We start from the raw sequence: 230686 nt of genomic DNA on the forward strand, positions 1-230686 counted from the left end.
TCCGTGAACTCCGGGGCATCGGCGGTCAGGACCTTCACCGCACCGTGCTCACCCAGCACACCCGCGGTCGCCTCCGCACCCGCGCCCAGCGCGAGCGCGACCGGGTCACCGATACGGCGGGCCAGCGTCAGCAGCTCCAGCGTGGGCTTGCGGACCGCACCGTCCACGTGATCGACCAGAACAAGAACTTCAGCCATGACAACGCACTCCAGACGAGAAATGACGAGAGAGAGGAACAGCAGGGAGGGGCATACGGGCTAGATGAACTTCTGGCCCGCGAGGAACTCGGCGAGCTGCTTGCCGCCCTCGCCCTCGTCCTTCACGATCGTGCCCGCCGTACGCGCCGGACGCTCCGTCGCCGAATCGACCGCGGTCCACGCACCCGCCAGACCCACCTCGTCCGCGTCCAGACCCAGATCGTCCAGGTCCAGGGACTGAACCGGCTTCTTCTTCGCCGCCATGATCCCCTTGAACGACGGGTAACGCGCCTCACCCGACTGGTCGGTCACCGACACCACCGCCGGAAGCGAAGCCTCCAACTGCTCCGAGGCCGTGTCGCCGTCACGGCGGCCGGTCACCACACCACCGTTCACCGCCACCTCGGAGAGCAGCGTCACCTGCGGCACACCCAGACGCTCCGCCAGCAGGGCCGGCAGGACACCCATCACACCGTCGGTGGAGGCCATCCCGCAGATCACCAGGTCGAAACCGGTCTTCTCGACCGCCTTCGCCAGCACCAGCGACGTACCGATCACATCGGTGCCGTGCAGATCGTCGTCCTCGACGTGAACAGCCTTGTCCGCACCCATCGACAACGCCTTGCGCAACGCGTCCTTGGCGTCCTCCGGACCCACCGTCACCACGGTGATCTCCGCATCGTCCGCCCCGTCCGCGATCTGCAGCGCCTGCTCGACCGCGTACTCGTCCAGCTCCGACAGCAGACCGTCGACATCCTCACGGTCCAACGTCAGGTCATCGGCGAAATGCCGGTCACCGGTCGCGTCGGGCACGTACTTCACACAGACAACGATCCTCAAGCTCACGCCGGCTCTCCTACTGCATCGTCATTTCTGGGCTGCCTTGTTGCACGCAGCATAGGCGCCTTACAGGGCCGTTTCCGGTCGGGCCGACCGGGCTCCCGGCCGATATTACTCGCCAGTACACCCAGTCCGTTACCCCTGAGCAAGCGCTCCGCACTGTGACCTTGCCTACGGCGGAAACGTCCCTGCACGCGTGGCCTGCTCGCCCTCAGTCTCGCAGAGCCGTGAACCGTCCCTGGTGGTAGACCAGCGGCCGGCCGGCCCCCGACGGGTCGCCGGCCACGGCCTCCGCGATCACGATGCGGTGGTCGCCGGCCGGGATGCGGGCCACCACGCGGCAGACCAGCCAGGCGGAGACGCCGGCCAGCAGCGGAACGCCCTCGGGGCCGCTGCTCCACTCGGTGGACGGGCCGAAGCGGTCGGCGCCGCTGCGGGCGAAGGTGGCGGCCAGCTCCTGCTGGTGCTCGCCGAGTATGTGGACGCCGACATGCTCCGCCTCGGCCAGCACCGGCCAGCTGGAGGAGGAGGTCCCGATGCCGAAGGAGATCAGCGGCGGCTCGGCGGCGACCGAGTTGAGCGAGGTGGCGGTGAAGCCGACCGGACGGTCGCCGGTCGCGGTGATCACCGCGACGCCTGCGGCGTGCCGGCGGAAGACGGAGCGCAGGAGCTCGGGCGATGCCGTGAGGGAGGGGGCGAGTTCGGGCGAGGCCGTCATAGAGGTGTCCTTCTGCGGGGGAGGCGTAAGGGGCCGTGGTTGCTCAGGCACCCGGACAGCGCGCACTCGCGTGACGTACGAGGTCCACGTGGACCCGGCCGTAGAGAAGGAGTTCTGGCGGCATAGCGTCAGACTGACGATGCGTGGCGGGTGCAGTCAAGTGCGTTCCGCAATGTGGGAGATGCGTCACGGTCCGTCATATGGCCCGTCATATGGCCCGTCCCAGCGCCGCGACGACGTCGGCGGTCCGGGGCTGACCCGACGCGCGGCGGACCACTTCGCCCGCACTGTCGAGCACGAGCACGGTGGGCGTCTTCGTGATGCCGAGCTGCCGCACGAGCGTGAGATGCGCCTCGGCGTCGATCTCGATGTGCGCGACCCCCTCGACCATGGCGGACACCTCCACGAGCGTGCGGCGGGTGGCCCGGCACGGCTGGCAGAAAGCGCTGGAGAACTGGACGAGCGTCGCCCGTTCCCCCAGTTCCGCGCCGAGTTGGGACGCGTCGAGCCGTTGCGCGGGTGTTCCGCCGTCCACTGTCGCCTCCTGATCAGAGCTCTTCGCAAGGAGTCAGCACCGGCCGGGCGCCGGACATTCCCGCAGCTCGGGGGCGGCTCGCACGTGACGAGAATCTCGCCGCCCGGGCCCACCGGGACTGGCCACGGGCCCGCGCATGGGGCACCATCGCCACAATGCCGAAAACCTACGGCTGCGTAACTTCCGCCGGGAGAACCCTCCCCAGGCGCTGAAGAAGGGTCTTCTCCAGATGGCAGAACTCGTCTATCGACCGGTCATCGGCGCCGCTCGCACCCTGTTCAAGGCGCTCGACCTGAAGATCGACACTCAGGGTTCGGAGCACATCCCGAAGACCGGTGGCGCGGTGCTGGTCAGCAACCACATCAGCTACCTCGACTTCATCTTCACCGGCCTGGGCGCCCTGCCGCAGAAGCGGCTCGTCCGCTTCATGGCGAAGGAATCGGTCTTCCGGCACAAGGTCTCCGGTCCGCTGATGCGCGGGATGAAGCACATCCCGGTCGACCGCAACCAGGGCGAGGACGCGTACGCCCACGCGCTGCAGTCGCTGCGTTCCGGTGAGATCGTCGGCGTCTTCCCCGAGGCCACCATCTCGCAGTCGTTCACGCTGAAGAGCTTCAAGTCGGGTGCCGCGCGCCTCGCCCAGGAAGCCGGGGTCCCGCTGATCCCGATGGCGCTGTGGGGCACGCAGCGGATCTGGACCAAGGGTCGGCCGCGCAACTTCAGGCGCAGCCACATCCCGATCACCATCCGGGTCGGCGAGCCCATGGAGGCGCCCGCCGACCAGTACGCCGGTGCGATCACCCGGCGGCTGCGGGAGCGCGTGCAGGAGCTGCTGGAGGCGGCGCAGCGGGCCTACCCGGTGCGCCCGAAGGACGCGAGTGACACATGGTGGGTGCCGGCCCATCTCGGCGGTACGGCCCCGACGCCCGCCGAGGTCCGCGAGCTCGGCTGACCCGACCCCCTCTCTGAGCCCCCGACGCGCCGCGCCGGGGGCTCAGAGCTGTGTGGGGAGGTTCCGCCAGAGGTCCGCGCGGTCGCGGGCGCTCCGCAGGGCGTGGAGGACCTCCACGGGCGGTGTGGTGTGGACGGCCGAGTAGTCCACTTCTCCGAGCTCCTCGCGTACCGCCCAGGCCAGCCGCTCGGTGTCGAGGGAGAACTGCGCGTCCACCCCCGGTTTGTTGCCCCGGGGGTCCACCCTCGCCCAGCGGTCGTGGCCGGGGAGCCGGAGTGCGACCAGGCCGTGGACCACCGGGTTCGTCCCGTCGTCGTCGGTGAGCCGCTGGTAGCAGAGCCCGGCCGGGAGGCCGTGGGCCCGAAGCAGCGCGGTGAGCGCGATGGCCTTGGCGTAGCAGATGCCGTTGCGGGTGGCGAGGACGTCGGAGGCGCGCCAGGTGACGCGCGGATCGCCCGAGTCCGCGGAGTGCGGAATGGTGTCGCGTACGTACTCGAAGGCAGCGCGGGCGTATGTGTATGCGTCGTCGGCCTGGTGTGCCAGGTCTGCCACCGCCCGCCTCACCACGGGATGCCGGTGGTCGACGGCTTCGTCGGCGGCCAGATAGGCGGCGGTGTCCGGGGACTGCTGGATCAGTTCCATGGTCCCGGAGCGTACGAAGCGGCCGACCGGAGATCAATCGATTTCCGGTCGACCGCATACTCATGCAGCGCGAGAGGGCTGCGTTACCGCACCATCTCTTCCTTCAGCGCCTGGAGGAAGGCGTCGACGTCGTCCTCCCGGGTGTCGAACGCGCACATCCAGCGGACGTCACCGGCGGTCTCGTCCCAGAAGTAGAAGCGGAAGCGCTTCTGCAGCCGCTCGCTGACCGCGTGCGGCAGCCGGGCGAAGACGGCGTTGGCCTGGACCGGGTAGAGGATCTCCACGCCGTCGATCGCCCGGACGCCCTCGGCGAGCCGCTGGGCCATGGCGTTGGCGTGCCGGGCGTTGCGCAGCCACAGGTCCTTGGCGAGCAGCGCCTCCAGCTGGACGGAGACGAAGCGCATCTTGGAGGCGAGCTGCATGGAGAGCTTGCGCAGGTGCTTCATCGCCCGGACCGCGTCGGGGTTGAGCACGACGACGGCCTCGCCGAACAGGGCGCCGTTCTTGGTGCCGCCGAAGGACAGCACGTCGACGCCGACCGTGTTGGTGAACGTCCGCATCGGCACGTCCAGGGATGCGGCCGCGTTGGCTATCCGGGCCCCGTCGAGGTGGACCTTCATGCCGCGCTCGTGGGCGTGGTCGCAGATGGCGCGGATCTCGTCGGGGGTGTAGACGGTGCCGAGCTCGGTGTTCTGAGTGATCGAGACGACCTGCGGCATGGCCCGGTGCTCGTCGTCCCAGCCGTACGCCTGCCGGTCGATGAGCTCGGGGGTGAGCTTGCCGTCCGGCGTGGGTACGGTGAGGAGCTTGAGGCCGCCCATCCGCTCGGGCGCGCCGCCCTCGTCCACGTTGATGTGCGCGGACTCGGCGCAGATGACCGCGCCCCAGCGGTCGGTGAGGGCCTGGAGGGCGACCACGTTGGCTCCGGTGCCGTTGAAGACCGGGAAGGCCTCGGCGGTGGGGCCGAAGTGGCTGTGCATGACGCGCTGGAGGTGGCCGGTGTAGTCGTCCTCGCCGTAGGCGACCTGGTGGCCGCCGTTGGCGAGGGCGATGGCCGCGAGGACCTCGGGGTGCGCACCCGCGTAGTTGTCGCTGGCGAAGCCGCGCACCTGCGGGTCGTGGTGACGTCGCGCGTCGGTCCTCACGTTTGCGGGGTCAGCCACAGGCGCTTTCCGTTCACTTCGGGGGCGGGCTTGTCCCAGACGCCGGCGATGGCCTCGGCCAGCTCCGTGACGTCGGTGAAGCCCGCGAACTTCGCATTCGGGCGCTCGGCGCGCATGGCGTCGTTCACCAGTGCCTTGACCACCAGGATCGCAGCCGCCGCCGCGGGCCCGTCCTCGCCCCCCGCCTTGCGGAAGGCGTCCCCGAGCGCGAGGGTCCAGGCCTCGGCCGCGGCCTTGGAGGCGGAGTAGGCGGCGTTGCCCGCGGTGGGCTTGCCGGCGCCGGCGGCGCTGATCAGCAGGTAGCGGCCCCTGTCGCTGCGCTGAAGGGGTTCCTGGAAGGCGAGCGAGGTGGACTGGACGGTGCGGATCAGCAGCTTCTCCAGGGTGTCCCAGTCCGCGAGGCTGGTCTCCTGGAAGCTGGGGCTGCCGCGCCAGCCGCCGACGAGGTGGACCAGGCCGTCGATCCGGCCGAACTCGGCCTCGGTCCGCTTGGCCCAGTCCCGGGCCGCGTCGAGGTCGAACAGGTCGACGGTCTCCCCGGTGACGGTCGCGCCGCCGTGGGCGTAGCGGGCGGCGTCCACCGCCTCGGCGAGCCCCTTGGGGTTGGCGTCGCAGCCGACGACGGTCGCGCCGGCCTCCGCGAGCCGCAGCAGCGTCGCGCGGCCCGCGGGCCCCGCCGCTCCGGCGACCGCGATCACAGCACCTTCGAGCACGCCTGTTCCCTCGCCCTTGCCGATTCCGTTCATGGCCACCGCCTCCTCGGGAGATGCGTTCACGCGGCTGCCTGCTCGGCGCTCGCGGCGGTAATTCCCTTGGTGGAGGCAATCACGTGCTTCAGCTTCTTGGCGAGCGCCTCATAGAACATGCTCAGGGGAAACTCGTCCGGAAGCACGTCGTCGACGAGCTTACGAGGGGGCTGAGTGAGGTCGAGGGCGTCGGGACCCTTGGCCCAGGTGGATCCCGGGTGCGGGGCGAGGTACTCGGCGACCAGGTCGTATGCGGCGAACCAGTGGACCAGCTTGGGGCGGTCGATGCCGTCGCGGTAGAGCTTCTCGATCTCGGCGCAGAGCTGGTTGGTGACCTGCGGGGCCAGCTCCCAGTCGATCTTCAGCGTGTTGTCGGTCCAGCGGACGACGTCGTGCTTGTGGAGGTAGGCGAAGAGCAGCTGTCCGCCGAGGCCGTCGTAGTTGCGGACGCGCTCGCCGGTGACCGGGAAGCGGAACATCCGGTCGAAGAGGACCGCGTACTGGACGTCACGGCCGTGCGCGTTGCCCTCGGCCTCCAGCTTCACGGCCTCCTTGAAGGCAGTGAGGTCGCAGCGCAGCTCCTCCAGGCCGTACATCCAGAACGGCTGGCGCTGCTTGATCATGAACGGGTCGAACGGCAGGTCTCCGTGGCTGTGGGTGCGGTCGTGGACCATGTCCCACAGGACGAAGGCCTGCTCGCAGCGGGTCTGGTCGCCGATCATCTCGCGGATGTCCTCGGGCAGCTCCAAGCCGAGCAGCTCGACGGAGGCCTCGGTGACACGGCGGAAGCGGGCGGCCTCGCGGTCGCAGAAGATGCCGCCCCAGGTGAAGCGCTCGGGGGCCTCGCGCACGGCGATGGTCTCCGGGAAGAGGACCGCGGAGTTGGTGTCGTAACCGGCGGTGAAGTCCTCGAAGGTGATCCCGCAGAAGAGCGGGTTGTCGTAGCGGTCGGCTTCGAGGTCGGCGAGCCACTCGGGCCAGACCATCTTCAGCACGACCGCTTCGAGGTTGCGGTCCGGGTTGCCGTTCTGCGTGTACATCGCGAAGACGACCAGGTGCTGGAGGCCGTCGACGCGGTTCCGCGCGGGCTGGAAGGCGAGCAGCGAGTCCAGGAAGTCCGGCACGCGGAAGCCGTCGGCGGCCCAGCGGCGCAGGTCGGTGACGAGCGCACGGTGGTAGGCGGCGTCGTGGGGCAGCAGCGGGGAGAGCTCCTCCACCGCGCCGATCACCCGCTCGACGACACGCTCGACGGTCGCGGGCGACGGGGCGCCCTCGGCCTCGAAGTCGATGGAGCCGTCCTTGGACTGCCAGGGGCGGATCTCCTCGACGGCATCCCTGAGCGCGGGCCAGGCCGGGTGCTCGACCACCCGCGGGGCAGTAGCTATCGCGCCGTCGGTGGCACCGTGCACAAGAATTTCCGTCATAACACTTCCTCCACGGGAGAACCTCGCGTGCAGTCACCGTAGCCGCGCAGGGTTACTTCACACAAGTGAAGCCCTGAAAATTATCCTGCCGACCCCCTATGGTCACCGCTGTTTTTCCTGTCGTACGCCGGGTAGGCGCACAGTTCCATCTGTCCATGCTCCGACCGGCCGACCGGGCCCGCACGGCGGCAGACATCGACGGCCCCGGCCGCTACCCTCACCGGTGCCGTCATGCCGTAACCCCGTGCGGGCAGGAGCAGTTGGCGGGCCGCCGCCGACGGAAACGAGGTCGCCTTGTCATTTCTCACCCTGGGTCATCGCGGAGTGATGGGCGTCGAGCCCGAGAACACCCTGCGCTCCTTCGTCCGCGCGCAGGAGGCGGGGATGGACGCCATCGAGCTGGATCTGCACCTCAGCAAGGACGGCGCGCTCGCCGTGATGCACGACGCGGCCGTGGACCGTACGACCGACGGCACCGGGCCGATCGCGGGCAAGACCCTGGCGGAGCTGCGTGAGCTCGACGCCGGGAAGGGCGAGCGGGTGCCGGTCTTCGAGGAGGTCCTGGACGCGGTGGACGCCCCGCTCCAGGCCGAGATCAAGGACGTGGCGGCGGCCCGGGCGCTGGCGGAGGTGCTGCTGGCCCGCGATCTGGTGGGGCGGGTGGAGGTCTCCTCGTTCCACGACGAGGCCGTCACCGAGATCGCCCGGCTGGTGCCGGGGGTACGTACGGTCCTCATCGCCAGCCGCTGGAGCGGGGACATCGTGGAGCGGGCGAAGGCGGCGGGCGCAGCGACGCTGGCGCTGAACATCCGCCGGCTCACGCTGGAGGTGGTGGAACTGGCGCACGCGGAGAGCGTCAAGGTGATCGGCTGGGTGGTGAACACCCAGGACCAGCTGCGCCTCGCCCGGGCGCTGAACCTGGACGGCGCGACCACGGACTTCCCCGAGATCCGCCGCACGGGCCGCTTCACCGCCTGAGGCCCGCACCCCCGCACCGGGGGCGGGCGCCCGCCCGGGCCCCGGGCCGGCGTCCCCGTTGCGTGCCCCTAGGACACGCTCTAGCGGTCCCCGATGGTCTTGACCAGCAGCTCGAAGGCCAGATCGTCGCGCTGCGGGATGCCGAAGCGCTCGTCGCCGTACGGGAACGGCGTGAGCCGGCCGGTGCGCCGGTAGCCGCGCCGCTCGTACCAGGCGATCAGCTCCTCGCGCGCCGAGATCACCGTCATCTGCATCTCGGTGACGCCCCAGCTCTCACGGGCCGTGCGCTCGGCCTCGGCGATGATCACCTTGCCGAGGCCGCCGCCCTGGGCGCCGGGGCGGACCGCGAACATCCCGAAGTACGCCGCGTCGCCGCGGTGTTCGAGCTGGCAGCAGGCGATCAGTTCACCCTCGCGCTCGACCGCAAGCAGCCGGCCCGCCGGAGCGTTGATCACCTGGCGCACGCCCTGCTCGTCGGTCCGCTGCCCCTCCAGGAGGTCGGCCTCCGTGGTCCAGCCGGTGCGGCTGGAGTCGCCGCGGTAGGCGGACTCGATGAGCGCCACCAGCGCCGGTGCGTCCGCATCGGTCGCGTCGCGGAAGGTCAGGCTGGCCGAGCCGGGTGGCGTGGCGGTGTCCATGGGGAACGCTCCGTTCTCTGCTGCTCTCTGCGTGCCGTGCACGCGTTCGGGTCGAGAGTAACGCGACCCGGAGCGCCCCTTCCGGGCCCCGGCGCACCCCCTTCACGCCCCTGCGCGCCGGGTTCGGCGGCCCGGGCCTGGGCATCGACCAGGGGGTGCCGTACGTCGTCGTACGTCCGAGGGGGAGGTTCGCCGTGCACGGAGGGGCCCTGGCCGGCTGGCTGCTGATGGCGTTGTGCGCGGTGAGCGGCGCCTACTGCCTGCTGCGCACCCGCACCGGCACCCCGCAGGAGCGCAGAACCGCGCGCGGCGAGGCGCTGATGGGCTTCGGCATGGCGGCGATGGCCGTTCCGGCGGCGGTGCTGACTCCCCCGGAGGGGGCCTGGGCGGTGTACGGGGTGGTGTTCGGCGCCGCCGCGCTGCGCGCCCTTTGGTCGGCCCGGCACGGCTCCCACCATCTGCACCACCTGGTCGGTTCGCTGGCGATGGTCTACATGGCCGTGACGATGGCTCCGGGGGCGGCGGGCGCGGGCGGGCATGCCGGGCACGGGGCGGCGGCGGGAGGGGCCGGGGGCGTTCCGCTGCTGACGGGGGTGCTGCTCGTCTACTACGCGCTCTACGTGCTGCGCTCCGCCGGACATCTCATACCGGCGGGGACGGGCGTCGCGAGCTTCGCGGGCGGCAGTGCGGAAGGGGTCGTACGCGGCGGCGGGGACGGTGTCGTGGGCGGTACGACGGGCGGGGGGACCGAGCTGACGATGGCGTGCCGGCTCACGATGGGCATCGCCATGTTCGCCATGCTTCTCACCCTGTGAGACAGATCGCGAGACAGGGGCCTTCCCAACCGTGGTCTACGTCACTTGCCGGGCGCAGCCGTACCCGCGGATCGCCCGCCCCTCATAGGCTGACGCCATGCTGGTCTCCCTCGCGCTGCTGCTGCTCGGTGCACTGACCGCCCTGGTGACCCCGCGCCTGATGGCCCGGGCCCGGTGGCCGGAGCGGGAGCCGGTCGTGGCGCTGTGGGTGTGGCAGTGCGTGGTGGCCGGGGTCCTCGTGTCGTTCGCGCTCTCCATGACGTTCAGCGCGGCCGCCGCCTGGCAGGCGGTGCGCGGTCACGTCTTCGCCCCCGCCCCGCATGCCGTGGTCGAGGCGTACGCCCTGGCCGCGTACGGCCCCTGGTCGGCGGTCATCGCGGTGCTGCTGGCGCTGGGCGGGCTGTGGAGCGGCGCCATGCTCCTGCGGGAGATCGGGCGTGCGCGGCGGCGCCGCAGGCAGCGTCGGGCGGAACTGCTGGTCCGCTCTCCGCTGATGCCGGGCGAGGAGCCCGGCGCCGACCGCCTCGTGGTGCTGGAGGGCGAGCGTCCGGACGCCTGGTGGCTGCCGGGGACGGCTCCGCAGCTGGTCATCACCACCGCCGCCCTCGGTCGGCTGAAGGGCCGTCAGCTGGACGCGGTGCTCGCCCATGAACAGGGCCATGCCCGGGCCCGGCACGACTGGCTGCTGCACTGCTCCTCCGCACTGGCCATCGGCTTCCCGCAGATCCCGGTGTTCGCCGCCTTCCGCGACGAGATGCACCGCCTGGTCGAGCTGGCCGCCGACGACGTGGCCTCGCGCCGCTTCGGCCGGCTGACGACCGCGCTCGCCCTGGTCGGGCTCAACGAGGACCGCGGGGTCTTCGGCCCCTGCCCCACCCCGGACGCCCAAGTCCCGCTGCGCGTCAACCGGTTGCTGGCTCCGGTCGACCGGCTGACGGCGGGCCGCCGACTGCGCCTGACGGCGGCGGCCGCGCTGGTGCCGGTCGTCCCGCTCGTGGTGGCTTTCGTTCCGGGACTCCGCGCTCTGGGTTAGCCACAGGGCCGGGACTTCACACCCCGGCTCGGCCACACGGCCCGGAATTCCGCGCTCCGGGTTGGCCACAGGGCAGTTGCGTCCGCGAGGATCGCCCCATGCCCTCCCCCCAAGCCCCCCGGCCGGCCCTCTCCCCCCGCCCCTCGGCCGCCCTGGCCGCAGGAACCGTGGGCATCGCCCTGTTCACGGTGCTGCTCGCCCTGGTCGCGGCGGAGTGGTCCCCACTGATGACCCTGGACCGTACGGTCGCGGAGAGTCTGCACCGGCACGCGGTGGCCGATCCCGGGCTGGTCCGGGTCAACCGGGTGCTGACGGACTGGTTCTGGGACCCGTGGACGATGCGGGCACTGATCGCGGCGGCCGTGATCGCCCTGTGGTGGCGCGGCGCACGGCTGCTCGCCCTCTGGGTGGCCGCCGCCAGTCTGCTCGGCTCCCTCCTCTCGCAAGGGGTGAAGGCCGCCGTGGACCGCGAGCGCCCCCGCTGGCCGGATCCGGTGGACTCGGCCCACTTCTCGGCCTTCCCCTCCGGCCACGCCATGACGGCCGTGGTGAGCTGCGGGCTGCTCCTGTGGCTGCTGCGGCTGTACGGCGCGGGCCCGGCCCTGTGGGCCGTGGCGGTGGCCGTGGCGGTCGTCTCCGCGATCGGGGTGGCGGTGACCCGGGTGTACCTGGGGGTGCACTGGCTGACCGATGTGGTGGGCGGGGCGTTGCTGGGGGTGGCGGTGGTGGCGTTCACCGTCGCCGCATACCCCGGGAGCCCGTCCCGCCGGGCGCCGGAGCCCGAGGTGTGAGCCAGATCCCGTCCCGGACCCGCGATGTGAGCGAAATCCCGTCCCGAACCCCCGCTGTGTGAGGGATATCCCGTCCCGCAAGGGGTCGGATCATCGGATCGGGGCCGTAGCCTTGTATCCATGTCCCCGATGTCGTCGTCGTCCGTTTCCACGCGCTCCGCCACAGAGGTCAACGCGGCCATCCGCGGCCTGTGGCAGCGCTCGGGCGGTTACCTGTCCCCGCAGGACGAGGCCGAGTACCAGCGTCTGCTGGTGGAGTGGGCCGCCGCGACCGGCGGCAACGCCCGTACCGCCGTCTGAGCCCTCGTCCGGGCCGGCGCCCCGGGGACACACACCTGACTCCGGCGATCCCCCGCGTCGCCGGATCCAGGCGCGCCCCTCGGCCGCGCCTGAAGCAGGCAGGACCATGGGCCGCGTCGGAGGCCGGAGTTGCGGGGCCCGCCGACACAGGGATACAGCATGTCCCGGGCCGGCTCATCGGTCAATGAATATTCTGTGACGCACACGCGGGGGCCGGCGCCTGCCGGGCGGGAAGAACCGCCCGGCGGACGCCGGCCCCGAAGTGCGGGACGGACGGAAGACCTCTCCTGCCGACGGATCAGCGGTCGAAGTAGTCCGGCTGCGTCTGCACGTTGAGCCCGTCCAGCTTCACCCGGTCCGCCGGGTCGGTACGCCGGTCGTTCAGCTTCAGCACGTCGAAGCCCTTGGCGATGTCGCTGGAGTAGATGTAGCCGTTGTAGTAGTACGCCGACCAGGGGCCGGCCGTGGTCACCTGACCGAGCGTGACCGGGCCGCGCTCGAAGAAGGCGATCTCCTTGGGCTTGGCCGAGTTGGTGAAGTCCCAGACGGAGATGCCGCCCTGGTACCAGGCCTGGACCATCAGGTCCTTGCCCTTCACCGGGATGATCGAGCCGTTGTGGGCGACGCAGACCTCGACGTCGGCCTGGTGGCGGTCGATCTTGAAGTAGCTGCGGAAGACCAGCTTGCGCTTGTCGCCCTTGCCCACGATGTCGTAGATGCCGTCGGCACCCCGCTTGGGGCCGATCTGCTCGTTGCAGGTGGCCGCGCCGCCGCCGCCGAGCTCATCGGTGAAGACGACCTTGTTCGCACCCTGGTTGAAGGTGGCCGAGTGCCAGAACGCGAAGTTCACGTTGTCCTGGACCCGGTCGATGATCTTCGGGTTTGCCGGGTCCTTGATGGAGAACAGCAGGCCGTCACCCATGCAGGCACCGGCGGCCAGGTCCTTGGAGGGCAGGACCGTGATGTCGTGGCAGCCCGTCGTCTTGGAGACGCCCGGGTTCTCGGGCGCTCCCGGGTTGCCGCCGTCCGGGAAGAGCACCGGGAAGCTCACGATCCGGGCCTTCTGCGGCTTCTTGACCGGCACCTTGATGATGGAGATGCCGTCGTGCGGCGGCTGGCAGTCGGGGAACGTCTCGTTCGGCGAGTACGAGGAGACGTAGATGTAGATGTTCTTCTTGCCGTCCGGCACCAGGGTGTGGGTGTGCGAGCCGCAGGCGGTCTCGACAGCCGCGATGTACCGGGGGTTGCGCTTGTTGCTGATGTCGAAGATCTTCATGCCCTCCCAGGAGGACTTCTCCGTGGCGGGCTGGGTGGTGCTGGAGCAGGAGTCGTCACTGCGCGAGGAGTCGGTGGACAGGAACAGCAGGTTCCCGGAGACCGAGATGTCGTTCTGCGAGCCCGGGCAGAGGACCTCGGAGACCGTCTTCGGCTTCTTCGGGTTGCTGATGTCGTAGATGACGAAGCCGTCGTAGTTGCCGACGTAGGCGTACTTGCCCTGGAACGCGAGGTCCGTGTTGAGGCCCTTGAGGGCGCCCTTCGGGACGTTCGTCAGGTGCTTGATGTTGGAGCTGTGGACGATCTCGTCCACGCCGGGTATGTCACCGCCGCGGATGGCGGCGCGGGCCTCGGCCTGCTGACTGGTGGTCACGGAGCCGCGTTCGGCCGGTGCATCGCCCGGGTCGGGCGTCGCGGCTGCGGGTGCGGCCGTCAGCAGCGCGGCGAAGAGCCCGGCCGCGGCTGCTGCCACGCCCAGACGTCTGCGCCGCACGCGGGTGGTGTGCAACGAGATCACTGCGTCCTCCCTTGTATCCGTTCGGGGTTCGAACGGTTCACGGACCCCGGCAGTATCGTCCCTCCCATGTACACATCAACAGATGGCAACAGAGACGTAATGAAGTTTTTGATCTTTGCGCCCGCGGAAGCGTGCTAGGAACGGTCTGCAACACACTCATATGGCACAGGAGGTCGCCGTGTTGATCCACCGTCCGTCCGCCCGTCTGCGCGCAACCGCCCTCACGGCAGCGGTGGTCGCCGCTGTACTCGTCCTGGGCGGCTGCGACGGCGACGGCGAGACGAAACCGGCCGCCGGCAAGGACGCAGGTCCCAAGGTGGTGGCCCCCGGCAGACCGGGCGAGCCCGCCCGGAAGCTCACCGCCGAGGAGGCCGCGAAGGAAGCGAGCAGGGACACCGCGAACTCCGCCGACTTCCGTTATGCGCAGATGATGATTGAGCACCACTCCCAGGCCCTCGTGATGACCGAACTCGCCCCGGACCGGGCCTCGGACACGACCGTCAAAAGGCTCGCCGAGCGCATATCCGCAGGCCAGAAGCCTGAGATCGGCGCGATGGAAGGATGGCTGAAAAACAACGGTGGCGAGGACCGTAAACAGCCCCACGACCACGCGGGAATGCCCGGCATGGCGACCGGGGCCCAGCTGAAGGAGTTGCGCGCGGCGAAGGGCAAGGCCTTCGACGAGCTCTTCCTTGAGCTGATGATCACCCATCACCAGGGGGCGATCACCATGGCCACGGAGGCGCTCTCCGAGGGGAACGACGTGTTCGTCGAGGAGATGGCGAGCGATGTCGTCGCCCAGCAGACGGTGGAGATCAACCGGATGCGCGCGCTGATGGCGTGAGCGCCGGGCCGTCCCCGCGCCCCGGTGGCTTGAGCGCCGGGCAGCCCGCGACCCGGTGGCGTGAGCGCCGGGCAGCCCGCCTTCCGGGTGTCGGTGCGATGCTGGAAGCACCCTCCGGGAAGAGGTGCGCCGTGCTCCGTGTCGCCGTCGTCGGTTCCGGCCCCAGCGGGGTCTACACCGCCCAGGCCCTGCTGAACCAGTCCCTCGTGCCCGATGTCCGCGTCCACGTCCTGGACCGGCTGCCCACCCCGTACGGCCTGGTGCGGTACGGGGTCGCCCCCGACCACGAGAAGATCAAGTCGCTCCAGAACAGCCTGCGGGCGGTCCTGGAGGACGAGCGGGTCACCTTCGTCGGCCATGTGCAGATCGGCGGTACGGGCGGCGTCTCCCCGGCCCGGCTGGCGGAGCTGTACCACGCGGTCGTCTACTGCGTCGGGGCCGCGGCCGACCGCCCGCTGGCGGTGCCGGGCGAGGATCTGCCGGGGAGCTACTCCGCCACCCGGTTCGTCTCCTGGTACAGCGCGCATCCGGACATCGCTCCCGACGGCTTCGCCCTTCAGGCCCGCTCGGCCGTGGTGATCGGGGTCGGCAACGTGGCGGTCGACGTGGCCCGGATCCTGGCGCGCGGCGCCGACGAGCTGCGCGCCACCGATGTGCCCAGGGCCGCACTCGGGGCGCTCGCCGGGAGCCGGGTGCGCGAGGTGCACATCGCGGGCCGCCGCGGACCCTCCCAGGCCCGGTTCACCACCAAGGAGCTGCGGGAGCTGGGGGCGCTGCCCGGGGCCCGGATCGTCGTCGACCCGGCGGAGCTGGCCATGGACCCTGCCTACGCGGCCCAGGAGGGGCTGCCGCTGCCCGCGGTGGTGCGGCGGAACCTGGAGGTGCTGCGCGGCTGGTCGGCGGAGGGGGAGCCCGCGGTGCCGGTGCACGGGCATCCCGCGGTCTCCGACGCCGTACGCCGGATCCGGCTGCGGTTCTTCCTGCGCCCGGTCGAGCTGCTGGAGCGCGGCGGCCGGGTCGCCGGGGTGCGGTTCGCTCGTACGGCCCCGGACGGCGCCGGGGGCGTACAGGACACCGGTGGGTACGAGGACGTGGAGGCCCAGCTCGTGCTGCGGGCCGTCGGCTACCGGGGGGTGGAGCTGCCCGGCCTGCCCTTCGACCCGGTGCGCGGGACGGTGCCGCACGCGGCGGGGCGGGTCCTGCGGGACGGGGTGCCCTCGCCCGGTGAGTACGTGGCGGGGTGGATCAAGCGGGGCCCGACCGGGGTGATCGGTTCGAACCGGTCCTGCGCCAAGGAGACCGTCGCCTCGCTGATCGAGGACGCGCCGCTGCTCGCCCGGCGGCCGGCTGCCGACGACCCGCTGGCCGTGCTGCGGGCGTGGGGGCTGCGGCCGGTGGAGTGGGACGGCTGGCTGTCGATCGAGCGCGCGGAGGCGGCCCTGGGGCGTTCGCTGGGGCGGGGGCCGGTGAAGATCCCCGACTGGCCGGGGCTGCTGGCGGCGGCGCGGGGCGAGGAGGGGTGAGACCCCCTGCGCCGCCCCGGGCCGGGCGGCCCGGCCCCCTGCGTCACTCCCGGGTCGCCACCACGAGCCGGGCGCGCGGGGAGCCGTCGGGGCGCTCTCCCAGGTCGGTCAGGGCCATCAGCCGCACGCTGAATCCCGCGCCGGTGAGGTCGTCGAGCACGTCGGAGAGCCGGAACGTGCGGTAGTACATGATGAACTTCGGGCTCCACAAGGCGTTGCGCACCCGCATCGCCGCATCGAAGCCGAGGAACGACCAGTAGGCGCGCGACCCCACGGCCGGAGGGGCCCCGATCGGGAAGACGAAGCGGCCGCCCGGCCGGAGCGACCCGTACACCTCGGCGAAGAGCCCGAAGCGGTCCGCGGGCAGGAAATGGCCGAACGCACCGATGCTCAGGGCCAGATCGAAGGACGGGGCGAAGGGGAGCGTCAGAGCGTCGGCCCGCACCCAGTCGACCGCCGGTCCGCCGTTCCCGGGCGGCAGCGACGCACGGGCCTCGGCGAGCATGCCCGCGCTGAAGTCGACGCCGACGACCCGCTCCCGGCACACCTGCCGCAGCACGCCCACGCCCGCGCCGGTCCCGCAGCAGACATCGAGGCCTGTGCCGAAGGGGCCCAGCGGCTCCAGCGCCCGGGTGACGCTGTCGAGCACGCGGTCCGGGGTCCGGTAGGGCGTGTGGTCGAACTTCGGGGCGAGGAGGTCGTAGCCGCGCTGGGTCGACGAGAGCGCCTGGACGGCCAGTTCGCGGAGGGTGGGGCCCTGTTTGGTGAACATCGCGACCAGCCTATCGAGGGGGAAGGCGGGCCGGGGACCGGAGTTGCCGTTCCCGGCGGCAGGAGACCGGGCGGACCTGCGGCCGGAGGGTTCAGCGCTTGCCGGGCAGCCGGCGCCGGAGGGTGATCGCGGTGTTGACGTCGTAGCTCTGGGTCCAGGTGCGGCTTGCCCCGGACTTCCAGGTGACCTGGGCCGTGGACCCGTCGGTCCGTACGCCGTCCACGGTCATGGCCTTGTCGCCGTCCCGCACATCACCGCGGCGCAGTTCGCCTGCCGGGACCGTGACGGGCCCCTCGGCGGGCGCGTTCTCGGTCTCCTCGGCCGCCCGGACCAGCGCGGCGGCCAGCTCGCGGGCCCCGGCCGGGGTGCACGACCAGCGAAGCTCGCCCGCCGGGGGCGACAGCGTCACGGAGACCCGGGGATCGGGCCCGGCCTCCCCCGGAACCACCGCCACCGGGACGTCGTGACCGTCGGCGTCCGTGATCCCGCTGCCCATCGTCTGCTCCTCGTGCCGGGGTCCTGTGGTGTGTGCCGCTCCAGCATCGCAGCCGCACCGGACCCCGCTGACCAGCGGAATTCGATTGTGCGGGCAGCGGGGCATCCGTAACTTCACCCCCTGTGAATCCCTCTCTGCGCACCGACCGCCTTCTGCTCACCCCCTACACGCCCGCCGACGAGGAGGAGTTCGTCGCCCTGTTCCAGGACGTCTCGGTCTCCCGGTGGATGGGTGACGGGCCTTCCACGGAGGCCGAGGACCGCGCCCTCTTCGGCCGGATCTTCACCAAGGTCTACGCCGAGAACCGCTTCGAGGTCTGGGCGGTCAAGGTCGGCGGCGAGCTCGTGGGGCATGCCGAGATCAAGCCGACAGAGGCGTCAGGCGGGCACGAGATCATCTACGCGCTCGCCCCCTCGGCCTGGGGCCGGGGCCTCGGTACGGAGCTGGCGCTCGCCCTGGTCGGGCACGGGTTCGGCACCCTCGGGCTGACGGAGGTGCACGCGACCGTGGCCGCCGAGAACGCCGCCTCACTGGCTGTACTGGGCCGGATCGGCTTCGCCCACGTCAGGGACATCCAGGAGGACGACGGCTCCACCACCCGGCTGCTGACGTGCCCGCGTGACTCCGCCCCTGCCGTGCGGGCTCCGGGCTCCTCGGAGACCGCTCACACCCGGTAGACGTCCAGGCGGCCGCACATCCCGAACCGCCCCCGCTCCACCGGCTGTTGCCCGTGCACCCGGGCCCCCGCCAGATGGCCCCGATCGCCGCGCCCCAGCGCTTCGAGCTGGGCGGCGGTCGCGGCGGCGGCCATGGCGGCACCCCGCTCCCAGCGGGTGCGCCACTCCTCGACGCGGGGCCGGACGAGTGCGGCGGCGGCGCGGTGGAACGCGGCGAGGGGCTCCGGATCGCCTGCGTCCGCCGCCTCGCGCAGGGCGAGGAACCCCGCCACGGCAAGGTCCCGGCGGGTGCGGGCGGCGTGTTCCCGCTCGGCCTCCGTGCCGTCCGCCGGCAGCGCGACGGCAGTGGCGTAGACGTCCGGGCCGGTGAGGAGGGCGGGCGGCAGGGTGAGGACGGCGTCGCCGGCTTCCGGCAGCCCGCTGTTCTGCATGAGTACGACGACGCGCAGCCCGTCCTCGTTCACCAGCCGGTGGATGGTGCCCGGGGTGAACCAGACGAGCGCCCCGGGTGCCAGGGGCGTCTGCCGGAACCCGGTGGTGGTGAGGGTCTGTACGGATCCGGTGCCGCCGACCACGACGTACCCCTCGGAGCAGGTGAGGTGCAGGTGCGGGGTGCCGCCGCGCAGGCCATCGGCGGCGGGCCAGTCGTAGACGGTCAGGTGGGAGACGGCAACGGCGCCGGGCAGTCCTTCGAAGGTCACCACGGGTGCTCCAGGGGCTGGGGGCTCGCCAGGGACTGCAAGCGCTTACTACGGCAGGTGAACGCTAGGGCCGGCACCGCTGGGGGGTCAAGGGAGCCGTCGCCGTCCGGGCGTCTCCCGGTACCGGGAGACGGACGTGCCGGGCGCGTGCGCGAGCCACTGTCAGTGGCCGGGTGCAGACTGGCTCACGTCCGGCACAACGGCGTATCGGGAGGTCTCCACCATGACCGACGTACTGCTCACCGTGGGCACTCGCAAGGGTCTCTTCATCGGCCGCAGACACGAGGGGAACTGGAAGATCGAAGGGCCGCACTTCAACGCGCAGGCGATCTATTCGGTCGCCGTCGACACCCGTGGGTCCACGCCCCGGCTGCTGGCGGGCGGCGACAGCGCGCACTGGGGGCCGTCCGTCTTCCACTCCGACGACCTGGGCGAGAGCTGGGTCGAGCCGCAGCGCCCCGCGGTGAAGTTCCCCGAGTTCACGGGGGCGTCGCTGGAGCGGGTCTGGCAGTTGCAGCCGGCCGGACCCGAGGCGCCGGACGTGGTGTACGCGGGCACCGAACCCGCCGCGCTGTTCCGCTCCGAGGACCGGGGCGAGTCCTTCGAGCTGGTCCGCCCCCTCTGGGAGCACCCGACGCGCTCGAAGTGGGTGCCGGGCGGTGGCGGAGAGGGGCTGCACACCATCCTCACCGACCGCCGGGACGCCCGTGCGGTGACGGTCGCGGTCTCGACGGCGGGCGTGTTCCGGACCAAGGACGGCGGGGAGAGCTGGGCCCCGGCGAACAGAGGCGTCTCCGCGGTCTTCCTGCCGGATCCGGACCCGGAGTTCGGTCAGTGCGTCCACAAGGTCGCCCGGGACGCGGCCGATCCGGACCGGCTCTACCTCCAGAACCACTGGGGCGTCTTCCGCAGCGACAACGGGGGCGACAGCTGGAGCGACATCGGCGCGGGCCTGCCCTCCGACTTCGGGTTCGCCGCCGTGGCGCACCCGCACCGCGGCGACACGGCATACGTCTTCCCGATCAACGCCGACGCCGACCGGGTTCCGGCGGAGCACCGCTGCCGGGTCTTCCGGACGAGCGACGCGGGGCGCACCTGGGAGCCGCTCACGGTGGGCCTGCCGGGCGGGGCGCACTACGGCACGGTGCTGCGCGACGCGCTCTGCACGGACGACGCGGACCCCGCCGGGATCTACTTCGGCAACCGCAACGGCGAGTTGTACGCCAGCGCGGACGACGGCGACAGCTGGCAGCAGCTCGCCTCGCACCTGCCGGACGTGCTCTGCGTAAGGGCGGTGGCCCTCGGCTGACGGCAGTTGATCGGAGTGGTCGTATCACCAGTAGAGTGCGGCGCGTGGCAGCAAGACCGTTGAAAGAGATCATGGAGCCGGGGTGGGCCGATGCCCTCGAACCCGTGGCCGAACGCATCGCCGCTATGGGCGACTTCCTCCGCGCGGAGATCGCCGCAGGACGTACGTATCTGCCCTCCGGGGCCAACGTACTGCGGGCGTTCCAGCAGCCGTTCGAGGAGGTACGGGTCCTCGTCGTCGGCCAGGATCCGTACCCGACACCCGGGCATGCGATCGGGCTGAGCTTCGCCGTGGCGCCCGATGTCCGGCCGCTGCCGGGCAGCCTGGAGAACATCTTCCGGGAGTTGCACGCGGATCTGGGCCTGGGCCGGCCGTCGAACGGTGATCTCACGCCGTGGACCCGGCAGGGGGTGCTGCTGCTCAACCGGGCGCTGACCACCGCGCCCCGGCGGCCCGCCGCCCACCGGGGCAAGGGCTGGGAAGAGGTGACCGAGCAGGCGATCAAGGCGCTGGTGGCCCGGGGCACTCCGCTGGTGTCGGTCCTGTGGGGGCGCGACGCCCGCAATCTCCGCCCGCAGCTGGGCGACTTCCCCGCGATCGAGTCCTCGCACCCCTCCCCCATGTCGGCCGACCGCGGGTTCTTCGGCTCGCGGCCGTTCAGCCGGGTCAACGAACTGCTGGAGCGCCAGGGGGCGCAGCCGGTCGACTGGCGTCTGCCGTGACGGACACCCGGTCCCCTGCGGCCACCCCGGAGGCGTACGTCCTCGGAGTCGACTCCGGCGGGTCGGGGCTGCGGGTGGCGCTCGGCCGGGTCGACGCGGACGGGCCGGTGTTCACGGCTGTCTGCGCCGAGCCGGTGCGGACGGGGACCGGGGGGATCGACGCGGCCCATCTGCTGGAGCAACTTCTGCCCGCGGTGGCGGAGTTGCTGGAGCGTGCCGACAAAGGTGACGGTGGCGCGGGCGACTCCTCCGGACGGGCCGCCTCCGGACAGGTCGTCGCGCTGACGGTCGGGGCCGCCGGAATGGCCACGCTCGGCGGGCGGTTGCGGGCGGAGCTGCCCGGTGCGCTCGCGGCGGCGCTGGGCGTCCGCCGACTGGCGCTGGCCGCCGATGCGGTGACTGCGTACGCGGGTGCGGTGGGACAGCGGCCCGGGGCGGTCGTCGCGGGCGGCACGGGCATGATCGCCCTCGGTACGGACCTCACGGCATGGCAGCGGGCCGACGGCTGGGGTCATCTTCTGGGTGACAGCGGCGGCGGCGCGTGGATCGGCCGCGCGGGGCTCGAAGCGGCTATGCGCGCGCACGACGGGCGGCGCGGCGGCTCCCCCGCGCTGCTGGCCCGGCTGCATGCCGTGTTCGGTCCCGCCGAGGGTCTGCCGGGGCTGCTCTACCCGCGCTCCGACCGCCCGGCCGTGCTCGCCTCGTTCGCCCCCGAGGTGGCGGCGTGCGCCGGCGCGGACGAGGTCGCGGCCGGCATTCTGCGCGAGGCCGCCACGCATATCGCCGAAGCGGCGGCGGCCGTCTGCCCGGCGGCCGGTTCCCAGGGTGGCGGCGGCTGCGAAGTGGCCCTGACCGGTGGGCTGTTCCGGATGGGCGAGCCCCTGCTCTGGCCCCTGCGGAAGGAGCTGGCGCGGCTGGTCCCGCAGGCCCGCGTGACCACTGGTACGGGCGATCCGCTGACCGGCGCACTCCGGATCGCGCGCGCCCTGGCAACGGACGGTCTGCGGCTGCCGCACCACCCGACGATGCTGTTCGTCCCGACCGGGGACGGACCCTCAGGACATGTGGGGGCGGAGGTGCGGAACGGGGAGCCGGAGCCCGGTGGCGTACCGGTGGAGGGACCGGCGGACGGGACGGCGGACAGGCCGACAGACACGGACACTTCGCCTGTACGCCACCCATCGGACATAAGCGGATAGTTAACGCTCGACCGGACCCTCCCCGAACAGAGGAGCATCCAAAACCAGTAGCATGCGGCGCCATGAGCACCCCCACTGGGCCCGCTTCCGGCCTGCCTGTACGAATGCCGCGACCTCGCCAGTCCGGACGGCACCGCCGCCCGGAGCCCGTGGTCGCACCTGAGGGCGCTGCCGCGCTCGTTCTCGCCGTTCCCGGTACCCCCTCCTCGGCCACGCGCAGTCTGGCCGAAGAGGTGATCAGCATCGCCCGTTCCGAGCTGCCCGGCCTCAACGCCCGGATCGGCTATCTCGACGGTGACGATGCCGAGTACCCCACTCTCGCCACCGTTCTCGCCCACTCCGCCGCCGAGCGCGTCCAGCGCTACGAGCAGGCCGTCGCCGCCGGCCGCGAGGCCGTCGAGCCCACCGGTCCGGCAGCCGTCGTGGTCCCGCTGCTCGCGGGTCCCGACAGCGAGCTGATCCGGCGGATACGGCAGGGCGTGATGGACAGCGGCACGCAGGTCGAGCTGACCGACGTGCTCGGTCCGCACCCGCTGCTCGCCGAGGCCCTGCACGTACGGCTCTCGGAGGCCGGGCTGGCGCGCGCCGACCGCGCCAGGCTGTTCACCGTCGCCACCGCCGCCGACGGCATCGTGCTGGCCACGGTGGGCGGCGAGGAGGCCGTGCAGGCCGCCGGGATCACCGGCATGCTGCTGGCCGCCCGGCTCGCCGTGCCGGTGATGGCCGCCGCGCTGGACGTCGAGGGTTCGGTCGCCTCGATCGCGCGGCAGCTCCAGGGCTCCGGCTCCGTGCAGCTCGCGCTGGCGCCGTACCTGGTGGGCCCGGAGGTCGACCCCGGCCTGCTCGACGCCGCCGCCAAGGAGGCGGGCTGCGCGACCGCCGAGCCGCTGGGCGCCTACCCGGCGATCGGCAAGCTCGTGCTGTCCCTGTACGCCACGGCGCTGGGCATCACGCCCGCCACCCCGCAGGGCGCCCAGGCGCACTGACCCGGGTTGGCGGAAGCGGCGCAGACGCACGGAAAGCCGTGGCCCGGACCGGAGGGATCTTCGATGATCCTCCGGTCCGGGCCACGGCTTTCCGGCTGCCTGTACCCGTACGGGCCCCGGGTCAGCCGAGGACCACGCAGGAGGCCGCCGGGACCTCGACGGAGCCCGCGTGCCGCGGCACGCCCGTCTCCGCGTCCACGGCGAACCAGCTGACGTTCCCGGAGCGCTCATTGGCCACGTACAGCCACTGCCCGCCCTGGTCGAGGGTGAGGTCGCGCGGCCAGCGGCCGCCGCAGCCGACGGTGGCCACCAGGGCGGCCTTCTCGCCGGTCTCGTCGAGGGTCAGGACCGAGATGCTGTCGTGGCCCCGGTTGGCGGTCCACAGGAAGCGTCCGTCGGGCGCGACGACCACCTCGGACGGGTAGGCCCGTTCGGTGCCGCCGGCGGACGTGGGCTCGGGCAGCACCGGCGTCTCCCCCAGCGGCTCCAGGCGCCCCTTCTCCGCGTCCCAGCGGCACACGGTGAGGGTCGGCACCAGCTCGTTCAGGACGTAGGCGTAGCGGCCCGAGGGGTGGAAGGCCAGGTGGCGCGGTCCGGTGCCCGGGCGCAGGGCGCTCTCGCCGTGCGGCTCCAGGGCGCCGGTGGCGGGGTCCAGGGCGCCGACCCGCACCGAGTCGGTGCCGAGGTCCACGCTGACCACCCAGCGGCCCGAGGGGTCGGGCAGCACCTGGTGGGCGTGCGGCCCCTCCTGGCGCTCGCTGTCGGGGCCGCTGCCCTCGTGGCGGACGACCGAGGCGGCCTCGCCGAGCGAGCCGTCGGCGAGGACGGGCAGAACGGTGACGCTGCCGGATCCGTAGTTGGCTGTGACCAGGTGGTTCGCGGCGAGCGCCAGGTGGGTGGGGCCGTCCGCGTCGACCGGCCGTACAGGGCCCAGGAGGGCCGGTGTGTCGCCGCTGACGTCGAAGGCGGCCACCGAGCCCGGGGCGCTCTCGCCGACCGCGTACAGGACGGTTCCGCCCGGTCCGAGCGCGAGGAACGAGGGGTCCGGGACGGCGTCGGAGGACCCGAGCACGGTGAGCACTCCGGTGCTCCGGTCCACCTCCGCGACGGTGACGCCCAGGCCGCCCGCCGAGGTGAACGACCCCATGAATGCCCGCCCGGTGCTGCTGCCGCCGTCGCCCATCGCACTACCCCACTTCACCGTCGCCGTGATCTTCGGGCCGACGGTAGCAGGCGACCCACCCTCAGGTCTGGACCAATCCGCAGGGTGGTCGTGAGGCCCGCATGGGGGTCGCTAGGACGGCACAGGCCGTGAAGACGCGCAGGCCGGTCGCGGGTGCCGCGCTCAGGCGGCGATCGGGGCGCGCGGCGAGCTGTGCAGGGGCGCGGCCAGGTCGGCCAGCGCACGCTCCAGGCCGTGCAGGTGGGCCAGTGCGGGGTCCATGGCCGTGCCGGGCTGCGCGCCCACGCGTACGGCGTCCTTCTCCTCCCGGCTCTCCTGCCTCAGGAGCGCCTCCACGGCCGCCTCCACCCGTGAGCAGGCGGCCGACAGCCGGGCGTCGTGCGAGGCGGCCGGGTCGGCGGCGATGGAGGCCAGGCCGCGCACTTCGCGTACGCAGTCGTCGAGCAGGGCGAGCACCTGCCGGGCCCGTGCCTTGCGGGCCTTCAGCGGGCTCAGGGGGTGCACCAGCGGCGCGAGGGAGAGCCGGACCCGGCCGAGCAGCACGTCGAGTTCGGCGACGCGCGGGCCGGGGTCGGCGCTCAGCGAGCCGGCGAGGCGCTCGGCGGCCTCGGCCGTGCAGGCGTGGACGCACCGCAGGGCCTTCCGGATCCACGCGTCGGTGATGGCGTGGGTCGTGACGGGCAGGATCACCAGGACGGCGAGCACCGCGCCGAGCGCGCCGACTGCCGTCTCGGCGACCCGCAGCCAGAGCAGGGACGCGTCCAGGACGCCGAGGACCCCGTAGAGCACGCCGACCATGACGGTCACGAAGAACATCATCCAGCTGTACGAGACCGCCGCCGTGTAGAAGATCCCGAACACGCTCACCGCGACGATGGCGGCGGTCGGCGCCCCGGCACCGTCGAGCGGGATGGCGACGAAGAAGCCCGCGGCGATACCGATCACGGTGCCCAGGACCCGGCGGAAGCCGCGTACGAGGGTCTCGCCGCGCGAGGTGGTGTTGACGAACACCCACCAGGTGGCGCCGACCGCCCAGTACCAGCGCTGGTCGGAGAGCACCTGGCCCAGGCCCAGTGCGAAGGCGCCGCCCAGGGTGGCCTGCACCGCCTGCCGGGTGGTGATGCGGGCCAGCCCGCGGCCCTGCGGAGGGGCGGGCGCGGCCACGACGGGCAGCCGCCGCTCGTAGCACCAGAAGCCGAAGCGGACGGTGGCGGCGGCGCAGAGGGACAGCACGACGGCGGCGTACAGCTCGGGCAGCTGCTCCGGCACCGTGTGCAGGAACTGGGCGGCGAAGAAGGTCATGAACGCGAAGACGCCCAGGGAGTGGCCGCGCGGCCCCCAGCGGCGGGCGTAGACGCCCGCGCCCATGACGGCGAGGAAGACGAGATCGCGGGCGACGGGCTGGTCGTGCAGCACGGCGGCGACGGCGAGGACCGGGAGCCCGGCGACGGGGAGCAGCGCGGTGGTGACCGCCTGCTGCCGCACCGTGGCATCCGTGACCGTGAAGAGGGCGAGCAGCGCGGCGAGGCCGCCGGTGATGGCAGCGACGAGCGAGTGGCCGACGAGCCCGCACAGCGCGACCGCGAGCCCGATCCCGATGACGGCCCGGCTCGCGAACCGCAGCCGCACCCTCCCCGGGTCCGGTGCCACGAACACCCTCTTCAGCACACTGCTCCCCTTCCGCGTCCCCCGTGGGTCCCGCGCGCTCGGCATGAAAAAGGCGCCGCGGAGATCCGCAGCGCCATCGACAGGACCATCAGAGCATCCTGAGGGCCTATGGATCAAACGAGGGCGGAACCTCTGTACCAATGGCATAGTTCTCGGCGAGATCCGTGGGCCAGGAGGATGCCAACGGACCACCTGGACGAGAAGGAGGCCGACGGGCCATGGCCGTGGACGCTCTCGACACCCGGATCCTCCGCCTGCTGATCGAGCAGCCGCGTACCAGCGTGCGGGAGTACGCGCGACTCCTCGGGGTGGCCCGCGGCACCCTCCAGGCCCGGCTCGACCGGCTGGAGCGGGACGGGGTCATCACCGGTACCGGTCCGGCCCTCTCCCCCGCCGCCCTCGGCCACCCCGTCCTCGCCTTCGTCCACCTGGAGGTCACCCAGGGGCATCTGGTGGAGGTCGGCGACGCGCTGGCGGCCGTTCCCGAGATCATCGAGGCGTTCTCGACCACCGGCGGCGGGGATCTGCTGACCCGGGTCGTGGCCCGGGACAACGGGCATCTGGAGGATGTGATCCAGCGGCTGATCCAGCTGCCGGGCGTCGTCCGGACGCGGACGGACGTGGCGCTGCGCGAGCGGGTGGCGCACCGGGTGCTGCCGCTGGTCGAGGCCGTGGGGCGAGCGGCGGGAAGCGGGAGCTGAGCAGGGCGTACGCCCCCGCCGGGCCCGTTGCGGCATGCTGGGGGCCATGATCCCCCGCCCCGGCCTCCATGTGATCTTCGACCTCGACGGGACGCTGGTGGACAGCGAACCGAACTACTACGAGGCGGGGCGCCGGCTGCTCGCCCGGTACGGGGTGGCGGACTTCGGCTGGGAGGACCACACCCGCTTCATCGGGATCGGCACCCGGGAGACCCTGACCACCCTGCGGGCCGAGTACGGGATCGACGCACCGGTGGACGAGCTGCTCGCCGGGAAGAACGCGCTCTACCTGGAGCTCGCCGGGGCCTCCACCGAGGTGTTCGGGCAGATGCGGGCCTTCGTGGAGCGCCTGCACACCGCCGGAGTTCCGATGGCGGTGGCCTCCGGCTCCTCCAGGGCCGCGATCGGGGCGGTGCTCGCGGTCACCGGTCTTGACGCGTACATCCCGCTGTACGTCTCGGCGGAGGAGGTCGCGCACGGGAAGCCGGAGCCCGATGTGTTCCTGGAGACGGCCCGGCGGATGGGGGCGGAGCCTGCCCGGTGCGTGGTGCTGGAGGACGCGCCGCCGGGGGCCGCGGCCGCGCACGCGGCGGGGATGCAGTGCATCGCCGTCCCGTATGTGCCCGCGACCGCCTCCGACCCGGCGTTCGAAGCGGCTGAACTGCTTTTCGCGGAGGGCCAGTCGGCCTTCACGGCGGAGGCCGCGTACGGCTGGCTGCTGGGCGGGGCCGGTGCGGGCACCGGATCCTGAACCCGCCGCGTACCGGATCCGGACGTGCCGGGCCGTCAGCCGGGCTTCGACGGACGGCCGTCGGGACATCGGCGGCCCTGCGGACCGATATCCTGATCATGTCGTTCACTCCGCCGTGCAGGGCCCCTCAGGGGGCAGGCCGCCGCGCGGTGGACCGGCAGTCGGAGCGGGCCACGATTCGAGTTAGGTGAACAGGTGCTGGTAGCTGGTCGGTACCGGTTGATATCCCCCATCGGCCGTGGCGGCATGGGCGAGGTGTGGCGCGCCGCCGACGAGGTGCTGGGCCGCGCCGTGGCCGTGAAGCTGCTGCTGGGGGACCAGGCGGACGCCTCGTCGACCGCCCGGTTCCGGCTGGAGGCCCAGACCGCCGCCCGGCTGAGCCACCCGCATCTGGTGGCCGTCTTCGACTTCGGGGCCTGGGAGGACCGCTTCTTCCTGGTGATGGAGCTGGTCGAGGGGCAGAGCCTCGGTGATCTGCTGGCCACCCAGGAGCGGGTCGATCCCGAGCAGGTCGCGCGGATCGCGGGCCAGGCCGCGGCCGGTCTCGCCGCCGCGCACCGCCAGGGCATCGTCCACCGGGACATCAAGCCGGGCAACCTGATGCTGGACGCGGACGGTTCGGTCAAGATCGGTGACTTCGGGATCGCCCAGTTCGTCGACGACCCCTCGACCGCGCTGACGACGGCCGGGCACATCGTGGGCACCAGCCTCTACCTGGCGCCCGAGCGGGCTCTGGGACGTACCGCCGACTCCGCTTCCGACATGTACTCGCTGGGCTGCGTCGTCTACCAACTGCTGCTCGGACAGCCGCCGTTCAAGTCCGACACGGCGACCGCCACGCTGTACCAGCACGTCGACACCCCGCCGGTCCCGCTGCGGCAGCGCGGTGTGGGCATCTCGGCCGCCTTCGACTCGTACCTCCTGGGTCTGCTGGCCAAGAAGCCCGAGGAGCGGCCCACCGCGCAGCAGGTCTCCGACTGGTTCCGCACCGACGCCTGGCGGGGCCGCCCGGAGCCCCTCCCGGTCCAGACGCCCCCGTCCCGCCGGGCGTCCCCGTCCGCCTCCGCGCTGCCGGGGCGGGCCGCCCCGGCGGCGCAGACCGCCCCCGCCGGTCCCTCGACGTACCGGCTTCCGCAGCCCACGGGGCGAAGACGCTCCACCACGTCCCGGTCCGCTCCGGCCCGCCGCCGCTCCACGCGGGAGGCGATCCGGCGGCGTCCGAGGGTGGCGAGCGCGATCGCGGGTACGGCGACGTTCCTGGCGGCCGTGTATCTGGGGATGGTCCTGTTCTCGCCGGACTCCAGCTCGGCCGACACCCCCGGCCCCGGCCCCTCCGCCGTACCGTCCTCGCAGGACGCCGAGGGCGACGGACAGCAGGGGCAGCAGGGCGGGGGCCAGGACCAGCAGGACCAGGACCAGCAGGAGGACGACGAGCAGGACGACTGAGTCCCGCTCGCCCGCCCGCCGGTCAGCCGGCGGCCGGTCACCAGCGGCCGTGGACCTCCGGGCGGATGGAGCGGTCGTACAGCTCCCGTACGGAGTCCAGCGTGGCCTGCGGCAGCGGCGGCAGGGCGGCGGCCGCCGCGTTGGCGCGGGCCTGTTCCACCGAGCGCGCGCCGGGGATGACGCTGGTCACGCCGGGCTGCTGGAGGATCCAGCGCAGCGCGGTCTGGGCGGCGGTGGCGCCCTCGGGGGCCAGTTCGGCGAATTCGGCGGCGGCGGCGATCCCGGTGGCGTAGTCGATGCCGGAGAACGTCTCGCCCTGGTCGAACGCCTCGCCGTGGCGGTTGTACGTGCGGTGGTCGTCGGGGCCGAAGACCGTGTCCTTGGTGTACTTGCCGGAGAGCAGTCCGGAGGCGAGCGGGACCCGCGCGATGATGCCGACGCCCGCTGCGGCCGCCGCTGGAAGGACCTCGTCCAGGGGCTTGAGGCGGAACGGGTTGAGGATGATCTGCACGCTCGCGACGCCGGGGCGGGCGATGGCGGTCAGGGCCTCGGCGCAGGTCTCGACGCTCACCGCGTAGGCGGCGATCCGCTGCTCCTCGACGAGGGTGTCCAGGGCGTCGTAGACGGCGTCGGAGGAGTAGACGCTGCTGGGCGGGCAGTGCAGCTGTACGAGGTCGAGGGTGTCGGTCCCGAGGTTGGCGCGGGAACGGTCGTTCCAGGTACGGAAGTTGTCCAGGACGTAGTTCTCCGGCACCTGATCGGCGCGGCGGCCCATCTTGGTGGCGACGAAGACGTCCGCGTCGGGGCGGTTCTTGAGGTAGCGGCCGATGAGCTGTTCGCTGCGGCCGTCGCCGTAGACGTCCGCGGTGTCGAAGAAGGTGACGCCGGAGTCGACGGCCGCGTCGAGGACGTCGAAGGCGTCGCTCTCCTCGACGTCTCCCCAGTCGCCTCCGAGCTGCCAGGTGCCCTGTCCTACGACCGAGACGTCACGGCCGGTCCTGCCGAGTGTGCGCTGTTCCATGAGGATCATGCTATTCCGCTTCTCACGTCGTGAAGATGAAAGGGGTGGGCGGCGGCAGGAGCACCTCTGCCGCCGTCCACCGTTCTGGGGCCGCCCTCGAAGGGGCGGGCCGGGGGTCAGCCCCGGTACTGGGCGAGGACCCTGGTGAAGTCCCACGGCTGCTGGCCGACACCGGAGCAGGTGTCGGCGCCGCCGCCGGTGCAGGGGCGGTCGCGGTTGACGGACCAGAAGGTCAGCCGGGACAGGTGCCGCTGCTGGGCGTAGGCGAGGATCGTGCGGAAGTCGGCGACGGTGATGGTCTCACCGACGTCGGTGGTGCCGTTCATCGAGGAGATGCCGGTGTGCCGGTAGGCCTGGTCGTCGCTGTAGCCGTAGGCGTTCTTGACGGCCGTCTTGAGACCTTCGGCGGCGCGGACGCTGAGCGTGCCCATGTTCTGGCCGTTGCCGCCGAAGTTGAACGGCATGATCGTCCAGCTGTCGATGGTGAGACCGGCCTGGGCGGCCCGGTTGATGAGGCTGGCGTCGGGGCCGTTCTGGCCGGTGCCGAAGGTGATGTAGAGCTTGATGCCGGGGTTGTTGGCGCGGATGGTCCGCAGCGCGTCGACCGTGCGCTGCTGGACCGTCGGGGAGTCGTAGGCGGCGGCCTCGATGTCGATGTCGATGGCCTTGAGCCCGTACGCGTTGATGACCTTCTGGTAGGCGGCGGCGAGTTCGCCGGCGCTGCCGCAGGAGCTCTCCAGCTTGTTGCCGCTCCAGCCGCCGAACGACGGGATCACATCACCGCCGGCGGCCCGTACGGTGTTGATCGTCTGCTGGTCCACGCCGCCGGTGAGCGGACGGCCGCCGTCCCACTGCGGGTTGCAGTAGCCGTTGCTGAGGACGAAGGCGAGCGTGAACCACTTGACGCCGGTCGCGTTCATCACGGTCGTCGGGGAGGGCGGGCTGCCCCAGCCGTTGTAGATGTAGGGCGCGACGGCCATCGGGGGGCCGCCCGGGTCGGGGTTGCCTCCGCCCGCGGGGGCGGTCCACTTCTGGTTGGCTGCGCCGGTGCAGGTCCAGATCTGGAGGCGGGTGCCGTTGGCGGAGCTGTTGCCGGTGGCGTCCAGGCACTTGTCGGCCCCGACGGAGACGATGTCGCGGGCGGCGGAGATCCCCCACCGCTGGGCGGCGCTCCCGTTGCAGTCCCAGAGCTGGACGACGGTGCCGCTGGCGGTGGCCCCGTCCTTGACGTCGAGGCACTTGCCGAGCGCACGGACGGTTCCGTCGGAGCGTACGTCCCACTGCTGGGCGCCCGTGCCGTTGCAGTCGTAGAGCTGGACGGCGGCGCCGTTGGCCGAGGACGCGGCGGCCACGTCGACGCACTTGCCGCCGATGCCGGTGATCTGCCCGACCGCGGCGATCTCGACGGCGGTCGCGGGCGCGGTCGGGCTCAGGAACGCGGCCATGGCGACGAGCGACAGGCCCGGCAGGACGAGGCGGCGGAACCGCCCGAGGACGCCGGGTCTCGGGGGCGGGGTGTCGGTCATGGGATCTCCATCCGTTCGGGGGTGGGGGCCGTGCCCGTACGTGTCCGGGCGCGGCCGGTGCCTGTGCGTGGAGGACCCCGCGCACAGGCACCGGGGCTGCTGGTCCACCGCAGCCGGCGGGTCGCGGCCCTCGTCCGTGCGGACCTCGGTCAGTCGTTGGTGGTCACGCGGACGTAGTCGACGACGAGTTGGGCCGGGAAGGCGGTGGAGCCGTCGGGGTCGCCGGGCCAGTAGCCGCCGACCGCGAGATTGAGGATGAGGAAGAAGGGCTTGTTGAACACCCACTCCTTGCCGCCCAGATCGGCGGGGGTGCGCCGCTGGAAGACGTTGCCGTCGACGGACCAGGTGATGGAGTCGGGGGCCCAGTCGACGGCGAAGGTGTGGAAGTCGTCGGCGAACGCGGCGCCGTTGGGCAGGGTGTAGCCGGCGCCGATGCCGTCGGCCCCCGAGTACCCGGGTCCGTGCAGGGTGCCGTGGACGGTGCCGGGCTCGAAGCCGACGTTCTCCATGACGTCGATCTCGCCGCTCTGCGGCCAGCCGACGTTGCCGAAGTCGTCGCCCAGCATCCAGAAGGCGGGCCACATGCCCTGGCCGCGCGGGACCTTGACCCGGGCCTCGACGTGTCCGTAGGCGGCGGCGAACTTGCCGGAGGTGTTGAGCCGGGCCGAGGTGTACTCGCAGGAGCCGTACCAGCACTGGTAGTTGCCGGGGTTCTCCTTGCGGGCGGTGATCACGAGGTTGCCCTGGCCGTCGAGGGCGGCGTTGCTGTTGCCTCCGGTGTAGTACTGCCGCTCGTGGTTGTTGACGTTGTCGCCGGTCTCCAGCTGCCACTTGGAGCCGTCGACAGCGGCGCCGGCCGGCCCGTCGAACTCGTCGGCGAAGGCGACGGCCGCCGGAGCGGGGGCGGGGGCGGGGGCCGCGGAGGCTCCGCCGGGCAGGGCGGTGAGGACGGCGGAGCAGCAGAGCAGGGAGGCCGCGTAGAGGGCGGTGCGGCGGCGCCTGGAGTGGGTGCGTACGGCGTGGGTGCGTACGGCTCGGTGCGGGAGGTGCACGGTCATCACATCGCTTCGTGGGGGGACATGCGCATGACAGATCAACACCGAGAGGTGAACGGTTGGGGCGAACACCTCGGGTGCATATTTCAATTCTTGATTTAAGGGAGTGCCGCAGGAGGCGTCAATAACTTGGTCCAGACCGGAGAGTGAACGGACTGTGCCACAGGCATATGCATCTGAACACAACGGGGCTCGCACGGGGCTCACCGCGCGCTTCCCTCCGGGCGGCGGCACAGTGGAGATACCGACCCGGTGGCACGGCTGAGCTGCACCGGACAGCACGGCGGGACCGGGCGGTGCGGGCGGAGGGAGCACGCCATGCGGAACGACGGCGTACCGCGGCCCCGTCTCGACGGAGTACCGCGGCCTCATTTCGTCGTGCAGATCCATGACGCGCGGCGCATGCACTTCGACTTCCGCCTGGAGGTCGACGGCGTACTCAAGTCCTGGGCGGTCCCACGCGGCCCCTCGGAGAACCCGAGCGACCGGCGTCTGGCCGTGGAGACGGAGGACCACGCGCTGGAGTACCGCGAGTTCGAGGGGGTCATCCCGCAGGGCGAATCCGGCAGCGGCACGGTCATCGTCTGGGACCAGGGGACCTACGAGCCGCTCGGCCACGACCAGGAGGGGGAGGCCGTCCCCTTCTCGGCGTCACTGGCCCTCGGTCATGCCACGTTCTGGCTCCACGGGGCCAAACTGCACGGCGAGTTCGCGCTCACCCGCTTCCGGGTGGGCGACGAGCCGGAGAGCGGCGGCCAGGAGGCGTGGCTGCTGATCAAGGCCAACGACCGGCTCGCCGTACGGGACCGGCCCGGCTCACCGGACCCGTACCACGCCAGGTCCGCCCGTACGGGACGGACGCTCCACCAGGTCGCCGTCGCGGCGGCGCGGAGGGCCGGGGACTGAGGGGCCGGGCGCCCTGCCCCCGGCGGTCCGCACGTCCCTCCACGCGATACGCACGTTCGTCTATGGTCCTGTGTCCGCCGTCCACGTGCCCGTGTCCGCGTCGGAGGCAGTCAGGCGGGCGAGGAGATCCGTGTAGAGCGCCCGCCGGTCGGGACGGGCGTGCGCCGCCGCCCTGCGCAACGCCGGGACCGCCGCCGTACCGAAGCCGGTGACCGCTTCCCGCGCGGCGCTGCGGACAACCGGCTTCGGGTGGCCGAGCAGCCGGATCAGCTCCGGCAGCGCGGGCTCCCACGACGCCCGTCCCAGCGTCCGCGCCGCCATGCGCACCACGTCCGGCAGCGGGTCGGAGAGCAGGACCGCCGTCGACCGGGCGTGGGCGGCCCGGTCGAAGAGGGCGCGCGAGACCCGGTGGGCGTGCAGGCGCACCCCGGCGCGCGGGTGGCGCAGCAGCTCCTCGATCACCGCGTGCAGCGCCGGGTCCGGCTCCCTGCCGGGCGTCGGCGGGTACTCCTCGACAAGGCGGCCGAGGGCGCGGCGGGTCTGTTCGGGCGTCCCCCTGCGGGCCAGGTCGAGCAGCTCCGGCAGGGCCGGGCGGTGGGCCCGCGCCGCCGGTGTGCTCGGGGCGGGGGCCCGCAGGGCGTCGAGGGCGGCGGCATCCTCGGCCTCGGCGCCCGGCCCGCGCAGGGGGCCTGCCACGAGGACGAGGCGGTCGGCCAGGGCATCGCGGCCCTCTGCGCGCAACCGGCCCCGTACGCGGTCCAGTTCGGGCGTACGCAGCAGGGGGCGGCCCGCCAGCAGGTCCAGGAGGCCGTGCTCGCCCGCCTCGACACGCGGGTCCAGCAGCTGCGCCAGGACGTCGGCGGGCACCCGGCCCAGCACGGTGCGGGCGGCCTCGTGCACCGCGGGCGGGCCGTGCTGCCACCGGTCGAGCAGCATCGGGACGAGCGGGGGCAGGTCCCAGGGGCCCAGGAGCCCGGCACAGACCAACGCCCGCTCGGGCAGCACCCCTTCGGCGCTCAGCTCCGCCGCACCCAGGCCCGTCGACGTACGGGCGAGGCGGCCGGTCCCGGCGTCGGGGACCAGGTCGACGCGGCCGCGCAGATACGCACGCACCAGGGCGAGCGCCACCTCCGGCTCGGGCCCGCCGGCCAGGGCCAGGGCGGCGGAGTTCCGGCGGTCCGGGTCGTCGGCCTCCAGCAGGGCCAGCAGCCGGGCCTGCCGGGCGGCCGAGCGCGGCTGATCCGGGTCGTCGGGCCGAACCACAGTCGGGGCAGGGGGAGTTGAGACCGCCCGGGTTTCGGCGAGGGTCCACGGCGGTGCCCCGAGCGGCTGGAGTGCGGTCATCCAGTCGAGGAGCGGACCGCGTACGCCGGGCCCGGCGGCCGGGTAGGCGTCGATGAGCGCATGGAGCAGCTGCCGGGAGCGGGGCGTGCCGGGCGCGGCCTCGAAGATGCCGTCGACGCCGTTCCGTCGGAACTCGGCCAGTGCGCCGGGCGTCCGTAGCGCCTCTCGCAGCGCGCGGCGGGAGTGGCGCGCTTCTCGCAGCGCGCCACTCCCGTCGTCAGCCGGTACGCCGGGCGTCCTCTCCGGTACGCCGAAGGCCTCGCGCAGCACGCCCGGTGCCGTCTCCCAGGGGTCGGGACCCAGGTGGGCGGCGGCGAGCGCCCGGTCGACGTCGGTGCGGACCAGCACCGCCCCGCACCGCCGGAGCAGGGACAGCGTCAGGGCCGCGGGGGCGGAGGGCACCTGCCGGAGCGCGCGGAGCTGGGCCACGACGGTGAAGCGCTGCACGGTGGACAGAGCTGGGACGACCACGTCCAGGACGTCGAGCAGCTCCACCACGAACTCCTGCGACCCTCCCCCGTTCACGGCCTCCTCGAACGCGACGGTCACCACCTCGGCGTGGCGGGCGAGGACCGCCGCCTCGTCGGCCGACCACGGGGCCGGGCACAGCCGCAGCGCGCACCGCAGCAGCCGGCCGCGGAGTCCGGCCGGGCGAGGGCTGTCGGCCAGGGCGAGCCAGCGGTCCAACTGTGGTCTCAGCGCCGGGCTTTCACGGGCCAGGGCGGGATCCGGAGGCGCGGGGCGGTGGGCGATCCGCAGGGCGAGGGCCGGGTCCCAGCCGCCGCGCAGCAGGGCCTGGACATCCAGGTCGTCCGCACCCGGCTGGTCGGTCGGCGTGTGCCCGGGTACCGGGAGGCCGAGGCCGGCGAGGGGTTCCGCCAGGTCCTCGACCGAGCCGGAGGAGAGCCGGACACCGCCCTCGGCGACGAGCGTCAGCAGGGCGGGCGCGACCGGCGACCCCTGGGCATGCAGGGCGAGCACCGAGCGCGCCGACGGTACGCCGTCGAGCCCCGCCAGCAGCAGACGGCGGGCCCGCCCGTCCCGGCTCTCCTCGGCGGCGGCGAGGAGGGTGGCCGCGTACGCCTCGCCCAGTACGGCCCGCAGCGCCCGCTCCAGTGCGTCCCGCAGGCCCGGGTTGTCGTCGCGGCCGAGCCGCCGCAGGAGCCGTGGCACGGCCGCGGGGGCGACCGCGTGGACCAGGGTCTCGGCGGCGGTCTTCCGGATGTTCATGTTCGGGTGGTCGAGGCAGGCGGCGACCGGCTCGGCCGCCCAGTCGGCCCGGGCCGCGCCCAGCGCCAGGAGAGCCTGCCGCACGGTCCGGATGTCCGGCGACACGGTGAGCGGGAGCAGCGTCGCCGACAGGGCCCGCGCGTCGCTTCCCGAGGTGTCGTGGGCGAGCAGGGCAATGACGTGTTTGCGCACCTGCGGGTCGCGGCTGCGGAGCAGGCGGTGCACCCGGGGCCGGGTCCGCGCGGTGGCGGGGATCCGGAGCAGCGCCTTCAGCAGGACGGCCTGTTCGGCGCCGGTCGCTCCGGACCGGTCCAGCAGATCGAGCAGCGTCGTGGCGAGGAACGCGTGGCCCGCGCCGCAGGCGTCCACGGCGTCCAGCAGGCAGACGGGCCGGATCCGCCGGCGCTCGTACAGCCGGCGCCCGAGGGCCTGGATCGCGTGCAGTACGCCGTCCGGCAGCTCCGGTTCCCCGTCCGGGCGCGGCCCGTCCTCATGCGACCTGCGCCGCCGGTCCACGGCGGGGGTGGGCTCCCGGGGCACCGCGAGATCACGCACGACCCGCAGGAGCAGGTCGGCGATCAGGGGCAGGCTCCCCGTCCCCGCGTGTTCCGCGACCCGGCAGAGCACCGCCACGGCATCGGCCTCGTCCGGGCGGGAGCGCAGGACTGCGAGCTCTCGCTCGTCCGGGGCGCCGAGGTCGGCGGCGATACGGGGCGGCAGGTCGGTGGGGTCGAGCCGGGCGAGGAGGCGCCGGCGCCGGCCGGGCTCGGTCGTGAGGTGCCAGAGGAGTTCCAGCGCCCGGCCGCGTACGGCACGCAGTGCGGGCGCGACTCCCGCGCCGGGTACAGCACACGCCGTGGGTGCGGCTCCCGTGTGGGCCTCCGCCGCCCAGGGCGCGTACCGGGCCACCTCACTCCCGTACTCCCCCACGCCGAGCCCCTCGGCCAGCGCCGCCTCCGTACGCTCCCCGCCGATCGCCTCCAGCGCGGCCAGCGCCTCGACGGGGGCCGTGGGCAGCAGGGCCAGCACCGCCTCCTCCGCGTCCGCGTGGCGCAGGACCCGGATCGCGTCGAGGAACGGGCGCGGGGCCGGAACGATCGGCAGCAGCCGGGCCACGGCCTCGCCCACCGGGATGTCGGCCGCGCCCTGCCCGGCCAGTGCGGTCAGGAGGTCCAGGCGGCGCGGCCAGTCGGGGGCGGTGAGGGGTGCGTCGCGGAGGGTGTCGAAGAACGTGCGGCGGCAGGTGTGGAGCACGGTGGCGATGTCCTCGGCCAGAACCGTGTGGTCGGCCAGGGCCAGGCCGACCACCGGCCCGGCGTCCCGCGCGGCCGGGAAGTGCCCGCGCCGGTGCAGGCCGCCCAGGCAGGTAAGTACGGGGCCGGCGAACAGCAGCGGGTCGGGGGCGGCCAGCTCCAGGAGACGGCCGATGTCGGTGCGTTCCGCGAGGTCGCCGAGGAGCTCCACGGCCCGGCGGCGCAGGACCGGGTCCGCCGCCTCGTCACCGGCGATGTCCAGGAGGAGGTCGCGGTGGCCGTGCCGGGCGGCGGTGGTGAGGGCGGCGGCGAGGACCGTACGGTCGGGCGGGCCGCCCTCGCCCGCGTGGAGCGCGGCGGGAGCGTCCTGGCCCGGGGCCCGGGCATCCCGACCCACGGCGGAAGTGCCCTGGCCCGCAGCGGAAGCGGCTCGGCCCACGGCCGGAGCGTCCCGGCCATCTGCGCACACATCGGGGCCGTACCCGCCCCACACCCCCACCAGCCCACGCACGACCGACGGATCCAGTGGCACCACCACCGCCCACGGCTCGGCCAGTTCGCGCAGCGCGGCCCTCACCACACCCGGGTCAGGGGCGTCGAGCAGCCGTATCAGCAGCCCGCGCACGGAGGCGGGGGCGAGGAGACCGGCGTGCAGTCCGGCGCGGGCAAGGCGCAGCGCCTCGTCCTGGAGGACCGGGTCCCCGGTGGCGGCGAGTTCGGCGACCAGCCGCTCGGGGCGGTGCGCGACCAGGATGCCGGTGGAGCGGACGGCCTGGTAGAGCGGCTCTCCGGCCGGTTCCGTGGAGACGACAGCAGGGTCGGCGACGAGTTCGGTGCGCAGCCAGGCGATCCGTACCCGGGCGGGCCACCCGGCCGTACGCCAGTCGGGCAGCGGTCGGTGGTGGCCGTCCGGCCCGGGGCGCAGCCGCCCGTGGAGCTCCGCCAGGGTGAGGGACTCCTCCGGCGTCGCCCCAGTGGTATCGGGCAACAGACTTGCCAGCAGCTCCTGTTGCTCCGAACCGGCGGCGAACGGGGCACTCGTGCGCTCGGCGAGAAAGCCGAGGCCGACATGGCGTATGCGGGGATCGGGGTGCCGGACCAGCCGGCCGAGGAGTTCCGGGGCGCAGGTCCGGGCGTCGAGGTGCCGGGCGAGGAGGCCGGCGTCGGCGTGGGAGAGGGCGGCCTCGACCGGCTCCTGCGGAGGTGTCGTCACCTGGGGATCGTAAACACCTGGTCCGTACGGCGAACTGACGAGGCCCCGGGGCGCGAGGCCCGCGGCGCGTGCCGCCGCAGCCCGTCCATGCCCGAGGCCCGGTTCCGCCCCGGCCCGCCGGAGTCCGAGGCCCGGTTCCCCCGGCCCACCGGAGAACGAGACCCGGTTCCGCCCCGGCCCGTCCTGGCCGATGATGTTGCCCGGGGCCATCGCCCCGGCAGCACACCGGCAGAGCACCGGCCTTCCGTGGAAGGGGTATTGATGCGGGACATGCCACCGGAACCGGTACCGCCGGACCCGCGTGCGGGCGAGGACGCGCAGGTGATCGTGGTGGGGGCGGGCCCGGCCGGTTCGTCGGCCGCGTACCACCTGGCCCGGGCGGGGGTCGATGTGATCCTGCTGAAGAAGGCCCGCTTCCCCCGGGAGAAGGTCTGCGGCGACGGCCTCACCCCGCGCGCGGTGCACCAGCTGATCCGGATGGGCGTCGACATCTCCGCGCCGGGCTGGACGCGTTCGCGCGGTATGCGGTGGGTGGCCGGGGAGCACCGGGTGCACATCGACTGGCCCACGCTGGGCCGGTACCCGGACTTCGGGCTCTCCCGCAGCCGCCACGACTTCGACGACATCCTGGCGCACCACGCCGTGGCGGCCGGGGCCCGGCTGTACAGCGGCTGGAAGGCGGAGCGGCCGCTGGTGGACCGGGCGGGGAGCGTCATCGGGGTCAGTGCGGCCCCGGACTCGCCGGAGGTCCCGGGGCCGGTCGGCTTCCGGGCGCCGGTCGTGATCGCCGCCGACGGGGCCTCCGCCCGGCTCGCCCTGGCGCTGGGCATCGAAAGGGATCCCGCGCGGCAGATCGCCACGGCCGCCCGCCGCTACTACCGCAGCCCGGAGCGCTCCCGGGAGGAGTACCTGGAGCTCTGGGCCGACCTGCGCTTCCCCGGCCAGGGCCCGTATCTCCCCGGCTACGGCTGGATCTTCCCGATGGGCGACGGGCGGGTCAACGTCGGGCTCGGGGCGCTCCCCCACCGACGGCACGGGAAGGCGGATCTGCGGGCCACCCTGGACCAGTGGCTGGCCCGGACGCCCGAGGAGTGGGGGCTGCGCGAGGAGAACGCCGAGGGCCCGGTGCGCAGCGCCGCTCTGCCGCTGGGCTTCAACCGGCATCCGCTGTACGCGCGCGGACTTCTGCTGGTCGGTGACTCCGGCGGCATGGTCAGCCCGTGGAACGGCGAGGGCATCGGCCAGGCCCTGGAGGCCGGTGAGGTCGCCGCCGAGACCGCGGCCCTCGCCCTGGCCCACCCCGAGGGCCCCCGGCGCGAACAGGTGCTGCGTGGCTACCCGGTGGAGATGAACCGCCGCTGGGGCCGCTACTACCGGCTGGGCAACGCGGCCGCCGACGTGGTCTTCAGCCGTTCCGGGTTCCAGCCGGTGCTCAACCGGTACGTCATGAACTCGCCGTTCGTCCTGAACACTCTGGCCCGGCTGCTCGCCGACCTCACCGACAAGCCCTCGCGCGATGTGATCGACCATCTCCTCAACACCGCGATCCGTTTCGTCCCGGCCCCGCGGCCGGGACGGGCCCGCAAGCCGCTCAGGAGAGCCGCGCGGTGACGTGCGCCCGGCCCCGGTCCCGTACGTCTTCGGGGTGCTCCGGACCGTAGCCGTGCGGTGGCCGCGGGGGCTGACCTCCCTGTCCGGGCAGCGGGACCGGCGGCGTACGGTTTCGTCGGCCCACGCCTCCACCACGGCGCGGTGGGCGGAGATCGGGCGACGGACGACCACCGGAGGAACGAACCGATGACGGGCACCAGGATCACCGCGCGGGAACTCAACCGCGCCACGCTCGCCCGGCAGTTGCTGCTGCGGCGGGAGGCGCTGGAGCCCGCCGAGGGGGTACGGCGCGTGGTCGCGCTCCAGGCCCAGCAGCCGGCCTCGCCGTACGTCGCGCTGTGGAACCGGCTCACCGCCTTCGACCCGGCCGCACTCGACACGGCGTTCACGGATCACCGGGTGGTCAAGGCGACCTTGATGCGGCTCACCCTCCACGCCGTGCACGCCGACGACCACCCGGCCTTCCGGGAGGCCATGCACCCGGTGGTCCGCGCCTCCCGGCTGGGTGACCGCTTCACCGTGTCCGGGCTGACGGCGGAAGATGCCGACGCGCTGGTTCCCCGGCTGCTGGAGTTCGCGGACCGGCCCCGGACCACCGCCGAGTGCGAGGCCTGGCTGGGCGACCAGTTGGGGGCGCCGCCGCGGGCCGGGGCGTGGTGGGGGCTGCGGCAGTACACACCGCTGCTCCACGCACCCACCTCGCCGCCGTGGTCGTTCGGTCACCGGCCCTCGTACATAGCGCCGCGGACCGGTCCCGTACGGACGGATCCGGAGGCGTCGGCCGCCTCCCTGCGGGCGCTGGTGCTGCGCTACCTCTCGGGGTTCGGTCCCGCCTCGGTCGCGGACGTGGCCCAGTTCGCCATGGTCACGCGCTCCCGGGCGCGGGCGGCGCTGGCGGCTCTCGCCGGAGGGCTGGAGCGGCTGGAGGGGGCGGCGGGCGAGGAGTTGTTCGATCTGCCGGGGGCTCCTCGGCCGGACGGGGCGGAGCCGGCACCGCCCCGGCTGATGGCGATGTGGGACAGCGTCCTGCTGGCGTACGCGGACCGCGGGCGGGTCCTCCCGGAGGCGTACCGCAAGGTCGTGATCCGCGCGAACGGGGATGTGCTGCCGACGCTGCTGGTCGACGGGTACGTGGCAGGGGTGTGGCGCCCGGCCGCCGGGGGCATCGAGGCGACCGCGTTCCATCCCCTGCCCGACGAGGTCTGGGAGCAACTGGCCGTCGAGGCCCGGTCGCTGGTGGGGTTCCTCGCCGACCGTGAACCGGAGGTCTACCGTCGTTACGCCCATTGGTGGAGCCGTCTCCCGGACGCCACCGTGCGGCTGCTGCCCGCCGGTTGATCCGGGAAGCCGCGAACGGATGCTCTACAGCCCTGTAGATTCAGCCCGGTAGATTCAGCTCAGCAGGTTCATGGCTCCGCGTCCACTCCGCCCCAGAGAAAGCAGCAACCATGTTCGGGATCGGCGAACTCACCCTCCTTCTCCTGGTGATCGTGGCGGTGCTGGCCGTGAAGAGGCTGCCCGACCTCATGCGGTCGGCCGGAAAGGCCGCGCGCATCCTCAAGAGCGAGAAGCAGGCCCTCAAAAACGAGGACGGCGACCCGTCCCAGCCGCCTCCCCGCGTGATCCGCGGGGAGGCGACCGAGCGGGACACCCCCTAGGGCGCCGTCGGCGGGTGGAGCAGCCGGGCGAGGAGATCGTCGAGGCTGACCAGTCCGGAGAGCCGGCCCTGCCCGTCGCGTACGACGGCGATCGTCGCGCGGCGCTCGCGCAGCCGCTCCACGGCGTGGGCGGCCGTCTCGTCCGGCGCCAGTTCCGGTACGGGCCGGGCCAGGGCGCGCGCGGACACGTCACGGCCTCCGGCACGGGCGACCAGCGCGTCGCGGGCGTGGACCGATCCGAGGACGTCTTCCCCGTCCCGTACGAGCAGGCGGGTGCGGTCGGCGGCGGTGGCGACGGCCAGGATCCGGTCGAGGTCCGCGTCCGCGGGTACGGTCGCGATCCGCTCCACGGGGACCTGGAACGCGGCCACCGGGGTCTGCGGCTCGGTCAGGGACCGGGTCACCAGCCCCGAGTCGCCCTTGCTGATCAGCCCGAGGCGCTCGGACTCCTCGATGAGGTGGGTGAGCTGGTCGCGGTTGTGGACGGAGGCGAGTTCGTCGCGCGGGGTCACCCGGCAGAGCCGTACCAGGGCGTTGCTGACCGCGTTCAGCAGCCGGATCAGCGGGCGTACGGCGTTGACCACGGCACGGAACGCCGGGCTCAGGAGCATCGCGGAGCGCTCCGGGTGGGCGATGGCCCAGGACTTGGGCGCCATCTCACCGATCACCATGTGCAGGAAGACGACGACGACCATCGCCAGGGCGAAGGCGATGCCGTAGCTCAGGCCGGCGGGCAGCCCGAGCCGCTCGAGCAACGGGTCCAGCTCGTGCGAGATGGCGGGCTTGGAGACGGAGCCCAGGCCCAGGGTGCAGATGGTGATGCCGAGCTGGGCGCCCGCGAGCATCAGCGACAGCTCCCGCATCCCGGCGAGCGCCGCCTTCGCGCCGCGCTGTCCGGCTGCGGCGGCCTGTTCCATGCGGTGGCGCTTGGAGGCGACCAGGGCGAACTCGGCGGCGACGAAGAAGCCGCTGCCGATCAGCAGCAGGACGGTGACGAAGAGCGCCATGGGGAAGCTCATGCCTGCGGCTCCTGTTCGATGCGGACGTACTCGGCCACGTGCCGGTCGAGCGTGCGGACCTCGACCCGGACGCCGGAGACGGTGAGGTGGTCCCCGACCGTGGGGAAGCGGCCCAGCCGGTCGATGATCAGCCCGGCGAGGGTCTCGTAGCCGCCCTCCTCGGGCAGCACGATGCCGGTGGCCTCCTCGATCTCATCCAGGCGGCGCCCCGCGTCCACGACCCAGCCGGAGCCGTCGGCGACCGCGAGTTCGGTGACGGTGTCGGACTCGTCGGCGATGTCCCCGACCAGCTCCTCGGCGATGTCCTCGTACGTGACGATGCCCGCGAGACCGCCGTGCTCGTCCAGGACGACGGCGAACTCGTCGTCCCGCTCCCGCATCTGGGCGACCGCCGCGGGGAGTTTCAGGATCTCGGGGAGCAGGAGCGGGCGGCGGGCCAGTTCGCCGGCGGTGGTGCGGCCGACGTCGGCGGCGGGCAGTCCCATCAGCTCCCGTACGCCCAGCACTCCCGCGGGGTCGTCGGGGTGGTCACCGAGCACGGGGTAGTTGGAGTGGCCGTGCCGGGCGATGAGTTCGACGGCCTGGGAGGCCATGGCGTCGCGGCGTACGAAGGTGACGTCGGCGCGCACCACCATCACCTCGCCCAGGGTGCGTTCGGAGAACTCCAGGGCGTGGTCGACGAGTTCGGCGGTGGCTGCGGGCAGTTCGCCCTGCTGGTGGGACTCGCCGATCAGATGGCCGAGCTCCTCCAGGGTGGCGCCGTGGTGGAGTTCCTCGACCGGTTCGATGCCGATCCGGCGCAGCAGCCGGTTCGCCACGCCGTCGAAGACGTGGACGACCGGGCCGACGACCCGCAGGTAGACGAGGGTGGAGGCGGCCAGGGACTTCGCCATCCGCTCGGGTACGGCAAGGGCGAGGTTCTTGGGCGCGAGTTCGCCCAGCACCATCTGGATGACGGTCGCCACGACGAAGGAGAGCGTCACGGAGATGGCCGACACCGCTCCGTCGGGCAGGCCGGCGCCGTCGAGCGCCGGCCGCAGGAGCGCGGAGACGGACGGCTCCGCGAGGAAGCCGACGACCAGCCCGGTGACGGTGATGCCGAGCTGGGCGCCCGAGAGCATGAAGGAGAGCCGCTCCAGGACGGTCACCGCGCGGGCGGCCCGCCTGTCACCGGCGGCGGCCTCGCGGGAGAGCGTCAGGCGGTCGGCGGACACATAGGCGAACTCCTGGGCCACGAAGTAGCCCGTCCCCGCGGTCAGGACGAACACGGCCAGCAGGCCGAGCAGGGCGGCGGTCATCGCTCACCCGTCCGGTGCGGACCGTGGGGGCCGTGAGGCCCCTGGGGATCAGGTTCCGAAGGCCCCGAAGGGCCCGGACTGGCGGACAACGCGTGACTCCTCATCCGGCTGGGGCTCCAGCCAACGGATCGGTTCGGTGGCCCGGGCCGGTGGCGGGCAGGCGCGGAGCCGCCGTACGCCCCGCCGGGCCCACGAACTCTACAGTCACGTAGACGTGAACGGGCCGGACCTACAGAGGCGTCGTGGTCGCCGCCTCCAGGACGAGGAAGAGGGCGACGGCGGCGTTGAGCGCGGAGAGCGCGGAGACGGTCGTACCGGCGGCGGCGACGAACGCGGCGGCACCGGCCGGGGTGAGCGCGGGCGGCCAGCCCCGGTCCGGCGGTACCGGGCCGAGCAGCGCGGCCACCCGGCGCGGCACCGGCCCCGCGGCGGCGAAGCCGGCCACGACGGCTCCCCGGGGGGCCGGGCGGGAGATGAGCGCCGCCTTGCCGACCGCCCGGGCCGTCAGCCGGCGGTCGCCCGTGACCCGGGCCGCCTCCTCGTCCGCCCAGCGCTCGGTGGAGTAGACAAGGGCCGCCCCCAGGGGCCGCAGCAGCGGGTTGACGCACCCGGCCAGCCGGGTGGCGAGCAGCAGCCGGTGGTGGCGGCCCTCCAGGTGGGCCCGTTCGTGGGCGAGCAACGCCCGGCGCTCCGCCGGGTCCAGGGCGGTGAACATGGCGGTGGAGACCATGACCCGGCCCGGCGAGCCGGGCAGGGCGTACGCGTACGGCACGTCGTCGGGCAGGACGGCGAGGTCACCCCCGCCCGGCAGACCGGCGAGCGTGCGGTGGGCCCGGGCGCGGAAGCGGTAGTGGCGACGGACGGTGAAGCCGCAGGCCGCCGTCACCGCGACGAGCGCCAGGATGGACGCCTTGCCCGCGAAGGCGTCGTGCGGGACGGCCTCGCGGACCTCGTCGTCGGACCAGCCGTCGGGCAGCGGGTTGCCGGGCAGCTGGGCCGTGCCGACCACCACCAGCAGCCCGAGACAGACCAGGCTGCAGGAGGCGAGGATCACGGCGACGGTGGTCAGCAGGCGTGCGGCTCTCCGTGGGTGCAGGTGCTGCTCGGCCAGGCGCGCGATCGGCAGCGCGGTCAGGGGCAGGACCAGGGGCAGATACACGAAGACGCCCATCGTCAGCCCTCCGGCCGGTCCGTCGGCGCCGCGCCGGGGCCGCTCGCGGGGTCACCGGGGCCGCCCGCGGGGCCGCTCTCCGCGAGCAGCGAGCGCAGCAGTTCCTCGTCGTCCGCCGACAGGACGGAGACGAAGCCGGCGAGCACCGCGTCCCGGTCGCTCTGTTTGTCGAGGAGGCGGCGCATGCGCAGTGCGGCGAGGCCGGCCTCGTTCGCCACGGGCTGCCACAGGACGGGGCGCTTGGGCCCGGTCCTGGTGACGGCCTGCTTGGCGTGCAGCCGGGTCAGGATCGTGATGACGGTGCTGTACGACAGGCCGCTGCCGAGCCGTTCCAGCACCCAGGCGGCGGTGACCGGTTCGGTCGCCTCGCCGAGCACGGACAGCACCTGGGCCTCCAGCTCGCCCTGGCCCCGCCTGCGGGCGGGCGTTTCCCGTTCGCCACCGGTTCCTTCGGTGTCCACCGTCCGGCCCCCCTTTCCTTCCACCGCCCGGTCACGGCTGTTCATCCGCCGGGCACCGGGAAATCGTATCCAGCCACCGGGCCGCCGATGACACCTCCGGCCGCTTCCCGCCCGGCCCGGAAAATCTACAGTGTTGTAGATTTTATGGTGCAGCCGCACAGTGTCCGCACCGTCACCCGTGGCGGTGCGGTCCCGGCATACGCACCCGTCACCACGTAAGGGAGAACACCATGGGCGTGAGCCTGGCCAAGGGCGGAAATGTCTCGCTGACCAAGGAGGCCCCGGGGCTGACCGCGATCCTCGTCGGTCTCGGCTGGGACGTCCGCACGACGACCGGTACCGACTACGACCTCGACGCGAGCGCGCTGCTCTGCGACGAGTCGGGCAAGGTCCTCTCCGACGGGCACTTCGTCTTCTACAACAACCTCAAGAGCCCGGACGGTTCGGTCGAGCACACCGGCGACAACCTCACGGGTGAGGGCGAGGGGGACGACGAGATCGTCAAGGTCGACCTCTCCGCGGTGCCGGGAACCGTCGCCAAGATCGTGTTCCCCGTCTCGATCCATGAGGCGGAGGGCCGCGGCCAGAGCTTCGGCCAGGTCCGCAACGCCTACATCCGCGTGGTGAACCAGGCGGGCGGCGCGGAGATCGCCCGTTACGACCTCAGCGAGGACGCCTCCACCGAGACGGCGATGGTCTTCGGCGAGCTGTACCGGCACGGCGCCGAGTGGAAGTTCCGTGCGGTCGGGCAGGGTTACGCCTCCGGGCTGAGCGGCATCGTCGCCGACTTCGGCGTCGGTCTCTGACCTCGCTCCACCGATCCGGACGCAGCCCTCACCCCACCGAGTCACCGAAGGCGGAATCATGACGATCAACCTCTCCAAGGGCCAGCAGGTCAGCCTCACCAAATCCGGCGGCGGCGAACTCGGCGTCGTCCGGATGGGGCTGGGCTGGAAGTCCGCGCCCCGCAAGGGCTTCCTGGCCCGGCTGACCGCCCGCGACATCGACCTGGACGCCTCGGCCGTGCTCTTCGCGGGCAAGGAGCCCCAGGACGTCGTCTTCTTCCAGCACCTCACCAGCGACGACGGTTCGGTCCAGCACACCGGTGACAACCGGGTCGGCGGGGCGGGCGAGGGCGGCGACGACGAATCCATCGTCGTCGACCTGCGGCGCGTACCCGTCCATGTCGACCAGATCATCTTCACGGTGAACTCGTTCACCGGCCAGACCTTCGAGGAGGTCGAGGCCGCCTTCTGCCGTCTGGTCGACGAGAGCAACGGCCAGGAGCTGGCGCGGTACACGCTGACCGGCGGCGGGCGGCACACCGCGCAGATCATGGCCAAGGTCCAGCGGGCCGGTTCGGGATGGCAGATGACCGCCATCGGTGCGGCGGCCGACGGGCGTACCTTCCAGGACCTGATGCCCGCCGTGGCGCAGCACCTGTAGTCACGCCGTACCGGCCGCCCGGAGGCCGCGGGAACCCCACGGGGATCGCGCGGCCCCCGCACCGCGGCGCCCACAGCGACACATCGACCGAGGGACAGTATGGGCAGGCCTTCCCCGCTCGGGGACGAGGACAGATCCGACTACGCGAGCGTGCTCGACGAGGTGCTCGCCTCGGCGGAGATCCAGCGGCTGCTGGAGCGATCCGGCGTCGGCGTCGGCCAGTTGCGCATCCGGGCCCTGGCCTCGGCGGCGCGCACGGCCCCGGCCGCCGCGCCGGAGTACCAGGCGTACGCGGCGCTGCGGCGCGAGTTGCACGGCAGGCCCCTCGACGGCGGCCCGTCGCCCCTGTCCGGGCCGGGGGACCAGGAGCGGCCGGGCGCGGGAGCGCTGGCGCTCCTGGGGGTGCTGACCCCGATCCTCGCCGCGGTCGCCGGGGCGACCTTCCTCCTGCTGGGCTACGGGCTGCGCCTGGCCGGCAGCCTGGTCGCGCCGGCCGACACCCTGGTACGGGTCGGCTGGTTCAGTCTCGCCGTCGCGGCGGCCACCGCGCTGGTCACCATCGTCGCCCTCTACCGCACCGCCGCACTCCAGTCGGCGCCCGCCTCACCGCCCGGGGTGGACCGTGCGGCCGACCTGGACCGCGCCCGGGAGGCCTGGCGCACCGCCCTGCGGGACAAGGCGATCCGGCCGTTCCTGATCCAGGAACTCGCGGAGGAGGCCCCGGGCGGGACACCGGACCGCCCCGCGCGCTTCACTCCGCCGGCCTTCGCGGGCCCCGACTTCAGCAGCCCGGGGTTCTCGGGCCCGGGTCACGGGAGCCCCGACGCCGGGTCCCCGAGGCTGCCCGACACCCGGCGTTGACGGCCGGCACTGACGCCTGGCGCCGGCACCTGCGGCCCCGCCTGTCGTCGCGGATCCCGAGCCATCTCCGTACCCCTCCCTCACCCCGCCACGCACTCCGCCGCCGCGCCGGCCGCTCCGGGAGCGCGCGAACGGTCACGGGCCGCGTCGACGAGCGCGGTCATCACGCGGGGGTCCTCGCCCATCTCCGGGTGCCACTGGACCCCGAGCACCAGGGACTCGCGGCCGGGGAGCTCCAGCGCCTCCACCGTTCCGTCGGGGGCGTGGGCCGAGGCGATCAGGCCGGTGCCCAGGCGGTCGACGGCCTGGTGGTGGTAGGCGGGCACCGTGGTCGTTTCCGGGACGGCCGCCGCGTACGCCGTACCGGGCACGGGATCCACCGGGTGGCCGCCGAAGACGGCGTGGCCTCCGGTGTGGCCGTCCAGGTGCTGGTGCAGGGTGCCGCCGAGGGCGACGTTCAGCAGCTGCATGCCCCGGCAGATGCCCAGCAGGGGGACGTGCAGCTCGATCGCCGCCTCGATCAGGGCGAGTTCCCAGGCGTCGCGTTCACGGGCCGGGGGCCCCGTACGGGGGTCGGGAGCGGCTCCGTAACGCGCCGGTTCGACGTCCGCTCCCCCGGCGATCACCACACCGTCCAGGGCGGCGACGGTCTCCCGGGCCGCGTCCGCGGCCTCGTCGGGCGGCAGCAGCACCGCGAGTCCGCCCGCCGCCCGGACCAGGCGGGGGTAGGCGGCGGGCAGGAGCACCGCGGGCATCTCCCAGACGCCCCAGCGGGCCGGGTCCTGGTAGGTGCTGATGCCGATGACGGGCCGGGACATGGAACGGTCTCCTTCGGATCGGGGGATGTCGGTGATCGCCGCGGGGTGCGGGCTCAGTCGCGCTTGAGCTCGGCCTCCGCCGCCGCCAGTGCGGCGAACTCCTCCTCCGGGGCGGCGGCGACCAGCCGGTGGCGGCTGTAGAAGGCGAAGTAGGCGAGCGCCACCGCGTACACGGCGAGCGCGATGAACGCCGCCTCCCGGTCCACCAGGAAGGTCGCCACCAGTGCCGAGCATGCCAGGACGAAGGCGACCGACGAGGTGCGCGCGCCGCCGGGGGTGCGGTAGGGCCGGGGCAGTTCCGGCTCGCGGCGGCGCAGCACGATGTGGGAGAGGGCCATGAGCGCGTAGCTGATGGTGGCGCCGAAGACGGCGACGTTCAGCATCCGGCCGCCGTTGCCGCTCCAGGCGGCCAGGGTGAAGCCGATGACGCCCGGGATCAGCAGGCCCAGGTAGGGGGACTTGCGGCGGTTGGTGAGGGAGAGGAAGCGCGGCAGGTAGCCGGCCCGGGAGAGGGCGAAGAGCTGGCGGGAGCCGGCGAAGATGAGGGAGAAGAAGGAGGCCACAAGCCCTGCGAGGCCCGCGTAGTTGACGAAGCGGCTCAGGACCGTCGGCTCACCGCTGCCCTGGAGGGCGACCACCAGCGGGTTCCCGGCCTCCTTGATGGCGTTGGCGCCCTGGGCGCCGGTGGCGGAGACGAAGGTGATGAGGGCCAGGAAGACGAGCACGGCGAGCGAGATGGCCAGGGCCTTCGGCATCGAGTGGACCGGGTCCTTGGCCTCCTCGGCGGCGAGCGGTACGCCCTCCACCCCGAGGAAGAACCACATGCCGAAGGGGAACGCCGCCCAGATCCCGAGGAGCCCGTACGGCAGCCAGGAGTTGGAACCGAAGGCGGTGGTGTCGGCCGGGATGTCGTTGAGGCGGCCCGCGTCGAACTCGGTGAACGCGCCGACGGCGAAGATGAGCAGGGCGGCCACCGCGATGGCGGTCACGACCAGGCTGAAGCGGAGCGCCTCACCGACGCCCCAGAGGTGGATGCCGATGAAGATCGCGAAGCAGGCGAGGTAGACCGGCCAGCCGGAGGTCAGCCCGAACAGGCCGAGCGATTCGACGTAGTCGCCGATGAACAGGGCGATGGCGGCGGGGGCCAGGATGTACTCGATGAGGATGGCCGTGCCGGTGAGGAAGCCGCCCCAGGTGCCGAGCGCGCGCCGGGCGAAGCCGTAACCGCCGCCCGCGGTCGGCAGGATGGCGGAGAGTTCGGCCAGCGCGAAGACCAGACAGGCGTACATGACTCCCATCAGGACCATGGCCACCGCGAGTCCGCCGAAGCCGCCCTTGGAGAGGCCGATGTTCCAGCCCGAGAAGTCGCCGGAGACGACATAGGCGACGCCCAGGCCGGTCAGCAGCAGCCAGCCCGCGCTGCCCCGGCGCAGCGTCCGGCGGTGCAGGTACGCGGCCGTGCCGGACGCCCCCGGGTTCGTGTCACCGGGTGGGCCTGCGGGTGTTTCGGTTCCCTGAGCCATGAGGCGCTCCAGACGTCTGTCGACTTCATCGATGGAACTGCGTCGATCAAAGGTTCGTCGGCACACCTTTGTGGAACGTCGGGGGGAATGGCAAGAGGCGCGCGTTAAAGAGTGGTTACGGATTCCCCTCCGGGAGCCCGTCAGGCCAGGAAGCCCCGCAGCAGCGCCGCCGTACCGCCGCAGTGCTCGCGCATCATCTCGCGGGCCGCCTCCGCGTCCCGGTCGAGCACCGCCTCCACGACGGCCGCGTGCTGCTGCTGGGAGTGCTCCAGGTTGCGCACCAGCAGCGGGATGCAGTCCAGCAGTTCGTTGAGGGTCGCGCGCACGGAGGCGTACCCGGCGGCGAGCGAGGTGGAGCCGGAGAGTTCGGCGAGGGTGAGGTGGAGCAGGGTGTCCTGGCGGCGGTAGTCCTCCAGCCGGGCACCCTGGGTCGCCTCCAGCGCCGCCCGCAGCCGGCCTTCGCCCTCCGCCGGGAGCCCGTCGGCGCAGAGTCCGGCGGCCCCGGTCTCCAGCACCTCGCGGAAGCGCAGGGTGTCCTCCAGGTCGACGGCCGCCACCCGGCGCCGCAGTTCGTCGCTGCCGTCGGCGGCGCCGGCACGCGGCAGGACGAACGTTCCGCCGTAGCGGCCTCGCCTGCTCTCCACCATGCCCTGGTCCTGGAGGACCTTGAGCACCTCGCGCAGGGTCACCCGGCTGACGCCCAGGTGCTGGGAGAGTTCCCGTTCGGCGGGCAGCCGGCCGCCGGGCGGGACGAGGCCGAGGCGGAGCAGTTGCAGGACCTGCTCCAGCGTCTCCTCGAAGCCGTTGCCCGCACGGACGGGCCGCAGCACGGAGGCCAGCGGGCCGGAACCGGTCTCCGCCTCCCCGCCCGCCGCCTCACCTACGGCCTCCGGGGCACTGTCCGCCGCCGCCGGTCGGGTGCCGTCGGTTCTCCTTCTGGTGACCACTCGCGAATCCCCTTCCCAAGCAATGGTTCTCTGTCATACCTTAAGCCTCCCGGTTCACCCAAGGAGGAATCCCGTGGCAGACCGCACACCCCCGCTCACCGTCGACGAGCTCCGCTCACGCGTCGCGGACGGGTCGATAGACACCGTGGTGCTGGCCTTTCCCGATATGCAGGGCCGGCTCCAGGGGAAGCGGTTCGCAGCCGGGTTCTTCCTGGACGAGGTGCTGGAGCACGGTACCGAGGGCTGCAACTACCTGCTGGCCGTGGACACCGAGATGCGGACCGTCGACGGCTACGCGATGTCGTCGTGGGAGAACGGCTACGGCGACTTCGGCATGGTCCCCGACCCCGCCACGCTCCGCCCGGTCCCCTGGCACGAGGGCACCGCCCTCCTGATCGCCGACCTCGCCTGGCACGACGGCAGCCCGGTCGTCGCCGCGCCGCGCCAGATCCTGCGCCGCCAGCTCGACCGGCTCGCCTCGCTCGGCTACACCGCGCAGGTCGGCACGGAGCTGGAGTTCATCGTCTTCCGGGACAGTTACGAGGAGGCCTGGGACCGCGACTACCGCGGGCTGACCCCGGCCAACCAGTACAACATCGACTACTCCATCCTCGGCACCGGCCGGATCGAGCCCCTGCTGCGCCGCATCCGCAACGAGATGCAGCAGGCCGGGCTGACCGTCGAGTCCGCCAAGGGCGAGTGCAACCCCGGCCAGCACGAGATCGTCTTCCGCTACGACGAGGCGCTCACCACCTGCGACCAGCACGCCGTCTACAAGACCGGCGCCAAGGAGATCGCGGCCCAGGAAGGTGTCTCGCTGACCTTCATGGCCAAGTACGACCAGCGCGAGGGCAACTCCTGCCACATCCACCTCTCGCTCACCGACGAGAACGGTGAGAACGTGATGGCGGGCGACGGGCCGGACGGCATGTCCGAGCTGATGCGCCACTTCCTGGCCGGACAGCTCGCCGCCCTGCGCGACTTCTCCCTCCTCTACGCGCCCAACATCAACTCCTACAAGCGCTTCCAGCCGGGCTCCTTCGCCCCCACCGCCGTCGCCTGGGGCGTCGACAACCGCACCTGCGCCCTGCGGGTCGTCGGCCACGGCCGCTCGATGCGCTTCGAGAACCGGCTGCCCGGCGGTGACGTCAACCCGCATCTCGCCGTGGCCGGGCTGGTCGCCGCCGGTCTGTACGGGGTCGAGCACCGGCTGCCGCTGCCGGAGGCCTGTACGGGCAACGCCTACACCGCCGGGTACGACCAGGTGCCGGCGACCCTGCGCGAGGCGGCCGAGCTGTGGGAGGCCAGCCCCATCGCCAAGGAGGCGTTCGGCGAGGAGGTCGTCGCGCACTACCTGAACATGGCGAAGGTCGAACTCACCGCCTACGACTCCGCGGTGACCGACTGGGAGCTGCGCCGCTCCTTCGAACGCCTCTGACCACCACCAGCCCCCTTGATCGAGGTCCGTACGTGTCACAGCCCACCCTGGACGTCCTGAACCCGGCGACCGCCGAGGTCATCGCCACCGTGCCCGCCGCCTCCGCCGCCGATGTGGACGCGGCCGTGGTCCGCGCCACCGCCGCACAGCGCCCCTGGGCCGCCGCCGCACCCGCCGACCGGGCCAGGCTGCTGCGCCGCTTCGCCGCAGTCGTCGACGAACACATCGAGGAACTGGCCCAGTTGGAGGTCCGGGAAGCCGCACACACCATCGGCAACGCCCGCTGGGAGGCAAGCAACGTCCGCGACCTCCTCGACTACAGCGCGGGCGGCGCGGAGCGGCTGCTCGGCCGGCAGATCCCGGTGGCGGGCGGCATCGACTTCACGGTCCTGGAGCCGCTCGGCGTCATCGGCGTCATCGCGCCCTGGAACTTCCCGATGCCCATCGCCGCCTGGGGCCTGGCCCCGGCGCTCGCCGCGGGCAACGCCGTCCTCCTCAAGCCCGCCGAGACGACCCCGCTGACCGCTCTGCGGCTGGCCGAACTCGCCCTGGAGGCAGGGCTTCCCGAGGGGCTGTTCCAGGTGCTGCCCGGCGAGGGGCCGGTGGCCGGGAGCGCCCTGGTGGAGCACCCGGGTGTCGCGAAGATCGTGTTCACCGGCTCCACCCGGACCGGGAAGCACATCATGACCCGGTGCGCGGAGCGCGTGAAGCGCCTCACCCTCGAACTCGGCGGCAAGAGCCCGAACATCGTCTTCGCCGACGCCGACGTGGAGGCCGCGGCGGCCGCGACTCCGATGTCCTTCCTGGACAACGCGGGCCAGGACTGCTGCGCCCGGACCCGGATCCTGGTCGAACGGTCCGTGTACGACCGCTTCCTGGAGCTGCTCGTCCCGGCCGTGGCCGCCGTGGTGGTGGGCGACCCGGCCGACGAGAAGACACAGATGGGCCCGCTGATCTCGGCCCTCCAGCTGGAGCGGGTGCGGGGCTTCACCGACGGCGTACGGGAAGCCGACGGCGTACGGGCGATTCTCGGCAACTCCCCGGAGGGGCCCGGGTTCTGGTATCCGCCGACCGTGCTCGCCGGGGTCGCGGCGGACGCCCCGGTGGCCGTCGAGGAGGTCTTCGGGCCGGTGGCCGTGGTGCTGCCGTTCGACGGCGAGGAGGACGCGCTGCGCCTGGCGAACGCCACCGACTACGGGCTGGCCGGATCGGTCTGGTCCCGGGACATCGGACGGGCACTCCGCGTCGGCCAGGGGCTGCGCGCGGGCAACCTCTCCGTCAACTCGCACTCCAGCGTGCGCTATTCGACCCCCTTCGGCGGCTACAAGCAGTCGGGGCTGGGCCGTGAGCTCGGCCCCGACGCGCTGGCCGCCTTCACCGAAACCAAGAACATCTTCATCAGCACGGAGGCCTGAGCACCATGACCGAAACCTCTTCTGTCTGCCGCCGCCTGGTCGGCCGCACCGCCGTCGTCACCGGAGCCGGCAGCGGCATCGGCCTGGCCACCGTACGGCGGCTGGCCGCCGAGGGCGCCCATGTCGTCTGCGCCGATGTGGACGAGGTGAGCGGCAAGGCCGCCGCCGAGGAGGCGGGCGGGCTCTTCGTCCGGACCGACGTCACCGACGCCGAGCAGGTCGACGCGCTCTTCAAGGCCGCGTTCGACACCTACGGTTCGGTGGACATCGCGTTCAACAACGCGGGGATCTCGCCGCCCGACGACGACTCCATCCTGGAGACCGGCCTCGATGCCTGGCGCCGGGTGCAGGAGGTCAACCTGACCTCCGTCTTCCTCTGCTGCAAGGCCGCCATCCCCTACATGCGGACCCAGGGCAGGGGCTCCATCATCAACACGGCCTCGTTCGTGGCCCGGATGGGTGCGGCGACCTCGCAGATCTCCTACACCGCGTCCAAGGGCGGGGTGCTGGCGATGTCGCGCGAGCTGGGGGTGCAGTTCGCGCGCGACGGCATCCGCGTCAACGCGCTCTGCCCGGGGCCGGTCAACACCCCGCTGCTCCAGGAGCTGTTCGCCAAGGACCCGGAGCGGGCCGCGCGGCGTCTTGTGCACATCCCGGTGGGCCGGTTCGCCGAGCCGACCGAGATCGCCGCCGCCGTGGCCTTCCTGGCCAGCGACGACTCCTCGTTCGTCAACGCGACGGACTTCCTGGTGGACGGCGGGATCGCCGGGGCGTACGTCACCCCGGTCTAGCACCCCATATGCGCAGGGGGCGCCGCTACTCCGCCCCCTGCGCCGGTGCTCCCCGCAACCGCTGCGAGCGGAGCACCAGCAGCATCTCGAAGCGCTGGTCGGGGTCGTCGATCGCGTCGCCCCACAGCTCGCGGATCTGGCGCAGCCGGTAGCGCGCCGTCTGCGGGTGGATGCCCAGCCGCTGGGCCACCTCGGGTGCGCCGCCGGGCGTCTCGATCCAGGCGAGGAGGGTCTCGGCCAGCCGCTTCGCCGCGGTCGGGCCGAGGCCGTCCAGCGGGGCGAGGCAGCGGCGGGCGGCCGCGTCGATCAGCTCCCGGGACGGCAGGAGCACCAGCTCCTCCGTGCGCTCGGTGCAGTGCAGCACCTCGCCCTGCGGCAGCAGGTTCTTCTTGATCAGCTGGACCGCGGTCTCCGCCCAGCGGAGCGAGGTCGCCGCGGCGGCCAGCGGCACCGGCGGGCCGATCGCCCCGGACCAGCCGGCGGTGGCCCGGCGCAGGGTGTCCGCCCGGCCCGCCGTCTCCGGGTCGGGGATGACGATGCGCGGCTGCTCGCTCTCCATCTCCAGCAGGATCCCCTGCCCCACCGCCGGGGCCACGGCCTCCCGGGCGGGGCGCATCAGCACGCCCACCGCGATGGTCTCCGGCAGCTCCCAGCCGACGCGGGCGGCCCGCTCGGCGAGCGTCCTGGCCGAATCACCGCGGGGCTCCACCAGCAGGAGGTCGATGAGCTGGCGCTGGAGGCGCAGCCGCTCGCTGGCGCGGCGGGCCGCCGCCTCGGCATAGCCCAGTACCGACTGTTCCACGAGGCCGTCCAGATACTCGAATCCCGATTCGGCCAGCTCGTACATGGCGGGGGCGGCGATGTCGACCTGCTGGCCGATCTCGGCGAACCTGCGCCAGGTGAGCCGGACCCCGAGCCGGTAGACGGCCTGGAGGGAGTCGAGGCTCCGGCCGTGCAGCCCCTCGCCCCGGCCGAACTCCTGGAAGACCTCCGGCGGCACCCGGGGGTCGCCGGCGCCGGAGGCGAGGTGGCGTACGAAGCCCTCGATGGCGCGGCGGATCCCGACGAGCGCCATCGGCTCGCCGGACTCGTCCTCGACGAGCTGGAGGTAGGGGTAGTCCTGCCGGATCTCGGTGAGGATCTTCTGGGCGATCTCCGGTGCCTCGGCCAGGGCGATGGAGGAGAACCGCTCCACCTTCGACCGGGGCACCTCCTGCCAGGCGCGAGGCGTCACGAGCCAGCCGGCGCGGTGTCGTAGCTGATCAAAGGCGTGTTCGGCTGCTCGGGTGTGGCGTCGAGCAGTGCCACGATGCCGAAGGCGGCACCGAAGGCGAGCGCCGCGGCCACCAGGGCGGTGGCAGCAGCGGTGATGAGTCTGCGCATGGTCGGGTCAGCTCCTTGCTGGAGTCGATCCCCACTCCGTATGGCCGGGCCCCTCCGGCTGGCACACAGTGTCGACAGTCCATTGACATGCCGTCAAGGGCTTGCCTACTGTTCACGCCAATCAAGGGCTGACCGGCCCGGGGCCCGTGCACCTCCCGCGAAGAGATTCGACCCAGGAGTGCCCGGATGCGCCGCAATGCTTCACCTCTGTCACTGTTTCTGCTGGGTGCAGGGGTCTTTCTGCTCGTACTCGCGCCCCTGCTTGTCTGGTATGTCCAGCCGCAGGCGAAGCGCACCCCTATAGATATCGATACGACCACGGTCTTCACCGGGACCGGCAGCTACTTCGACACCTCGAAGGTGGAGACGGTCGAGGGCAAGGAGATCACGATCACCCGCCAGGTGCGCGGGGACGTGGCCGACAGCCTCAAGAGCGGCAACGCCATCTGGGACGTCTCCACGTCGGTCGATCACAGCGAGACCCTGCCCGCCTCCGATCCGCGCGACGCCCTCCAGTGGACCCTGGAGCGCTGGGTGACGGACCGGACCACCAATGAGCCGGTCCACTGCTGCGAGGAGTCCCCGACCTTCGACGGCGAGGCGTATCTGAAGTTCCCCTTCGACGTCGAAAGACGTGCTTACCGCTGGTGGGACGGCACCCTCGGCGGCGTCGTCCGGCTCGAGTACGCCGGCAAGAAGAAGGTGCAGGGGTACGAGGGGTACGCGTTCAAGGGCACGGTCGAGCCGACCCGGACCGGGGTGCGGCAGGTGCCCGGCGTGCTCGTGGGCAAGCCCGGTACGCCCCAGATCCTCGCCGAGGAGTGGTACTCCAACAGCGGCATCGAGCTGGTCGTGGACCGGCGCACCGGACGCATCATGAACGCGGCGATCGGCCCGAAGAAGACGCTGCGCGCCCCGGGCTCCTCGAAGGACGCGGTCACGCTGCTGGAGAGCGAGCGGGTCGAGTTCACCAAGGAGACCCAGCTCAAGCAGGTGGAACTGGCGTCGGCGGACAGCGACCGGCTGGCGCTGCTCTCCGGGACCTTGCCGGCCGGGGCGGTCGGACTGGGCCTCGTACTCGCGACCGTGGGCATCGTGCTCGTCGTCCGGGGGCGCAGAACGGAGCCGGAAGCCTCGAATACTCACATGATGACGAACTTGCCCACCTGAGTTACCGGCAAGTTGTCGCATCGGTGAGTAGCCGGGGGCGTAACCGTGCCGAAAACTGTCTATCCCCACCAAAGCACGGCCCCCGGTCTCTCATCCCTTGTTCGCGCGCGCCCCACAGCTGCGTTCTCCGTCCTGTACGTGAACCCGCTCGTCCCGATCCGCGAACCGCTCGCCCCGTTCCCGAACCCTCTTCCGTATGCCCGGCCCCTCCCTTTCCTTCCGCCCCCTCCCTCCCCTCTCCGTCTTCTTCAAGCCCCCGCCCTTCGTCCCCCGCACACCGAGCCGAGTTGGAGCGCCGATGCCCCAGCACGTTCCTCCCCCGCTGCTCCACGCAGCCGCGCCACAGGGTCAGGGCCCGGTCTCCCCCAGGGTTTCCGCCTCCCCCAGACGCATCGTCTTCCTCGCCCACCGCGACCTGGGCAACCCGGCCGCGGGCGGCTCCGAGCTGCTCGTCGACCAGCTCGCCCTCGGCCTCACCGAAAGGGGCCACGACGTCACCCTCCTGTGCGGTGGCCGGGCCGCACAGCGGCCCTACCGGGTCGTCTCCGCGGGCTCCCAGCTGGGGCACTACCTCGGCGCGCGCTCCGCGTTCACCCGGCAGGTCGGCAGCTGCGACCTGCTGGTGGAGGTCTGCAACGGCATGCCGTACCTGGCGCCCCTGTGGCACCGCGGTCCGACCGTGTGCCTGGTCAACCACGTCCACACCGATCTGTGGGAGATGCGTTTCCCGGCGCCGGTGGCCCGCGCCGGGCGACAGCTCGAACACTGGGCCCTGTCCCGGGCCTACCGGGACCATCTGATGATCGCCGTCTCCCCGTCCACCGCGGGCGCCCTGCGTGAGCTGGGCGTTCCGGACGAGCGGATACGGCTGGTGAACAACGGCGTCCAGGAGCCGCTGCCGCAGAGCGAACGGTCCGCGACCCCGCTCTTCCTGGCGCTCGGCCGGCTGGTCGACTACAAGCGCATCGATCTTTTGCTCCAGCTCTGGGAGCGGGTCCGGCCGGTCACCGGTGGCCGGCTCGTGATCGTCGGTGACGGCCCCGAGCGGGAGAAGCTGGAGAAGCTCGCCGGTCCGGATGTGGAGTTCGCCGGGCACGTGTCCGAGGCGGAGAAGCACCGGCTGCTCTGCGCCTCCTGGATGCTGCTGCACCCGGCGGCCGTCGAGGGGTGGGGGCTGGTCGTCACGGAGGCCGGTACCCGGTCGACGCCGACCCTCGGCTTCGACGTACCCGGGCTGCGCGACTCCGTCGAGGACGGTGTCACGGGCATCCTCGCCCGGGGCGAGTCGTCCTTCGCCGCGGCCTGGTGCGCGCTGGCGCTGGACGAGGAGCGCCGCGAGGCGATGGGCAAGGCCGCGCGCGAGCGGGCCGCCGCCTACCGGTGGAGCAGCAGTGTGACGCAGCTGGAGGCCGTGGCCGCCGAGGCGATCAGCGGTACGCGGTCCTGGCCGGCGGGTGCCCGCTCGTGAAAGACCCGTCCTTCCGCCGCTCCCTCACCCTGTTCCGCGCCTTCATGAGCGAGCAGGAGGACCCGGCCTCCGTGTACACCCTGCTGGCCAGGGACGCGGCGGACCAGGTCGAGCGGTACGCACCGCTAAACGGGAAGGTCGTCGTCGACATCGGCGGCGGCAACGGCTACTTCACCCGGGAGTTCCGGCGGCGCGGCGCGCAGAGCTATCTCTTCGAGCCGGACCCCGGGGAGCTGGGTGACCGGCAGCCGCAGGGGCCGCGGGACACGGTCGTCGCCGACGGCTATCTGCTGCCCCTGGCGGACGGGGTGGCCGATGTCGCCTTCTCCTCCAACGTGCTGGAGCACGTCGCGGATCCGCACACCTTTCTCAGCGAGATGGCGCGCGTCACCCGCCCCGGCGGGCTGATCTACGTCTCGTTCACCAACTGGTACTCGCCGTGGGGCGGCCACGAGTGGGCCCCCTGGCACTACGCGGGCGCCGAGCGCGCCCGCGCCCGTTACGAGCGGCGCACGGGCCACCCGGCCAAGCACCGCCTCGGCGAGAACCTCTTCAGGATCGGCGTCGGCCCGACGCTGCGCCATGTGCGGGGCCGCACCGACGTGGACCTGGTGTCCGCGCGGTCGCGGTACTGGCCGGTCCTGCCCGAACTTGTTACCCGGGTGCCCGGACTGCGGGAATTCGCCACCTGGAACCTCCTCCTCATTCTCCGGCGGTGTTCATGACCAGCGCAGTCCACCTCGCACCCCACCAGTCCCCGGACGGCGGCGACCCACCGCCCGGCAGACCGGTCGACGAACCGGCGGCGCCCCGTTCACGGCGCTGGCTCCTGGGGTTCTGGGCCACGGTCTTCGTGGCGTTCCTGGCGGTGTCGCCGGGACGCATGACGTTCGACACCAAGCTCGGTGTCGTCGTGGATCCCGGGCGGTTCCTCGGCGACCTGGGCGAGCTGTGGCACAGCAGGTCCGGGTTCGGCGGGATCTCCGACCAGTACATCGGCTACCTCGTGCCGATGCTCCCGTACTACGGCCTGGCCGATCTGCTGCGGGTGCCGACCTGGCTCGCGGAGCGGCTCTGGCTGTCGCTGATCGTGGCGGCCGCCTTCTGGGGTGCGCTGCGGCTCGCCGAGCGGCTCCGCGTGGGCTCCCCGGCCACCCGGCTGCTGGGCGCGCTCGTGTACGCGCTGTGGCCGACGTACACCATCGTGGTCGGCTCGACGTCGGCCGCCGCCCTGCCCGGCGCGCTGCTGCCGTGGGTGCTGCTGCCGCTGACGAACCCGCGCCTCGCGCCGCGTATCGCCGCCGCCCGTTCCGCGCTGCTGATCCCGCTGATGGGCGGGGTGAACGCGGCGTCCACGCTGGCCTCGCTGCTGCCGGTCGGGCTCTATCTGCTGTCCCGGCCGGGCGGCCCCCGTAAGCGGGCGTTGCTGCTCTGGTGGATCCCGGGCGTGATCCTCGCGACCGCCTGGTGGATCGTTCCGCTGCTGCTGCTGGGCACCTTCGGCGAGAACTTCATGCCGTACGTGGAGTCCTCGTACACCACGACGACGACCATGTCGGCGACCGAGGTACTGCGCGGCGCGGGCAACTGGGTCGGCTACCTGAACTTCGGTGAGGCCTGGCTGCCCGCCGGCTGGACCGTCGCCACGGCGACCGTCACCATCCTGGGTTCGGCGCTGGCCGCCGCCCTGGGTCTGGCCGGGCTGGCCCGGCGCGATCTGCCGGAGCGCCGCTGGCTGGTGCTGACCGTGCTGTCCGTCGCGCTCATCACGCTCGCCGGGTACGGCGGTGCGCTGGGCGGTCTCTTCCACGGGACCGTGCAGGGGTGGCTGGACGGCTGGCTGGTGCCGTTCCGGAACATCTACAAGTTCCAGACCGGTCTGGGCCTCGCCCTGGCGCTCGGCGTGGCGCACATCGCCGCCGTCGCCTCGCTGCGGGCCCAGCGCGACGAGCGGGTGCCGGTCCGGGCGCGCCGGCTGGCTCCGGTGATCGCCGCCGTACTCGTGCTGCCGGGCCTGGCCTGGCCGTACGTCAACGGGTCGATCCTGCAGCCCGGTTCGTTCAAGGAGATCCCGGACCACTGGGCGAAGGCCGCGGGCTGGCTGAAGGAGAACTCGGCCGACGACCGGGCCCTCGTGGTCCCCGCCACCGCGCACGGCATCTACACCTGGGGCTCCCCCATCGACCAGCCGCTGGACGTGCTGGCCGACACGCCGTACGCCCAGCGCGACTACGTCCCCTTCGGCACGCCGGGCAACCGGCGGGCGATGGACGCCGTCGAGCAGGCGCTGACGTCCGGGGGCCAGGTCCCCGGACTGAGCGAGTACCTCAACCGGGCGGGGCTGCACTACGTCGTGGTCCGCAACGACCTGGACCCGGACCAGCTGGGGTACGTCCCCACCACCACGGTCAAGCGCACCCTGGAGGCGTCCGGCTACAAGCGGGTCACCGGCTTCGGCCCGGTGATGACCGGCGGCCGCATAGCCAACGACACACCGGTGCAGATCGAGGGCCTCTACCCGCGCCAGAGCGCGGTGGAGATCTACGAGCCGCCCACCGAGACCCAGCGTCCCGGGCGGGCGACCATCGCTCCCGTCTCCTCGACCGCCGTCGTCAGCGGCGGCCCGGAGTCCCTGCTGCCGCTCGCCGCGAGCGGCGCCCTGGACGGCCGGCCCACCGTGCTGGCGGGCGACGCCCACCCGGGTGTGGGGAAGCCGTCGCTCTACGCGGCCGGTGACGGACTGCGCCGGGCCGACACCCGGTTCGGCCTGGTCAACACCAATACGTCACACACCTATACGGCCGACGAGCGCAACGCTCCGGAGTCGGAGCAGGACCCGGGTGCGGCGCCGCGCCAGATCCTGCCGACCGAGGGCAAGGAGCACCAGACCACGGCGGTGCTGCGGGGCGCGAAGTCCGTCAGCGCCTCGTCCATCGGCAACTGGCTCTTCCATCTGCCGCAGTACGACCCGGCCAACGCCTTCGACGGCAACCCGGAGACCGCCTGGGCGGAGGGCTCCGCCGCCTCCCCCGAGGACGAGTGGGTACGGATCGACTTCTCCGGCTCGCAGGAGCTGCCGGGCTCGTTGCAGCTCACCCCGCTGCCCAGCGGCGGCGTCCGGGCGGCGGCGACCGAGGTGCGGGTCGAGACGGACCAGGGCTACAAGGACAGCCCGGTCCGCCCCGACGGCTCGCCGCAGGAGGTGGCCGCGCCCGCCGGGCCGGCCGCGTGGCTGAAGGTGACGATCCTCAAGTCCCAGCAGGGACGCCCCGGTCTCACCGGCGCCGGGTTCACCGACATCGCCATCCCCGGCGTGCAGGTGACCCGGATGCTGGAGCTGCCCTCCGACGCACCGCGTGAGGGGGCCGACTCGACGGTCTACTCGCTGAAGCGCGGCAGCGACCCGGGCGGGCTCTCCGCCGTGGCCGCGGAGACCGGTCTGCACCGGCAGTTCACCGCGGGACAGGCCGGCCGGTACACGGTCGCCGCGAGCGCGGTGCCCGTGCCGGGCGAAGCCCTCGACAAGCTGCTGTTCGAGCTGACGGGCGAGCGCGACAAGATCCTGGTGAGCGCCGACTCCACGGCGCGTCTGGGCACCAACCTCAGCGCGCGCAACCTGACGGACGGGGACCTCACCACGGCGTGGATCGCGGGCGACCGTCCCGTACTCCACCTGTCCTGGCCGAAGAAGACCCAGATCGGGGAGATCGTGTTCGCGGCGGCCGGCGGGATCTCGACCCGGCCCGAGCAGGTCCAGATCAGCTCGCCGGACGGCACGGCGGTGGCGGCGGTGGACGAGAACGGCATGGCCCGCTTCTCGCCCATCACCACCGACAGGATGGACATCACCATCTCGCGGCAGGCCCCGCTCGCCGTGCACAACCCGTTCGCCGGCGGCCAGTTGCAGCTGCCGGTCGGGCTGAGCGAGGTCTACATCCCCGCGCTGGAGCAGTTCCGCTCCCCGCAGCCCGACCCGGAGAAGGAGTTCAGCCTGCCCTGCGGTCAGGGGCCGGTCCTCTCCGTCGGCGGCACGCTGATGGAGACCAGGGCCGAGGGCCGGATCAGGGACCTCACACAGCGTCGGCCCATCGCGGTCTCCCTCTGCTCCGAGCAGTCCCAGGTCGAGCTGGGCGCTTCGACCCACACCGTGGAGGCCGGTGACGCCGGTCCGCTCGCCATCACCGATGTCACGCTCTCCACGGGCGAGACGAAGGCCCCGGCGGCCACCGCCCGGACGGTCGACGTCAAGGAGAGCGACGGTGACCGGCGCACGCTGACGGTCGGCGCCGGGGAGGCCTCGTACCTCCAGCTCCACGAGAACCACAACAAGGGCTGGAAGGCCACGCTGAACGGCAAGGAGCTGACGCCGCTGCGGATCGACGGCTGGCAGCAGGCGTGGCTGGTCCCCGAGGGCGAGGGCGGCACGGTCACCCTGGAGTACGAGCCCGCGCGGATCTACCAGGCCGGTCTGATCGGGGCCGGGGTGCTGTTCCTGGTCCTGGTGGGGCTCGCCGTCGTACGCCGCAAGGGCTCAGGACCGACGGCCGGTTCGCACGAGGGGTCGCCCGAGGGTTCGTACGAGGGTGACGAGCAGCAGGTACCGCCGGGTCCCGGGCTGATCCTGGGCACGGTGGCGCTGACCCTGGTGGGCATCGTGATCGCGGGACCGGTCGCCCTGGTGGTGCCCGTCCTGGCCGTACTCGCCCACTTCCGCCCGTCGTTGCTGGCTCCCGTCGCCTTCGCGGCGATGGCCGCGGCCGGAGTGGTCGTGGCCGTCACCACCGGGGAGTTCACCGCCACGGACAAGGGCGCCTTCGGGGCGACGGCCCAACTCCTCGCGCTGATCGCCCTGTTCGCCGCACTGGTCACGGTCGGGGCCGCCCCGAGCAGGGGCAGGCGGCGATCGGGCCGGGGTACGGAGCCGGTGGCCGCGACGGCCGGCGCAGGGGACGGGGGCGGGGACCCGACGATCCCGCTGCAGGCGGCGCAGCCGTCCGGCCGGACCCTCTCCGCCGACGCCAAGCGACCGCGCACCGACCCGCCCACGGGCGGTCCGGACGGCCCGACTCCGCCGCCCGGCAGCGGAGGATCCACCGGATGACCGCCACGCATCCCGCCCGGCCGTTCGCGGCCGGGCGGCTGCCCCGGGTGCCGTTCCCCGTCGTCGACGAGGTGGACCGGCACTGCGCCCAGGACGCCGAGCCGAGCACCATCCACATCGAGATCCATCTGCCCGGCCGACTGGAGGAGGACCGGCTGCGCGCCGCGTTCGCCGCGTCGCTGGCGCTCCATCCGCGGGTGCTGATGCGTGAGCGGCCGCGCGGCCCCTTCGCCCGCCGTTACGAGTGGGAGCTGACGGCCGGACCGGACCGGGACCCGGTGGGCTTTGCGCCCGCCGCGCCCGGGGCGCTCGACCGGGCGCGGGCGGAGTCGCTCGACACCGCCCCGCCGCTCGCGCTCTCGCCTCCGCTGCGGATCACCGTGGTCGAGGAGCCGGGGCGGGAGGGGTGTGTCCTGGTGGTCGCCGTGCACCACACCGCGCTCGACGGGCCCGCCTGTCTGCGGGTGGTGGCGACGGCCGCCGAGATCTACGGCGGGCGGTCCGCCGACCAGCCGTCCGCCCCGGCCCGGCCCCAGGCCGCGCCGCCACCGGCGCACGCGGGGCCCGCTCCCCTCGCCCGGCCCGCCCGGGTGGCGGCGGGCACCCCCGGGAAGGTGCCGGGCAACGGGCAGCTGCTGGCCGAACTTCCGGTGCCCCGGCGGGAGTCGGGCGCCCCCTACACGGTGAACGACCAGCTGATGGTGGCCACCGCCCTGACGGTGGCCGACTGGAACCGGCTCCACGGGTCGGCCGGGCGGCCGCTGCGGATCACCATGCCGGTCGACGACCGGACCCGGGGGCCTCGGATGCCGATCGGCAACGGCACCCGGCTGGTCGAGGTCGGCTTCGACGCGGCGGAGGTGGCGTCCGGTACGGACATCGCCGCGCTGCTGCGTCTCACCGCTGAGCGCACCCGGGCCCTGAAGGCGCAGCCTCGCCCTCAACTGGGCCGCTCGGCCTCGCTGTTGACGACTCCCCTGGTGCCGGTCGCCGCGCGTGCGGCGTTCACCCGGGGGCTGCGGGTGCTGGCGGGGCCGTGGACCTCCACGACGCTGCTCAGCAACATCGGCCGCATCCCGTACCCCTTGGACTTCGGCGACGCGGGGAGGTCCGCCGCGCTGTGGATCTCCGCGCCCGCCCGGATGCCGAGGGGGCTGACGTTCACCACCGCGTCCACGGGCGGCCGGCTGCACCTGGCCCTGCGCTGGTCGCGGACCCTGCTGGGCGACGAGGACGGCGAGGCGCTGCTCGGCCTGTTCACCCGTCATCTGGCCGCGACATCCTCGGAGGCCCCGTGACCGACACCGTTTCTCCCCCTCCCGGCCTGCGGGACTTCTACGAGAACCCGGCCGTCCCCGTGGCGTCCGGCGACGGGCGCAGCCGACGCCAGGCACGGCTGCTTGCCGACGCCCTGGAGGGGCGGGCCGGCCAGGTCGTCGTGGACGTGGGGTGCGGCGACGGGACGGCCGCCGCCACCGCCGCGCCGTTCCTCGCCGGGCACCGGCTGATCGGCGTCGACTGGTCGCAGGACGCGCTGCGCCGGGCCCGGCCCCGGATGGGTTCGGTGGTCCGCGGTGAGCTGGAGCACGGCGGGCTGCCGCTCGCCGACGGGTGTGCGGACGCGGTGCTGTTCAGCGAGATCCTGGAACACCTCGTCGACCCGGACCAGGCACTGGACGAGCTGCGGCGGATCCTGAAGCCAGGCGGGCACCTCATGCTGTCCACCCCGAACCTGGCCGCCTGGTACAACCGGGCGCTGCTGCTGGCCGGGGTGCAGCCGGTGTTCTCGGAGGTCAGTCTGCGCGGGATCCACGGCCGCCCCGGCTCCGAGGTGGTGGGCCATCTGCGGCTGTACACCGCCCGCGCGCTGCGCTCCTTCCTTTCCGCGTCCGGCTTCGAGGACGTGAGGATCACCGGCGCCCCCTTCCACGGGGTGCCGCGCCCGCTGCGGCTGCTGGACAGGGCGGCCTGTGCGGTGCCCGGCGCGGCCTCCATCCTGCTGGCCCACGCTCGGCGGCGATAGCGCGATGTGGTGGGGTGTGGGGGCCGCGCTGGTGGCCAACCTGCTGTACAGCGTGGGGTTCGTGGTGGAGAAGCGGGCCCTGGGCAGCCTGCCCGCGCTCTCCGCGGGCAGGCCGCTGCGCGTGATCCTCGTCCTGCTCACCAGCCCGCTGTGGATCGTGGGCGCACTGTCGCTGGCGGCCGGCTTCGCGGCCCAGCTGATCGTCTACCGCGCGCTGCCGATCGCGGCGGCGCAGGGCATCTTCGTCTCCGGCCTGGTGCTGCTGCTCCTGCTCTCCTCGGCCGTCCTCGGTGAGGAGTCGACCGGGCGCGAACGCTATGCGCTGGGCGGTGTCCTGGTGGCGCTGCTGATGGTCGTCGCCTCGGTGCGCGAGGGCGAGGACGTGGTGAGCGCCGGCGCCCCCTGGATGCTGGTGCTCCTGGTCTGCGTCCCGGCGCTGGCGGCGGGCGTCTGGCTCTACGTACGGGTGGAGAGCCGGGCGGCCAAGCGCCACCGGGTGCCGACCAGCGGCATCGGCTACGGGGTGGCGGTCGGGCTGCTGTACGGCGTCAGTTCCCTGGCCATCAAGGGCACCTCCAGCCGGCTGACCAGCACCGACCTGGGGGACGCGGCCCGTTCGCTGTTCGGCTCGCCCTACCCGTATCTGCTGCTCTTCACCGCCGTCGCCGGTCTCGTCATGTCCCAGACGGCGCTGCAGCGCTGCCGGGCCTCCCTCATCGTGCCCGTGTGCACCACGGTGACCTGTCTGTTCACCGCGGTCCTCGGGACGCTCGCCTTCGGGGAGTCCCTCCCCGACGATCCGCTGCTGCTGACCCTGCGGCTGGCCGGCACCGCGCTGGCCCTCACCGTCCTGCTGGCCATGCCCCGCCACGACCCTCCCGCGGAGGCGGCCACGTCCTGACCGGAGCCACGTTTCCCCGCCCCCCGCCCCACCCCTGCTACCGAGGGAGTCCCATGAACCCCGACGATCCGCTGCTCGCCATCCTGGCCTGCCCCCTCGACAAGGGCCCGCTGGCCCTGCTCACCGACGAGGAGGCGCTCTACAACCCCCGGCTGCGCCTGAGCTACCCCATCCTGGACGGCATCCCGCAGCTGCTGCCCTCCTCGGGCCGCAAGGTCGACGCCGACGCCCACGAGAGATACCTGGCGCACCGGAAAGCGTCGACCGCGTGACCACGTTCGCCGCGGCGGTGGCATCCCGGCTGCCCACCGGCCTCGTCGGCTCCGCCGCCGTCGCCCTCTACCCGCGCTTCGAGCCGGAGCTGCGCCGGCTGGCCGACTTCTGCCCGCCCGGCTCCACCGCCGTGGACATCGGAGGCTGGTACGGGCCCTGGTCGCGCCGGCTCGCCCGGCGCTGCGCGGAGGTCGTCACCGTCGAGCCCGTACCTCACCTGGCCGACCATCTGCGCCGTACGCTGCCGCCGAACGTCCGGGTGGTACAGGGCGCGGCGACGGACCGCGAGGGCGGCACGGTCCAGCTCTGGTTCCCGGAGGGCGACGACGGCGACCGCGGGGTGTCCTCGCTGGAGCGCCGTGACATCCACGCGCACAGCGTCGACGTGCCGTCCCTCACCATCGACGGCTTGGGCCTGCACGGCGTCGGCTTCGTGAAGATGGACGTCGACGGCGGCGAGGTGGCCGCGCTGCGGGGTGCGGCGGAGCTGCTGCGGCGGGACCGCCCGGCGCTGCTCGTCGAGCTGGAGAGCCGGCTCGGCCCGATCGGTCCGGCGGTCTCCCTGCTCACCGGCCAGGGGTACGCGGGGTGGCTGCTGGCGGGGCGGCGCTGGATCCCGCTGGCCGGGTTCGACCTGCCGGCCCACCAGGCGAGGACGGAACACCTCGTCCACCAGGGGCTGCTGCGCAGGGCGTTCGTGCCGCACCGCACCCGGTACATCAACTCGGTGCTGTTCCTCCCGGAGGGGCGGACGCCCGGCGATGCGGCCGTCTGAGCGAATCCACCGGTGCGGGCCGCGCTGACGGGGGAGGTTGCGGGGCAGGTGAGGGGAGAGCCGGGCCCGCCCTCGCCCGGGGGCGGCCGCCCGGTGGACCGCCGAGACCGCCGCGCACGCCGTGGCCGACCCCCGAGGAGACCCGCAGTGATCGAGAGCGCAGACATCCGTGAGTGGCGTACGTGTGACGTCGTCGACCCCGGCGGGCGCAGGATCGGCTCCCTGGAGTCCGTCTACGTCGACACGGGGACGGACCAGCCGGCGTTCGCCACGGTGACGGTGGGCCTGCCGACCCGCCACCGGCTGGTCTTCGTACCGCTGGCGGAGGCCGTCGTCGGACCGGACTACGTGAAGGTCGCCCACGACCGGGCCAAGGTGAAGGACGGCCCGTCGATCGGGACGGACGACGTCCTGCCCGCCGAGGACGAGCCGGCGCTCTTCGCCTACTTCGGCCTGCCCTATCTGCCCCCGGCCGACGGCGTACGCGTCCTGGCCCGCCGCTGACGCGCCCGGGACCTGCGGGAGCTCTCCCCGGGCCCGACGTATCCTCTCCGGGAACGCGCCGAGCGGAGGACGGGCCACGTGACGGGCAGCAGTACGGAGACCTCGGCGACACGATCCTCGCCGACCCCGATCTGGCGCCGCTCGCCCGCCTGCGCGACGGTGTGCGCTCGCCCGAGGCGCTGCGCCGGGTCGTCGAGGTGAACCTCGCCCGCGGTGCCGACACCGTGAAGACCCGGGTGAACGAGCGTGCGGGGCTGCCGGAACAGGACCCGCTGGCCCAGGTGTACGACCACGAGCAGCTCTCCGCGATCGTCGCGGCGGCACGGCGCGGCGGCAAGGGGGTGCTCTGCCACAGCTACAGCGAGAAGGGCTGCCACGACGCGGTGACGGCCGGGATCCGCTCCCTGGAGCACGGGGCCTTCGTCGGGGAGCGCACGCTGCACGAGATGCGCCGCAGGGGCACGTACTTCACCCCGACCCTCACCGCGATCGCGGGCCTCGCCGAGTCCGCCGACCCGGTGCTGGCGGAACGGGGCCGCGCGTACCTGCCGGTCCTGAAGCGGGCGGTGCTCGCCGCGCACGAGCTGGGTGTACCGCTCGCGGCGGGCACGGTCTCCTCGGGCGGGACGGTCGACCCGATCGGCCGCGAGGTGGAGCTGATGCGCTCGGCCGGGCTCTCCGCCCTGGACGCGATCCGTACGGCGACCACCGGGGCGGCGAAGCTCCTCGGGCTCGGCTCGACGGCGGGCCGGCTCGCACGGGGCTTCGCCGGGGACGTCCTCGTCGTGGACGGCGACCCGCCGGCCGACGTCAGCGTGCTCGCGAGGCCGGTGCACGTGGTGCGGTCCGGCCTCCCGGTGTGACACACCGCCGGCCCCCCGACCATCTGAGGAGATCGTGGCCTTCCCCCAGCACGGAGTCGTCCGCACGCCCGGCACCAGGGAGCTGCTGGAGGAGGCCGTGCGGACCGGGGCGGTCGACCGGGGCGGCGGCATCGACCCGATCGGCTTCGACGAGGCGCTCCCTCCAGGGCAAGGTGACCGTGAGCCATGTGTTCTGCGTCCCGGGGCTGCCGGAGCGTGAACTCGACGCGCCGGCGGCCGGGCTGGCGGAGGCGGGGATCTCACTGACGACGGTGGCGCCCTCCTCGGACCTGGTGCTGCCCATCGAGCGGCTGCGTGAGCACGGGGTGCATGTGGGTCTCGGCTCGGACGGTGTGCGGGACTCGTGGAGCCCGTTCGGCGACGCGGACATGCTGCACCGCGCCCACCTGCTGGCCCGGGTCCAGGACGCGCGCCTCGACGAGGAGCTGGAGGCGGCCTTCCGCGCGGGCGCCGACGGCGGGGCGCACCTCCTCGGCCTGGAGCGGGCGGACCTGAGGCCGGGTTCGCCGGCCGACTTCCTGCTCGTACGGGGCGAGTGCCTGCCACAGGTCGTGGTCGACCTGCCCCGGCAGGAGCTGGTGGTGCGCGGCGGGCGGATCGTCGCCAGGGACGGGGAGCTCGTCGGCGGCTGAACGCCCGGAGGGGGGCGTCCGGGAGGACGAAGCGGAACTTAGGCTAGCCTAACCTGCATGTCGGTTTCGGTGATGGCCCCCGGTCGTGGGCGCGGAGAGATGCTCTCGACGGCCCTGCTCCGCTGGTCCGAGCCGTCGGTCGGCGGGCCCGTGGTGGAGACGCCGTACCTGCTCACCACTGCGGTCCTCGACAGCCCGGTGCCCGCAGGGTCGTCCACCAGCGGGGTGCACACCCATGACGACGCGCTCCTGGTCTGGCCGCATGTCGGCTCGACGACCCTGCACACCCGGAACACGGTGCGCCGCCTCGTACCGGGGCAGGGGGTCTGGATGCCGCCCGGCACCCCGCACGCCTCCCACCCCGACCCGGGGAGCGTGAGCTGCTACACCTATGTGACCCGGGCGGCGATCCCGCCGCACTGGACCTCCCCGCGCTCCCTGCGGATGGGGCGCGCGCTCCAGGAGATGCTGCTGCACCTCGACGCCAACGCGATGCCCGACGACCGGCGACTGCGGGCCCAGCGGCTCATCATCGAGATGCTGGAGGAGGACCCGCACGCGGCGATGGAGGTCCCCGTCCCCGAGGACCCGCGGATCCGGGCCATGGCCGAGGACATCATGCGCGACCCGGAGAGCGATCTCTCGCTGGAGGAGTGGGCGGCTCGGCACGCGCTGAGCGTGCGCACGGTCACGCGGGCGTTCGGGCGGGACGTCGGGATGCCGTTCACCCGGTGGCGGTCGCTGGTACGGATGTCCGCGGCCACCACCCTGCTCGCCCAGGGCCGTCCGGTCAATCTGGTCGCGCACCGCTGCGGCTACTCCACGACGAGCGCGTTCTCCGCGGCCTTCCGCCGGGTGACCGGGACCAGCCCCACCGCGTACCTCCGTGAGCAGTCGGCGCTCGCGCCCGCCGGTCACTGACACACGCCACGCTCCCCGCGTGGCCGATTCGCGACGCACCCTGGCCCGTTCGCGACCCTCCTCGGCCCTTGACCCTCCTAGCGTTCAGCGAGGCAAGGGTTACCTAACCCCGCCCCGTGATGTCCAGATCCGAGGAGAACCGTGTCCCCATCCATTCCGGCCGGACGCCGAACGGGCCCGCTGGCCCGCGTCCTGGCGCTCGCCGTAGGCGCCGTACTCGTCCTGGGAGGCTGCGGCAGCGGTGAGTCCGGGAAGACCGCCACGGAGGCGAAGGCCGGCGGTGCCTCGAACAGCTTCCCCGTGGACATCAAGCACGCCCACGGCACCACGACCATCGAGGCGAAGCCCAAGCGCATCGTCACGCTCAGCTGGATGTCGCTGGACGTGGTCGCCGCGCTCGGCACTGTACCGGTCGGCGTGGACGAGCAGTGGGGCGGCGACAAGGACGGCTACACCCCCTGGTTCCGCACCCAGGTCGAGAAGCTCGGCGGGCCCCTTCCCGAGACGCTGAAGTACGGCGACGCGGGCGAGATCGACTTCGAGCAGATCCTCTCCCTCGAACCGGACCTCATCATCGGCCTGTACTCCGGCATCACGGACGTCGACTACAAGCGCCTCGCCGAGATCGCCCCGACGCTCCCCTACCTCAAGAAGCCCTGGGACGGCGGGACCTGGCAGGAGATGACCCGCACCATCGGCAAGGCCATGGGCGAGGAGAAGAAGGCGGAGGGCCTGGTCAAGGATGTCGGCGGGCAGCTGGCGGCGGTCTCCGTGGCCCACCCGGAGTTCAAGGACAAGACCTTCACCTACGCGGTCGCCCTCACCCCCGGCTCGACGGAGGTCGGGCTCTACCTCGACTACGACGCCAGGGTCCGGCTGCTGACCGAGATCGGCTTCAAGAACACCCCGTCGATGAGCACGATCGCGGCCACCGCGAAGGGCACCAACTGGTACGGCGGCGTCAGCCTGGAGAAGCTCGACACGATCGAGGCCGACGTGGTCGTGGCCTGGGCGAACGCCCCCGCCGAGGTCACGTACTCCCTCAAGGACCCGCTCTTCTCCCGCTGGAAGCCGATCGCCGCCAAGAAGTACGCCTTCGTCCAGGACCCGCAGCTGGCCATGGCCACCAGCGGACCGACCGTGCTCTCCATCCCCTGGGGCCTCGAACGCTATGTGCCGATGCTCGCCGACGCCGTCGCGGGCAAGGGCAACACCGGCGCGGGCTCCTGATCCCCGGGCCTGTCGCCGGACCGCCCCCGGGCGTCCGGCGACAGGCCCTCGCCCGGCGCTCCCCCAGGTGACGGCCCTTCAAGGACAACGATGACCAGCACCACCACCGCATCACCCCCGGGTGACCTCAAGCCCGGCGCGGGCCCGGCCCGCCGGCGCCACCGGCACCGCCTGCTGATCCTGCTGGCGGCCCTCGCCCTGCTGCTCGTGACGGCCGTCCTCAGCGTGATGGTCGGCGCCCGGCCCATCGCGCCGGGAACGGTCTGGGAGGCGCTGTTCCGCTTCGACAACTCCGACGAGCATCTGATGGTCCGCGAGCTGCGGGTGCCGCGTACCGTGATCGGGCTCGTCACCGGTGCGGCGCTGGGCCTCAGCGGGGCCCTGATCCAGGCGTTCACCCGTAACCCCCTGGCCGACCCCGGCATCCTCGGCGTCAACGCGGGCGCGAGCCTCGCGGTGACGTTCGCGGTCGCCGTGCTCGGGTTCACCGCGGCGAGCCAGTTCATCTGGTTCGCGCTGGCGGGCGCCTTCGGGCTCACCGTGCTCGTCTACACCCTCGGGTCGATCGGCGCGGACCGGGGCACCCCGGTGAAACTCACCCTGGCGGGTGTCGCGTTCACCGCCGTGTGCGGCGGCTTCACCTCCGCCATGGTCCTCAAGTCCACCGCCACCTTCGACGTCATGCGGTTCTGGGGCGTCGGCTCCATCGGCGGCCGCTCACTGGACATCCTCCCCATCGCGCTGCCGCTCATCGGCGCCGGCCTCGTCCTGGGTCTGCTCAGCGCCGGCTCCCTCAACGCGCTCGCCCTCGGCGACGACCTCGCCCAGTCCCTGGGGACCCGCCTCGCGGTCACCCGGGTGACCCTGATCCTCGCCGTCACCCTGCTCGCCGGGACCGCCGTCGCCGTCGCTGGCCCCATCTCGTTCGTCGGGCTGATGGTGCCCCACATCGTGCGCTGGTTCGTGGGGCCCGACCAGCGCTGGATCCTGCCCGTCACCTGCGTCGCCGCCCCCGCCTTCCTGCTCGCCGCCGACATCGTCGGCCGCATCGTGCTGCCGTCGGGGGAGCTGCGGGTCGGACTCGTCACCGCGCTCGTCGGAGCGCCCGTCCTCGTCGTGCTGGTCCGGCGCCGGAAGGTGAGCACCCTGTGACCGCCCACACCCTCACCCGCTCGGCCGGCTCCGGGCGGACCACCTGGGCACTCCGCCGGGGCCGGGCCTCGCTGCGCGTCGAGCGGCGGTCCGTCATCGTCTGCGGCGTCCTGGTCCTGGTGGTGGCCGCCCTCGGCGTCCTCACCCTCGCCACCGGCTCCATCCAGCTCACCCCCGCCCAGGTGCTCTCCGCGCTCTTCGACCCGGACGCCGAGCCCCGTACCCGGCTCGTCGTCGTCACCTGGCGGCTGCCGCGGCTGCTGTTCGCCGTGGTCTGCGGAGCGGCGCTCGCGGTCAGCGGGGCGCTCTTCCAGTCGCTGACGAAGAACCCGCTGGGCTCGCCCGACGTGATCGGCTTCGCCTCCGGTTCGTACGCGGGCGCCAGCGTGGTCATGCTCGTGCTCGGCACCGCCAACTACCTCGCGGTCGCAACGGGTTCGCTGATCGGCGGGGCCGCGACCGCGCTCCTGGTGTACCTGCTCGCCTACCGGGGCGGCGTACGCCCCTTCCGGCTCATCATCGTCGGTATCGCCGTCGGCGCGTTCCTCAGCTCGATCACCTCGATGCTGCTCCTCGCCGTCAGCCCGCACCAGGCGATGCTGGTGGCCACCTGGGGCGCCGGCTCCCTCAGCGGGCTCGGCTTCGAGCAGCTGCGGGTGACGGCGCTCGTCTTCGCCGCCCTGCTGATCTGCTCGGTCGGCGTGGTGCGGCCCCTGGTCCACCTGGAGATGGGCGACGACACCGCCCTGGCGCTCGGGGTGAACGCCCAGCGCGCCCGGCTCACCGCCACCGTCGTCGGGGTCGCGCTCACCGCGCTGGTGACGGCGGCCGTCGGGCCGATCGCGTTCATCGCCCTCGCCGCACCCCAGATCGCCCAGCGGCTGACCCGGAGCTCCACCACCCTGCGGATCGCCCCGGCGGCCCTCACCGGCGCGGCCGTCCTGGTCGCGGCCGATTTCATCGCCCAGCGGGTCGACCTGCCCGTGGGTGTCGTCACAGTGTGCGTCGGCGGGGCCTACCTGGCCTGGCTGCTCGCACGCCAGTACAGAGGTGGCAGCCGATGACTCCCCCCGGATCCCCCACACGTGAGGACGGGTCCGTCGCGGCGCTCTTCCGGGTGGCCCTGCTGCGCGACGGGCGCGGCCTGCGGATCGGCCTCACCACCGTGGCGTTCATGGTCCACCAGCTGTGCGAGGCGCTGGTACCCGTCCTCATCGGGGTCGTCATCGACCGGGCGATGGCCCCGGCTGACCGGACCGCCCTGGTCTGGTGGCTCGCCGCGCTCGGCGGGGTCTTCGTCGTGCTGTCGCTGTCGTACCAGCGCGCGTCGTCGTCGATGGTCACGGTGTACGGCTACGGCGAGCACGAGCTCCGGCAGCGCGCGATGACCCGGCTGCTGGACCCGCTGTCGCTGCGCCGCCGCCCCGGCTCCGGCGAGGCCCTCTCGCTGGTCTCGTCCGACACGTACCGGGTCGCGGGGGTGTCGTGGAGCGTCGTCCAGCAGGCGTCCACCCTCACCGCGATCCTGACGGCGTCCGTCGCCCTGCTGGTGATCTCCCTGCCGCTGGGTCTGGGGGTCATCGCCGGGACCGTCCTGATGCTGGTCGTCATGCGGCGGGTCTCGATGCCGCTGGAGGCCCGGGGGCTGGCCGAGCAGGGGTCGGCGGCGCGGGCCAGCGAGGTGGCCACCGATCTGATCACCGGGATACGGGTGGTCGCCGGGATGAACGCCCGGGCTGAGGCCGCCCGCCGCTACCGCACCGCGAGCGACACCTCACGGCGCGGTGCCGTGGCCGCCGCGCGGTCGGTCCTGGCGTACAGCGGTCTCAGCCAGTTGCTGTCGGGGGTGTTCCTCGCGGCGCTGGCGACGGCCTCCGGCTATCTCGCGGTGGACGGGCACATCACCATCGGCCAGCTCGTCACGGTGCTGGGGCTCGCCCAGTTCCTCCAGGGCGCTCTCGCCCATGTCGGCACCTTCGCATCGAACTGGATCCACAAGCGTGCCTCCGCTCGCCGCCTCGGCACTCTGATCGGCGAACCGCCCCTGATCGAGCCGCTGTCGACCGGTCCCGTTCCCGAACCCGGCCCGGCCCCGCTCCGCTGGCATCCGCCCGGCCACGGCGAGCCGCTCGACCTGCGTCCCGGCGACCTCGTCGGCGTCGTCCCCCACCACCCCGGCCATGCCCGGGACCTCAGCGACCGGCTCGGCTACCGGGTCCCCCTCGCCCGCGGCGAACTCCTGATCGGCGGGGTGGACGCGGTCGACCTGGGCCCCGACCGGGTACGCACCCGGGTCGTCGCCCCGCCCCACCACGGCGCCGTCTTCTCCGGCACCCTGCACGCCAACCTGGTCCCCCGGGGAGGCGCGGTGGACCCCGCCGTGACCGGGGCGGCCATGCTCAACGACGTACGCGAACAGATCGGGGGCGACCTGGCCGAGGTCGGGGAGCACGGCCGCCGGCTCTCCGGCGGCCAGCGCCAACGACTGCTGCTGGCAAGGGCGTTGCACACCGACGCGGACCTCGTCGTCCTGGACGAACCGGCCACCGCCGTCGACCCGGTGACGGAACAGCGCATCGCCGAGGGGCTGCGGGGCCTGCCGTCCACCATCCTCCTCATCACCGCGAGCCCGATCCTGCTCTCCGCCTGCGACCGGGTGGTCGAGCTCGGCGGGACCGGGCAGGACGCCCCCGAAAGCCACGACCCGAACGGACTCCCCCGGTGACCTCCGCGCAGACCGACACGCCCGTCGCCACCCTCCCCGTCGCCGACGCCCGCCGGACCCGCGCGGAGATCCTCCGCCGCCTCCGCGCGCACCGCCGACGGCTCGGGGCGGCGCTGCTCACCCTGCTCGGCGGTACGGCGGCCACGCTCGCCACTCCGCCCGTGCTGGGCGGGATCGTGGACGCCGTCGCGGACGGCGCCGGGCGGGGCAGGGTGCCGGCCCTCGGGATCGCACTGGTGGCCGCCACCGCCGTCGGAGCCGTCCTCGCCTACGCCGGTGGCCGGATGCTGGTGGCGCTCGTGCAGGAGGTACTGGCGGGGCTGCGCGAGGACGTCTTCGAAACCGCCGTCCACCTGCCGGTGAACACCCTGGAGAGCAGCGGCAGTTCCGATGTCGTCTCCCGGGTCACCCGCGATGTGGAGGCGGTCTCCGAAGCGGCCTCCGACGTGCTTCCCGAGGTGACGAACGCGAGCTTCACCATCGGGCTGAGCCTGGTCGGCCTCGCCGTCCTCGACCTCCGCCTCGCGCTCGCCGGGCTGCTCTGCCTGCCCGTCCACGTCTACGCCACCCGGCAGTTCCTCCGCCGCTCGCACCGCGTGTACGGGGACATCCGGAGGCTGGAGTCGGCGCGCGGGCAGTCCGTCATCGAGGCGGTGCGCGGGGCCGAGTCCATCCGTGCGTACCGCACCCAGGACCACCACCTCGACGACCTGGCCGAACGCAGTGTCCGGGCCATCGAGCGGCAGCGGGACGGGGTCGGGCTGCGCAACCGGTTCACGGGGCTGCTCAACGCGGCGGAGTTCCTCGGTCTCGCCGCCGTACTCGTGACGGGCTTCGCGCTCTTCGGCTCGGGGGCGGTCACCCTGGGCGCCGCCACCGCCGCCGCCCTCTACTTCCACCGGCTCTTCGGCCCGGTCGGGGCGCTCCTGGGCAGCCTGGACGACATCCAGCGGGCCACCGTGGGGCTGTCACGCCTCGTCGGGATCACCGACCTGGACCGCCACCACGTCCGCTACGAGGAACCGGCGCAGGGGTCCGGCCGCCCGAATGAGGCGCAGGGGGCCGGCCGCCGCCCGGACATCGACGTGAAGGGCGTCTCGTACGCGTACGACGGCGGGCGCCCCGCCCTGCGCGAGGTCTCGCTCCACGTCCCCGCCGGCACCAGCCTCGCGCTCGTCGGCGCCAGCGGCTCGGGCAAGTCCACCCTGGCCCGGCTCGTCGCGGGCATCGGCACCCCCGACCGGGGCAGCGTCACCGTCGGCAGCGCCGAGGCCCCCGACGCCCCGGCCTCCCGGTACCTGGTGACCCAGGAGGTCCACCTGTTCGGGGGCACCCTGGCCGACAACCTGAGGCTCGCCCGGCCCGACGCCGGCGACGACCAGCTCCGGCACGCCCTGCGCGAGGCCGGGGCCGGCTGGGCGCTGGACCTGGACGCCGGGCTCGACACCGTCCTCGGCGCGGGCGGCTCACCGCTCGACGACGGGTCCGTCCAGCACCTGGCACTGGCCCGGGTCCTGCTCGCCGACCCGCCGGTCGTCGTCCTGGACGAGGCCACCGCCGAATCGGGTCCGCAGACCCGTGCCCTCCTCCAAGGGGCGCTGGCCCGGGTCACCGCGGGCCGGACCTCCGTGGTCGTCGCGCACCGGCTGGAGCAGGCGCGCCAGGCCGACCGGGTCCTGGTCCTGCGGGACGGCGAGGTGGCGGAGCAGGGCACGCACGACGAGCTGCTGGCGGCCGGGGGCGAGTACGCGGCGCTCTGGGCGGCCTACCACCGCGCCCGGCCGGGCGGCGGCGCACCGGTCAGCCCGTGACGATCCCGGTGACGAGGTTGATGGTGGTGGCGAGGATGCTGGCGCCGAACACGTACGACAGCAGGCAGTGCCGCAGGGCGACCGCGCGGATCTCGGTGGTGGAGACGTTGGTGTCGGAGACCTGGTAGGTCATGCCGAGGTTGTAGCTGAAGTACAGGAAGTCGACGTACTTCGGGCTGCCTGCGGAGTTGAAGTCGATGCCGCCCTCGGTGGGCAGGTAGTAGAGGTAGGCGTACCGGGTGGCGTACATCAGGTGGAGCGAGGCCCAGGCGGTGAAGACGCCGCCCAGCGCGATGGCCGCGGCGGCGTGGCTCAGGTCGGAGTCGCTGGTCAGGAGGAGCACCACGATGCCGACGAGCCCGCAGAGGGCGGCCGCGACGACTACCAGCTCTTCGAGGACGGGCCGGAACTCCTCGCGGCGGACGTTGTGGTGGGTGGTGGCCGCGTCCATGGGCCAGAGCGCGATCCATCCGGCGATGACGAAGATCGTCTCGGCGGCGGCGATCCCGGCGAGGACGCCGAGCGGCGCGTGGGTCAGCAGACCGGTGACCACGCCGGCGACGACCCCGAGGACCGCCGCGACGACGAGCCGGGGGACGGCGGAGAGCGCGGGGTGACGGGGCGGGTGGCTCAAGCGGGATCACCTCGGCGGATCGGGGACCGGTGGAGCAGTGGAGCAGTGGTTCGGCGGATCGGGGGCCGACTCCCGTACGACCGCCATCCCACTCCCCCGGGCCGCCCTCCGCACCCCGCCGCAGGCCGAGTGGCGTACGGGAGGGCCCCTGCATAGCCTGCCGGGGAGTCCGTTCTGTCCACCCGTGCCCGCACGGTCGAGAGGGTCCGCCGGGTCCACCGCCTCGAAGGGTCGAGAGCCTTGAGCACCAGCCACGACGAGCAGGACCCCCCGGAGCACACCGTCGGACCCGTCCCCGAGGGCGAGCCGCGGTTCCGCCCCTACCACCACCCCGCCGCCGGCTGGGGCGCGGCGGAGAGCGTGACCCGGTTCCTGGCGCGCGAGCGCTCCCCGGTGGACGGTCCGCGGGCCATCATGAAGATGAACCACGAGGACGGCGGGTTCGACTGCCCCGGGTGCGCGTGGCCGGACGACCTCAAGGGCCTGCACCTGGACATCTGCGAGAACGGGATCAAGCACGTCACCTGGGAGATGACCCGCAAGCGGGTCGGGCGGGAGTTCTTCGCCGCCCATTCGGTGACCGAGTTGTCCGGGTGGAGCGACTTCGACCTGGAGAACCAGGGCCGGCTGACCGAGCCGATGGTCTACGACGCCGCGTCGGACCACTACGTGCCGATCAGCTGGAAGGACGCGTTCGAGGTGGTCGGCGCCGCGCTGCGCGGCCTGGACGATCCGAACCGGGCGGCGTTCTACACCTCCGGCCGGCTCGGCAACGAAGCAACGTTCCTCTACCAGCTGATGGCCCGCGAACTGGGCACGAACAACCTGCCGGACTGCTCCAACATGTGCCACGAGGCCAGCGGCCGGGCCCTGACCGCATCCCTCGGCACGGGAAAGGGGACGGTCGACCTCAAGGACTGGGAGAGCGCCGACGCGCTGTTCATCCTCGGGGTCAACGCGGCCTCGAACGCGCCCCGGATGCTCACCGCCCTCTCCGAGGCCCACCGGCGGGGCGCGCAGATCGTCCACATCAACCCGCTCGTGGAGGCGGCCGCCACCCGCACCATCGTCCCGCACGACTTCATGGACATGGCCCTCTTCAAGTCGACGCCGACCAGCACGCTGAACCTGCAGCCGCGCATCGGCGGGGACATGGCGCTGCTGCGGGGCATGGCGAAGGCGGTCCTGGAGCAGTCGGCGTCCGACCCGAAGGCGCTGGACCAGGAGTTCATCGCCCGGTACACCACGGGCTTCGCGGAGTACCGGGCGCTCTGCGAGGCGACTCCGTGGGAGGAGATCGAGCACCAGTCGGCGCTGAGCCGCGCCGACATCCTGAAGGCGGCCCGGGTGTACGGCGAGGCCGACCGCTCCATCGTGAGCTGGTGTCTGGGCCTCACCCAGCACGAGCACGGCGTCGACACCGTACGGGAGGTCGTCAACCTGCTGCTGCTCCGCGGCAACCTCGGGCGGGAGGGCGCGGGCCCCTCCCCCGTACGCGGACACAGCAACGTCCAGGGGAACCGGACCTGCGGGATCGACCACCGCCCCACCGACGCGTTCCTGGACCGGCTCACCGAGGCCTGCGGGATCACCCCGCCCCGCGAGCACGGGCTGGACACCGTCGGCACGATCAAGGCGATGCAGCGCGGCGAGGTCAAGGTGTTCGTGGCCATGGGCGGCAACTTCGCCATGGCGGCGCCCGACACCCCGGCCACCTTCGCGGCGCTGCGCTCCTGCGACCTCACCGTCCAGGTCAGCACCAAGCTCAACCGGAGCCATCTCGTCCACGGCGCCGGGGCGCTCATCCTGCCGTGCCTGGGCCGGACCGAGAAGGACCATCAGCGCAAGGGCGTCCAGTCCACCTCCGTCGAGGACTCGATGAGCATGGTCCATCTGTCGATCGGCATGAAGCGCCCCGCATCCCCGCACCTGCTCTCCGAGCCTGCCATCGTCGCCGGGATGGCCCGCGCCGCCCTGCCCGGCAGCGCGACGCCGTGGCACTGGTACATCGAGGACTACGACCGCATCCGCGACACCATGGCCAAGGCCCTCGACGGCTTCGAGGACTTCAACCGCCGGGTACGGCTCCCGCTGGGCTTCCGGATCAGGCAGCCCGCCCGGGAGCTGGTCTTCCTCACCCCGTCGGGGCGCGCCGAGTTCTCCGCCGCCGCCCTGCCCGACGTCGTGCCTGCAGCAGGCACGCTGGCGCTGGGCACCATGCGCTCCCACGACCAGTGGAACACCACCATCTACTCCGACAACGACCGCTACCGGGGCATCAAGAACCTGCGCACGCTGGTCTTCATGAACCGGGCCGACATGCGTGAGCGCGGCATCACCGACCTCGGTCCCGTCGACATCACGAGCACCGCGAAGGACGGCAGCCGGCGCCGGCTCGACGGCTACCTGGCCGTTCCGTACGACATTCCGCGCGGCTGCGCGGCCGGGTACATGCCCGAGATGAACGTGCTGTGCGCGCTCGGCGACTACAGCACCCAGAGCGACCAGCCGATCATGAAACACGTCAAGGTGACCATCGCGCCTGCCGCCTGAGCGGCGCATTCCCACCCATCGAGGGCACAACACACCAGGCTGAACAGGGTTTCTGAGGATTCCTCATTTACTGGCCGGTAGAGACCTATGCGACGCAGGTCACACACCTCTACCGTCGGGGCAGCGCTCCGGGTCCCTCCGATGTCGGTGAGCCGCCGACCGGGCCCCGGGGTCCCGCACGTCTCCCGCCCCAGGAGGTCCGATGCCACCACCCCCCAGCCGCTCCCCCCGCAAGCTCTCCGCCCTCGTACTCGCCGCCGCTCTGGGAGCCGCGGCTCTCGGCGCCCCCTCCCCCGCATCGGCCGCACCGGCCGCCGACGACGGGGAGTACCTCGTCGGACGCGGCATCGCCGATGTCACCGGGGAGGCCGCCGAGACCGGGACGATGGGCTACTCCAGCTTCGACCAGAAGACGTCCGGCATCCACCAGCGCCAGCGGTCCCGCGCGTACGTCGTGGTGGACCGGGCGACCGGGAAGCGCGTGGTCTACGTCAACGCCGACCTCGCGATGATCTTCCAGTCCGTGCAGCAGGGCGTCATCGCCCGCCTCAAGGAGCGTTACGGCAGCCTGTACGGCGACGAGAACGTGCTGCTCTCCGCCACCCACACCCACTCGGGCCCCGGCGGCTACTCCCACCACGTCGCGTACAACCTCTCCGTGCTCGGCTTCCAGAGCGCCACCTACCGGGCGATCGTCGACGGCATCGCCGACTCCGTGGCCAAGGCCCACGACGACCTGAAGCCCGGCACCATCAGCCTGGGCACCGGCACCCTCACCAACGCCAGCGTCAACCGCTCCCGGGAGGCCTTCGACCGCAACCCGGCGGCCGACCGGGCGGCCTTCCCCGACGGGATCGACCCGGCGATGACCGTGCTGCGGTTCCGGCAGGGCGAGAAGGACGCGGGCGCGATCAGCTGGTTCGCCACCCACAACACCTCGATCACCAACAAGAACACCCTCATCAGCCCCGACAACAAGGGCTATGCCTCCTACGCCTGGGAGCACGACCACGAGGGCGTGCGCTATCTCGACAACACCCCGGGTTTCGTCGCCGCGTTCCCCAACACCAACGCCGGGGACATGTCCCCCAACCTCAACCTGAAGCCCGGATCGGGGCCCACCGAGGACGAGTTCGAGAACACCCGCATCATCGGCGAGCGCCAGCTCGACAAGGCCCGCGAGGTGTACGCCGGTGCGCGGCCGGTGACCGGAGGGGTCGACTCCCGTCTCGCCTATGTCGACATGGAGAACGTCACCGTACGCGGCGAGTACACGACGGACGGGAAGGAGCAGCGCACCTGCCCCGCCGTGGTGGGCGCCTCCACGCTCGCGGGCAGCGTGGAGGACGGTCCGGCGATCCCCGGCTTCGAGGAGGGCACGCGCACCCCGGTCGCGTCCATCATCGACGCGCTGCGCATCGACACCCCGTCGTGGCTCGCGACCTGCCAGTACCCGAAGGCGAGCCTGATCCCCACCGGCCTGCTGAGCAACGTCCACCCGGTCACCCCGAAGATCCTCCCCCTCCAGATCATGAAGATCGGGGAGCTCTACCTGGTGGCGGGACCGGGCGAATTCACGATCACGGCCGGACTCCGGGTCCGCCGGACCGTGGCCCAGGAGCTCGGGGTCCCGCTGGAGCGGGTGCTGCTGCAGGGGTACGCCAACGCCTACAGCCAGTACGTGACGACACCGGAGGAGTACGAAACCCAGAACTACGAGGGCGGCTCCACGCTCTACGGCCGCAACACGCTCCCCGCCTACCAGCAGGAGTACGCGCGGGTCGCGGCCTCCCTGCGCCAGGGCACCGCGATCGGCCGGGGCACGGCACCGCCGGACGAGTCGGCCCGGCAGTTCACGTTCCAGACGGGCGTCGTGTACGACAACCCGCCGCTCGGCAAGTCCTTCGGCGCGGTCCTGACCGCACCGGCCTCCTCGTACGCACGCGGCTCCACGGCGACCGTCGAGTTCGCCACCGGACACCCGAAGAACAACGTGCGCCGGGGTGGCACCTTCCTGGAGGTCCAGCGGCTGGAGGGCGGCTCATGGGTGCGGGTCCTGGACGACGGTGACTGGGAGACCACGTACCGCTGGACCCGGATCAACGGCCTGACAGGTACGTCGAAGGCGACGGTCACCTGGGCCATCGGGGCGGACACCGCTCCCGGCACCTACCGGATCGTGCACCACGGGGACGCGAAGAACCTGCTGGGGAAGATCACACCGTTCACGGGGGCATCCCCGACGTTCACCGTGAGCGGGTGACCCGAGGCGCCGGAGCCGTGGTGCGTGCAGCGCTTTTGCACCGCACGCACCACGGCTCCGGCCGCCGCATCCCCCGCACACGAGATGCCGCACCCCGGCGCCGGGTCCATGCTGGTGGCATGGGTGACCAGGCCGGCCCCGAGCCAACCGTGTCCGTCCAGCGGGACCTCCGGTTGCTGGAGGCCGCGGGGGCACATCCGACGGGCGCGCCCTCCCAGCAACTGGCCCGGGAGGCCGAGCTGCCCCCGGCCATGGCCGGGGAGCACCTGCGGACACTGGCCGAGGACGGCTATCTCAGGGAGCTGGACGACGGGGCGTACGCGCTGCCCGACCAGGGCCCGTCCCTTGACACCGGACCCGGCATCGGGGCGTGGACGGAGCACATCCGCCCCCTCCTGACCTCGCTGCGCGACGGCCTCTCCGCCGCCGCCTACCTGACGCTGTACGACGAGGGCGAGATCCGGGTCCTCCAGATCGTCGACAGCCCACGGGCGCCCCGGGTCGACCTCTGGGTGGGCTTCGAGGACGCCGGACACGCCACCGCCCTGGGCAAGAGCGTGCTGGGCGGGCTGGACGAGGAGGCCCGCGCCAACTACCTCTCCCGCCACCCCCTGGCCGACCTCACGTCCCACACGATCACGCGCCGCGAGGAGCTGATCCGGGAGCTGGACGCGCCGCCCATGGCCCCGCTCTCGATGGACCGGGAGGAGTACCGGCGCGGCACGACGTGCGTCGCGGTGCGGGTGTACAGCGGCGACCAGGTCGGTTCGCTCGGCATCTCGTTCCGCTCGGACCGGATGTACCGGACCAGCGAGGTCAGGGCCCAGCTGCTGTCGTCGGCGCTGCGTGTGACCCGCCGGCTCACGATCCCGGACTGACGGGCCCGGCGCCGCCTTCGGGCGGGGCGGACATGCGGCCGTCAGCCGTGGAAGGTGCCCATGGGCAGCAGCGGAGCCCAGTCCCGCAGGGGCCACTCCCAGGCGCCCTCCCGGGCCACGATCCTCCTGCTCGCCAGATGGACCGCACGGCTGAGCGGTGTGCCGGTGGTGCTCAGCCGCTCCAGGACCCACTCGGCGAACGCGTTGCCGTCCGGGGTGTCGCCGTACTCCCCCACGGTCGCGAGCACCTCCACCGACCCCGTCGCCAGGGCGAGGGTCGCGATGGTGACGGGCTCGGTCATGGCCTGGCCTGGGACGCCACCGCCCCAGCAGGTGATGAGGTAGAGACGCTGCGGCGGGGTCCCGCTGAGGACGTCTGCGGGCAGCAGCCAGCTGCCGGGTTCCAGCTCCAGGTAGTGACCGGGCCCCACAGCCGGGCGGCCGTGGCACAACACGACGACGGTGTGGGCGTCGGCGGCCAGAACAGCCGTGACCTGCGGAGCGGAGGCCGGCAGGTCTAAGGTCCACCGTTCGTCCGCCTGCAGCCCGGCGAGGTTCAGGCCCTCCATCACCGGACTGCGCCACAGGTACGAGGGACCGTCCACGGGCCGGGCGGGGCCGCGCCGGGCCAGCACGCGCTGGATGAGGAGCGAGGGGCAGACGACGTACTCGACGCTCTCACCGAGCAGGCGCCGCGGACCGACGGGGACGGCACCCCAGGGGACCAGCCAGAGGTCGCTCGCCGGGACCAGGAGCAGCCGGGGGACGGCACCGGCCGCGAGTGCCCGGCTCAGCCGCTCCGGGAGGAGTTCAGCGAGGGCGGCCAGGTCGCAAGGGCGCAGCGAGCCGCGTTCCTCGCCGTCGATCCGCACCACGGACAGCAGTGTGGTGCACACCTCGCTCAACTCGACGCTGTCCAGCCGGCATTCACCGTGCTCGTCACGCCAGAGCCGGTGCAGCAGCCGGGGGGCGTCCGGATCGATCACCAGCTGGAGCATGTGGCATCGGTCCGGGACGGCGGCCAGCAGCTCCGCCCCTTCGTCGGCGGGCGGCAGATAGACCGCCGCCAGCAGGTCCTCGACCGCCGTACGCGCCGGTTCGCGCACTGTTCCCCCGATCGCGAGGCTGCCGATCATCCGGGCGATGCGCTCCTGCCGGGGCAGGTCGGGCGGCAGCCGCATCCCGCCCGCACCGGGCGGGCGGCGCTGCGCGAGCCAGCGCTCATCGCTGCTGACCAGCAAGTGCTGCAAGAGGGTCAGACGACCGGTGACCCCGTCCGGGACGTGGTGCGCCGCCAGACCGGCGAGCCGCCGCCCGGCCAGTCCGTCGGCCACCACCACGAACGACTCCGGCATCCCGGCCCCTACGGCCGCACGCAGGGCGGCCGAGTACACCGGACCGAAGCGTTCACGGTACTCACCCTGCACGGCGGCTTCGTGGTGGGCCGCCCGGTACTCCTCGATCGCGAACACGGCGGCCACTCGGTCCCGTACCGCCTGCTCCCGGCCGTCCGCGTCGCCCAGCCGCTCCCGGCTCTCCGCGAGCTTCGCGAGGGCGTTGCAGACCCCCAGCAGGTCCCCGGCCTCCCGGTAGGCGGCTGCGGCCTTCTCGAAGAGCGCCACCGCCGCGGGCCAGTCCCGACGGGCGCGGGCCACCCGCCCGAAGTTCTGCACCGCGTGCGCCTCAGCCGAGGCGAGACCGTGCGCCCTCGCGATCTCGTGCGCTGCGCGGTACCGCACTTCGGCCTCGTCCGTCTCGTCCACGTGGAGGAGCAGATCCCCCATGCTTTCCAGCACGTTGACCGTACCGACGGGGTCGTCGAACCGGGTGAAGGCCTTCGCGGCCACCACCAGCCACGTCCGGGCGATCTCGAGGTGCCCGGCCCGGTGGTACAGCGCGCCGATCCGCTGGGCCGCGTGGGCCTGGCCCGTCACGGAGCCGGCCTCGACGTACAGCGCGTGCGCCTGTTCGTGGGCTTCGATCGCCCTCATCAGGTCGCGCGACCGCTCGGCACACTCCGCCGAGCCGAAGAGCGCGTTCGCCTCGTAGAGCGGATCACCGATGCTGCGGGCCAGCTCTCCCGCATGCCCGTACATCTCTCGGGCCCGCTCGACGGAGTGCTGGTTCAGCGCGACGTGACCCAGTCCGGCCAGCGCGCGCAGCCGCCCGAAACGGTACCTGCGGGCATCCGCGCGACGCAGCGCCATGCCGTACTGCTCAATGGCTTGCTCGACCTCACCGCGAGCCCGGTGTACATCGCCCAAGCCGATCAGGGCGTTGGTGGCGGTGAGTTCGTCGTACTGGCCTTCGAGGAGTTCGCGGCAGAGCGCGGCGGCATGGTCGAAGCGCCCGGTGTGCACCGCATCGTCGAGCTCGGTCTCGGCGAGCAGCGCCCGGTCCCAGAGCTCGGCGGTCACCGGGGCCGGTACCCCGTACGGCTCGGCGAGGTCCGTCAGATGGCGGTAGCGACACCGGAGCGCAACGGCCCCGGGCGGTGGGCATTCCACCGGTACGCGCCCGCGCTCGGCCGAACTCCGTTGCCAGGCAGCGAAGATCAGCTTCGACGACGGGTGCTGAGTGATGTCGCCCCGGTAGGCGTCGCCGCTGTTCACGGGTACCTGCGCGGAAGGGGTCTGTCCGTCATGAACGTATTCTTGACCCTGCACGGGCCCGTTGCACCAGCAGTCGAGGAGAGCCGGATGACCAGCAGCCCCGAACCGGCCGTTGCCGGAGTCGAGGAGCTCCACTTCAGCATCCCGGTCGCCGGGTCCGACAGCCGATGGGAACCGGCAAGTCACATCGTCTTCGGCAGGGCAGACGTCTTCCGCCCCGATGGCCCCACGCTGGCCCGGTACGCGCAACTGGTCGATCGTGACACCTGGCAGTACTCCTATGTCGTCCTCCCAGTCGATCTCGAACCGCTCCAGCAGGGGCACTACCGGCAGGTGAGTGTCACGGCCACCTTCGCCAATCCGGGCATCGTGGCGAAGCACGACATGGGCGCGGGGCAGGCCTTGCACGGAGGGGTGGCGCCCACCAGGGGTGTGGGGTCGTCCCGTGTGACCTGGGTTCTGGAACCCGGCAACGGTGAGGAGCGCCTCCGTCCCGAGGGACATCAACTCGGCTGCCTGGTGCAGCGGCCGACGGGGAGCACCGTGAGCGAGGTCGTGATCGAGGTCTCCGTCAGGGTGATGCGCGGTCTGGCGGTGCTGCAGGAGCGGACCGCGACCATGAAGGAACCGCGGAGGTACCAACTCTCCTTCGTCAAGAACACTTTCGCGCGCCTGCCCGGCCAGGGCGACGAGGAGGGCGTTGAGCCCGTGGTGCACATCGACGTGCGCACACCGGAGTTTCCGACGCAGCGGAACCGGATGTTGATCGTGTTCCATGGGCGGGACCACAAGGCTCGGCGCGAGCTGTACGCCTTTCTGCGCGCCATCGACCTCCATCCCATCGAATGGACGCAGGTGCTGGAGCTCACCGGACAGGGTGCGCCCTACATCGGCGACGCGCTCGACGCCGCGATGAACGCCGCTCAGGCGATCCTGGTGCTGATGACACCGGACGAAGTCGTGTACCTGAAGCCGGAGCAAGGTGACGGACCGGACGACCCGGAGCTTGCGCCGCAGGGCCAGGCCCGTCCCAATGTGCTCTTCGAGGCGGGGCTGGCCTTCGGCCGTTTTCCCGACCGGACGGTGCTGGTCGAGTTCGGCAAGGTCCGCCCGCTCAGCGACCTGGGAGGCCGGTACGTGGTGCGACTGACCGACTCGTCCCAGAGCCGACAGAAATTGGCAAAGCGGCTGGAAGCAGTCGGCTGTGCGGTCAACCTGAACGGCACCGACTGGCTCTCGGCGGGGGATCTGACCCCGCCTTCCGCCGAGTTGCCTTCTCCGCCGGGGACGGCAGCCGCGCCAAGTAGGACGCCGCAGGGCGCGACGGCCTCGGCGGAGCGCCCTCCTGCGGGCGGGCGGACCGAGCCCATCACCTTCGACAAGGTCGTCGCCAAGTCGGACGCCTCGGGCAACCACATCGTCTACGGCGAGGTCGTCTCCGCCGGCTCGGACGTTTCCCTCATGACCATCGATGCCACCTTCTACGACACGAACGAGGAAATCCTCGGCGCCGCGCAGGGGTTGGTGTCGGGGCTGACGGCCGGTCACCCGAAAAACTTCCAGCTCATCACCTTCGATGACGTCGCCGGCTACGCCGACATCCGGCTGCAGGTCAACAGCCGGTTGCCCTAGTCCTCCGCCCCGGGGACACTGCATCCATGACCGGAGGGCCGACGCCCCGCAGACCACCCACCCCACCCCCGCTCCCCCCTCCGTCCCGCGTCGACAACAACGTCGACGTCGGGTACGGCCCGGTCGTCCAGGCCGGGGTCATCCATGGGGGCGTCCACCTGCACACGCCCGCCTCCGCCCGCCCGACTCCGCCTCCTCCACAGCAGGTCCCCCGGGACAGCGGCCCGCTCGTCGGGCGGGCCCACGAACTCGACGCCCTGGACGCCGCTCTCTCGGCCGGCGGCATCGCCCTGGTCACGGGCATGGCGGGTATCGGCAAGACAGCGCTGGCCGTGCACTGGGCCAGACGGATACGGGAGAATTTCCCGGGCGGTCAACTGTACGTGGATCTTCAGGGTTTCGGCCCGGACGAACCACTGCCCGCCCATGATGTCCTGGCCGCCTTCCTCCGGGCTCTCGGCCAGGACCGCCCCGACGAATTCACGACGACCGCCGAACGGGCCGCCGCCTTCCGCACCGTGACGACCGGGCGCCGGATGCTGGTCGTTCTCGACAACGCGTCCCGGGTGGAGCAGGTCCGACCGCTGCTCCCCGGTGGTCAGAACTGTGCGGCGATCATCACCAGCCGGGCCGCTCTGACCGGTCTGGGAGTGCATCACCAAGTGCTCTCCCTGCCGCTGCGACGCCTGGGCGAGGCCGACGCACTGGCCCTGCTCGGGGCCGCGCTCGGTGATCGCGCGAAGGTCGACCCGGGCCATACCCGCGCTCTGGTTCGCTACTGCGGTGGGCTGCCGCTCGCCCTGCGCATCGCGGCCGGCAGGGCTGCGGAGAGCGGTTCCGAGGCCGCTGCGGTCCTCGGCGGATCGTCCGGACCCCATGCCCGACTGGACTTCCTGGATACCGGGAACGATGGCGGTTCCGCGCTGCGTACGGTGTTCTCCTGGTCCTATCGCGCACTGTCAGGCCCGGCGGCCCAAGCCTTTCGCGTTCTGGGCGTCCATCCGGGCCACCGCATCGACGTGTTCGCCATGGCTGCCGCCACCGGAACCACCCGCGACAAGGCCTCCGCCGCCCTCCTCGCCCTGGTGCGGGGGCACCTCCTCACCGAGTCCGGCCCCGGCATCTTCGCGTCCCATGACCTGCTGCGCGCATACGCGGGTGAGCTGTGCGCCCCGGAACGTGACACGGTCCTGACCCGGCTGTACGACTACTACCTCCCTGTCGCGGACCGGGCGGACGACCTGGTGGCGCCGTTACGGTTCCGCGTCCCGCTCGACCGTCCGGGTATGCCCGGACCGGAACTGCCGGACCCGCCCGCGGCCCTGGCGTGGCTCGACTCCGCACTGCCCACGCTGATGGCCCTGTGCACGTCGGACGACGAACGCTACGACGACCGGCGCTGGCGGCTGGCCCACGCCGTCCGGGGCTACTTCTACTTCACCAAGCGTCTCGACGCCTGGATCACCACCCACGAGGCCGCCCTCCGAGCGGCCCTCCGGCTGGCCGACCCCCGGGCCGAGGCGCTCACCCGCACCAACCTGGGGATGGCACTGGTCGCGGTCGGCCGGCTTGCCGAGGCGGAGGAACACTACGTACGAGCCCATGGCCTCTTCCTCCACCTCGGCGACGAACGCGGCCGGGCCGGCGCGTCGGCCAACGCCGCGTCGGTCCTCCGCAGACGCGGTGCGCTCGCCGAGGCCCTGGCCAAGCAGCGCGAGGCGCTCACGTACTACCGTCGCGTCGCGTCCGACCGGCACGTGTGCATCACCCTGCGGACCATGGCGAGCGTGGAGACCGATCTGGGCCGGTTCGCCGAGGCGGTGGCGCATGCCGAGGAGGCGATAGAGATCGCGGTGCGTCTGCAGCTGCATCTGGAGGCCGCCCAGGGGTTCAACAGTCTCGGGATCCTCTGGTTGCGCATGGGCGAGGCGGCAAGTGCCGAGCGCGCGCACGGTCAGGCGGTCAGTCACAGCAGAGCAGCGGGGAGCGCCCACCAGGAGGCGAAGAGCCTGCGCAGGCTCGGCGCCGCCGCCCTCGCCTCGGGCGACCGGGTGCGGGCCGCGCGCTGGTGGGCTCTGGCCCTGCGGCTCTTCCAGGAGATCGGAGCCGCCGAGGCGGAACAGGTCGCCTCGGACCTGGCGTCCCTGACCGGCCGGGGCAAGTCAGGGACGCCGGCTTCCTGAGGCGAACCGTCAGCTCACTCGGCCATCTCGTACGCCCCCGACAGCTCCTCCACCCGCTCCCAGACCCGCGCCGAACGCTCCGCGTCGACCACGGGACGCCGGACCGCGCCGAGCGCCCACTCCTGCTGGGCCCCGGTGGCGGAGTCCTTGCCGTGCAGCTCGACGGCGTGCGCGGAGAAGTCGCGTACGAGAACGGCGAACAGCTCGTCCAGCAGCTCCTGGTCCAGTCCGGTCAGCCGGGCCTGCTCCAGGATCAGCTGGCCGTGGACGACGAGGGCGAAGAGCTGGCCGACGGCGAGGAGGAGGTCGAGGTCGCGGCTCTGCTCCTCGTCGGGGGCGGCGGTCTCGACGAAGGTGCACAGGGCGTCGGCCTGCTCGCGGAAGCGGGCGACGTTCGGCACCTCGGCGTAGGCGTCGAAGGCGGGGCGCCAGTCGTGGAAGCGTACGGCGCCGAGGCCGCGGGCCGGTCCCTGGCGGAACAGGAAGTCGTCGTCGGCCGCGTCCAGCCGGGACGGGACGGCCGGGTGGTCGACGGGGGCGAGCAGGTGGTTCCGCATGAACTTCAGGATCAGGGCGAGGTTGACGTGGACCGTGCCCTCCAGCTTCGGCAGGCCCCGGATCTCGATGGCGGCCTGGGCGAAGTAGTTGTCCTTCTCGAAGCCCTTGGCGGCGATGACGTCCCACATGAGGTCGATGACCTTTTCACCCTCCGTGGTCACCTTCATCTTCGTCATCGGGTTGAAAAGGAGGTAGCGGCGGTCGTCGGGCCCGGCGGAACGGAAGTAGTCGACGGCACGGTCGCTGAACAGCTTCATCCCCACCAGCCGGACGTACGCGTCGGTCAGCTCGCGGCGCACGTGCGGGAAGGCGGTGACGGGGCGGCCGTAGAGGATGCGGTTGCTCGCGTGGGTGACGGCCTCGTACATCGCGTGCTCGCAGATGCCGATCGAGGCGGTGCAGAGGTTGAACTTGCCGACGTTGACGGTGTTGAGGGCGGCGTCGAAGGCGGCGCGGCCCGTGTGGAGGATGTCGGCGGGCGCCACCGGGTAGTCGGTCAGGCGGAATTCGCTGACGTACTTGGAGGAGTCGACGACGTTCTTCACCAGGTGGTACGCCTCGTGGCGGCTGTCGGCGGCGAAGAAGACGTAACCGTCGGGGCCCTCGACGTCGGTGCGGCGGCCGAAGACGGAGACGAGACCGGCCGCGTTGCCGTTGCCGATGTAGTACTTGGAGCCGGAGGCCAGGAAGCCGCCCGCACCGTCGCTGTCCGGCGTCAGCAGCATGTCGGTGGAGTAGATGTCGGCGCCGTGGGTCTTCTCGGAGAGGCCGAAGGCGAACACCTCACCCTGGGAGAGGAGTTCGGCGGCCCGCGCGCGGGCGTCGGCGTTCTCGCTCTGCCAGACCGGGCCGAGGCCGAGGATGGTCACCTGCCAGGCGTACCAGTAGTCGAGGCCGTAGAACCCGAAGATCTCGTTGAGCGCGGCGATCCGGGCGGTGTCCCAGCGCTGGTCCTCGTTCCCAGCGGCGGAGGCCGGGGTGAGGAAGGTGGCGAAGAGGCCCTCCTTGGCGGAGAAGGCGAGGAAGTCGCCCAGCCAGGCGCGGGAGCGGTAGTCCTCGATCAGCCGGCGCTTGCCCCGCTCCTCGAACCAGTCGACGGTGGCGCGCAGCAGCCTGCGGGTCTCCGGGTCGAAGTGCTGGGGGTCGTAGGTGCGCGGGTTGAAGAGCAGGGACGCGGACTCAGCCATGGAGATCGCCTTCCGGGAGGGTTGAGGGTGCTTTCGGTGGTACGGAAGTGACGCGGTGGTACGGAGGTGGCGCGGCAGTACGGAGGTCGCGCCGGACCGTCGTTCAGACGGCCGGGCCCGGCGCCCGCCCGGTGAGCCGGTGGAGGGTGTCGAGTACGTCGTCGAGCCAGGCGATCGTCATGCGCTCGTACGCGATGCCGCCGCGCAGCACGACGTGCTGGAGCTCCTGGCCCGCGTCCGGGGGCGCGGGTGCCTCGGGCCCGGTGAAGTCGCGCGCCTCTCCGGCGAGGTAGTGGGCGAGGCGGTCCCGGTGGGCCTGGCGGTGGCGCTCGACCTCACGGATCAGGGCGGCCGGGTCGTCGAAGGCGGCGCCCCGGATCTTGACGGCGAGGTCGTGCCGCAGGCTCTCGGGCTCGATCGGCTTGTGCAGCCAGTCGGCGAGGGCACCACGGCCCGGGCCGGCGACGGAGTACTCCTTCTTGTCCGGCCGGCCCTGCTGCTCGACCTCGCGGACGACGAGCCGGCCGTCGGCTTCCATCCGGCCGAGGACGCGGTAGATCTGCTGGTGGCTGGCGGTCCAGAAGTAGCCGATGGACCGCTCGAACCGCCGGGCCAGCTCATAGCCGGAGCCGGGCTTCTCCAGCAGGGAGACGAGGATCGCGTGTTCGAGCGCCATACCGCGATCCTTCTATGCAACTCGTTGCATAGACAAGTCGCGGAGGCCCGGTGAGACACGGCTCACCCGGGCCGTCCCCCGTGGCCGGACCCCGCCGGCGCCGGAGGACAATGGACGGCGCACCACACCTCTGCCCGCCCGCCTGCCGTATCAGGAGAGCCACCGCCTTGTCCCAGCACCTTCCGCTCACCGGCCACCCCGACCTGCAGGCCGACTGCGGGAACTGTTTCGGCCTGTGCTGTGTGGCGCTGCCCTTCGCCCGCTCGGCGGACTTCGCCGCGGACAAGGCGGCGGGGACCCCGTGCTCCAACCTCCAGGAGGACTTCGGCTGCGGGATCCATGAGCGGCTGCGCGGGAGCGGCTACCAGGGCTGCACGGTGTTCGACTGCTTCGGGGCGGGCCAGAAGGTCTCCCAGGTCACCTTCGGGGGCCGCAGCTGGCGCGAGGAGCCGGGTTCCGCCCGCACGATGTACGAGGTCTTCCCGGTGGTGCGGCAGCTGCACGAGCTGCTGCGGTACACGGCCGAGGCCCTGGACCTGCCGGCGGCGAAGGCGGCCCACGGCGAGCTGCGCCGCGCCTACGACAGGCTCGACGCACTGACCCGGGGCAGCGCCGAGACCCTCCTCGCCGTCGACGTGCCGGCCCTCCGCGCGGAGGTGAACGCCCACCTCTTGCGCGCCGGTGAGCTCGCCCGCGCCGCCGTCCCCGGCAAGAAGAAGAACCACCGGGGCGCCGACCTCTTCGGCGCCCGGCTGCGCGGCGCGAAGCTGCGCGGGGCCACCCTGCGCGGCGCCTGCCTGATCGCCGCCGACCTCTCGGGCGCCGATCTGCGCGACACGGACCTGATCGGCGCGGACATGCGCGACGCGAACCTGTGCGGTGCCGATCTGACGGGTGCCCTCTTCCTCACCCAGCCGCAGCTCAACGCGGCCCGGGGCGATGCGGCGACCACGATCCCGGCCGGTCTGCGGAGGCCGGGGCACTGGGCATCCTGAGCTCCGCCCCGGCCGGCCGGTCGTGTCAGGAAGGCCCGGCCTTCGCAGAGTGCCGGTCGAGGTACCTGGTGACCGGCGTCGCCGCGACCCCGTGGACCACCACGGAGATCAGGACGGCGAAGACGACGACCGCCCACATCTCCCGCGCGTACGCCCCGAATTCGCCCTCCCCCAGGGCGTAGGCGAGGTAGAAGAGCGAGCCGATGCCCCGGATGCCGAAGAAGGCGGTGGCCGCGCGCTCGTTCGGGCGGCCGGGGCCGCGCAGTTGGGCGATCCAGCCGGTGGCCGGACGTATGAGGAGGTGCAGCAGTACGCCTATCGCCGCGCCCCGCCAGGTGAGCGAGGCCAGGCCGCCCGAGGCCACGAAGGCACCGACGGCGAAGAGGAGCAGGGCCATCAGCAGGCGTTCGACCTGCTCGACGAAGGCGTGCATCACCTTGTTGTAGCCGTGGCTCCGCTCCGACCGGCGCAGGGCGCACGCGGTGGCGAAGACGGCGAGGAATCCGTAGCCGTGCAGGGCCTCGGTGACCCCGTAGGACAGGAACATCGCGGCCAGCGCCACGAACCCCTCGCCCTGTTCGGCGAGCCGCAGCGACCTGGCCCTGGACCGGAAGAGCACCTGCCCCAGCAGCAGCCCGATGGCGACGCCCGCCGCCACGCCCACGCCGATCCGCACGAGCACGTCGCTCCAGGCCCAGTGCGTCAGCCAGCCCCCGGTCCAGCTCTCCCCGGCCGCCGCGAGAGCGACCGCCGCGAGGACGAAGGGGAAGGCGAGCCCGTCGTTGAGCCCGGCCTCGCTGGTCAGCGCGAAGCGGACCTCGTCCTCGTCCTCCTTCGCGTCGGACGGCTCCCCCACCCGCACCTCGGAGGCGAGGACGGGGTCCGTCGGCGCGAGGGCCGCGGCCACCAGGAGCGCGGCGGAGACCGGCCAGCCGAGCAGCCACCAGACGGCGAGCGCCGTCGCCCCGATCGTCAGGGGCATCGCCACCCCGAGCAGCCGCCAGGTGGCGGCCCAGGAGCGCAGGCCGAAGGGGCGGTTGATGGCGAGGCCCGCCCCCATCAGCGAGGTGATCACGCAGAGCTCGGTGAGGTGCTGCGCCCGGACGCGGTCGGCGACCGGGTCGACCTCGGGCAGCGGCAGGGGCGTCAGGTAGAGGAGCACCCCGGCGGCGAGGAAGACGATCGGTACGGAGACGGGCAGGCGGGAGAGCAGCCGGGGCAGGGCCGCGGCGAGGAAGGCTCCGATGCCGAGGCATCCGTACACCGCACCCACGGTGGTGATCGACACGTCCGGCCTCATCTTCTTCTGTCGTGTCCGGCCGGCCGCCTGCTGCGGACCGGCCGGGGTGGCAGCGGCTGCGGGGCCGCTGCCGGGAGTGGTCCCCGGGTCAGGCCAGGTCCCGGGGGACGGTCTCGTTCCAGGTGCGGGAGAAGACCCGGCGGCCGCCCTCGTAACCGTCCAGGGTCGCGTCGACGGTGAACTCCTCGGCGCTGGAGGTGAGTACGGTGCTGGTCTCGACCCGTACGTCCCAGCCGCCGGGCCTGGCGAAGGTCATGGTCCACGCCGAACGGCCGCTCAGGGAGGAGAAGTCGTCGGCCACGGAGGTGTACTTCTCACAGGCCCGCAGCCCCACCTCGATGCCGTTGTCCTCGTACCGCTGCAGCCCCCGGTCCTTCACGATGTCGAGGGCGGAGTGGTAGTCCACCAGGCTCCTGGAGACGTTCCAGGCCTGCTCGGGTTCGGTGAGCCGGGTGACAGGGGGCGGCCGGCAGCCCTCCGGCTCCCCGAACGACGCCTGGGGCATGCCGTCCGGTTCCTCGACGGGCCGCACCGGCAGGGTCAGGGCGGCGCCGTCCTCGTGGACGGTGAGCAGGGCCGGTTCCGGAGCCGGCCAGACCAGGGGCCAGTACGAGGTCGAGAGGGAGAGCCGGATGCGGTGGCCGGGCGGGAACGCCTGCGCGACCCCGTTCAGCGGGATGCGTGCGTGGCAGCGGCTGCCGGGTTCCAGCGGCTCGGGGTGCTCGTCGCTCTCCCGGTGCGTCAGGTTCAGTACGCCGTACGTGACCCGGGTGGCGCGGCCGTCCGGTGCCACGTCGGAGATCCTGGCGGTGATCTGGGCGACGGGGGCGGAGGCCGACACCTCCAGGTCGACGGAGGGCGAGCCGAGGATCTCCACCCGCTCGGCGAGCGGCTCGGTCTCGAAGACCAGGGAGCCGCCGTCCTCCTCGCGCTGGTCGTAGGGCAGGTCGGGCGGTGCGTTGTAGGACGCCCACTTGCCCGCGAACTGGCCGACGGAGAGCGGCGACCGGACCGTACGCGTACGGCCTCGCGGGAGGGGCTCCTCGTCGTCCGCCGTCACGATGGTGGCGCCCCGCAGCGGATGCACCACCTCCTTGATCTGCGGCGAGGGCCAGGAGGGTTCGGCGACCCAGCGGCCGGGGCGCTCCTCGTACGAGGTGGAGGGCGGGACGCTCTCCTGCATCCAGGTGCGGAGCATCGGGCCGTCCATGACGCCGTTGTCGATGCCCTTGAGCCAGTGGTCCCACCACTTGACGACCTCCTGGAGGTAGCCGATGGCCGGTCCGGGTTCGCCGAGGTGCGGCAGCTTGTGGGACCAGGGGCCGATCAGCCCCTTGCGGGGGACGTCGACGTTGGCCAGAAGCCGGGTGACGGCGTTGGAGTAGCCGTCCGCCCAGCCGCTGGAGGCCAGGACGGGGCACTGCAGCTGCGCGTAGTCCTCGTTGAGGGAGGCGTGCTGCCAGTAGGCGTCGCGGTGCGGGTGGCGGAGCCATTCGAGGACCCAGGGGCGGGCGGCCTCCAGCCGCTCCTGCCACATGTCGCGCCACCGCTCCCCCACCACCTCGGGGTCGGGCGGGCAGGTGGCGTACGCGAACATGGTGCCGGCCTCGGCGAGGTTGTCGGAGAGCATGGCACCGCCGAGGTAGTGCATGTCGTCCGCGTACCGGTTGTCGGTGAACGAGGCGATGACGATGGCCTTCAGGCTCGGCGGCCTGCGCGCCGCCGTCTGGAGCGCGGCGAAGGCGCCCCAGGAGATGCCCATCATGCCGGTGTTCCCGTCGCACCAGGGCTGCGCGGCGACCCAGGCCAGCACCTCTTCGGCGTCGCGCTGCTCCTGCTCCAGGTACTCGTCCAGGAGGACGCCCTCCGACTCCCCGGTGCCGCGCAGGTCCACGCGTACACAGGCGTAGCCGTGGCCCGCGATGTACGGGTGGTGGATGGCGTCCCGGGTGGAGGTGAGGTCGTTCTTGCGGTACGGGATGTACTCCACGACCGCGGGGACCGGCTCCCCGTCGGAGGACACGGGCCGCCAGATCCTGGCCGACAGGCGCACCCCGTCCGCCATGGTGATGGTGACGTGGTTCTCTTCCTCGGTCGCGTACGGGAGTTGCTCGACGAATCGCATACGGGTGGCAGGGTCCTTCCTGACGTCGGGTCCGGTGGGGGCGGGTACCCGGGACGTCACGAAGAATTCCGGCCGCGCCCGCCCGGTTCCGTCTCGTCGAAGCTCAGGCCGAGGGCGGCGACGCAGGCGTCGAACTTGCGGCGCAGATCGTCCTCGTCGTCACCGCCGGTGAAGATGTGGGCGACCTCGTAGCTGTAGCTGTCCTGGCCCTTGACCGAGGAGAGCCGCTGGCCCTCGGAGGGGACCATGTCGATGTGGACGCCCGGGATGTCCCGCTCGATGGCGGCGATCTCCTCGGCGGTGGGCACCTGGTGGACGCGGCCCTCGCCGAACCAGCGGTAGTACCACTTGGCGGCCACCTTGTAGTCGCCGCCGCCCGCCGGCAAGGCCGGGTCGCCGCCGAGGGCGAGCCGGAACATGCGGTGGTGGTTGGGCACGCCGTCGACGAAGTCGAACATCTCCGCGTGCGACTGGGAGTGCCGGGGGTTGATCTCCAGCAGGCTGATGCCGGCGGTCTTCGGGTCGTAGAAGTACTCGATGCTGAAGGTGGCCGCTTCCATGCCGATCTGCCGCATGGTGCGTTCGCTGACCTCGTGCAGTTGCTGGATCACCGGGGCCGGGAGGGTGCTCGGGTACTGGTGGCGCAGGAAGGAGGAGGAGTCGGGGTAGTTGATCGAGTCGAGGACGCCGTAGACGGTGACCTCACCGTTGTGCACGTATCCCTCGACTGCCACCTGAATTCCGGTCATGGCCTCTTCGGCGAGACAGACCTGGCCTCCCACACCCGCCATCTCCGGCGGGAGTTCCAGCAGATCGAGAATGGCCTCGAAGGGCTTTCCGACCCGGGCTATGCCCCCGCGTATCTCCGCCACCGCCGTACGGAATTCGTCCATGTCCGAGACGCCGAATGCCAGCTCGGAGGAGTAGGCCAGGGCGGGCTTGACCCACATGGGGAAGCTCATCCCCTCGGGCGGCTGCGGATCGTCGCTGTCCAGATCCACCATGCCGAAGCGGGGATGTTCGTCGATGACCTTCCGCTGTTCCAGCCGGCTCCAGTACTTGTGCTCGCACTTGACGACGGATTCGAGGCTGGTGCTGGTCGTCCCGTACTCCTTGCTCAGGAGGGGGACGAGGGTGCTCACCGGGAAGTCCCAGTATCCGACGATCGCGTCGATGCTGCCCTCGTGCGCGTCGAGCACGGCGCGGGCGCGGGTCAGCAGTTCGTCGACGGTGGTGGCGTCCTCCTGCAGCTCCTTGACGCTGAGGAGCGGGTGGAGACGGTGGCCGTCGGCGTCCGGAACGGCTTCGAGGGTGCGGCGGTTGGCCTCGTCCATTCCGATGATGAAGATGTTCTTGCGCTGGTCCCGGGACACAGGGATTCCTCTCGTCGGCAGCAGGGTTCTGCGCCGTCTACCCCTGTGCGGGGGTTCAAACGGGAACGGCCGGCGCCCGGGAGCGCCGGGCCACTTCCGTTCGGGGCATTGTGCGCCTCCGGTGCGTACGGCGGGGATTCACGGGGCACCAGTGTCGCCGTGCCCACCGACCGGCACCCTCCCCCGCCCGCCAGCTCGAAGGAGACACCCCGTCATGCGCGCACTCGCCCTCGTCTGTACGTTGAACGCCTCGCCCGCCCGCTCCAGCAGCCACCACCTCGCCGAACAGGTCATGGCCGAGTTCGCACGCCACGACGTGCGGGGCGAGGTCGTCCGGGTCGCCGACCACGACGTCCGCCCCGGGATCGGCGTGGACATGGGCGACGGCGACGCCTGGCCGGCGATCCGGGAGAAGGTCCTGGCCGCCGACATCCTCCTGATCGCCACGCCCATCTGGCTCGGCCACCCCTCCAGCGTCTGTCAGCGCGTCCTGGAGCGGCTGAACGCCGAATCGTCCGAGACCGACGACGAGGGCCGCCCCCACACCTACGGCAAGGTCGCGGCCGTGGCCGTCGTGGGCAACGAGGACGGGGCGCACAAGGTGAGCGCCGACGTCTTCCAGGGGCTCGACGACGTCGGCTTCTCCCTGGCGCCCGGGGCGGTCACCTACTGGGTCGGCGAAGCCATGCAGGGCACCGACTACCAGGACCTGGACGAGACGCCCGAGGCCGTCGCCTCGACCACCAGGGCCCTCGCCGCCAACGCCGTACACCTGGCCCGGCTGCTCGCCGACGCCCCCTACCCGGCGTCCTGATCCGGGGGGGGGCGGCCGGAGCGGGCGTACCCATGGTGCCGAAGCCACCGGCGGCGGGGTCCACGGCGACACCGCCGCGTCGTGCCGTCATCGCTTCCGGAGGATCCGGGGGAAGCGGGGCAGGGACGTGTCGGCGTACGGTCCGACCGCGCGGGCCGGGCGCGGGGCCGGGTCCGACGGCGCGATCCGCCGCTCCAGCCGCTCCCGCAGTCTCCTCCCGCGGGGCGCGTCGGCGCCCGGCCGGCACCTTCGGCTGCGGAGCTCGGCGCCCTGGAGGCTGAAGGCCACACTCAGGACCCGGTTGAGCGCGGCGGCGCTCAGGACCTCGCGCGTCGCCTCGTGCCTGGCCACCACCGCGATCGACACGGCACGCTGCTCGGCCTCCGAGCGCACCCGCAGCAACACGCCCAGGGCCTGCGGGGTGAGCCAGGGGGTAAGGACGTCCACGATGACCGTGGCCGGACCGCAGCAGGGCAGCAGGGCAAGAAGCTCCTGCTCGATCGCCGGACCGTTGTCGAGGTCGACGACCTCGCACAACTCGACGACCAGGTGGGACTCGTCGAGACGGTAGCTCAGCAAGGACATCGTGTACTCCGGGAAAGCAGGACGATGGGCAGGCCGCTTCCTGACGCCGATCTGCGCCTGCCCGCCTGTCCCGGCTTCGACACCCGTCGACGCGCGGTTCTTCGTCCTCCGGTCCGCTGCGCCACTACCGCCGCTGTCCGCCCCTTCAGGCAGGCACCGAGGTGGAGACCGGGGTGTTCCGTCTCGCGGCCGGGCGTCGCAGCTGCTCGCGCGCCGCGACGAGCGCCGCGGCGATCTCACGGGTCCCGGTGGAGACGCAGAGCGTGTAGCTCACGTCCTCCAGCCCGCGGGCCACCCCGTCGCCGCCTTCGCCCTGCTGTGCCCGGAGCTCTTCGTAGCGGCGCAGAAGTTCCTCGAGTACCGCGGGGTGTGCCATCAGCATCGCGCTCTGCCTTTCTCTCACTACCAAGGGCACCCGCGGGGGGGCCGAACGGGTGCGGAAAGCGTTCCTGGGACAAACAGCGAACACACGACAGCACGCCATCGGCGGCGCACCGCGCATGCCCGGGGTAATGCCGAATACAGAGGAATACAAAGGGAGAGGCAGGGGATGATCCGGTGACAGCGCGGCTCGTCCGGAGGAACACGGACGGATGAGAGCCGGCCGATTCCTGACCTCTGCCCTTTAACTGTGCCCAGCCGCGTGCCATTCATGCAAGCGTGAGATCCGTGTCCGTCACTCCAGTGGCCGCGGAACCGGGGGACGGGCGTGCCTCCTCCCCTCCCGCGTTGTTTATTGGGGCTCGTACGGGAAACGCGGGTGGGCGTCCCTCGGGGAATCGAGCCCCCCGGGGAATCGAGACGGACAAGGAGCACCTCATGCCTGCTGGATCCAGCGCGAAGCGTGAACGCCAGTACGAGCACATCAAGGAGAGCCAGGAGGAGCGGGGGACCTCCGAGAAGCGTGCCAAGGAGATCGCCGCGCGGACGGTGAACAAGGAACGGGCCCGGTCCGGCGAATCCAGGACGGCGAGCAGGACGTCGACGAAGGACAAGAAGTCCGCGTACGAGCGCGGTGGCGAACGTTCCCACAAGGGTGCGCAGGGTCCGACGAAGGACCAGCTCTACGAGGAGGCGAAGAAGAAGAACATCGACGGGCGCTCCTCGATGAACAAGGCGGAGCTGCGGAAGGCGCTCGGACGCTGACCTTCCGTGCAGCCGACGAGCCCTACGCAGAGGAGGACGTATGAGCGACGAAGCACGCGGCGACGATGTGTACCAGCCGCAGAACGACGACGGCCAGGACCCGCCCAACGACGAGCTCGACCTCGAGAACACGCTCGGCGAACGTGATCTGGACGATCAGATGGAGGAGGGCTACTCCCCTCCCGAACGTCCTCTGGGGGTGGACAAGTTCGGCACCACGGGCGAGGAGGAGCGGGAGGGCGAATCCCTCGACCGGCGGCTCGCCCAGGAGGTCGCGGACGTCCAGCCGCCCGACGGTGACGGGATCGGCGATGTCGCGGAGGGCGAGGGTGAGCCGCAGGAGCGGATCGACGGCGACGCGCGGGCCGGGCGGCTCACCGCGGCGGACGACGCGACCGGCCGGAACACCGACGTCTTCGCCGAGGACGGCGGGGCCGCGTCGGCCGAGGAAGCGGCCGTGCATGTGGCCGACGAGGAGGACGGCGGAGGCCGGGAAGCCTGACCGTCCGGACCACACGCAACCCCGTAGCCGTACGCACGGGTACACGGCAGCGAAGGAATCAGGGGCACATGGCAGCAGGCGCGGCGATCTTCGACGTGGACGGCACGCTCACCGACACCAATCATCTGCATGTGGTGACGTGGTGGGAGGCGTTCCGGCAGGCCGGGCACACCGTGCCGATGCCGGACATCCACCGGGCGGTGGGCCTCGGCTCCGGCGATCTGATCGAGCGGCTGCTCGGTCCCGGCCGTGACCGTGACCAGGACTCCGCCATCAGCTCCGCGCACAAGGCGCTCTACGGGACGTACTTCGACCGGCTCCCGGCCTTCGAGGGCGCGGGCGATCTGTTGCGGACCTTGGCCGGGCGTGACTGGCGGGTCGTCCTCGCCACCTCGGCGAGCGGACCGGAGCTGGCGGCCCTGCGGCGGGCGGTGGATGCGGACGAGGCCATCCGGGATACGGCGAGCTCGGACGACGTCGACGAGGGCAAGCCCGCCCCGGAACCCGTACAACTGGCCCTGGAGCTGGCCGGTGTGGGTGCCGGACAGGCGGTGTTCGTCGGGGACACGGTGTGGGACATGGAGGCGGCGACCCGGGCCGGGGTGCGGGCGGTGGCGCTGCTGTCGGGCGGCATTCCGCGGGCCGACCTGGAGGCGGCGGGGGCGGACGCGGTCTTCCGGGACGTCGCGGAGCTGCTCGCCCGTCTGGACGACAGCCCCTTCCGGTCACCGGCGGCCTGAGAGGCGCGACGAGGGCCGGCACCGCCCCGCCCCGCCTCAGCCGACCTTCCGGCCGGCCAGTGGCGCGGTGTCCTCGCCCCGGCCCTCCCGCACTCCGCGCAGAAAGGCGTTCAGCGCCTGATCCGCCGTACGGGTCGGCTGCCAGCCCAGCACCTCGTGCGCCCTGGTGGAGTCCAGTACGGGCAGCCGCAGCACGGCGTCGAACAGGTGCGGGGAGGCCGGTACGGCGTGGGCCCGCCAGGCGCCCGCGAGCGCCGTCCGCACCAGGGCCCGGGGGATCCGTACGACGCGGGCGTCGAGCAGGTCCGCCAGCTTGCGGGCGTCGACCACCGGGTCCGCCGCCAGGTTGAAGGGGCCGCGTACGTCGTTGAGGACGGCCAGCCGGTACGCCTCGGCGGCGTCGTCGGTGTGGAGCACCTGGAACCGCAGCCCTTCCAGGTCGGGCACGAAGGGCAGCAGGTCCGGGCGGAGGAGGCTGCCCGGGACGTGGCGGCCGGCGAAGATGCGCCGCTGCTCGGGTGCGGCCGTCTCCTGGAAGAGGAAGCCGGGCCGCATCCGGACCACCCGGATCTGCGGGTGCCGCAGCTCGAAGGTGTCGAGGACGCGTTCCAGGTAGGCCTTCTCCCGGCAGTAGGCCGCGTCCGGCCAGCCGTGGGTCGGCCACTCCTCGTTCACGCCGGGCTCGTCCTTGGGGCCGGGTGAGTAGGCGCCGACGGACGAGGCGTGCACCAGCGCGGGAACCTCGCTCCGCTCCACGGCGCGGAAGACCCGCTGGGAGCCGAGCACGTTGCTCCGCCAGGTGATGACCGGGTCGTGGGTGGGCTGGAAACGCCACGCCAGGTGGACGACGGCATCCGCGCCGCGCAGCAGACCGGTCAGCCGCTCCTCGCTGTCGTCGCGCGAGAGGTCGACGGTGTCCCATTCCACCCCCGCGATCTCCAGGGAGGGCCGCCTGCGCGCCAGGCCCAGGACCGAGCCGATGCCGGGGTCCCCGGCCAGCGCGCGGACCACGCTCGTCCCGACGTTGCCGGTGGCGCCGGTGACCACGACCCGCTTGCCGTCGGGCCGTCCGGTGGTGTCCATGAGTGCTTCCTTCCGTCAGGGGATGCCGCCGGAGGACACCGTCAGGGGACGAGCAGGGTCTTGATCATGCCGTCGGCCTTCTTCTGGAACGTCTCGTACGCCCGCGGCCCCTCTTCCAGCGGCAGATGGTGCGTGGCGAAGGAGTCCACTCCCAGCGGATCGCCGTCGACCAGCAGCGGCAGCAGGTCGTCGACCCAGCGCTTGACGTTGGCCTGGCCCATGCGGAGCTGGATCTGCTTGTCGAACATCGTGAGCAGCGGCATCGGGTCGGCGGAGCCTCCGTAGACGCCGGAGATGGAGATCGTGCCGCCCCGGCGCACCAGGTCGATGGCGGTGTGGAGAGCGGTGAGCCGGTCGATTCCCGCCGTCTCCATCAGGCGCCGGCCCACCTTGTCGGGCAGCAGCCCGACCGCGGCGTGCGCGGCCTTGGCGACGGGTGCGCCATGGGCCTCCATACCGACCGCGTCGATCACCGCATCCGTGCCGCGCCCGTCGGTGAGGTCCCGGACGGCGTCGCCGAGATCCTTGCCCTTGTCGTACCGGCGCAGGTCGAGGCAGGTGGCACCGTACGCGCTGACCCGGTCGAGGCGTTCGGGGACGAGGTCCACGCCGATGACGAGACCGGCTCCCCGGTGGATCGCGATGCGTGCGGCCATCGCCCCGATGGGGCCGAGGCCGAGGACGGTGACGCTGCCGCCGGGCGGGATGTCCGCGTACTCCACGGCCTGCCAGGCGGTCGGCAGGACGTCCGACAGATAGACGAACCGGTCGTCCGACGGTCCGTGCGGGACCTTGATGGGGAGATCGTTCCCGAACGGTACCCGCAGGTACTCGGCCTGGCCGCCGGGCACCTGCCCGTAGAGCTTGGTGTAGCCGAACAGGGAGGCGCCCGAACCGCGCTCGCGCACCTGGGTGGTCTCGCACTGGGAGTGCAGCCCCTGACCGCACATGTAGCAGTGGCCGCAGGACACGTTGAAGGGAATGACCACCCGGTCCCCCGGGGCGACGGCGTGCACCTCGGGGCCCACCTCCTCCACGATGCCCATCGGTTCGTGGCCGAGGATGTCGCCCGGATCGAGGTAGGGGCCCAGCACCTCGTAGAGATGCAGATCGGAGCCGCAGATCCCGGTGGAGGTGATCTTGACGATGATGTCCGTCGGGTCCTGGATCTTCGGGTCCGGAACGGTCTCCACCCGGACGTCCCGCTTTCCCTGGTAGGTCAATGCGCGCACGGTGCCACTCCTTGTTCGTTTCTCTCGCGTCGCTCGCGTCGGATTTCTCCGCTGTTCCCCCGGGGTTGTGGACGTGTGCCGAGTTCCCACGGGGCTCCTGGTGAAACACCCGTATGTGGCACCGCGGGCGTGGTGCGAGGATGGCGTCATGGGAAAGAGCGCCCTCATCGTCATCGACATGATCAATTCCTATGACCACCCTGACGCCGAGCTTCTCGTTCCGTCCGTCCGCACGGCTCTTCCGCCGCTCACCCGGCTGATCGACCGTGCTCGTGGCGAAGGCGTTCCGGTCGTCTACGCGAACGATAATTTCGGCGAATGGCGATCGCACCACGGAGAGATCATCGAGACGGCTCTTGCCGGGAGAAATGCCGGGCTGGTCGAGCCCGTCCTGCCGGACGACGATTCGCTTTTCGTCGTCAAGGCACGCCACTCCATCTTCTACGAGACGCCCCTCAGCTATCTGCTCTCCCAGCTGGGCGTGGACCATGTGGTGCTCTGCGGCCAGGTGACGGAGCAGTGCGTGCTGTATTCGGCGCTCGACGCGCATATCCGGCAGCTGCGCGTCACCGTGCCCGAGGACGCGGTGGCCCATATCCACAAGGATCTCGCCGAGGCCGCGCTGCGCATGATGGAGCGGAACATGGGCGCCACGATCCGAACGGCCGGGACCGTCACGTTCTGACGTGCCGCCGGGCGGCCGTGCGGGTGACGGCCGGTCCGTCACATCGGCTGGGCGGCCCGGAGGGTGCGCTGCCCCGCGGGGTGTTCGCGGACGTTCTCTCGGGCGTGCTCCCGGATACGGCGGCAGGCCGCGGTGATCAGCCGGGACACATGCATCTGCGAGAGACCCAGTTCGGCTGCGATGGCGCTCTGGGTCATCCCGGCGAAGAAGCGCAGGTAGAGCACCCGCTTCTCGCGCTCGGCGAGGCTGCGGATCCCGGGTTTCGCCGCCTCGCGGTCGAGCACCAGGTCGTACGCCTCGTCCACGGCCCCCAGGCTCTCGCCGAGGAGCAGCTCACCGCCGTCCGGCGCGACGGCCTCGGCGTCGATGGAGAGAGCGCTGAAGCCGTGCAGCGCCTCGCTCCCCTGCCGGACGTCCTCCTCACTCAGCCCGGTGTGCTCGACGATCCGGGTGAGCGAGGGCAAGGTGCCCGATGCGGCCAGTTCCGCGCGGGCGAGGCGGACGACGTTGCGGAGGTTCTGGATCCGGCGGGGGACATGCACCGACCACATGCGGTCCCGGAAGTGCCGCTTGATCTCCCCCGTGATGGTGGGCACGGCGAAAGGGGCGAAGGCGCGGCCGAACGCCGGATCGTAGCGGTCGACGGCGTTGACGAGACCGACCGCCGCGACCTGCCGCAGGTCCTCCAGCGTTTCACCGCGGTTGCGGTACCGGGCAGCCAGCCGGTGGGCCATGGGCAGCCAGGCACAGATGATCTCGCCGCGCAGCCGCTCCTTCGTGGGCCCGCCGGGCAGCTCCACGAGACGTCGGAAGTCCGCTGCCGTGTCGGGGTCGTCGGCGTACCGGCTTTCCTCGGGCATGGGGGCGGCTCAACTCCTCGCCGTACAAGATCGCTGTCGCCGGGAGAGGGTGCGCCGGAGTGAGCCGTACGTCGTTGAGTACGGCCCCCACGGCATCCGTTGCCGGGGCGTGACGCGCCTCCGAGGCACCCCTGTGGCCCTGCCACGCCGGGGCGGCCACGAAAACCGGCGGCCGGTGCGTTCACCCGAACGGCCGACCGCCGGCCGCCCACCGGCCGCGCCCCTGCCCCGTGCCCCTGCGCTGTGTGCCTTCGGCGGCGGTGTGCTCGCCGAACGGCACGATCGCCCGCCCCGGGGAAGACTTGCACGCGGGAACGGGGGAGCGACGGGGACGGCGGGAACGGGCCGTCGCCCGTGCGAAGTGTCCGCTGTGCAAAGCGAGGAGGGTCATGGCCGTACGTCATCACCTCATCGACCGGCCACCGGCCGCCGTCTGGTCGGTCCTGGAGGATCCGGCCCTGTACGGGGAGTGGGTGGTCGGCACCTCGGACTCCCGTCCGGAGGAGGGCGACTGGCCCGGGACCGGCTCGTCGATCGCGTACCACGTGCATGTGGGGCCCAAGCGGTTCACCGGGCGCACGGTCGTCCGGCACGTCGACCGGCCCCGGACGCTGGAGCTGGAGGCGGAGGGCGGCCCCTGGGGCACGGCCCGGATCGCCTTCGACATCCGGCCGTGGGGCGAACGGACCCTCGTGATCGTCGACGAGCACCCGCTGCGCGGCCTGGGCGGCACGCTCCACAACCCCCTGCTGGACGCCTTCCTCCAGCTCCGCCACCGCACCATGCTGCCGCGCCTGGCCCGGCTGGTCGAACGCGTGACGGCGGCGGACCCGGACGGCGGCGCACGTGCGGACGCGCCGACGGGCTGATCCCGGGCGTCCGCCGTTGGGGCGTACTCGAGGTCGAAGGACGATGCCATGGTCGACGTAGTTCCACGGCTTTCCGGTGCCGACCGGGGCACCGGCTCCCCTCACCGCGGCCCTGGTACGACGGATACCCGCAGGCGGGTCGAGCAGGCCTGAAACCCGGTCAGGAGGGGGCAGCGATCCAACGGGCCATGTGATCGTACGCGTCGAGGACTCGGGAATGGTAGGGACCGTAGAACTCCGCGCAGTCCGTGCCCACTGCCTCGTAGAGGTCTGCCGCACCTCGGGGGTCCCCCGCGTCTCCGGTCAGCTCGGCCAGCCTGAATCGGGCGTCCACCACGGCGGGGTGGTCTCCGGGGTGGACGGACAACAACTCCCGGACCCGTTGTTCCTGCGCGTGGACCCGCTCCAGGGGATCGGTGGTGGCGGCGGGCGTGGCGGAAGGCGTCGCCACTTCGGAGCCGACGGCCGGGCGTTCCGGGCGGTGCTCGACGGACCGGCGGATCGTCCTGGCCACGGCCCGGGCATGCTGCGGGCGCTGCCCGGGTTCCTTCGCCAGCAGGCTCATCACCAGATCACCGAGGACGGCGGGCACACCTCGCCGGACCCGGCCCAGGTCCACCGGCTGCTGTCTCAGGTGCATGGTGATGATCGCCACGGAATCACCGTTGCGGCTGGTGAAGGGCGGGTTGCCGGCCAGCATCTCGTACATGACGCAGCCGAGGGAGTAGAGGTCGCTCAAATGGGTTCCCGGTTCGCCGTTGCAGCGCTCGGGGGCGATGTACCGCCAGGTGGCACCGGCGCCATGGGTCTCCGTCACGTCGAGGAGACGGGCCAGGCCGAAATCCACGATCCTCGCGTTACCGTTCTCGTTGATCACGATGTTCGCCGGCTTGATGTCGCGGTGGACCACATCGACGTCATGGGCGTCCGCGAGTCCCTCGCAGATCTGGACGGACCATCGTGTGACCTGCGGGAGGGTCAGAACGTTGCCCGGCCCCACATAGTGGTCCAGAGACTGGCCGTCGATCCACTCCATCACGAAGTAGACCTGATCACCTTCCTGCCCCCGGTCATGGATCGCGGCCACGTAGGGGCTGCGGATCCGGGCCATGGACTGCCACTCCTTCTCGTACCGCGCATGCATCTGCTCGGTGAGCGCGTCCCTGCGGCGGCTGTTGCGCATCCGGTCCAGGGCGAGCAGCTTCACCGCCACGGAGCGGTTCAGCTTGTTGTCGTGGGCGAGCCAGACATCGGCCATTCCGCCGCTGCCGAGCTTGCGGTCGAGCTTGTAGCGGCCACCGGCCAGCACCCGGGGGTTGATCATGCGCGGCTCTCTCCCTGTTCCAGGGGCGACCATGTCTCCAGCGCCGCCGCCGACGCCAGGCCACGACGCCATTCAGCGCTCAGGCCAAGAGCCTGGTTCACCGCGTCGTTCAGCTGCCGCACGCTCTCCGCCTGCCGCCGGACGCCGTCCTCACGGAGGCTGTGCCTGCGCACGGGCACGCGTATCAGCCCCCACAGCGCTCCGCAGGCCAGGGCGACGGCGAGGACAAGGAAGAGCCCGAAGCCGGCCCCGTCCAGGAAGGGCAGCAGAAGGACGGAGTCGAGTACGGCGAGAGCACCGCAGCCCAGGGTGAGGACCCAGCTCGGGGCGACGGCATCGACATGCGAGCGGATCCGGTTCTCCTGATAGGCACGGAGCTCCTCGCTCACCTGAACGGTGTCAAGGGGCCCCGTCCCCTGTGTGGGCACCTCGCATGACCACCCGTCGACCGTGAGGACCATGGAGGCGGGCATGAGCGTACGCGACCGGAGGGCCATCGCGGCGGTCGCCTCCCGGACGCTCTCCCAGACACAGCTCAGCGCCAGCCGCCGCCCCGGCGGACCCAGCGAGAGTTGCTCCGGCGCGAACACGGCGCGTTCCAGGAGGGTCACGAAGTCGAGAGTCTCCTCTCCGCGGCTCAGGTCACCCACGAAGGCGGCAGCTTCGAGGCTCCCTTCGTGGTCGAGCAGCTCATGCAGCTGCGCCATGCGGCGCTGCAACCGGGCCTCGTCCGGCTCCTGCTGGTCGATGAGGTGGTCGAGGGCTCGGTCCGTGTACTGGCCCTTGCGGCCGTACACCGGCCGTTCCACCGGGAACTCCTCCATCAGGTAGCGGACGGCGCCGCTGGCGGCCGTCGCCGACTTCCAGCTCTCCTCGATGACGTCCCAGCCCTCACCGCTCAGCTCTCGCAGAGCGGCGAATCCGTTGGTCGGCCCGGTCGCGGAGAATTCGCGCAGCCAGGGCTGCCAGCGCTTCAGTTGCGCGCGCGAGGAACCAGGTCCCGGCCGGAGGGCGGCGGGGTCCTCACGGAACCACCGGGCCATGGTCTCGGACGCGTAGGTCAGGGCTTCATGGCCCAGCTCCGCGTTGGCGATCGCGTCCAGCAGGACCGTGAACTCCGGTCCGAGCTCGTCGCGGTGGAGCGACCCCAGATAGCGGTCCATCCACCACGCGGCCTCACCGAGCCGACCCATTCTGGACCAGGTAAGAGCGAAGAACAGTTTGGATTTTGCCTGATCGCGTGAGAACGCGTACGACGTGGCACGGGAGACCTGACGGTCGTCGCCCCGATACCGGGCCGCGACGGCCATGGCGGCCGGTGCCAGCCAGTATGTCGGCTCCGACAGCCAGCGTTCCCCGACACAGGCGTCGATGGTGGCCGTGTCCATGGACCCGTCCTTCACCGCATGCGCTGTCAGCTCGTGGACCAGGCCCCGGGCCAGATTGCGGGTCCGCTGCCGGTCCGCGTAGTCCGCCTTCCAGATCACCGTCAACTGGGTCAGTTCCGCGCGGGCGTTGGCCACGATCTGGTGCCTGCCGTAGCGCTCCAGGAAGTCGGTGAAGGCGTCGTGTGTGCTGGTCACCGTCCGGGCCATGGCGGCGACCTCCTTCCGCACGTCTGACAACACGGCCTTTTGGTCGCCCAGCTCACCCCGCAAGTGGGCCAGCACCGCGTCACGGCCGGGTGACTCCGCGATCATGCGGCGCAGAACGTCCGAGCCCTGCTCCTGCGCCTTGCGGAGGCCTCCCATCCCTTCTTGCAGTTGCTCCAACACCCGTACATAGTCCTGCTGTTCATTCATGAGCCCCCGCCGAGATTCCTCGCCACACATAAGAACCCGGCTCATTATCCGGACAGCGATGCTCCTCCGGAACTACTCTGGCGGAACTGAGCCATCACCACGGGGGAAGCGTGCTGGAAGACCACAGTGCCGTGAGCCAACTCTCCTTCGGCAGGGATGACGCGGAGAGCGATATCACCGTCGGGCTGCTGAGCTCCGCAGTGTTCCAGGAGACTTACGCCTACCGAGAAGCGCTTTCCGGCCGGAAGTCGTTGATCATCGGCCGGAAAGGGGCGGGCAAGAGCGCGATCTGCCAGCAGCTCGGCAGCGCCGGTGGCCACCCGGGCCCCACAGCCATGATCACGCCCGACGACGCCACCAGCAACGAGATCCGCCGGTTCGAACTCGTCGGCGTCACCGACGACACGGCCAAGTCCCTCATCTGGCGATACCTCTTCGCCGTACAGGCCGCCCATGATGTGGTCACGCACGCCCGTACTTCACACGGTCGGCGTACACCGGGGTCGGTACGCGCGCTGCGGAAGTTCCTGGAGATGAACGGCGAAGCCGCCGACGAGCGGCTGTACGACCGACTGCGCCGCGGCGTACAAGGGCTGCAATCGGCAAGTCTCTCCCTCAAGGCGTTCGGAGTGGAAGCAGCGGTCGACGTGGCCGGCACGCCGGAGGGGGCTCGCGCCGACCGACAGCTCGGCGTCCTCGAACGGGGCGTCGCCCTCGCCTTGGAGGAGCTGGGCTGCGCCACGGAGCACGCGCCCCTGCTCTTCCTCGTGGACAAGGTGGACCAGGGCTGGACCATCGACCCGGACAGCCACTCCCTCGTCACCGGCCTGCTGCTGGCCGCGAAGCACGTCACCGGCCAATACGGTGGTGCGGTGCGCTGCGTGCTCTTCGTGCGTGCGGACATCTACGACTCGCTGCGTTTCAGCGACGCCGACAAGTTCCGCAGCGACGAACTGCGCATATCCTGGACACAGGAAGGGCTTGAGGGCATGGCACTCGCCCGCGCCAGAGCCTCTCTGAAGGTGAACCTCACCCCCGAGCAGCTCTGGGGGCAGCTCTTCCCCGCCGAGGTCTCCGGCGAGCCGATAACCGCCTACGTGTTCCGACGGTCACTCCCGCGCCCCCGCGATGCGATTCAGTTCCTGAACCTGTGCCGTGACGCGGCCCACGAGCGGGGCAACGATCCCATCGCCGAAGGCGATGTCATCGCGGCCACCGATAAGTTCTCCGCCTGGAAACTCGATGACCTCGCAACGGAGTACCGAGTCAACCATCCCTACCTTGAATCCCTGTATCCGATGTTTGAGAACACCGGATACATCGTCATGCGCCAAGCTCTGGAGACCCGCTTCCACGCACGCGCCGAGCAGCTGCGCCAGGAATTCCCCGACTACGCCGACAACCTCACTCCGACAGGGCTGATATCCGTCCTCTACGGCATCGGATTCCTGGGGGTCAAACGCGGCAACAACGTGGTGTACGCGGGCGGGCCAAAGGCTCCGCCGCAGCCCGGCGAGGACGAATTCCACGTCCATCCCTGCTTCCGGCCCGCACTGGGCAGCCAGGGCCCCGTCGAGCTCACCGCGTACAGTCCCACCCGCGTCGGGAACCACACCCGGGCGGCCACCGGGTCGATAGCCTCCGATGTCGGCCTTGGAGTCAGCCGCGACGTGCAGCTGCTGAACCAAGTCATCCAGTCCTGCGAGCGCTTGCTGCGCCGACTGCCCCGTGCCGCTCTGCCAGAATCCATCGGGGTCGAAGTCCACTCCCAGGTCAGCCATGTTCTGGGTGACGCGCGCGCCGTCCTGGAGGAACTGCGTGCCGGCTCCGCCGTGGACGTCTCCCGCCATGCCCTGGCCGCCTCGGGCTATTTCGACCGCATTGCCGTCCAGCTCTCGGACCACGGCTTCCAGCCGGAGCCCATCACCCGGGGCTTCGCAGACGAAGCCCGGCTCCTGGTCCGGGCAGTCGGGGGCGCCGTAGGAGGTGGCAGTGGCTCCTCCTCCTCCCACTAGAGGGTGTCTGACAATGCCTCGTAGATCAGCGGGCGGGGCCGGATTTCGGCGGGCCGGCTGGGGCATGCTGGAGCAGGCGCGCTGACGCGCCGTACCACTGGGGCAGGGGGGCCGACCGGTGCTGCGCATCCACTTCACGGCACAGGACCTCGCGCGGACGCGCGTGGCGACGACGATCGGTGCGGCGGCCGAGACGTACTACAGCCTGGAACTGCTGCGCGAGGGACGGGACGCCGCGCGCTTCGGCGCCTGGCGGGCGGCGGTCGCGCCCCGGATGGGGGCGGAGACCCGCCCGTTGACGTCCTTGCTCCCCGCCCGCGGGCCGGGTCTCGACCTGCTGGCCCTGACGGGCGATGTGCCGTCCCTGGACCACGCAGTGGACAACCTGTTGCACACGCCGGTGTCCCGGCTGCGCCGTGAGTTCGAGGGGGTCGACTTCTCTCCCGGGCAGCGGCCGTGGGCCGGGCGGCTGGCCGAGGGGGACCGTGACGCGCTGCGGGAGTTCGCCGGGGCCGTACGCGCCTGCCACCGGCTGGCCGTGGAGCCGTACTGGAACAAGGGGCGGTCGGAACTGGTCGCGCTCGCCTCCCGCTACGCGAACCTGGTCCTGGAGGGCGGGGTCGACCTGCTGCTGCGCTCGCTCTGCGCACCGCTGGTCCGCTGGCGGCCGCCGGTGCTGGAGGCCGCGTACCCACGCCCGGTGGAGGTGCGCCTCCAGGGCAGAGGGCTGATCATCGCGCCCACGGTCTTCTCGCCCCGCGCGGTGAGTCTTCTGTGGGACCCGCTCGACATCTCCCAGCCGCCCCGGCTGACCGTGCCCGCCCTCCGTGAACCGCTGACCGGTGCCGGGCCGGACGGCTCCCCCGGCCGGAACCGGAACCTGGAGTCGCTGCTCGGCCGCACGCGGGCCGCCGCGCTGCATGTGACGGCGGACGGCTGTACGACGACGGAGCTGGCCCGCCGGCTCGATGTCTCCGCCGCGGCCGCCAGTCAGCACGCGACGGTGCTGCGGAACGCGGAACTCATCACCACCAGCCGCCGGGGCGGTTCGGTGCTGCACCTCATCACCCCGCTGGGGCTCGCCCTGCTGAGGACCAACGGCACGGTGCCGGAGGCGTGAAGCCCGGCTTTAAGCCATGGCTTAACAGCTGGGCCGTACGTGCCCGGGCCCGCAGGATGTGAAGCCGCAACCGGCCCACACCTGGAGATCGCATGCGTACGCACCTCGCCGCCGCCCTCGGTACCGTCGCCCTGGCGGCGGGCACTCTGCTGGCCCCGGCCGCCGACGCCCGTGCCGCCGCCACCCCGGTCACCGACTTCCGTGTCGCCGTCGGGAACACCTGGACGACCGGGACCGTGACCTGGCACAACCGGTCGGTCACCGTGACGGGGACGCACAAGTCGGTGAGCACGGCCGGGCCCGCGTACTGCCGGCTCACCTGGGGGTACACGTACAACGCCGCCGACACCGTGAAGCTCGGCTCGAACGGCTCCGCCTCCGCGGCCACGGCGTGCGGGACGTCCAAGAACTTCACCTTCAGCGTTCCCGCGGATGTTCCGGGCGGGGCCGGGCTCGTACGTATCTGCCTCGACGACGGCAACTACAAGGACCTGCTCTGCCACCCCTACCGGCGCCCCTGAACCCCGCAACCCGTCACCTGAACCCGAGAGGTACCTCAATGTCGCATCGTCTCCCGGCCCTGGCCGCCGTGGGCGCGATCATGCTGCTCGGCGGTTGTTCGGACGGCGGCGAGGAGAACCCGGCGGGCACCGGACTCCCGGGCGCAACGCCGTCGGTCACCGTGTCCGCCCCGACGTACACACGGTTCGAGGACTTCCCCGGCGACGAACTCCTCCACACCGGCATGGGTGAGCCGTTGGGGGTCCGGGTGAAGCCCGTCGACACGATGTGGGCACCTGAGCTGGCCGGCGAATCGGCCGCCGCCGGGCAGCACTACCTCGCGGTGTACGTCGCGGCAACGGGGGAACTGCCCGATCGCGGGGTGCAGAGCGCCAGGATCACCGGCCTGACACTGCGTTTCCAGCCGGCTTCGGGCACCTGCGCGAAGGGCCCCTACATGAAGGAGGGGGAGATCGACTGCACGGTCGAGGCGTTCCCCCGCAGCCAGCTCGCCCAGGTCGCCGACGGCGAGTGGCGGAACTTCGCCTGGACCGACATGAGCGTCATGGGGTCTCCGCTCCGGCGCGGCGAGACGCAGATCGGCGTGTTCGGATTCAGCGTGCCCGACACCGTGGACCCCACCGGATTCGAGCTGTGCGCACCGACCAAGCGGAACCCCATCGACAGCAGCGGATTCCCCTGCGTACCGGTGAAGCTCCCTGAGGAGCCCCGGAGCTGACACACCGGGTACCGAGCCGGCCGGCACCAGTCGGCCGGCTCGGTTCGCGCGGCTCGGTCGAGCGGCTCAGTTCGAGCGGCTCAGTTCGGGGTGAGCATGCCTTCCCTCAGCGTGGTGAGGAGGCGGGAGAGCAGCCGGGAGACATGCATCTGGGAGATCCCGAGGTGCTCGCCGATCTGGGCCTGGGTCATCTCCTGGCCGAAGCGCATCCGGACGATTTCCCGGTCACGGTCCTCCAGGGTCTCCAGCAGCGGGGCCAGGGTATGGAGGTTCTCGACCAGTTCCATACCGGGGTCGCAGTCGCCGGTGATGTCGGCGTAACTGGTGCCGCTGTCGGAGCCGCCCTGCTCGGTTCCGCCGAGCGGGAGGTCGATGGAGCCCGCGGTGTAGCCGTTGGAGGCGATGAGGCCCTCGATGACCTCTTCCTCGGTGATGTCCAGGTGCTTGGCGAACTCCGCGACGCCGGGGTCGCGGCCCAGGGTCGAGGTGAGCTCCTCCTTGGCCTTGGCCAGGGTGACCCGCAGCTCCTGAAGGCGCCGGGGGACGTGGACGGACCAGGTGGAGTCGCGGAAGAAGCGCTTGATCTCACCGACGATGTAGGGAATCGCGAAGGAGGTGAACTCGACCTCGCGCGACAGCTCGAAGCGGTCGATCGCCTTGATCAGGCCGATGGTGCCGACCTGGATGATGTCCTCCATCTGGCCGTCGCCGCGGTTGCGGAACCGCTTCGCCGCGAACTGCACCAGCGACAGGTTCATCTCGATGAGGGTGTTGCGCGCGTACTGGTACTCGTGGGTGCCCTCTTCGAGGACCTGCAACTGCGCGAAGAAGAGCGCGCCCATCGCGCGGGCGTCCTTCGGGGCGACCTTCTGCGGATCGTCGATCTGCGGGAGCGCCACGGGTGCGACGGCTCTGCTCGGAGCCTCGGTCGTGGCCTCCATGGATATCGACATTGCGAACCTTCCCCTGCCCCAGACTCTGCCGCGGAGTTCCGCCTGCACAAGGCTGCGTCTACCCGGGGTTCGGCGGGGCACGCCTCGGCGGGCTTCGCGTTCCATTTCGCGAACTCCACCTCGTACAGAGCGCCTCGTGCGGAGCGATGGGTGCCGACGCGGTTGGCGGGTAGCCGGAGCACGACGGCGGCGTACACATCCGGATGAGGACGTTCCGTCGCGATCGAGGAGAGCAAGGTGACCTCACCATGAGCACAGCAGAGCGGCAGGCCGGCGCCGACAGCGAACATGTCGGTGCGCTGGTTTCGCGTGCCTCGCAGCAGATCTCGGAGCTGGTCCGCGAGGAAATGCAGCTGGCACGTTCGGAGATGACGCAGAAGGGCAAGCGCTACGGGAAGGGCGGCGGCCTCTTCGGCGCCGCGGGCCTCATCGGCATCCTGGCGGCCCAGGCACTGGTGGCGACCTGTATCGCCGCGCTCGCCCTGGCGCTGCCCCTGTGGGCGGCGGCCCTCATCGTCACGGGGGTGCTGGGGGCGGTGGCCGCCGTGGCCGCCCTGGCCGGGAAGAAGCAGATCGCCCGGGCAGGAACCCCCGCTCCCGAACGGACCATCGACAGCGTCAAGGCCGATCTGGCCGAGGTCAAGGAGAAGGCACACCGATGAACGACGAATCGCAGAACAAGATGGGCACACCCACCCCCGAGGAGCTGCGCGAGCAGGTCGAGCGGACGCGCGACGAACTCGGGCAGACCGTCGAGGCGCTGGCGGCCAAGGCCGACATCAAGGCGCAGGCGAAGGGGAAGGCCGAGGCGGTGAAGGAGCAGGCCGCCGAGAAGACCGCCGCGGTCAAGGCACAGGCCGCGGAGAAGACCGCCGCGGTCAAGGCACAGGCCGCGGAGAAGACCGGCACGGTCAAGGCGCAGGCGGCGGAGAAAGCCGCAGCGGTGAAGGAGCAGGCCGCCGTGAAGGCCGCGTCGGCCTCCGGGCAGATCCGGGAGAAGACGGGTCAGGCCGCGGAGCTGGTGAAGGACAGGACGCCCGACGCCGTGCTGGAGAAGACGGCGCAGGCCGCCGCGCAGGTGCGTGAGAGTGCGGCCAGGGCAGGGCAGTACGCGGCGGACAGGACGCCCGACCCGCTGCTGGAGAAGGCGGGCCGAGCCGCGACGGCGGCACGCGCCAACCGCGCCCCGCTCATCGCGGGCGCTGCGCTGCTGATCGCCTTCCTGCTGATACGCCGCAGCCGCGGACGCAACCGATGAGGGCGTCCCGGATCGCCTACAAGCCGGTCGGCATGGCTCTGGGTGCGGTCAGCGGCATGATCGCGGGCGCCGCGTTCAAGCAGGCGTGGAAGCTCATCGAGGGCGAGGGCGACGCTCCCGACGCCCTGGACGAGGACCGCCCGTGGGCGCAGATCCTTCTGGCCGCCGCCGTACAGGGGGCGATCTTCGCCGTGGTCAAGGCCACGGTCGAGCGGTCGGGCGCCCAGGCCACCCGGCGCGTCACGGGCAGTTGGCCGGGCTGACCCGCCGCGGTGCCGGCCCTCCCGCGGAGGCGCCGGCACCGCCCGTCCGGCACGCCGGGGCGTGGATCACCGGCGGAGTCCGCGACGACGGGCCTACGCCGTGAACCTCCGGCGCCAGGCGAGCGAGACGTACACCAGAGCCACCAGGACAGGCACCTCGATGAGGGGGCCGAGCGCGTCGGCCAGGGGCTGGAGGTCCCGCTCGGCCCAGGAGGAGAAGAGCCGTACGTGGCCCAGCTCCCGCACCGCCGCCACCGCCTCCAGGGCCAGGGGCCGAAGACCATGCCCGGCGAGGTGGACGGCGACGGCCAGTCCGACCGGCCTTCAGCGGCGGCCGAGGTCCGCGACGCCTCAGACCCCGTGGGCCTCGGCCGTCGGTGCGGCGATCAGGCCGGAAAGGACCTCCAGGCTGTCCCGCCGGGCGCGGTAGTAGACCCAGGTGCCCCGGCGCTCGGAGGTCACGAGGCCCGCCTCCCGGAGGATCTTGAGGTGGTACGAGATCGTCGGGGCGGAGAGGTCGAAGGGGCCCGTCAGATCGCAGACACAGACCTCGCCGTCGGCCGCCGACGCGATCATCGAGAGCAGGCGGAGCCTGATCGAGTCGCCCAGGGCCTTGAACATCGTGGCCGCGCCGGAAGCCTGCTCCGCATCCAGTGGCGCGGTCATGACGGAGGGGCAGCAGGGCTCTGACGTAACTACTTCCAGGCGTGGCACAAGCCCATTTTCACGGTGGTCCAATCGTTGTGCAACCAGCTCACGGAGTCCGTAGGAAGCGGATCCGGGCGAGCCGCGCGCCGCTCCGCGCGCCGCCGCACGGCTCGGTGGACCCGGCGACACCCGGCGTGAGAGCATCGCCACATGTTGACATCAGTTAACACTGACATCTTGCGGGCACTGGCGGATCCCCTGCGTCTACGGATCGTCACCCTGCTCGCACGCGAGTCCCTGTGCACCACCCACTTGGTGGAGGAGACCGGCGCGCGGCAGACGAACCTGTCGAACCATCTCAAGGTGCTGCGGGAAGCGGGCGTGGTCGAGACCGAGCCCTGCGGCCGGTGGACCTACTACCGCCTCAAGCCGGAGGTGCTCTCCGGCCTCGGTGCCGAGCTGGCCCAGCTCTCGGCCCTGGCCGAGGAGACCGCCGCCACCGGACGCACCCGCCCCTGCTGAACGGCACCGCCCGGCACGGCACCGCACGGCACCGCACCGCACGGCACCGCCAGGACGAGCGGCCGCCATAGGAAGGGACTCACGCTCATGGTTCTTCGGGTTGCCGTCGTCGGCGGCGGGCTGATGGGAGCGGCTGCCGCCTGGAGCCTCTCGGCACGCGGCCACCGGGTCACCGTGCTGGAACGTTTCGGTCCGGGCCACGACCGCGGCAGCTCGTACGGCACCTCCCGGATCTTCCGGCTGGCGTACGCGGAGCCCTCGTACACCGAGCTGGCGCTCCGGGCGCTGCCCCTGTGGCGGCGGCTGGAGGAGGAGAGCGGGCAGCCGGTGCTGACGCTCACCGGGGCCGTCGACCACGGTCTGCCCCGAGCGGTGGACAGGCTGGCCGACGTGCTCGCCGGAGCGGGCCGGTCCGCGCAGCGCCTGTCTCCCGGGGAGGTGGCCGACCGGTGGCCGGGGCTCCGGGCCGACACGACCGCGCTGTACCACCCGGACGCCGGCCGGGTGCACGCCGACGACGCCGTGTCCGCGCTGCTGAAGGCGGCCGGGCAGCGGGGGGCGGAGGTACGGCACGGGGTGCGCGTGACGGAGATCCGGCACACCGGGCGTACCGGGGGCGGGGTCACCGTGGTCACGGATGCCGACGAGGCGCTGACGGCGGACGCGGTCGTGGTCGCCGTGGGCGGCTGGGCCCCCGGTTTCCTGCCGGCCGTGGTGAGCGGCCTGCCGCCGATGCGCGTCACCCAGGAGCAGCCGGTGCACTTCCCGGTCCCGGACGCGCTGGACTGGCCGTCGTTCATCCACCACCCGGGGGCCGGCTGGAACATGCCGGGCGGTCTGTACGGGCTGGGCAGCGCGGACGGCGTCAAGATCGGGCTGCACGGCGTCGGGCAGGTCGTGGACCCCGACCACCGCGACCGTACGCCGGACCCGGCGGCCGTCGACCGCCTCCGCGCCTACGCCCAGGAGTGGCTGCCCGGCGTGGCCGGCACCGAACCGGTCCCTCTCACCTGCCTCTACACCACGACACCCGACGAGGACTTCGTCATCGACCGGCAGGGCCCGGTCACCGTGCTGGCAGGCTTCTCCGGGCACGGCTTCAAGTTCGGTCCCGCCATCGGCGAACTCGCCGCCGACCTGGTCGAGGGGCGGCCGGGCACCGCCCGGTTCGCCCTGGGCCGCCCGGCACCCGCGCGCTGAGCCGGAGAGCTGCCGGGACCGCGTGTGACGGGCGGTCATACGTCGTCGGGTGCGACCGCCTCGACCCGGAGTTCGGTGCCGCCGAAGGTCACCGTCGAGCCGTCCAGGTCCCAGCCGGGTGCAGGCCGGGGCGTCCCGCCGGTCCACTGGATGCCGGTCTGGCTCCCGTCCGGCCTCACGATCAGCCCGAGCGTGACCCGCTCCTGCCCGACCTGGCCGGCCGCCCGGTAGAGACCGGCGGGGGCCTCGACCGCGGGCAGGGTGAAGGCCGCCTTCCAGCTTCCGCGGGAGGCCGTTCCTGTCAGCGATCCGTCCTTGACGGTGCCGTGGAACACCGCCTCCCCGTCCTCGCCGGTGAGCAGCAGGGCCGAGCCGCCCGCCGTGCCGCTCAGCCAAGCCTCGTCGGCTGCCCCGTCCGTGACATGGGCGATGGCCCTGGTCGCCCAGACGACCACGGCGATCGTGAAGCGTCCGTCGTCGCTGGTCCCCACGTAGCGCGCCTTCTCGTCGGGGGCGACGAACGCCGCGGGTGTCTCCCCGGTCACCGGTGTGCCCCCCGCGCCGCCCGTGTTCCCCGCCTCTGGAGCGGCCGCCGTCGGCGCCGCCGCGGGTGGTCCGCCCGGCCGGGGGGCGGCGCTCGGCGCCTGGGTCCTGTCCCCGGTGATGAAGCCGGTGGCGATGTCGGTGACCACCGCCGTCAGGGCGAGGGTCAGTACGGTGATCAGGGCGATGAGCAGCTTCCTGCGCGTCATCGGGCTCTCCAGTGCGGTCAGTTGCGGAGTGGGCTGGGGCTGAGGTCGGGGTCGGGGTCGGGAAGGTGTTGCGGGCCGGACAGGTGCTGCGGGCGGTTCAGACGTGGTGGCCGGCGGCCCGGTCGATGCGCAGGCCCAGCGGGCCCGTGTCGAGCGCGCCGTCCGCGCCTGTGGCGAACCGCCACGCGGCGGCCGGTACGTCACCGAGCAGCAGCAGCGCGTCCGTTCGGCTCCACGCCATCGGCCGCCCCTCCTCGGTGCAGTGGGCGGCGTCCATGACGAAGAGCCGGTGCGCCGGTGCCCCGCCCTGCCCGGCGTCATCGCCCTCGATCAGCTGGAACACCTCTGTCACCCCGTCGTCCGGGAGCAGGGTGAACGCCGTCCCCTCCTCCGCCCCCTGGGCCAGGGCCTCCTTGAGGCTCGCGGCCGTGCGCAGCCGGGCCGACCGGACGCCGAGCTCGTCGGCCAGGGCGGTCGCGCCGGACCCGACCAGGGTCACCTCGCCCCTGCGCCCCACCGGGCCGGTCAGCACTTCGGCGACGAACGCCGCCGCCAGCCGCCGTGCGTCGGCCGTGCTGCCCGTCAGCGCGATCGGCGCGGCGGCCCGGGCCAGGTCGACCAGCACCCGTTCGCCGTCCTGGAAGCCGAGAGTGACGGTCAGCGGGAAGGGGTGGTCCGGCTGCGGCCCCAGCTCCGCCGCGGTGAGCGACTTCCTGGCCAGCGACCACTCCTCGCCGTCCTCGTCCGACTCCCAGGGCGCGGGCGCGTCCCGGTCGAAGCGGGCCAGCCGCAGGACCAGCCGCTCGTCGGACGAGACCACCACATAGGTGTCGGGCAGCTCCCGCCCGCCGCGCTCGCAGGCCGCGGCGAGGACGCGCAACCCGAGGTCGACGTCCTCCAGAGCGACCCGTCCGGTGACGGCCGCGCCGGGCGCGCGGCGGGAAGCCGGGCGCCCCTCGGGGGATGTTCGCGGGCTCAGGATCAGCGCGGCGACGGCACCGAGCAGCGCGATGCCCAGCACTGCGGCCAGGACGACGGACACGGTCATGGAGAAGCCACCTCGCGGCTGAAGCAGAGAAGAGGAAAGGGGACGGAGGGAGGAAGGGAGGAAAGAGGGGCTCGGGAGCCCGTCCTCACTCCCCTACGGATGTAGCCGCGTATCGGTTCTCGACGACCCCGCACGATCCGAGAACCCGACACGGCGCGGAGCCGTAGGACGAGGCGGAACCGCGTTCGCGGCCCTTGCCCGACCGTCCTCACCTGGAGATTCACCGTGCGCCTGCTTCTCACCGTCGTCGATGACGTCGGCGACACCTTCGACGTGCAGATCGAAGCCGAACCGGACACGCCCGTAGGCACCCTCGCCCGGGCCCTGGCCGGCACCGGGACGGGCCCAACCTCCGAAAGCGAAACCGCAGCCGCGGCCGAAAGCGCAACCGGCTCCGGGGGCGGACCCGGCTCCCCGATCGCCGTCCGGGTCGACGGAGTCCTCGTGCCTCCGGAGACGACTCTCCAGGAGTCGCCGCTGCGGGATGCCGCCGTCGTCCGCCTGGGCCACCGGGCGCGGACCGCCCCGCAGGAGCCCGGCGGCCTGGTGGAGGTACGGGTCGTCAGCGGTACGGGAGCGGGGTCGGTGCACCGGCTGGACATCGGCGAGTACCACATCGGCCTCACCCCGGACGGTGTCCCCCGGGTCGACCGCAGCGCCACCGCGGCCGGGCTGGCCGGGCTGCGGGTCGGCCCGGGCGGCCGCTGCACCCTGCTGCCGTACGACGACGGGAGCGCCGGGAAGCCGGTGTCCCCCGCGCGTTCCACCGCCGCGCCTTTGGTGCTGCTGGACCGCGAGGAGGTCGCCGAGGAGCGGACCTGGCCGGCCGGCGGCCAGCTCGCCGTCGGTGGGTCGCTGCTCGAACTCGCCCTGACCGAACGCCCCGACGCCGCCGTACAGCCCTCCGAGGACGGCGCCGGTCTCGACTACAACCGTCCGCCCCGGCTGCTGCCCCCGAAGCCCGGCGCGAACTTCCGGCTGCCCTCTCCCCCCGCCGAGCCCGAGCGCCGCCCGCTGCCGTACATCACCGCCATCGCCCCGCTCGTCCTGGCCGCCGGTGGTGTCTTCCTCTTCGGGCGGCTCTCGGCGCTGCTGTTCGGGCTGCTCACGCCCGTCGTCGTGATCGGGAACTACGTGATGAGCCGCCGCAGCGGCAAGGAATCGTACGCGACCCGGCTCAAGAAGTACGAGGAGGCCAGGGCGCGGATCGAGACCGAGGCCGACGAGGCCGTCGTCGCCGAACGGACCGCCCGCAGAAGCTGGTTCCCCGACCCCGCCGCCGTACTGCTCACCGCTGTCGGGCCGCGCCGCAGGCTCTGGGAGCGCCGCACCTCCGACGCGGACTTCCTCGAACTGCGCGTCGGGACCGCCGACCAGCCCTCCGACGTGGTGCTCCAGGACCCGACCGTGGACGAGCACAGGCGCCAGCTCCCGCGGGTCGCCTTCGACGTGCCCGTCACGGTGGGGCTGCGCGGGCACCGGGTGCTGGGCATCGCGGGCCGGAGCGAGGCCGTACGGGCCGTGGCCCGCTGGGTCGTCGGGCAGGCCGCGATCCTGCACAGCCCGCGCGACCTCCAGCTGTACGTCCTCACCGGGCCCGGCGGCGAACGCGACTGGGCGTGGGTCCGGTGGCTGCCGCACGTCCGGCCGCGGCCCGGGCAGGACACCGTGATCACGGTCGGTACGGACACCGAGTCCGCCGCCCGGCGGGTGTCGGAGCTGACCGCCCTGATCACCGCCCGTACGGCCGCCGGGGCGACCACCGGGCAGCAGGACGTCCTGGTCGTCCTGGACGGGGCCCGGCGGCTGCGTTCGCTGCCCGGGATCGTCCAGATCCTGCGGGACGGCCCGTCCGTCGGCGTCCACGCCGTGTGCCTGGACGACGAGGAGCGGCTGCTGCCCGAGGAGTGCCAGGCCGTCGTCGTGGAGGAGCCGGGCGGGACACTGCGGATCGGCCGGTCCGGGGTCGCCACCCTCACCGGTGTCCGCCCCGACCGGGTCACCGCCGACTGGTGCCGTTCCGTCGGACGGGCACTCGGGCCGCTCCGCGATCCGGGCGGCTCGGCCGAGGAGGCCTCCGTACTGCCGGGCGCCGCGCGGCTGCTGGACGTCCTGAGCCTGGACCCGCCCACTGCGGAGGCGGTCGCGGGCCGCTGGCGGGCGGGCGGCCGCACCACGTCCGCGGTCGTCGGGGTGTCGCTGGACGGGCCGTTCGCCCTGGACCTGCGGCGGGACGGGCCGCACGGGCTGGTCGCCGGGACCACCGGCTCCGGCAAGTCCGAGCTGCTCCAGACCCTCGTGGCATCCCTGGCCGTGGGCAACCGGCCCGACGCCATGACCTTCGTCCTCGTGGACTACAAGGGCGGGTCGGCCTTCAAGGACTGCGTGTCCCTGCCGCACACCGTCGGCATGGTCACCGACCTGGACGCCCATCTCGTGGAGCGCGCCCTGACCTCACTGTCGGCCGAGCTGAAGCGGCGCGAGCACATCCTCGCCGGGGCGGGGGCCAAGGACATCGAGGACTACATCGACCTCCTCGTACGCGAACCGCACCGGCCACCGCTGCCCCGGCTCCTCATCGTCATCGACGAGTTCGCCTCGATGGTCCGCGAACTCCCGGACTTCGTGAAGGGGTTGGTCAACATCGCCCAGCGGGGCCGCTCGCTCGGCATCCACCTCATCCTGGCCACCCAGCGCCCCGGCGGTGTCGTATCGCCCGAGATCCGGGCCAACACCAATCTGCGGATCGCGCTCCGCGTCACCGACCGCAGCGAGAGCCAGGACGTCATCAACTCCCCCGAGTCCGCAGGGATTTCGAAGAGTCATCCGGGCCGCGCCCATGTGCGCCTCGGGCAGACCTCCCTCGTTCCCTTCCAGGCCGGACGCGTCGGCGGGCGCAGGCCGGGTGCGGCGGCCGACGCCTCGGCACCCGCGCCCTGGGTCGTACCGGTCGGCTGGGGCCGGCTCGGCGCGCCCCTGCCGCCGCGCCCGCGCGTCGCGCGCACCGAGTCGGACTCGGCCGTGACCGACCTCGCCGACCTGGTCGAGGCAGTGCGCGGCGCCAACCGGGAGCTCGGCGTCCCGCAGCAGCACAGCCCCTGGCTGCCCGCCCTGCCCACGACCCTGGTCCTGGACGATCTGCCGGCCCCCGCCTCCGGGCCGTACGACCTCCCGCCCGTCCCGTACGGACTGGTCGACCTGCCCGCCGAGCAGGCCCAACTCTCCCTGGCTCTGGACCTGTCGACCTTCGGCCATCTGCACCTCGTCGGCTCGCCGCGGGCCGGCCGGTCGCAGACCCTGCGCTCCATCGCGGGCGCCCTGGCCCGCGCGCACTCCTGCGCCGATCTGCATCTGTACGGCATCGACTGCGGCAACGGCGCCCTGCTGGCCCTGGAAGCGCTGCCGCACACGGGCGCCGTCGTCCAGCGCACCCAGCCGGAGCGCCTGGCCCGGCTGCTCTCCCGGCTCACCGCCGAAGTCGCGCGGAGGCAGGAGCTGTTGGCCGCTCGGGGTGCCGCCGATCTGCCCGAGCTGCGCAGCGCACTCCCGGCCGGGGAGCGGCCCGCGCACATCGTGGTCCTCCTCGACCGGTGGGAGGTGTTCGACAAGACCCTCGCCGACTACGACAGCGGCAGTCTGCTCAACGGCATCCTCGGGCTGCTGCGCGAAGGTGCGAGCGTGGGCGTCCATGTGGTGGTCGCCGGTGACCGGACGCTGTTCTCCAGCCGGCTCAGCTCCACCACCGAGGAGAAGCTGGTCCTGCGGCTCAACGAGAAGTCCGAGTACAGCATGATCGGGGTCCCGCAGCGGTCCGTCCCCGACGACATCCCCTCCGGGCGGGCGCTGCGCGCCACGGACAAGGCCGAGGTGCAGATCGCCCTCCTCGCCCCGGACACGACGGGGCAGGCCCAGGCAGCCGCGCTCCACGCCATCGGGGCCGTATGCGCGGAGCGTGACGCCGAAGTACCGCGCGCAGCAAGGCCGTTCCGGGTCGACCTGCTGCCGGACCGGGTGAGCGGGGCGGAGGCCGCCGCCCTCCTGCCGGTGCCCCGGCCGGGGCCGCTGTGGGCGATGGTCGGCGTGGGTGGCGACGAACTGGCCGCCGTCGGCGCCGACCTGGCCCTCAGCCCGAGCTTCGTGGTCGGCGGTCCGGTCCGCTCGGGGCGCAGCACGCTGCTGCTGACGATGGCGCTGTCGCTGCTGGACGCCGGTACGCGGGTCGTGGTCGCGGCTCCGCGCCGCTCGCCTCTGCGTGAACTCGCCGGCCGGGAAGGGGTGGTGGCGGTCTTCACGGACGCGGACATCTCCCGGGAGGCGCTGGAGACGGTCCTCGCCGACCATCCGGGGCCGCTCGTGGTGGTCATCGACGATGCGGACGGCCTCCAGAAGTCGGAGGCCGAACCGGTGCTCGGCGCCATCGCGCGGACCGGGGCGGAGACCGGCCGGGGGCTGATCCTGGCCGGTCAGACGGACCGGCTGATGGCGGGCTTCTCCGGCTGGTTCGTGGACGTACGGCGCAACAGGCAGGGCGCGCTGCTGAGTCCGCAGGCGGTCGGCGACGGTGAGCTGATCGGCGGCAAGGTGCCGCGCAGCCGCATCGGCGGCGGCAGGCCGGGCCGGGCGCTGTTCCACAACGGGGACGGGCGGCTGCGGACGGTCCAGGTCCCGCAGACGGAGCTGTAGCCGCGCCGGACGCACGAGAGAGGGCTCCCGGGGGATTCCGGGAGCCCTCTGTCGGCTGTGGGCCCTACTGCCGGCTGTGCGGCTCTGCCGGCTGTGGGCCCGCTCTCCGCTGCGAAGGCGCGGAACTACGGGCCGTGCAGGGTCACGCGCTCTCCGCCTGCCGCGCGGCCTCGGCGCGGGCCTTGAGGACGGCGTCCAGCGACGTACCGCCGAGGGCCAGCCCGACGCCGCCCACGGCGAGCCCGCCGCCGTTCGCGAACCGGGCCAACTGGTCGAGCGTCGCCTGCGGGACCGGGGTGACGGGGGTGACGACCGGGGTGGTCGCCGGGGGTACGACCGGGGTCGGCGGCGCGGTCGAGGCCGGTGGGGGCGTGGGGGCGGATGTCGGGTTCGGTGTCGGTGTTGCCGGTGTCGGAGTCGTCGGGTTCGGGGACGGCGTGGAGGGCGTGTCGACCGGCGCCGGGGGCCTGGGCGTCACCGGCGACGGCGGGAGCGGCACATCCGCCGGGTTGACCGGCGGCTTCGGCGCGGGCGGGGCCGCGGTGGGCGGGGCGTCCGCCGGTGACGCGGGCCGGGGTGGCGGGGGCGCCGACACGGGCCGGGGCGGCACGTCCACCGGTGGAGTCGTCCGGGGAGGCGGCGGTGCGGACACCGGCCGGGGGCTGGGCGTCGAGGTGGGGGGCGGGGTCGTGTCCCCCGGTGAGGCGGTCCGGGGCGGAGCCGACGCCGGGCGGGGCGGCAGATCCGTCGGCGAGGCCGGACGGGGAGGCGGCGGCGCGGAGTTGGGCCGCGGAGTGGGCGTGGGCGTGGGGCCCGGTGCGGGGGTCGGGTCGACCGGCGTGGCGGGACGAGGCGGTGCGGGAGCCGGGGTGGGCGAGGGCGTCGCGTCCACCGGCGAAGGCGGTCTCGGCGTCACGGGCGCCGGGCCCGGTGCGGGCCTCGGCGTCATCGGGATCGAGTTGGGCGGCGAGGAGACGGGCCGGGGCGTCGTGGAGAGCGGCCGGAAGTTCCGTACGGTCGTCGACACGTTCTTGATGCCGTTCGCCAGCTTGGGGAACGTACTGATCGCTCCGACCACACCGACGCCGAGGCCGATGAAGCCCAGGACCAGACCGGCGATGTCCCACTCACCGGTCTCGATCCCTTTCGCTATCGTCACTCCCAGACTCGCCGCTCCCAACAACAACCCACCGATCACGGCGAGCGGTGCCAGCACGGGGATGACCAGCGCGACGATCGTGATCACGATGGCGACGATGCCCAGCACCAGACCGAGGATCTCGTCCCACAGGCCCTCCCAGAAGTTCTTCTTCCGGACGGCGTCACTCTCGGCGTCCCAGAGCTCGTTACTGGCCACGGACGCGTCGCTGACGCGCAGCTCCTGGGCGTCCAGCGCCAGCCGCTTGGCCGCGGCCAGCTCGGACTGCGCGGCGTCCTCGTCCCGGCGGGCCGCGATGTCGGCCGCCTCCGCGCGGGCGACGGCGTCCCGCGCGGCGACACGCGCCTCCTCGCTGTCGGGCTGGAACGCCGCGGTGAGCGCCGAACCGAGCGCGAGGCCGGCCGCCTCGGCCGCCACGGCCGTCGCGTTCGTACGGGCACGGGCGTCGCGGCCCAGCCGAAGAGCCCGGTCGGCCTGGTCCTGATGGGTCTCCAGCCGGGGGACGTAGGCGCTCAGGGCCTCGGCGGCCCTGCGGTAGGAGTCGCGCAACTTTCCCACCTGGCCGGGGAGTTCGCCCAGTGTGTCGCGGAGCTTGTCCATGGACCTGCCCTCGCCGAGGTCCTCCAGCTGGAGCCTGCTGATGACCGAGAACGCGGCCTCGGCATCGTCGGCGATCCCCTCGTACTCGGCGACGAGCCTCCGCAGCACCTCCGGATCGCCGGGGGTCGGATCGTCCGGCAGATCGAGCACGTCCCATTCGGTGGACGCCGGTCGCACCATAACGCTTCTCCTCGTGTGTCAGGTGTGTCGGCCGTCAGGCCGTGTCATTCCGGGATCTACGCGCAATCCGGGGGCGGAATCCGGGGTCTACGCGGATTGGCAGGTCTACGCGGATTCCGGGGCGTATTCGAAGCGAAAGGTGTTGCTGATCGCGTCGAACACCCCGAAGAATTCGTCCATGAGCCCCAGGGACGGTGTCGTACTGGCGATGACGATGAATTCGTCGGTCTCCGGCACCGGGACGATCGTCTGCATGATCGCCATACGGGCCCAGCCCTTCCCGTAGAAATCCACGTCTTCGAGATAGGTGACCCGGCCGGCCGTTCCGGCGTGCGGAAGTTCGATGACATCCGTCCGGTGGCCCTTTCCGCCGGACTTGCGGGCCAGGGGGTTGCGGGCGTTGTTGACGGCGTACGACAGCATGAGCTGGGACAGGTCGGGGACCACGTCGGGCGGCGGTGCCAGCCGGAGGACCATCGTGGTGGCGATCAGGGTGGTCCCGCCCTCCAGCACCTCGAAGGTGCCGGCGAGCTGGAGCGCGCCCCGGACGTGCGCCTCGCGGGCGGACTTGCGGGCGGTGCGGACCATCCGGTCCACGACGGCCGGTCCGGCGTCGCTGCCCTCCAGTCCGGCCAGGACCCGGCGGCGGATCGAGCCGTCCCGGGTGCTGGGGTCGAGGTCGAGATTCCACCAGGTCTCGGGGAATCCCAGGAGGTAGCGCACCGGCACGGAGGCCGGCCGTGGGGCTGCGGTGTGTGTTTCGGGCATCTCTTGTTTCTTCCGTTCCTCTTCCGTCCTGTCAGTTGGGACGGTGGGCGCTGCCGCCTACTGCGGGGGCGGGTCGGTGAGCTGCCGGCCGAGCTGGTCGTCCGTGTCGCCGAAGTTGTAGAGGATCCCCTCCACCGTTTCCCGGAAGGCGTCCGCGTTCTCGCGGACCCGCTCCTGACCTGCTCTCCAGGCGTTGTCGAAGCCGTACACCGCGTCCCGGAGCGAGCCGTCCCCCACGTCGTCGCCGCTGCCGACGGACTCCAGGGTCGCCGTGCGGCCGATCCGGTCCTGGATCGCCCGGAGCATGTCGATCGCCTCGGCGAGTTCGTCGCCGGGAATCCGAATCCTGGCCATGTGCCACCTCCGCTGATCAGCCGGCCGGTCATGTGTCGGTCATGGGCCCGGAGGGGGCCGGGCCGTGGTCCCGGCCCCCTCCGGAGCGGGGTCATCCGATGGAGCCGGCCGTCTGGTCGTCGGTGCTGACGAACGCGTTCGAGACCGCCTGGAGGAAGTTGCTGACGCCTTCCAGGCCCTCGATGGCGTTCTTCGTGCCGGTGTTGTACTCGTCCCAGTACGGCTTGAACTTGGTCTCGGATCCGGGGGTGCTGTAGGCGGCGGCCACGACGTCGGCCATCTTCGTGTCGGCCTCCTGGAGCCCCTGCTGGAGCAGCTCCTTCTGGTTTCGCAGCCAGGACGCCGCCTCCTCGATCTCCGAGGGCTCGATGGTGATACGACCAGCCATGACAGGGTCCTTCCGATGGGGTGTGCCGTGCAGTCGCACGGGTCCGGCGGCTGATGTCCGCCGCGTTCACACCCCTGTCTACGGAGCACTCGCGGCACAGGTTCTCGATCTCCGGTGCGAATTTCCGGGCCGCTTCCGCGAATGTCACGGTTCCGTATCAGCGGCCCGCGGGGAGAACCCGTTCGGTGAGCCGGTCCGTAGCTGGGGTGTGAACGCTTCGGAACTGCCGGAGCGACCGACATCCAGGGGTAATTCGATGTTCCGGAAACGTGCCATGGCGCTTGCGAGCTTTGCCGCTGTGGGAGTTCTGATGCTGTCCGCGTGCGGAGGGAGTGAGGACTCCGCCTCCGCGAACCCCGGCGGTGCGTCCGCCGAATCCGGCGGCGACGGCAATGCGATCGACCTGTCGTTCAACTCCGGTACGGCAAAGGAGAACAACGCCGACCCGAAGACCGGTGACCTCGCCCCGGACGCGGCGCCCGCGGTCGCCAAGAAGCCCGTGGTCCGCAAGTGGGTACAGCTCTCCGCCGGGCAGGCCGGGGACCTGAACCCGGTGATCGTCAACGGGGCGGGCTTCACCCTCTACCGGTTCGACAAGGACACCGCCAACCCGTCGAAGTCCAACTGCAGCGGGGACTGCGCCACGACCTGGCCGCCCTACCTCGTCGCCCCGGGCGGCAAGGTCTTCCTCGACAACATCAAGGCGTCGGCCGTGGGCTTCATCAAGCGGCCCGACGGCAACTTCCAGGTCACCGTGGGGGGTTGGCCGACCTACCTCTTCAGCAAGGACACCAAGCCCGGCGACACCAACGGGCAGGGCGTGGGCGGCACCTGGTTCGGCGTCACCCCGGACGGTGAGCGCGCCGGGCAGCCGCAGGGCGGCGGCACCGGGGGCGACGGCGGCGGTGAGGCACCGCAGCTCGGCAACAGCGTCATCATCTTCGACGAGGCGAACTTCTCGGAGAACGGCGCCGCACAGGGCCTGAGCGGTCCCGGCTGCCGGAACGTCCAGCGCGGCAGCTCCTTCGGCTCGCTCAGCGCCGACGGCGCGATCAAGATCTGGGAGGGCGAGAACTGCACGGGGAAGGTGCAGACCGTGCAGGGGCAGGTCCCCGATCTCGCGGCCATCGGTATGACGACGATCAAGTCCGTACGTTTCGCGGGCTGACGTCCGCAGCTGTCCGCAACCGCCCGTGGCCGACCGGCCGAGGGCTCCGGGGCGGGCGGGAGACCTTCTCCCGCCCGCCCCGTTCCGTTCCCTTCCGATCCGCAATTCCCGTTCGCCGCCTCGAAGGATGTGCCCCATGTACACGCTGCGCGGGCTCCCGCACCGGCCGGGCAACCGCTCGTTCCGCCGGGCGCCCAGGACCGCTGCCGCCCTGGCAGGTCTGGCAGGCCTGGCTCTGCTCGCCGTCACCGGCTGCTCCGCCGGGGACGGTCTGCCCTCGCCCAGCGCCCTGCCCGGCCTCCCCGCCTTCTCCAACCCGGTGGTCCCCGGCCTGTGGACCCCTGACCGGATGGCCGGCGCCGCCTCCGCCGACACCCCCGTGGCCGACGGCCTGGGCGAGGACGCGGGGGCCACGGACCCGGAGCCCGACCCCGTACCGGCGGCCCCCGAGAGCACTCCGTACGCCGAAAACGCCGCTGTCGTGGGCAAGTTGTTCTTCGACACGCCCGACGGTCCGAGCGTCTGCTCCGGGACCGTCGTCGAGGACCCGGCGAACCCCGGCGCGTCCGGGCTGGTCTGGACGGCCGGGCACTGTGTGCACGCGGGCAAGGGAGGCACCTGGTTCCGCAACATCGCCTTCGTGCCGTCCTACAACAACGACGGGCTGACCGGCGACGCCCGGAGCAACGCGAGCGAGGCGCAGGTCGCGCCGCTGGGCACCTGGTGGGCGGAGACGGCGGAGACCTCCCCCGAGTGGGCCGCCGAGGGGGCCCCGTCCGGCGGGGCGGGAGCGCCGTTCGACTTCGCCGTCCTGCGGGTCAAGGCCCCGCAGGGCCGCGGGGGTTCGCTGGAGGAGGCCACCGGGGAGGCGGCCTCCGTACGGTTCGACGCCCCCTCGGCGACCCGGATCGAGGCGATCGCGGCCTGGGGGTATCCGGCGGCGGCGCCGTTCGACGGGGAGCGGATGTTCTCCTGCCAGGACAGGCCGGGCCGTCTCTCGGTCCGCGACGACCAGCCGCCCCTCCACCGGATCGGCTGCACGATGACCGGCGGGTCCTCCGGCGGCGGCTGGTTCGCGGAAGGCCCGGACGGCTCGGTCGCGTTGGTGAGCAACACCTCGATCGGCCCCGAGGACAACCGCTGGCTGGCCGGTCCCCGCCTCGGCTCACGGGCGAAGTCCGTGTACGAGGCCGTCAGCGGCCGCTCGTAACCCTCCTGCACCGCTGCTGACCAGGCGGGACCGCTGCTCACCACGATGAGGACGGGCCAGGGCACGAGGTGAACCGGGCCGTGCCGGGGCCCGTATCCCCACATGCGGCCCGGAAACTCGGACACACCGACGGACCGGCCGCTCCGGGCCCGGCGCGTTCTCCCCCGGCGCACGCCGGGCCCGGACACTCCCCCGCACGCTGCCGCCCCCGCCCCCGCCCTTCCTCTGTCACCGCCCGCCTCTGCTCGGCCCCCGCTCCGGCGGGGGCCTTCTTCGTCTCTACGCGACCTTGCGGGCTGTTCGCCCAGGTCAGCGGCGTGGACAGAGAGCGGAAAGGGCCAGGACAGGGGCCTCGGGTGGAGTACAGGACCGACAGACCTACAGACAGACCTACAGACATACAGACCTACAGGAGACCCTGATGAATGATCACCACGTACCGGACGGAGAGCAGGCCGGCGCCGGTTCCGCGCTCGACCGGGCAGGCGCGGTGTTCATGCCGCTCATGAGCAGGCGGTACCTGCGGGAACTGGCGAGGTACCGGGTGCTGCTGGGCTCCGGTACCCGGATACCGCCCGACCGTGCCGAGATCCTGGTGCGCTGGTGGGAGCTGCTCACCGCCGTCATGACGGGCCACCACCGGGCGATGAGCGAGGTGTTCTGGGAACTTCTGCGCTCCAAGGAGCCGGAGTTCGAGGGCGTCGTCGCGACCATGAACCTGCGTTACGGGCTGGTGGGGACGTCCCGGTCGGAGGCGGGGCGCGACCTGACGCGGGCGCTGCGGGCGGGCGGCTCGCCGGGGTCGGCGCAGCTGTCGTTCATCCGCTACCACGAGGAGATGTCGGCCACCTCCTTCTGGGAGGAGCGGGAGATCGCCCCCCGGGCCCTGCGCTGCTTCAGCGCGGACGAGTGGCGGCAGGTGGAGTCGTACGTACTCGCCGTGCAGGCCGCCGAGGACCGGCTGGGCCATGTCCTGCCCTGGCTCCTCGACGGCATGCCCGCCGAGCGGTCGGACGCCGTCTTCGCCGCGTTCCCGCCGCACATGGTCCGCACGTACCGGTCGGAGTGGCTTCCGGCGTACGAGCGGTTCTCGGCGCGGGCGTGGCCCCGCCAGGGCGGGTCCTGAAACGACCGGGGCCCATACCCGTACATCCCCTCGCATAGGTTCGAAGGCGAAAAGATGGTGCGTGACATGAGCAGGGACATGGCGAGATTCGTGGTTCTGGGGCCGGTCGGAGCGTGGTGCGGCCCGACGGAGGTGAAGCTCGGCGGCCCGCAGCAGAGGGTGGTGATGGCCGTTCTGCTGCTGCGGCGGCCGTTCCCCGTCTCCGCTGAGGACCTGGTGGCCGCGGTATGGGGCGAGCGGCCGCCGCCGTCGGCCGTCAACCAGCTCCGCATCTACGTCCACCGGTTGCGGCGCGCGCTGGAGGAGGGGGCACCGTCCTCCGAGCCGCTGATCGAGTCGGTCGGCAGCGGCTACCGCCTCCGGATCGCGGACGGTTCGCTCGATCTCGCGGTCTTCCAGGAGAAGGTCTCCGCCGCCCAGCGGGTACGGCGTACGGATGCCGTCCGGGGCGGGGAGCTGCTGCGGGAGGCGCTCGCGCTCTGGCAGGGCGGCGCTCTCGCCGGTCTGCCCGGCGCCTGGGCGCAGGCGCAGCGCGTGCGGCTGGAGCAGGTCCGCCTCGACGCCCTGGAGAGCGCGTACCGGGCAGGTCTTGACGCCGGTGCGCAGCACGACATCACGGCCGAGGTCTCCCAGGTCGTGGCCGAGCATCCGCTGGACGAGCGCTTCCGGGAGGTGCTGATGCTGGCCCTCTACCGGTCGGGCCGCCAGGCCGCCGCGCTGGAGGTGTACGCGCAGACGCGCACCCTGCTGGCGGAGGAGCTGGGGGTCGAACCGGGGCCGGAGCTGCGGCGGTTGCACGAGCGCATCCTACGCGCCGACGCGACGCTGCCGGCCTCTGCGGCGGGGAAGGCCCCGTACACGGGCGGAGAGAACCCGGGCGCGGGCGCAGAGCACCCCGGCGCGGGCGGCGAGAGCCCCGGCGCGAGCGGGAAGGGCCCCGCCGCGGCCGTACGGGCGCGCTCCGGGCCGATGGCGGGCCGGGCGCTCGTCGTACCCGCTCAACTCCCCTACGATCTGCCGGTGTTCTCCGGGCGGCGGCGGGAGCTCGCCGAGCTGGCGGATGTGGCGGAGGCCGGGCGGCAGGGTGGCACGGGGACGGTGCTCTGCGTCGTGGCGGGGTCGGCGGGCGTAGGGAAGACGGCCTTCGCGGTGCACGCCGCACACAGTCTCGCGCGGGACTATCCGGACGGGCAGATCCACCTGGACCTGCACGGGTTCGACGCCCACGAGAGCCCGGTCCCCCCGCGGCGCGCACTGCGGTCGGTGCTGGAGGCGTTCGGGGTGCCGGCCGACCGGCTGCCCGACGACGTGGACGCCAGGGCCGCGCTGTACCGGAGCCTGCTGGCCGGACGGCGGGTCCTGCTGCTGCTGGACAACGCGCGCGACTCCCGGCAGGTCCGCCGGCTGCTGCCCTCGTCCCCGGGCAGCCTGACCTTCGTCAGCAGCCGCGACCAGCTGTCCGGACTCGTGGTGCGGGACGGCGCCCGCCATCTGCGGCTGGAGGCGCTGTCGGCGGCCGAGGCCCACGGTCTGCTCGTGCGCCGGCTGGGCGCGGCGTGCGTGGACGCCGACCCGACGGCGACCGCGCTGATCGTCGGACGCACGGCCGGACTGCCCCTGGCGCTCGCCCTGGTGGCCGCGCGGGCGGCCACGCGCCGGGTCACCTCGCTCCGGGCCATCGCGGCCGAACTCCGCGAGGTGCCGGGCACGTTGGACGCCCTGAGCAGTGCCGACAGCAGCCTCGACATGCGCTCGGTGTTCTCCTGGTCGTACGAGGCCCTGTCGCCCGGGGCGGCACGGCTCTACCGGCTCTCGTCACTCACCCCGTCCCCCGGCTGCTCCGCGACCGCACTGGCCGCGCTGGCCGGCCTGCCGGTCCCCCGAACCCGTACCCTCCTCGACGAACTGACCGCCGCCCACCTGGTGGACGAGCCCGCACCGGGGCGCTTCGTCTCGCACGATCTGCTGCGGGAGTACGCGGCCGATCTGCTGGCCGCCCACGAGGGCGCGGACGACCCGGCGGCGGCCTTCCGGCGCATGCTCGCCCACTACCTGGGCACGGCGTACACGGCCGCACGCACCCTGTGGGTGAACCTGCCGCCGCTGGAGCTGCACCCGGGGGCGGCCGGGGCCCCGGTGGCGGATGTGACGGACCCGGAGCGGGCGCTGGTGTGGTTCGCCGCCGAGAGCGAGTCGCTGCCGCACCTGGTGGAGCGGGCCGGGGCGGCCGAGGGGTGCGAGAGGCAGACCTGGCAGCTCGCCTGGTCGATGATGGACCACCTGCAGCGCGAGGGCCGTTGGGACGAGCAGATCGCCACCCAGCGCACCGCCCTGGACGCCGCGTCCCGGGCCGGTGACCGCGTCGGGCGGGCGCACGCGCTGCGCAACCTGGCCCGGGCGTGCGCCCAGGCCGGCCACCTGGACGAGGCACATGGCCATCTCGTCGACGCGCTGGAGGTGTTCGAGGAGCTCGGGGACCTGGTGGGGCAGGCGCGCAGTCACGGGAACCTGGCGCTGGTCCTGATCCGCCGGGGTGAGCACACCGCCGCTCTGCCGCACGTCCACCGGGCGGTCGAGCAGTTCCGGGCGGCGGGAGACCGGGTCGGGCAGGCCAACGCCCTGAACAACCTGGGCTGGACGTATGCCGGCACCGGGGCGTTCCCGGAGGCGCTGCGGTACTGCCGGGAGGCGCTCGACCTGCTGCGCGACGCCGGTGACCGGGTCGCGGAGGCGGCCACCTGGGACAGTCTCGGCTACGTCCACCACCGGCTCGGCGACCACACCCGGGCGCTGGACTGCTACCGGCGGGCGCTCGACCTGGACCGGCAGTTGGGCGACGACTACAACGCGGCCGAGACGCTGACCCACGTCGGGGAGACCAGGCTCGCCATGGGCGACGCGGAGGGGGCCGGGGAGGCGTGGAACACCGCGCTGTCGGTGTTCCACGACCTCGACCCCGAGGCCGCCGACCGGGTCAGGGAACTACTCGCGGGGCTCCCCGCCGGGGCGGCGGGGGCCGAAGCCGCGTCCGGGCCGGCGGGGGCCGCGGTCGCGTCCGGGGCCGGGGCCCTCCTTGACGCTCAGGGCGTGTAGCCGCGCTTGAGCAGAGCCTGGCGGAGGGCCTTGAGGGCCAGGTGGGTGCGGGACTTGACCGTGCCCGAAGGTATGCCGAGGGCTTGGGCGGTCTGGGCGACGGAGAGGTCCAAGTACTGGATGTGGACCAGGAGTTCACGGTGCTGGAGCGACAGGTCGCCGAGCGCCTCCCGTACGACCTTCCCGGTGAGGTAGCGCTCCACATGCTCCGGGCCCGGCATCTCGTCGAGCACGGTGTCCACCGTCTCCGGGGGCCGGGCCTGGCGGGCGCGGAGGCTGTCGATGACGAGGTTGCGGAGCACCGTGACGAGCCACGGGCGGATGCCCTCCGCCTCCGGGTCCAGGATGTCCGCGTGGCGCCAGGCGCGCAGTACGGCCTCCTGGACGAGATCCTGGGCCCGGTGGATGTCGCCGCGCAGCAGCCCGGTGGCCACCCGCAGCAGGACGATGCCGTGTTTGTCGTAGACCGCCCGGATGAACGCCTCGTCCCGGTCCCTGTCCCGCCCGGCGGCCACCGGCCGGTCCGGTGCCCCGTCCTTGGTCCCTGTGCTGTGCCTCATACCTGTCTTCCCCGGTAGGCCCGCGGCCCGAACAGAGCGCGCGGACGCCACGACAACCGAACGGACCGACTGTCGCGGGCGCCGCTTGCTGTCCGCTTAACGCCCGCTTGCCTGCCCCGAGCTGCGAGGACAGCCCGGGGAAAGGAGGGGGAAAGGGGCGGGGGCTCGTCCGGTTCCGCGCAGGGCAGGCACCGGACGGCCCCTTTCGGGGGGCGCCCTCCGTTCAGGAGGAGCCGGGTGCGGCGGGCAGGGCGAGGAGTTTCTCGCCCCCGGTCGTACGGATCACGTATCCGGCGATGTCCTCGGGCGCCATGCCGAGGCCCCCGACGGCCAGCAGCCTCTCCTTCAAGGAGCCCGGAAGGCCGTAACCGCCCTCCGGGACCTGCCAGGTGAGAGCCGTCTCCTCGGTGCCGTCCTCGGCCACCGCCACGAGGACACAGCGCCGGGGCCCGTCGAGCCCGCTCACTTCCAGCAGCACCTCGGTCCCCCATCCCGTGGGGCGGGGTTCGAGGGAGGCGGCGATACCGTCGGCCCCGGTGGCGCGTACGACCGAAGCTCCTGCGGGGCGGGCGGTCGCGGTGGTGCCGGTGGGCGGTTCGGCGGGGAACATCAGGGATGCCCCGTAGCCGAGCGCGACGCCCGCGACCGCCGCGGCGAGGGCCCAGCCCGGCCGCCGGGGACGCCACGACAGGCGGGCGGGGACGACCGGGACAGCGGTCCCGGCACCAGTACCGGCACCGCCACCGGCTCCGGCTCCGGCTCCGGCTCCGGCTCCGGCCTGGGGCCTGCCGGAGGCCGCCACGAGTTCCGACACCGGGGGCTCTTCCCCGGGCCTCTCCGCCGACGCGGGCCCATCCGCCGAAGCTGGCCCATCCGCCGACGCGGACCTCTCCGCCAGCGCGGCCCTGACCGCCGCCTCGCGCAGTCCGGGCAGCTTGCCGGCCCAGTCGCCGACCACTTCCTCCTCGGGAAGCAGCCGCACGGCGGAGAGGGTGGCCAGGGCCTCGTCCACCTCCGCCGCGCAGTCGGGGCACCCCCGCACATGGCTGCCCACCCGGTCCGCCGCCTCGGCGTCGAGGGCGTCCATCGCGTAGACGGTCAGTTCTGTCTTCTCCTGCTCGCATTCCACCGTGCGGTCTCCTGGCTAGTGTCCGGTCCCCGGCGACTCGATTGCTGTACGAGGGCGCGGCCGGAAAGGTTCATGAGGCGGTCGGGGAGCCACGTACGGCAGGGCCTGGAAGAAGCGGTCAGCAGAAGGCGGCGAGAACGGAGGGACTGCTCCCGAGCCGCTCGTGCAACCGGCCGGCCCCGGCAGCCGCGTCCGCCGGATGCCGCGCCTCCCGGCGGTCGTCGAACTCGTCCAGCAGGATGCCCACCGCGCTACGGGCGAGCGGTTCCAGCAGCCTGCCGTGCGCATCGGCCACCCGGTCGAGCCAGGCGTGCGCGCCCTGCGGGGATCTCGAACCGGCAGGGGCGTCCGGGTCGTTGGCCGCGAGGGACGCCAGCCCCAGACCGGCGACCGCCCGGCGGTCGGCAGGAGCGGCCGGGGAGTCCCATACGGCCCGGAAGGCCGTCTCCGCGTCGGCCGGGCGGCCGTCGTGGAACGCCAGCACCCCGCGGAGATTGCCCACCGCGGCCACCAGGTCGTCCGCGCTGAGCTCGTCGGCGACCCGGGCGGCCTCGGCCAGCCGCTCCCCCGCACCGGTGGTGTCCCCGTCCACGATGTCGAGGCAGACGAGCCGGAGCACGGCGTACGCCCAGCGGCTGCGGGCCCCGATGGGGCCGAGGATCCGGACCGCCTCGGTCCACTGCTCCCTGGCCCGCTCCCGCAGGCCGTCGCTCTCGTCGGCGTCCCCGCACAGGGTCAGGGAGAACGCCCGCGCGAAGTCGTCGGCGGCGGCGCGGGACGCCGCGACCGCCACCAGACCGTGGCGGCGGGCGCCTTCGACGTCTCCGTGCTGGAGGCAGTAAGTGGACCAGTTCGTCTGGAGGACCGCACGGTCCCAGTGGAATCGCGTGCCCGCCACGGCGGCCTCGGCGACGGCGAACAGCTCCGTGACGCCCCCCTCGCCGTTGAGCATCGCGTGCAGGGTGTCGTAGCAGGGCCCAGGACCGCCAGGTCCGGGTTGTTCGCCTTACGCCACGCGTCCTCGTGCCGACGTATGTAGGAGCCGGCGACCGCGTGCCGCCCGGCGACGTGGTTCAGCCAGGCGAGCCAGGCGAAGGTGTAGAACAGGGCCCACTCCTCCTGGGCCGTGGGCTCGTCCGTGCGCGTCACCGCGGTCGCGTCATGGGCCGACAGGCTGCGCTGGAGCCGCTCGATCCCCTCGTCCTCCCGGCCGCTGACGAACCAGTGGTAGCCGAGGCGCGCCTCCAGCAGCAGTGATTCGGCCACCCGTGACCGTACGACGAGGAGTTCGGATGCGGCCCTGATGTTGGCGGACTCCTCGGTGAGCCGCCGCGTCCAGCCGGCCTGGTCGCCCGATGCCACGCCCTGGGTGCCCTCGTGGACGAAGCGGACCGCCCAGTCGGTGAAGCGCTCCTCTGCGGCCGCGCCCCAGCTCTCCTCCGCGAGCCGGGCGAGAGCGTACTCACGGACGGTGTCCAGCATCCGCAGACGGTTCCCGCCGACGGAGGAGACGGAGAACAGGAGCGACTTGTCGACGAGTCGGCCCAGCACGTCGAGCAGCTCCGTCTCCGCGGCCGCGGAATCGGCGAGCCCCGTCCGGCCGGACTCCTTCAGCGAGCAGCCGTCGACGTAAAGGGCCAGTTCGGTCAGCACCCGGCGCTCGGCGGAGTCGAGGAGCCCGTAGCTCCAGTCGAGTACGGCGCGCAGCGTACGGTGCCGGGCCGGGGCCGTACGGTCGCCCCTGGTCAGCAGGGCGAACCGGTTGTCGAGGCGGGCCGTGATCTCGCGCACCGTCAGCAACCGGACGTGGGCGGCGGCGAGTTCCACGGCGAGCGGCAGCCCGTCGAGTCTGCGGCACAGGGCCCGGACGTGTTCCCTGGCCGCCGCGTCCACGGCGAAGGCCGGTTCGATCATGACGGCCCGGGTGCTGAAGAGGTCGGCGGCCTCCTCCTCGGACATCGGAGCCAGCGGGTACAGCGCCTCGCCGGACACGTTCAGGGGTTCCCTGCTGGTCGTCAGGACCATCAGGGAACGGCAGCTGCCGAGGAGGGCGGTCACGAGGGGCGCGATCTCGTCGAGAAGGTGCTCGCAGTTGTCGAGGGCGAGCAGCGTCCGGCGCCCGTCCAGCAGCGAGGTGAGCCGGTGCACGTAGTCGTGGGGCGGCTGGTCGGGCCGTACGGAGGCGTCGGACAGCCCGAGGGCGGAGGCGACGGCCGCCAGGACCCCGCCGTCGCCGACCGAGGTGAGGTCCACCCACCAGACACCGTCACGGGCGGGCTGTGCCAGTGCGCAGGTCTCCAGCGCGAGCCGGGTCTTGCCGACCCCGCCCGGCCCGACCACGGTGACCAGGCTCTCCCGGTCGACCATGGCGTGCAGGGCGTCGAGATCCGCGCGCCTGCCGACGAACGGGCCCAGTGGCCGGCGCAGGTTGCCCGGTGCGGCGGGTCCCGGGGCAGGGGCCGACGCGGAATACGGCGCGGGGGCCGGGACGAGGGCGGCCGCGGGGCCCGGGGCTCCGGACGGCTGATGCGGCGGCAGCCCACGGCGGTCCGGAGCGGAGGAGAGCTGAGCTGTCGGGCCATCGGCCTCCGCGGCCCCGGGGAGCGGCCGGCCCGGCCCCCGCAGGGACGGTTCGTGCCGGAGGACCGCGGCGTGCAGGTCGCGGAGTTCGGGCGAGGGCGCGACGCCCAGTTCCGCGTTCAGCCGCCGCCGGCCCTCCTCGTAGACCGCGAGGGCCTCGGCGTGCCGGCCGCAACGGTAGAGGGCCAGCATGAGCTGGGCGCGGGGCCGCTCGCGCAGGGGCTCGACGGACAGCAGCGCCTTCAGTTCGGGCACCAGATCCGCGGTGCGTCCGAGCTCCAGGCCGGCGGAGGCCGCGCCCTCCAGGGCGCTCAGCCGCAGCTCTTCGAGACGTACGCGCTCGGCGTGGAAGGCAGGACCGTCCAGATCGTCCAGGGCCCGGCCCTGCCACAGCGACAACCCGTCGCGAAGGCGCCGCTCGGCCTGCTCGTACGCCTGGTCCGCGAGGCTCCGGCGCCCCTCACGGACAGCGGTTTCGAACAGAGCCGCGTCGAGTTCGTCCTGCGGGCCGAGGACGAGACGGTACCCGCCGTGGCGCGACTCAAGGCGCCCCTCCTCGCCCTGGGCGGCGAACGCGGCACGCAGTTTGGTGATCTGGACCTGGAGCGCGTTGGCGGGGTTCCTGGCCTCGCGCTCCCCCCACAGCTCGTCGATCAGGGTGTCGCGCTGCACGACACCGCCCCGGGCGAGCAGGAGCCGGGCGACGATGGAGCGGGAGACGGGGCCGGGAAGGCCGACGACGCCGCTGCCGGTTCTCAGACGCAGGCGGCCGAGCAGGGCAAAGTGCATTCCCGCATTGTGCAATGCGGGGGTGAACGCTCAGACGCGTGGACCCCGCCCCGCTCAGGCGCAGGCCGGGCACAGACCGCGGTAGGTGATCTCCACCGAACCGACGGCGAACCCGAACCGCTCGGCCTCGGGCAGGTCGCCGAGTGCGTCGCCGGCCGGGTGGACGTCGCGGACCGTGCCGCAGCCGGAGCAGACCAGGTGCTGGTGGGGGCGGCGCGCGTTCGGGTCGTAGCGCTTGGCCCGGCCCACGGTGGAGACCTCCAGCACCTCGCCGAGCGCGACGAGTTCCCCGAGCGTGTTGTAGACGGTCGCGCGGGAGATCTCGGGCAGGCGTGCGGCGGCCCGCAGATGCACTTCGTCCGCCGTGAGGTGCACGTGGTCGCCGTCGAGGACCTGCGCGACGACACGCCGCTGCGAGGTCAGCCGCCAGCCACGCCCGCGCAGCCGGTCAAGGAGGTCGCTCATCTCGTTTCACCTGCTCCGCTCGGCGGGGGGACGCGCGGCCCCGGGAGGAAACCGACACCGACGCGCCCGGTGTGGTTATGGTTTTAGCCAACTTCTTGACTTGGACGAAGTCCATCGTAGGATCGATCCCGGCGACATCCAAGAGACAGGAAGACTCCGGTACGGCAGCAGAGACATGTGACGCAGCACCGCCGGTATCCCGCGCGGCGCCGCCCGTCGGCCGGGCCCGTCCTCGTCGCATCGCCCGGGACCGTGCGGTCCGGTGGTCCGCCAGGCGTCCGGGCGACCCGCGGCGAGGCCGTGACTCACAGCGTGCCCCTTCTGTACGGCCCGAATCCTCCTCCCCCGTTCAGCGCCCCACGACCCGCCGGGTCCGGAAGGATTGCTCATGACCGAGAACCACGAGTCGCATGTCTTCGATCCCGTCACACCGGATTCGCCCGAGACGGCCGTTCCGGAGGTGCCCGAGGCGCAGGCGGCCGGCTGCCCCGTGGCCCATGGCCGCGCGCCGCACCCCACGCAGGGCGGCGGGAACCGCCAGTGGTGGCCGGACCGCCTCAACCTGAAGATCCTCGCCAAGAACCCCGCCGTGGCGAACCCGCTCGGTGAGGAGTTCGACTACGCGGCCGCGTTCCAGGCGCTCGACCTGCCCGCGGTGAAGCGTGACATCGCCGAGGTGCTCACCACCTCGCAGGACTGGTGGCCGGCCGACTTCGGCAACTACGGACCGCTGATGGTCCGGATGGCCTGGCACAGCGCCGGCACGTACCGCATCAGCGACGGCCGCGGTGGCGCGGGCGCCGGTCAGCAGCGGTTCGCCCCGCTGAACAGCTGGCCGGACAACGGCAACCTGGACAAGGCCCGCCGTCTGCTGTGGCCGGTCAAGAAGAAGTACGGCCAGACGCTGTCCTGGGCCGACCTGCTGATCCTCACCGGCAACGTCGCCCTGGAGACCATGGGCCTGAAGACCTTCGGCTTCGCCGGCGGCCGCGAGGACGTCTGGGAGTCGGAGGAGGACGTCTACTGGGGCCCGGAGACCACCTGGCTCGACGACGAGCGCTACACGGGCGACCGTGAGCTGGAGAACCCGCTCGGCGCGGTCCAGATGGGCCTGATCTACGTCAACCCCGAGGGCCCCAACGGCAACCCGGACCCGGTCGCGGCCGCCCGTGACATCCGTGAGACCTTCCGCCGGATGGCGATGAACGACGAGGAGACCGTCGCCCTCATCGCCGGTGGCCACACCTTCGGCAAGACCCACGGCGCGGGCCCGGCCGAGAGCGTCGGCGCGGACCCCGAGGGCGCCCCGCTGGAGGAGCAGGGCCTCGGCTGGCGCAGCTCGTACAGGTCGGGCAAGGGCGGGGACGCCATCACCAGCGGTCTGGAGGTGACCTGGACCAGCACGCCGACGCAGTGGGGCAACGAGTTCTTCGACAACCTCTTCGCCTTCGAGTACGAGCTGACCGAGTCCCCGGCCGGTGCGAAGCAGTGGATCGCCAAGGACGCGGAGGCGACCATCCCGGACGCGCACGACGCGTCGAAGAAGCACAAGCCGCAGATGCTCACCACCGACCTGTCGCTGCGCTTCGACCCGGCGTACGAGCAGATCTCGCGCCGCTTCCACGAGAACCCGGAGGAGTTCGCGGACGCCTTCGCGCGCGCCTGGTACAAGCTGACGCACCGCGACATGGGCCCGATCCAGCGCTACCTGGGCCCCGAGGTGCCTTCCGAGGTCCTGCTCTGGCAGGACCCGCTGCCCGCGCGCACCGGTGAGCTGCCGGCCGCCGCGGAGATCTCCGCGCTCAAGGAGCAGGTGCTCGCCACGGACCTGACGGTGGCGCAGCTGGTCTCGGCCGCCTGGGCATCGGCCGCGTCCTTCCGCGGCAGCGACAAGCGGGGCGGCGCCAACGGCGCACGGGTCCGTCTGGAGCCGCAGCGCAGCTGGGAGGCGAACGACCCGGACGAGCTGGCCCAGGTCCTGCGCGTCCTGGAAGGCATCCAGGAGTCCTTCAACGCCAAGGGCGGCAAGCAGGTCTCGCTGGCCGACCTGATCGTCCTCGCGGGCAACGCGGCCGTCGAGCAGGCGGCCAAGGACGCCGGTGTCGAGGTGGAGGTGCCGTTCACCCCGGGCCGGGTGGACGCCACGCAGGAGCAGACGGACGTCGAGTCCTTCGCCGCTCTGGAGCCCGCGTACGACGGCTTCCGCAACTACGTCGGCAAGGCCGCCCGCCTGCCCGCCGAGTACCTGCTCCTGGACCGGGCCAACCTGCTGACGCTGAGCGCCCCGGAGACCACCGTCCTGGTCGGCGGTCTGCGTGTGCTGGGCGCCAACTCCGGCGGCTCGAAGCACGGTGTCCTCACGGACCGCCCGGGCACGCTGACCAACGACTTCTTCGTGAACCTGCTCGACCTGGGCATCACCTGGAAGTCGACGTCGTCGGCGCAGGACGAGTTCGAGGCCCGCGACGCGAGCGGCCAGGTCAAGTGGACCGGCACCCGCGCCGATCTGGTCTTCGGCTCCAACGCCGAGCTCCGTGCCCTCGCCGAGGTGTACGCGAGCGACGACGCGCGGCAGAAGTTCGTGACGGACTTCGTCGCCGCCTGGGCCAAGGTCACGGACCTCGACCGGTTCGATCTGGTCTGACCGACCGCGCCCGGTCACAGCGCTCCATCAGTGACCGGCACGGTCCGGCCGAGGGGCCGGTGCACACCCGCACCGGCCCCTCGGGCTCGCGGCCTCCCGCAGGACGCGCCCTAGGGCCCCCGCCTGGACTCCCGTACCAGCAGTACCAGCAGATACGCCCCGCCGACGCACACCGTGACCGCTCCGGTCGGCAGCGACACATCGGGAATCGCATGCTGCGCCGCCATGTCGGCGCCGAGCAGCAGGAGCGCGCCGACCAGCGCCGCACCGGTGAGGTCGACGGTGCCGCGCCCGGTGAGACGGCGGGCGATCTGCGGGGCCGCCAGCGCGACGAAGGCGATGGGGCCCGCCGCGGCGGTCACCGCCGCTGTCGCGGCCACGCCGAGGACGACCAGCAGCAGTTTCGTACGCTCGACGGGCACCCCCAGCATCGCCGCCGTGTCGTCGCCCAGTTCGAGCCATCGCATCCGGCGTTGCGCCACCGGGGCCGCCAGTGCGACCCCCGCCGTCAGGGCGGAGGCCGTCATGACGGCGGGCCAGCCGATGGCGCTCAGTGATCCGGCGCCCCACACCGCCGCCCTCAGCGCGGTGTCCACATCGGCCTTCACCAGGAACCACGTGTTGACCGACGACAGCAGCGCACCGACCGCGATCCCCACGATGATGAGCCGGAAGCCCCGCACACCCCGCCGGAACGCCAGCAGGTACACGGCGAAGGCGGTGATGAGCCCGCCGCCGAGCGCGCCCGCCGCGAGGGCCGAGTAACTGCTCGCGCCCGCGAGCAGTGTGAGGACGACACCGGTGTACGAGCCGGTGGTGAAGCCGATGACGTCGGGGCTGCCGAGCGGGTTGCGGGTCAGGGACTGGAAGATCGCGCCGCCCACGGCGAGGGCGGCCCCGAACACCACGGCGGCGACGATGCGCGGCGCCCGCCACTCCAGGACGACGGTGCGGACGCCGTTCCCGGCTGTCCCCGACAGGACCCCGGCCAGGTCGCCGAGGCTCAGCGGGTAGCTGCCGAGGGTGAAGGCCCACAGGGCCAGCGCGACCAGCGCGGCCCCCAGCAGTCCGCAGACGACGACCGAGCGGCGCGACGCCTTCAGGCTCAGCGGGCCTGCCCTGAGGACGAGTACGCCGTTCACAGCTCCCTCACCCGGCTTCCGCGTACCAGCAGGATCAGTACGGGCGCGCCGATGGCCGGCATCATGACGCCGACCGGCAGCTCGGCGGGGACCACGATCAGCCGGCCCAGGACGTCGGCGACGAGCACGATCGCCGGGGCGAGGACGGCGGAGTAGGCGAGGATCCAGCGCCAGTCGGGTCCGGTGAGCCACCGCACGGCGTGCGGCACCATGAGACCGACAAACATCAGCGGTCCCGCCGCGGCCGTCGCCGCACCGCAGAGCAGGGCCACCGCGATCACCACACCGCACCGGGTCGCCCCGACCCGCAGCCCGAGCGCCCGCCCCGCGTCGTCGCCGAGGGCGATCGCGTTGAGCGGACGCGCACAGCAGACAGCGGCCAGCAGGCCTGCCAGGACGAAGGGGAGGATGTCACCGGCGGTGCCCGTCGGGCGGTCGGTGATGGTGCCCGCTCCCCAGAACCTCATACGGTCGAAGGTCTCCGTATCGATCAGGGCGAGCGTCTGGGAGATACCGGACAGCACCGCCGTGAACGCGACCCCGACGAGGGTGAGCCGCAGCGGCGACGGCCCGGCCCGTCCGCCGCTCGCGGCGAGGTAGACCACCGCCGAACCGGCGATGGCACCGACGAAGGCGAAGGGCAGGTACTCCTCGATGCGGGTGACGCCGAACACGGCCACGCCCAGGGTGACGGCGAACCCCGCTCCGGCGTTGACGCCGAGGACCCCCGGGTCGGCGAGCGGATTGCGGGTGAGGGCCTGCATGAGCGCTCCCGCCACGCCCAGGGACACCCCGACGACGATGCCGAGCAGCGTACGGTCCACGCGGGCGCCGCTGATCGTGGCGTGCGAGGCGGAGCCGTCGGGAGCGGTCAGCGCCTGCCACACCACGTCGAGGGGGAGCATCGCCGAGCCGATCGCGACGCTGAGCAGCACCGCCAGGAGGAGCGCGCCGACGGCGACGCCCAGGCCGAGGAGCCGGTGCGCCCCGCGCCGCGACGGGCGCGACGACGCGGCCGGTGGGGGTGCGGTCGTCTTCGCGAGCGCCTGTGCCATCGAACCTCCCTGAGCGACCAGCTACCCGGAGAGCCCGAAGTGCCGTGCGTGATCGTGCCGTGCGTGACCGAAGTGCGTGAACTGCTGGGGGCCGCCCCGGTTCAGCGGCCGCCGAGCGCCCCCACCGCGTCCGTGGTGAGCGCGCTCACCGGCACCCCGGACTCGCGGCTCAGCGCGCGCAGCAGCCCCGCCCGGGTCGCGTAGCCGGCCGCCCTGGCAGCCGCCGTCAGCTCACCCCCGCCGCGGAGGTGTTCGACGGCGGCGTTCATCCTGGCCCGGTTGCGCCACCGTGTGAAGGGCAGTCCGGTCTCGTCGAGGAAGACGCGCTGCACCTGCCGGGCGCTCATCCGGTGCCGGGCGGCGAGCTCCTCCAGCGTCACGGAGGGCGTGCGCAGGGCCTCGCGGGCGAGTGCGCGCACCGCCGGATGGGCGGGCAGCACGACCGGGAAGTACTGCCGGGAGATGCCCCTCAGCACCCGCCCCAGCGCCTGGCGGAACGGCTGGACCTGCTCCGCCGTGGTCGGCGCCGCGCCGAGCGTGGTGGTCATGACCTCGACGATCGCGGGTACGGCTCCGAGCGGCTGCACACGACATCGTGGCTGGTCAGATGGGTTGAGGAAGGGGCCGAGCGCCATGCCGCCCGGCTCGATCCGCAGCGCGTGCGGCACCCGGGGAGCGAGCCAGAGCGCCTCGTGCCGTCCGAGCCGCCACTCCTCGCCGTCGGCGGACAGGCAGGCGTTGCCGCTGACCACGTAGACGAGGTGCGGCTCATCGTGTTCGTGCGTGTCGTGGCCGAGAAAGCGGATGGCGTTCTCGGCGACCACGGTGCCGAGGGATGTCATCGGCAAGCGTGCCTCCCGTTGTGTGCGATGCGTCGTGTCCGTCACCAGCGATGTCGCACTCGGATCGGCGCAGCGGGACCAGCGAGGTTAGCCTCACCTTACCAACGGCTCGAACCTTCGGGCCTGCCCAGTCACATGAGGTCCCATGTCTGCTCCTGCCCGCCTTCTCGCCTGCGCGCTCGTCGCCGCGCTGGCCCTCACCGGCTGCTCGGCCTCCTCCTCGTCGGACGACGGGGACAAGGCGTCCGCCGCGAAGACCCGTACCGTGACGACCGACTACGGCAAGGTCGAGGTGCCGACCGAGCCCAAGCGGGTGGTCGTGCTGAACCACGCCCTCGCCGGGTACCTCTACGACCTCGACGTTCCGGTGCACGCCACGATTCCCGAGGACGCCGACGGCAAGGGCGAGTTCTCCCCGTACTGGGAGAAGGAGGCCGAGGAGGACGGCACGAAGTTCCTGCCGTGGAGTGTCGACGGCTTCGACCTGGAGGCGATCCTCGCCCTCGATCCCGACCTCATCGTCGGCGGCGGCATCGGCTTCCCGCTGTTCCAGGCCGAGAAGGTGTACGACGAGCTGTCCGGCATCGCTCCCACGGTGCTCGTGGGCAAGAAGCTCGGTGACTGGCGCGGCCAGTTCTCCTTCCTCGCCGACGACGTGTTCGGCAAGCCCGCCGTCTACAAGCAGCACGTGGCCGCCTACGACAAGCGGATCGCCGAGGTGAAGGGGGCCATCACTCCGCCGCCCGGCCCCGTGTCCTTCCTCGCCCTCACCGGCGACGGCACCGCCTACGGGCTGGTGGAGAGCGTCGGCCTGCCGACCGAGCTGAAGAAGGTCGGGATCGAGCCGGCACCGGTCTTCGCCGACGGCGGTTTCAAGGTGTACGGGCAGGGCGGTGACATGTTCGAGCTGTCGACCGAGAAGGTGGGCCAGACGATCACCCAGCCGTCCGTGTTCGTCATGGGCTTCAACGCCGACACGACCGACGTCGCCACCCTCCAGAAGAACCCCGTCTACAGCGCGCTGCCCGCCTTCAAGGCGAACAACGCCCATGACCTGCCGTACTGGGTGCTGCGCGGCGACTACGACGAGTCGATGGCCCTGCTCGACATCATCGAGAAGAAGTTCTCCTGATGGCAGCCCAGCGCGCCTACACGACGCACCCGCTCGTCCTGCGCCGGGTCACCGTGCGCCGCGTACTCCAGGTGACCCCCAGGATGCGTCGGGTCGTCCTCGGCGGTGAGGATCTCGCCGCGTTCACCCGCGACGGGATCGGCCGTCCCGCCTTTGCCGCGCCCGGGTTCGACGACCACGTCAAGCTGATCCTGGCCGCGGACGGGGACGTCCACGCGGCGCTCCCCGCCCAGTTGCCGCACGGCATCGAGTGGACCCCGGCCGAGCACCGGCTGACCCGCGACTACACGCCCCGGCGGGTGGACCAGCGGACAGGAGAGCTCCACCTCGACTTCGTGGTGCACGGCGAAGGGCCCGCGGAGGCCTGGTCCGCGTCGGCCCGGGAGGGCGACGAGCTGTGGTTCGTCGGGCCCAAGTCGTCGCTCCGGCTGCCGGAGCGGCTGGACTGGATCCTCCTCATCGGGGACGAGACGGCACTGCCCGCGATCGGCCGCTTCCTGGACGAACGGCCGCTCGACGCCCCGGCGCATGTCCTGGTGACCGTGTCGGACGACGCGGCCCGCCAGGAACTGGCCCTGCGCGACGGCGACACGGTCACCTGGGTGGTCGCGGAGCCGGGCGACGCGGCGGCACTGGAAGCCGCCGTCCGCGCGCTGCCGGTGCCGCCGGGTGAGGGATACGCCTGGGCGGCGGCGGAGAGCCGGGCACTGCTCCCCGTACGCCGGTATCTCCAGCGTGAACGCAAGCTCCCCAAGGACCGCCTGAACATCACGGGTTACTGGCACCGCGAGGAGGCCACCGACCCGGAGGCGGAGGGCACGGCCGACGCCGGGGCCGCCGCACAGGGCCCGGCCCAGATCCCCTCGCCGCTGCCGTGGCTGGTCGCACGGGCCGCGTTGCAGCTCGGCGTCGTCGACGCGGTGGCCGACGCGCCGGGGCTCCTCCCCGGCGCACTCGCGGCCCGCCTGGGCGTGCCCGGGCCCCGGATCGACGTACTGCTTCCGCTGCTCGCCACGTACGGCGTGGTCGTCGGCGGCGACGACGGGACCGGGCTGCGGCTGGGCCCGGCGGGCGAGGAACTCCTGGACGACCACGAGCGCGAGGAGTACACCGGTCACGAGGCCGAGCTGCTGCTCTCCCTCGCCCACCTCGCTCCCGCGCTCCGGAACGGTACGTCCCCCTGGCGGCTCGCCTCGGGCACCACCTTGCTCGGCACGGTGGCCCACGACGCCGAGCGCTACGGCGAACTGGTCGAGGAGTGCGAGCAGTTGGTCTTCCTGCTGGACGGTCTGACGGCCGACCCCCTCTGGGAGGAGGTCGGAACCTGCCTCCTGACCGGGCCGGGCAGCGCCTCGGTGGCCGCCGCCCTCGACGGTGCCGGACGGCGGCCGCGACTGCGGGTCGCGGAGGACTCCGTACCGGCGAAGGTCCTGCGCGAACACGTTCCGGCGCCGGACCGCATCGACTGGACTGCCGGCCCCGCCGATGTCGCCGTCGCCGCGAAGGCACTCGCCCACCGCACCGACGAGGAGGCCATGCAGCTCCTCACCCGGCTCGCCGGCTGGACCCGGACCGCGGTCCTCGTCGAGGCCTCCCGCCCCGACGGCCTCAGCCCGCACGCGGCCGAGGCGGCGCTCCACGCGTACGCCGCGACCGGCAGCCCCCTGCGCGACTCCGCCGCCGTCGCGGCCCTGGCGAACCGGTCGGGCTGGGAGGTCGAGCGGACCATCGCGCTCGGCTGGGGCGCGGAGGCCACGGTCCTGCGCCGGGCCTGACCTGACCGAGGCAGACGGGCCCGGCGCCCGGCGGAGACGGCCCCGGGCGGTCAGGTCCTCGGCACGTAGTGCTGCGGAAGCCCGCGCCGCTCCTCCGGCGGCAGGTTCCGGGCGGGCGTCTCCACGGGACCCGTAACCGCCCGGCCGCGTCGGCCCCGCTCGCGGTCCCACCCCGCACGGGCGCGGGGGTGAAAGCGGTGCCGCTGGGGAACACACCGCCAGGCGTGGTGCACCAGCCCTCCCAGCATGCGCAGCAGCCGCTCGTCGTGGGGCGTCCAGCGGAGCGCGAGGCGATCACGGACGGCCTGCGGGTACAGGCCGACCGTGATCCACAGCGTCATCCGGACGAGCGGGACGCGGACGAGGGCCCAGAGCGGCGACGGCAGCAGCCGCAGGAGGGGCGGCCGGGCGATGCGGCGCATGTTCAGGACGTCCCGGGTCGGCCGGTTGTCCTCCAGGACGTCGGCGCACATGTGGTCCCAGTACCTCTGGAACTCCTCCCAGCTGCCGGGAACGGGCTTCATGGACAGGCCGTACAGCGCGTACCAGCGGACGTGCTCGTCGAAGAGCATGTGCCGCTGGGCTTCGGTCAAGCCGCCGCCGAAACGCTCGGCCACCTGCACGGTCAGCATGAAGAACGTGGCGTGCGCCCAGTAGAACGTGCCCGGGTTGAGCGCGTGGTACGGGCGGCCGCGCTCGTCGACCCCGCTGATCGAGGCGTGGTAGCCGCGCACTTCGCGGGCTGTACGGGCGGCGAGCGGGCCGTCGTAGACGACTCCCCCGATCGGGTACAGCGAGCGGAACAGGCGCTCCCAGCGCTCCTCGAAGAAGCGGGAGTGCTCGGCGACCCCCGCGCCCAGCTCGGGGTGCATGTTCTGCATCGACCCGGCCCAGGGGGCGAGGAGGAGGCCCCTCCAGTCGCCGAACCAGCGCCAGGTGAGGGAGTCGGGGCCGAGGGGTTCGACGGTTCTCGGGCCGGTCGGGTCCGGTCCGATGGCTGACGCTGTCACGCGTACCTCCGGTGAGGGATTCCGTTGCGGGGCCGCTCTGTTCCGTGGCTGTGTCCGTGACCGTGGCCGTACTCGTCACCATGACCGTGGCATGGCGGCCCGTCCGGGCAGTTGCATCGAGGGCAATCTGAGGACACCTGTCATCAAGCTAGAATGTGCGGACAGCTGTCGTCAATTGCGCGAAGGTAAAATGAGCCACCAAGTGGCGGGCCAACGGGAAACAGGAGGACCGGAGTTGGCGGAACGGAGCTGGGGCGGGACCAAGCTGGCCGATCGTCGCGCGGCCCGCCGGCAGACCCTGCTGGACACCGCCGAGCGCCTGGCCGGCGAGGAGGGGTGCGCGGCCGTCACGGTCCGCTCCGTCTGCAGGCAGGCGCGCCTGACGGACCGCTACTTCTACGAGAGCTTCGTCGGCCGCGACGATCTGCTCCTCGCCGCCTTCGAGCGGGTCGCCGACGAGGCCAGGAGCGCCCTGGAGAAAGCCGTGGCGCTCAGCGATCCACAGCTGGAAGTCCGGGCCCGGGCCGCCGTCTCCGCCTTCGTCGCCCTGGTCCTGGACGCGCCGCACAAGGGCCGCCTGCTGCTCCTGGAGCCCTTCGCCGACCCGGTCCTAGGGGCCCACAGCCACCGGCTCATGCCGGTGTTCACCGACCTCGTCGGCGGTCAGCTCTCCGGTACGGGGGACGACATCGACCGCCGGATGGCCGCGCACGCCCTGGTCGGCGGCCTGGCGAGCCTCTTCGCGGGGTGGCTGCACGGCACGCTCGACGTGCCACGCGAACGGCTGGAAGCACACTGTGTGCACCTGGTGCTCGCGGCGACGACGTCACGGGCCTAGCACTCCCCCGGTGAAAGATCGATCACCGGCCTTCTCAACCGGTATCCCACTCACTACGGTTGGGGACCCATGAGTCCCCCCATCGCCCCCGTGGGCTGGAGCCGCTGGCTGGTTCCGCCCGCCGCGCTCTCGATCCACCTCTCCATCGGCCAGGCATACGCCTGGTCCGTGTTCAAGCCCCCACTGGAAGACGCACTCGGCCTCAGCGGCACGCAGAGCGCGCTGCCCTTCCAACTCGGCATCGTCATGCTCGGCCTCTCCGCGGCCTTCGGCGGCACCCTGGTCGAGCGCCGCGGGCCGCGCTGGGCCATGACGGTCGCCCTCGTCTGCTTCTCCTCCGGCTTCCTGCTCTCCGCACTCGGCGCCGCGACCGGCCAGTTCTGGCTGATCGTCTTCGGCTACGGCTTCGTCGGAGGCATCGGCCTGGGCATCGGCTACATCTCGCCCGTCTCGACGCTCATCAAGTGGTTCCCCGACCGCCCCGGCATGGCCACGGGCATCGCCATCATGGGCTTCGGCGGCGGCGCGCTGATCGCCTCGCCCTGGTCGGCCCAGATGCTGGAGTCCTTCGGCAGCGACACCTCCGGCATCGCGCTGGCCTTCCTCGTCCACGGGCTGAGTTACGCCGTCTTCATGCTGCTCGGCGTACTGCTGGTGCGGGTGCCGCGCCCGCGCGCCGAGGAGCGGGCGGACGGTCGGGCCACGGCACCGGCGGGCCCCCGGGTGTCGGCGCGCCAGGCTCTGCGCACCCCGCAGTTCTGGCTGCTGTGGGTCGTGCTCTGTACGAACGTGACCGCGGGCATCGGCATCCTGGAGAAGGCCGCGCCGATGATCACCGACTTCTTCGCGGACACCTCGACCCCCGTATCGGCCACGGCCGCCGCCGGTTTCGTCGCCCTGCTGTCGGCGGCCAACATGGCCGGGCGCATCGGCTGGTCCTCCACCTCCGACCTGATCGGGCGCAAGAACATCTACCGCGTCTACCTCGGCGCGGGCGTCCTCATGTACGCGCTGATCGCCGTGGCGGGCAGCTCCTCCAAGCCCCTGTTCGTCCTGTGCGCGCTGGTCATCCTCTCCTTCTACGGCGGCGGCTTCGCCACGATCCCCGCCTACCTCAAGGACCTGTTCGGCACCTATCAGGTCGGGGCGATCCACGGACGGCTGCTCACCGCCTGGTCCACCGCCGGTGTCCTGGGCCCGCTGATCGTGAACTGGATCGCCGACCGCCAGGAGGAGGCCGGGAAGCACGGCGCGGAGCTGTACGGGACCTCTCTCCTCATCATGATGGGACTGCTCGTCATCGGCTTCGCCGCCAATGAGCTGGTGCGCCCGGTCCACCCGTCCCACCACCTGGACGCCGTCACACCGGAGAAGGGAGCGCCCGATGTCCGACGACACCAGCAGTCAGAGTCCGCCTGAGGTGAAGGACCGGCGGCCGCTGATCGTCTTCACCTGGCTGTGGGTGGGCACCCCGCTCGCCTACGGGCTGTACGAGCTGTTCCGCAAGGCGACCCAGCTGTTCACCGACTGAACCCGCCGCCGGGCCCGGCGAACCGGGCCCGGCGGCGGGTGTCGTTCGCCGGTCAGCCCACCAGGTCCGGGGCGCGCAGCATCGCGGACGGGATGCCCCACGCGTCGACGAGGCCGCCCGCGAGGGGCCGGACCTTGCGGCAGAGGTCGTTCACCTCACGGGTGATCGCCTTGGAACGCTGGACGGTCAGCCGGCCGTGCTCCATGAACCACGCCCGGTCCGCCTCGATCGTCGAGAGGGCGAACAGGTCGCACAGCAGGCCCAGGGCGACCTTGTTGCCGCCCTCGGGCAGCGTACGCGTCTTCTCGACGAACGCCTCCAGCACCAGCCGCTCGACGTGGGCGTGGGCGACGGCGATGACGTGGTCCTGCACCTCCGAGAAGACGGCGCCCGCATCGCGCTTCCGGTCGATCCCGGCCTTGAGCCTGCGGGCCACCCCGGCGAGCATGTGCTCCTCGCGGTAGCGGACCATGGCGAGCTGGTACTCCGAGTCGAGCAGCCCGGCTTCCTGGTCCCACTCGTCGCCGCCCGGCAGCAGGTCACGTACCCGTTCGAGCAGCTTGTGGGCCGAGGTCTTCTCGATGACCGTCTCGACGGCGAGGTTGGTGACGTACCGGACCATGCCGAGCTGGTCCAGGTCCTCGAACTCGCTCGCGTAGTCGGTGAGCAGCCCCTTGGCCACGAGCTGCAGCAGGACGTGGTTGTCGCCCTCGAAGGTGGTGAAGATGTCGCTGTCGGCCTTGAGAGCGGCGAACCGGTTGACGGCGAGATATCCGGCGCCGCCGCACGCCTCACGGCACTCCTGGACCGTCCGGGTGGCGTGCCAGGTACCGAGCGCCTTGGTTCCGGCGGCCCTGGACTCCAGTCGGCGCCGCGCCTGCGGGTCGTCCTCGACGCCGGAGAAGACATCGTGGAGTTGCGTGCGCACGACGTCCTGCGCGAAGTGCAGCGCGTACGTACGGGCGACGAGCGGCAGCAGACGACGCTGGTGCAGCCCGTAGTCGAGGAGCAGCTGCTCCTCCTCCTGGGAGCCTGCCGCGAACTGGCGGCGGCGCAGGGCGTACTTCGTGGCGACGGCGAGGGCGACCTTGGCGGCGTTGACCCCGGCGCCACCGACGCTGACCCGGCCCTGGACCAGGGTGCCGAGCATGGTGAAGAAGCGGCGGTCGGGGCTGTCGATCGTGCTCTTGTAGAGGCCTTCGGGGGTGACGTCGGCGAACCGGTTGAGCAGCGCCTCGCGCGGAACCCGCACGCCGTCGAAGCGGATGCGCCCGTTGTCCACGCCGTTGAGGCCCATCTTGCGGCCGTCGTCCTCGATCCGGACGCCGGGCGCCGCCTCACCGCCGACCCGGATCGGTACGACGAACGCGTGCACGCCCTCGGACTTCCCGCCCACCTCCAGCTGCGCGAAGACGACGGCCAGCTCACCGTGGCGGGCAGCGTTGCCGATGTAGTCCTTGCGCGCCTGGTCACCCTCGGTGGTGATGACGAACTCCTGGGCGGCGACGTCGTACCGCGCGACGGTACCGAGCGCCTGCACATTGGAACCGTGCCCGGTCTCGGTCATCGCGAAGCACCCCATCAGCTTCCCGGTGATCAGGTCCGGCAGATAGGCGTCGTGGTGGCGTTCGGTGCCCAGATGCAGGATCGCGCCGCCGAAGAGTCCGAACTGCACGCCGACCTTCACCAGCACCGACAGATCACCGAAGGCGAGGGTCTCGAAGGCGGCGATCGAGGCCCCGACATCGCCGCCCCCGCCGTACCGCTTCGGGAAGCCCATGCCGGTCTGCCCCGTCGCCGCCATCTCGACCACGAGTTCGCGCACCCGCTCGCGGTACGCGTCGGTGCCGAGCCCGTCGGCCTCCTCCAGGACGGAGGCGTACGTCACCAGGTTGGTACGGACCAGGTCCCGGATCTCGGCGTACTCGCCGTCGAGCACCTCGGTCAGGGCCCGGACGTCGAGCTCCGGCTGCACGTACCCGTCGGGAGCGGTAACTGTTTTGTCAGTGGTCATACGCTTTCGCTACCCCGCCCGGGAGCGATCACGCGGTAGCGCACGGGGCGCCGTCGCGTACCTCACGCGGACGGCGGGCGAAGTCCGGTCCGGAGTCCGATGCAAACGGTCGGCCCGGACCGGAACTCAGTGGCTGCCCGGATCCGGATCATCCGGATGATCCGGACGGGCGTGCACGCTGACGGCGTAACCGCAGCCCGGAACATAGGGATCGCCGCTCCAGGTGGCGTAGCGCTGCCGCAAGGCGAGTCCGGCCCGTTCGCACCACCGGTCGAAGTCCGCGAGGCCGAAGGGCGCTTCGGGCAGCGGTAGGTGCGCCGCGTCCAGTCCCATCCCCGTGACCAGCAGACCTCCGGGCCGCAGCACGGCGGACAACTGCCCGATGACAGCCGCCTCGGTCCCTGCGGCCAGGAGGGGGATGACGTTCCCGGCGGCGAGCACCACGTCGAATTCCGGTTCCAGGCCGAGGGCGTCCGTACGGGCCAGATCCCCGAGGAGCCACTCCTGTGCGGGTGCCTCGCGGCGGGCGACGGCGAGCATCGAGGCGTCGATGTCCACACCGGTGCAGCAGTACCCCAGTTCGGCGAGCCGGATCGCGATCCGTCCGGTGCCACAGCCGGCGTCGAGCACCCGGGCTGTGGGCTCCACCAGCGCGGCGCAGAACGCGGCCTCGCCATGGATGTCGTGCCCCGATTCGGCAAGCCGCGCGAAACGCCGGGCGTACTGCTCCCCGGCCTGTCCGCCGGTCAGCTCTGCCCAGCGGTCCTGTTTCCCGGCCATGTCAGCGCGCCTTGGGGTCGGCCCCACCCGGTGGGCGGGGGAACGTCTTCGAGGGGAATGTCCCCAAGTATGCGGCCCCGATCCGTTCGCGGCACTCAAGCGGCGCTCAGGTGCTGCCCAAGCACTGCCCAAGCACTGCTGGAGGGGCACTCAGGCGCGCTCAACGGGCCGCACTGACCGCCGTCTGTACCAGTGCCCGTACCTGGCGCACAATGTCCGAGCGGTTGCGCTCGAACTCCGGGTCGGTGACCTCGCCCGTCGCCGCGCTGTCGTTGCCCGCGCCGAACTGCAGGACCGGGGTGTGCAGATGACCGCCCGGCAGCTTCGACAGCCCCAGCCGGTCGCGGAGCAGGGTGACCCGGTAGGCGATCTCGTTGGAGAGGTAGTCGCCGCCGCCCCCGGCCCGCGCGGTCGAACCGGGAGTGGGGCCTCCCGGCCGGGTCACCGGCTGGGTGGCACCCGCCGGTATCTCGGTGACCTCGGTGTTGTCGTACACCGGGAAGCGGCCCGTGTCCGCTTCGGTGAGCTGACGGTACGGGAGGGTGGTGGAGGTCCACTGCGGCTGCGACGCGGGGTCGGTGACGGGGACGGTCCCGGTGCGGGCGAGGTTCTCGTTGTCGGGGAAGCCACCGCGCCAGGCACCGTTGGTGCGCTCCACGTCGAAACGTCCCTGCCGGCCCTGGCTGATGGTGGTGAACAGGTCCAGGTGCGGCAGTTGCCGGGCGAGGGCCCGCTCGACGGCGCCCTCGGCGAAGTCCGTCCACCGCACCGGGAAGACGACGGCCTCTATCCGGGCCGGCCCCTGGGCGGTCTGCACCAACGTGCCGTCGAGGGCGAGCACGCTCGCGCCCGAGGGGTTGCCGATCCGGACGTCCCTGTCCAGGGTGAACGGATCGAAGCCGGTGACGAGGACCCGCTTCACCTGACGGCCCCGGTAGCGGATGTCCTCCTGGCCGCGCGAGGAGGTCTCCAGAGCTGTGTGCAGGGCCTTGCGCCGCCGGTCGTCCAGCCCGAACCGGGGTGTCCATGCGCGCAGTTCGCGGCTGAGCGCGAGCCGGGCCCAGTACAGCGGACGGTCGTCGCCCCGGCTCAGGTCGCCCGTGGCGGTCCCGCGGCCCTGGGCGCGGTCCACGGCGCGCTGCCACAGCGCCGAGGCGTGGCGGGTCACCGCCCGCTCCGCCTGCGCGTAACTGCGGGAGCCCTCCAGGGCATGGGCGAAGCGCGGGGCGAGGGCGTCGAATCCGCTGCGCCGCAGGATCTCCTGCGGGGCGGCCCGGTCCAGGCGCTGCTCCTCGACGGTGGGCTGCGCGGTGCCGGGGTCGGTGTCGGCGGGGGACGCCGCGGCGGGCAGGGCGGAGCCCGCGAGAACGAGCAGGAGCGTCACGCCGCCCAGACCGAGCCGGGTGGTTGCGGGGAACTGGTGCTTCACGTGGGCCCTTTCGACGGAACGGTTGGCCGCAGTATCGCGGCACCACCGGAGGCGACGCCATGGGGCATTGCCTCTCCCCTACTCAGGCACGGACGACGGTCGAGGCCGGTCCGGACGGGGGATGCCAGCCGAGGACCGTGTCCAGAGCCCTCGATGTGACCGACTGCGGCGTGGCCCGTACGGCAAGGTTCCGGGCGGACACGGCGAGGGGGTGGGAGAGCCGGGCGAGATCACCGATGCGCCGGGAGCGGCGGCTGACAAGGGTGGTGCGCCGGTGCCTGCTCTCCGTGTAGGCGGCCAGCGCAGCCGGTACGTCGGCGTCGCTCGCGAGGGCGTGCGCCAGGACGACCGCGTCCTCGATGGCCTGGCAGCCGCCCTGGCCCATGTTGGGCGTCATCGCGTGGGCGGCGTCACCGAGCAGGGCCACCCGGCCGGAGTGGAATCGGGGCAGGGGCGAGGCCAGTTCGTGAAAGTCGTGGTGGAGTACGTCGACGGGTTCGGGGTTCCGCGGGTCGAGCCGGTCCAGCAGCGCGGGTATCGGATCGTGCCACGCGCCGAAGCGCCGGGTCAGTTCCGCATGGTGGTCGGCCGGCTTCGTACCGGGGCCGGTGGCCGCGGTGGCGTAGAGATAGATCCGGCCGTCGACGAGGGGGACGATCCCGAACCGCTCCCCCCGGCCCCAGGTCTCGGCCGCCGACCGGGCGGGCGGCCCGATGCAGGCCAGCACCGCCCGCCATCCGGCCTCACCGGCGTGACGCAGACCGGGGTGCCGGGGGAAGAGCTGTCCACGGAGCACGCTGCGCATGCCGTCGGCCGCCACGACGACGTCGGCGCGCAGCTCGCCCGCCGACGTACGCGCGACCACGGCACCCCCGGCGTGCTCCACCCCGGTCACCGATACGCCGAGTTGTACGACGCCGGGCGGCAGGGCGGCGGCGAGGGCGTCGATCAGGAAGCCGCGGTGCACGGCGCGCGCGGGAAGCCCGTGCCGGGAGGACGCGGCACCGGTGTCGGCCCGGCTCAGCCACCTGCCGTCGGGGGTACGCAACCCGACCGCCCCGGCCAGGGCATCACCCGCCCACACCTCGGGGCCCAGGCCGATCGAGTCCAGGGCGCGCAGGGCGTTGGGGGCGAGCACGATCCCGGCGCCGATACCGGTGAGGACGGGAGCCCGTTCGCACACGGTCACGCGCCATCCGCGACGGTTCAGGGCCACCGCAGCGGCCAGACCCCCGATACCGCCCCCGGCAATGACAGCATGACGAACACCCATACAGACCGCCTCCCTCACCCACACCCCCTCTACACCTGTAGAGAAGACAACACCCTCGCACTCTACACCTGTAGAGTGCGAGGGTGTCCCTCCCCGATCGCCGAGACCTGATCGCCGACGCCGCCATCAGCACCGTGGCCTCCGCCGGCCTGCGCGGCCTGACCCACCGCGCGGTCGACACCGCCGCGGGGCTGCCGGCCGGCAGCACGTCGTACTACTTCCGCACGCGGAGCGCCCTGATCAGCGCCTGCTACCTCCGCCTGGCTGCACTGTCCGTCGCCGACGTCGACCGGTGGCAAGCGGAGCACGGTGCCCCGGACCCGGACTCCGCCGCGGAGGCGTTGGCCGCACTGCTGCACCACTGGCTGACCGCGGCGCAGGACCGCCAACTGGCCCGCTTCGAGCTCAGCCTGGAGGCGACCCGCCGCCCGGAGCTGCGCGCCGACCTGGAGACGGCGGGCCTCGCGGCACGCTCCAGGGCCACCACGTTGCTGGCGTCGCTCGGCGCGCCCCGCCCGGAGCAGTCGGCAGAGCTGCTCGTCGCCTGGACGGACGGCCTGCTGTACGACCGCCTCGCCGGCGCCCCGGCAGCGAGCCGCCCGGCACCCGACGTGACCGAACTGACCTCGGTCGTACGGCGGATGCTCGCCGCGGTGCTCTCCGCCTGAGGTGCGAGCACGTGGTGGAACACCTGCGGTGCTGGTGGGGCTCGGTCGCCGGATCTGCGAGCGCCAAAGCGTACGAGTGCGGCGACGTCAATGTCAGGAGGTCGACAGTGCCGCCGCGGTCAGGCGCCGCTCCTCGGATTCCCGTGGCACCCACAGCCCGAACAGGCTCTCCAGATGCTCCAGAACCTGCGTTGAGGTCATCCCTTCGTTGCCCGGCGGCCAGTCGAGCCCCCGACGGCTCCTCACCGTCGTCGTCCACTGGAAATCCAGGGTCGAAGGTCGACAGGACACGCCGTCGACGCCGTACTCCACCCGCTCCACGGCGTTCACGTTCCGGTTGACGGCAATGACGCGGGTGCCGCGGAGAGAGGTAGTTCCAGGCGGAGATACGACGTGGAAGCCTGGATCGCGAAGGACCACCTCTCGATGGCCCGGCCCGGATGACAGCTCCGGCCTCACGCCGCAGGAACCCCAGTTCCGGCTGTAGCCGAAGGGTACGCCTCATATATCCAGCGGAGTCCGTCCGTCATCTCATTCTCCTGGCGGCATCCGCGGTGCGGCTTCCTCGGAGATCCGGTTGCCGAGTGAGTTGACGTTGCGGCTGGACGTGAAGACCTGTGGATCACATCAGTCTCAGTGATGTCGTTGACGCAGCCGGCGACTGGCGTCACCGCGGACACGTCGCGTTCTCCCGGCCTCGGCGAGCAGGGTGAGAACAGCGGGTGAGGGGAGGGTCTCGACAGCCTTGCGCTGGAACCAGTCGGACCCGGAACCGACCTCCTCCGAACCCCACGGCTCGCCCACAGCGATGGACCGCAGCAAAGTCCACTCGCGCAGACGGCGGACCAGGAACTCCCTCTCCACGTTGATCTCGGCCATCTCACGGGCCCATGGCACGAACTCCTCGTCGGTCAGCAGCTGAGACGCACGACGGTCAAGGTGGCGCACGATGACCGACTGCGCCATCGCCGTGTCCGAGTCACGCAAGATCCTGGTCACCGCTTCGGCTTCATCCTCGGCACGGACGACGGCCAGTTCCTGCAAATAGCAGGCGAATCGCTGGTGCTCGTCCTCGGCGAAACGGTCATCGTTGCCATGGAGACCATTCACCCGGCGGCCTCCCTCGGCGTGCTCGGCCAGATCGGCATTCACAACGGACGCCTGCCCACACCGGCGTCACGAGAGAGGGTAAGTGACTGCGGACGAGGCCTTCGAGCCGCTGCTGTCACCGTGGCCGGAGCGGGCCTGAACGGCCACGGGGCCGAGGCCCGATTCTTCGACCGGCCGCACCAGGCCCTGTTCGCGGAGCCACCTCGTCGAGGCGCTGACGATTCTGACGCGGATTCGATCCTCGCCGTACGGGGTGACTCTGCCCGGACGTGGTCGACGGCCACCTCCCGGTCCGGATCCGGAATCTGGCCTATCGGCTGGTCCTCCCACAGCAGCCGGACGAGCCGGTGCTGCTGCGGGAGGCCGCCGAGAATCTGTGGATGCACGGTAGCGGTGAACGCGCCGTCGGCCTCCCTCACTGACACCCCATCGCCCGAGCATGCCTGCAGACCGAGGACCGGGTGCGCCTCGGAGCACGGGCTTTGCCGGTAGCGTGATCGACTGCCGCATGGAAGGACCATGTGTCCGGCCCGCCTGTGCGAGGGATGCCGGTGGCGAGCGACGGGACCGTGATGAGCGAACTGACGAAGCCCGGAATCGAGGTTCCGGAGGGTGACGCACCCACCGAGCTGACGATCCGGGACCTGGTGATCGGGGACGGACCCGAGGCGCAGCCCGGCAGGGTCGTCCAGGTTCACTACGTAGGGGTCACGTTCGCGTCCGGAAGGGAGTTCGACTCCTCCTGGGAGCAGGGGCGGCCGTTCAAGTTCGCCGTGGGCGGCGGCAAGGTCATCAAAGGCTGGGATCGGGGAGTGAGGGGGATGAAGACCGGCGGCCGACGCGAGATCATCGTTCCCCCGCGCCTCGGTTACGGCAAGCAGTCCCCCTCTCCACTGATCCCGGCGGGCTCCACGCTGATCTTCGTCGTGGACCTGCTCACGGTCGTGGGCGGCCCGCCGGAGCGAGGCCCCAGCTCGGGTTGACCGGCTCGGAATGAGCCCTGGCGACCCGCTAGCCCAGGAAGCTCAGCCGCACCTGACGCTCCGGGTTGTCCCTGGCCGTGTCCGCCAATCTCCGCAAAGACAACCCTCCACCTCCGGACCCTGGACCTTTCCAGACCGCCCACAAATGAGGACGGTGCCCTGGTTCAGGGCGCCGCCGAGGCTCCGGATGGTTTCGTCCATGACGGCGTCGTGCAGCGGGCGACCGAAGGCGAGCAGGTCGGCTCGGGCGTGGTCGTCAGGCTGGACGTGGCTGAGGTCGAAGGAAACGCGGTTGTACTTGGTGGCAATCGGTCCGTTGCCTGCCGAGCGGATGTGCTGGGGCACGTTGGCTATCTCGTAACCCCCTGTTCGAGCTTGACGAGTTCTATCGCTGGTACGGAACTCGTTTCAGCCACAGCAAATTGTGGCTGCGAAGCCGTCTTCGGCACGGTCAACGACCAGTTCAGCAAGCACGTCGCCGGCTACAAGGGCAACAACGTCGTGCAGCGCGGCAAGAACGTCGAACAGGCCGCCCGCTGGTCGATCCCCGACCTGAAGGACTTCTTCGCCGAATACGCCGCTTCCGTCTACCAGCGCCGGCACCACGACGGCCTGGTCATGCCCGGCTTCCCCGACCTGAGGCTGTCCCCGAACGAGGCGCACGCGCTCGCGGTGGCCCGCAGCGGCTACGTCGCCTGCCCCACCGACATCACCCTGCGCGAGGCCATCCGCCTGGTCACCGTCCGCGGCGGCAACCCCGACAACCAGGACGAGGTCGCGGCCACCCTGCGCGAACTGCAGAACCGCATCGACGCCCCCGAGTCCTGGACCACCACCGACCGCCGCAGACGAGCCCGGGACGCCGAGCGCGCCCGCACCGTCGCCCGCCACCAGCACCGCGCCGCCCAGAACGCCAAGGAGACCTCGCGCCTCGCGGCCATCCCACCGCTCAAAGCCGTCCCCGGCCCCGAAAAGGACGGCGACAACGAGCCCACCAGCCGCCGGTTCGACCTCGGCGACCTCACAACCCTTCCGGTCTGGTCCCCCGGCAACGAGACGCAGGAAGGCTGACCGTGATCCACCCCGGATTCTCCGAACCGCGCACCAAAAGAGGAGTGGTGGGCCTACCTGGCCGCCCTCGCGCACGTGCCGGGCCGTCCCGTACTGCCGACCTGGAGTGCGTACCAGGCGATGAGCGAAGCCGAGCGGGCCGCCTTCAACGAGGCCAGAGACGACTACCACTCGGCCTTCGTCACCCTGCGCACCCCGCCGATGGACCGCATCCACCAGCAGATCACCAAGAAAATCAAGCTCAGCCGCTTCAGATCCGCGACGAGTGCAAACCCCAGTCAGTTCAGGTGCCCTGGCGAAACAAGCGCCCCAGCAAGGCGGGCGAGTCCTCGCGTGGGGTGGGCACCACAAGGGCTGGACGCGATGGACGGCCCGGTGCCGGGGGCGCGGCCGGGGGTCTCGGCGGGTGAGGGAGCGGGCAGGGCGATGCCGCGCTCGACGGCGATCCGCGCCCCAGTGGCGCCCTGGGCTCGGATGCCCGCGCTGCTGCCAACCGCCCGAGGGGAGCGGCAGGAGAGTGCTACACACTCCGTTCTGTGGTAGCCCGGGGCGCGATTCCCCCGCGTCGGCGTGTCGCCCGGGGGTATTTTCCGGTCACTACCTGCCACCCGAATTCCTGTGCCTGACGGTGACGCCCCCCGGAGAGACTACGCTGAGCGTTCGGTGCCGTGCAGTCTCACAGGCGACCATCACCTTGCGTAGCTGCTACTCGCCAGTCAGGCGCGCGGTGTGATGGTGGGCTGCACTGACCGCCTCTTCGGCCACTTTCGGATCGCACGGTTGTGCATAACTTTTGAACATGTGACCATCGTGATCAGTGAGGAAGTCGGGGATTTGGTGAGCAGCTTTAAAACTGCACCACAGAAGCGGGGGCTCTGGAATTGCAGGACTTCGATGTGTTCGCGCCGCCCATTAATGATGCGACCGTAGTACTCATGTCTGCGCGGCTCCGCGAAGGCGATGAGTCCCCCGCTCATTTATGGGCTTCCGCATGAGGGTTGACATTGCACAGGTGCGCCGTCTGATGGTTGAGGCCTGTCGCCATGCGGAAGTGCCGACGGAATCCGTAGACCTTGTCGTCGAACACTTCCTACTTGGCGAGACCCAGGGGAAATACTCACACGGCGTGGCGAAATTCTGCTTCGAATCCCAGTTCTTCCGTGAGCGGCAGGGCTCACCCAGCATGGTGCGCGAGCACGGGGCACTCGCGGTCGTGGACGCGCGGCGTGAGATCGGGCCGGTCAGCGCGGACTACGCGGTGCGAGCCGCGGCGGACCGAGCACGCACATGGGGCGTCGGCATCGTTGGCGTGATCAACACGCAGCGCTACGGGGTCTTGTCTCCTTGGACGGAACGCTTGGCCAGAGCCGGTTTCCTGGGGATAGTTATGAACACCTCTCGGGCCGACAGCACTGTTGCCGGAGCTCGGACCCCCTTTCTCGGCGTCAATCCTCTCAGCTACGCCGTCCCGACGCGTGACGAGCCGCTGGTGGTGGATATGTCCACCACGAAGTCGCCTATGGGTGTGCTGTGGGAAGCGCGGCGCGGCGGCACGAAACTTCCACATGAATCATTTGTGGACCTTGACGGAGAGTTCACGACGGACCCGCACGAGGCCGCGTCAGCCATGGTGTTCGGCGGCCATAAGGGTTTTTCTGTCTCCCTGCTGATTCAGATCATGACCGGATCTCTGTTTGGTTTCCCGATGGGGACCGATGTTGACTCGACATGGAGCACCGGGTACACTTTCATCGCTATTGACCCGTCTTTCGGTGGGGCACTCGGAAATTTCCCAGAGGACAATGCGAACCTGGTCCGATCGATGGAAGGCGTCACCATGCGCGATGGCCGGCCGCTGCGGATTCCTGGGTATGAGAGCCGCGAGCGTCATCGCGCGACCCTGTCATCGGGAGAATTGACGATTGAGGACGCCGTCTACCAAAGGCTTGAGGCGCGCGCCATAGGAAACTTCACGTACGACTGACCTTGCCTAGATTAAAGAGTAGCTTTCGTTCGTTCGAGTATCTCCTCTTCTTCTTTGGAGTGCGATGACGAAACAATCAAAAGTCAAATTCCATTGGTTCCTTCCTACAGCGAGTGACGGGCGATCCCTCGCGGTCGGCACGCACGGTACGCATGGAACCGCCGCTGGTGGTGACAACGTGCCCGAGGGCGGAGCTGATCGGTTCCGGGCACCGAGCATCGCCTACCTCACCCAGATCGCTCGGGCTGCCGAACACCAGGGCTTTGACGGGATCCTGACCCCCACCGGCACCTGGTGTGAGGACGCCTGGCTGGTGACCGCGGCGCTGGCGCAGGAGACCGAGCGCTTGAAGTTCCTGGTGGCGTTCCGGCCCGGGTTCATCTCCCCTACGCTCGCCGCCCAAATGGCCTCCACCTTCCAGCGGATCTCCCGTGGACGGCTTCTGCTGAACGTGGTGACCGGTGGGGAGCGGGACGAGCAGGCCCGCTTCGGCGACCATCTTTCCAAGGAACAGCGTTACGCACGTACGGCCGAGTTCCTCACCGTGCTGCGCGGTTCCTGGAGTGGAGACCCCTTCGACTTCAGCGGTGAGTACTACGACGTCCGCGGTGCCACAGTTGCCGCGCCTCCGGACCCGGTTCCCGAGGTGTACTTCGGAGGGTCGTCGGAGGCGGCCGGGCCTGTCGCCGCCCGCCATGTCGACACCTACCTCACTTGGGGCGAACCGCCGGCACAAGTGGCAGAGAAGATCTCACGGATGCGGAAGCTTGCCGCCGAGGAGGGACGGGCCCTGCGTTTCGGCATCCGCTTCCACGTCGTCACCCGCGACACCGCCGCAGAGGCGTGGGCAGCCGCTGAACGGCTGCTTGACCGCCTCGACCCGGCGCATGTCACTCAGGTGCAGAACGTCCTGGCAGCGAGCGAGTCCACCGGGCAGGCCCGGATGCGTGCGCTGCACGAAGACTTCCGCAGCGGCTGGCGTCGCAGCGACCTGGAGATCTACCCGAACCTCTGGGCCGGAGTAGGCCTTCTGCGTGGCGGTGCCGGAACCGCCCTGGTCGGTAGCCACGCCGAAGTGGCCGACCGCATAGCGGAGTACACGGACCTGGGCATCGAGGAGTTCATCCTCTCGGGGTTCCCCCACCTGGAAGAAGCCTACTGGGTCGGTGAGGGAGTGCTTCCGTTGCTGCGCCGCCAGGGAATCGCGGCGCCACTGACCGCCGCTGCATGACCGATGCCGAAACGACCTGCGGAACGAGGAGACATGCCGGGCGAACTCAGGATTCCCACCTTCTGCGAGACCGGCGCCGGCCTCCTGCTTTCCGTGGTGGACCTCATCCACCAGAACGTCCCCAAGAGCGTCTGGGGCATGGACCGTCTCAGGAAGTCCTTCGGCAACCGAACGGTGCCGATGATCCTTGCTGACGGAGACGTCATGGCTTTCGGACCCTGTCCGGACCGGACTCTGGTGGCCTCCGCAGTCCTTCGGCACCACGGTTTGCGACCTACCATCGTCTACCACGAGCGAAGAGTCCCGGGGTTCGGCCCGTCCACGGCGCACATCGCGATGGAGATCTTCCTCGCAGGACGCACCTGGATGATGGATTTCGGCAGCCGGGAGACCCGTTTGATCGAGGGAGGCTATTACTACAATCCCGAGGTCGAGGAGACTCTGGCGCTCGAACGGTTCGATCTGTCGGCTATGGACATGGACCTGATGGACGTTACTCCGAATCAGATATTCGGACTGGTGGCCACTGAAAACATCGACATGGAACTCAAGTTCGACCATTACGCGAAGCAGGCGCGGAGATTTAGCGGACAGATCCTTGAGGACCGGTTGGCCCTCGACAAGAGCCACAGCGTCTACTACGAACTGTGATTCAGGATCGTTCGAGCCACGCGTTGACGGAAAGAGAGCCAATTGACCGACGTCGCCTACGAGATCGAACACCTCGTAAAGATCTACCCGAACCAGACCGAACCCGCAACCAACGATGTGTCGCTCGACATCCGCACCGGTGAGGTGTTCGGAATCCTCGGGGACAATGGAGCCGGAAAGACTACGCTGGTAAGGCAGATGGTCAATCTGCTGCGTTCGACATCAGGTGAGATCCGGCTGTTCGGCCGGCCTGTGTCCGAGCATCCGCTGCACGTCAGCCGGTCCGTCGCCTTCATGCCCCAGAGCAGTGGTGCGCTCAACCGCCTCCAGGTGGGCGAGGCCATCTACTTCGCGGCGCACCTGCGCGGTATGACGCGCCGAGACGCACGCCGTGAGCGTGATGCCATGATCGAGACCTGGCATCTGGGAAAGGTTCGGGACAAGTCCAGCTCACGCCTGTCCGGCGGCCAGCAGCGCCTGCTCCAACTCGCTCTGGCCATGGCCGGACGGTTGCCCGTCGCGGTGCTGGACGAACCGACCAACGACCTCGATCCGGTCAACCGTAAACATGTCTGGGAGGTGCTGAGGAAGTTCAACGCTGAATATGGCACGACCATCCTGTTCATCACCCATGACGCGATCGAGGCGGAGCGGATCGTTCATCGTGTCGGCATCATGCGACAGGGCCGATTTCTTGTGACCGGGCAGCCTGCCCAGCTGAAGCGTGAACTGCTGGACCACATGCGGCTCGAAGTATGGCTGGCGCCGGGTGAGCCACCCGTCTTCCCGCCGGACATCCCTCAGCACTGGAAGTCGGACGACAACGTCGTTCTGTCCGTCCCGCGCGATCGTGCTCCTGCCCTGCTGTCCGAGCTGCGGTTGCACGAATCCGTTGACTACCGGCTCTACTCGGCAACCCTGGAAGACTTGTACCTTCACTATGCGACTACAGACTGAACGCCCCGGAATGGCAGCCCAGTTCGTCGACCTGTGGCTCATGCAACTGTCCAACTGGCGCTGGTCCTGGCGGGCCATGGTCGTTACGGGAATCTTCGCCCCGATGATGAGCATCGTCGCCCTCGGGGCATTCGCCCACGGGCGCGGCCAGGAGGCACTCACCTATGTACTCACCGGCAGCATTCTGCTGTCGCTCATGTTCGAGAACCAGAACAAGGTGGCGCAGAACTTCGCCTTCATGAAGGCGATGGGGACACTGGATTTCCTGGGCACCCTGCCGGTGCGCAGGTACATGGTCATCCTGGCGACGGTCCTGGCGTTCTTCGTGCTCTCCGCGCCGGCCCTCGTGATCACCCTGCTGCTCGGATCGACGCTGCTCGGCGTCAGCCTCTCGGCGAGTTGGCTTGTCCTCGTCGTCGTCCCGCTCTGCGTGCTGCCCCTCGCGGGAATCGGAGCGGTCATCGGGGTGGTGTCCCGCACCCAGGAGGAGTCGAGCTCGTTCACCCTGCTTGTCACGATGCTCCTGCTGTTCTTCGGGCCGGTGATCATCCCGGCGAGCCAGCTGCCGGGATGGCTGCTGACGATCAGTCATGTCAGTCCGACCACATACGCGGCCTCGGCATTGCGGCAAGTTCTGGTGGGCCCGGTGACCGGACGCCTGTGGATCGACCTGCTCGTCCTTGCGGGGCTCACCGGGGTATCCCTCTGGTTCGCAGGCTCGCGCATGCAGTGGAAGGCCAACTAGAGGATCACGTCTACACGATGGGAGGGCACCGTGCCCGAAGTACGGATATACGACCGCGTCTCGGCATCCACGCAGCTCGCTTGGAAGGTGCTGTTCGGCGAAGAACTACTGCGCGCCGCCGATGAGGAGATGCTGAGCTCTCTGCAGGAGAATCCGGAGTCCTGGGGCCAGCTCCTGCTCGACGCCTGGACGACCTTCGCCGCCATCGGCGCCCTTGGTGCGCCGCGCCCGTCGGTTGGCCGTCGGCCCGACGAAGGCCTGGCACAGACCACCGTCACACGAATCGACTCGGATGACTCCTCGGCCGGGCGCCCCAAGGTCCTCCCCGGCGAGGTGCCCTCCAGTGCGGCGTCGGGGGAGATCAAAGCGCCGCGGGCCGGCCAGAGCGAGTTCCGCGCGAACGCACAGCGCGAAGCCAGCGTGGAGTCGACGGCTCCGGCAGTCAGTCCGGAGCCGGACCCCGGTCCTGTCCGCGCTCCGGCCAAGCCTGTCGACTTCTTCGACCCGGACGAAGAGGACGGACCCGAACCGGCACGACGGGCTGCCTCCGTCGAGGACGTCCGGGCACGTCTTGTTGAGTTGGTCTCGGAAGTCAGCGGCTATCCGCCCGAGGTATTCGAGGATCACTTGGACCTCGAGGTCGACCTCGGCATCGACTCCATCAAGCAGGTTGAGACGCTGGGCAAGGTCCGCGAGGAATACGGCCTGCCCATGGACGAGGATTTCGTCATGCGGGACTACGCCACCATCGGGAAGATGGCCGACTACATCGTCGGCCGTCTGGCGACGGAGACCTGAGCATGATGCGGGAGGAGTTACCCGGGTACACCGGCAAGGTCGTGCTAGTCGTCGGCAGCAGCCGGGGCCTAGGGCGGAGAGTGGCCGAGCTCATGGCCGCCCAAGGGGCCCGGGTCATCATCAACTCCGCCTCGACCGCAGTAGACGGCAGGATCGTCGCCCGCTCCATCAAGAGCGCCGGAGGCCAGGCCAGCTACATCGGCGCGGATGTCTCCTGTGAGGACCAGGTAGCGGCCATGGCCGAGCTGGTCCGGGAGAAGTTCGGCCGCCTGGACATCGTGGTTCATTGTGCCGCCGGTGGGCCGGAGGCACGTGTCATGGACGCTACCCTGCCCATGTTCGAGCGAACCTTCAGCGTGAACTCGTACTCCCTGGTCACCCTGGCGCGGCATCTGTCCCCCTTGATGCCCGCAGGCTCCCGGTTCGTCTACATGAGCAGCATGGGTGCCATCCGGGCCTCGCACGGCTACGGCGTGGTCGGCGCGGCGAAGGCCGCGAGCGAGGCCCTGATCCGGTCGCTCGCCCTCGAGCTGGCGCCGTCGGGCATCACGGTGAACGGGCTGCGCACCACTGCGTTCCCAAGCCTCTCCCTGCGCTACTTCTCGGGCAGCGGCGACTGGCTGGCCATGTGTGATCGGGAGTCCCCTCTCGGGCCGCCGCCGGTGGAGAAGGTCGCGGAAACCATTCTGCTCCTCTGTTCCAGCGGCGCGGACTACATCACCGGCCAGGTGCTCAACGTGGATGGCGGCTGGCTGACCTCCGTTCAGCGCACAGCCAGTCCGGAGCCGGGTGAGCTCATCTTCGGAGTGAACCGACATTCATCGCCCCAGCCTGGGAGTGGAGAGAATGCAATTTGAACCGATCGCGATCGTGGCTGCAGACTGCAGGCTTCCGGGCGCTGGCCGTTTGAAGGATTTCTACGGGAACAACCGTCGCGGAGTCTGCTCGATCAGGGAGGCCGACGAGGCTTTCTGGGACGGGTGCGAGGTCTACGACAAGGACGCCGGCGGCCACACGAACACCTCCTACACCAACCTCGGGGGGTTCCTCGACCCCTGGCAGCTGGACCCCAGCACGTTCCGCATCGCGCCCCGGGTGATCGAACGGATGGACCCGGTCCACACCCTGGGCATGGAGCTGGCGCACCGGATCATCAGCCGGGTCGAGGAGAGTGGCCCGTTACCCAGGGACGAGACGGCCGTGATCGTCGCCAACGTGGCGGGCGGTTCCACAAGCCGGGTCAACGCGAACATGAAGGTGCAGACCGAGCGGTGGGCGGCCGCGGTGCGCCGCAGTGAGCCCGGCCTGGCAGATGTGCTCGACGAGGTTCAGAAGAGGGAGCGCGAGCGGTACGCCGACAAACGTGAGGACCTCGCCCTCAATGGCGAGTCCGGCACGATCGGCGGACGTATCGCCAACTACTTTGACCTCCGCGGCACCCACTACGGCATCGACGCGGCGTGTGGCAGCTCGCTGGCGGCCGTGCACTCCGCTTGCATGGGGCTGCACCAAGGTGAGTTCGATGCCGTGCTGGTGGCTGCCGTCGGGATCCTGACCCCGGACATCTTCGTCGTGAACAGCGCTGCGCGGACCGTTTCCCGGGATGGAGCCTTCCCCTTCGGTTCCGCCGCCAACGGCTTGGTGCCGGGCGAGGGCGGCGTGGGGATGCTGCTGATGCGGCTGGCGGATGCCCGGCGGGAGGGCAGACCAGTACTCGGTGTGATCCGCAGCATCGGTCACAGCACCAACGGCCGTACCACCTCGACCTGGGCTCCCAGCGCCGAGGCAGAGGAACGCGCCATCCGCGGCGCGTTCGACGGCATGCCCTTCGGCATGGAGGACATCGACTACGTAGAGGCCCATGGGACCTCGACCCTGGCTGGTGACGGAGCCGAGCTCGCGGCGATGACGCGCACGTACGGCGCGATACCACGCTCGCGCCCGCTGCCCTTCGGCTCCGCCAAGAGCCTGGTCGGCCACACAGTCGAGAGCGCCGGCCTCGTCGGGATCCTGCGCGGGCTCTTCCTGTTCGAATCCGGCCGACTGCCCCCGACGGTGAACGTGGACGAGCTGCGACTGGAGGCCGCCGAGGCAGCCGATCGGCTCCGGCTCCAGCGCTCGACGGAGCCCCTCACCCGGGTGCCGGGCCGGCCGTGGCGGATCGGCGTAAGCGCCTTCGGGTACGGGGGCATCAACTACCACCTGGTGCTCGAACAGCCCGAGGGCCAAGGCGCCGCGTTGCCGCGGATCAACTCCGCACGGCGCCCCGAGCGGGTGCCAATCGCCATCACGGCAGTGGAGGCGGTCCAGCCCGACGCCGCAGACGCGGACACGTTCTGGCGCAATCTCCGGGCGGGGCTCGCCAGCAGCAGAAACCTGCGGATGCGGGTGCCCAGCCTCGAACTGGACCTGGAAGACGCCGGTCTGAAACGCCAAGCCGACCATCTGCGGAACGCAGCGCTCACCGACGTGCCGCACACAGTGGACAACGCCCGGTTCCGCATCCTGCCCAAGCAGGTGCCCGACCTGACCGACGAGTATCTCGTTCTGCTGTCGTGTGCCGCCAACCTCTCCACCGCGGTGGAGCGCGCAATGGCATCGGTCGACCCCACCCGCGCCGGCTGCATTGTTGGACAACTTCCTGATTCGGACCGTGAGTTCGAACTTATGCAGTCCCTGCGCTTCATGCCGTGGCTGCGCCGGCTGCGCAGCCTTGCCCGCGCCCGCGGCATCGAAGCCCCTTGGGCGACGCTGCGCGATGATCTGTGGAATGACCCCGCCCTCGACCTGCACGCGGTGAACCAGGACACCTCAGTCGCCGGATTTGGTTCGACCCTGGCCTCCTCACTGGCCAGCTCCTTCGATCTGAGGGGCAAGAGCTACGCGGTGCGTGCCGCCTGTGCCACCGGCCTCGCGGCACTATCGCTGTCCGTACAGGAACTGCGCCAGCGCACCCTGGACTTCGTACTGTGCGGTGCCGTCGGCATGGGCGTGGGCTTGGTAAACCACTCGGCCCTCGCTTCGATCCGGGCCCTCAGCGGGACCGGCGCGGGCCGCCCGTACGACGACCAAGGCGACGGATTCATCATGGGCGGCGGCGCCGGCCTGCTGTGCCTCAAGCGGCTGGCGGACGCCGAACGCGATGGAGACCCGATCCTCGCTGTCGTGCGCGAGGTTCGTGGCGGCAGCGACGGCAAGGGGCGCAGCCTGCTCGCCCCCAACGCTGCGGGACGCCGGTTCGCGATGGAGCGCACCTACCGCACGGCCGGTCTGGACCCCGCCAGCGTCAGTTACGTCGAGGGCCATGGCGCCGCGACGGCGCTCGGGGACCAGTCCGAGGTCGAAGCCCTCTCAGACGCCCTCGCCAACAAGGAGACCGTCTTCCTCGGAAGCGTGAAGGGCAATGTTGGTCACCAGAAGGCCGCCGCGGGTATGACCTCGGTGATCAAGACGGTCCTCTGCCTCCACAAGAGTGAACTCGTTCCCACACCCGGCTTCGAGAAACCGCACGGTGCGCTTGAGCTGGAACGCCGCCGCTTTCAGGTGCTGACCGAGGCCAGGCCCTGGCCGGCACCGCGCGACGGGGCCCCGCGCCGTGCCGCTGTGAACGCCTTCGGCCTTGGAGGCATCAACTACCACGCCGTACTGGAAGAGCACGTGCCGACCCAGTCCGGGCAGCGACGGGCCGACCGGGCCACGGTGCGGGAGGTGGGACCCGCGCACACCGTCGGTGTCTGGACAGCGGCTGGCTCCGCCGAGATGCTCCGGGCGCTCGCCGCCTTCGCCGAACACGGCGAGGCTCCGCCACTTCCAGCCCCGAGCCATACGCACCGGGTCGCGATCGACGCGGGCACCGGCCCGGAGGCGGACCAGGTGCTACGTGAGCGAGTTCACCGGTACCTGGCCACTGGCCCCGAAGCGCTGACACCCGGGCAGTGGGACAGCATGGGTGTGTTCACCGGCCGCATGGATACGTCCCCCGGCCGGGTCTGCCGTCTCTATCCCGGCCAGGGCAGCCAGTACGCGGGAATGCTGCGGGAAGCCGCCCCGGCGGTGGACGGCACAGAGGGCAGGGTTCGCGCGGCGGCCGAGGTCCTCGCCGCGCAGGTGCCCGGACTGTTGGATGCGTTCTGGCGCTCGGAACCTCGGGCGAGCGAACAGTGGCTGTCGCGGACCGAGAACTGCCAGGTCGCCACCCTGGTGGCGAGTACCGTGCTCGGTGACTGGCTCAATGCCCTTGGCGTGCCGGCCGACTTCCACCTGGGCCACAGCTTCGGCGAGGTCTCCGCGCTGACGGCCGCCGGAGCCCTTTCCTTCGAGGACGCACTGCGCACCGCCCACCGGCGCGGCATCATCGCCGGCCAGGCGCGAGGCGGCCCGCCGCAGAGCATGGCTGTGCTCTTCACCTCCGCCGCGGAGGGGGCACGGCTAATCGGGGACGACGAGGCCGATGTCGTGATCGCCAACTGGAACAGCCGACGACAGATCGTCCTAGCCGGACGGGCCGCTGCGGTCACCCGCGTCCTCGGACGGGCCACCGATGAGCAGATCGAGGGCCGTACTCTGCCTATCGAGTGCGCCTTCCACTCACCGCTGCTGCGGGAAGCCGTTCCGGAGTACCGGGAGTTCCTCGGCTCGGTCCCACTCACAGCGCCGTCCGCCCCGGTCTACGAGACGCGCACCTCACGCCCGTACCCGAAGGACGCGGAGCCCGACCGGATCCGGCAAAGTCTGGCCGACCAGTACGTGCTCCCCGTCTACTACGAGACCATGATCCGCGACGCCTACGACCGTGGCGCGCGCGTCTTCGTGGAGGCGGGCCCCAAGCGGGCCTTGTCCTCGCTTGTCACGGACAACCTCGGCGTGACCGCCGAGGGCATCCGGACCGTGCACCTACTTCATCCCAAGGGCGGCGAGCTGTCCCAACTGCGGCGTGCGTCCGCACAGTTGTGGGCCATCGGCATGACCGACGTTGCCCCGTGCCACGCCGTGACCACGAGGGAGGTCGCAACATGCTCGGCCTGATCCCCATCGCCACGCCAGTCGAATTACGACAGGCACGCCACGCCCTGACGGGCCGGCGGGTGCTCGTGCTTTCGGACGGCGAAAGCCTCGCCGCCGAGACGCTGGACCGGCTCGCCTCGGCGGGGGCCGAGGCTGAGGCCGTGACAGTGCGTGAGACGGTACGCGCGGACGCCTCTGGCTACTGCGGTCGGCTTCTCGGCGCGGAGGAGCTGGCCGGACGCCTCGCCTCCGGACCGCTGCCGGACTGGGTGTTCTTTCTGCCCGGGTACACCGCTCGGGCCCGCCCCGAGCAGAGGTTCCGCCCGGAGGAAGGTCTTTACACGCACGGGGTGACACGGACCCTGTTCCACACCTTGTCTCAGGTCGGGCGGCGCTGGCTGGAGCGTGGATCCGGCGGGTTCGCCGTGGTCACCCGCGCGGACGGCAGGTTCGGGCTTTCCGGCGCACGCTCTGGGGACGCACTTGCCGGGCTGCTGTACGGCGCGGTCCGCGCTCTGCACGTCGAGATCCCAGTGATCCGTACGGTCGTGCTGGACATCGGTGCCTCGGTGTCCGCCGGGACCGCCGCCGACCGGCTGCTGGACCTCGCTTCGGATGGTTCGCACGGTCACATAGAGCTGGGGCTGGCCGGATCTCGTTCGTACACCACCACGCTCGTCACCGCCTACGAGCAGCCTTCGGACGTGCCGGGGGCGGACGGGCGCCTGCCGCTGGAGCGGGGGGACACCGTGCTGGCCACCGGAGGCGGGCGGGGGGTCACGGCCAGGGTCGTGCGGATGATGGCCGAAGAGGTGCCGTGCCGTTATGTGCTGCTCGGAACCACCGACCTGGTCGATGTGAAGGCAGCCCTCGGGGTCGGCGACCGCGATCAGCTCCTGCACATGTCTCCGGAGGAACTTGCCGGGCACAAGCAGCGGCAGTTCGCGGCGATGCGTCGCGACGACCCGGCCCTGCTGCCGCCCGCCTTCGAACGCCACTGGGCGCGGATCGCCAACTCTTTGGAGATCCTGCAGACCGTTACGCACCTGCGGGATCTGGGCGCTCGCGCTGAGTACCGGTGCCTGGATGTCACGGACGGTCGTGTCACGCGCCGCTTCGCGGAGGAGGTAGTCAGGGCCGGCGGTCCGGTCCAGGCTCTGCTGCATGGCGCAGGTGTGGAGACGAGCAAGCCGCTGTGCGGGAAGACCCGGGAGTCGTGGGAGCGGACCATCGCGGTCAAGACCGGCGGCCTGTACAACCTGAGCCCGGTGCTGGGCGACGCAACCCGCTTGATCATGCTATTCGGCTCGGCGGCCGGGACGTACGGCAACCCGGGGCAGATCGACTACGCGGGAGCCAGTGAGTTCCTCAGTACCGCGGCCCACCGCCTGGCGGCAGATTTCCCCCTTGCCAGGGTGCGGTCGGTGGCCTGGCCCGCCTGGGCGGAGGTAGGGATGGCGATGCGGCCGTCCTCCCGGGCCGCCCTGGAGCGCCGAGACATCCCATTCATGAAGGTGTCCGAGGGCCTGGCCTGGGCTGGAGCGCTGCTGCGCAGCCCGAGTCGGATTCCGACGTGCCTCACCCTGGGCTACCGCGACATGCCCGAGGAGACCATGGCCACCCGCGCCACGGCACCCTGGAACTCCGCCCGGGCGACCAGGGGGCGGCTGGTGGACCTGTGCTACGAGACCGGCCCGGACCGCTGGGAGACCCGGTGGACGTACCAGCCGGAGCTGGATGGAGCCCTTGGCGACCATCGTGTCGACGGAAACATCCGTGTCCCTATAGCGTTTTTCGCCGAACTGGTGTGCCAGGCTGCGGCCGCCTGCCTGGATGAGCCCGGCGGGTTCACGCTCCGCGACCTGCGGGTGCATCAGCCGCTCACACTGGCGCCCGACCGACCCAGGGAATTGCGGGCCACACTGGTCCGGCGGCAGGACGGCAGCCTGCGCGTGAGCGTGGAGAGCTCGCCGGTGCGCCCCGACCACGGCTGGATCCCCGTCACCCTCCAGCATGCGAGCGCCGAGGTGCGCCCGCTGTCGGGGCAGCAAACCGTGCCCCGGATCGAGACCGTATTCCCGCACTCGGAATCGGTGCCCGTAGCGGGTGTCGCGGAGCAGTTCGCCGCCCAGGGCATCGAGTACGGACCGGCCTTCCGCGAGATCAACTCTTGTCGGCGCGAGCGGGACAGCGCACTCCACTTGGTGCATCTACGCGCCGGTGCCGGCTGGCCCGCGGACCTCCGCGGGCCGTCCTTCTTCGACGTTGGCCTGCTCGATCTCGCCCTCCAGACGCTGGTATTCCACCCGGGTTCCCGCGCAGGCGGCTTGCCCACGGCCGTGGACGAACTGATCGTCCACACGGCACTGGGCGACTGTTGCTCCGAGGGCTGGGCCGTCGTCGATGCCGGGGACGAACAGCTGAACGTGACCCTGGCCGATCCTGCAGGCCATGTCATGGCGGAGATCCGCAACCTCGAACTCACCGGGCGCGAATCATAGGTCAACAAGGAAGGCAACGTGAAGAATTTCCTCGTGGTCGGCGTCGGTCCTCACGCGCGCCGTAACCATCTACCCACGCTGTCGGCCGGCCGGGCGGCAGGCTTGGTCGGAACCGTGATCGGTGTCGATCTCCCCCACGCCGCCGATGACATCGCAGCCTTCAACGCAGCCGCAGGCGGACGACGGTTACCCGTCACCTTCATCTCTCCCTTCGATCCCACCTGCCGCACCCTGCCCGCCGCGGTACGTGACACGCTCGACGCGCTCGTACGCGAGCACGCCATCGACGCGGTGGTGGTCTCCACTGAACCAGCCTTCCACATGGTCTACACGCACTGGGCACTCGACCGCGGTCTGAGCGTGCTGCTCGACAAGCCGCTTAGCGTGCATGTCAACTGCTCCGTCGACCCCTTCCGGGCAGAAGCGATTCTCACCGACTTCGACGAGGTTCTCCGCCGCTACGAGTCCGTGCGCCGAGTGCACCCCGAGGTCCTGGTCGCGGTGCAGTGCCAGCGTCGACACCACCCAGCCTTCCTGCGCATGCGGAAGCTGATCGCCGAGATCGCGGACGAGACCAACTGCCCGGTGACATCAGTGCAGTCCTTCCACAGTGACGGTCAGTGGCGGATGCCGAATGAGCTCATAGACATCTCCTACCACTCCTTCGACCAGGGCTACGGCAAGTGCGCTCACTCGGGCTACCACTTTTTCGACATCGTTCCCTGGCTGCTACGAGCGGGCGAGACTCCAGGGAAGGAACTGGACAGTGTCGAGGTACACGCCAACTTCAGCCGACCCAGCGACTTTCTCGCTCAGCTCGATCTGAACGATTACGCGCGGCTCTTCCCTGAGTTCGAGGCGGGCAACCCATACACGCAGAATCAACTACTCACGGCTACTGAGTCGTTCGGGGAGGTCGATGCGTTCGTCTCCATGGTCTTCAAGAGCGGAGGCCGGACCATGACTCTCGGCAGCATCAACCTCGTGCACAACGGCTTCTCGCAGCGCGGACACTTCACCCCGGCCCGCGCCAATCTCTACAAGGGCAACGGCCGCGTCCGGCACGAGAGCCACACCATCCAGCAGGGGCCCTTCCAGGCCATCCACTTTCACTCGCTGCAGACGCTAGGCGGGGACACCCATGACGGGGACGCCTACGGCATCGGCAGTCAGGGACACGTCGAGGTGCATGTCTTTCGGAACAGTGGCTTCAACTCGCGCTGGAAGAAGTACGAGACGCTCGACTACGACGCGCTCACCACCATGTCGGCGTCCGGCCTTGAGGAACCTACCCAGTCTTCCTCCAGGCGCCGTGCTATGGAGGAGTTCCTGGAGTACGTCAACGGCCGGCGCAGCCGCGAGGAGATGTCCTCGGAACTTGTCGACCATCGGAGGGGTTCGACCCTCATGGCGGGGGCCTACCTGTCGGCTGCTCAGCAGTGGGTTGACGGCCCGGCGGTGGCCCAACTGGATTTCCGGCCACAGGACGACGGAGCCACGCGGCCCACGCCCCACCGGGGCGGCGGGAGCGCACCTGACCTGATGGATGTTTCGCTGTGACCGGGACCGCCGGACAGGATCCCGTCGAAGGCCTGCCGACCCCCGTCGACCTCCTGGGCGACGCGTTGCCCGAAGTGGTCGCCGACTGCCGGGCACACGTGGGCCCGGTCACCGGTATCAGCCGGCTTACGGGCGGCAATGTTAGCCACGTGTTTCGTGTGGAGGGGACGCGTGGCAGTGTCATTCTGAAGGTGCGTACGGCAGTGTTCGCCCGTATTCCGTCACTGCGTACGGACCCCGCGTTCATCGCAGACGAACGGCGGGCCCTCGATGTTTACGGGGCGCTGGTGCCCTCGACGTTTCCGCGCGTCCTGGCGTTCCGCCCGCAGGACCACGCAATGGTCATGACCGATGTCTTCCCGGACAGGCGTACGTACGAAGACCGCCTTCACGAGCGCCCTGCCACGGTGGACGAACTCCTCTGCTTGGGTGCGACCGTGCGGCGGATCCACCAGGCTACCAAGGATGTACAGGTCGCCATCCGGTCCCAGGGCGACCTCTGGTTCCGTGATCACACCTTTGACTACTGCCTTCGCGGCAGCGGACATCCCGCCCTGGATCGGGTTTGCGAGGAGCTCCGGGCTCAGGCGCCGCAGCAGCTTGTGCTCGGAGACCTGGCGCCGAAGAACCTCAGCCTGGCTGACGGCCGGGTCACCTTGTGCGATCTCGACAATGTGCACCGCAGTCGACCGCTCTTCGATGTCGGCTACCTGCTGGCTCATCTTCTGATCCACCACGTGCCCCGGCCAAGCTTCCTGCCCGTTCTGGCTCCCACGCTGCTCGATGCGTATTACGCCGACCGCCCGCCCGGGATGCGTGAAGGGACGCTGCTGGCGGCGGTAGCCGCAGGGGTGGTCCTGTACCGGCTGGATAACCCGATGGTTCCTTATGCCCTGAGGATCTCCGCCGAGCAGCGGGGACGGCTCCGGGAGGCAATGGTTTGTCTGCTGGACCGAGGCACCTTCGCTCCGGAAGAACTGGCCGTCACAGTGGCGGGCGCCGTATGACTCCCTCCATCCCTGTACCGTTGCACGACGAGGACCGGCAGGCCCTCGCGGCCCTCCGAGCCCGCGGTTACCACGTACACGACATTCAGGAGATCTCTCGCGATCAGCGGCCGTTCGCAGTACGGATCGCGGAACAGGATCGCATCCTCGCCCCCGGCGTCCGCCTCCACAAGGAGACCGTGGAACTGGGCGGTGACGATTTCACCAACGTCCATACCTTGCGGGTCGCCCTGTCAGCGGCCTGCGTGGAAGCGGAGTCGGAATCGGCCGGTTTCCATCTGAGCGACTGGTGCAGCACCGACGCCGTCGCAGCCGTCAACGGATCGTTCTCCTTCATCTCCGACGAACCGGGCCATCAGCCGGCCGAACCCTGTCTGGACTTCTGCTCCCGTCACGGGGAGACAGTCAGCCTGCCAACTGTGACCAAACCGGCCTTTCTGGTGTACCGCGGTCAGCCATCGCTCCGGACCCTGCCCGCAGTCGGGACCTTGATAGTTGGCGGGTCAATCCGCGAATGGATCGGCTCCAAGGAAGCCGCTGCCCCAGACAACGTCCGACGGGGTGCGCTCGCCGTGTTCGGCGCCGCCAACTGCACGATTCTCTACGCGGACAACGCGCTCACAGGATTCACCCGTTTCGTGGAGCGCGCTGGAAATGTCACCCCTCGGGACGCGGGCGCCGTGGATGCCGTGGTGGAGCGTGTCGCACCTGATATCCATGTGATCCGCAGCGTCCACCCTGGCGGCGGGGCGAATCTGTTCACCGGTTGCTACGTGCTGCGGGCAGCCGCCACCCAGGCCCGGCCACTGGCCGTGGGCGCCGAAGTGAGAGTGACCGGCATTGCGGGCATCGACACCGAGGAACTGGACTGCGGAATCTCCGTAGGCCCGAGCGCCGCCGACGCAGCTGCCGGCGAAGTCGCAGCCTACGACGTGAGCCTTGGGATCTCCCCGTTTCGGCCAGTGCGTTATGCGCGCACCCTGCTGTGGAAACAAGGCGAAACGCTCTGCTTCAGGGTCTTCGACGGTGCACCCCTGACGGATTCCTTTCGCGGGATGACCCCCGTGGAGGTGGCCCACCACTTGAGCCGGACGGGCGTCGACCCACGCGCCGCCTACCACCTCGACGGTGGACAGTCCTCCAAGATCGCCTTCCGGTACGGGGAGGTCTCCGAGGTAGTCGGAAACCTCCACTACCTCCAGTGGCCCAGCTCGGAGGAGACGACGTTCCGCTGGCGAGGCATCGAGGGCCGCCGGCTCCACAGTGCCTTCATAGTGCGCGCTCACACCGAACGATTCCGCAGCCGACAAGAAAGGAGGGTGGCCGGTGGCTGATGCCATCGACACGACCCATACCGCCCCAGGGGCCTCTGCCGACTCTCTGCCCTGCCCGGAGCGGTTCCGGGAGGTGATGGGGAGCCTAGCTGGCACGGTGGCTGTGGTCACTGCCCTCGGTGAACGAGGGAAGCCTCTCGGCATGACCGTCTCATCACTTACTTCCGTGCCCCAGAACCCTCTGCTGATTCTGTTCTGTCCGGCGCTCACGAGTCGCACATGGCCACTACTCCGGGCAGCCGACGGACTGTATGTCAGCATCCTCCACGAGCACCAGCAGGACCTCTCCGTGCAGTTCGCTGAAGCGGATAGAAGGTTCGCCGGTGTGGCGTGGACTCCCTCACCGGGCGGCATGCCCGTGCTAGACGGATCTATCGCCTGGCTGGAGTGCTCCGTCATCGACCAGCACCGGGCTGGAGACCACGAGATCGTTGTTGCCCAACTGCACCACATTGGGTCCGCAGGCGGCGGCCCGCTGCTGCGGCACCGGGGGCGCTATGCGCGGGTTGTGACACCGGAAACAGAGGCGCCAAGTGCTTGAGCAGGTCCTGCCACTGCCGGTCGTGGTCGCGGAGGCATTCCATGACCCCGTGGATGTTGTCCTATTCCGCCAGGAGAAGGCTGTGATCCGGCGTTCCATCGACAAGCGGCGCGGGGAGTTCACCACCGTGCGCTGGTGTGCTCGGCACGCTCTGGACCGGCTCGGCGAGGCTCCACACCCCCTGATACCTGATGAGTGCGGCGCCCCTCGCCGGCCCGACGGAGTCGTCGGGAGCATGACTCACTGCGAGGGCTACCGGGCAGCCGCCGTTGCTCGCACCTGCGCCTACCGTGCCATCGGCATCGATGCCGAGCCAGACCAACCAGTACCCAAGTGCGTCCTAGAGATGGTGGCCCTGCCGGCCGAGCTTCGTCGGCTGTCTGCCCTGGGAGAGAGGGACCCTCGGATTTCCTGGGACCGCCTGCTGTTCAGCGCCAAAGAAACCGTGTACAAGACGTGGTATCCACTGACCCGCCGCCCGCTCGGCTTCCACCAGGCCGACATCGACGTCTTGCCCGACGGCACTTTCACGGCATACCTCAGCCCTTCCTCACCGCAACCCGTCCTCGATCGGCTCGCTGGCCGGTGGACCGCCGACCGGGTCCTGCTTCTCACGGTGATTGCCGTACCGGCTGGGGAACATTCCTCCGTGCATGACCGCACACGTACTGTATGAGACAGGGAGGCTCCGTGCGCGTGGCAGCACATCAGCCTGGATACCATCGACATCTTTACTATTTCTACAAGATGGCGATTTCGGACGTCTTCGTATCACTCGACCATGTGCAATTCGTACGATCGGATTGGCAGAACCGTCAAGTTTTCGTTTACGAAGATGCGCGCCGGTGGCTCACCGTTCCGGTGCAAGGAAGTCGGGGTGTGATCCGGTCGAAAGTTATTGCGGATCCGTCAGTGCTTCCATCGCATTGGGATCGCATCAAGTCGATATACCGCAGCACTCCGTACTTCAGCACCTATGAAGCAGCCCTGGGAGAGATATACGGAGCGTCATGGAAATACCTCAACGACCTTTGCGACGCACTGACGGAAGTCGCGAGGAGCGGGTTCGGTATCACCACCCCCTACCTGCGCGCTTCAGACCTCGTGGAAGACCCTAAGACGGCTAAGGGGGAGATGCTGGCCGACGTGGCGCTGCGGGCAGCTAGCGCCATGCTCCCGCCCGGCCGTGAACCTGTCGTCACCTATCTCGCCTGCTTGAATCCCGTACGTCAAGATCATTATCTGCGTAAGCCCTCCAGAGAGAACCCCGCCTTCATGGAACACGAGGTCATGGAGAACCGGGGGGTGCGCGTACGAGCTTTCGACTATCTCCATCCCAGCTATGAACAGACCCAACACGCACAGGGGCGCCCGTTTCAGGCGGAGCTCACGGCGTACGACCTGCTGTTCAATCATGGCCCCAAGGCGCGGGACATCTTACTCGGCGCCAATCCCGAGGAGCGGCCGAAACTGTACCGGATAGGCGGGAAATGAAGAGCGTCCTCATAGTCGTCGCCCACCCGGACGATGCCGAGATTTCGATGGGAATGCGCATTCACTGGTATACACGGAACGGCGCGCGTGTACGCGTCCACTGCCTTGCCACAGGAAAACCAGAGGAGAACGGCTCACAGACGAGGCGGGATGAATGCCTGAACGCCGGCGCCGTACTGATGGTGAACCAGTACACCTTCTCCGACATCCCTGACACCCGCTTCGTTGAACACCGCGGGAGAATAAATTCCGAGCTCTTCAGGGTAATTCGTGAGGCACGTCCAGACGTCATTTACACCCACTATCCGGATGACCAGCACATCGACCATTCGATCACCGGCCAAGAGGTGACTGCCGTGGCCTTGAGGGAATCCATGGGGCTGTGTTACTTCCGCTCTCCGTACAGCATAAGATTTGAGCCGAACATGTTCTTCGTTGGCACTGAGAAGCTCATGGACGTGAAGGTCAAGGCGCTGCAGTCATTTGCTTCGCAGCAGCAGTTGGATATGGATGTGTTCCGCCAGTTGGGAGCGGTCGCGTATCGCCAACATATCCACCACCGGGTGGTCGAGCGGTTCGGTGACGACTCGGCCTATTGCGAGATGTTCAGGGTTCAGCGCTCCATTGAGTTCGGAAGCCTGTCGTAGTCCGGATCGCGCCGACTCGGGCCACCGTTCGAGGCGTTGCGGTTCCTCCAGTTGAAACGGCCCGATGTCTCACGTGCATGGAGCCGGCCTGCGGCCGCGCGTTGGTGCCAGAGCCTACTGGCTTATGGAAGGCGAGGTCGGCGCGTTGCGCCCTTCTGGGGCTGTCAACTGAGGGGCTGTGCCTGACTGCCTGGGCCTGCTGCTGGTCGTGGCCGTGACCGCCGCGAATACCGGGACCGTGAGGCGGCCGTCGGCCTGCTGAACCGACGGCGGGCCCCGTACCAGGGCATCTGCCTTGTCTGGGCGGACGGTGGGCTACACCGGCGGCCTCGTCGGCTGGGCGAGGGAGGAACTCGCCCTGGCCCTGGAAGTCGTCAAGCATACGGACGGCATGGAGGGGTTTGTGGCGCTGCCGAGACGCTGGGCGCTAGGTGTATTGACCCGCAGGGTTGTTGACGCGGGTGATGGGTGGGTGTCCGTGGAGTGCGGTGTGGCTGCGGTGGTGGTTGTAGGTGTGGAGGAAGTCTGTCAGGGCTGCTGTGCGCTCGTCGTTCGAGGTGTAGGGCCGTTGGTAGGCCCACTCTTCGGCCAGGGTGCGGTTGAAGCGTTCGACTTTGCCGTTGGTCTGCGGGCGGTAGGCGCGGGTGAGTTTGCCGGTGGCGCCGAGGTCGGCCAGGGCGGCCTTCCAGGCCAGGCCTTTGCGGTAGGCCCAGGCGTTGTCCGTGAGAACGCGTTCGATGCGCGGGATGCCGTGAGCGTGGAAGAAGGCGGCCGTTTGGGTGAGGAAGTCCGCGCAGATCGCGGTTTTCTCGTCCGGGTGGATCTCGCTGTAGGCGAGGCGTGAGTGGTCGTCGACGGCGGAGTGGATGTAGTCGAAACCGACGTTGCTGCGGGTGGCGCGGCCGGCTTGGCGGCCCAGGGCCCTGTGGCCGCCGCCGTCGGGGATCCGGCCGGGTTTCTTCACGTCGACGTGGATCAGTTCGCCGGGGTGTTCGCGTTCGTAGCCGCGGATGACCTGGCCGGTGGGCCGGTCGAGGAAGGACAGGCGGTTGAGGCCGTGCCGGGTGAGGACACGGTGGATGGTCGAGGCGGGCATGCCGAGGACCGGGCCGAGCCGTGCGGGTCCGAGCTTGCGGTCCTGGCGCAGGCGGCATATCCGGGCTTCGGTTGCGGCGCTGGTCCGGTGCGGTGTCCGGTGGGGGCGGCTGGAGCGGTCGGTGAGTCCGCTTTCGCCCTCGGACCGCCATCGCCGGAGCCTCTTGTGGGCGGTGGGACACGAAGGCCTCCGTCCGGTGAAGATTCGACACCTCCACCACACACGGGGGCCTTCGCCATGATCAAGCCCCACCAGCGTTACAACGCTCGTGATCAATACAACTAGAGCGCACGCTAGCGTGGTTGATGCACTCGCGCCGTCTGTGCCGGGGCGTGACGAGCATCTTCTTCTCGTCCCGCATCTTGTAGCCAGTGTTCAGGCAGTCGACGACGTTGCGGCCGAGCCGGTCCACCGCTGCAGCGACCAAGCCGTCGTACGGGCCCTTCTCGTCACGGAGCCACGGGCCCAGGCTGGGACGCGTCACGGGATCCGTGGCGCCGGAGACCTCCCAGTCGTCCGCCCAACCGATGATGTGGGCCCCGACGGAGGAGGCGGCGGCAGTGAGCACGTTCTCGCGCTGGCGCTCAGGCGAAGACGTCGCCGGCTTCACGCGCGACAGTCGCCGCACTCCGAGTAGGCACTTGCCGCATCCGTCGTAGGGTCGTTCGATCGCATTGAGGTCCGTACCGCGCACTTCTTCTCTCCGTTCGAGCGCGCATCGTACGGAGAATCGGCGGCACGCCCCAGCTGAACGATCTTGGTCAGCCGAGGAAGCTCAGACGAACCTGACGCTCCGGGTTGTCCCGGTTCGTGTCCACCAAACTCCGTTAAGGCAACCACAAGGGTAGCCGCCGCCCTTGACCAAACCTGTCACCCGAACCTGCGCCAGACCCTCCTTGTCCGCGAGTGTTCACCCAAACAAGTCACCTCCGCTGAGCAGGCGCCGCAGGATTGGGTACGCGCCGGTTGAAGACCCATACGCCCTGTGAGTGAGTCGCACCCATGACCCTCCCCGCGTCCCGCAGCCACGGATTCGCCCGTTGGAACGGTGCGAAGTTGTCGTTCGAGACAATGAGCCCGCCGACCTCGTGAGCGATGCTGATCACCAGCGCGTCGCCGCGGCCCTCGGTTCCGGCAGGTGGCTGCACCACACTGCCCTCGGCGATGGCCGCCTCCACGAGAGGCCGTTCCTCGGTCGACACGTCGTGACGGAGGGTGGCGTCGACCACGACGTGGATGTCGCTGTCGGGGTGCTTGAAGCGCAACGACCGCACGGCGGCCTGCAGTGCCGCGAAACTCGGCTTGCCGCCCACCGTGCGCGGAGGCCGCCCGTTCCACGCAAGGTTGGATCCGTCGATGACGAGCGGCGGCGCGACAGCCGGCGCTGCGGCCTTCGGGGCTGCGGAACGAGGCGGGGTGGGCTTGGCCACACCGTTGCTCCGACCGTTGGCACCCGCCCTCTGAAGGTGAGTCGGCGTGGTTACGGATCGGGTGGCCGGGGCAAGGGCGAGCAACCGGTCGAGTTCCTTCCTCACCTCCGGCAGCACGTTCCCGTCCCCGAACACCTTCACCTCGCCGTCGAGGACCACCTCACCGGTCTTCTGTAGGGTCGCCCGGACCGTCAGCAGCCCTTCCTTGCTGTAGGCGTACTCCAGGTCGAAGACACCATCCTCGGCTCTGCACTGCCGGGGATAGGTCAGGATCAGGTCAGTCAGTTTGACATTGTCCGGGTGATCGACCTCGCGGTCCGGGTCTCCTTCCCACACCTCCACGGTCAGCCGCTTTAGGTAGTCCTTCGTCGGCTCGTACGACTTCACACGCTGCTGCGGCAGGCGCTGGTTGCGGCCGATGAGTGCGCTGAACTTCCGTCTGCCCTCGCGGTCCTTGGTGATCGTGCCCAGGGCGTGTGTGTTCACCACCCGGATGGTGCTCTTCAGTTCCTCGTCCATAGCGGCGGCGCAGATGGCCGCTCCCTCGGCCACCGCGGTCATCGGGTCGCACATGGAGGTGTCCACGAGTTCGCAGTCGAGCGCCTCCGAGACCGCGGCGCGCACCGCCGGGATCTGGCTGCTGCCGCCGATCATCAGCACCGCGGTGAGGTCACGCGGGTCGATCCGGGCCTGATCCAGGCATTCCTCCACCGGGTCCAGGGCCCGGTCGATAAGGTCCTGGATCGCCTCGGAAAACTCGTCCTGCCCGATCTCGACGGTGATGTCATCGGGCGTCAGGACGCGGACCGACTCCTGATGGGAGAGGAGGATCTTGGCCCGCTCGATCTCCAGGGCGAACATCCGGTTCTCGGAATCGCTCCAACGCCCCCGCACCGGCGCTCGGTCGAGGACCATGCGGCGCAGCCGGGCGTCGATCTCCAGGCCGCCGAGGCGGTTGACCCCCCGACTCGCCTTTTCGTCGAAGAACCCGTCGTCGTGCAGAAGGAGGGTGGAGTCCATCGTGCCGCCACCCCAGTCGAAGACCAGGAACTCGCCGTCGACCTCCATCTCGTGGGCATACGCGATCGCCGCCGCCGTCGGCTCGTTCAGCAGCATGCGGACCGTGAGACCCGCGGCACGCGCGGCCTCGCGGGTCCGGTAACGGGCCGCACCGGTCGCGTTGGCGGGCACGGTGATGACGGCATCATTGATCTCGGTGGCGGCCTCGTCCTTTGCCGCGCCTGCGATGGCGTGGAAGACGCCGGCCGCCGCGGTGGTCGCGGCGAACCGCTCACCGCCCAGCTGGACGAAGGGCTCCTCGCGCAGCATCCGCTTGCACGCCTCAACGGCCTGCTCGGAGCGGAGTTTCGCCTCCCAGCCGAACAGGGTGCCAGGCCGTAGGGAACTCGTACCGACGACCGACGGGTAGAGCAGCTCGAACCCCTCGCGCCTCCAGTTCGCGTCCAGACCCTGCCCGCCGATCTCCAGGATCTCGACGTACTCGCCGTTCCACTGAGCCACGACCGAGTTGGTGGTCCCGAAGTCGATTCCGGTGGCCGTCATGCTTCCTCCCCCGCCTTCACGCCCGCGGGTCCGGCGATGCGCCGGAGCTGCCCCGCGAGAATGACCTTCCCTGTCAACTCGTCCACGTACGCAGGACTCAGCAGCTCGAAGGCGTCCCCCTCCCCCTCGGTCACCACGAACCGGTCGCTCTCCTCCGGCTCCGTGACCCGCAACAGTCGCAGCTCCCGCAGGTGAGCCGTCATCGCGCCTCCGACGGTCTCGCGGCTGTCCCCGGCCCGGGACCAGAGCAGTGCGTCGATCTCGGCCAGCCGTCCGGCGAACTGGGCGCGCGTGCGGAATTCGTCCAGGACCGCCCGGCGCACCGCTGCGGTGAGCGCGCCGGCCGGGGGTGTCCCCTCGGCTCCGGCAGCCTCCAGTGCCTCCGGAACGCGGGCCGCCACACCTTGGATGACCGTCATCGCGTCGATTGGATCAGGATGCGGCGGAGCTTCGACGGCACTGGTCTCGGCGGGCTCGGCCGGAGCGTCCATTTGCCGCTCCCGGCGACGCTTCAGACCTCCCGGCTTGTTCGGTGACGGCGAGACCCGTGCCCCGGACTGCGTCTGCCCGCACGCGGGGCATGGGCGGTGTGCCCGCTCTCTCTTGGGAGTCTTCTTCTTGGGAGGCATCAGGGCTACTCTGCTTCGTTCGGCTCGGACGGTGCATCAGAGGGCTGCGCCGAAGCGCTCATCGGGGGGAGTTGTGGCGGTCGAGGCGCGGCGGGGTGGTCCGGAAGTCGTCGAGGAGTTCCACGGCTGCACGCGCGCGTATGGCCTCCAGCTCGCCGCCGCTCGTCAGTGCGGTCCGGCGCGGCAGGGCCTCCACGGGGGGCACCAGATGGTTGGGCACCTGAGAGGGCATGACGTACCGTGACCGGTCGAGCGGCACCCGGTAGAAGACGTCCCAGCCCGCCTCGCCGCGCAGTGCGTCACGGATGCGTTCCTCGGCCATGTTCAGCTCCGACTGGGCCTTCGCGTCCCCCTCGCGCTCCCGGAAGATGTCCCGGCAGCGTTCCTCCCATCCTCCGGCCCCGTGATCCAGGCCGATGTCGAGGAAGGGATTACCGAACGGGCCACGGTCGTTCCTCCTCGTCCCCCTCCAGGCTCGAAGGAGTCGAAGGTTGCGTTCGGCGACGGCCCCTCCCCGCGCGGCGGCTCTACTGGCGTGCTCCTCGGCGGACTCGAGGAGCCTGTCCCGTTCCGTGCGTGACTCGACTTGCTCGCTCTGTGTCGCGGCCACGTATGCCGCGAGGGCGTTGGCCTCCTCGGCCAGGTCCGCAGGAACCTTGCGGTTGCTCACGCTGTCCCTGGTGAGAGACCGGGCCTGCTGGGCCGCCGCCTCCAGGTCACCGGCCTTCACGAGGTCGTAGGCGCGGTTCAGGGCGATGAGGGCGTAAAACGGGCTCCGTCCGGCGTCGACAGGGCCCTTCGGGTGCCACAGAGCGGCCATCAGCAACCAGAGTCCCCGGTCCTCGGTCATGCTCGGCGGCCACTGCCCCGACAGCGCACCCGACTTGAGGTCGCGAAGCTCGACCTGCTGCGGCCGCGGCAGCTTCGCGTCGAGCGCGTCCACAGCCGTCACGTCGCCGTCCATGACGACGTCGTACAGCAGGTCCCACACGTCGTCCGGTTCCTGTCGGTCGAGATCGTCGTCACCGAGGAAGGTCTGCCGCCGCAGGTACGCCTGCCATGCGAGGCGTTCGGCCTGCTCACCGCTGACCGTCGCGGGGGCGAGACGGGCGCGCAGGTACAGGCCCTCCTGCTCATCCCGTCTGGTCCAGGGCGCGTCCTCGGGCATGAGGCCGCCGTGGTCGACCAGATCGTCGATGACGGACAGGGGAGCCCGTTCGAGGAGCTCGTCGAGGAACCGGTTCGGCACGGGTATAGCGCCGCGGGTGCAGGCGGTGGCGAAGAGACTGAAGGCGGGCCCGCCCGAGAGCGCGTGGGACCGCTTGCCGACCAGTTGAAGGCTGGGCGCCGTCGAACACAGCACCCTGCACCGCTCCAGGCCCGGCTCGTTGAGCCATCGCACACCACCGGCCCAGAGGCTCCGCAGATGGCCGAGGACGGACTCCGGCGGCAAGAGGCCTAACCCCATGCGTACGGCGGGCAATAGGCTGTCGCGGTCCGGACCGCCGCCGATGGCCTGCGTGAGGATCGCCCGCTCAGCTTCGGGCAGGCCAGTGGCCGCCACTGCCTCCGTGAGCATGGCCAGGACGGCTTCAACCGCCTCGCCTTCCCCGACGCCGAGCCAACGCCACTTGCGCTGAACGAAGCTGTTCACGCTGGACGAGCCCTGGCTCTCCCTGCGTTCACGCGCACGTTTCAGGCGCTCTCGTTCAGCGGCTTTCGCCGCCTGCCGAGCGGCCACCGGGTCCGTCATCTCGTACACCCCGACAGGTTATCCGCACGATCTGACAATCCATACGGGCTCATACGATTCGTGACCATGGACGATGAGCGGCCTCAGCGGGAACGGCCCGCGCCTTGGCCCTTACGCAGAGGCCAGAACAGGCTCCGCAGGCAAGGAGCGACGGCTGAGGCTGACAAAAGTAGGGGATCTGGTGCAGCGGCGGGTGGCAGGTTCAGTCACGCGGCCTCGAGAGCCGGCGCGGTCATGATCTTCTCGGAGCCGACAGGGGTCAGCCGACCGAGTGCGGCTTGTCTACTGCGTCAGTGGCAGGTCCGCTCGATCCAGGCCACGATCGCGAGGCGCAGTTCCTCGCGGGTGGACCAGTTGCGTCGGTCGAGTACGTTCTTCTGCAGCAGGCTGAAGAAGGACTCCATGGCCGCACTGTCGCCAGCCGCGCCGACTCTTCCTATCGAGCTAGCCATTCCGTGGCGGCTGAGGGCCCGGACAAATCTCCGGGAGCTGAATAGGGCGAGTTCAACCAGTCGTTGTAACACCGGGCTGTTACAGCGAGCGTAGCTGCTCTTCGAATGTCCGCGAGCTGACGGGCGCCGACCGCGTGACCGCCGTACGCGTAGAACACCGGGCGCCTCCGCGAGTCCGCCCGCTCCCCCGCAGCTTTCGAATGAAACCGACACCGACCGGCTGGCCATATCGCTTCGCCGCCCTATAGCGCAGACGGCGATCACATCGTCGCGCCCATCGGCGTCGGCACGCGTCATCTGCAACCCACACCGCTCGCCTCACCAAGTGAGTCGGGCGCGCCTACGCGGGCAGGGCAGGAAAGACAACCACCGAGCCGTCCCTGTTGCGGGCGATCTCGATCGTCACGTCCGTGGCGCGGCTGTTGACCGTCACATTCTCGCCCAGTCGGTTGATCCGGTGTGCCGCACGCATCAGGCGATCGACTTCACCGGGCGTGAAAACGGGCCGCAGTCCGTTCGGGCGAGCCAGCTCGAGCGCCGACAGGCGTAGCAGAACCTCGGCGATGCCCGACTCCAGTTCGTCGAGGCTCTGCTGGTCCCTCTTGAGTTCACGCGTGAAGCTCTCGAAGAGGTTGCCAGGGTTGTTCTGCGCATGCTCGACCGCTTGCAGGATGACGACCCGCCGCTTCAACGCAACCGCCAGCGAGGCGAGTTCGAGGTGGGCACGGAATTCGCCACCCTTGTCATCGATGCCGGGGAACGACTTGGTCAGTGTGCCGATCTCGACGGCCTCGCCATCGGGCAGCGCATCAAGTGTGTTCTGCCACCGGGTGAGGCGGCGGCCGGCCTTACTCAGCGCCGTGTCGATGGCATACACCGCCGAGTCCAGCCCCAGCGAGACACCGAGCTTGCCCTGGTCGAGCAAAATCGCGGTGGCCTTTTCGATGGCACCTCGGCAGCCGTCGAGGGCACTGTGCTCGTCTTCGAGCTTCTCCTCGTGCATTCGCTCCAGCAGTTCCGTGATGTGTTCGATGGCCTGCTGACGCTGCTGGTCGGCATGCGCACTCACCCCCACCGCCACGGCCATGAGCACGAGCGGCGCGGCCACGGTGAGCGCCGCGCCGCCGGCGGCCGCGATGCCGGCCGTCGCACCGGCTCCACCGGCTGCGCCCGCTGCCGCCGCCTTACCGACCGGGACGTACGTCGCGTGGGCGACGATGTGGCCCAGAGGATCCACGAGCGGACTGCGGACGCCACCGGCCACCGCCTTCGATGCCATCTGGCGGACCATGCCCTGACCGACCTGGGCTGCGACCTTCGCCGGAATCACGATGCGATACAGGTTCTCGCCGGCGGCGGTCGCCGTGGCCGCAGCGGAGGAGCTCCGTGCTGTCTGCGTGACTAGCTGCGACAGGTGCTGTGCCAAGGGACTCACAGCATCGAGCGGGAGGCCTCGGCTGCGGTCGAGCTCGTCGGGCAGCGGATGTACCTCGAGAGTGGCGATCGGCTCGTCGGCCAGGACGGCCAGCACGCCGCGCAACTCACCCAGGCGCTCAGCCGTCATCGGTCCGTCCCCGACCACGGCGGGCACCCGAACGTCACCGGTCGCGAGCGTCCATACCGGAACAGCTGTTGCCTTACGGTAGTCAATCATCGTCTCCCCTTGCGTTCCCACAGGCCGGCACGGCAATGTCGCTGGCCGCCCTGCGGGCGGATGTGGCCGCTTGGCTGGTGGATTCTGATCCCGAGGTCCCCATGCGGGCCAACCTGCAGGATTTCACCGATCAGGTCCGGGCGCAGGTCACCGAGAAGATCGCGGCGAAACTAGCCTCGGCGGCGCGCCTCCGTTCTGGTTGTGCAGGCTTGCTTCTTCCGGGTCTGGCGTCGCAGCTTGCCCCGATGCTGGGAAGCGACAGGCCGTCTTGGCTCCGGCAGGAGGCTACTTTGATCATCCAGGCCACCGGACTAAAGAACTCCTAACGAAATGATCTTCGAGGTGGTTGGATCACTCCGGGACCGTTGAACCGGGGGTGCGGGGTGGCTCGGCCGAAGCCATGGGACGTCCATTACGAACTGTGGGCGGTGGTCGAACCGCTGCTTCCCAAGGTCGAGCGACGGATGCGGCATTCAGGGCGGAAGAGGCATCCGGATCGGCTGGTCTTCCAGGGCATCCTGTTCGTACTGCACACCGGGATCGCCTGGGAACACCTGCCGCAGGAACTCGGCTTCGGCTCGGGCGTAACCTGCTGGCGTCGCCTGGCCGAGTGGACCGAGGCTGGTGTGTGGCCCCGGCTGCACCATGTGCACTTGGCGAAGCTGCGCGGCGCGAACGCCCTGGACTTCTCCCGGGCGGCGGTCGACGGCTCCCACGTCCGGGCACTAAAAGGAGGCCCAAGACGGGACGAAGCACTGTTGAACGGGGCAGAACCGGCAGCAAGCACTACCTGATCACCGACGCCACCGGCATCCCGCTCGCCGCCACCCTGACCGGCGGCAACCGCAACGACGTCACCCAGCTGATCCCGCTCCTCGAAGCCGTTCCACCGGTGCGCGGCAAGCGCGGCCGGTCCAGGCGCCACCTGGACCTCGTGCTCGGTGACCGCGGCTACGACCACGACAAGTACCGCCACCTTGTCTGGGCACTCGGCGTGAAGCCAGTGATAGCCCGCCGCGGCACCGAGCACGGATCCGGCCTGGGCGCCCAACGCTGGTTCGTAGAGCGCGCCTTCGCCCACCTGCACTGGTTCCGCCGCCTGCGCATCCGCTGGGAGATCCGCGACGACATCCACGAAGCCTTCCCAACCCTCGGATGCGTACTCATCTGCTGGCGGCGACTTGTCGCCCTACCCTGACAGCATCGGAACCCAGTGATCCATCACCTGGCGCAGACGTCGGCGGTGGTCAGCAACCCAGTCGTCCGGCGGGACGAGCGGGACCCGCACGGTGACCATGGACCCGGACTCGTCCCCCACGACCGCCTCCGGGCAGTCACGCTCGCCAGTGAGCTGGATGAAGATGGACGGCCCGCTGCTCATCTCCATCCAGGCGACGTCTTCCCCGGCGTCGAGCCGGTCCAGCGCTTCGGCCCAGCTCTCCAGCCTCGCAACGTACAACGCCAGGTCGATACGACCGGACACGAAAGGAGTCTTGACGACAATCTCCGCGTCGAGCCCGGTGGTCCATCCGGGACTACGCCCCAGAACGTTGACCGAGACGCTGTTGCCCTCGTCATCAGCGAGTGAGAGTAGCTCCCTCGGGGGCCTGCCGCCCATAGCTGCCCTTTCGTCGGCGAGTACCGAGCGATCCTCGCCCGACCCGAGGACATCCCTCATCTCATTTTGCTAGGAGTTCCAAGGGGACTCGACGGACTCCCTGTGGACTTGCTCGAGGAGTCGGTCACCGGCCGGGAGCGCGACACTTACGATCACGTCCGTACCGCAGAGTGGGCCGCCCGCGCCCTGTGCGCGGCTGAGGAAGCGGCCCTCCTCGAACCGGTCAAGCGCTGTCCATCGGATGCTCGATCCCGGGGCCCTGAACTGCCGTACCAATGACCGATCACAGCGTCGGTGCACCCGGTGCCGACGCCGCGTTCCCGCGATCCACCGCGTACGTCTGGCCACCATCCTCGATGTTGCTCTGGGCACGCCGGTAGGCACGCCGCCCCGGGGGATCCGCAGCCCGGTTCTGCTCGCCCAGTCGCGATGTCAGTTCCGCGAGGACGGAACGGGCTTCGTCCAGGGCGAGAACGGAAAGATCCACCGTCCGGGTCTGGCGAGCAGCTGTCTGCACTTCCAGATAGGCGTTCGCACAGGTCGTGGCATGCGACATGCGCTGGGGTGCGTTCACCGTGGTCATTATGGCACTGAGACCAGCGCACACCAGAGCAAGGATCCCTGCGGCGATACGCCCGGCCGACTCCACCAGCGCCGTCGTACCGGCCACCGCTGCCAACAAGCTGGCGGGGATTCCCAGCATCAGATGTAGACCCCGCCAGTGCTTCGCGGCCTCGAACTGCATCTGCGCGCTGTACATCGCGCTTTCCTCCAGCCTGCGCAACTCATCCGCGATCGCCGACAGCCGGGCACCAGGATCAGCATGTGGGCTCTCTGCCACGGTTCAGCTCCTCGTCGTCCTACGAGTCAGCGGGTGGGATCCTGCCGATACAACCGAAGGGCCTCCGGTACTGGATGTTCGGCGGGCAGCACTGTCGCCGCCGACTTCCAGAGGCGCACGGTGGCTGTGGAGGAGGCGCGCAGTGAGGGCAGCAGATCAGTGGCCGACAGAGTCCGCAGCGCTGCGAACGGTACGGGGGGCTCGTCCGCGACCAGTTCGAAGCGGCCTTGCGGGGAGAACAGCTCGAGGCTCCCGAGAAGAGAGCTCTCCCTGACGCGCAGGGCGATCCAGAAAGGCGCTGCCATCCGCTCGGCCGAACGCAGGGTGAGAGGCGCGACAAGGTCGTCCGTATCGGCCGCCCAGGCACCCTCTGCTCCGTCCGCCGGTTTCGGTAGCGTCACCGTCACCCGGACCTGCCCCCCGGGGGTGTGTTCGGCCTGCACCACGAACAGTCCGTCCGTGATGGTTCTGATATGGCTGGCGCCCGTCATGCGAGCCGCGGGCGGCAGTACCGAGTCCAGGCGCAGGGCAAGAGAGGGGATGCGTACCTGCGTCCGATCGGTATGCAGCCGCTTGGCCACCACCCGGGCGGTGTGCCGCAGCAGAGGGTCCCGCGTACTGAGCTGTTCGGCGACCTGGGCGAGTTGCCGAGCGGTGGACTGGGGAATCCGCTCGGGCCGGACGGTCAGCAGGCCTGTCAGCAGGGAGGCGGCTTCATAGCGCAACATCACCGGGTCCCTGCCTTCCCGCATCCCTCGTTCCAGGATCGCCAAGGGGCCTGCCAGTCGAGTGGCCGCAGGGGTGAGCCAGTGACGGAGCTCGCGGCGAGGCCGCTCCACGGGTCCAGCGCCGCCGAGCATCGTCAGGACGTTGCCCGCCACGGCTTCCAGATCGTTCCACGGCAACGTATGAAAGAGAGCCGGGGGCGGCTCGGTCTCGTCACCGAGCCGGTGCAGAAGCACATGCCTGAGGTCGAGGCCCTCCCCCGCCAGGACACGCAGAACCTCCGGCTCCGCGGGCGGAGCGTCCCACAGCTCCTCGATACGACCGACCAACTGCGCGCCCTCCGCGCTCGCAGGCAGGGGCCGCCCATAGTCGTCGAGCTCCGCATAAGCGATGCCGTGTACGGAGTGCTGCAGCGCCAGAGCGGTGACCGCCGAGCCCTCATCACGCCTGGCGGGCAGGCTCGTCCGCCGCCAGGCCGGGTCCTGGAACAAGGGCAGCACCCGGGCATCGGTCCGTTCGGCGCCGTCATTGACGCGTCCCGTCACACGGTAGGTCGCGGGCACGGACCCATCGGTGCCCAGGCGTGCCACCCAACGGGCAAGGGGGCGGTGGCGAGCCCCACCACTGACACCGATCATGGCAGAGCCGTCCTTCGGGTCTCCAGCAATGTCTCCAGCAGATGCGTCACACAGGGCCCCAGATCACTCGCCAGTGCCCTCTGCCGGTCGGCGGGCACGTCCCCCAGGCACTCGTGATGGAAGTCCCGCAGCTCACCCCATGCCTGGTCGCCTCTGTCCCGCAGTTCGCCGACCAGATCGGCGGGGAACTCCGCTGTCCACGAACACAGTTCACGCGTGTCCACCGGGCCGTCGGCCTCCCACCGCGCCATGAACTTCACCGCCCGCAGTACCAGCTCAGCCCTGACCACGGGGTCGGTCGACCGGCTCACGGGCACCAGTGCGCGCCCCGACACCGCCAGATCGGTCAGGCCTCTCTCGCTCGGGTCGATGACGAGGTGGCGCTCGAAATCGTAGAGGATGCTGTTGACCGTGAAGTCGCGGTTTTGGCTGTCGGCGGCGATGTCGGTTCCGGTGGTAGGAAATCCGAAGCCGTTCAGCCCCAGACCCCGGTACTCCAGCAGCGGGGTGGACAGCCTGGGGCCGTACACCGAGCAGACAAGGGTGTCGGGGCTGACCTTCGGCCACAACTCGTAGGTCTCACCGTCCTCCTCCAGCGCTTGGCGTGTCAGCTCCGCGAAGCGGCCCGCCGGTGCGGTACCCGTCAGGTCCAGGTCCCGGACGGCTTCGCGGCTGTGCCCCGACAGCAGTTCCCGGACGGCACCGCCGGCCAGCCAGAGCTCGTGACCGGCTGCCCGAACTGTCCGGGCAACGGGCTGGGCCACTGCTGCCCAGGGGGCGGACCCGTCGGCCAGAAGGTTGACTACGGCCGCCGGAAGACACGGTGACCTGCGCGCGGCCGGCACCACGGTGTTCTGCGGCAGCCTGTCGTGAGGGAGCCGCTCGTCGCCGGGGCCCGGAGGCCGGGAAGCCGGGACAGGACGGGGCGGAGGCCGGTCGCAGCCCGTGTCGCCCTCCGTCAGCAGTCGGTCGTGCCGCGCGTCGTCCGAACTCCCGCTCTGCGGGGGTTGGTAGCCGAATCCGACAACGACTTCCCCGTCCACCACGTCTGCCGCCATGACCGGCCCGCCCGGCCCGCGGAGCTCCACGTCCCGTGTGGCCGCGGAGTACGGCTGACAGCCGCGACCGCAGTGGCATTCCGGATACGCGATTTCCGCCAGACCCTCGCCTGGGATCCCGGCATCGTCCCTGAGTGTCACGGTGCATACCTCCCCGCCAGGAGGGCTTTCCCGCCCGATCCCGACCTCAGATGCAGCCGGTCCTCGAACTCCGGTTCGTAGATCTGGCCTGAGTACGTGTCTGTGCTCTCCGCCACCGGAATGTCCAGCAGGGCGATGTCGCTGAGTTGTTCGGCAGTGCAGGTGATGTCCCGTTCAGGCTCGTCGACACAGCGGTGCGCCGCGAGTCCGGGGAAGACGATGCCGTTCTCGGTGCGGCCCGGGTGGCTGCTGAGCAGCAGCACCAACGCACGCCGGCCTTCAGCCGTGCGCACCGCCGCTTTCGTCTCGTCGTCGCAGTAGCCGCACAGAGCTTCAAGACGTGCAACGTCACCGCCCTGGGCAGCATCTCTGATGCGCTGTGCGAGGTTCCGCAGATGGGCTGGAACAGGCTCACCTCGGTCCGTGGTGTTCGCGACACGCATCTCGCGGGGTTGCTTCGCGGCGGTCGGCGCCTCAGCCTTCCCGCTCTCCTGCGGGGTGAAGACGAAAAGCGATGCCCCCCGGCCAAGGACACGACGCTCACCTTGGCGGTTGGTGAACTGCAGATCGCCCAGCGCCGGAGTCATGTAGTCATCCGGCTCGTGCGACTGCGGCCGTTCGGGGACCAGGATCCGTGCCCTGCGGCCCTGGGCGCCGTAGCCGACAGCTCTCATGCCGGTTCCCAGGAAGCGCCACTCACCACCGCGCAGGTAGTACGAGACGAATCGCTCCGGAGGCGCTGCCTGACAACCCACCATCGGCCCGAACGTCATGGTGAGGCCCTCACCCGCCCATGCCAGACCGGTCACCAGGGCGCGCTCTTCCAGTAGTGCGTGGGTCATCGCCCTGTCAGCGGGACGCTTCGCGTTCTGGCGCCCCTTCTTCCCGTACGTCGCCCAGTGCGCGGCCCCATAGTTCCAGCAGGCACCGCCAGAGTCCGCCGAGGACCACGCGATACGGCGCCCGTCGGGCGACTGGACGCCGTCCACGAACGAGGTCGGCGCTCGGGCCGGAAGGAACGGCAGGACCTTCCCCGACTTGTCGACGGAGACAAGCTGGGACTGGCCACGGCCTGCCTCCTCCTCCGGCAGGGCGTCAGCGACTGTGACCGCATCCCGGCCGCCGGCGGCGACTTCGGCGTAGGCCCCCACCGGGGCGCTCAGCGGTGCGCGCCGCACCTGCCCGTCGGCCCTGAGTAGCAGGAGCGCGTCACCGCCGGTGGACAGCGTGGCGACCTCCTCCCCGAGGAAGCCGACACCCCTGCACGCGCACGGAGTTGTCTCCTCGCGGCCGGTAACGACGTCGAGGCGGTGCAGTCTTCGTCCGTCGCGGCTGTCACTCTCGTCGTCGATCCACGCCAGTGCCGAACCGTCAGGGGACCACCGCACGTCATCCGCGTTCGCCTTCAGCCTCGCGCCTCTCCAGGTCCGGCCGTCGGCGTCCGCCAGGACGATCTCCTTCGCCAACGGCCGGACGAACGCCAACACCGGGTCGCTGTGCCCGGCTGCTGACCTGCCGTTCTTCGACGCGTCGTCCTGGCTCGGCCGCCCCTCACATGCCGCACCCAGCAGTGCCATGCCCGCTACCAGCGCCGCGAACCATCGCACGGAGGCGCGCGGCGTCACTCGGTCACGCCCTTGCACAGGTCGATGTAGTCCACGGACTCGTCGACGTACTGCTTCCACTCGGCATCGGACAGGCCTCCGTCCGCCCAGTCACACATCCGTCGTTCCAGAGATCCCTCGGCCAACTTCCAGATGTTGACGGTTCCGGGGCGCTTGCGCTCGCGCTCCGGCAGGAGGGTGACCCCGGTGAGGTAGGCGCCGTCCGGTGACCAGGTCAGCTGTACTACGATACCGCCACTGGAATCGCGCAGTGGGGGCATCGCCTGCTGCCCGGTCGTCAGGTTGTGCACCAGAACCTGGCCCCCGACGGCGGACGCGACCAACCGCCCGTCGGGCGAGATCGCGACGTCACGGGCGGGTTCCCCCGGTGGCAGCTTCAGAGGCTTGCGTATGGCCGTCAGCTCTCTGGGGTCGAGCACGCTGATGACGTTGGTGGTCCACGCGTAGGCCAGGAGCCGCGACCCGTCCTTCGCCACGGACAACCGGGCGACATCGGGAGCGGGGCTCGTCCGAAGCCTCTTGCGGGTGACCAGGTCGACCAGGACCACTCGGGTCTGCTTCCCTGTGCCTTCGGTGAATGCGCCGGTCCTGCCGTGAATCGCCATGGCCGTGGAGGTGGACTTGAGCGGGATCATGCCCAGAAGGTCCCAGGTCTTCGTCGACCATATCGCCACCTCCCCGACCGCGTTCCGCGCTACCAGCACGTTGGCCTCGGGGGCGAACGCGACTTGCGCGGCGATGCGTTCCTCCGCCTTGCGCTGGCGGTCCTCGACCGGCGACATGAGAAGTTCCTGCTGAAAGGTGCCGTCCCGTTTCCAGACCGTCACTGCCGAAAATCCCCTGTTCTGCCCGGCAGCGACGACGAACTTGTCGGATATGGCCACGTCGTTGATGTAAGCGGACGAGGCAGAGTATTCGGTGGAATGCTCGTACGAGGGCGGGGCGGCGCCGGCCGGATTCGGCTTGGTGTCGAGGTCGATCGTGTAGAGGCCGTGGGACGTGTTCGTCATGTAGTCGGTGAGCAGGAGGGTGTGTCCCGAGCCGAAGGCCGCGCTCGTGGACAGGTCCGCCGAGGGCAGGGCTCGTTGCGCCGCATGGTTGCCGAGCACCGTGACGCGGGCGCTCCCCGCAGCCACGACGGTGCCGTCACTTGCCCGCACCGCGGCGACGGAGCGCCCGCCGGTGGGCACGGACAGTGGCTCGGAAGCAGTGTCGATTCCGGGCCGCACGGGGATCACTGCTGTCCCGCTCTTCCCGGCGATCACCACATGGTCGCCGTCCTGCTCCATGGCTTCGGGCCGCGAGGACAGTCCGCCGAGCGGATACGCGATCCTCTTGCGCCCGACCCGGTCCCAGGCCAGGACCCCGCCGCCCGTGGCCAGTGTCACCGTGTCGTGGGAGCTTTGAACCAAGGTCGCCTCGCCGGGGACTTCCGCGCCCGGGATCAGAACCGAGACCTTCTTCGTGCGGAGGTCCACGGCCACCACTTCGTTCGTCGTGAGCAGGAGGACGGCCTGGTCGTCGCCACCCCCCGGCCCGGAATAGCTGGCCACGACATCGGCACTGATGGTCGTCCGGCCCACAGGCAACTGGTCGAGGAGCTTCTTCCCCGCCATGTCCTTGAGCCTCATACACCCGGTCACCGTGCGGGTGACAGGATCGACGGTGGTCACGGCCCCCTCGTCCCAAACCGTGGTGAGCTCGGAACCGTTCGACGTGAAGCCCATCCCCACGATCTCGCCGTACGGCCCTATGCAGGACGGTGCTTTCACCTCTCCCTCCAGCTCGGGCTCGTCACCCGACGCGTCGAAGAGCCTGACGACCCTGCCGTCATGAGCCGCGAGAAACCCTGACTCCGTCCCGCGGACCATGCCCGCTGCCCGCCCCGGCACCTCAGCCAGCTTCCGCTTCGACCGGGTGTCCCATACCCGGATCACGTCATCGGCCCCCGAGGTGTACGCACGGTTCCCAGCGTCGTCGATGGCAAGAACATCAACGATGACATCGTCAGCCACCCAGCTGCGCACCGTGTTGCGGTTGGTCTCCAGAACTTCCTCGACCGCGTCCTTGGCTTCCTTGTTGCCTGGATCGATCTGGTAGCCGGCCAGGGCCAGCAGCCCGGCCGTACGAGGTTCGGTGCTCTTAAGCCCCATGGCCTGCGCGGCAAGTTCTGCCGCCACTGCCCGGCGGTTGTTCTTCTCGCTCGCGTCACTGGCGGCCCCCCACAGGACGACGGAGCCGGCGAGCAGTACCGCCAGGACGCCGGCACCCAGCCAGGACAAGGCCCGAGGGTCCAGACGGCGCACCTCCTTGGCGGCCTCCTCCACTGTGACCGCCCCGACAACGGTGGCCCGGCCACCGTGGCGCCGGGCCTCCTCCTCGTCCCGCTTGGGGACCACGACCCGGTGACCGTGCTCCACCACGCTCAGTTTGCTCTCGTAGCCGGTCACGGACTCGATGACGCGGGGGTTCTTCGCGTTCACCGCGCCGATGACGGACGTTCGGGGATTGACTCGCCGCAACCGCAGTCGGCCCCGCCAGTTCCCCCGGGTCCGGCCCAGTTCCATGAGCAGCACCGCGAAGGCCGCCCCGAAGGAGGAGTCGTTCACATGGTCGACGGGACCGTCGGCGTTCCTCAGTGACCAGAGCACGGCACCGTGGAGCTTCGCCGGGCGTGCGGTCTGCCAGGCGTCATCGAGGGACCTGCGGAAGGCCTCGTCCCCGAAGAAGACCGACATGCTGCGTGGATCCGGCAGGAGCCCGGAGGGCAGCCCACGCACCAGGTCCAACTGGAGGTGGAAGAGCGCACCGGTCTGGCCACGGTCGGCAAGTACGGTCAGCCTAGGTCCGCTCACCGGTCTGGGGAGTGCCCCTTCCAGAGCGAGCAGGACGAGGCACAGCTGTGGGAAGACCTCGGACGGGATGTGGTCGGAGTCGAGCAGCACGGCCAGTCGCTCTTCGTGGAGCGAGCCGGTGGGCGTGCTCCAGCTGCCCCGATCCGAAGTGGGCCGGTGGGCTGCGGCGGCACTGCGCATCAGCCAGGATGCGCCTGTGCGCAGATGCCACTCCGCCTCGTCGGCCTCCCCGACCAGCGCGAGACCGAGGGCCGCGTAGGCGCGTAGGGCCCGGGCAGGTACTGGCTCGCCGTCGACGAAGGGAGCGTCCGCCGAGTCGTGCAACGCGGCGTATCCGGGTGCTTCATCGAGCACGTCATGCAACGGCGTGCGGCCTGCCATCAGGTGATGCAGTGTCTGGACATCGGCTTCGGCGACGCAGTGGATCAGGAAATTCCACAACGGCTGGTCTTCGCCGAAGAGCCGGTGGAAGAGGTTCCATTCGTCGCTTCCCGGGGGCAGGCCGTGCAGTAGTTCACGGACCGCGATGGGGAGCAGGCGTTGTTCGGACACGGCTGCCTTTCATCACTGCAGGATCACGAGAGCAGTCATCGTGGCAGCCTCACGGGCCGAAGAGTGCAGGAACGGCCTAATTGGGGTGGCGGTCAGCTCGTCGGCCTTTTCAGTCCTGCCACATCAGAATCAGGAGTAACCCCAGCAACAAATCACGATCACATGTGGGGCACGCGAACTTCTCGTCACCAGGGCGTAGGTGCCGCAGGGTCATGAATGGTCTGCCATTCTTTGCACACGAGCGACTCGCAATCGAAGGAGAGCAGTGGGTTCGACGACCTCACCCCGGCACCCGCGGCGGCTCATATGCCTGCTCAGCACCGCGCTTCTCCTCGCTGCCTGCCAGAGCGGGAAGAGCGACGACCGGCCCGGGCCCGACGTCCGCGCCATGCAGTGGCGGCAGATCCCCCTCACTGAACTGCCTTCCGCGTTCTTCGGAGTATCGGCCCGCTCGCTCGTCGCATCGAAGGACGGATTCCTCCTCGCTGTCCGGCCGCAGAGCGGCCGATCCGAGCTGTACCGGTCCACCGACGGCCTCTCATGGAAGCCGTCCCGCCCCTCGGCCGAGCAGATGACGGTCGATGTACTCGCCGGACAGGACGGTGACGTGATCGCCGGTGGCCGCCTCTTCGCGGACGGCGAGGAAGTTCCGGCGACCATGCGCTATCGCGGCGAGGGAAGGTGGCGCAAGACCGAGCTGCTGCCTGACGGGACGTCCTCGGACGTCGTGCTCGCCACGGCCCAGGGGACGCGCGGCTCCGTCGTGGTCGGGCACGACGGCGGGCCGTTCGAAGCAGGGAGTGGTCAGAAGAAGGGCCGTAGCCTGCGCGTCTGGGGCTCGACAAGGCAGGACGCCTTCGGGCCTCCGCACGAAGTCGTCTGCCCCCAGTGGCCGGACCAGCCGCCGGAGGTCGAGGCCCTCGTGGACGAGGACGGCTTCACCGTATGGGCGCGGTGCCGGGACGCCTGGGGTACCTCGGCCACCTTCACCCTCGAAAGTTCCGATGGCGAGACCTGGCACAAGGAACAGCGCCACCCAGCACCCCTGGCCCCGCGTGCGGACGCGACGAGCCCGTCGAAGGGAGCCCGGGTCGGCCAGATCGTCCCGTGGAAGGGCGGGTACCTGGCCCTGGGGTCGGCTGAGTCGCCGGCCAGGACTACCGGCGCCCTGTGGTACTCACCGGACGGGAGTCATTGGACCAGGGCGACCAGTGGCGAGGACGGCTTCGCTCAGTCGGTGCGGGTGGACGCCGCCGCCGAGTACGCCGGCACCCTGCTCGCCTTCGGCACCGATCCGGCACCAGACGGACACCCACCCGTGCGCACCCGGGTGTGGCTGGGCACCCCGTCCGGGCGGCCGGCGAAACCGATCCCTGCCAAGGGCGAGGGACTGCAGGCGGTGTCCGGCACGTGGAGCTGGGCCCAGGCCACCCTGAAGGTCTCAAGGGAAGGCAGGTTCACCTACCGCTACCGCGTCATGCGCGACTGCGCCACCGACGCCCCGCCCTGCGACGATGTGACCACATCCACCTGGGGCGGGATCGTCACCGGCACACTCGCCGAAGGTCCTCGTGGGGCCGTGCAGGGCAGGGTGAGTTCTTCCAACATGCCTGAGAAGCGCCACGCCCCAGGCTCTTCGGTCAGGGTCACCCGCGAGGCTTACGACGCCGTCGGTCTCAGCATCGGCCCCTCGGTGGTGGGCATCTTCTGCCGCCCCAACGCCTACGACGAACGCTGCCATGACGTACATGGATGAGGCTGGTACAACGCAAGGGTGGCACGGCAGTAGCGGAGCAACGGAGCACAGAGTCCGGCGACTGGGCGCGACCACCCGGGCCCTCGCCGAGGCCCGCACCGACCCCGACTTCGTTCTCATCGCCCGTACGGACGCCATCGCGACCGAGGGCCTGGACGCGGCGATCGAACGCGCCCACGCCCACGCGGAGGCCGGCGCGGACGTGATCTTCGTGGAGGCTCCGGAGATGCGGCAGACCTCTGCCAGGAAGCTTTTCGGACAGGCAGCGGATCATTGCCCGCCCCGATCGACCCCTGAGGTAGTACGGCGGGCGGCTACTTCAGGAGCACCGCCGAGCACGAACGCGAGAGAATTCACCCCGGCCTCCAGGGTCACCTCTTTTCCGGCTCCGGGCCCGTACCCGCATCCGTCCGCAGCTTCAGCACTGGCAAGTTCGCCCACTTCCCCCGCATCGCCATTCCTGTGTCATACGTGACCAACTGCGCTGACCCGGCCGCGATCGTGTGCACGGCAAGGGCCCGGTCCACGATCTCGTCATCCTCGTCCGGGAGCCGCACATGCCCCGGGTTGTCGAAGAGCACCTCGACCTTCACCCGTCCCAGGCGCTCATTGCTCTCCAGGAGCCGGTCCAACACCGCGAGGCTGTACCCGGCCCGCCACCGGACCTGCCTGTCCCTCGACTCCTTCAGCCGGTCCAGCTCATCGACAACCACCATCGGCACCGTCACCCGAACCGCTTCAGCTCCAGCGCCCGCCAGCACAAAGAAGTCAGTGTCCTCCAGCTTCGTCTCATGCTTGATGAACACACTGGTGTCGAGCACAAGCACGGAAGTCATAGCCGGCCAACGCCGCATCTGCCCCTGGAAAGCACCCACCGCCGCCTCCAGAGCGACTACACGCTCCCTAACCTCGTTGGCGAGGAGCCCGTTCACCAACCGCTGCTGGTCACTGCCTGCCAGATGCCCCACACCATCCAACAGGGACTGATACATCCGAGTCCTGATCAGACGATTGATGTCGCTCGCACTGATCTGGCCGACCAACAGGCGCAGGGAATCGTTGGCCCACTCCAGGTAAGCCAGGAGACGGCCGTAGGCGGAGCTGTGGTGCTGCGAGTCCAGGTTTCCCGCGGCAACAAAGACGGATCGCAAAGCGCTGAGCACGTTGTCCCGGTGGGTTCCGGGTATCGGAGTGACGATCATCAGCGGATGATGTCAGGCCAACCCGACCGCTGCAGAACTTTCGTAGACCTCGCTTTCCGGCTATAGGCATGCTCCGCAGTTGTCTACGTTGCCGACCCTCGACTCGACCAACCTCCGTTAAGACAACCGTCACGTTATCTGGTCGCGCCCCCACTAATCGGTCGTCGAAGGGCTTCGCATGGCGGACACGACATATGCCCGCACCTGGTCCGGTTGGGCATATGTGGCGTTCGTCCTGGACGTGTACGCGCGGATGATCGTCGGCTGGCGGGTCGCGAACCACATGCGAACGGAACTGCCGCTGGAAGCTCTGGAGACCGGCTCGCAGACATCGGTGCCTTCGCCTCCGTCGGGTCGGGCGCGAACGAGGGAGCCTTCTGGCGAAGCAAGGAGCAGACCCCGCACTCCGCCTGAACCAAGACCACCGGACTCTACGAAACTCGGGGCAGCTCAGGGTGTGCGGCAGGGGCGTCAGGGCGGGGCGGGCGGGCCAACCAGGCCCGTTGTCAGTAGCGTCCGGCAGAATCCGCTTCACCGACGCCACCATGACCTGGCGTCGCCCGGTAGGAGAAGAGGGTTCCTGTGCGTGAACTGCCCATGTTCGAACGCCTTTATCCCGATGTCCAGTTGACGTCCCCCTCGGAGAGGTTCGTGCTGCGGTGCGACTCGGAGGGTATCGCCGTGGTCACGGACACCGACCGAGGTCAGGTCGTCTGGCGGGCGGGCGCGGCCGGCCGGCTATTGCTCGGACACGGGTACGAGGTCGTCGTCGAGGGCGGGGAGGACGACGACACGGTGTGGCGCTCCGGTTTCGCCGCGCCCGGGGCGCAGTACCTCATCCTCACGGACGCCGGAGAGCTGGAACTCCTGGACCGCTCCCACGTCCGCCTCGGCAACATACGCACCGGACTCACCCACCCTGTGCCGCTCGGGGACGCGGCGCCCGCGGCTGCCATCACCCGGGATGCGTATCTGGTCAGGGAGGAGAAGATGCGGCGGACGGTGGCCCGCGAGCAGGGCGGATGGCTGCGGGTCTGCGAGTACGGGAAGGGCGGGGGTATGAGCTACGCGCTGACCCGTCCGCTGGTCGACTGGTTCGAACAGGAGGACACCGTGCTCACCTGGCGCCGGCACCTGGCGGGTGGTTCGAAATCCAAAAGCCTGATGCTGTGCCTGGTCGACTCCGACGGGACCGTCCTGTGGCACGAGGGCACCCAACGCCCGCAGGGACCGGTCCCCCCGGGAGAGCCCTACGCGTACGGTGGGCCCGCACTGGAGGCGGGAGGGCGCCTGCGCAACCAGTCCCTGACGTCTCCCGCAGGTACGCACACACTGGCCCACCAGGGCAACGGCGACCTGACTCTGTACTGCCACACCGAGCGCCGTGCCGTGTGGTCGACCGGCACGGGGTGGGTGGACGGAGGATGGGCCGAGCTCTCCGAGGACGGGGTCCTCTCGGTCCGCAACACCCATGGTGTCCCGGTGTGGAGCTCCGGCCCATCCGGTTCGGGGGCCCGCCGGCTCGTGGTCGGAGATGACGGCCGTGCCGAACTGCTTGACGTGGACGGCCGGTCGGTGTGGTCCACAGGCACACACACGGCGTGCCACGGCCCCACGGCCGACGCCCCGCGGGGCGCCGTGCTGCGCCGAGGACAGACGCTCGGACGGCACTCCCTCACCTCCCCCGGCGGAAGCACCGTGCTCGGACACTGGGACGAACGCCGCCTCGTTCTGTTCGGGGCCGACCAGACCTGGCTCTGGTACGCGCACCTCGGCGAAGCGGCCGAGCCCGGACTGCGGCTCGACGAGGACGGCATGCTGCGCGTTCTCGGCGACGAACGCCCACCGCTGGGCGGACCGGCCGACGAACTGCGTGTCGAGGAGGGCGGAGTGATCCTGTGCCGTGCCGACGGCACCATCGTCTGGCGTGACGGCGAGGCGGTGGCCGAGCACGCCGCCGCCCCGAACCCGCACGCAAAGGGAGGGCTCGTGAAGAGCCTGCCGGACACGGACGAGACCCTGCTGATCCGCACCGACTTCTCCGACCCGACCGCTTGGCAAGCCCTGCTCACGACCGTCACGACACCGAACCAGGACGGCTTCCTGGCGAACGTCCACCCAGTGGACGAACTCGCCTATCGCGACCTGACGACCGAACAGATCCTCTCGGCCGCACGCGAGCTGGACACCGACCTTCTCATCGTGGCCGACAAGACCTCCCTCACGGCGCCGGAGATGCCGCTGCTGGCCCTCCTGCTCATCGACGAGAACGACGAATGTAGGGAGGGTGAGGCCAGGCAGGAGCACGGCCAACTCCGAGTCGTAGCCGCAGAACTGTGGTCGGTCGTGAACAATATCTCCCTCGCCAACATGGATTGGGAGGACTTCGAGAACGCCACCGACAACGGTGTCTTCCGGGGCTTCTGACCTCGGCAGGATCGAAGGGGCGTCCCGAAACACATCAGATGAGTCGAGCACCCTCCGTCCATGGCGACGGCACACGGTGGGCGTGCCGTCCACGCGGGCGATTCGTCGGCGTCATGCCGGGGCGTCGTCCCGACCCTGAGCTACAGCGGAACGTGCTCGGGCCCCGTTCGGAGTCGGAGAGGTCATTGGAGCAGCCTATTTCCACCACAAATCGCAGTTGGTCCATGAATCAGATGTTTCGCCTGTGGGCTGCGTTTGCAGGTGGGAGGACACCGGGTGAGGGTTGAGGGGTCCAGGAATTCCTTGGGGTGCAATCCAACATCTCGGCAGGGGTCCCGGAGGGGAGGGGGCAGCCATGACCGACATGGCAATGACGTCATTGCGAACGGCTCCCTGAGCCGGCGCCGGTGGCTCAAAAGTTGCGAGTACGCGAACCGGGCAGGTGGAAGTTAAGGAGACCCCAGATGGCTACGCAGGTCAGCAAAGCGGTCCTGGTACGGCTTCAAGCCCTCCCCGGCAGGGAGGACGACGTCCGCGACTTCCTGAATCAGGGGTTGTCAATCGTTGAGGGGGAGCCCGGGACGGTGAGGTGGTTCGGAATCAAGTTCGGACCCTCGTCGTTCGGGATCTTCGATGCTTTTCCCGACGACGACGGGCGCCAAGCACACCTGTCGGGCGCGGTCGCGCAGGCGCTCAGCCAGAAATCGGGTGAGCTCTTCGAGGAACCCACGATCGAGCTGATCGATGTGGTCGTGGAGAAGCAGCCCGCTTAAGACCCCGTGAGGACGGGCCAGGGTGACGCGTCACTTCCCGGGCGGGGCCGAGGCTCCAGGAACGTGTAGCTCGAAGCAGGCTCCGCTGGTCCGGAAGGCGACTCCCTCGGCGGACCGTCCTGTTCTCTGCGTTGACTGATCGGGTACCCAGTGCCGGAGCGAGGGAGCCCATCACGACAGTCATGAATCCTCTTTCGAGGGATGCTCGCGGAACGACGGAGAGGATCGGAGTGTGCGTACACGAACCAGCCCGGTACTGGTGGCTGACGCCGGGTCATCGAGCCTGCGTCTGACGGTCTTCGGCGACGGTGGTCACGTCCTCAACGAACACCACAGTGAGTCCCCGCCGGGTAAAGGGGCGACCCAGGCGCTGCGGCAGTTCCTGAAGGAAGGACCGCCTCCTGCAGCTGCGGGACACCGTATCGTCCACGGGGGACCGGAGCTGCGCAGCCACACTCTGCTGGACGACGCTGTCCGTGCCCGCTTGACCCAGGTGGCAGACCTCGCGCCCTTGCACGTCCCGCAAGCACTGACCGTGGTGGACGCGGCCCGGGATCTGCTGCCGGGAGTTCCCCATGTCGCCTGTTTCGACACCGTCTTCCACTCCGGCCTGACCGCCGCGGCAAGGGAGTACGCGGTGCCTGCCGATTGGCGCCACACGTACGGACTGCGCCGCTACGGCTTCCACGGCCTCTCCTACGCCTGGGCGCTGGCCCGGACGGCTGAACTCCTCGGCCGCCGCCCCGAGCAGCTGCACCTGGTGATGGTGCACCTTGGGGGTGGCTGCTCCGCTTGCGCGGTCCGCGACGGGCGCAGTGTCGACACGACGATGGGCTTCACGCCTTTGGAGGGGCTGGTGATGAGTCGTCGCAGCGGCAGCATCGACCCCGGTGCCCTGACCTGGCTGCTCACACGGAAGAATCTGCCTGCGAACGAGATCGAGGACGTTCTGAATCGGAGGTCCGGTCTGCTCGCCCTGTCGGGCACATCGGGCGACACGCGGGACCTGGTCCGCAGTCGGACGGCAGGCGATGAGCGCGCCGCACTCGCCCTGGACGTCTTCACCCACCAGTGCCGACGCGGCATCGCCGGGATGGCCGCATCCCTGAGCCGCCTGGACGCTCTCGTCTTCACCGGCGAGATCGGCGAGGATCAGCCCGAGGTTCGTGAGGAGGTGTGCGCCGACCTGTCCGTGTTCGGCCTCACGGGCGGCCTGCGACCACTGGTCGCCGAACGCCCCGAGATCGTCAGTGAGCCCGGCGCCCGTGTCCCCGTCGTGGTCATCCCCACGGGAGAGGCCCAGCAGATCAATGTCGAGACCCGGGCTCTTCTGGATCGCGGCTGAGACGAGCCGAGGCACGGCGCGACCAGGGGGCGAGGAGGTGGTGAACGGCCGCCATGATGACGTCGTGGAGGATGGCGACCAGGGCTTCAGTTCGAACCCCATCAGCTGTTGGCACCGCCGCTGGAGCTTCCCGCACACGATTGTCCAGCGTCAGTGCTGACCGCGCGGGGATGTCAGGCGTTGCTCACACCGACGTCCGTGGCGCCGGCCCGGCGTTCGGTGATGGAGCGGTACAGGGCTCCGAGCGCGGTGGCCTGGACGATGGCACCGATGGGAATGCCTATCAGTCCGACGGGACCGGCCACGAGGAACAGCATCGAGGTCGGTGCGGTGGCCAGGACCGCCCACAACCCGGCGAAGCTGGCGTCTCCGGAGGAGGACGCGGAGACGCCGTCGATGGTCACCCACACGCACACCGCAAGGACAACGCCCAGATACCCCAGAGCCAGCGGGTTGACCAGGTAGTGGCGGAGAGTCTGAGGCGGCGAACGAGGATTCTTGTCCATGGCGGATCTCCTGGAGGTACCGGAATGCCCGGTGTGGTGGCCGATGTGCTGATGATCCGAACGATGCCGTGCGCCGACATCCGCCACATGAGTAGCCATACTCACGTTCCCCCCGCTCTCGGCCAGGTTCCCGCACACCGGGGCGGTTGAGGTCTGCCGTTGGCGTACTCCGGTGTGAAGCATCAGCCGGATCCACCCAGGACGATCTTCCATACTCGCGTGGCCACCTGAAGGTTGAGCCGGTCCTCGACGTTGGCGAGATCGTTGCCGCTGATCTCGCGGATGCGCTGGAGCCGGTAGCGCAGTGTGCTGCGGTGGATGGAGAGAGAAGCGGCTGTCTCGTCGTAGTTGCCGCCGCAGTCGAAGTACCGGGCCAGGGTCTCCGTCATGGCCGAGTTGTTTCCCGCGTCGTAATCGATGAGCTTCCCGAGCCACTCGTGGACGAACGCCTCCAGTTCCCGGAGATTGTTGCCGGGTCCCAGGATGCGATAGAGACCGAGTTGGTCGAAGAACGTCATCCCGTATTGCTTGCGGGAGTGGCGCAGCACTTCCAGGGCGCGCTGCGCCTCCTGGTAATGCTGAGGGAAGTCGTCGGGGGTATCGCACCGCGCGCTCACGCCGATGCTCCCGCACGGCGCCCCGGTGTCCAGGGCAAGCGCCTCGTACAGCGCTCCGGCGTGCGGCCTGTCATCAGCGAGGAGGACCACGTGCTCGGCCCCTCGGGTCAACAGCGAGCGCATGCCCACGGCGGCGGCCGCCCTGCCCACGACCCGAGCGAATGAGTCGTCCGCAACCCGGTCCGACCACCGCACCACGACGATGTAGTGGCTGCGGTGCAGATCGTGACCGACGGCCTCGGACCTGGCGTAGGCGCTGGTCTCATCCGTTCCTGCCAGGAGGTCGTCGGCCAGCTCGCGGTGCAGCCTCAGTTCGACTTCGGCCTGGTTGCGCAGGTGCGCCAGCTCCGGGGCGAGCGACATGACGGCCTGTTCCAACGCGAGCACCGCGTGCTCGTCCGCCTCGCCCAGGGGATCGACCAGAGCCAGCATGCCCAGGATCTCGCCGTGCGGGCGCACGAGAGCGATCAGCCGGCCCTCGATCCGCGTCGGCCCCGCCTCCCGGGCGGCTGCGTTGAGCAGTGCGTGCTGGCGTACGGGATCCGGCTCCGGATAGGGGTCGGGTCGATCGGGGCCTGCCCAGGACCTCAGCCGGCCGAAGCGGTCCTCGACCAGGGCGGGAAGTCCCGTCAGCCCGTGCAGAGCGCGGGTGACGGCCTCCTCGTTACCGCCCGAGGCTGCGACGTCGGCCGTGAGCCCATGTACAGCCTGCCGGTACGCCAGCTCCCCCACGACGGTGACCAGCTGCCGTTGGAGTGCCGCACGTTCCTCCCTGAGGCCATGCAGCTCCACTGCCTCCTCCCGGCGGCGGCGGTGTACGAAGGCGACCGACAGCGCGGCAGCCGTGTGCCGGATGAGTGTGGCGAGCAGGAACCTCTCGGTTCCGGTCGGCGGGAAGCGGGACGTCACCACGAGGTATCCGTGCAGGCCCTCGATTCCGCGCAGCGCCAGGGCCTGACCGCCGCGCCTGCCGGGTACGGCTACAGAGCCGTCCCGCCCCCCCAGGTCTCGTACCTTCGACTGCATCATGAGGGCGTGATCCTGGCGGTTCCCCGCACTGGGGACCAGGTCGCCGCCCGCTTCGAGCAGGTATCCCGCCTCGGCGGTATAAGGCCCGGCGGCGGCAACGTGGTCCATGGCCAGGCGCAGAATCTTGCTTTCGTCCCAGGTGGCGAAAAGGTCGCGGAGCAACGCCGTCAGTTCCTGGAGGGAGCGGCCGCCGGAAGGAAGCGCTCGCGGCTCTCTCGGACCAGTTGCGGCCGGTCGGCGGTGGCCGACGGCTGACCGGCTGCCCTTCTCGTCGGAGTGGCCGTTCAGGTGGCCGTTCAGGTTGTGCGGCCGACGCTTCCCCATGGGTACCAATCCCGAGCTGTCGGAGGGCCGGACAAGCGCTGCTCCGGGTCACTGCCCGCGAGGCCATTCAGTGCGTAATGTCCGCAATCTCACCTTAGTGCGTGCAGGGCGAGTGGGCCCATCCGTTTTCGTCCCGCCAGGCGCAGGCGCGGAGTACATCGGCTCGACATGCTTGGGGCGTTCGGAAGCCTCCGCGTACACGTCGCCAGAAGTAGCGGAATCCGAAGCAGAGCAGCGCTACGGGTCGGTTGCCCTGCTCGGGACGTTCGGTCCGGGTGCGAGAGCCCGGGGTGCGCGGCCCTCCGTGGAGGTCTTCTCCGTTGGCGAACGACAGCGAACCGGTAATCGGCGCAGGCCGCAGCACCGGGAGGAGTTCCTCATGGCCAGAGCAGTGGGCATAGACCTCGGTACCACCAACTCGGTGATCGCCGCATGGGAGGGCGGCGAGCCGTCCGTGGTTCCCAATACCGAGGGCAACCGGACGACACCGTCGGTGGTGGCCTTCACCGACACGGGGGAGCGCATCGTGGGCCAGATGGCCCGGCGCCAGGCGATCCTCAACCCCAAAGGAACCATCTACTCGGCCAAGCGGTTCATAGGCCGGCACTTCGACGAGATCTCCGACGAGGCGAAAGCGGTGGCGTACGACGTCGTCGAGGGCGACGGCGGGGCGGCCCGCTTCGAGGTGCGCGACAAGCTGTACGCGCCGGAGGAGATCAGCGCACAGGTGCTGCGCAAACTCGCCGACGACGCCTCCAAGCAGCTGGGCGAGCGTGTCACGGAGGCCGTCATCACGGTCCCCGCCTACTTCAACGACGCCCAGCGCACCGCCACCAAGGATGCCGGCCGGATCGCGGGGCTGGAGGTACTGCGGATCATCAACGAGCCGACGGCGGCCGCTCTCGCGTACGGCATGGACAAGAAGGAGCACGAGACCGTCCTCGTCTTCGACCTGGGCGGCGGAACTTTCGACGTGAGCATCCTCGACGTCGGCGACGGCGTGGTGGAGGTGCGTTCCACCGCAGGGGACAGCCACCTGGGTGGCGACGACTTCGACCGGCGCCTGGTGGACCATCTCGCGGACGGCTTCCAGAAGGAGAACGGCATCGACCTGCGGAACGACCCGCAGGCACTGCAACGACTGTTCGAGGCGGCGGAGAAGGCCAAGACCGAACTCAGCTCTGTCACCCAGACGCAGGTCAGCCTCCCGTTCATCACCGCCGACGCCTCGGGCCCCAAACACCTCACCGAATCCGTCATGCGCTCCACTTTCGAACAGATCACCGGCGATCTGGTGGAGCGGTGCCTGGAGCCGGTCAAGCAGGCCATGGCCGACGCCAAGGTCGGCGAGAGCGACATCGACGAGGTCATCCTCGTGGGCGGCTCCACCCGGATACCTGCCGTGCAGGCCCTGGTCCGTCGGCTGACCGGCGGCAAGGACCCCAACATGAGCGTCAACCCCGACGAAGTCGTGGCCCTGGGCGCCGCGATTCAGGCGGGAGTGCTCAAGGGTGAGGTGAAGGACGTCCTGCTGCTCGACGTCACGCCCCTGTCTCTGGGCGTCGAAACGCGCGGCGGAGTCATGACGAAGATCATCGAGCGGAACACCACCATCCCGGTGCGGCGTACGGAGACGTTCTCCACCGCCGACGACAACCAACCGGCCGTTGATGTGGTGGTCCTCCAGGGTGAGCGCGAGCGTGCTGCCGACAACCGCGTGCTCGGCCGGTTCCAGCTCACCGACATCCGGCCGGCGCCGCGAGGTGAACCGCAGATCGAGGTCACCTTCGACATCGACGCCAACGGCATCCTCAATGTCACGGCGCGCGACGGGGACACCGGCAAGGAACAAGGCATCACCATCAGCGAAAGCTCCAACCTGGACCGCGGTGAGGTCGAGCGCATGGTGCAGGAGGCCGAGCGCAACCAGGGTCAGGACCGGGAGCTCCGCGAAGCCGTCGACGCCCGCAACGAGCTCGACGCCGTCGCGTACCAGGTAGAGAAGCGCCTGGCCGAACTGGGCGACGCGGCCCCCGCGCACGAGAGGGCACGTGCCGAGATGCTCATCTCCGATGCCCGGGCGGCGGTCAAGGAAGAGGCCGGCGTGGAGCGCGTGCGGCCACTGGCCTCCGAACTCCAGCAGATCCTCGCCGGATTGGCTGCCCAGCCGGGTGCTGCCGCCACGGGCGACCCGGGTCAGGGTGCTTCCGCCGATGCTCCCCCGAGCGGTGGGAGCGTCGACGATGACGTCATCGACGCCGAGTTCGACAAGGGTTGAGGCCGCCATGACCCGCCTTCCCGAAGAACCTGACCGGGCAGCGTCGGTCGGACCGGCTCCGAAGGACGCCGTAAGCCCTCCTGGCGAGGAGCCGCATCAACCCGGCCCGACTCTCTGGCCGCAAGCGACGGCGGACGAAGCGCGACCCGACGCGGCCGGCCCCGCATCCGCGGCGGACGAGCACGCAGCGGCGGTGCGGGAGCTGGAGGACCGCTGGCGGCGCGCCCTCGCCGATCTCGACAACCTGCGCAAGCGTCATGCGAGGGAGTTGGAGCGGGAGCGGATGGTCGAGCGTTCGCGTACGGCCGCCGCCTTCCTGCCCGTCCTGGACAACCTCGAACTCGCCCTGTCCCACGCCGACGCCGACTCAGGTGCGGTCGTGGAGGGCGTCCGGGCAGTCCGCGACCAAGCGGTGGGCGTTCTCGAACAGCTCGGCTACCCGCGGCATGCGGAGACCGGAGTGGCCTTCGACCCGGCCCACCACGAGGTGGTCAGCGTGGTCGATGACCCCGACATCGAGCCCGGCACCGTCGTGCAGGTGCTGCGCCCGGGCTACGGCGACGGCGATCGGCAGCTCAGGCCCGCCTCCGTGACTGTCGCGAAGCGGGAGTGACCGGCCATGGCACGGGACTTCTACGAAGTGCTGGGAGTGTCGCGGACCGCAAGCCAGGACGAGATCCAGCAGGCCTACCGCAAGCTCGCCCGCAGACACCATCCCGACGTCAACAAGGACCCGTCGGCCGAGGAACGCTTCAAGGACCTCAACGAGGCGCACAGCGTTCTGTCCGATCCGAAGACCCGGGCACGCTACGACCGCTTCGGCGAGGACTTCCGCAAGATCCCCGAGGACTACGACGAACGGGTCGCGGCCGGAGCGGGCGGCGGATTCCGTACCCGGCGGACCACAGGCGCAGGCGGCCCCCGCGCCCGGTACACCACCGGCTTCGGCGAGGACTTCTCGGCCGAGGACGTGAACATCGAGGACCTGCTCGGGTCCCTCTTCGGCGCAGGTGCCAGCTCCGCGGGCGTACCGGGAGCCGACCAGGAGGCCGAACTGCCGCTCACCGTCGAAGAGGCGCACAAGGGTGGCCGCCGTACCGTCACACTCACCGGGCCCTCCGGTGAGCCGCGGCGCTACGAGGTCGAAGTCCCGCCGGGCGTCACCGACGGGCAGCGCATCCGGCTGGCGGGGGAAGGCGGGCGGGGCAGTGGTGCCGCACCCGCAGGCGACCTGCACCTTCGGGTGCGCATCCGGTCCCATCCCCAGTTCCGACTGGACGACCGCGATGTCCATGTGCAGGTCCCGGTCTCCCCGTGGGAGGCGGCCCTGGGCGCGACCGTGCCGGTGCCCACCCCCGGCGGTGGTACGGCCAAGGTCACCGTGCCCGCCGGCTCGTCCAGCGGCCGTCGGCTGCGGTTGCGCGGCGAGGGCATGCCGAACCCGCGTGGTGCGAGCGGCGACCTGTACGCCGAACTCCGCATCATGGTGCCGCCCACCCTGGGTGAGCGGGAGCGTGAACTGTTCGAGGAGCTGGCCGCGACCTCCTCGTTCGACCCCAGGAGGACGCGATGACCGACCGACCCACGGGAGCGGCGGGCACCGCCCGGTCCGGTCCCGGCGACCGCCCGGATCAGCCGGTCGCCCATGCCGCTACGGCTCCGACGACTGCCCGCTATGCGCTCGTTCCCGTCCCAGGACTTTCCCTGGAGACCGTCGCCCGCCGATCGCGTCTCCATCCGGATCTGGTCCGCCGGTTCGTCGCCCTCGGGCTTGTCGACGCCGAACGCGATGCCGTCGGCCACCTGGTCTTCGACCGCGACGCCCCCGCGGTACTTGCCCGCATCCAGCGGCTGCGCTCCGGACTCTGCCTCAATTACGCATCCATCGGACTGGTGCTCGACCTGCTCGACCGCATCAGCCTGCTCGAAACCGCCCTGCGTGGCCGCGGTACGAGGAGTGATACACCGCCATGGACATGAACCGCCTCACACAGAAATCCCAGGAAGCCCTCCAGGAGGCCCAGTCCTCGGCCGGCCGCATGGGGCATACCGAAGTGGACGGAGAACACCTGCTGCTCGCACTCGTCGATCAGGAGGACGGTCTGATCCCACGCCTGCTGCAGCAGGCCGGAAGCGATCCGGCGGAACTGCGCGCGGCCGTGCGCGAGGAACTGTCCCGCCGCCCGAAGGTCACCGGCCCCGGTGCGGCACCCGGCCAGGTTTTCGTCACTCAGCGCCTTGCCGGCCTGCTGGACGCCGCTGAACGGGAGGCCAAACGGCTCAAGGACGAGTACGTGTCCGTGGAGCACCTCCTGCTCGCCCTGGCCGAAGAGGGGGCATCAACAGCCGCTGGACGTCTGCTCAACCAGGCAGGGATCACCAGGGACTCGTTCCTGGGCGCACTCACCCAGGTCCGCGGCAATCAGCGGGTCACCTCCGCCAACCCCGAAGTGGCCTATGAGGCGCTGGAGAAGTACGGTCGCGATCTCGTCGCCGAGGCCAAGGAGGGCAGGCTCGACCCGGTCATCGGCCGGGACGCCGAGATCCGTCGCGTCACCCAGATCCTGAGCCGGAAGTCCAAGAACAACCCGGTTCTCATCGGAGACCCCGGTGTCGGCAAGACCGCCATCATCGAGGGCCTCGCCCAGCGCATCGTCCGCGGCGACGTCCCCGAGGGACTCCGCGACAAGATCGTGTTCGCCCTCGACATGGGATCCCTCGTTGCCGGCGCCAAGTACCGAGGCGAGTTCGAGGAACGCCTCAAGGCCGTGCTCAGCGAGGTCAAGGCCGCACAGGGCGGCATCTTGCTCTTCGTCGACGAACTGCACACCGTCGTCGGTGCGGGCGCCGCCGAAGGGGCCATGGACGCGGGGAACATGCTCAAGCCGATGCTTGCCCGCGGTGAACTGCACATGATCGGCGCCACCACCCTCGACGAGTACCGCAAGCACATCGAAAAGGACGCCGCGCTGGAACGACGGTTCCAGCAGGTCCTGGTCGGCGAGCCCAGCGTCGAGGACACCATCTCTATCCTGCGTGGACTGCGTGAGCGCCTGGAGGTCTTCCACGGCGTCAAGATCCAGGACACCGCACTGGTCTCGGCCGCCACCCTCAGCCACCGCTACATCACGGACCGGTTCCTGCCCGACAAGGCCATCGACCTCGTCGACGAGGCCTGCGCCCGGCTGCGTACCGAGATCGACTCCATGCCTGCCGAACTCGACGAGCTCACCCGCCGCGTCACCCGCCTGGAGATCGAGGAAGCCGCCCTCTCCAAGGAATCCGACCCCGCGAGCCAAGCCCGCCTGGAGGAGCTGCGCAAGGAACTGGCCGACCTGCGCGGTGAGGCCGACGCCAAACACGCCCAATGGGAGGCCGAACGGCAGGCGATCCGGCGGGTGCAGGAGCTGCGCCAGGAACTGGAGCAGGTCCGCCACGACGCGGAGGAGGCCGAACGCGCCTATGACCTCAACCGTGCCGCCGAACTGCGGTACGGCCAACTCCAGGACCTGGAGCGGCGACTCGCGGCGGAGGAGGAGCAACTGGCCACCCGGCAGGGGCAGAACCGTCTGCTGCGCGAGGTGGTCACCGAAGAGGAGATCGCGGAGATCGTCGCCGCCTGGACCGGCATCCCGGTCGCCCGCCTGCAGGAAGGCGAACGCGACAAGCTGCTGCGCCTCGACGAGATCCTCCGCGAGCGCGTCGTCGGCCAGGACGAGGCCGTCAAGCTCGTCGCCGACGCCATCATCCGCGCCCGCTCCGGCATCCGCGACCCTCGCCGGCCCATCGGTTCCTTCATCTTCCTCGGCCCCACAGGCGTCGGAAAGACCGAGCTGACCAAGACTCTCGCCCGGGCGCTGTTCGACTCCGAGGACAACATGGTCCGCCTCGACATGAGTGAGTACCAGGAACGGCACACCGTCAGCAGGCTCATGGGCGCACCACCCGGATACGTCGGCTACGAGGAAGGCGGCCAACTCACCGAGGCCGTACGCCGCAAGCCGTACTCGGTCGTGCTGTTCGACGAGATCGAGAAGGCACACAGCGACGTCTTCAACACCCTGCTGCAGATCCTCGATGACGGCCGCATCACCGACGCCCAGGGCCGCACCGTCAACTTCCGCAACACCGTGATCATCATGACGTCCAACATCGGCTCCGAGCACCTCCTCGACGGCGCCACCGCCGAGGGTGAGATCAAACCTGACGCCCGCGCTCTGGTGATGGGCGAGCTGCGCGGGCACTTCCGCCCGGAGTTCCTCAACCGCGTCGACGACATCGTGCTGTTCAAGCCGCTGGGCGAGCGGCAGATCGAAAGGATCGTGGAGCTGCAGTTCGACGAACTGCGGCAGCGGCTGGCGGAACGCCGCATCGACGTAGAACTCACCGATGCGGCGCGAGAGGTGATTTCCCACCAGGGCTACGACCCGGTGTACGGGGCCAGGCCGCTGCGGCGGTACATCTCCCACGAGGTGGAGACGCTGGTCGGACGTGCCCTTCTGCGTGGTGACGTCCAGGACGGCGCGACCGTCCGTGTCGACGCCGAACACGGAGAGCTGGTGGTCACCTACGACCAGCCGGAAGAGGCCCGGGAAGCGAGGGCAGCGTGAACTCCACACGTACAACGACGGTGACCTGCCCGCACTGCGGGCGCGACAACCGCCTTCCTGTCGCCGCCGAGGGACGCCCCAAATGCGGCCACTGCAAGCAGCCGCTGCCCTGGGTCGTCGACGCGGGTGACGGCGACTTCACCGAAGTCGCCGACAACGCCGTCCAACCTGTCGTCGTGGACCTCTGGGCCACCTGGTGCGGCCCCTGCCGCATGGTCAGCCCCGCCCTCGAACAGGTCGCCCGCGACCTCGCCGGACGGATCAAGCTCGTCAAGGTCGACATCGACAAGAACCCAGGAGTCAGTCAGCGGTTCGAGGTCCAGGCAGTGCCCACGCTGCTCGTCCAGGACCACGGCGAGACGGTCGCCCGACAGGTCGGTGCGGCACCGGCCCACGTCCTGCGTCAGTGGGTCGAACAAGCCCTGGAAGGCCGGCAGGCCACTGCGGGGCAGTGAGTCACCACGACCCGGCCACCACAAGGGCTCCCCGAAACCACGCGGTAGCGCACTACTTGGGAGGAGAACGTCATGGCCACGATTCCGGATCCGCACCTGGCAATGGTGCGGCCAGTCACACCGCGCACCCCGCAGGGCTGCGAGGAGTGCCTCAAGGAGCACTCCCCGTGGGTGCACCTGCGCCTCTGCCTCACCTGCGGGCACGTCGGCTGCTGCGATTCCTCACCCCTCAAACACGCCCGACGACACGCGGGCAGTGCCGGGCACCCCATCGTCCAGTCCTTCCAACCGGGAGAGGACTGGCGCTGGTGCTACGTTCACGAGGCTCTGGTCTGATGAGCACGGCGCAGCACGGGAATGGTGCGGTCCGTGAGACACCGGACCGGTACGGAGCGTTCCCCCGCTTGACAACGGAACAGCTTCATAACCTGACCCCGCACGGCGAGCGCCGCAGGACCACGGAAGGCGAGGTGCTGTACCGGGAGGGAGAGCCGTTCCGGGAGTTCCTCGCGATCCTCAGCGGCACCGTCGAGATCCTTCAGGACCACGGCGATCGGGAAGAGCGCACGATGGCGCTGCACGGACCCGGCAGGTTCCTGGGTGAGCTGGGAATGCTGGAGGGGCAGGCCGCCTTCGACACCGCGGTGGTCCGTGAGGCCGGCGAGATCCTCGCCGTGCCGGTGGAACGCCAGCGCACCTTGATCGGCCGCGACCCCGTACTCGGTGACCTGATCCTCCGGGCTTGCCTGGGCCGCCGGTATCTCCTCATCGGCCTCGGCGCAGGTTTCCGCATCCTGGGATCGTGCTACTCGCAGGACACGCGGCGGCTCCGGGAGTTCGCTGCCCGCAACAGGCTCCCCCACCGCTGGCTGGATCTGGAGAGGGACAAGGAAGCTGAGGCGCTGCTGCGTCGGTTCTCCATCCGCCCCGAGGAGACTCCGGTCGTCCTCTGGAAGGGCGATCGAGTGCTGCGCAATCCGAGCAACGCCGAACTCGCCAGGCTCATCGGGCTGCCCACCCCCACGGCGAAGGACGCCCAGTGCGACGTCATCGTGGTCGGCGCGGGCCCCGCGGGACTCGCCGCAGCCGTGTACGGCGCCTCCGACGGCCTCACCACGATCTCCGTCGACGCCGTGGCCACCGGAGGCCAGGCAGGCACCTCGTCCCGCATCGAGAACTCCCTCGGCTTCCCGTCGGGCATCTCCGGAGGCGAGCTCATCGAACGCGCGGTGCTCCAGGCCCACAAATTCGGTGCCCGCCTCATGGTGCCGGCCCAGGTCAACAAGCTCACACCGCAGGACGACGCGTACGTGGTCACCTTCACAGACGGGTCCCACGTCCGGGCGGGCGCCGTGGTGCTCGCCTCGGGTGTCCGGTACCGCAGGCTCGAGGTGCCCGGCATCGAGCGGCTGGAGGGCATCAGCGTCTACTACGCGGCGACCGTGCACGAGGCGAGTCTCTGCGAGGCGGACCCGGTCGCGGTGGTCGGCGGGGGCAACTCCGCCGGCCAGGCGGCGCTGTTCCTGGCGCAACACGCGTCCGGAGTCCACCTCCTCGTCCGGGGCGGCGACCTCAACGCGGACATGTCCCGATACCTGGTGGACCAGGTCGAACGTCATCCGAAGATCGAGGTGCTCCTCCACACCGAAGTCCGGGGCGTCTCCGGGAAGGACAAACTGGAGTCGCTGAGCGTCGAGGACAACACACGCGGTGAGCGCCGCCCGCTGCGGGCCGCCGCGCTGTTCGTGTTCATCGGGGCCCGCCCGCGCACGGAGTGGCTGAGGGGAGCCCTCGCCCTGGACGAGAAGGGCTTCGTCCTGACGGGGGCTGACGCCCGGGCTGCTGCCGACGCGACCCGGTGGGACGCACTCGGCCGTGCTCCCTTGCTGCTGGAGACCAGCCTTCCCGGGGTCTTCGCGGCCGGCGACGTGAGGAGCGGCTCGGTCAAACGAGTTGCCTCGGCCACCGGTGAAGGCGCCATGGCCATTCGCCTCGTGCACGAACACCGCGAGAATGCCGGCAACCTCGTCCGCGACCGCGCCACAGGCCCTGAGAGGCCTCAACCGGAGGCGGACCGGTCCGCATCTCGGCGCTGATCTTTCACCAGTAGACCCTCAGGGTTGGACATCATCAGTCCAGTGCGGCAGCGGTGAGGGCCTGCGCCCGGTAGTGGTGCCACCCGGCGTCCCGGTGGGATGACGCAGGTGACCGCCCACTCCCCCGCTCACCCGTCGCGGCCGCTCGCCGGCTCCCGTCGCGCGGTTCCCGGCGTGATCAGGTACTCAGGAAGGGTGAACATGGACGCGATTGACCCCTTCGTGCATGTCCGGGGTGCCAGTGAGAACAACCTGCGGAACATCGATGTCGATCTTCCGCGGAACGCGATGGTCGCCTTCACGGGCGTCTCCGGCTCCGGCAAGTCCTCACTCGCGTTCGGCACGCTCTACGCTGAGGCGCAGCGGCGCTACTTCGAGTCCGTGGCACCGTACGTCCGGAGGCTGTTGCAGCAGGTCGGTGCACCGCACGTGCAGGAAATCACCGGACTGCCACCGGCGGTGGCCCTGCAGCAGCGACGCGGGGCGCCCAGTTCGCGCTCGACGGTCGGCACCATCACCACACTGTCCAATCTGCTGCGCATGCTGTACTCCCGCGCCGGCACCTATCCGCCCCGGGCCGCACGGCTGGAAGCCGAGTCGTTCTCACCGAACACCCCGGCCGGGGCCTGCCCGGAGTGCCACGGACTGGGCGTCGTCCACGATGTCGCCGAGGAGCTGCTCGTCCCGGACCCCTCGCTGAGCATCCGCGAGGGCGCGATCGCAGCCTGGCCGGGGGCCTGGCAGGGGGCCAACCTGCGCAGCGTGGTGAGCGGCCTGGGCATCGACATCGACCGGCCGTGGCGCAGGCTCAGGAAGAAGGACCGGGACTGGCTGCTGTACACCGATGAGCAGCCCTCCGTCTACATCGAGCCGGAGGAGGACCGCATCGACTACGGCTACCAGGGCACGTTCTGGAGCGCCCGCAAGCACGTCATGCACGTCCTTGCCGACTCCAAGAGCGAGAAGATGCGCGAACGGGCGCTCCGGTTCGTCAGGAGCGTGCCCTGCCCCGAGTGCCACGGCAGCGGACTGCGGCCCGAGGCGCTCGCCGTGACCTTCGCCGGACGTTCCATCGCCGAAGTCAACGCGATGCCGTTGAACGAGGTCGCGGCGCTGCTGCGGCCCGTCGCACGGCGGCCCGAGGCCGACGCCACCACTTCCACCGCCCGGTCCGGGGAAACGACCGAGGTCGCGGTCCGGATCTGCGGCGATCTGGTCGCGCGGGTCGACGTACTGCTCGACCTGGGCCTGGGGTATCTCAGCCTCGGGCGCCGCTCTACGACCCTGTCGCCCGGCGAGGCGCAACGCCTACGGATCGCCACGCAATTGCGCTCGGGGCTGTTCGGCGTCGTGTACGTCCTCGACGAACCCTCCGCGGGTCTGCACCCGGCTGACGCGGAACCGCTGCTGGACGTGCTGGAGCGTCTCAAGTCTGCGGGCAACTCACTGTTCGTCGTGGAGCACGACATGGACGTCGTACGGCGGGCGGACTGGGTGGTCGACATCGGCCCCGGCGCCGGTGAGGGCGGCGGGCGCGTGCTGTACAGCGGCCCCGTCGCCGGTCTTGAGCAGGTGGAGGAGTCGGCCACGAGCCAGCATCTGTTCGGGCGCGCCGAGCCGCTCGATCACCGGCCGCGCACACCGCACGGCTGGCTGCACCTGAGCGGCGTGTCCCGCCACAATCTGCGTGACGTGTCAGTTGACGTACCGCTGTGCGTCCTGACGGCGGTGACGGGTGTGTCCGGTTCCGGAAAGTCGACGCTGGTCACGCAGGTGCTCGCCGAGGTCGTGCGAGGCCACCTCGGACTCGTGACCGAGGATCCCGACGAGGCGCGACTGGAGCTAGACGTTCAGGACGCGTCGGGGGTCGAGTCGTTCGACCGGCTGGTCCGGGTCGACCAGCGGCCCATCGGGCGTACTCCTCGGTCCAATCTGGCCACGTACACCGGGATGTTCGACGCGGTGCGCAAGCTGTACGCGGCGACGGACGAGGCCAGGGAGCGCGGCTACACGGCCGGCCGGTTCTCCTTCAACGTGCCCGAAGGGCGGTGCGAGACCTGCCAGGGCGAAGGATTCGTCGCGGTGGAACTGCTCTTCCTGCCCGGGACCTACGCCCCCTGCCCGACATGCCAGGGCGCCCGGTACAACGCCGAAACGCTGGAAGTCACCTACCGTGGCAAGAACATCGCGGACGTACTGGCGCTGTCCGTCGACGACGCCGCCGAGTTCCTTTCCGCCGTCCCGGCCGCCGCCCGCAGTCTGGAGACGTTGCGCGAGGTGGGACTGGGGTACCTGCGGCTGGGGCAGCCCGCCACGGAGCTCAGCGGCGGTGAGGCGCAGCGCATCAAACTGGCCACCGAACTGCAGCGGGCCCGTCGTGGCCACGCGCTCTACCTGCTCGACGAACCGACGGCGGGCCTGCACCCCTCGGACGTCGCACTGCTGCTGCGCCAGCTGCACCGCCTCGTCGACGCGGGCAACACGGTCGTCCTCGTCGAGCACGACCTGGACACGATCACCACCGCCGACTGGGTCATCGACCTCGGGCCGGGCGGCGGCGACGCGGGCGGACGGGTGGTCGCGGCGGGCCCGCCGGCCAAGGTCGCGAAGGCCCGCCGTAGCGCCACCGCACGCTATCTCGCGGCCCGGCTCGCAAGCTCCTGACGATGGTCCGAGAGGGCTGATCACCCCGCCACGGAGAGCAGGCCCCGTACGGGCAGAACGACGGAAATCCGGCCGCTCCGCCCGTACCGGCCGGCCGGGGCCAGCGTGTCATCGCACGGCCGACGCCACGCCGGAGGCATTCTGTGGGCATTTGCGGTCGCGGGGACGGACAACGAGAAGGATGCAGTCATGCAAGCGTCGTCGCAGGTCGTCACGGTGGTCGTTCTCCTCGCGGACCCGGACGCGCCGACCGTGGTCGCGAAGCGCCTGGCACGGACCCTTCCCGCCCGGCTCGCCGAGAAGTCCGGCCGGCAGAGACGGTTCGCTGTCGAGGTGGTCAGCAGGCCCTTCACCGCGGACGCCGAGGACCCGTCCACGTTGATGCGCCGGATCGTGGAGGACGGAAGTGCGGAGAGCTGGGACATCGTCGTGGCCCTCACCGACCTTCCGCTGCACTCGCACAGGCGAAGGCTCGTCGTGGATTTGAGCCACGAACACGGGACGGCGTTGCTTTCCCTTCCGTCCCTGGGGGGCTGGCGGTTGCAGGGAAAGGCACGGCGGGTCGTGGAGGAAGCCGTGCTCAGCCTGGCCGCTTCGCGGTCCCCCGGATGTGAGCAAGCTGCCTATCGCCGACCGCCGCTCGGCCCCTTCGCCGGCCGCCTCGCGCCCATCCGCCCGGGCCCTGTCGACGAGGAGGAGCTCGCCGATCTGCGCTACGTCGCCGACGGCCCGCGCGGCTACGTCAAATTGCTCGTCGGCATGGTCCGCGCCAACCGGCCGTGGCGGCTGGTGCCGGGCCTGTCCAAAGCCCTGGCCGCCGCACTCGCCACGGGAGCCATCGCCACGGTGGACGACACCGTCTGGAGCCTGGCCACCTCCCTGGGCACGCCACGCCTCGTCGTCGCCACGGTCGGTTCCGTCGGGCTCATGATCGGCTGGCTGATCGTGGACGCGAACCTGTGGCATCGCACAACGGAAGGATCGCCGGAGGCGAGGCAGCGATCGGTTCTCTACAACACGTCGACCCTGGTGACCGTGAGCATCGGGGCGGCCGTCTGCTACGTCGGCCTGATGGTCGTCAGCTTCGTGTGGGCGCTCTTCGTGCTCAACGGCCACGTGTTCGCCTCCGCGACCCGGCATCCGTTGAACGCGCAGAACTACTGCACGCTGTCATGGTTCGTGGCTTCGATTGCCACAGTGGGCGGCGCGCTGGGGTCGGGGCTGGAGAGCGACGAGGCGATCCGAGCAGCGGCCTATTCCACGCGCGAACAGGAACGTCGCCACATGCTCCAGGGCGAGCACGATGGCTAGCCGCAGGCAAGATGCACACGCACCGGTGGCGACGGCACACGGCCTGTCCCGCCCCTCTCCTCGGCGATGATGAGATGAACATGATGGTGGCTCCGGCGATCCGGCCGACGCGAGCTGAAACGACCTTCCGGCTGGGCCCGCACCCATGACGTGGCCGAGGGCCTTGAGGGACGTCCTCCGATCCGGGCTCAGCATCGAGGAGACGCGCCTGGAGCCCCTGCTCGCTCTGCGCGCGGCCGTCGGTGTGGCACTCCTCGTCGGGCCGGCGCTGTGGCTCGGCTCCCCTGCGTACGCCGCATCCGCCGCCCTCGGCGCCTTCTCCGCGGGTGGGGCCACCTTCCAGCGCGCCTGGCGCCCACGCAAGGTGATCGCGCTCGGCGCGGGCGCGGGGTTGGCGCTCAGCACCCTGGCGGGGTACCTGGCGGCGGGGCAACTCGTGACGTTCCTTCCGCTGCTGGCCCTCTGGACCTTCGTGGCGGGGCTGGCGTGGGCCGTCGGATCGACCGCTGGGATCGTCGCGGCGACGACCGTCGGCAGCATGCTGGTGACCATCACCCTGCCCACGAGCGCCGGACGGGCCCTGGAGCACGCCGGGATCATCGCGCTCGGCGGAGTGGTGCAGGCATTACTGATCCTGCTGTTCCCGATCCGCCGATGGGGGGCGCATCGGGACGCGCTCGCCGACGCTCTGGCCGCCGTGGCGGACTACGCCCGTCGGCTCCGGCACGACCCGACGGCCGGGTTCGACCCCGAGCCCTTGATGACAGCCCGGGACGCGGCGGCCGTGACGCCGTCTCAGGCTCGCACGCGCCCCGTCGCCCTGCACGGTCCGCGAGGAGTTGCCGAGCGCATGGTGCCGGCCATCGCCGCGCTGGCCGACCCTGACATCGGCGCCCCGGCCGAGGGTCCCGGGCGGGACCGCGCGCGGGAACTGCTCGACGCGGCCGCTGAGGTGTTGGACGCGGCCGCCCGGTCGATCCGGCGAGGCACCCCCGTCGAGGTACCGCCAAGAGCCTCGGAGCTCCTGCGAGAAGGCACGAAGCACGAGGTGCTCGAAGGTCCGGCGAGGCAGGCCGCCGAAAGGCTCAGGGAACTGCTCGGCGAGGCGCTGGAGATCGCGGAGTGCGGCAACGCGCGCAGAAGGACGCCTGTGCGCCACGGAGGCGCACGCGGCGAGTTACTGGAGCGCCCGACCATGTTCCGGCTTGTTCCGGTCGTCGCACGGGCGGTCCGCCGTGAGCTCCGACGCGACTCGCCCGTCTTCCGGCATGCCGTTCGGCTGGCGGCGGTGGCCACGCTCGGCTACCTCATCGCCGCTCAGCTGCCCCTGGGGCACGGCTACTGGGCGCCCATCGCCTCGGTCATGGTGATGCGCCCGGACTTCCACCGGACGTACGCGCGTGCGGTCGCCCGTCTCGCCGGGACTCTGGTGGGTGTCGCGCTCGCCACCGGAGCCGTGGAGGCCCTGGGCCCGGACGCCCGTCTCTTCGGTGCGCTGGCGGTGGTCTCGGCGGGCCTGTCATACACCCTGATTCGTACGGGCTACGCCTACTCCCAGTGCTTCGCCGCCGCCTACGTCGTCTTCCTGCTCGGCATGGGCGGCCAGGCATGGGAACAGACGGTTCCGGAGCGGATGGCCCTCACTCTGCTGGGCGGAGCCCTGGCCATGCTGGCCTACGCGGTCTTTCCCGCGTGGGAGACGCCCCGGCTACGGGAGCGGCTGGCGGACTGGCTTGCCGCCAACGGCCGCCACGCGGCGGCAGTGCTCCGCCACTTCGCCGAACCGACCGCGGACCGCCGTGCCGACATGCGCAGCGCCCAACTGGCGAGCAGAAGAGCCCGCGCCGCCTGGCAGGAGGCTTACGACCGGGCACAACAGGAACCGGTCCGCCCCAGGGGCCTGACTGCGCAAGAGGCGAAGGCTGCTCAGGAGGCGCTCGAAGGTTTCGACAGAGCAGCAACGCTCATGGAGAGCCGCGTCCCGCACGACGACAACCCTTCCGCTCCCGAGGTGGAGGCGTTGGCCGAAGCCCTGGAATCGGACACGGAGCAGGCGGCAGCCGCTATGCGCGAGCACAGGGACCCGGACTGGGCACGCGTGGAGAAGGCCCTCCAGACATGGGAAAGAGCCGGTGGCCGGAGCCCTGCGCTACGGAGCGAGGCAGACCTGCAGAAGCACGCCCTGGAAAACCTGGCGACAGCGGTGAGCCGCACCCCTTTGGAGCGCGATGTCGGCTCCCTGCGCGAGGACCAGCGAGTGCGGGAAGCGGTGGAGGCACAAGGCGATGGTTCGGAACCCGCGCACCGGGGTGGATGACCACCTGTCGCAGCAGGCGTGCGCCCCGCTTCCGAGGTCCGCCTGGTCCGACAGATGGCCAAGATGAGGGAGCTTCACGCTTAGGACGCAGCGATCAGTCGGTGGGTTTCCCGCTCCGCGATCCAAGCCCTGACGACTTCCTCTCTCGTGACCCTTTGGACCGAGGTCTCCTTTGTGGAGACCTGTCGGCCCGCCCCTCCCTTGTGTGCCGGCTGGCCGGCGTCACGGACTGTCGGTCAGGGGCCCCCTGTCCTCTGCCCAAGATCCGGGCCATACGCGGCCCAGCCGCCTGCAGTGCGGTCGAATCACGACCGTTTCCGCTGGTCAGTAACCACTCGAGTCGTGTACCACCAGCAGACGCAGAATCTGCTATCAGATGTGACACGCTCACCTGGCGCCCACTGGGGCTACCCAGTTGGTACGGCCGGAGGATCCCTCTACAGTCACATCAGAGCAGCTCACTGGCCGAGGAAGCTCAGACGGACGCTGCGGTTGGTGTTGCTCGTGTTTGTATCGACCAGGCACACCGACTGCCACGTCCCCAGCTCCAGCGCTCCCCCGATCACCGGCAGGGTGGCGTGGGGCGGGACAAGGGCGGGGAGTACGTGGTCGCGGCCGTGGCCCGGGCTGCCGTGGCGGTGCTGCCAGCGGTCGTCCGCCGGGAGCAGGTGGTGGAGGGCGGCCAAGAGGTCGTCGTCGCTGCCGGCGCCCGTCTCCAGGACGGCGATGCCCGCGGTGGCGTGGGGTACGAAGATGTTCAGCAGGCCGTCGCGGCCGGGCGCCGCGCGGGTGAGGAACTCCGCGCAGTCCCGCGTCAGGTCCGTGACGCTCTCTGCCGTACCCGTGGTGATGTTCAGGACAGTGGTGGTGAAGGAATCGGACATGCTTCCATCTTCCCTTCCAGGAGGCGAGATGACACGTCCACGCTCCGAGACGCCATTGACCGCTTCCTGGCCGGATGACTACGTTCATCGCCATGTTCCGATCAGCTCTGCTCACCTCGCGCGGTCACATCGACCTGCTGCGGGTGGCGTCCGCCGCGTGTTGTCGCGGCTGCTGACGTTCTCTCAGCGCCTTTCGCGCCGCTTCTGACCGGGTTTCGCCTCTGACCGGCTTCCGCGCCCGTTCCACCCCATCGGCTGTGCCTGGCCCCTCGCGTACTCGTGCGGGCCGCTCCGCCCCTCCGCCGGGTGGGCGCGGCGCCCGCTCCTGCCGGTCTTCCTACGCCTCCTGACGTCTGCGGACCGCCTGTGCCTCCACGGCCTCCGGTGTCCTGGGGGTCCAGGCGCCCCCGGGTCGAGGCGGGGCGCCGAAGCCGTGTCACCGTCCCCCGGTCACCCTCCCCGTCTCCCCCCTCCGTACGACCTCCCGTGGAGCCCCCATGGCCATCAGCCACGCACCGCCCGATCTGCCGGCCGCCCCGGAGAAGGACCCAGCCCCCGGCGGCCTTGCGTCACCCGGTCTGGAACCGATCGTCCCGGCGTCCGTACGCCGGGCGCGGCTGCGTTCCGTGCCCCGTTGGCTGCGGCGCACCGTGGGGCCGTTGCTGCTGCTCGCGCTCTGGCAGGTGTTCAGCGCCACGGGGGTCCTGCACCCGGATGTGCTCGCATCGCCGGGGACCATCGCCCGTGCGGGGGCCGATCTGATCGCCGACGGGACGCTGCCGGCCGCCATGGGCGTGTCGCTCCAGCGGGTGGCCGTGGGGCTGGTGCTCGGCGGGGTCGTCGGGACGGCGCTCGCGCTGGTCTCGGGGCTCTCGCGGCTCGGTGAGGACCTGGTCGACGCGACCGTACAGATGCTGCGCACCGTCCCCTGGGTGGGGCTGATCCCGTTGTTCATCATCTGGCTCGGGATCGGCGAGGCGCCGAAGGTGGCGCTCATCGCGCTCGGGGTCGCCTTCCATCTGTATCTCAATGTGTATGCGGGGATTCGGGGCGTGGACGCCCAACTCATCGAGGCCGGCGAGTCGTTGGGGCTCAACCGGTGGGGGCTCGTACGCCATGTGGTGCTGCCGGGGGCGTTGCCCGGGGCCATGACCGGGCTGCGCTACTCCCTCGCCACCGCCTGGCTGGCGCTCGTCTTCGGCGAGTCCATCAACGCCGATGCCGGGATCGGGTTCCTGATGAACCAGGCCCGGGAGTTCTTCCGGACGGACGTGATCGTCGTCTGCCTCGTCGTGTACGCCTTCCTCGGCCTCACCGCCGACGTCATCGTCCGGACCCTCGAAAGGCTGCTGCTGCAATGGCGACCGACCTTCACCGGCCAGTGACCACCCCGGCCCCCTCCCCCGCAGCGGAACCCGAAGCCGCCGTGCGGGTCGAAGGGCTCACCCGCTCCTTCGACGGCCGTGCCGTGATCGATGGTCTCGATCTGACCCTCAAGGCAGGGGAGTTCACCGCGCTTCTGGGGCGCAGCGGATGCGGCAAGTCCACCCTGCTGCGGGTGCTCGCCGGGCTCGACCGCGAGATAGCGGGCACGGTCCTGGTTCCCCGACGGCGTGCCGTGGCATTCCAGGCGCCGCGCCTGATGCCCTGGAAGCGAGTCTGGCGCAATGTCCTGCTGGGGCTGCCGGGAAAGCCCGAACGGGCCCTGGCCGAGAAGGCGTTGGCGGAGGTCGGGCTGACCGACAGGGCGGGCGCCTGGCCCAAGACACTTTCCGGCGGTGAAGCCCAACGTGCCTCTCTGGCGCGCGCGTTGGTACGGGAGCCCGATCTGCTCCTGCTCGACGAGCCGTTCGGCGCGCTGGACGCCCTGACCCGGATCAAGGCGCAGCAGCTGGTGGCGGAGCTCTGGCAGCGGCGCGGCTGCGCGGTCCTGCTGGTCACCCATGACGTGGACGAGTCCCTGTTGCTGGCGGACCGGGTGCTGGTGATGCGGGACGGCGGGATCGCGTACGACACGGCCGTCGGCCTGGACCGCCCGCGCGGGGTCGGCGCCCCCGGCTTCGCCGAACTCCGTTCGCGGCTGCTGAGCGAGCTGGGCGTCGAGGACGGCGGTCCGGACGCCGGTGCCGGCCGGCGGCAGGAAGTGGCCGTCCCCGCGCAACCGGACGCATGACCCGCCGGCGCTCCCCTTTCCCCCACCATCCACGGAGAACCACCATGAAACGCCGCACCCTGCCCGCCCTGCTCCTTCCCCTCGCTCTGCTCCTCGCCGCCTGCGGTGGCGGCGCTTCGTCCACGGGGTCGGGAGGCAGCACCGACGGCAAGGGC

At 71.0% G+C, this 230686-nt stretch carries 195 protein-coding genes and 6 pseudogenes (1 of these 201 cut by a window edge); 118 read left to right on the forward strand and 83 right to left on the reverse strand.

Annotation, left to right across the window (positions count from 1 at the left end):
- From IE264_RS22850 to IE264_RS22865, 4 genes and pseudogenes are all read right to left on the reverse strand, one after another.
- Nucleotides 1-197, reverse strand: a pseudogene (locus IE264_RS22850) (electron transfer flavoprotein subunit alpha/FixB family protein); the annotation flags it as partial.
- Between the two features lie 60 nt (nucleotides 198-257).
- Entirely contained in the window at nucleotides 258-1043 is a 786-nt protein-coding gene (locus tag IE264_RS22855; protein WP_190167686.1) for an electron transfer flavoprotein subunit beta/FixA family protein, read from the reverse strand.
- 205 nt (nucleotides 1044-1248) lie between these two features.
- Nucleotides 1249-1755 carry a flavin reductase family protein gene (locus IE264_RS22860; RefSeq protein ID WP_015606983.1) on the reverse strand — a complete coding sequence of 169 codons (507 nt, stop codon included), beginning with the start codon at nucleotides 1753-1755 and terminating at the stop codon, nucleotides 1249-1251.
- Nucleotides 1756-1963: 208 nt separating this feature from the next.
- On the reverse strand, nucleotides 1964-2290 hold the full coding sequence (locus IE264_RS22865) for a TlpA family protein disulfide reductase (protein WP_015606984.1): 327 nt from the start codon (nucleotides 2288-2290) through the stop codon (nucleotides 1964-1966).
- Between the two features lie 229 nt (nucleotides 2291-2519).
- Here IE264_RS22865 and IE264_RS22870 point away from each other — a divergent pair, with 229 nt between their 5' ends.
- Entirely contained in the window at nucleotides 2520-3242 is a 723-nt protein-coding gene (locus IE264_RS22870) for a lysophospholipid acyltransferase family protein (protein WP_032759779.1), read from the forward strand.
- Between the two features lie 42 nt (nucleotides 3243-3284).
- Here IE264_RS22870 and IE264_RS22875 read toward each other — a convergent pair whose 3' ends face one another.
- From IE264_RS22875 to IE264_RS22890, 4 genes are all read right to left on the reverse strand, one after another.
- Nucleotides 3285-3884, reverse strand: a complete 600-nt coding sequence (locus tag IE264_RS22875) for a transglutaminase-like domain-containing protein (RefSeq protein ID WP_032759780.1) — start codon at nucleotides 3882-3884, stop codon at nucleotides 3285-3287.
- Nucleotides 3885-3967: 83 nt separating this feature from the next.
- Nucleotides 3968-5029 carry a threonine aldolase family protein gene (locus tag IE264_RS22880; RefSeq protein WP_180288991.1) on the reverse strand — a complete coding sequence of 354 codons (1062 nt, stop codon included), beginning with the start codon at nucleotides 5027-5029 and terminating at the stop codon, nucleotides 3968-3970.
- Entirely contained in the window at nucleotides 5026-5793 is a 768-nt protein-coding gene (locus IE264_RS22885; protein WP_032759781.1) for an SDR family NAD(P)-dependent oxidoreductase, read from the reverse strand. The genes IE264_RS22880 and IE264_RS22885 overlap by 4 nt, the downstream gene beginning before the upstream one ends.
- Before the next feature lie 26 nt (nucleotides 5794-5819).
- Entirely contained in the window at nucleotides 5820-7217 is a 1398-nt protein-coding gene (locus tag IE264_RS22890) for a DUF6421 family protein (RefSeq protein WP_015606989.1), read from the reverse strand.
- 294 nt (nucleotides 7218-7511) lie between these two features.
- Here IE264_RS22890 and IE264_RS22895 point away from each other — a divergent pair, with 294 nt between their 5' ends.
- The gene (locus IE264_RS22895) at nucleotides 7512-8195 is read left to right on the forward strand and encodes a glycerophosphodiester phosphodiesterase (RefSeq protein ID WP_078618630.1); all 684 of its coding nucleotides are present in this window, start codon (nucleotides 7512-7514) and stop codon (nucleotides 8193-8195) included.
- A gap of 80 nt (nucleotides 8196-8275) precedes the next feature.
- Here the strand turns inward: IE264_RS22895 and IE264_RS22900 are convergent, their stop codons facing one another.
- Nucleotides 8276-8833: a GNAT family N-acetyltransferase gene (locus tag IE264_RS22900; RefSeq protein ID WP_032759782.1), complete on the reverse strand. Its 558-nt coding sequence runs from the start codon at nucleotides 8831-8833 to the stop codon at nucleotides 8276-8278.
- 194 nt (nucleotides 8834-9027) lie between these two features.
- Here IE264_RS22900 and IE264_RS22905 point away from each other — a divergent pair, with 194 nt between their 5' ends.
- The 4 genes from IE264_RS22905 (at nucleotide 9028) to IE264_RS22920 (ending at nucleotide 11772) form a co-directional block, all read left to right on the forward strand.
- The gene (locus IE264_RS22905; protein ID WP_032759783.1) at nucleotides 9028-9648 is read left to right on the forward strand and encodes a DUF5134 domain-containing protein; all 621 of its coding nucleotides are present in this window, start codon (nucleotides 9028-9030) and stop codon (nucleotides 9646-9648) included.
- Between the two features lie 97 nt (nucleotides 9649-9745).
- Nucleotides 9746-10681, forward strand: coding sequence for a M56 family metallopeptidase (locus IE264_RS22910; protein WP_015606993.1), 936 nt, complete (start codon nucleotides 9746-9748; stop codon nucleotides 10679-10681).
- Between the two features lie 98 nt (nucleotides 10682-10779).
- Entirely contained in the window at nucleotides 10780-11472 is a 693-nt protein-coding gene (locus IE264_RS22915; RefSeq protein WP_032759784.1) for a phosphatase PAP2 family protein, read from the forward strand.
- 120 nt (nucleotides 11473-11592) lie between these two features.
- On the forward strand, nucleotides 11593-11772 hold the full coding sequence (locus tag IE264_RS22920; protein WP_015606995.1) for a hypothetical protein: 180 nt from the start codon (nucleotides 11593-11595) through the stop codon (nucleotides 11770-11772).
- Between the two features lie 298 nt (nucleotides 11773-12070).
- Here IE264_RS22920 and IE264_RS22925 read toward each other — a convergent pair whose 3' ends face one another.
- Complete coding sequence (locus IE264_RS22925; protein WP_032759785.1) at nucleotides 12071-13564, reverse strand: LVIVD repeat-containing protein; 1494 nt, start codon at nucleotides 13562-13564, stop codon at nucleotides 12071-12073.
- Nucleotides 13565-13724: 160 nt separating this feature from the next.
- Between IE264_RS22925 and IE264_RS22930 the strand changes: the two genes are divergently transcribed.
- Together IE264_RS22930 and IE264_RS22935 are read left to right on the forward strand one after the other, a co-directional pair.
- Nucleotides 13725-14408: a DUF305 domain-containing protein gene (locus tag IE264_RS22930; RefSeq protein ID WP_015606997.1), complete on the forward strand. Its 684-nt coding sequence runs from the start codon at nucleotides 13725-13727 to the stop codon at nucleotides 14406-14408.
- Between the two features lie 131 nt (nucleotides 14409-14539).
- Complete coding sequence (locus IE264_RS22935) at nucleotides 14540-15931, forward strand: FAD-dependent oxidoreductase (protein ID WP_032759786.1); 1392 nt, start codon at nucleotides 14540-14542, stop codon at nucleotides 15929-15931.
- 43 nt (nucleotides 15932-15974) lie between these two features.
- Here the strand turns inward: IE264_RS22935 and IE264_RS22940 are convergent, their stop codons facing one another.
- Both IE264_RS22940 and IE264_RS22945 read right to left on the reverse strand, forming a co-directional pair.
- The gene (locus IE264_RS22940) at nucleotides 15975-16703 is read right to left on the reverse strand and encodes a class I SAM-dependent methyltransferase (protein ID WP_032759787.1); all 729 of its coding nucleotides are present in this window, start codon (nucleotides 16701-16703) and stop codon (nucleotides 15975-15977) included.
- Between the two features lie 91 nt (nucleotides 16704-16794).
- Nucleotides 16795-17199, reverse strand: a complete 405-nt coding sequence (locus IE264_RS22945; RefSeq protein ID WP_032759788.1) for a hypothetical protein — start codon at nucleotides 17197-17199, stop codon at nucleotides 16795-16797.
- 122 nt (nucleotides 17200-17321) lie between these two features.
- On the opposite strand from IE264_RS22945, the gene IE264_RS22950 reads away from it, so the two are divergent.
- Nucleotides 17322-17876, forward strand: coding sequence for a GNAT family N-acetyltransferase (locus IE264_RS22950; protein WP_015607001.1), 555 nt, complete (start codon nucleotides 17322-17324; stop codon nucleotides 17874-17876).
- Here the strand turns inward: IE264_RS22950 and IE264_RS22955 are convergent.
- Entirely contained in the window at nucleotides 17864-18580 is a 717-nt protein-coding gene (locus IE264_RS22955) for a cupin domain-containing protein (protein WP_032759789.1), read from the reverse strand. The genes IE264_RS22950 and IE264_RS22955 overlap by 13 nt on opposite strands.
- 220 nt (nucleotides 18581-18800) lie before the next feature.
- Here IE264_RS22955 and IE264_RS22960 point away from each other — a divergent pair, with 220 nt between their 5' ends.
- The 4 genes from IE264_RS22960 to IE264_RS22975 all read left to right on the forward strand — a co-directional run bounded on the left by IE264_RS22960 (nucleotide 18801) and on the right by IE264_RS22975 (nucleotide 22793).
- Entirely contained in the window at nucleotides 18801-19886 is a 1086-nt protein-coding gene (locus IE264_RS22960; RefSeq protein WP_032759790.1) for a WD40/YVTN/BNR-like repeat-containing protein, read from the forward strand.
- Between the two features lie 44 nt (nucleotides 19887-19930).
- Nucleotides 19931-20608 (forward strand): uracil-DNA glycosylase, encoded by a 678-nt coding sequence (locus IE264_RS22965; protein ID WP_015607004.1) that lies wholly within the window; start codon nucleotides 19931-19933, stop codon nucleotides 20606-20608.
- Nucleotides 20605-21807, forward strand: coding sequence for an N-acetylglucosamine kinase (locus tag IE264_RS22970; protein WP_032759791.1), 1203 nt, complete (start codon nucleotides 20605-20607; stop codon nucleotides 21805-21807). The genes IE264_RS22965 and IE264_RS22970 overlap by 4 nt, the downstream gene beginning before the upstream one ends.
- Nucleotides 21808-21869: 62 nt before the next feature.
- Nucleotides 21870-22793, forward strand: coding sequence for a sirohydrochlorin chelatase (locus IE264_RS22975; protein ID WP_015607006.1), 924 nt, complete (start codon nucleotides 21870-21872; stop codon nucleotides 22791-22793).
- A gap of 121 nt (nucleotides 22794-22914) precedes the next feature.
- Here IE264_RS22975 and IE264_RS22980 read toward each other — a convergent pair whose 3' ends face one another.
- The gene (locus IE264_RS22980) at nucleotides 22915-23976 is read right to left on the reverse strand and encodes a lactonase family protein (protein WP_032759792.1); all 1062 of its coding nucleotides are present in this window, start codon (nucleotides 23974-23976) and stop codon (nucleotides 22915-22917) included.
- 162 nt (nucleotides 23977-24138) lie between these two features.
- The gene (locus IE264_RS22985) at nucleotides 24139-25644 is read right to left on the reverse strand and encodes an FUSC family protein (protein ID WP_032759793.1); all 1506 of its coding nucleotides are present in this window, start codon (nucleotides 25642-25644) and stop codon (nucleotides 24139-24141) included.
- Between the two features lie 218 nt (nucleotides 25645-25862).
- Between IE264_RS22985 and IE264_RS22990 the strand changes: the two genes are divergently transcribed.
- The 3 genes from IE264_RS22990 to IE264_RS23000 all read left to right on the forward strand — a co-directional run bounded on the left by IE264_RS22990 (nucleotide 25863) and on the right by IE264_RS23000 (nucleotide 28542).
- Nucleotides 25863-26345 (forward strand): Lrp/AsnC family transcriptional regulator, encoded by a 483-nt coding sequence (locus tag IE264_RS22990; RefSeq protein ID WP_032759794.1) that lies wholly within the window; start codon nucleotides 25863-25865, stop codon nucleotides 26343-26345.
- A gap of 34 nt (nucleotides 26346-26379) precedes the next feature.
- Complete coding sequence (locus tag IE264_RS22995; RefSeq protein WP_032759795.1) at nucleotides 26380-27096, forward strand: HAD family hydrolase; 717 nt, start codon at nucleotides 26380-26382, stop codon at nucleotides 27094-27096.
- Between the two features lie 195 nt (nucleotides 27097-27291).
- On the forward strand, nucleotides 27292-28542 hold the full coding sequence (locus IE264_RS23000; RefSeq protein ID WP_078618631.1) for a serine/threonine-protein kinase: 1251 nt from the start codon (nucleotides 27292-27294) through the stop codon (nucleotides 28540-28542).
- A gap of 37 nt (nucleotides 28543-28579) precedes the next feature.
- Here the strand turns inward: IE264_RS23000 and IE264_RS23005 are convergent, their stop codons facing one another.
- The 3 genes from IE264_RS23005 to IE264_RS23015 all read right to left on the reverse strand — a co-directional run bounded on the left by IE264_RS23005 (nucleotide 28580) and on the right by IE264_RS23015 (nucleotide 32147).
- Complete coding sequence (locus tag IE264_RS23005) at nucleotides 28580-29572, reverse strand: aldo/keto reductase (protein WP_032759796.1); 993 nt, start codon at nucleotides 29570-29572, stop codon at nucleotides 28580-28582.
- Nucleotides 29573-29679: 107 nt separating this feature from the next.
- A complete protein-coding gene (locus IE264_RS23010) occupies nucleotides 29680-31089 on the reverse strand; it encodes a chitinase (RefSeq protein WP_032759797.1) in 1410 nt (469 codons plus the stop codon).
- 149 nt (nucleotides 31090-31238) lie between these two features.
- Nucleotides 31239-32147: a glycoside hydrolase family 16 protein gene (locus tag IE264_RS23015; RefSeq protein WP_043971513.1), complete on the reverse strand. Its 909-nt coding sequence runs from the start codon at nucleotides 32145-32147 to the stop codon at nucleotides 31239-31241.
- Nucleotides 32148-32462: 315 nt separating this feature from the next.
- On the opposite strand from IE264_RS23015, the gene IE264_RS23020 reads away from it, so the two are divergent.
- Entirely contained in the window at nucleotides 32463-33050 is a 588-nt protein-coding gene (locus IE264_RS23020; RefSeq protein WP_051822018.1) for a DNA polymerase ligase N-terminal domain-containing protein, read from the forward strand.
- Nucleotides 33051-33110: 60 nt separating this feature from the next.
- On the opposite strand, the gene IE264_RS38450 is transcribed toward IE264_RS23020, so the two are convergent.
- Complete coding sequence (locus IE264_RS38450) at nucleotides 33111-38090, reverse strand: HEAT repeat domain-containing protein (RefSeq protein WP_051822020.1); 4980 nt, start codon at nucleotides 38088-38090, stop codon at nucleotides 33111-33113.
- A gap of 261 nt (nucleotides 38091-38351) precedes the next feature.
- Between IE264_RS38450 and IE264_RS23030 the strand changes: the two genes are divergently transcribed.
- The 3 genes from IE264_RS23030 (at nucleotide 38352) to IE264_RS23040 (ending at nucleotide 41359) form a co-directional block, all read left to right on the forward strand.
- Nucleotides 38352-39701 carry a geranylgeranyl reductase family protein gene (locus IE264_RS23030; protein ID WP_032759799.1) on the forward strand — a complete coding sequence of 450 codons (1350 nt, stop codon included), beginning with the start codon at nucleotides 38352-38354 and terminating at the stop codon, nucleotides 39699-39701.
- Between the two features lie 186 nt (nucleotides 39702-39887).
- On the forward strand, nucleotides 39888-41039 hold the full coding sequence (locus IE264_RS23035) for a winged helix DNA-binding domain-containing protein (RefSeq protein WP_032759801.1): 1152 nt from the start codon (nucleotides 39888-39890) through the stop codon (nucleotides 41037-41039).
- 110 nt (nucleotides 41040-41149) lie between these two features.
- Nucleotides 41150-41359 (forward strand): twin-arginine translocase TatA/TatE family subunit, encoded by a 210-nt coding sequence (locus IE264_RS23040; RefSeq protein ID WP_015607018.1) that lies wholly within the window; start codon nucleotides 41150-41152, stop codon nucleotides 41357-41359.
- Here the strand turns inward: IE264_RS23040 and IE264_RS23045 are convergent.
- The 4 genes from IE264_RS23045 to IE264_RS23060 form a co-directional block, all read right to left on the reverse strand.
- The gene (locus IE264_RS23045) at nucleotides 41356-42378 is read right to left on the reverse strand and encodes a hemolysin family protein (RefSeq protein WP_015607019.1); all 1023 of its coding nucleotides are present in this window, start codon (nucleotides 42376-42378) and stop codon (nucleotides 41356-41358) included. The two genes, IE264_RS23040 and IE264_RS23045, sit on opposite strands and share 4 nt — an antisense overlap.
- Complete coding sequence (locus tag IE264_RS23050) at nucleotides 42375-43676, reverse strand: hemolysin family protein (protein ID WP_032759802.1); 1302 nt, start codon at nucleotides 43674-43676, stop codon at nucleotides 42375-42377. Before IE264_RS23050 ends, IE264_RS23045 begins: the two co-directional genes overlap by 4 nt.
- 229 nt (nucleotides 43677-43905) lie before the next feature.
- The gene (locus IE264_RS23055) at nucleotides 43906-44847 is read right to left on the reverse strand and encodes a M56 family metallopeptidase (RefSeq protein ID WP_032759803.1); all 942 of its coding nucleotides are present in this window, start codon (nucleotides 44845-44847) and stop codon (nucleotides 43906-43908) included.
- Nucleotides 44848-44849: 2 nt separating this feature from the next.
- Nucleotides 44850-45308: a BlaI/MecI/CopY family transcriptional regulator gene (locus IE264_RS23060; protein WP_032759804.1), complete on the reverse strand. Its 459-nt coding sequence runs from the start codon at nucleotides 45306-45308 to the stop codon at nucleotides 44850-44852.
- Between the two features lie 230 nt (nucleotides 45309-45538).
- Here IE264_RS23060 and IE264_RS23065 point away from each other — a divergent pair, with 230 nt between their 5' ends.
- The 3 genes from IE264_RS23065 (at nucleotide 45539) to IE264_RS23075 (ending at nucleotide 47615) form a co-directional block, all read left to right on the forward strand.
- Complete coding sequence (locus IE264_RS23065; RefSeq protein WP_015607023.1) at nucleotides 45539-46114, forward strand: TerD family protein; 576 nt, start codon at nucleotides 45539-45541, stop codon at nucleotides 46112-46114.
- Between the two features lie 58 nt (nucleotides 46115-46172).
- The gene (locus IE264_RS23070) at nucleotides 46173-46754 is read left to right on the forward strand and encodes a TerD family protein (protein ID WP_032759805.1); all 582 of its coding nucleotides are present in this window, start codon (nucleotides 46173-46175) and stop codon (nucleotides 46752-46754) included.
- Nucleotides 46755-46853: 99 nt separating this feature from the next.
- Entirely contained in the window at nucleotides 46854-47615 is a 762-nt protein-coding gene (locus IE264_RS23075) for a hypothetical protein (RefSeq protein ID WP_032759807.1), read from the forward strand.
- Nucleotides 47616-47695: 80 nt separating this feature from the next.
- Here the strand turns inward: IE264_RS23075 and IE264_RS23080 are convergent, their stop codons facing one another.
- The 3 genes from IE264_RS23080 to IE264_RS23090 all read right to left on the reverse strand — a co-directional run bounded on the left by IE264_RS23080 (nucleotide 47696) and on the right by IE264_RS23090 (nucleotide 50903).
- Nucleotides 47696-48433, reverse strand: a complete 738-nt coding sequence (locus tag IE264_RS23080; protein ID WP_015607026.1) for a gamma-glutamyl-gamma-aminobutyrate hydrolase family protein — start codon at nucleotides 48431-48433, stop codon at nucleotides 47696-47698.
- Between the two features lie 53 nt (nucleotides 48434-48486).
- Nucleotides 48487-49956, reverse strand: coding sequence for an ethanolamine permease (gene eat, locus IE264_RS23085; protein WP_032759808.1), 1470 nt, complete (start codon nucleotides 49954-49956; stop codon nucleotides 48487-48489).
- A gap of 140 nt (nucleotides 49957-50096) precedes the next feature.
- Nucleotides 50097-50903: a FadR/GntR family transcriptional regulator gene (locus tag IE264_RS23090; protein WP_015607028.1), complete on the reverse strand. Its 807-nt coding sequence runs from the start codon at nucleotides 50901-50903 to the stop codon at nucleotides 50097-50099.
- Nucleotides 50904-50976: 73 nt separating this feature from the next.
- Here IE264_RS23090 and IE264_RS23095 point away from each other — a divergent pair, with 73 nt between their 5' ends.
- Genes IE264_RS23095 through IE264_RS23105 form a run of 3 tightly spaced genes read left to right on the forward strand, consistent with a single transcriptional unit; the run spans nucleotide 50977 to nucleotide 54547 of the window.
- Complete coding sequence (locus IE264_RS23095; RefSeq protein WP_015607029.1) at nucleotides 50977-52341, forward strand: glutamine synthetase family protein; 1365 nt, start codon at nucleotides 50977-50979, stop codon at nucleotides 52339-52341.
- Between the two features lie 32 nt (nucleotides 52342-52373).
- Nucleotides 52374-53756 carry an aldehyde dehydrogenase family protein gene (locus tag IE264_RS23100; protein ID WP_032759811.1) on the forward strand — a complete coding sequence of 461 codons (1383 nt, stop codon included), beginning with the start codon at nucleotides 52374-52376 and terminating at the stop codon, nucleotides 53754-53756.
- Between the two features lie 5 nt (nucleotides 53757-53761).
- Complete coding sequence (locus IE264_RS23105) at nucleotides 53762-54547, forward strand: 3-oxoacyl-ACP reductase (RefSeq protein WP_015607031.1); 786 nt, start codon at nucleotides 53762-53764, stop codon at nucleotides 54545-54547.
- Nucleotides 54548-54572: 25 nt separating this feature from the next.
- On the opposite strand, the gene IE264_RS23110 is transcribed toward IE264_RS23105, so the two are convergent.
- Both IE264_RS23110 and IE264_RS23115 read right to left on the reverse strand, forming a co-directional pair.
- A complete protein-coding gene (locus tag IE264_RS23110) occupies nucleotides 54573-55781 on the reverse strand; it encodes a PucR family transcriptional regulator (RefSeq protein ID WP_015607032.1) in 1209 nt (402 codons plus the stop codon).
- Nucleotides 55778-55930: a hypothetical protein gene (locus IE264_RS23115; RefSeq protein WP_015607033.1), complete on the reverse strand. Its 153-nt coding sequence runs from the start codon at nucleotides 55928-55930 to the stop codon at nucleotides 55778-55780. Before IE264_RS23115 ends, IE264_RS23110 begins: the two co-directional genes overlap by 4 nt.
- A gap of 186 nt (nucleotides 55931-56116) precedes the next feature.
- Here IE264_RS23115 and pgfA point away from each other — a divergent pair, with 186 nt between their 5' ends.
- The 18 genes and pseudogenes from pgfA to IE264_RS23205 all read left to right on the forward strand — a co-directional run bounded on the left by pgfA (nucleotide 56117) and on the right by IE264_RS23205 (nucleotide 77500).
- The gene (gene pgfA, locus IE264_RS23120; protein ID WP_015607034.1) at nucleotides 56117-57100 is read left to right on the forward strand and encodes a cell envelope lipid trafficking protein PgfA; all 984 of its coding nucleotides are present in this window, start codon (nucleotides 56117-56119) and stop codon (nucleotides 57098-57100) included.
- 298 nt (nucleotides 57101-57398) lie between these two features.
- Nucleotides 57399-58568, forward strand: a complete 1170-nt coding sequence (locus IE264_RS23125; RefSeq protein ID WP_032759812.1) for a glycosyltransferase family 4 protein — start codon at nucleotides 57399-57401, stop codon at nucleotides 58566-58568.
- Nucleotides 58565-59293, forward strand: coding sequence for a class I SAM-dependent methyltransferase (locus IE264_RS23130; protein WP_015607036.1), 729 nt, complete (start codon nucleotides 58565-58567; stop codon nucleotides 59291-59293). The genes IE264_RS23125 and IE264_RS23130 overlap by 4 nt, the downstream gene beginning before the upstream one ends.
- Complete coding sequence (locus IE264_RS23135; RefSeq protein ID WP_032759813.1) at nucleotides 59290-63669, forward strand: alpha-(1->3)-arabinofuranosyltransferase; 4380 nt, start codon at nucleotides 59290-59292, stop codon at nucleotides 63667-63669. The genes IE264_RS23130 and IE264_RS23135 overlap by 4 nt, the downstream gene beginning before the upstream one ends.
- Nucleotides 63666-64967 (forward strand): hypothetical protein, encoded by a 1302-nt coding sequence (locus IE264_RS23140; RefSeq protein WP_015607038.1) that lies wholly within the window; start codon nucleotides 63666-63668, stop codon nucleotides 64965-64967. The genes IE264_RS23135 and IE264_RS23140 overlap by 4 nt, the downstream gene beginning before the upstream one ends.
- On the forward strand, nucleotides 64964-65692 hold the full coding sequence (locus IE264_RS23145) for a class I SAM-dependent methyltransferase (protein ID WP_032759814.1): 729 nt from the start codon (nucleotides 64964-64966) through the stop codon (nucleotides 65690-65692). Before IE264_RS23140 ends, IE264_RS23145 begins: the two co-directional genes overlap by 4 nt.
- 4 nt (nucleotides 65693-65696) lie before the next feature.
- Nucleotides 65697-66593, forward strand: a complete 897-nt coding sequence (locus IE264_RS23150; RefSeq protein ID WP_078657618.1) for a hypothetical protein — start codon at nucleotides 65697-65699, stop codon at nucleotides 66591-66593.
- A 53-nt stretch (nucleotides 66594-66646) separates the two neighbouring features.
- A complete protein-coding gene (locus IE264_RS23155) occupies nucleotides 66647-66865 on the forward strand; it encodes a Trm112 family protein (protein WP_015607041.1) in 219 nt (72 codons plus the stop codon).
- Complete coding sequence (locus IE264_RS23160) at nucleotides 66862-67641, forward strand: FkbM family methyltransferase (protein WP_032759816.1); 780 nt, start codon at nucleotides 66862-66864, stop codon at nucleotides 67639-67641. The genes IE264_RS23155 and IE264_RS23160 overlap by 4 nt, the downstream gene beginning before the upstream one ends.
- A 147-nt stretch (nucleotides 67642-67788) precedes the next feature.
- Complete coding sequence (locus IE264_RS23165; protein ID WP_032759817.1) at nucleotides 67789-68145, forward strand: PRC-barrel domain-containing protein; 357 nt, start codon at nucleotides 67789-67791, stop codon at nucleotides 68143-68145.
- 98 nt (nucleotides 68146-68243) lie between these two features.
- Nucleotides 68244-69008, forward strand: a pseudogene (locus IE264_RS23170) (amidohydrolase family protein); the annotation flags it as partial.
- A gap of 28 nt (nucleotides 69009-69036) precedes the next feature.
- Nucleotides 69037-69661: pseudogene (locus tag IE264_RS23175) on the forward strand (amidohydrolase family protein); the annotation flags it as partial.
- A gap of 57 nt (nucleotides 69662-69718) precedes the next feature.
- Entirely contained in the window at nucleotides 69719-70582 is an 864-nt protein-coding gene (locus tag IE264_RS23180) for a helix-turn-helix domain-containing protein (RefSeq protein ID WP_015607046.1), read from the forward strand.
- Between the two features lie 141 nt (nucleotides 70583-70723).
- Nucleotides 70724-71812: an iron-siderophore ABC transporter substrate-binding protein gene (locus IE264_RS23185; RefSeq protein ID WP_015607047.1), complete on the forward strand. Its 1089-nt coding sequence runs from the start codon at nucleotides 70724-70726 to the stop codon at nucleotides 71810-71812.
- A 90-nt stretch (nucleotides 71813-71902) separates the two neighbouring features.
- Nucleotides 71903-72964 (forward strand): FecCD family ABC transporter permease, encoded by a 1062-nt coding sequence (locus IE264_RS23190; protein WP_032759819.1) that lies wholly within the window; start codon nucleotides 71903-71905, stop codon nucleotides 72962-72964.
- Complete coding sequence (locus IE264_RS23195; protein ID WP_015607049.1) at nucleotides 72961-74028, forward strand: FecCD family ABC transporter permease; 1068 nt, start codon at nucleotides 72961-72963, stop codon at nucleotides 74026-74028. The genes IE264_RS23190 and IE264_RS23195 overlap by 4 nt, the downstream gene beginning before the upstream one ends.
- Entirely contained in the window at nucleotides 74025-75689 is a 1665-nt protein-coding gene (locus tag IE264_RS23200) for an ABC transporter transmembrane domain-containing protein (RefSeq protein ID WP_032759820.1), read from the forward strand. The genes IE264_RS23195 and IE264_RS23200 overlap by 4 nt, the downstream gene beginning before the upstream one ends.
- Complete coding sequence (locus tag IE264_RS23205) at nucleotides 75686-77500, forward strand: ABC transporter ATP-binding protein (protein WP_032759822.1); 1815 nt, start codon at nucleotides 75686-75688, stop codon at nucleotides 77498-77500. The genes IE264_RS23200 and IE264_RS23205 overlap by 4 nt, the downstream gene beginning before the upstream one ends.
- Here the strand turns inward: IE264_RS23205 and IE264_RS23210 are convergent.
- Nucleotides 77490-78134: a DUF1345 domain-containing protein gene (locus IE264_RS23210; protein ID WP_032759824.1), complete on the reverse strand. Its 645-nt coding sequence runs from the start codon at nucleotides 78132-78134 to the stop codon at nucleotides 77490-77492. The two genes, IE264_RS23205 and IE264_RS23210, sit on opposite strands and share 11 nt — an antisense overlap.
- Before the next feature lie 240 nt (nucleotides 78135-78374).
- Here IE264_RS23210 and IE264_RS23215 point away from each other — a divergent pair, with 240 nt between their 5' ends.
- From IE264_RS23215 to IE264_RS23225, 3 genes are all read left to right on the forward strand, one after another.
- Nucleotides 78375-80687 carry an FdhF/YdeP family oxidoreductase gene (locus IE264_RS23215; protein WP_032759826.1) on the forward strand — a complete coding sequence of 771 codons (2313 nt, stop codon included), beginning with the start codon at nucleotides 78375-78377 and terminating at the stop codon, nucleotides 80685-80687.
- Nucleotides 80688-80889: 202 nt separating this feature from the next.
- Nucleotides 80890-82950: a neutral/alkaline ceramidase gene (locus tag IE264_RS23220; RefSeq protein WP_032759828.1), complete on the forward strand. Its 2061-nt coding sequence runs from the start codon at nucleotides 80890-80892 to the stop codon at nucleotides 82948-82950.
- Between the two features lie 119 nt (nucleotides 82951-83069).
- Entirely contained in the window at nucleotides 83070-83828 is a 759-nt protein-coding gene (locus tag IE264_RS23225; protein ID WP_032759829.1) for an IclR family transcriptional regulator, read from the forward strand.
- A 41-nt stretch (nucleotides 83829-83869) separates the two neighbouring features.
- Here the strand turns inward: IE264_RS23225 and IE264_RS23230 are convergent, their stop codons facing one another.
- Nucleotides 83870-86440, reverse strand: coding sequence for a tetratricopeptide repeat protein (locus IE264_RS23230; RefSeq protein WP_032759831.1), 2571 nt, complete (start codon nucleotides 86438-86440; stop codon nucleotides 83870-83872).
- Nucleotides 86441-86527: 87 nt separating this feature from the next.
- Between IE264_RS23230 and IE264_RS23235 the strand changes: the two genes are divergently transcribed.
- On the forward strand, nucleotides 86528-88072 hold the full coding sequence (locus IE264_RS23235) for a TIR domain-containing protein (RefSeq protein ID WP_051822019.1): 1545 nt from the start codon (nucleotides 86528-86530) through the stop codon (nucleotides 88070-88072).
- 26 nt (nucleotides 88073-88098) lie between these two features.
- On the forward strand, nucleotides 88099-90255 hold the full coding sequence (locus tag IE264_RS23240; protein ID WP_190167687.1) for a tetratricopeptide repeat protein: 2157 nt from the start codon (nucleotides 88099-88101) through the stop codon (nucleotides 90253-90255).
- A 14-nt stretch (nucleotides 90256-90269) separates the two neighbouring features.
- On the opposite strand, the gene IE264_RS23245 is transcribed toward IE264_RS23240, so the two are convergent.
- Entirely contained in the window at nucleotides 90270-92000 is a 1731-nt protein-coding gene (locus IE264_RS23245; RefSeq protein WP_032755620.1) for an acyl-CoA dehydrogenase family protein, read from the reverse strand.
- Between the two features lie 103 nt (nucleotides 92001-92103).
- A complete protein-coding gene (locus IE264_RS23250) occupies nucleotides 92104-92676 on the reverse strand; it encodes a PadR family transcriptional regulator (RefSeq protein ID WP_032755617.1) in 573 nt (190 codons plus the stop codon).
- Between the two features lie 110 nt (nucleotides 92677-92786).
- Here IE264_RS23250 and IE264_RS23255 point away from each other — a divergent pair, with 110 nt between their 5' ends.
- A complete protein-coding gene (locus tag IE264_RS23255) occupies nucleotides 92787-93671 on the forward strand; it encodes a pentapeptide repeat-containing protein (protein ID WP_229887700.1) in 885 nt (294 codons plus the stop codon).
- 25 nt (nucleotides 93672-93696) lie between these two features.
- Here IE264_RS23255 and IE264_RS23260 read toward each other — a convergent pair whose 3' ends face one another.
- From IE264_RS23260 to IE264_RS23270, 3 genes are all read right to left on the reverse strand, one after another.
- A complete protein-coding gene (locus IE264_RS23260; RefSeq protein ID WP_032755611.1) occupies nucleotides 93697-94971 on the reverse strand; it encodes a cation:proton antiporter in 1275 nt (424 codons plus the stop codon).
- Between the two features lie 88 nt (nucleotides 94972-95059).
- Nucleotides 95060-97096, reverse strand: a complete 2037-nt coding sequence (locus IE264_RS23265; RefSeq protein ID WP_032755609.1) for a CocE/NonD family hydrolase — start codon at nucleotides 97094-97096, stop codon at nucleotides 95060-95062.
- Nucleotides 97097-97152: 56 nt separating this feature from the next.
- Nucleotides 97153-98469 carry an ATP-grasp domain-containing protein gene (locus IE264_RS23270; protein WP_015607061.1) on the reverse strand — a complete coding sequence of 439 codons (1317 nt, stop codon included), beginning with the start codon at nucleotides 98467-98469 and terminating at the stop codon, nucleotides 97153-97155.
- 214 nt (nucleotides 98470-98683) lie between these two features.
- Between IE264_RS23270 and IE264_RS23275 the strand changes: the two genes are divergently transcribed.
- Nucleotides 98684-99283, forward strand: coding sequence for a flavodoxin family protein (locus IE264_RS23275; RefSeq protein ID WP_032755607.1), 600 nt, complete (start codon nucleotides 98684-98686; stop codon nucleotides 99281-99283).
- 87 nt (nucleotides 99284-99370) lie between these two features.
- Here the strand turns inward: IE264_RS23275 and IE264_RS23280 are convergent, their stop codons facing one another.
- The gene (locus tag IE264_RS23280; RefSeq protein WP_032755604.1) at nucleotides 99371-99868 is read right to left on the reverse strand and encodes an STAS domain-containing protein; all 498 of its coding nucleotides are present in this window, start codon (nucleotides 99866-99868) and stop codon (nucleotides 99371-99373) included.
- Between the two features lie 145 nt (nucleotides 99869-100013).
- Nucleotides 100014-100250 (reverse strand): DUF5133 domain-containing protein, encoded by a 237-nt coding sequence (locus tag IE264_RS23285; protein WP_032755601.1) that lies wholly within the window; start codon nucleotides 100248-100250, stop codon nucleotides 100014-100016.
- A 437-nt stretch (nucleotides 100251-100687) separates the two neighbouring features.
- On the opposite strand from IE264_RS23285, the gene IE264_RS23290 reads away from it, so the two are divergent.
- The 3 genes from IE264_RS23290 to IE264_RS23300 all read left to right on the forward strand — a co-directional run bounded on the left by IE264_RS23290 (nucleotide 100688) and on the right by IE264_RS23300 (nucleotide 102256).
- Nucleotides 100688-101014, forward strand: coding sequence for a hypothetical protein (locus tag IE264_RS23290; protein WP_031121919.1), 327 nt, complete (start codon nucleotides 100688-100690; stop codon nucleotides 101012-101014).
- A 40-nt stretch (nucleotides 101015-101054) separates the two neighbouring features.
- A complete protein-coding gene (locus IE264_RS23295; protein WP_032755595.1) occupies nucleotides 101055-101516 on the forward strand; it encodes a DUF5709 domain-containing protein in 462 nt (153 codons plus the stop codon).
- A 68-nt stretch (nucleotides 101517-101584) separates the two neighbouring features.
- Nucleotides 101585-102256 carry an HAD family hydrolase gene (locus IE264_RS23300; protein WP_032755592.1) on the forward strand — a complete coding sequence of 224 codons (672 nt, stop codon included), beginning with the start codon at nucleotides 101585-101587 and terminating at the stop codon, nucleotides 102254-102256.
- 36 nt (nucleotides 102257-102292) lie between these two features.
- On the opposite strand, the gene IE264_RS23305 is transcribed toward IE264_RS23300, so the two are convergent.
- Together IE264_RS23305 and IE264_RS23310 are read right to left on the reverse strand one after the other, a co-directional pair.
- The gene (locus IE264_RS23305; protein ID WP_032755589.1) at nucleotides 102293-103339 is read right to left on the reverse strand and encodes an NAD-dependent epimerase/dehydratase family protein; all 1047 of its coding nucleotides are present in this window, start codon (nucleotides 103337-103339) and stop codon (nucleotides 102293-102295) included.
- A gap of 41 nt (nucleotides 103340-103380) precedes the next feature.
- The gene (locus IE264_RS23310; RefSeq protein WP_032755587.1) at nucleotides 103381-104571 is read right to left on the reverse strand and encodes a zinc-dependent alcohol dehydrogenase; all 1191 of its coding nucleotides are present in this window, start codon (nucleotides 104569-104571) and stop codon (nucleotides 103381-103383) included.
- Nucleotides 104572-104719: 148 nt separating this feature from the next.
- Here IE264_RS23310 and IE264_RS23315 point away from each other — a divergent pair, with 148 nt between their 5' ends.
- Nucleotides 104720-105256, forward strand: a complete 537-nt coding sequence (locus IE264_RS23315; RefSeq protein WP_032755585.1) for a cysteine hydrolase family protein — start codon at nucleotides 104720-104722, stop codon at nucleotides 105254-105256.
- A gap of 38 nt (nucleotides 105257-105294) precedes the next feature.
- On the opposite strand, the gene IE264_RS23320 is transcribed toward IE264_RS23315, so the two are convergent.
- Nucleotides 105295-106116: a SigB/SigF/SigG family RNA polymerase sigma factor gene (locus tag IE264_RS23320; RefSeq protein WP_032755584.1), complete on the reverse strand. Its 822-nt coding sequence runs from the start codon at nucleotides 106114-106116 to the stop codon at nucleotides 105295-105297.
- Between the two features lie 389 nt (nucleotides 106117-106505).
- Between IE264_RS23320 and IE264_RS23325 the strand changes: the two genes are divergently transcribed.
- A complete protein-coding gene (locus IE264_RS23325; protein ID WP_032755581.1) occupies nucleotides 106506-106985 on the forward strand; it encodes an SRPBCC family protein in 480 nt (159 codons plus the stop codon).
- Nucleotides 106986-107145: 160 nt separating this feature from the next.
- On the opposite strand, the gene IE264_RS23330 is transcribed toward IE264_RS23325, so the two are convergent.
- Nucleotides 107146-108309, reverse strand: a complete 1164-nt coding sequence (locus IE264_RS23330; RefSeq protein ID WP_051821764.1) for a serine/threonine-protein kinase — start codon at nucleotides 108307-108309, stop codon at nucleotides 107146-107148.
- On the reverse strand, nucleotides 108306-110111 hold the full coding sequence (locus IE264_RS23335; RefSeq protein ID WP_032755578.1) for a hypothetical protein: 1806 nt from the start codon (nucleotides 110109-110111) through the stop codon (nucleotides 108306-108308). Before IE264_RS23335 ends, IE264_RS23330 begins: the two co-directional genes overlap by 4 nt.
- A gap of 131 nt (nucleotides 110112-110242) precedes the next feature.
- Between IE264_RS23335 and IE264_RS23340 the strand changes: the two genes are divergently transcribed.
- The 4 genes from IE264_RS23340 to IE264_RS23355 all read left to right on the forward strand — a co-directional run bounded on the left by IE264_RS23340 (nucleotide 110243) and on the right by IE264_RS23355 (nucleotide 114486).
- Nucleotides 110243-112126: a P-loop ATPase, Sll1717 family gene (locus IE264_RS23340; protein WP_229887702.1), complete on the forward strand. Its 1884-nt coding sequence runs from the start codon at nucleotides 110243-110245 to the stop codon at nucleotides 112124-112126.
- 118 nt (nucleotides 112127-112244) lie between these two features.
- Nucleotides 112245-113246, forward strand: a complete 1002-nt coding sequence (locus IE264_RS23345) for an ArsR/SmtB family transcription factor (protein WP_032755572.1) — start codon at nucleotides 112245-112247, stop codon at nucleotides 113244-113246.
- Between the two features lie 92 nt (nucleotides 113247-113338).
- A complete protein-coding gene (locus IE264_RS23350) occupies nucleotides 113339-113767 on the forward strand; it encodes a hypothetical protein (protein WP_032755569.1) in 429 nt (142 codons plus the stop codon).
- A gap of 38 nt (nucleotides 113768-113805) precedes the next feature.
- Nucleotides 113806-114486 (forward strand): hypothetical protein, encoded by a 681-nt coding sequence (locus IE264_RS23355; RefSeq protein ID WP_032755566.1) that lies wholly within the window; start codon nucleotides 113806-113808, stop codon nucleotides 114484-114486.
- Between the two features lie 80 nt (nucleotides 114487-114566).
- Here IE264_RS23355 and IE264_RS23360 read toward each other — a convergent pair whose 3' ends face one another.
- Entirely contained in the window at nucleotides 114567-115439 is an 873-nt protein-coding gene (locus IE264_RS23360; protein ID WP_015607073.1) for a SigB/SigF/SigG family RNA polymerase sigma factor, read from the reverse strand.
- A 248-nt stretch (nucleotides 115440-115687) separates the two neighbouring features.
- On the opposite strand from IE264_RS23360, the gene IE264_RS23365 reads away from it, so the two are divergent.
- Genes IE264_RS23365 through IE264_RS23375 form a run of 3 tightly spaced genes read left to right on the forward strand, consistent with a single transcriptional unit; the run spans nucleotide 115688 to nucleotide 116960 of the window.
- Nucleotides 115688-116101 carry a phage holin family protein gene (locus IE264_RS23365; RefSeq protein ID WP_015607074.1) on the forward strand — a complete coding sequence of 138 codons (414 nt, stop codon included), beginning with the start codon at nucleotides 115688-115690 and terminating at the stop codon, nucleotides 116099-116101.
- A complete protein-coding gene (locus tag IE264_RS23370) occupies nucleotides 116098-116697 on the forward strand; it encodes a DUF3618 domain-containing protein (RefSeq protein WP_051821763.1) in 600 nt (199 codons plus the stop codon). The genes IE264_RS23365 and IE264_RS23370 overlap by 4 nt, the downstream gene beginning before the upstream one ends.
- A complete protein-coding gene (locus IE264_RS23375) occupies nucleotides 116694-116960 on the forward strand; it encodes a DUF4235 domain-containing protein (RefSeq protein WP_031121907.1) in 267 nt (88 codons plus the stop codon). The genes IE264_RS23370 and IE264_RS23375 overlap by 4 nt, the downstream gene beginning before the upstream one ends.
- A 93-nt stretch (nucleotides 116961-117053) precedes the next feature.
- On the opposite strand, the gene IE264_RS23380 is transcribed toward IE264_RS23375, so the two are convergent.
- Nucleotides 117054-117215 carry a hypothetical protein gene (locus IE264_RS23380; RefSeq protein ID WP_190167703.1) on the reverse strand — a complete coding sequence of 54 codons (162 nt, stop codon included), beginning with the start codon at nucleotides 117213-117215 and terminating at the stop codon, nucleotides 117054-117056.
- Between the two features lie 96 nt (nucleotides 117216-117311).
- On the reverse strand, nucleotides 117312-117626 hold the full coding sequence (locus tag IE264_RS23385; protein ID WP_051821762.1) for an ArsR/SmtB family transcription factor: 315 nt from the start codon (nucleotides 117624-117626) through the stop codon (nucleotides 117312-117314).
- A 192-nt stretch (nucleotides 117627-117818) separates the two neighbouring features.
- On the opposite strand from IE264_RS23385, the gene IE264_RS23390 reads away from it, so the two are divergent.
- Together IE264_RS23390 and IE264_RS23395 are read left to right on the forward strand one after the other, a co-directional pair.
- Nucleotides 117819-118130: an ArsR/SmtB family transcription factor gene (locus tag IE264_RS23390; RefSeq protein WP_015607078.1), complete on the forward strand. Its 312-nt coding sequence runs from the start codon at nucleotides 117819-117821 to the stop codon at nucleotides 118128-118130.
- Between the two features lie 87 nt (nucleotides 118131-118217).
- Nucleotides 118218-119330 carry an FAD-dependent oxidoreductase gene (locus IE264_RS23395; RefSeq protein WP_032755562.1) on the forward strand — a complete coding sequence of 371 codons (1113 nt, stop codon included), beginning with the start codon at nucleotides 118218-118220 and terminating at the stop codon, nucleotides 119328-119330.
- A 35-nt stretch (nucleotides 119331-119365) separates the two neighbouring features.
- Here the strand turns inward: IE264_RS23395 and IE264_RS23400 are convergent, their stop codons facing one another.
- Together IE264_RS23400 and IE264_RS23405 are read right to left on the reverse strand one after the other, a co-directional pair.
- Complete coding sequence (locus IE264_RS23400; protein WP_051821761.1) at nucleotides 119366-120082, reverse strand: hypothetical protein; 717 nt, start codon at nucleotides 120080-120082, stop codon at nucleotides 119366-119368.
- A 97-nt stretch (nucleotides 120083-120179) separates the two neighbouring features.
- Entirely contained in the window at nucleotides 120180-121130 is a 951-nt protein-coding gene (locus IE264_RS23405) for a hypothetical protein (protein WP_032755559.1), read from the reverse strand.
- 225 nt (nucleotides 121131-121355) lie between these two features.
- Here IE264_RS23405 and IE264_RS23410 point away from each other — a divergent pair, with 225 nt between their 5' ends.
- Nucleotides 121356-125813 (forward strand): FtsK/SpoIIIE domain-containing protein, encoded by a 4458-nt coding sequence (locus tag IE264_RS23410; RefSeq protein WP_032755556.1) that lies wholly within the window; start codon nucleotides 121356-121358, stop codon nucleotides 125811-125813.
- Nucleotides 125814-125955: 142 nt separating this feature from the next.
- Here IE264_RS23410 and IE264_RS23415 read toward each other — a convergent pair whose 3' ends face one another.
- From IE264_RS23415 to IE264_RS23430, 4 genes are all read right to left on the reverse strand, one after another.
- Nucleotides 125956-127752: a DUF308 domain-containing protein gene (locus IE264_RS23415; protein WP_051821760.1), complete on the reverse strand. Its 1797-nt coding sequence runs from the start codon at nucleotides 127750-127752 to the stop codon at nucleotides 125956-125958.
- Nucleotides 127753-127857: 105 nt separating this feature from the next.
- Entirely contained in the window at nucleotides 127858-128520 is a 663-nt protein-coding gene (locus tag IE264_RS23420; RefSeq protein WP_015607085.1) for a hypothetical protein, read from the reverse strand.
- Between the two features lie 57 nt (nucleotides 128521-128577).
- Complete coding sequence (locus IE264_RS23425; RefSeq protein WP_032755555.1) at nucleotides 128578-128874, reverse strand: hypothetical protein; 297 nt, start codon at nucleotides 128872-128874, stop codon at nucleotides 128578-128580.
- A gap of 91 nt (nucleotides 128875-128965) precedes the next feature.
- The gene (locus IE264_RS23430; protein ID WP_032755552.1) at nucleotides 128966-129262 is read right to left on the reverse strand and encodes a WXG100 family type VII secretion target; all 297 of its coding nucleotides are present in this window, start codon (nucleotides 129260-129262) and stop codon (nucleotides 128966-128968) included.
- 310 nt (nucleotides 129263-129572) lie between these two features.
- On the opposite strand from IE264_RS23430, the gene IE264_RS23435 reads away from it, so the two are divergent.
- The 4 genes from IE264_RS23435 (at nucleotide 129573) to IE264_RS23450 (ending at nucleotide 135859) form a co-directional block, all read left to right on the forward strand.
- Nucleotides 129573-130430, forward strand: a complete 858-nt coding sequence (locus tag IE264_RS23435; protein ID WP_229887706.1) for a hypothetical protein — start codon at nucleotides 129573-129575, stop codon at nucleotides 130428-130430.
- A 136-nt stretch (nucleotides 130431-130566) separates the two neighbouring features.
- The gene (locus IE264_RS23440; RefSeq protein WP_099128858.1) at nucleotides 130567-131640 is read left to right on the forward strand and encodes a trypsin-like serine peptidase; all 1074 of its coding nucleotides are present in this window, start codon (nucleotides 130567-130569) and stop codon (nucleotides 131638-131640) included.
- A gap of 421 nt (nucleotides 131641-132061) precedes the next feature.
- Nucleotides 132062-132766, forward strand: coding sequence for a hypothetical protein (locus tag IE264_RS23445; RefSeq protein ID WP_032755547.1), 705 nt, complete (start codon nucleotides 132062-132064; stop codon nucleotides 132764-132766).
- Between the two features lie 66 nt (nucleotides 132767-132832).
- The gene (locus tag IE264_RS23450; protein ID WP_063605729.1) at nucleotides 132833-135859 is read left to right on the forward strand and encodes an AfsR/SARP family transcriptional regulator; all 3027 of its coding nucleotides are present in this window, start codon (nucleotides 132833-132835) and stop codon (nucleotides 135857-135859) included.
- Here the strand turns inward: IE264_RS23450 and IE264_RS23455 are convergent.
- The 5 genes from IE264_RS23455 to IE264_RS23470 form a co-directional block, all read right to left on the reverse strand.
- Nucleotides 135847-136419, reverse strand: coding sequence for a sigma-70 family RNA polymerase sigma factor (locus IE264_RS23455; protein ID WP_032755544.1), 573 nt, complete (start codon nucleotides 136417-136419; stop codon nucleotides 135847-135849). The two genes, IE264_RS23450 and IE264_RS23455, sit on opposite strands and share 13 nt — an antisense overlap.
- Before the next feature lie 223 nt (nucleotides 136420-136642).
- The gene (locus IE264_RS23460; protein ID WP_051821758.1) at nucleotides 136643-137548 is read right to left on the reverse strand and encodes an anti-sigma factor family protein; all 906 of its coding nucleotides are present in this window, start codon (nucleotides 137546-137548) and stop codon (nucleotides 136643-136645) included.
- A gap of 118 nt (nucleotides 137549-137666) precedes the next feature.
- Nucleotides 137667-138341, reverse strand: coding sequence for a hypothetical protein (locus tag IE264_RS38065; RefSeq protein ID WP_032755542.1), 675 nt, complete (start codon nucleotides 138339-138341; stop codon nucleotides 137667-137669).
- A complete protein-coding gene (locus IE264_RS23465; protein WP_051821757.1) occupies nucleotides 138284-140917 on the reverse strand; it encodes an AfsR/SARP family transcriptional regulator in 2634 nt (877 codons plus the stop codon). The genes IE264_RS38065 and IE264_RS23465 overlap by 58 nt, the downstream gene beginning before the upstream one ends.
- Before the next feature lie 54 nt (nucleotides 140918-140971).
- Nucleotides 140972-141382 carry a Fur family transcriptional regulator gene (locus IE264_RS23470; protein ID WP_015607095.1) on the reverse strand — a complete coding sequence of 137 codons (411 nt, stop codon included), beginning with the start codon at nucleotides 141380-141382 and terminating at the stop codon, nucleotides 140972-140974.
- Between the two features lie 388 nt (nucleotides 141383-141770).
- On the opposite strand from IE264_RS23470, the gene katG reads away from it, so the two are divergent.
- On the forward strand, nucleotides 141771-144026 hold the full coding sequence (gene katG / locus IE264_RS23475) for a catalase/peroxidase HPI (protein WP_032755540.1): 2256 nt from the start codon (nucleotides 141771-141773) through the stop codon (nucleotides 144024-144026).
- Between the two features lie 110 nt (nucleotides 144027-144136).
- Here katG and IE264_RS23480 read toward each other — a convergent pair whose 3' ends face one another.
- From IE264_RS23480 to IE264_RS23490, 3 genes are all read right to left on the reverse strand, one after another.
- The gene (locus tag IE264_RS23480) at nucleotides 144137-145168 is read right to left on the reverse strand and encodes a FecCD family ABC transporter permease (protein WP_015607097.1); all 1032 of its coding nucleotides are present in this window, start codon (nucleotides 145166-145168) and stop codon (nucleotides 144137-144139) included.
- On the reverse strand, nucleotides 145165-146223 hold the full coding sequence (locus IE264_RS23485) for a FecCD family ABC transporter permease (RefSeq protein ID WP_032755537.1): 1059 nt from the start codon (nucleotides 146221-146223) through the stop codon (nucleotides 145165-145167). The genes IE264_RS23480 and IE264_RS23485 overlap by 4 nt, the downstream gene beginning before the upstream one ends.
- 101 nt (nucleotides 146224-146324) lie before the next feature.
- Nucleotides 146325-147065: a helix-turn-helix domain-containing protein gene (locus IE264_RS23490; RefSeq protein ID WP_032755534.1), complete on the reverse strand. Its 741-nt coding sequence runs from the start codon at nucleotides 147063-147065 to the stop codon at nucleotides 146325-146327.
- Between the two features lie 145 nt (nucleotides 147066-147210).
- On the opposite strand from IE264_RS23490, the gene IE264_RS23495 reads away from it, so the two are divergent.
- Both IE264_RS23495 and IE264_RS23500 read left to right on the forward strand, forming a co-directional pair.
- A complete protein-coding gene (locus IE264_RS23495) occupies nucleotides 147211-148197 on the forward strand; it encodes an ABC transporter substrate-binding protein (protein ID WP_015607100.1) in 987 nt (328 codons plus the stop codon).
- The gene (locus tag IE264_RS23500) at nucleotides 148197-149972 is read left to right on the forward strand and encodes a siderophore-interacting protein (RefSeq protein ID WP_032755531.1); all 1776 of its coding nucleotides are present in this window, start codon (nucleotides 148197-148199) and stop codon (nucleotides 149970-149972) included. Before IE264_RS23495 ends, IE264_RS23500 begins: the two co-directional genes overlap by 1 nt.
- Before the next feature lie 50 nt (nucleotides 149973-150022).
- Here IE264_RS23500 and IE264_RS23505 read toward each other — a convergent pair whose 3' ends face one another.
- The gene (locus tag IE264_RS23505) at nucleotides 150023-150982 is read right to left on the reverse strand and encodes an oxygenase MpaB family protein (protein ID WP_032755528.1); all 960 of its coding nucleotides are present in this window, start codon (nucleotides 150980-150982) and stop codon (nucleotides 150023-150025) included.
- 235 nt (nucleotides 150983-151217) lie between these two features.
- Here IE264_RS23505 and IE264_RS23510 point away from each other — a divergent pair, with 235 nt between their 5' ends.
- From IE264_RS23510 to IE264_RS23520, 3 genes are all read left to right on the forward strand, one after another.
- On the forward strand, nucleotides 151218-151820 hold the full coding sequence (locus IE264_RS23510) for a TetR/AcrR family transcriptional regulator (protein WP_032755525.1): 603 nt from the start codon (nucleotides 151218-151220) through the stop codon (nucleotides 151818-151820).
- A gap of 69 nt (nucleotides 151821-151889) precedes the next feature.
- The gene (locus IE264_RS23515; RefSeq protein ID WP_032755522.1) at nucleotides 151890-153239 is read left to right on the forward strand and encodes an OFA family MFS transporter; all 1350 of its coding nucleotides are present in this window, start codon (nucleotides 151890-151892) and stop codon (nucleotides 153237-153239) included.
- Complete coding sequence (locus tag IE264_RS23520; protein ID WP_015607105.1) at nucleotides 153205-153351, forward strand: MFS transporter small subunit; 147 nt, start codon at nucleotides 153205-153207, stop codon at nucleotides 153349-153351. Before IE264_RS23515 ends, IE264_RS23520 begins: the two co-directional genes overlap by 35 nt.
- 52 nt (nucleotides 153352-153403) lie before the next feature.
- Here the strand turns inward: IE264_RS23520 and IE264_RS23525 are convergent, their stop codons facing one another.
- The 4 genes from IE264_RS23525 to IE264_RS23540 all read right to left on the reverse strand — a co-directional run bounded on the left by IE264_RS23525 (nucleotide 153404) and on the right by IE264_RS23540 (nucleotide 158847).
- Nucleotides 153404-155365, reverse strand: a complete 1962-nt coding sequence (locus IE264_RS23525; RefSeq protein WP_032755520.1) for an acyl-CoA dehydrogenase family protein — start codon at nucleotides 155363-155365, stop codon at nucleotides 153404-153406.
- 126 nt (nucleotides 155366-155491) lie between these two features.
- Entirely contained in the window at nucleotides 155492-156145 is a 654-nt protein-coding gene (locus tag IE264_RS23530; protein WP_032755518.1) for a class I SAM-dependent methyltransferase, read from the reverse strand.
- 160 nt (nucleotides 156146-156305) lie between these two features.
- Nucleotides 156306-157574, reverse strand: a complete 1269-nt coding sequence (locus tag IE264_RS23535) for a pyroglutamyl-peptidase I (RefSeq protein WP_032755516.1) — start codon at nucleotides 157572-157574, stop codon at nucleotides 156306-156308.
- Nucleotides 157575-157656: 82 nt separating this feature from the next.
- The gene (locus IE264_RS23540) at nucleotides 157657-158847 is read right to left on the reverse strand and encodes an FAD-dependent monooxygenase (RefSeq protein WP_032755515.1); all 1191 of its coding nucleotides are present in this window, start codon (nucleotides 158845-158847) and stop codon (nucleotides 157657-157659) included.
- Nucleotides 158848-158930: 83 nt separating this feature from the next.
- Here IE264_RS23540 and IE264_RS23545 point away from each other — a divergent pair, with 83 nt between their 5' ends.
- Nucleotides 158931-159515 (forward strand): TetR/AcrR family transcriptional regulator, encoded by a 585-nt coding sequence (locus IE264_RS23545; RefSeq protein ID WP_032755513.1) that lies wholly within the window; start codon nucleotides 158931-158933, stop codon nucleotides 159513-159515.
- A gap of 93 nt (nucleotides 159516-159608) precedes the next feature.
- Here the strand turns inward: IE264_RS23545 and IE264_RS23550 are convergent, their stop codons facing one another.
- Entirely contained in the window at nucleotides 159609-159836 is a 228-nt protein-coding gene (locus IE264_RS23550) for a hypothetical protein (RefSeq protein WP_032755512.1), read from the reverse strand.
- Nucleotides 159837-160148: 312 nt separating this feature from the next.
- Complete coding sequence (locus tag IE264_RS23555; RefSeq protein ID WP_229887708.1) at nucleotides 160149-160667, reverse strand: hypothetical protein; 519 nt, start codon at nucleotides 160665-160667, stop codon at nucleotides 160149-160151.
- Between the two features lie 530 nt (nucleotides 160668-161197).
- Between IE264_RS23555 and IE264_RS23560 the strand changes: the two genes are divergently transcribed.
- The 18 genes from IE264_RS23560 (at nucleotide 161198) to IE264_RS23645 (ending at nucleotide 183133) form a co-directional block, all read left to right on the forward strand.
- Nucleotides 161198-161608 (forward strand): FKBP-type peptidyl-prolyl cis-trans isomerase, encoded by a 411-nt coding sequence (locus IE264_RS23560; RefSeq protein WP_051821770.1) that lies wholly within the window; start codon nucleotides 161198-161200, stop codon nucleotides 161606-161608.
- Between the two features lie 375 nt (nucleotides 161609-161983).
- Nucleotides 161984-162679, forward strand: a complete 696-nt coding sequence (locus IE264_RS23565) for a hypothetical protein (protein ID WP_158706518.1) — start codon at nucleotides 161984-161986, stop codon at nucleotides 162677-162679.
- Between the two features lie 991 nt (nucleotides 162680-163670).
- Nucleotides 163671-164663, forward strand: coding sequence for an Ldh family oxidoreductase (locus tag IE264_RS23570; protein WP_078657406.1), 993 nt, complete (start codon nucleotides 163671-163673; stop codon nucleotides 164661-164663).
- A gap of 64 nt (nucleotides 164664-164727) precedes the next feature.
- Nucleotides 164728-165894 (forward strand): LLM class flavin-dependent oxidoreductase, encoded by a 1167-nt coding sequence (locus IE264_RS23575; RefSeq protein ID WP_032755504.1) that lies wholly within the window; start codon nucleotides 164728-164730, stop codon nucleotides 165892-165894.
- 33 nt (nucleotides 165895-165927) lie between these two features.
- Entirely contained in the window at nucleotides 165928-166545 is a 618-nt protein-coding gene (locus tag IE264_RS23580) for a hypothetical protein (protein ID WP_032755500.1), read from the forward strand.
- A gap of 42 nt (nucleotides 166546-166587) precedes the next feature.
- Nucleotides 166588-167502 carry an ABC transporter ATP-binding protein gene (locus tag IE264_RS23585; protein WP_032755497.1) on the forward strand — a complete coding sequence of 305 codons (915 nt, stop codon included), beginning with the start codon at nucleotides 166588-166590 and terminating at the stop codon, nucleotides 167500-167502.
- A gap of 10 nt (nucleotides 167503-167512) precedes the next feature.
- Complete coding sequence (locus tag IE264_RS23590) at nucleotides 167513-168247, forward strand: ABC transporter permease (RefSeq protein WP_199814996.1); 735 nt, start codon at nucleotides 167513-167515, stop codon at nucleotides 168245-168247.
- A 30-nt stretch (nucleotides 168248-168277) separates the two neighbouring features.
- Nucleotides 168278-169045 carry an acyl carrier protein gene (locus tag IE264_RS23595; RefSeq protein ID WP_032755492.1) on the forward strand — a complete coding sequence of 256 codons (768 nt, stop codon included), beginning with the start codon at nucleotides 168278-168280 and terminating at the stop codon, nucleotides 169043-169045.
- A 5-nt stretch (nucleotides 169046-169050) separates the two neighbouring features.
- The gene (locus IE264_RS23600) at nucleotides 169051-169902 is read left to right on the forward strand and encodes an SDR family NAD(P)-dependent oxidoreductase (protein ID WP_267884102.1); all 852 of its coding nucleotides are present in this window, start codon (nucleotides 169051-169053) and stop codon (nucleotides 169900-169902) included.
- The gene (locus IE264_RS23605; protein ID WP_078657393.1) at nucleotides 169892-174070 is read left to right on the forward strand and encodes a type I polyketide synthase; all 4179 of its coding nucleotides are present in this window, start codon (nucleotides 169892-169894) and stop codon (nucleotides 174068-174070) included. Before IE264_RS23600 ends, IE264_RS23605 begins: the two co-directional genes overlap by 11 nt.
- Nucleotides 174058-176550, forward strand: coding sequence for an SDR family NAD(P)-dependent oxidoreductase (locus IE264_RS23610; RefSeq protein WP_032755485.1), 2493 nt, complete (start codon nucleotides 174058-174060; stop codon nucleotides 176548-176550). Before IE264_RS23605 ends, IE264_RS23610 begins: the two co-directional genes overlap by 13 nt.
- Before the next feature lie 18 nt (nucleotides 176551-176568).
- The gene (locus tag IE264_RS23615; protein ID WP_051821756.1) at nucleotides 176569-178110 is read left to right on the forward strand and encodes a Gfo/Idh/MocA family oxidoreductase; all 1542 of its coding nucleotides are present in this window, start codon (nucleotides 176569-176571) and stop codon (nucleotides 178108-178110) included.
- Nucleotides 178107-179117, forward strand: coding sequence for a phosphotransferase family protein (locus IE264_RS23620; protein ID WP_032755484.1), 1011 nt, complete (start codon nucleotides 178107-178109; stop codon nucleotides 179115-179117). The genes IE264_RS23615 and IE264_RS23620 overlap by 4 nt, the downstream gene beginning before the upstream one ends.
- Before the next feature lie 20 nt (nucleotides 179118-179137).
- Complete coding sequence (locus tag IE264_RS23625) at nucleotides 179138-180451, forward strand: hypothetical protein (RefSeq protein ID WP_229887710.1); 1314 nt, start codon at nucleotides 179138-179140, stop codon at nucleotides 180449-180451.
- Entirely contained in the window at nucleotides 180444-180992 is a 549-nt protein-coding gene (locus IE264_RS23630; protein ID WP_229887713.1) for a flavin reductase family protein, read from the forward strand. The genes IE264_RS23625 and IE264_RS23630 overlap by 8 nt, the downstream gene beginning before the upstream one ends.
- The gene (locus tag IE264_RS23635; RefSeq protein ID WP_051821754.1) at nucleotides 180985-181668 is read left to right on the forward strand and encodes a 4'-phosphopantetheinyl transferase family protein; all 684 of its coding nucleotides are present in this window, start codon (nucleotides 180985-180987) and stop codon (nucleotides 181666-181668) included. The genes IE264_RS23630 and IE264_RS23635 overlap by 8 nt, the downstream gene beginning before the upstream one ends.
- Before the next feature lie 14 nt (nucleotides 181669-181682).
- Nucleotides 181683-182486: a WbqC family protein gene (locus IE264_RS23640; RefSeq protein ID WP_158706516.1), complete on the forward strand. Its 804-nt coding sequence runs from the start codon at nucleotides 181683-181685 to the stop codon at nucleotides 182484-182486.
- Complete coding sequence (locus tag IE264_RS23645; RefSeq protein ID WP_032755482.1) at nucleotides 182483-183133, forward strand: PIG-L deacetylase family protein; 651 nt, start codon at nucleotides 182483-182485, stop codon at nucleotides 183131-183133. The genes IE264_RS23640 and IE264_RS23645 overlap by 4 nt, the downstream gene beginning before the upstream one ends.
- Before the next feature lie 427 nt (nucleotides 183134-183560).
- Here the strand turns inward: IE264_RS23645 and IE264_RS23650 are convergent, their stop codons facing one another.
- The 7 genes and pseudogenes from IE264_RS23650 to IE264_RS23680 form a co-directional block, all read right to left on the reverse strand.
- Nucleotides 183561-184451: an IS481 family transposase gene (locus tag IE264_RS23650; RefSeq protein WP_373301932.1), complete on the reverse strand. Its 891-nt coding sequence runs from the start codon at nucleotides 184449-184451 to the stop codon at nucleotides 183561-183563.
- A 19-nt stretch (nucleotides 184452-184470) separates the two neighbouring features.
- A complete protein-coding gene (locus tag IE264_RS23655; protein WP_229887714.1) occupies nucleotides 184471-184923 on the reverse strand; it encodes a recombinase family protein in 453 nt (150 codons plus the stop codon).
- A gap of 229 nt (nucleotides 184924-185152) precedes the next feature.
- On the reverse strand, nucleotides 185153-187222 hold the full coding sequence (locus IE264_RS23660; RefSeq protein ID WP_032755481.1) for an Hsp70 family protein: 2070 nt from the start codon (nucleotides 187220-187222) through the stop codon (nucleotides 185153-185155).
- On the reverse strand, nucleotides 187219-187641 hold the full coding sequence (locus IE264_RS23665) for a hypothetical protein (protein WP_229887716.1): 423 nt from the start codon (nucleotides 187639-187641) through the stop codon (nucleotides 187219-187221). The genes IE264_RS23660 and IE264_RS23665 overlap by 4 nt, the downstream gene beginning before the upstream one ends.
- Before the next feature lie 268 nt (nucleotides 187642-187909).
- A complete protein-coding gene (locus IE264_RS23670) occupies nucleotides 187910-189505 on the reverse strand; it encodes a hypothetical protein (RefSeq protein ID WP_190167688.1) in 1596 nt (531 codons plus the stop codon).
- 305 nt (nucleotides 189506-189810) lie between these two features.
- Nucleotides 189811-190098: pseudogene (locus IE264_RS23675) on the reverse strand (IS3 family transposase); the annotation flags it as partial.
- A gap of 298 nt (nucleotides 190099-190396) precedes the next feature.
- Nucleotides 190397-191710, reverse strand: a complete 1314-nt coding sequence (locus IE264_RS23680) for a hypothetical protein (protein WP_032755480.1) — start codon at nucleotides 191708-191710, stop codon at nucleotides 190397-190399.
- A 35-nt stretch (nucleotides 191711-191745) separates the two neighbouring features.
- On the opposite strand from IE264_RS23680, the gene IE264_RS23685 reads away from it, so the two are divergent.
- Both IE264_RS23685 and IE264_RS23690 read left to right on the forward strand, forming a co-directional pair.
- The gene (locus IE264_RS23685; RefSeq protein ID WP_032755478.1) at nucleotides 191746-192036 is read left to right on the forward strand and encodes a hypothetical protein; all 291 of its coding nucleotides are present in this window, start codon (nucleotides 191746-191748) and stop codon (nucleotides 192034-192036) included.
- 57 nt (nucleotides 192037-192093) lie between these two features.
- Nucleotides 192094-192908, forward strand: a protein-coding gene (locus IE264_RS23690; protein ID WP_229887718.1) for an IS5 family transposase whose coding sequence is annotated in 2 segments (ribosomal slippage) — nucleotides 192094-192448 and nucleotides 192448-192908 — 816 coding nt in all. Because the reading frame shifts where the segments join, the coding sequence is not laid out codon by codon here.
- Here the strand turns inward: IE264_RS23690 and IE264_RS23695 are convergent.
- From IE264_RS23695 to IE264_RS23720, 6 genes are all read right to left on the reverse strand, one after another.
- Nucleotides 192900-193388: a DUF5959 family protein gene (locus tag IE264_RS23695; protein ID WP_051821753.1), complete on the reverse strand. Its 489-nt coding sequence runs from the start codon at nucleotides 193386-193388 to the stop codon at nucleotides 192900-192902. The two genes, IE264_RS23690 and IE264_RS23695, sit on opposite strands and share 9 nt — an antisense overlap.
- 223 nt (nucleotides 193389-193611) lie before the next feature.
- Entirely contained in the window at nucleotides 193612-194169 is a 558-nt protein-coding gene (locus IE264_RS23700; RefSeq protein ID WP_051821752.1) for an SLATT domain-containing protein, read from the reverse strand.
- A 26-nt stretch (nucleotides 194170-194195) separates the two neighbouring features.
- Nucleotides 194196-195458 carry a hypothetical protein gene (locus IE264_RS23705; protein WP_158706515.1) on the reverse strand — a complete coding sequence of 421 codons (1263 nt, stop codon included), beginning with the start codon at nucleotides 195456-195458 and terminating at the stop codon, nucleotides 194196-194198.
- A 71-nt stretch (nucleotides 195459-195529) separates the two neighbouring features.
- Nucleotides 195530-196297, reverse strand: a complete 768-nt coding sequence (locus IE264_RS23710; protein WP_158706514.1) for a nucleotidyltransferase family protein — start codon at nucleotides 196295-196297, stop codon at nucleotides 195530-195532.
- 431 nt (nucleotides 196298-196728) lie between these two features.
- Nucleotides 196729-198309 (reverse strand): TolB-like translocation protein, encoded by a 1581-nt coding sequence (locus IE264_RS23715; RefSeq protein ID WP_158706513.1) that lies wholly within the window; start codon nucleotides 198307-198309, stop codon nucleotides 196729-196731.
- Nucleotides 198310-198353: 44 nt separating this feature from the next.
- Nucleotides 198354-201764 carry a WD40 repeat domain-containing protein gene (locus IE264_RS23720; protein WP_032755467.1) on the reverse strand — a complete coding sequence of 1137 codons (3411 nt, stop codon included), beginning with the start codon at nucleotides 201762-201764 and terminating at the stop codon, nucleotides 198354-198356.
- A gap of 265 nt (nucleotides 201765-202029) precedes the next feature.
- Between IE264_RS23720 and IE264_RS23725 the strand changes: the two genes are divergently transcribed.
- On the forward strand, nucleotides 202030-203520 hold the full coding sequence (locus IE264_RS23725) for a hypothetical protein (RefSeq protein ID WP_032755465.1): 1491 nt from the start codon (nucleotides 202030-202032) through the stop codon (nucleotides 203518-203520).
- Nucleotides 203513-203995 carry an isocitrate lyase/phosphoenolpyruvate mutase family protein gene (locus IE264_RS38700; RefSeq protein ID WP_078657404.1) on the forward strand — a complete coding sequence of 161 codons (483 nt, stop codon included), beginning with the start codon at nucleotides 203513-203515 and terminating at the stop codon, nucleotides 203993-203995. Before IE264_RS23725 ends, IE264_RS38700 begins: the two co-directional genes overlap by 8 nt.
- Here the strand turns inward: IE264_RS38700 and IE264_RS23735 are convergent.
- Complete coding sequence (locus IE264_RS23735) at nucleotides 203892-204722, reverse strand: PIN domain-containing protein (RefSeq protein ID WP_078657390.1); 831 nt, start codon at nucleotides 204720-204722, stop codon at nucleotides 203892-203894. The genes IE264_RS38700 and IE264_RS23735 overlap by 104 nt on opposite strands.
- Before the next feature lie 172 nt (nucleotides 204723-204894).
- Here IE264_RS23735 and IE264_RS38070 point away from each other — a divergent pair.
- The 4 genes and pseudogenes from IE264_RS38070 to IE264_RS23750 all read left to right on the forward strand — a co-directional run.
- Nucleotides 204895-205038, forward strand: a pseudogene (locus IE264_RS38070) (DDE-type integrase/transposase/recombinase); the annotation flags it as partial.
- Nucleotides 205039-205304: 266 nt separating this feature from the next.
- On the forward strand, nucleotides 205305-207149 hold the full coding sequence (locus tag IE264_RS23740; protein WP_032755463.1) for a DUF6924 domain-containing protein: 1845 nt from the start codon (nucleotides 205305-205307) through the stop codon (nucleotides 207147-207149).
- Nucleotides 207150-207613: 464 nt separating this feature from the next.
- Nucleotides 207614-207922, forward strand: a complete 309-nt coding sequence (locus IE264_RS23745; RefSeq protein ID WP_032755461.1) for a putative quinol monooxygenase — start codon at nucleotides 207614-207616, stop codon at nucleotides 207920-207922.
- A gap of 259 nt (nucleotides 207923-208181) precedes the next feature.
- A complete protein-coding gene (locus tag IE264_RS23750) occupies nucleotides 208182-209267 on the forward strand; it encodes an acetate/propionate family kinase (RefSeq protein ID WP_229887747.1) in 1086 nt (361 codons plus the stop codon).
- Between the two features lie 173 nt (nucleotides 209268-209440).
- On the opposite strand, the gene IE264_RS23755 is transcribed toward IE264_RS23750, so the two are convergent.
- Both IE264_RS23755 and IE264_RS23760 read right to left on the reverse strand, forming a co-directional pair.
- Nucleotides 209441-209773 (reverse strand): SCO4225 family membrane protein, encoded by a 333-nt coding sequence (locus IE264_RS23755; protein ID WP_032755459.1) that lies wholly within the window; start codon nucleotides 209771-209773, stop codon nucleotides 209441-209443.
- Between the two features lie 182 nt (nucleotides 209774-209955).
- Nucleotides 209956-211743, reverse strand: coding sequence for a helix-turn-helix domain-containing protein (locus IE264_RS23760; RefSeq protein ID WP_051821750.1), 1788 nt, complete (start codon nucleotides 211741-211743; stop codon nucleotides 209956-209958).
- 379 nt (nucleotides 211744-212122) lie between these two features.
- Here IE264_RS23760 and dnaK point away from each other — a divergent pair, with 379 nt between their 5' ends.
- The 11 genes from dnaK (at nucleotide 212123) to IE264_RS23815 (ending at nucleotide 227474) form a co-directional block, all read left to right on the forward strand.
- Nucleotides 212123-214021 carry a molecular chaperone DnaK gene (gene dnaK, locus IE264_RS23765; RefSeq protein WP_032755456.1) on the forward strand — a complete coding sequence of 633 codons (1899 nt, stop codon included), beginning with the start codon at nucleotides 212123-212125 and terminating at the stop codon, nucleotides 214019-214021.
- A 7-nt stretch (nucleotides 214022-214028) separates the two neighbouring features.
- A complete protein-coding gene (locus IE264_RS23770) occupies nucleotides 214029-214634 on the forward strand; it encodes a nucleotide exchange factor GrpE (protein ID WP_032755455.1) in 606 nt (201 codons plus the stop codon).
- A gap of 6 nt (nucleotides 214635-214640) precedes the next feature.
- On the forward strand, nucleotides 214641-215594 hold the full coding sequence (locus IE264_RS23775; RefSeq protein WP_032755452.1) for a DnaJ C-terminal domain-containing protein: 954 nt from the start codon (nucleotides 214641-214643) through the stop codon (nucleotides 215592-215594).
- The gene (locus tag IE264_RS23780; protein ID WP_032755449.1) at nucleotides 215591-216001 is read left to right on the forward strand and encodes a chaperone modulator CbpM; all 411 of its coding nucleotides are present in this window, start codon (nucleotides 215591-215593) and stop codon (nucleotides 215999-216001) included. The genes IE264_RS23775 and IE264_RS23780 overlap by 4 nt, the downstream gene beginning before the upstream one ends.
- On the forward strand, nucleotides 215992-218631 hold the full coding sequence (gene clpB, locus IE264_RS23785; protein WP_032755447.1) for an ATP-dependent chaperone ClpB: 2640 nt from the start codon (nucleotides 215992-215994) through the stop codon (nucleotides 218629-218631). The genes IE264_RS23780 and clpB overlap by 10 nt, the downstream gene beginning before the upstream one ends.
- On the forward strand, nucleotides 218628-219086 hold the full coding sequence (gene trxA / locus IE264_RS23790) for a thioredoxin (RefSeq protein ID WP_032755445.1): 459 nt from the start codon (nucleotides 218628-218630) through the stop codon (nucleotides 219084-219086). The genes clpB and trxA overlap by 4 nt, the downstream gene beginning before the upstream one ends.
- Nucleotides 219087-219158: 72 nt before the next feature.
- Nucleotides 219159-219422: a UBP-type zinc finger domain-containing protein gene (locus IE264_RS23795; RefSeq protein ID WP_018516017.1), complete on the forward strand. Its 264-nt coding sequence runs from the start codon at nucleotides 219159-219161 to the stop codon at nucleotides 219420-219422.
- The gene (locus tag IE264_RS23800; protein WP_051821749.1) at nucleotides 219422-221182 is read left to right on the forward strand and encodes an FAD-dependent oxidoreductase; all 1761 of its coding nucleotides are present in this window, start codon (nucleotides 219422-219424) and stop codon (nucleotides 221180-221182) included. The genes IE264_RS23795 and IE264_RS23800 overlap by 1 nt, the downstream gene beginning before the upstream one ends.
- Before the next feature lie 201 nt (nucleotides 221183-221383).
- Nucleotides 221384-223846: an excinuclease ABC subunit UvrA gene (gene uvrA, locus IE264_RS23805; RefSeq protein WP_229887719.1), complete on the forward strand. Its 2463-nt coding sequence runs from the start codon at nucleotides 221384-221386 to the stop codon at nucleotides 223844-223846.
- A gap of 189 nt (nucleotides 223847-224035) precedes the next feature.
- Nucleotides 224036-225157 carry a hypothetical protein gene (locus tag IE264_RS23810; RefSeq protein WP_032755443.1) on the forward strand — a complete coding sequence of 374 codons (1122 nt, stop codon included), beginning with the start codon at nucleotides 224036-224038 and terminating at the stop codon, nucleotides 225155-225157.
- 145 nt (nucleotides 225158-225302) lie between these two features.
- Nucleotides 225303-227474 (forward strand): FUSC family protein, encoded by a 2172-nt coding sequence (locus IE264_RS23815; RefSeq protein ID WP_032755441.1) that lies wholly within the window; start codon nucleotides 225303-225305, stop codon nucleotides 227472-227474.
- A gap of 458 nt (nucleotides 227475-227932) precedes the next feature.
- Here IE264_RS23815 and IE264_RS23820 read toward each other — a convergent pair whose 3' ends face one another.
- Nucleotides 227933-228358: a YjbQ family protein gene (locus IE264_RS23820; RefSeq protein WP_032755439.1), complete on the reverse strand. Its 426-nt coding sequence runs from the start codon at nucleotides 228356-228358 to the stop codon at nucleotides 227933-227935.
- 92 nt (nucleotides 228359-228450) lie between these two features.
- Between IE264_RS23820 and IE264_RS38705 the strand changes: the two genes are divergently transcribed.
- The 4 genes and pseudogenes from IE264_RS38705 to IE264_RS23835 all read left to right on the forward strand — a co-directional run.
- Nucleotides 228451-228534, forward strand: a complete 84-nt coding sequence (locus IE264_RS38705) for a putative leader peptide (protein WP_311307964.1) — start codon at nucleotides 228451-228453, stop codon at nucleotides 228532-228534.
- A gap of 321 nt (nucleotides 228535-228855) precedes the next feature.
- Nucleotides 228856-229743, forward strand: coding sequence for an ABC transporter permease (locus tag IE264_RS23825; protein WP_078657389.1), 888 nt, complete (start codon nucleotides 228856-228858; stop codon nucleotides 229741-229743).
- Complete coding sequence (locus tag IE264_RS23830) at nucleotides 229716-230531, forward strand: ABC transporter ATP-binding protein (protein WP_051821748.1); 816 nt, start codon at nucleotides 229716-229718, stop codon at nucleotides 230529-230531. Before IE264_RS23825 ends, IE264_RS23830 begins: the two co-directional genes overlap by 28 nt.
- Nucleotides 230532-230575: 44 nt before the next feature.
- A pseudogene (locus tag IE264_RS23835) lies at nucleotides 230576-230686 on the forward strand (ABC transporter substrate-binding protein); it runs 920 nt beyond the window's last position.

The sequence above is a fragment of the Streptomyces microflavus genome (assembly GCF_014650075.1).
Lineage (GTDB): Bacteria > Actinomycetota > Actinomycetes > Streptomycetales > Streptomycetaceae > Streptomyces > Streptomyces microflavus.

What these genes read in the sequence shown, in the direction of transcription:
- IE264_RS22860 (WP_015606983.1), bottom strand. Translation starts at nt 1,755, where the DNA reads ATGACGGCCTCGCCCGAACTCGCCCCCTCCCTCACGGCATCGCCCGAG.
- IE264_RS22870 (WP_032759779.1), top strand. Translation starts at nt 2,520, where the DNA reads ATGGCAGAACTCGTCTATCGACCGGTCATCGGCGCCGCTCGCACCCTG.
- IE264_RS22875 (WP_032759780.1), bottom strand. Translation starts at nt 3,884, where the DNA reads ATGGAACTGATCCAGCAGTCCCCGGACACCGCCGCCTATCTGGCCGCC.
- IE264_RS22885 (WP_032759781.1), bottom strand. Translation starts at nt 5,793, where the DNA reads ATGAACGGAATCGGCAAGGGCGAGGGAACAGGCGTGCTCGAAGGTGCT.
- IE264_RS22890 (WP_015606989.1), bottom strand. Translation starts at nt 7,217, where the DNA reads ATGACGGAAATTCTTGTGCACGGTGCCACCGACGGCGCGATAGCTACT.
- IE264_RS22900 (WP_032759782.1), bottom strand. Translation starts at nt 8,833, where the DNA reads ATGGACACCGCCACGCCACCCGGCTCGGCCAGCCTGACCTTCCGCGAC.
- IE264_RS22910 (WP_015606993.1), top strand. Translation starts at nt 9,746, where the DNA reads ATGCTGGTCTCCCTCGCGCTGCTGCTGCTCGGTGCACTGACCGCCCTG.
- IE264_RS22915 (WP_032759784.1), top strand. Translation starts at nt 10,780, where the DNA reads ATGCCCTCCCCCCAAGCCCCCCGGCCGGCCCTCTCCCCCCGCCCCTCG.
- IE264_RS22920 (WP_015606995.1), top strand. Translation starts at nt 11,593, where the DNA reads ATGTCCCCGATGTCGTCGTCGTCCGTTTCCACGCGCTCCGCCACAGAG.
- IE264_RS22930 (WP_015606997.1), top strand. Translation starts at nt 13,725, where the DNA reads ATGGCACAGGAGGTCGCCGTGTTGATCCACCGTCCGTCCGCCCGTCTG.
- IE264_RS22940 (WP_032759787.1), bottom strand. Translation starts at nt 16,703, where the DNA reads ATGTTCACCAAACAGGGCCCCACCCTCCGCGAACTGGCCGTCCAGGCG.
- IE264_RS22945 (WP_032759788.1), bottom strand. Translation starts at nt 17,199, where the DNA reads ATGGGCAGCGGGATCACGGACGCCGACGGTCACGACGTCCCGGTGGCG.
- IE264_RS22960 (WP_032759790.1), top strand. Translation starts at nt 18,801, where the DNA reads ATGACCGACGTACTGCTCACCGTGGGCACTCGCAAGGGTCTCTTCATC.
- IE264_RS22975 (WP_015607006.1), top strand. Translation starts at nt 21,870, where the DNA reads ATGAGCACCCCCACTGGGCCCGCTTCCGGCCTGCCTGTACGAATGCCG.
- IE264_RS22980 (WP_032759792.1), bottom strand. Translation starts at nt 23,976, where the DNA reads ATGGGCGACGGCGGCAGCAGCACCGGGCGGGCATTCATGGGGTCGTTC.
- IE264_RS22990 (WP_032759794.1), top strand. Translation starts at nt 25,863, where the DNA reads ATGGCCGTGGACGCTCTCGACACCCGGATCCTCCGCCTGCTGATCGAG.
- IE264_RS22995 (WP_032759795.1), top strand. Translation starts at nt 26,380, where the DNA reads ATGCTGGGGGCCATGATCCCCCGCCCCGGCCTCCATGTGATCTTCGAC.
- IE264_RS23005 (WP_032759796.1), bottom strand. Translation starts at nt 29,572, where the DNA reads ATGATCCTCATGGAACAGCGCACACTCGGCAGGACCGGCCGTGACGTC.
- IE264_RS23010 (WP_032759797.1), bottom strand. Translation starts at nt 31,089, where the DNA reads ATGACCGACACCCCGCCCCCGAGACCCGGCGTCCTCGGGCGGTTCCGC.
- IE264_RS23015 (WP_043971513.1), bottom strand. Translation starts at nt 32,147, where the DNA reads ATGACCGTGCACCTCCCGCACCGAGCCGTACGCACCCACGCCGTACGC.
- IE264_RS23020 (WP_051822018.1), top strand. Translation starts at nt 32,463, where the DNA reads ATGCGGAACGACGGCGTACCGCGGCCCCGTCTCGACGGAGTACCGCGG.
- IE264_RS23030 (WP_032759799.1), top strand. Translation starts at nt 38,352, where the DNA reads ATGCGGGACATGCCACCGGAACCGGTACCGCCGGACCCGCGTGCGGGC.
- IE264_RS23035 (WP_032759801.1), top strand. Translation starts at nt 39,888, where the DNA reads ATGACGGGCACCAGGATCACCGCGCGGGAACTCAACCGCGCCACGCTC.
- IE264_RS23040 (WP_015607018.1), top strand. Translation starts at nt 41,150, where the DNA reads ATGTTCGGGATCGGCGAACTCACCCTCCTTCTCCTGGTGATCGTGGCG.
- IE264_RS23045 (WP_015607019.1), bottom strand. Translation starts at nt 42,378, where the DNA reads ATGAGCTTCCCCATGGCGCTCTTCGTCACCGTCCTGCTGCTGATCGGC.
- IE264_RS23050 (WP_032759802.1), bottom strand. Translation starts at nt 43,676, where the DNA reads ATGACCGCCGCCCTGCTCGGCCTGCTGGCCGTGTTCGTCCTGACCGCG.
- IE264_RS23055 (WP_032759803.1), bottom strand. Translation starts at nt 44,847, where the DNA reads ATGGGCGTCTTCGTGTATCTGCCCCTGGTCCTGCCCCTGACCGCGCTG.
- IE264_RS23065 (WP_015607023.1), top strand. Translation starts at nt 45,539, where the DNA reads ATGGGCGTGAGCCTGGCCAAGGGCGGAAATGTCTCGCTGACCAAGGAG.
- IE264_RS23070 (WP_032759805.1), top strand. Translation starts at nt 46,173, where the DNA reads ATGACGATCAACCTCTCCAAGGGCCAGCAGGTCAGCCTCACCAAATCC.
- IE264_RS23075 (WP_032759807.1), top strand. Translation starts at nt 46,854, where the DNA reads ATGGGCAGGCCTTCCCCGCTCGGGGACGAGGACAGATCCGACTACGCG.
- IE264_RS23080 (WP_015607026.1), bottom strand. Translation starts at nt 48,433, where the DNA reads ATGTCCCGGCCCGTCATCGGCATCAGCACCTACCAGGACCCGGCCCGC.
- eat (WP_032759808.1), bottom strand. Translation starts at nt 49,956, where the DNA reads ATGGCTCAGGGAACCGAAACACCCGCAGGCCCACCCGGTGACACGAAC.
- IE264_RS23105 (WP_015607031.1), top strand. Translation starts at nt 53,762, where the DNA reads ATGACCGAAACCTCTTCTGTCTGCCGCCGCCTGGTCGGCCGCACCGCC.
- IE264_RS23115 (WP_015607033.1), bottom strand. Translation starts at nt 55,930, where the DNA reads ATGCGCAGACTCATCACCGCTGCTGCCACCGCCCTGGTGGCCGCGGCG.
- pgfA (WP_015607034.1), top strand. Translation starts at nt 56,117, where the DNA reads ATGCGCCGCAATGCTTCACCTCTGTCACTGTTTCTGCTGGGTGCAGGG.
- IE264_RS23125 (WP_032759812.1), top strand. Translation starts at nt 57,399, where the DNA reads ATGCCCCAGCACGTTCCTCCCCCGCTGCTCCACGCAGCCGCGCCACAG.
- IE264_RS23135 (WP_032759813.1), top strand. Translation starts at nt 59,290, where the DNA reads ATGACCAGCGCAGTCCACCTCGCACCCCACCAGTCCCCGGACGGCGGC.
- IE264_RS23140 (WP_015607038.1), top strand. Translation starts at nt 63,666, where the DNA reads ATGACCGCCACGCATCCCGCCCGGCCGTTCGCGGCCGGGCGGCTGCCC.
- IE264_RS23150 (WP_078657618.1), top strand. Translation starts at nt 65,697, where the DNA reads ATGTGGTGGGGTGTGGGGGCCGCGCTGGTGGCCAACCTGCTGTACAGC.
- IE264_RS23155 (WP_015607041.1), top strand. Translation starts at nt 66,647, where the DNA reads ATGAACCCCGACGATCCGCTGCTCGCCATCCTGGCCTGCCCCCTCGAC.
- IE264_RS23180 (WP_015607046.1), top strand. Translation starts at nt 69,719, where the DNA reads ATGTCGGTTTCGGTGATGGCCCCCGGTCGTGGGCGCGGAGAGATGCTC.
- IE264_RS23190 (WP_032759819.1), top strand. Translation starts at nt 71,903, where the DNA reads ATGACCAGCACCACCACCGCATCACCCCCGGGTGACCTCAAGCCCGGC.
- IE264_RS23200 (WP_032759820.1), top strand. Translation starts at nt 74,025, where the DNA reads ATGACTCCCCCCGGATCCCCCACACGTGAGGACGGGTCCGTCGCGGCG.
- IE264_RS23220 (WP_032759828.1), top strand. Translation starts at nt 80,890, where the DNA reads ATGCCACCACCCCCCAGCCGCTCCCCCCGCAAGCTCTCCGCCCTCGTA.
- IE264_RS23225 (WP_032759829.1), top strand. Translation starts at nt 83,070, where the DNA reads ATGGGTGACCAGGCCGGCCCCGAGCCAACCGTGTCCGTCCAGCGGGAC.
- IE264_RS23235 (WP_051822019.1), top strand. Translation starts at nt 86,528, where the DNA reads ATGACCAGCAGCCCCGAACCGGCCGTTGCCGGAGTCGAGGAGCTCCAC.
- IE264_RS23240 (WP_190167687.1), top strand. Translation starts at nt 88,099, where the DNA reads ATGACCGGAGGGCCGACGCCCCGCAGACCACCCACCCCACCCCCGCTC.
- IE264_RS23245 (WP_032755620.1), bottom strand. Translation starts at nt 92,000, where the DNA reads ATGGCTGAGTCCGCGTCCCTGCTCTTCAACCCGCGCACCTACGACCCC.
- IE264_RS23250 (WP_032755617.1), bottom strand. Translation starts at nt 92,676, where the DNA reads ATGGCGCTCGAACACGCGATCCTCGTCTCCCTGCTGGAGAAGCCCGGC.
- IE264_RS23255 (WP_229887700.1), top strand. Translation starts at nt 92,787, where the DNA reads ATGGACGGCGCACCACACCTCTGCCCGCCCGCCTGCCGTATCAGGAGA.
- IE264_RS23260 (WP_032755611.1), bottom strand. Translation starts at nt 94,971, where the DNA reads ATGAGGCCGGACGTGTCGATCACCACCGTGGGTGCGGTGTACGGATGC.
- IE264_RS23265 (WP_032755609.1), bottom strand. Translation starts at nt 97,096, where the DNA reads ATGCGATTCGTCGAGCAACTCCCGTACGCGACCGAGGAAGAGAACCAC.
- IE264_RS23275 (WP_032755607.1), top strand. Translation starts at nt 98,684, where the DNA reads ATGCGCGCACTCGCCCTCGTCTGTACGTTGAACGCCTCGCCCGCCCGC.
- IE264_RS23280 (WP_032755604.1), bottom strand. Translation starts at nt 99,868, where the DNA reads ATGTCCTTGCTGAGCTACCGTCTCGACGAGTCCCACCTGGTCGTCGAG.
- IE264_RS23285 (WP_032755601.1), bottom strand. Translation starts at nt 100,250, where the DNA reads ATGCTGATGGCACACCCCGCGGTACTCGAGGAACTTCTGCGCCGCTAC.
- IE264_RS23290 (WP_031121919.1), top strand. Translation starts at nt 100,688, where the DNA reads ATGCCTGCTGGATCCAGCGCGAAGCGTGAACGCCAGTACGAGCACATC.
- IE264_RS23295 (WP_032755595.1), top strand. Translation starts at nt 101,055, where the DNA reads ATGAGCGACGAAGCACGCGGCGACGATGTGTACCAGCCGCAGAACGAC.
- IE264_RS23300 (WP_032755592.1), top strand. Translation starts at nt 101,585, where the DNA reads ATGGCAGCAGGCGCGGCGATCTTCGACGTGGACGGCACGCTCACCGAC.
- IE264_RS23305 (WP_032755589.1), bottom strand. Translation starts at nt 103,339, where the DNA reads ATGGACACCACCGGACGGCCCGACGGCAAGCGGGTCGTGGTCACCGGC.
- IE264_RS23315 (WP_032755585.1), top strand. Translation starts at nt 104,720, where the DNA reads ATGGGAAAGAGCGCCCTCATCGTCATCGACATGATCAATTCCTATGAC.
- IE264_RS23320 (WP_032755584.1), bottom strand. Translation starts at nt 106,116, where the DNA reads ATGCCCGAGGAAAGCCGGTACGCCGACGACCCCGACACGGCAGCGGAC.
- IE264_RS23325 (WP_032755581.1), top strand. Translation starts at nt 106,506, where the DNA reads ATGGCCGTACGTCATCACCTCATCGACCGGCCACCGGCCGCCGTCTGG.
- IE264_RS23330 (WP_051821764.1), bottom strand. Translation starts at nt 108,309, where the DNA reads ATGATCAACCCCCGGGTGCTGGCCGGTGGCCGCTACAAGCTCGACCGC.
- IE264_RS23335 (WP_032755578.1), bottom strand. Translation starts at nt 110,111, where the DNA reads ATGAATGAACAGCAGGACTATGTACGGGTGTTGGAGCAACTGCAAGAA.
- IE264_RS23350 (WP_032755569.1), top strand. Translation starts at nt 113,339, where the DNA reads ATGCGTACGCACCTCGCCGCCGCCCTCGGTACCGTCGCCCTGGCGGCG.
- IE264_RS23355 (WP_032755566.1), top strand. Translation starts at nt 113,806, where the DNA reads ATGTCGCATCGTCTCCCGGCCCTGGCCGCCGTGGGCGCGATCATGCTG.
- IE264_RS23360 (WP_015607073.1), bottom strand. Translation starts at nt 115,439, where the DNA reads ATGTCGATATCCATGGAGGCCACGACCGAGGCTCCGAGCAGAGCCGTC.
- IE264_RS23365 (WP_015607074.1), top strand. Translation starts at nt 115,688, where the DNA reads ATGAGCACAGCAGAGCGGCAGGCCGGCGCCGACAGCGAACATGTCGGT.
- IE264_RS23370 (WP_051821763.1), top strand. Translation starts at nt 116,098, where the DNA reads ATGAACGACGAATCGCAGAACAAGATGGGCACACCCACCCCCGAGGAG.
- IE264_RS23375 (WP_031121907.1), top strand. Translation starts at nt 116,694, where the DNA reads ATGAGGGCGTCCCGGATCGCCTACAAGCCGGTCGGCATGGCTCTGGGT.
- IE264_RS23385 (WP_051821762.1), bottom strand. Translation starts at nt 117,626, where the DNA reads ATGACCGCGCCACTGGATGCGGAGCAGGCTTCCGGCGCGGCCACGATG.
- IE264_RS23390 (WP_015607078.1), top strand. Translation starts at nt 117,819, where the DNA reads ATGTTGACATCAGTTAACACTGACATCTTGCGGGCACTGGCGGATCCC.
- IE264_RS23395 (WP_032755562.1), top strand. Translation starts at nt 118,218, where the DNA reads ATGGTTCTTCGGGTTGCCGTCGTCGGCGGCGGGCTGATGGGAGCGGCT.
- IE264_RS23400 (WP_051821761.1), bottom strand. Translation starts at nt 120,082, where the DNA reads ATGACGCGCAGGAAGCTGCTCATCGCCCTGATCACCGTACTGACCCTC.
- IE264_RS23405 (WP_032755559.1), bottom strand. Translation starts at nt 121,130, where the DNA reads ATGACCGTGTCCGTCGTCCTGGCCGCAGTGCTGGGCATCGCGCTGCTC.
- IE264_RS23415 (WP_051821760.1), bottom strand. Translation starts at nt 127,752, where the DNA reads ATGGTGCGACCGGCGTCCACCGAATGGGACGTGCTCGATCTGCCGGAC.
- IE264_RS23420 (WP_015607085.1), bottom strand. Translation starts at nt 128,520, where the DNA reads ATGCCCGAAACACACACCGCAGCCCCACGGCCGGCCTCCGTGCCGGTG.
- IE264_RS23425 (WP_032755555.1), bottom strand. Translation starts at nt 128,874, where the DNA reads ATGGCCAGGATTCGGATTCCCGGCGACGAACTCGCCGAGGCGATCGAC.
- IE264_RS23430 (WP_032755552.1), bottom strand. Translation starts at nt 129,262, where the DNA reads ATGGCTGGTCGTATCACCATCGAGCCCTCGGAGATCGAGGAGGCGGCG.
- IE264_RS23435 (WP_229887706.1), top strand. Translation starts at nt 129,573, where the DNA reads ATGCTGTCCGCGTGCGGAGGGAGTGAGGACTCCGCCTCCGCGAACCCC.
- IE264_RS23440 (WP_099128858.1), top strand. Translation starts at nt 130,567, where the DNA reads ATGTACACGCTGCGCGGGCTCCCGCACCGGCCGGGCAACCGCTCGTTC.
- IE264_RS23445 (WP_032755547.1), top strand. Translation starts at nt 132,062, where the DNA reads ATGAATGATCACCACGTACCGGACGGAGAGCAGGCCGGCGCCGGTTCC.
- IE264_RS23450 (WP_063605729.1), top strand. Translation starts at nt 132,833, where the DNA reads ATGAGCAGGGACATGGCGAGATTCGTGGTTCTGGGGCCGGTCGGAGCG.
- IE264_RS23455 (WP_032755544.1), bottom strand. Translation starts at nt 136,419, where the DNA reads ATGAGGCACAGCACAGGGACCAAGGACGGGGCACCGGACCGGCCGGTG.
- IE264_RS23465 (WP_051821757.1), bottom strand. Translation starts at nt 140,917, where the DNA reads ATGCACTTTGCCCTGCTCGGCCGCCTGCGTCTGAGAACCGGCAGCGGC.
- IE264_RS23470 (WP_015607095.1), bottom strand. Translation starts at nt 141,382, where the DNA reads ATGAGCGACCTCCTTGACCGGCTGCGCGGGCGTGGCTGGCGGCTGACC.
- katG (WP_032755540.1), top strand. Translation starts at nt 141,771, where the DNA reads ATGACCGAGAACCACGAGTCGCATGTCTTCGATCCCGTCACACCGGAT.
- IE264_RS23485 (WP_032755537.1), bottom strand. Translation starts at nt 146,223, where the DNA reads ATGGCACAGGCGCTCGCGAAGACGACCGCACCCCCACCGGCCGCGTCG.
- IE264_RS23490 (WP_032755534.1), bottom strand. Translation starts at nt 147,065, where the DNA reads ATGACATCCCTCGGCACCGTGGTCGCCGAGAACGCCATCCGCTTTCTC.
- IE264_RS23495 (WP_015607100.1), top strand. Translation starts at nt 147,211, where the DNA reads ATGTCTGCTCCTGCCCGCCTTCTCGCCTGCGCGCTCGTCGCCGCGCTG.
- IE264_RS23500 (WP_032755531.1), top strand. Translation starts at nt 148,197, where the DNA reads ATGGCAGCCCAGCGCGCCTACACGACGCACCCGCTCGTCCTGCGCCGG.
- IE264_RS23515 (WP_032755522.1), top strand. Translation starts at nt 151,890, where the DNA reads ATGAGTCCCCCCATCGCCCCCGTGGGCTGGAGCCGCTGGCTGGTTCCG.
- IE264_RS23520 (WP_015607105.1), top strand. Translation starts at nt 153,205, where the DNA reads ATGTCCGACGACACCAGCAGTCAGAGTCCGCCTGAGGTGAAGGACCGG.
- IE264_RS23525 (WP_032755520.1), bottom strand. Translation starts at nt 155,365, where the DNA reads ATGACCACTGACAAAACAGTTACCGCTCCCGACGGGTACGTGCAGCCG.
- IE264_RS23530 (WP_032755518.1), bottom strand. Translation starts at nt 156,145, where the DNA reads ATGGCCGGGAAACAGGACCGCTGGGCAGAGCTGACCGGCGGACAGGCC.
- IE264_RS23540 (WP_032755515.1), bottom strand. Translation starts at nt 158,847, where the DNA reads ATGGGTGTTCGTCATGCTGTCATTGCCGGGGGCGGTATCGGGGGTCTG.
- IE264_RS23560 (WP_051821770.1), top strand. Translation starts at nt 161,198, where the DNA reads ATGAGCGAACTGACGAAGCCCGGAATCGAGGTTCCGGAGGGTGACGCA.
- IE264_RS23570 (WP_078657406.1), top strand. Translation starts at nt 163,671, where the DNA reads ATGAGGGTTGACATTGCACAGGTGCGCCGTCTGATGGTTGAGGCCTGT.
- IE264_RS23575 (WP_032755504.1), top strand. Translation starts at nt 164,728, where the DNA reads ATGACGAAACAATCAAAAGTCAAATTCCATTGGTTCCTTCCTACAGCG.
- IE264_RS23580 (WP_032755500.1), top strand. Translation starts at nt 165,928, where the DNA reads ATGCCGGGCGAACTCAGGATTCCCACCTTCTGCGAGACCGGCGCCGGC.
- IE264_RS23590 (WP_199814996.1), top strand. Translation starts at nt 167,513, where the DNA reads ATGGCAGCCCAGTTCGTCGACCTGTGGCTCATGCAACTGTCCAACTGG.
- IE264_RS23600 (WP_267884102.1), top strand. Translation starts at nt 169,051, where the DNA reads ATGCGGGAGGAGTTACCCGGGTACACCGGCAAGGTCGTGCTAGTCGTC.
- IE264_RS23605 (WP_078657393.1), top strand. Translation starts at nt 169,892, where the DNA reads ATGCAATTTGAACCGATCGCGATCGTGGCTGCAGACTGCAGGCTTCCG.
- IE264_RS23610 (WP_032755485.1), top strand. Translation starts at nt 174,058, where the DNA reads ATGCTCGGCCTGATCCCCATCGCCACGCCAGTCGAATTACGACAGGCA.
- IE264_RS23645 (WP_032755482.1), top strand. Translation starts at nt 182,483, where the DNA reads ATGAAGAGCGTCCTCATAGTCGTCGCCCACCCGGACGATGCCGAGATT.
- IE264_RS23660 (WP_032755481.1), bottom strand. Translation starts at nt 187,222, where the DNA reads ATGACGGCCACCGGAATCGACTTCGGGACCACCAACTCGGTCGTGGCT.
- IE264_RS23665 (WP_229887716.1), bottom strand. Translation starts at nt 187,641, where the DNA reads ATGACGGTCATCCAAGGTGTGGCGGCCCGCGTTCCGGAGGCACTGGAG.
- IE264_RS23680 (WP_032755480.1), bottom strand. Translation starts at nt 191,710, where the DNA reads ATGATTGACTACCGTAAGGCAACAGCTGTTCCGGTATGGACGCTCGCG.
- IE264_RS23685 (WP_032755478.1), top strand. Translation starts at nt 191,746, where the DNA reads ATGTCGCTGGCCGCCCTGCGGGCGGATGTGGCCGCTTGGCTGGTGGAT.
- IE264_RS23695 (WP_051821753.1), bottom strand. Translation starts at nt 193,388, where the DNA reads ATGAGGGATGTCCTCGGGTCGGGCGAGGATCGCTCGGTACTCGCCGAC.
- IE264_RS23715 (WP_158706513.1), bottom strand. Translation starts at nt 198,309, where the DNA reads ATGGCACTGCTGGGTGCGGCATGTGAGGGGCGGCCGAGCCAGGACGAC.
- IE264_RS38700 (WP_078657404.1), top strand. Translation starts at nt 203,513, where the DNA reads ATGGATGAGGCTGGTACAACGCAAGGGTGGCACGGCAGTAGCGGAGCA.
- IE264_RS23735 (WP_078657390.1), bottom strand. Translation starts at nt 204,722, where the DNA reads ATGATCGTCACTCCGATACCCGGAACCCACCGGGACAACGTGCTCAGC.
- IE264_RS23745 (WP_032755461.1), top strand. Translation starts at nt 207,614, where the DNA reads ATGGCTACGCAGGTCAGCAAAGCGGTCCTGGTACGGCTTCAAGCCCTC.
- IE264_RS23755 (WP_032755459.1), bottom strand. Translation starts at nt 209,773, where the DNA reads ATGGACAAGAATCCTCGTTCGCCGCCTCAGACTCTCCGCCACTACCTG.
- IE264_RS23760 (WP_051821750.1), bottom strand. Translation starts at nt 211,743, where the DNA reads ATGGGGAAGCGTCGGCCGCACAACCTGAACGGCCACCTGAACGGCCAC.
- dnaK (WP_032755456.1), top strand. Translation starts at nt 212,123, where the DNA reads ATGGCCAGAGCAGTGGGCATAGACCTCGGTACCACCAACTCGGTGATC.
- IE264_RS23770 (WP_032755455.1), top strand. Translation starts at nt 214,029, where the DNA reads ATGACCCGCCTTCCCGAAGAACCTGACCGGGCAGCGTCGGTCGGACCG.
- IE264_RS23775 (WP_032755452.1), top strand. Translation starts at nt 214,641, where the DNA reads ATGGCACGGGACTTCTACGAAGTGCTGGGAGTGTCGCGGACCGCAAGC.
- IE264_RS23780 (WP_032755449.1), top strand. Translation starts at nt 215,591, where the DNA reads ATGACCGACCGACCCACGGGAGCGGCGGGCACCGCCCGGTCCGGTCCC.
- clpB (WP_032755447.1), top strand. Translation starts at nt 215,992, where the DNA reads ATGGACATGAACCGCCTCACACAGAAATCCCAGGAAGCCCTCCAGGAG.
- IE264_RS23795 (WP_018516017.1), top strand. Translation starts at nt 219,159, where the DNA reads ATGGCCACGATTCCGGATCCGCACCTGGCAATGGTGCGGCCAGTCACA.
- IE264_RS23800 (WP_051821749.1), top strand. Translation starts at nt 219,422, where the DNA reads ATGAGCACGGCGCAGCACGGGAATGGTGCGGTCCGTGAGACACCGGAC.
- uvrA (WP_229887719.1), top strand. Translation starts at nt 221,384, where the DNA reads ATGGACGCGATTGACCCCTTCGTGCATGTCCGGGGTGCCAGTGAGAAC.
- IE264_RS23810 (WP_032755443.1), top strand. Translation starts at nt 224,036, where the DNA reads ATGCAAGCGTCGTCGCAGGTCGTCACGGTGGTCGTTCTCCTCGCGGAC.
- IE264_RS23815 (WP_032755441.1), top strand. Translation starts at nt 225,303, where the DNA reads ATGACGTGGCCGAGGGCCTTGAGGGACGTCCTCCGATCCGGGCTCAGC.
- IE264_RS23820 (WP_032755439.1), bottom strand. Translation starts at nt 228,358, where the DNA reads ATGTCCGATTCCTTCACCACCACTGTCCTGAACATCACCACGGGTACG.
- IE264_RS38705 (WP_311307964.1), top strand. Translation starts at nt 228,451, where the DNA reads ATGTTCCGATCAGCTCTGCTCACCTCGCGCGGTCACATCGACCTGCTG.
- IE264_RS23825 (WP_078657389.1), top strand. Translation starts at nt 228,856, where the DNA reads ATGGCCATCAGCCACGCACCGCCCGATCTGCCGGCCGCCCCGGAGAAG.
- IE264_RS23830 (WP_051821748.1), top strand. Translation starts at nt 229,716, where the DNA reads ATGGCGACCGACCTTCACCGGCCAGTGACCACCCCGGCCCCCTCCCCC.